Source organism: Streptomyces griseiscabiei, from assembly GCF_020010925.1.
In the GTDB taxonomy this organism is placed as follows: Bacteria; Actinomycetota; Actinomycetes; order Streptomycetales; family Streptomycetaceae; genus Streptomyces; species Streptomyces griseiscabiei.
This window is the reverse complement of sequence record NZ_JAGJBZ010000004.1, coordinates 1-230686: the sequence shown is the minus strand read 5'-3', so window position 1 is coordinate 230686 and position 230686 is coordinate 1. Positions and strand designations below refer to the sequence as shown.

Genomic DNA, 230686 nt, shown 5'->3' with positions numbered 1-230686 from the left:
TCGGGCAGGGCCTCGCGGGCGGGCTCGCCGAGGGGGCGGGCGCCGAAGGCCGCGGCATAGGCGTCGTTGACGTAGGCCGTGCGGTGGTCGGAGCCGTGGACCAGGGCGACGAGGGCCGGGATGCGGTCGAGGATCTCGCGGGTGGGGAGATCGTCGACGGCGGGCACGGTCGGGGGTTCGTCCGGGGGGTCGTCGGTCTGCCGTTCGACACGGGCCGCGGGCACGGAGCCGTCCCCCCGCCGGTCCGGGGTGACCGTGTGTTCGGTCCGCGCTGCGGCGCGGCGCTGCGTACCGGGGAGCCGGGCGCTCCAGCGCGTGAAGTTCACCGAATCCTTGCCTCGTGCCTCGTGTTGTCGTCGCCGGCCGGCTCCGGATCCGGCCGGTGGCCCGGGGGGTCGCCTCGGGTGCGGCGGTGGGGGCGCCTGGTCGTGGGTACGTGTGGGCGAGGGATGGCCCCGCCCGCGATCATGGATCACGTCGCGGACCAGTCTGGCCGACCGGACCGACATCCGTCAGACGTCGGCCCGGACGATGGAGTTCCTGGATCCGGTCAGGACGACCCCTTCGGGTTCTCAGGAGGCTTTCCACCGGCCGCGAGTTCGAACTCCGCACGGGGATGTTCGAGTGATCCGAGCGAGACGATCTCTCGTTTGAAGAGCCCGGAGAGGATCCATTCGGCGAGGACACGGGCCTTGCGGTTGAAGGTCGGCACCCGGCTCAGGTGGTAGACGCGGTGCATGAACCAGGCGGGGTAGCCCCTCAGCTTCCGCCCGTAGACATGGGCGACGCCCTTGTGCAGGCCCAGTGAGGCGACCGAGCCGACGTATTTGTGCGCGTACGTCTCCAGGGGTTCGCCGCGCAGGGAGTGGGCGATGTTGTCGCCGAGGGTGCGGGCCTGGCGTACGGCGTGCTGGGCGTTGGGGGCGGTCTCCTTGCCGGCTTCGGCGGTGACGTCGGGCACGGCGGCGGCGTCACCGGCGGCCCAGGCGTGCGTGACGCCCTCCACGGTCAGCTCGGCGGTGCACTTCAGCCGGCCGCGTTCGTTCAGCGGGAGGTCGGTGGCGGCGAGGATCGGGTGCGGTTTGACCCCGGCCGTCCAGACGACCGTACGGGTGGGGAAGCGGGCTCCGTCGCTGAGGACGGCGACGCGGTCGGCGCACGATTCGAGGCGGGTGTGCAGGCGTACGTCGATGTTGCGGCGGCGCAGCTGGGTGACCGTGTAGCGGCCCATCTCCTCGCCGACCTCGGGGAGGATGCGGTCGGAGGCCTCCACGAGGATCCACTTCATGTCGTCGGGACGCACGTTGTGGTAGTACCGCGCGGTGTACCGGGCCATGTCCTCCAGCTCGCCGAGCGCCTCCACGCCGGCGTAGCCGCCGCCCACGAAGACGAAGGTCAGCGCCGCGTCACGGATCGCGGGGTCGCGGGTGGAGGAGGCGATGTCCATCTGCTCGATGACGTGGTTGCGCAGGCCGATGGCCTCTTCCACGGTCTTGAAGCCGATGGCGTGCTCCGCGAGCCCGGGGATGGGCAGGGTCCGCGAGACCGAGCCGGGGGCGAGCACCAGTTCGTCGTACGTCAGCGGCTCGGGCTCCGTGCCCTCCTCCTCGTTGGCGAGGGTGGTGAGGGTCGCGACGCGCTTGGCGTGGTTGATCGCGGTGGCCTCGCCGATGACGACCCTGCACCGGTCGAGGACGCGGCGCAGCGGCACCACGACATGGCGGGGCGAGATGGAGCCCGCCGCGGCCTCCGGAAGGAAGGGTTGATACGTCATATAGGGGTCGGGGGACACGACGACGATCTCGACGTCGCCGCGTCCGAGTTCCGGTTTCAGCTGTCGCTGCAGACGCAGCGCTGTGTACAGCCCGACGTATCCGCCGCCGACGATAAGGATGCGCATCGGTTCCTTCACCATCCCATGACGCACCTTGCTCGTTGGTTTGTCCACAGGCCCGGCAATTTGTGTGACCGGTCGCCGTGGGGGCGCGGGGTTGGCCGATTTACCGGCGTGTGCGGCAGGTGCGCAGGTCAGATGGTGTGAGCCGGGTGGCAGGAGGGGGCGCAAACCGGACGTAAACCGCCCGTACTCCGATCGAGGGGCGCTCCGTGCGGAACGTGCCCCTTCTGAATTGACTCCCTCTCAACTATGTTCGTGTGTCGACGGGGTGTAGGGGGGATGCGTTCAAGAGATCCGGTCGGCTCGGGACCGAGGTCGGGAGCCGGGTCGGGTCTCCGACGAAGGTGATCGGTGACCGCCGAGGACCTTGGACGCTCGTTCCGTCGCTCCGGCTTCCGATGACGGGGAGAGTCTCCGGGGGGAGACGTCATTACCGGGGGAACACGTATGCATATTCAGGAGTCTCATTGGTCGTCCGCGTCCACCATCGCACCCGGCGGTGCGATCGGCTCGGCGGGCGGCAACGGACGCGGTGACGGAGTGCGGTCCACTCCGCTCCGCGTGGACGCACAGCGCAATCTTGAGCACGTGCTGCGCGCGGCACGTGAGGTCTTCGGCGAGCTGGGATACGGCGCGCCGATGGAGGACGTGGCCCGCCGGGCGCGGGTCGGTGTCGGCACGGTGTACCGGCGCTTCCCGAGCAAGGACGTCCTGGTCCGCCGGATAGCCGAGGAGGAGACGTCCCGGCTCACCGAACAGGCCAGGGTGGCGCTCGGTCAGGAGGAGGACCCGTGGCAGGCGCTGTCGCGGTTCCTGCGGACGTCGGTGGCCTCGGGTGCCGGGCGGCTGCTGCCGCCGCAGGTGCTGCGGGTCGGGGTCGCGGACGACGTGGCCGGGGCCGACGGGATCGGCGCGATCGTCGTGGACGAGGCGCGGGTGCCGCAGCAGCGGGTGCAGCCGACGGCCGAGCTTCGGCTGGTGCCGGCGGACGCGGGTCCGGGTGGTGTCTCCGGCGCCGGTGGTCTCGGCGGGCCGGTGGACGACGCCGGGGCCTCCGCCCTGCTCGAGGTCGTGGGGCAGTTGGTGGAGCGGGCTCGGGCGGCCGGTGAGCTGCGCGAGGACGTGACCGTGGCGGATGTGCTGCTGGTGATCGCCACGGGGGCGCCGGCCCTGCCCGACGCGGCGCAGCAGGCTGCCGCGTCGGCTCGGTTGCTGGACATTCTGTTGGAGGGGTTGCGGTCTCGGCCTGCCTGATCGTGGGCGGGTGAGGGGTCGGTCTCTCCGGGGCGGTGTGGGGTGGATTTTCGCCCCCGCCGCCCCTTCCCGTCCCCTCCCTTCAAAGGGCTGCGCCCCTTTGACCCCCAGCGTCCGTCCGGTAGGGGTTCTCGCGCCGTTCCCCGCGCCCCTGGAAAAGGGGCCTTCGGCCCTTTCCAGGGGTTTGGTTTCACCTTTGCGTTACTCGTATGGGTGAACTCGTGTTCTGAGGTCTGGGAAGTCCGCTCGGACGAGTGGTATGTCGTAGTGCTGGGGGCTGAACAAAAGCCAATATGGCACTCTGCCCTGGTGTTCGGGACTGGGTCGGCTGGTGGCGGGGGCTTCCGCGATGGGGCGTGACGGACGGGACGGGTCGGGGTCGGAGCCGGAGGTGGAGGCGGAACCTCAGGTGCCCAGCCAAGGGGGGCGGGGGGTTCCGGCGCAGTGGGACCGGTCCGACTCCGGGGTGCTGCCGCCGCGCGCGCCCGCCGACACCGATCTGATCGCGTGGATGCGGTCGGGGGACGACTCCGCGTACGAGGAGCTGTACCGGCGGCACGCGGAGGCCGTGCGCCGGTACGCGCGCACCTGCTGCCGGGACGCCCACACCGCCGACGACCTGACCGCCGAGGTCTTCGCCCGCATGCTGCAGGCGGTACGGGGCGGCTCCGGCCCGGAGCACGCCGTACGGGCGTATCTGCTCACCTCCGTGCGCCGGGTCGCGGCCACCTGGACGAGTTCCGCGCAGCGGGAGCAGCTGGTCGACGACTTCGCGGTGTTCGCGGCGCAGGCGGCGCGCGGGGCCGAGGTGTCGGACACCGACACGCTCGATCTCGGCGCGGATGTGCGGGCGATGCACGAGGCCGAGCAGTCGATGGCGATGCAGGCGTTCCGTTCGCTGCCGGAGCGGTGGCAGGCCGTGCTCTGGCACACGGAGGTCGAGGACGAGTCGCCGAGCGAGGTCGCCACGCTGTTCGGGCTGGACGCCAACGGCACGCGGGTGCTGGCCAGCCGGGCCCGGGAAGGGCTCAAGCAGGCGTATCTGCAGGCCCATGTGAGCGCCGCGCTCGCCGGGAACTCCGCGGAGTGCGGGCGGTACGCCGACCGGCTCGGCGCGTACGCCCGGGGCAGCCTGCGGACACGGGCCGAGCGGGGGCTGCGCGCGCACCTGGAGGAGTGCGCGGCGTGCCGGCTGGCCGCCGGGCAGATCAAGGAGGTCGCGAGCGGCATCCCGGCCGTCGTACCGGTCGCGGTCATCGGCTGGTTCGGCGCGGCCGGATACGCGAAGGTGGCCGCGCTCGTCGCCGGTGGCGCGGGGGCCGGGGCCGCGGGCGCGGCCGCCGCGGCAAGCGGGGGTTCCGGCGCCGGTGCGGGCGGCGGGGCCGCCGCGGAGGGGCTGGGCGCGCCGGCGAAGGTGGGCATCGCGGTGAGTGTGGCCGGGATGGTCGCCGCGGCGGTGGCGCTCGCGCTGGCCAACGACGAGGTGGAGCCCAAGGAGCCGTCGGCCAGGCCGTCCGCGTCGCGGTCCGTCGAGGCCGCGCCGGAGGCGGAGCCGTCGGCACCGCCGGAGGAGCCCGCGCCGGACGCGCCCGCCGTGGTGGTGCCGGTGGCCAAGGCGCTGCCGACACCGAGGCCGTCGCCCTCGCCCTCACGGGCCGAGCCGCCGGCGCCGTCCGCGAAGCCCACACCTGCTCCCACACCCACACCCGAGCCGACACCGACACCGACGCCCGCGCCACCGAAGCCGTCTCCCACACCGCCGGCCCCGACGCCCCCTCCCCCACCACCGCCTCCGGCCGTCTACCAGTGGAACGAGCTGCGGTACGGCGTCCTCGGCGACGGCACCGGGCCCGAGATGCGGCTCGGGGAGAGCAGTTGGGTCTGGCAGCGGTACGGCATGGCGATCGCCGGGAAGCGGTACGCGAACGGCGTGACCGTGCACGGCCGCTCCTCCGTGACCATCGACCTCAACCGCCGGTGCGGCTCGTACGACGCGCTCGTCGGCGTCGACGATCTGACGCACGGCCTCGGCGAGGTCTACTTCTCCGTCTACGGCGACGGGGTGCGGCTGTGGAAGTCCGGGCTGGTGCGGGGCGGGGACCCGGCGGTCCCGGTGCGGGTGAGTCTCAGCGGGCGGGAGACGGTACGGCTGGTCGTCGAGCCGCACGGCCACCAGGTGCTGCCGGTGCTGGCGGACTGGGCGGAGTCGCGGTTCACCTGTGAGTGAGGCTCAGGGGCGGCTGCCGTCCGAGGCGGCCTTCAGGGCGGCCGACAGGTCGGCCAGGGCCTCGGACGGGGTGTAGGCCGCGCCGAGGGTGCGTTCGGCCGCGTAGCGGTCGGGGCCCAGGGCGGTGAGCGCCGCGGTCTCCGCGTGCCCGGCGTCGTGCCGGGCGGGGAGCGGCAGCGGGCGGGGGTGTTCGCCGCGCCAGGCGGTTCCGGCGGCGAGGAGGCGCGCCGCGCGGCCGTGGTCGCCGAGGCCGGACAGTACGGTCGCGGCGCTGTCGGCCATCGCCGCCGTCACGGTCTCCGCGCACTGGTTGTCCACGGCGGTACGGAAGGCCTCGGCCAGTCGGCGCAGGCCGGCCTCCGGGCCGGACTCGGCGGTCGTGAGCAGGCCGTCGACCAGGTCCAGGAACGCCCTGTGCTGGGGCGGGGGCGTGCCTCGCAGGGTCTCCTCGGCGGACAGCCGCCACAGCTCGCGGGCATGGGCGGTCTCGCCGTCGACCAGCTCCATATGGGCGCGCAGCAGCCAGACGAACGCACGGGAGTCCGGGGCGCCGAAACGTTCGGCCGCGGCGGCGGCCTCGTCCAGCGCGGTCAGGGCGGCCTCCCGGTCGCCCAGGCGGTAGGCGATCTCGCCGAGGCGGGCGATCAGGAACGGGGCCTCGGCGTTCGCGCCCACCTCGTACGCGAGGCGCAGGGCCTCCTCGTACTCGCCCCTGGCCTCCGTGAAACGGCCCCGGGTCATCGCTGCCTCCCCGGCGGCGCTGCGGACCTGGGCGCTCATCCAGCGGTCGCCCACGCGGTCGGCGATCGTACGGAGTTCGGCGAGGTCGTCCTCGACGCCGCGCAGGTTGCCGGAGGAGTCGACGAGCATATGGGTGCGGAGCATCAGGGTGAAGCCGACCTCCCAGTCGCCGCCGTGTTCACGGCAGTTGGCGACCGCCTCGTCCATGAGCGCGCGGATGTCGACCGAGACGGCGCCGTCCAGGACGTACGCGGTCAGGGGCCAGACCAGGCCCGGGAAGCGCGCCGCGGCCGGACCGGTGTGGCCGGACTCCCGCTTCAGACGCGCCACGTACGCGCGGGCCGTCGGGTCGTCCGGTACGCCGATGGGGCCGGACTCCGCGGCCAGGGCGAGGTGGAGGAGGCGCAGGGTGATGCGTCGGCTGTGGTGGGGGTGGGGGGTGGGTTCGCGTTCGGGTTCGGCGAGGAATGCGGCGATGTGGTCGGTGGCGGAGGGTCGGGTCGTGGTGGCGCCGTGCGGGGCCGTGGCGAGGGTCAGGATCCGGTCGACCCAGCGGGTGCCCTCGTGGCGGAAGTTGCGGAGCCACCAGAACCAGCCCATGGAGAGGGCGAGCTCGGTGGCGGCGGGTTCGTCGGCGGCGGTGACGGCGCGGTCGAGGGCGGCCCGGATGTTGTCCAGGTCGGTCTCCAGGCGGTGGATCCAGGGAAGTTGGTCGGCCGAGCGGAGGCGGGGGTCGGCCTCGGTCAGCAGGTCCAGGACCCAGGCGTGATGCCGGCGCTCCGCCGCCGCCCGGAGCGCCGGCGTCTCGGCCGCCCGTTCCGTGGCGTACTCGTGGATCGTCTCCAGCATGCGGTAGCGCATGACGCCGGGGTCGTGCCGGGAAGGGGCCGCGACGATCAGGGACTTGTCGACGAGGGCGCCGAGGGTGTCGGCCGCCGATCCAGGGGCGGGGTCAGAGGCAGAGTCAGGGGCGGGGCCGGTGCGCGGGCCGGTGGGCGGGGCGGGGGCCGGGTTCGGCCGGGCGCAGATCGCTTCGGCTGCTTCCAGGTCCCAGCCGCCGGCGAAGACGGAGACCTCGCGGAGGAAGGTGCGTTCGGAGTCGTCGAGGAGGTCCCAGGACCAGTCGACGACCGCGCGCAGGGTCTGCTGGCGGGGCAGGGCCGTACGGCTGCCCGAGGTCAGGAGGCGGAAGCGGTCGTCGAGGCGGTCGGCGATCTGGCGTGGGGTGAGCAGGCGCAGCCGGGCGGCGGCCAGTTCGATGGCCAGGGGCAGACCGTCGAGGCGCCGGCAGATCTCGGCGACGGCCTCGGGGTCGGCGCGGAGCACGGCCTCCGCGTCGGGGCGCACGGACGCGGCGCGCTCCGCGAGAAGGCGGTGGGCCGGGGCCGGGAGCAGGGGCTCCACCGGGCGTACCGACTCGCCCGGCACGCCCAGGGGTTCACGGCTGGTGGCGAGGATCGTGAGGCCGGGGCAGTGGGTGAGCAGCGTCTCGGCCAGCCCGGCGGCGGCGTCGATCACGTGTTCGCAGTTGTCGAGGATCAGGAGCAGCTCCCGGTGGGCGCAGTGCTCCACGAGGAGGCCGACGGGGTCGTCCTGCGCCCCCGCCGTCTCCTTGGTGAACAGGACCGTCTCGCGCAGCCCGAGGGCGCTGACCACGGCGCCCGGCACGGCTTCCGGCCGGTCGAGCGGGGCGAGTTCCGCCAGCCACGCAAGGGGGTGGGTACGGGCGGCCTCCTCGGCGAGGCGGGTCTTCCCGGAGCCGCCGGGGCCGGTGAGGGTGAGGAGCCGGGTCGTGCGCAGGTCGTCACGGAGGGCGTCGAGTTCGCGTGCGCGGCCCACGAAGGAGGTCAGCCGGGGGCGGAGGTTGCCGGTGCGGGGGTGGGGGGTCGTGGGGTCGTTCGAACGGGGGTGGCTCGCCTCCTGGGCGGAGGGCCCCGTTCCGGGGGCCAGCAGGGTCGCGTGGAGCGTGCGCAGGGCCGGGCCGGGGTCCGTGCCCAGGGTGTCCCGCAGGGATCGGCGTACCGCCTCGTAGGCCGTCAGCGCCTCCGCCGTACGGCCCGACGCGTGCAGGGCCCGGATCAGGAGGGCGTGCAGCGGCTCGTCGTAGGGGTTGGTGCCGGTGAGTTCCCGGAGTTCCGGTACGAGATCGGGGGCGTGGCCGCGTCGCAGGTCCGCCTCGATCCTGGTGCGGGTCGCCTCGGCGTGGAGGGCTTCGGGGCGGGCGGCGGCGGTGCGGTCGGGGAGGTCGGCCAGGGCCGGACCGCGCCAGAGCGCCAGGGCCTCGCGGGCGGTGGTGGCGGCGGTGGCCGGATCACCGTGGGCGAGGGCCGCCTTGGCGTCCTTCGCCAGCTGCTCGAAGGCGAAGAGGTCCACCGCGGCGGCGGTGGTGATCAGCCGGTAGGCGCCGGGTTCCGAGGCGATCGCCCGTCCGCCGAGGGCCCGGCGCAGACGGGCGACCAGGGCCTGCAGCGCGGCGGGGGCGTCCGCGGGCGGGGAGGCCGACCAGATGTCGTCGATGAGGGTGGGGACGGGGACGGGCCGGCCGGGGCGGAGGGCCAGGGCGGTGAGCAGCGCGCGGAGCCTGGGGCCGCCGAGACGCACGCGGGCACCCTGGTCGTCCTCTGCCCGGGCCGGCCCCAGGATCGCGTAGCGCACCGGATCATTGTCGCCGGGGCCGGGCGGGGGTGGTGGGGGTGGCGGGGCTTTTCTCGCGCCCGTCACCGCCCGTCACCGTCTACTTGACCGTCACCGAGTCGCCGTACGCCGTCGCTCCGCTCGTCGTGGAGGTCGCGGCGGCCTTCCAGCGCCAGGTTCCCGAGGAGTTGGCGGTGACGGTCGCGCGGAGCTTGCCGACGGAGTCGGTGGTGACCGTCCTGACCGTGGTGTACGTCGAGGTGCCGGACCGCTTGAACTGCAGGGCGACGGAGCGGCCGGCGTGCGGGACGTAGGTGTTGGTGTTCCAGTCGGCCCGGGTCAGCGTGCCGGTGACGGTGAGCTTGCCGCCCTTGGCGACGGGCTCGGGGCCGGCCTGGGTGGTGGCGAGCCTGGCCAGGCGCTTCACCTGGATCCTGGCGCTGGTCTCCAGGTCGTAGAAGTCGCTGTCCTTGGCGACGGCCTCGGCGGTGAAGCGCCAGGTGCCGGCCGAGCTGTTCCTGAGGTCGTAGTAGTCGGTGCGGTCGGCGTCCAGGGTGAACTTGAACACGCACTTCATGGTGGTGGAGGAGGGTCTCGCGCAGTCGGCGGTGCGGGCGTGGACGATTCGGTCGTCGGAGCTGACGAGCTTGGCCCCGAGGATGCCGTTGATGCCGGACCGGTCCTTCGCCGTGGCGGCCACGCTGACCGTCCGGGCCGCGCTGACGCCCACGTTGAAGGTCTTCTCGTTGAAGTTCACCGAGGTGAAGACCGTGTCGCCCTTCGCGGTGTCCGCGTGGGCGGTGGCGGGGACGAGCAGCGGGAGCAGCACCGAGGTGCCGAGGGTGGCGACGGCGGCCGTACGTGTACGCATGGTTCTCCTGCACAGGGGCTACGGCACCTCGGGCGCGCCATGCGTCGGGGGGCGCGTATGTGCGGGTGAGGTGCTGGGGAGCCGGACGTCTGTCCGATCCCGAAGGAGACCACCGGCGGACCCCGTTGGTTGTACGCATCCGGATGCTGAGACTCCGCTACGCCTGCCGGGCCGTCGCCCCCGCGCCCAGGGCGCCCCGCTGAGGGGTGATGCCCGCCGGTACCGCGCGCTGTCGGGCCGGGGTGCCGGTCCAGCAGGTGCCTCGGCGGGAGAGGAGGCGGCGCAGCCAGAGTTCGAGGGCGACGAGGTCGGCGAGGCCGTCGAGCGGGAGGGGTTCGCCCTCGGCGGCGGCACGGAGGGCCTTGCGGACGACTCGGGCCTCGACCAGGCCCGCCTGGGCGAGGAGGGGCGTGTCGAAGAGGGTGATGAGGGTGTCGGCGGCGACCCGGAGACCGGTGCGGACGGCGGCGTGGGAACTGGCGTGCGAGGGGGCGCCCCAGCCGGGCGGGAGGTCGGTGACTCCGGCGCCCTCCAGGACCGTACGGAGGATCGCGGCGCGGGCGCCCGGCTGGACGCGCAGGGCCTCGGGGAGGGCGCGGCAGGCGCGGACGACCTGGTTGTCGAGGAAGGGGGTGTGCAGGCGCTGGGAGCGGATTTCCACGGCCTGTTCGAGGACACGCAGGTCCGCGGCGTGGCGGGCCAGGGCCGCGCGGGCGCGGAAGTCGCCGGGGCGCTGGCCGGGGCCGACGGTGGAACGGCCTGTCGTCGCACCCAGGCGAATCGATACTTCTGCCAGCGCCTCGCCGGTCAGCCAGCGGGCGGCGGGCCCCGGTCTCGCCCAGGTGAGGGCGGCGAGCGAGGCGCCCACCGCGCCGCCCGGCTCCTCGAAGCGGCGCTGCATCAGACGGGTGGCGAGGACCTCGACACCGGAGCGGTACGGGGTGCGGGACAGCTTCCGCGCGGCGCTGTACACGCGCGCGGGGACCATCACCGAGCCGTCGGCCTTGGCGAGGGCGGCGACCGGGCGGACCAGATGACGGCGTTTGCGGTCCATCAGGAGGTCGGCGAGGCGGGCGGGGTGGGCGTCCAGGACCTGGCGGGCGCCGTACCCGGTGAAGTGGTCCGCGCTGCCGGAGGCGAGCCGGGCGCGGTGGCGGGCGGCGGTCACCAGGGAGGGGCCCGGCTCGTCGGTCAGCGGGACGTCGAGATCGGCGTACGGAAGGACCTCCTCGCCGCCGGTCACGACCACGTGGTGGAGGCGGGGGTTGGCGGCGAGGGTGCCCGCGCGCTGCAGTTCGGTCTCGCGGCCGGAGGTGGCCAGGTCGTTGAAGGTGACCGCGAGGAGGCGTTCGCCGGCGCCCGTGCCATGGCCGAGGACCGTGCCGGGGGCGCCGGGGAGGCCGGCGGCGAGCAGGGCCAGGGTGCCGGAGGCGGGGCCGCCGGAGACATCGGCGCCGATGCCGGGGACGGGCATGCCCCGGGCGGCGCGGCGCTCGGCGGGGCCCATGCCGGGGACCGGGCCGGGATCGACGTCGGGGACATGGCGGGGGGCCGAGAGGCGGACGCGGACGGACTCCACGAGGGCGTCACGGACGGCGTCCACCGCGCTGGCCGGGTCGGCGGAGGGGGCCGCGACCGCGAGGGAGGCGACCGGCTCGTATCCGGCGATCTCCCGCGCCCCGGCGCGCAGGATCAGTGCGTGCCCCGGAGGAATGCGGCGCACGCCGTCGTACGGCGTGGAGTCCTGGAGGGCGTCCGGTACGTCGGGGGCGGCCAGCAGGGCGGCGAGATGCCCGAAGTCGAGGTTGGCCTCGATGAGGTCGGCGAGCGGCAGGGCGGCCGTCGCGTACGCCGTGCCGCCCGCCCAGGGGGTGTGGAAGACCGGGCGCGCGCCCGCGAGGTCACCGCAGACCGTCACCCGGCGGCCGACCTGGACGACGGCGGTGTAGCTGCCGGGCCAGGCGGTGAGGTGGCGCAGGGCGCCGCCGCGGGCGGCGAACAGGCCCACGCGCAGCTGCTCGTCGGAGGCGCCGCAGCTGCCGAGGACGGCGATACGGGTCTGGGCGTCGGCCTGCACGACCCGCACCTCGTCGGGGCGCCAGTCGCCGACCGCCCACAGCGGATCGGGGTCGCCCCACAGCAGATGGGAGCCGACCGGACGCACGGTCTCGCCGTCGAGTCCGGTGGCGCCGGCGGAGCCGTAGACGGGCGCGCCAGCGGCGGTACTGCTCCATCCCACCAACCACCGCATCGACGCCTCCACAGGCTGTGGACAACCGGTGCACCGCACGAACGGTCCCCATGCTGCCACGAAGGAGGCTTGCCGGAGGGCGTGCGGCGCGGCTTGCACACCGGTAAGTGCGCCCCTGGGGAGCCGCCCGTGCTCCCCCGTCACACCCCCAAGTCGCCCTGGAAGTGGGGTGGTCGACAAAGGCGGACCCTGGGTCTACGACGTGAATGCGCCCCCGGTACGCTCCCCCAAAACACCTAACGCGCCCTCAACAGACGTGGTCGGAGCGGTATTCACCCTCGACGACCACCGTCGATTTTCGGCCAAATCGGCCCCGAAGGGCGAAGTCGGCCTGCCCTCCGTACCACCCCCGATGACGACACAGCGTCAACGCACAGTCCGGGAGGCGGAGTTCGCCTCCCGGACCGGTCCGCCGCCCGCGGGGATGTAGGCGGCGGTGTCCCCCAGCCCACTGGATCCAGTACAGCGGGCCGACCCACGCAGGACCATGGAACCGCTCCCCCGATGGCCGGAGAAGAGCGCACGGACAGGCGCACGGCCACACAACGGGAGCACGTGACAACACTCCGTACTTCGTCCGCAAATTCGTACGGACCACAATCCCGCCATCCGGATTTGGGCCCCTTAACGCTTGGGATGCGGCGAACTACGCTGGGTTTACGAATGCCGCGTGCCTATGCCGCCGCGGCAGCCGTCTGTTCGAGGGGTGGCGCAATGTCCAGGGAGCAACGCGGGCCGAACGAAAAGCTCGGCGCCGTTCTCGCCCTCGCGGGAATCAGCAACGCAGGACTCGCGCGTCGCGTCAACGACCTTGGCGCCCAGCGAGGACTGACACTTCGCTACGACAAGACCTCGGTGGCGCGCTGGGTGTCGAAGGGCATGGTGCCGCAGGGCGCCGCGCCCCATCTCATCGCCGCCGCGATCGGCCAGAAGCTCGGCCGCCCGGTGCCGCTCCACGAGATCGGCCTGGCGGACGCGGATCCCGCCCCCGAAGTGGGCCTCGCCTTCCCCCGTGACGTCGGCCAGGCCGTGCGCGCGGCCACGGAGCTGTACCGCCTCGACCTCGCCGGCCGCCGTGCCGGCACCGGCGGCATCTGGCAGTCCCTCGCCGGATCGTTCGCCGTGAGCGCGTACGCGACTCCCGCCTCACGCTGGCTGATAACCCCGGCCGACAGTTCGGTGGCACGCGAGGCGGGCTCCGCGGAGGGCTCCGGGTCGCCGCTGAAGGTCGGCCACAGCGATGTGCAGAAGTTGCGTGAGGCCGCCGAGGACGCCAGGCGCTGGGACTCCAAGTACGGGGGCGGCGACTGGCGTTCGTCGATGGTGCCGGAGTGCCTGCGGGTCGAGGCGGCGCCGCTGCTGCTCGGCTCGTACTCCGACGAAGTGGGCCGCGCGCTCTTCGGAGCGTCCGCGGAACTCACCCGCCTCGCCGGTTGGATGGCCTTTGACACGGGTCAACAGGAAGCCGCGCAGCGGTACTACATCCAGGCGCTGCGGCTGGCCCGGGCGGCGGCCGACGTGCCGCTGGGCGGGTACGTCCTCGCCACCATGTCGTTGCAGGCGACCTACCGGGGCTTCGGCGACGAGGGCGTCGACCTCGCGCAGGCCGCGCTGGAGCGCAACCGGGGGCTGGCCACCGCGCGCACGATGAGCTTCTTCCGGCTCGTCGAGGCGAGGGCCCACGCGCGCGCGGGCGACGCGGTCGCCGCCGGCGCGGCCCTCAAGGCCGCCGAGGGGTGGCTGGAGCGAGCCCGGGACGGCGACCACGACCCGACCTGGCTCGGTTTCTACGGCTACGACCGGTTCGCCGCCGACGCGGCGGAGTGCTACCGCGACCTCAAGGCACCGCGTCAGGTGCGCCGCTTCACCGAGCAGGCGCTGTCGCGGCCGACGGAGGAGTTCGTACGCTCGCACGGGCTGCGGCTCGTCGTGTCGGCGGTCGCGGAGCTGGAGTCCGGCAATCTCGACGCGGCGTGCGAGCAGGGCGTGCGGGCGGTGGAGGTCGCGGGGCGCATCTCGTCCGCGCGCACCACCGAGTATGTGAAGGATCTGCTGCATCGGCTGGAGCCGTACGGGGACGAGCCGCGGGTGATCGAGCTGCGGGAGAGGGCGCGGCCGTTGTTGATGACGCCGGCGTAGGTTCTGGGGCGCCTGCCCGTCTGCCGGGTTCGTGTTCGTTCGGCGGGTGCGGGTGGGTTGTGGCTGGTCGCGCAGTTCCCCGCGCCCCTTTTCAGGGGCACGGACTTGCGTGACCGGTGTCATGAAGACTCCTTCCGGGTTTGAGGGCATTGTCAGTGGTGCAGTGCACTATCGGAGTCGGGAGGTGGGGCGCGTGCGGAGGCAGGGCGCGTACGACTGCGATGTGCTCGTGGTCGGCGGCGGGATCGTCGGGCTGTCGACGGCGTATGCGATCACGCGCGCCGCGCCGGGCACGCGGGTCACCGTGCTGGAGAAGGAGCCCGGACCGGCCCGGCACCAGACCGGGCGGAACAGCGGCGTCATCCACAGCGGGATCTACTACCGGCCGGGATCGCTGAAGGCGCGGTACGCGGTCAAGGGCGCCGCCGAGATGGTCAAGTTCTGCGCCGAGTACGGCATCGACCACGCCGTCACCGGGAAGCTGATCGTCGCCACCGAGCGGTCCGAGCTGCCCCGGCTGCACGCACTGGTGCAGCGCGGGCGGGAGAACGGCATTCCGGTGCGGGAGCTGGGCGCCGCGCAGATCGCCGAGTACGAGCCGGAGGTGCGCGGGCTCGCGGCCATACATGTCGGCACCACCGGGATCTGTGACTTCGTGGGCGTCGCCCGGCAGCTCGCGCGCGCCTCCGGTGCCGAGATCCGGTACGGCGCCGAGGTCGAGCGGATCGACCGGCGGGCCTCGCTGGGGGTCGCCGTCCGTATCCGGGGCGGTGACGTCGTCCGGGGGCGGGTGCTGGTGAACTGCGCCGGGCTGCACTGCGACGAGGTGGCGCGGATGACCGGGGACGAGCCCGGGATGCGCATCGTGCCGTTCCGGGGGGAGTACTACGAGCTGGCGCGGCCCGAGCTGGTCCGTGGACTCGTGTATCCGGTGCCCGACCCGGCGTTCCCGTTCCTCGGGGTCCATCTGACCCGGGGGATCGACGGAGGCGTGCACATCGGGCCCAACGCGGTGCCGGCCCTGGCCCGCGAGGGGTACGGCTGGGGGACCGTACGGATGCGGGAGCTGGGGGCGACCCTGGCGTGGCCCGGGGCCTGGCGGATAGCGCGGCGGCACTGGCGGTACGGGGCGGGGGAGCTTCGGCGGTCCGTGTCGAAGAAGGCGTTCACCGGGGCGGTGCGGCGGCTGCTGCCCGCGGTCTCGGAGGGCGATCTGGTGCCCGCGGCGGCGGGGGTGCGGGCGCAGGCGGTGCTGCGGGACGGGACGCTGGTGGACGACTTCCTGATCCGGGAGGGAGCGCGGGCGGTGCATGTGCTGAACGCGCCTTCACCCGCGGCCACCGCTTCGCTGCCGATCGGGCGGGAGGTGGGGAGGCGGGCGCTGGCGGCTCTGGCCGAGGTGTGAGAGGTCCTGCCGGACGGAACAGCCGAGGGGTGAGAGGTCTCGCCGGACGTCACCGGGAAGGTCCTCGGGCTCCGGCTTCGGTCCGGCTCCGGTTCGGGCTCCGGCTCCGGTCCGGTTCGGGCTTCGGTCCGGCTCTGGTCCGGTTCGGGCTCCGGCTCACCGGTAAAATCGGCCGCACTGTGTCTGACTCCGCCAATACCCCCGAGCCCCGCACCTCCGGTGCCTCCCTTCGGCACACCCGGGACAAGGGTGAGCCCCGGTTCCCCGACGGGCCGAAGGCCGATCCCGCCGGGTCGCATTTCGAGCGCCGGATCAGGAGTTTCCAACCGCGGCGGAGCCGGGTGACGGCCGGGCAGGCGGACGCGTTGCAGCGGCTGTGGCCCAAGTGGGGGCTGGACATCGACGGGCGGGCACTGGATCTCGTCGAACTGTTCGGGGACGAGCGGCCCGTCGTGCTGGAGATCGGGTTCGGCATGGGCGAGGCGACCGCGCGGATGGCCGCCGCGGACCCGGAGACCAATGTGCTCGCCGTGGATGTGCACACACCGGGCCAGGGGAACCTGCTGAACCTGGCCGACCACAACGGGCTGTCCAATGTGCGGGTCGCCAACGGGGACGCGATCATCCTGCTGCGTGAGATGCTCCCGCCCGCGTCGCTGGCCGGGCTGCGGGTCTACTTCCCCGACCCCTGGCCGAAGAAGCGGCACCACAAGCGGCGGCTGATCCAGGAGGAGTTCCTCACGCTCGTCGCGTCCCGGCTCCGCGCCGGGGCGATCGTGCACTGTGCCACGGACTGGGAGCCGTACGCCGAGCAGATGCTCGAAGTGCTCACCGCGCACCCGGAATTCGAGAACACCCGGGCCGACGGCGGGTTCGCGCCACGGCCGGCCTTCCGGCCGCTGACCCGTTTCGAGGGGCAGGGGCTGGACAAGGGTCATGTGGTGAACGATCTGCTCTTCCGCCGCGTACAGCAGCCTGAGAGCTAGGGCCTGTCGACAGGTCCTGGTTCGGCGGCGGCTGAGTCGACGGGTGCCGCCGGATGCCGACAGGTGCGGTTCCGACCGGTGCCGACAGGTGCGGTCCGGCCGGTCGTACCACGCGCCGTCGCGGGCGGCGCCCCTTCCTCGTTAGGGTCGATGTAATGGCCACCAGTCCCCCCTGTCCGACGCACCCCAGCGGCCCCGCCGGTGGGTATGTGTTCAGGCCCACGCGCTGGTGGCAGCGGAAGAGCGTCCGATACGCGGCGCTGATAGCACTGCTCGGGGTCTCCGGGCTCGTGATCCTCGCGCTCGTCCGGGAACAGACCGGCACCGAGGGGTTCCTCGTCGGGCTGGGGCTCGCGGTGCTGCCCGTGCCGCTGCTGATGGCCGCGTTCCGGTGGCTGGACCGGGTGGAGCCCGGGCCCTGGAGGAACCTGCTGTTCGCGTTCGCCTGGGGGGCGTGCGCGGCGGCGCTGATAGCCATCGTGGCGAACAGTTTCGCGACGCGCTGGATAGCCACGGCCACGGCCGATCCCACGCACGCCGACACGCTGGGCGCCACCGTCATAGCGCCCGTGGTGGAGGAGACCGCCAAGGCGGCGGCCGTCTTACTCGTGTTCCTGTTCCGCAGGCGGGACTTCACCGGGATCGTGGACGGGGTGGTGATCGCGGGGTTCACCGCGACCGGGTTCGCGTTCACCGAGAACATCCTGTACCTAGGTACCGCGTTCGGGACGGATCAGCTCAGTGGGGGCAGCGGGCTGGCGTCGGTCACCGCCGCGACGTTCTTCGTACGGGTGATCATGTCGCCGTTCGCGCATCCCCTGTTCACCGTGCTGACCGGGATCGGGTTCGGGATCGCGGCGTTCTCCGCGGAGTGGCAGCGGGGGCGGCGGGTGCTCGTGCCGGTGGGCGGGCTGCTGCTCGCCATGGGGATGCACGCGGTGTGGAACGGGTCGGCGACGTTCGGGGAGTACGGGTTCTTCGCGGTGTACGCGGCGTTCATGGTGCCGGCGTTCGGGTTGCTGACGTGGCTGGTGATCTGGGCCCGGCAGCGGGAGTTGCGGACCGTGCGGGAGGAGTTGCCGGTGTACGCGTCCGCGGGGTGGCTGACGCCGGCCGAGCCGTATGTGCTGGGGTCGATGCGGGCTCGGCGGATGGCGCGGGAGTATGCGGCGCATCGGTTCGGGAAGTCGGGGGCGCGGGTGGTCGCGGAGTACGAGGGGTTCGCGACTCGGCTCGCGTTTCTGCGGAACCGGGGGCGGCGGGGGCGGGCCGGGGGTGACTTCGCTCTGCGGGAGCGGGAGTTGTTGTTCGAGTTGTGGCGGCGGCGGGGAGTGGCTCGGGTGGCCATGGAGTATGCGGGGCGGGAAGTGGGGGGTGGGGGGTGGTGGTCCGGGGCTGCCTACGGGTACGGGTACGTGCCTGGGTATGCGCCGGGTGTCCATGGGTCTTATCCCGTTTACAACCCGTATCGGTCCTAGTCGGTGGGCTTGGGCGACGGTTCGGGGGTGGGTCGGGGGCGCGCCGGGGGGTGTCCGTCCTCGGAACGGCGCGGAATCGGTTGGCTGGATGGTTCAACGGGTTGACGCGCCAACCTCTGCGGGCGGACACCCCCCGACGCGCCCCCTTCTCGCCGTACGCCGCCACCGGTCCGTTCTGGTTGCGGACATGGGGGCGTACGTGGGCGCCTGGTGTTACGCCGACGCCTTGGTGAGGTGGGTCAGTTCCTCGGGGGTGAGGGTGAGGGTGGGGGCGGCCAACAGGGGTGGGAGTTGGTCGGGGGTGCGGGCGGAGGCTATGGGGGCGGTGACGGTCGGCTGGGCCAGGAGCCAGGCGAGGGCGATGGTGGCGTGGGCGGTGCCGCGGGAGGCGGCGATCTCGTCCAGGGCCGTGAGGACGCGGGTGCCGGTCGGAGTTTCGAGGTAGGCGCCTGCGCCGGCGGCCCGGGGGCTGTCGATCGTGATGCCGGGGCGGTACTTGCCCGTGAGGAAGCCCTTGGCGAGGCCGAAGTAGGGGACCGCAGAGAGGCCGGCTTCGGTGGCCAGGGTCTGGAGGGGGCCCTCGTAGGTGTCCCGGGAGACCAGGTTGTAGTGGGGCTGGAGGGCGACGTAGCTCGACAGGCCCTCGGCGGCCGAGAAGTCCAGGGAGGCCTTCAGGCGTTCGGGGGTGATGTTGGAGGCGGCCGTCGCGCGGACCTTGCCGGCCTTCACCAGGTCGTCGAGGGCGGTGACGATCTCCTCGACGGGGACCTCGGGCTGGTCGAAGTGGGTGTAGTAGACGTCGATGTAGTCCGTGTCGAGGCGGGCCAGGGAGGCGTCGGCCGCGGCCTTGATGTTGGCCGCCGTCAGGCCCTTGTACTCGGGGTGCTGGCTCACCTTGGTCGCGATGACGAGGTCGGCGCGGTTGCCGCGCGCCTTGGCCCACTTGCCGATGATCCGCTCCGACTCACCGCCCGTGTTGCCCTCGACCCACGCCGAGTAGGAGTCGGCCGTGTCGATGAAGTTGCCGCCGCCGGCCGTGTAGGCGTCGAGGACGGCGAAGGACTGTGCCTCGTCCGCCGTCCAGCCGAAGACGTTGCCCCCGAGGGAGAGCGGGAACACGTCGATGTCGGACGTGCCCAGCCTGCGAAGAGGAGAAGAGGGAGAAGAAGTGGTCATGCCATTCGTCAACCCTCGTGGCGGACGCGTGCATTCCGGGGTCGCGTGAACGGTGCGTGAAACCGTGGGAGCGCCTGTACGACAGCGACGCCGCTTGGCCTCCGGGAGGCCACGCGGCGTCGCTGTCGTCGTACGGGCGGGTTACGGGGTGAGGCCCTTGCCGCGGAGCCACGCCGCCGGGTCGATGCCGCCGGAGGAGCCGCCGGGGTGGACCTCCATGTGGAGGTGGGCGCCGGTGACGTTGCCGGTGGCGCCGACGCGGCCGATGACGTCGCCGGTGGCGACCTTCTGGCCGACGCTGACGCCGATCGAGGACTGGTGGGCGTACCAGATCTCGGTGCCGTCATCGAGGGTGAGGACGGTCTTGTAGCCGTAGGCGCCCTCGTAGCCGGCCTGGGTGATCGTGCCACTGCCGACGGCCTTGATCAGGGTGCCGGTGGGGGCCGCGAAGTCGAGGCCGGTGTGGTAGCCGGAGGACCAGTAGGGGCCGGCCTGGCCGAAGGTGGAGGTGAGGGTGTACGAGGAGGTGGGAAGCGTGAACTGCTTGGCGAGCGAGGCCAGGCGCTCGGCTTCCTTCTTCTGCTCGGCCTCCTCGGCCGCCTTCTTCTTGGCGGCGGCCTCCTTGGCCTCCGCCTCCCTCTTCTCCTGGGCGGCCTGCTCGGCGGCCTTGTCCGCGGCGGCGGTCTGGGCGGCCTCGGCGGCGGCCTTGTCGGAGGCGTCCTGCTGGGACTCGGCCTGCGCCATGATGCGGGCGCGCAGCGCCTCACCGGCGTCGGCGGTGCCCTGCTCGGATTCGGCGGGGGTCAGGCCGGCGTTGCTGAGCGGGGACCTGGAGGCCTCGGGCTCGGGCTCCTCGGCCTCGTCCTCGAAGACCGAGCCGACATTCGGCATGTCGGGCATCGATATGGAGACCGGGGCCTTGCCGGACTGCGCGCTGGCCATGCCGGCGCCACTGACGGCGGCTATGACACCGACGCCGAGGACCGTGGAGCTGCGGGCCAGTCCGCCACGGGCGAGTACGCCGCTCTTCTTGGCGACGCGGTGCCGACCGCGAGCGGGGCGGAGGGTCTCCTCGTTCGGATTCCACTCCTGCCAGGGGCCCTCGTTGTCGCTGTTGTAGCTGCCGTAGCCGAACGTCTGGCTCTCGCCTTCGCGTTGGGTCGGCACGAACGGGGCTTCGGTCGCGGACCGGTTCGACGCCACGTGGGCGTACTCCTTCCTTCCTCCTCGCCTACCGGGTTAGCTGACGGGTTCGGAGCAGGAAGGTCTCCTACGCGCGTAAACCGGTCGTGCGTACTGCCACGGCGGTTTGCGTGCGATTCACCCCAGGGTGGTGGTTCCCCGGTTCCCTTGCGGAATTCGGCGCGTGAGCACGGAGCCGTCTCTTGTGACGGCTGGGACGACCGCGCTGCGTTATCGAACGTTAATAGACGTCAGTACTCCATTCCAAGCTGTTCCGAATGATCGTTCCGGCTTCCGCGCTGGACTTTACGGGTCATGAGGGGCGGAAAACGGGCGAGTTGGCGGTGACTCACGAGTAACAGTTGTTCTGACGGTGCGTCAGTTCCTATACGGAGGACGGTCGGACGAGCACGCTCGGTGACATCGGCCCCGATGAGGTGCGAGATGTGAGAGAGCTGTGTGTGCGGGAGACGTGTGCGTCAGGGGCGGCGGACCGCCAGGAGGGCCATGTCGTCCGTCGTGCGATCGCCCGTGTGCCGGCCCACCTCCTCCGCGAGGGTCGTCAGCAGGGCGCCCGGGACGGAGAAGGTGCGTCCCGACAGGCGCGCGGCCGGGTCGTAGAAGACCCCGTGCGCGTCCCGCGCCTCGGAGAGGCCGTCGGTGTAGCAGAGCAGTGTGGCGCCGGGCGGGAAGTCGGTCTCCTCCGCGCGGTCGGGCCAGCCGCCCAGGTCCTCCATGCCCAGCGGAAGCGCGGGCCGCGGGGCGTCCAGCGTGCACAGGGCGCCGTCGGCGTACAGCAGCAGAGGGGACGGATGGCCCCGGTTGACGATCCGGGCGCGGCCGGCGCCGTGCGGGAACTCCGCGAGGACCGCCGTCACGAACCCCTCGTACTCCACCGCCGCGTCCCGGCGCGCCGCCTCCCGCCGGGTGCCCTCGCGGGCCAGCGCCCGTTCCAGCCGCTGGGCCACCGCTTCGAGCGTCGACTCCTGCTCGGCCGCCTCCCGGAACGCGCCGATCAGCACGGCCACCGCCGACACCGCCCCCAGCCCCTTGCCGCGCACATCGCCGACGATCAGCCGTACGCCGTGCGGCGAGTCCTGCACCGCGTACAGATCACCCCCGATCGACGCCCCGGCCTGCGCCGCCTCGTACCGCGCGGCGATCTCCAGCCCGCCGATCCGCTCCTGCGGCACCGGCAGTACGGCCCGCTGCGCCGCCTCGGCGATCTCCCGGGCGGTGGCCAGCCGGGCGTCGCTGCGGCGGACGAGGCGGTTGATCAGTACGGCCAGTACGGCGACGGTGGCCACCGTGGCGATCTCGGTGACGGCGTCCACATGGCCCGCGTCGTCGTAGTAGGTCCGTACGGCCGTGATGCCGCCGACCGAGGCGAGCCCGGTGATCACCGTGCCGTGCAGCGAGTAGAGCGGGGCCGCCACCAGGGGCGCGGCCGTGAAGAAGGGGACCGCCGTGAACTCGCTCGGCGTGAAGTGGTCGTAGAAGAGGCCGACCGCGATCAGCAGGACGGGGAGGCCGCGCGCGAGCGTACGGGCGTACGAGAACCGCCGTCCGTCCGGCTCCCTCACACCCTCCACCCCCTCTCGCTGCCCCACGGATACAGGGTTTCCGGGGGCGGGGAGCGGGGCTAGCCGGTGGGGCCGAGTGGGCTAGTGAGGGGCGCGGGGAGGTTGGTGAGGTGGGGGGAGGTCAGCCGGCCGTCAGGCCCGTCAGTTCCGTCAGTTCCGGCAGCGGCAGGGTGTGCTGGGTCTGGAGGACCTTCGCGCGGAGGTAGCGGACGTTGTGGGCGGTGGTGAAGACGCCCGTGGGGACGCGGTGGCGGACGCCGACGCCCAGGTCGCGGAGCTGCTGCGCCTTGTCGGGGTTGTTGGAGAGCAGGTCCAGCTCGTCGATGCCGAGGGCGCCCAGCATCTGGGCCGCCGCCGTGTAGTCGCGGGCGTCCTCCGGCAGGCCGAGCGCCGCGTTCGCCTCGTAGGTGTCGAGCCCCTGGTCCTGGAGGGCGTACGCGTCCAGCTTGTTGTAGAGGCCGATGCCCCGGCCCTCCTGGCGGAGGTAGAGGAGGACGCCCCCGCGCTCGGCTATCCGCTCCACCGCCTCGCGCAGCTGCGGGCCGCAGTCGCAGCGGGCCGAGCCGAACACGTCGCCGGTCAGGCACTCGGAGTGCAGCCGGACCAGCGGGGCCGTGCCGGGGGCGGGGTCACCGAGGACGATCGCCAGGTGCTCCTGGTCGTCGACGAGGCCGTGGAAGGTGACCAGCTCGGCGTCGACGCCGTATCCGTCCTGGAAACGCAGCGGTACCCGGACGCGGGCACGCGGGGTGGCAGCGGGAAAGTCGGGCATGCGGGTTCTCCGGTCCTGGTGCGGGCGTCACTGTGCTTCAGTTTTGAAGCACAGTGCTCGCAGCGACTCTAACCCGTGCTTCAAATTTCAAGCAACCGGTTTGGGGCGACCTCACATTCCCGCGACACGGGAGAACTTTCGGCGCGACCCGAACGACAGGCCCTACCGGCCGGACCGACCCGAGCGGTCGGGCTGGCCCGGCTGGCTCGACGAGCACGCCCGGCGGCGCCACGGAAGGTCGTCGGAGCCGGTGGCCGTCTGCGGGTCCCCGCCCTGGATCGCCCCCGCGATGGCCGCGCAGATCTCCTCGAACTGCCCGATCTGCTCGGGGCTGAGCCGGTCGAAGACGGCCTTGCGGACCGTCTCCACATGGCCCGGTGCCGTGCGCTCCAGCAGGGCCATGCCCTCGTCGGTGAGCACGGCGACACTGCCCCGCTTGTCCCACTGGCAGTCCTCGCGCCGCACCACACCGTCCTTCTCCAGCCGGGTCACGGCGTACGTCAGCCGGCTGCGGGTGATCTTCTGGTGTTCGGCGAGGTCCGTCATCCGCATCCGGCGTTCCGGCGCCTCGGAGAGGGCCGCGAGCACGGAGTAGTAGAGGTGCGGCAGACCGGCCTCCTGCTGGAGCTGCCGGTCGAGCGTGTCCTCGAGAAGAGTGCTCGCGGCGACATAGGCACGCCAGGCACGCTGTTCCTCGGGGGTGAGCCAGCGGGTCGTCATACGTACAGTGTAGTTATTGTTTAAAACTTGAACCAACCCCAGGGAGCGCGTCCATGCCCCAGCCCTACGTCCTGTTGTCCGCCGCCGTGTCCCTCGACGGCTTCCTGGACGACACCGGGCCCGAACGGCTGCTGCTCTCGGGCCCGGCCGACTTCGACCGGGTCGACGAGGTGCGCGCGGCCAGTGACGCCATCCTGATCGGCGCCGGCACCCTGCGCACCGACAACCCCCGGCTGCTGGTCAACTCCCCCGAGCGCCGCGCGGCCCGCGTCGCCGCCGGGCTGCCGGAGTACCCGCTGAAGGTCACCGTCAGCGCGTCCGGCGATCTCGACCCGGCGGCCCGGTTCTGGCACACCGGCGGTGAGAAGGTCGTGTACACGACGGACAAGGGCGCGGAACGGCTGCGAGGGCTCGGCCTGCCCGCCGGACCGAACGGCGTGGACGTGATCCCCCTCGGCCCCGAACCGGAGTGGCCGGCCGTCCTCGACCACCTCGGAGACGTCCGCGGTGTCCGCCGCCTCATGGTGGAGGGCGGCGGCCGGGTCCACACCCAGCTCCTCCAGCAGGGCCTCGCGGACGAGGTGCAGCTGGCCGTCGCCCCGCTCTTCGTGGGCGAGGCCGACGCGCCGCGGCTGTTCGGGCCGGGCGCCTACCCCGGCGGGCCGACGAGCCGGCTGCGACTGCTGGAGACCCGCCCGGTCGGCGACATCGTCCTCATCCGCTACGCCCCCACCGTCCCCGGCACCGGCCCGGCCGCCTCCCCCGCCGACCGCCACTGGCTGGCCCTGGCCTGTGAACTGGCCGCCGCCTGCCCGCCCTCGCGGACCGCGTTCAGCGTGGGCGCGGTCGTGGTGGCGGCGGACGGTACGGAACTGGCCCGCGGCCACTCCCGCGAGGGCGACGACCCCGTCGTCCACGCCGAGGAGGCCGCCCTCGCCAAGATCGACCCCACCGACCCGCGCCTCGCCTCCGCCACGGTCTACAGCAGCCTCGAACCGTGCGCCCGCCGCGCCTCCCGCCCCGCCCCCTGCGCCCGCCTCGTCCTCGACGCCGGCATCCGCCGCGTCGTCACCGCCTGGCGCGAGCCGGACACGTTCGTGGCGGGCGCGGCGGCGGGCAATGCGGTGCTGGCGGCGGAGGGGGCTGTGGTCGTGGTGGTGCCGGGGTACGAGGGGGCGGCGAAGGCACCCAACAAGCATTTGGTGGGCTGAGCGAGTGCCTGGCGGGGGCCCACCGGCACCAGGAGCACCGGCCGCCCATTAACCCGTGTGCTTCGGACCCCGCGGATGGCGTACACTGGTTTCAACGACGCGGGGTGGAGCAGCTCGGTAGCTCGCTGGGCTCATAACCCAGAGGTCGCAGGTTCAAATCCTGTCCCCGCTACTGAAAGCCTGGGGCCCGGAATCCGATGAGGATTCCGGGCCCCAGGTGTTTGTCGCCCGTCTCGATCTCCGGCTCCGGCACCCGAGCCTTCAGCTCCGCCTCGTACGAAACCCCCGCCTGACTGAGCGATCGGACGCGTCACGGGGCCACGAGGCGTCCCGGGGGCTGAGGGTTCCCGGGTCGGCCCGACGTCTCCGTCCCTCGGCCGTGCCGAACCTCCACGCCGCAGGCGACCGTACCGTCAGGCGTGCGCCCGCGCCGTGAGGTAGGGGTCCCGGCGGAGGACTTCGCGGCTGCCGAAGAGGGTTCCGGTGGCGAGCCCGGCGGCCGGCAGCAGCAGCGCGGCGGCGGCCCAGGCCGGTCCGGGCAGGGCGTCCGTGCGGCCGATGGGCAGGCCGAGGAGATCGCTGAGGGGGCCGGACAGTGCCACGGACGCGCCCGTGCCCACGAACACACCCACCACTCCGGCCACCCCTCCCGAGAGAACGGCCTCACCGAGCAGGATCCGCCGCAGCTCGGGCCGCCCGGAACCGAGGATCCGCAGGACGGCGAACTGCCCGATCCGCGCCCGGGTGCTGTCCGCCGCCCGAACCGTCCCGAGCGCCACGGCGCCTGCCGCCAGCACCAGCACGCCGATCCGCATCGCGAGGTCCGCCACCCCGAAGAGGCCGGGCAGATTGCGGACACGATCGGACACGGGCGACGCCGAGAACCCGTCCCGTTGCAGCGACTCGGTGGCCGCAGCCACCTGGCTCTGATGCCCGACGAGCACGACGGCGGACTGCGCGCCCTCCCTCGCCCGGAAGGTCTCCGGTGTCTGCCCGGCCCGCGCCGCCGCCAGCAGCGCGGCCGTGTCCTCCGACAGATAGGCGACATCGGGGCCGTCGGACTGCCAGGCGGGGTCGTAGAGGGCAATGACCTTCAGCCTGATGACCTCGGTGGTGCCGGACCCGGCACCGGTCGCCTCCGTGTACCCGAAGGCGACCGTACGCCCGAGGAGTTCGGCGAAGTCCGTACCCTGCGCGGCGGCCGGCAGCACCACCTCGTCCCGCCCGAGGCCACTGGACTCCGCCGGGATCCTTCCCTTCACGACGGGCAGGTCGTCGCCCGGCGTCAGAGTGTGGCCGGCCAGGTCGTACGTCCCGTCCTCCTCGGCGTACAGCGCGGACGGGTAGTCGGCGACGACCTGGCGTACGCCCGGCGTCTGTGCGGCGTCCCGCAGTGCCGAGGTGGTCAGGGGCCGCACCGACGCGTCGCCCTCGAACGAGGACAGTTCGATCTGGGTGAGTCCGCCCGACCCCAGGATGTCCCGTTCGACGGCACCGGCGGCGCCGGCCGCCACTCCCGCGGACGTGGTCAGCAACGCGGCCAGGACCGTGAGCGTCGGCAGCGCCCGGCGCAGTGAACGCTCGTCGCGCGTCCAGGTGTGAAGACTCCATAGGCTCATCCGAGGCTCCCCTCATGGGCGTTCCACGGCTCCAGGGCCGACAGCACTCCCCCGGCGAGAACATGACGCCGGTCGCATGACGCGGCGATCGCCGCGTCATGCGTGACCAGCAGGACGGCCGCGCCGCGCTCCGCGCACGAACGCAACGCGTCCATCACCGAGTTCGCCGTCCCGGGGTCGAGGCCTGAGGTCGGTTCGTCGGCCAGGATGAGCACCGGCTGCTTCACGGCCGCCCGCGCGACCGCGATGCGCTGCCGCTGCCCGCCGGAGAGTTCGGTGACCCGGGAGTCGGCCAGGTCCGCCATCCCCAGGTCTCCGAGGAGCGCGCGAGCCTCCGTACGGTGCCGGGTGAGCCGAGGGCCGAAAGCGGCGGCCACGTTCTCCCAGGCGTTGAGGAACGGCAGCAGGCCCAGGTCCTGCAGAACGATGCCGATCGACCGCCTCCGCAGCAGGTCCCGGTCGGCCGCGGTGAGGGACCCGGTGTCGGTCCCGGTGATGTGCAGGGACCCCGACGCCGGGGAGAGGATCAGCCCGAGCAGGGCCAGGAGCGTGCTCTTGCCGGAACCGGACGGTCCCTCGACGGCGGCCGTGGTGCCCACTCCGAGAGTGAGATCCGCACGGGCCAGACCACCGCCGGACGCGTAGCTGAAGGCCAGCCCTTCGGCCACGACGGCGGGTGGGGAGGCTGTGTTCATGGGCGACGTCCTTCTGGGGTGGGGCGGACGGTAACCGCCTGTGGTGGTACGGACGGACGCACGCACGATGTGGTGGGAAGGCGTGAGCCCTGTCGCGTGTGCCGGGCGGGGTCAGGCAAGGAGGTAGTACGCGGACCTGGTGGCGTCCGCCGAGGCGGTACCGCCCGGCGAGGCCGCGTACAGGTCGGGGAACTCCGGATCGCGGTAGCGCCGGAGAAGCCCGGGCAGGTCGTCCCACAGGTCCTGCGGAATGCTCTGCTCGGAGGCGAGCACCGCCTGGACCGCGTCCGAGGCGGTCGCCAGATCACCCGCGCGCAGCGCCTCGCGTGCCCGTGCGACAAGGCCGGTCCCTTCGGTGAGCCGTTCCGCCTGGGCCGTGCATCCGGCGTCCGCGAGCGCGACCACGACACGCAGAGAACGGGCGGACAGTTGCGCGCCGGCCTCACCGTCCGGCAGGTCGACGGCCGTCCGTCCACAGCCCAGCCCGAACTCCGCACGGGCCGCCATGACCCCGTGCCAAAGGCGCTCGTTCTCGGTCGTCAGACGCTCGGGCACCTTGAGCCGAGACGCCTCCTTGACTCCTTTGTCGGCCTGCGGTCCACAGGTCAGGGCCAGCCGGTGGCACGTCATGGCGAGCAGCAGCCGGTCGGACGGTTCGAGACCGCCGTCCGAACCCATCCTCGTCAACCGCTGCTTGAGCCAGTACGGCGTGTGCGCCTGCTGGGCGCCGGCCGTGAGCGCACGCGCGGCGTTGTACGTCGCGGTCAGTGTCCCCAACTGGGCCGGTGACTTCGCGACGAGACCGTCGGACCGGACGCGCCCCACCGGCTCGGGGAGCGAACCGGCGGTGTCCCCCTCACCGTCACCGTTTTTCGCGCCGACGGTGAGGGCACGGCGTACCAGCCAGCGTGTCTGGGTGTCCGGGTCCGACAAGGAAGGCAGCAGGCAGTCGCGCGTCCGCTGCGTCAGGCGATGCCGCAGCAGGGTCAGAGCGGCCCGCTGGATGGGGTCGAGGCCGGTGCAACCGGCCGCCAGTCGCGCATCGGAGCCCTGCAGCGCGCGCGTCGCACGGGCCCGTACACCGACCGCTCGCAACGCCTCCATCGCGTAGAGCACCGGCACGGCCTGCTCGGCACGAGCGGTGTCCGCCGCGAGGGCCCGCACCGTGGCCCGGGACACCTCGCTGTCCCGCCCGAGGCAGGTCAGGGTCTGGAGAAACGCGGCCCGTGTGGCGAGCGAGGTGGGAGCGTCGTCCGTGTCGTCCGGTGCCCGCAGATAGTCGAGCGCCTCACGTTCGGCTCGTTCGCGGACCCCGGCCCGGTCCAGCACGGCCGCTGCTCCGCCGCTTCCGGCCGGTCCCGTTCCCATCAGTGAGAGGCAGACATAGTGGGCCCGCCAGGCCGGAGTGTCCAGGACGTCGGTCCGGGCGAGGTCGGCGAGCGGGGCCGTCCGGACCTCGGGCACGCCGCCCGCAGCGGCGCCTCCCCGGTGGCGCGCCGCGACGGCCGCCTCCAGCCGCCCGTACGCCGTCGGGTACAGCGCGGGATCCCGCCCGACGTCGGCGCGGGTGGCGCGTACGAGATCGTTCGCCCCGCGCAGCGCGTCGAGTTGCCCGGCCAGGGCACCGCCGGGTGGCCCGGGACGGTCGACCGGCCCGCCGCCGAACGCCGAGGCGATGAGAGCCGCGGCGACGGCCATCCCGCCCACGGTGACGAGGAGCCGGCCACGGTGCTCCACGGTTTCGTTCACCGCTCAGTCGTTGGCACAGGCCGAGGCGAACGCCTTGACGCCTGACTTGAAGGCGCCGCCGTCGGAGCAGGTGGTGATGCTCGTGTTGAGCGACCCGCCCGGGTCCGCGATACCGCTGATGTCGGCGATCCAGGTGTTCTTGTTGGTCCAGCTCACCTGCCGGGTGCTCTCACTCACCGGTGTACCGCTCGGACTCAGCGCGAGGGTCGCCTGCCAGCCGTTGGCCTTCACCGTCGCCGTGTTGCTGATCTTGCTGACTGTGTACTTCGCGCCGCCCTTCATGGTCTTCGTCGACGTCTTGAAGGAGCACTTGTCGGCATAGGCGTTGCACTGCCACGCGCTGACCTCGACCCGCGCACCTGTACCGGGCAACGGTGTCGATCCTGCGTCCGAAATGGCCATGGTCGGCACGGCGGACCCCACCCACAGCATCCCGACGAGCCCCGACGTCAGCAGGGTCTTGTTCATCAGCCACTCCATGTCGCCCCAACGCAGGCGACGAACTGTATATGTTGCGCAAATACTGAAGAGTGACCGAAAAGCGACGCGTATCCGCGTGGTTCACCCCAGGAATGGACTACCGAAGGGCGTGCGGCCCTGTCGCGAACGGCCGCACGCAGAAAGACACCTGACCTGTTTCAGCCAGCAGACAGTCGGCATTGTTCACACCTGAGCGTGACAGTGACGGTCAGCGGAAGCCCCGGTAAGTGTTCCGGGAAGCCCCGGAAGCCCGGCCTCGCCCCAGTGACCCGCATGGACGGCACCGGCATGCCCGGGCGGAGGTGGCGTGCCAGGCTCGGGAGGGCGCCGGTCGGGAGTGGGCGCGATGCGAGGAGGCGGTGCGCATGCCGGTCGGGCCGACCGGGTCCGAGGCCGTGTCGCCGCCGGACCCGATGGCGCTGCTGCGCAGCCGCGCGTATCTGGTGCTGTTGCTGATGGCCGCGCTGATCGGCGTACCGGTGTCGGCGGTGGCGTTCGGTTTCCTCGCGCTGGTCGGTGAGGTCCAGCCGTTGATCTACACGGATCTGCCGGAGGCGCTCGGGTTCGACGGGACGCCGGTGTGGTGGCCGGTGCCGCTGCTCGTCGTCGGGGGGCTGCTGGTCAGCCTGACGGTCCGGTATCTGCCGGGGCACGGCGGCCATGAGCCGACCGCCGGATTCCAGCCCGCCGGCGTGGCCAAGCCCATCGAGCTGCCCGGGATCTTCGCCGCCGCGCTGGCCACGCTCTGTTTCGCCGCCGTCCTCGGACCCGAGGCCCCCCTGCTCGCGCTCGGCGGTGGGCTCGCCGCCGCTGCCGTACGGATGGTCCGACGCGACCCCCCGGAGCAGATGAGCGCGGTGCTGGGCGCGGCGGGCAGTTTCGCGGCCGTCAGTTCGCTGCTGGGGTCGCCGCTGCTGGGGGCGTTCCTGCTGATGGAAGCCTCCGGGCTGGGCGGGCCGATGATGGCGATGGTGCTCGTACCCGGTCTGCTGGCCGCGGGCATCGGCGCGCTCATCTTCGTCGGGCTGGGGTCCTGGACCGGGCTGGGCACCTACTCGCTGACCCTGCACGACGTCCCCGAGGCCACCCGCCCGACAGCGGCGGAGTTCGGCTGGGCCCTGCTCATCGGGCTGTCGGCCGCGCTCGTGGGGGCGGGCATCCGCTGGCTCGCCGTCCGGCTCCGGACGCATGTCGAGCGGCGACGGGTGTCGGCCACGGTGGTCATGGGCCTGGTCGTGGCGGGACTCGCGATCGGCTACGCGGAGAGCAGCGGCAAACCGGCGACCGACGTCCTGTACTCGGGGCAGACGGCACTCGACCCGTTCCTCACCCACAGCGCCGCGTACTCGGTGGGAGCGCTGGCGCTGCTGGTGGTGTGCAAGGGCCTCGCCTACTGCGTGTCGCTCAGCGCCTTCCGGGGAGGTCCGATCTTCCCCGCGATGTTCGTGGGGGCCGCGGGCGGCATCCTCTGCTCCCATCTGCCGGGGCTGAGCCTGGTCGCGGGGTTCGCCATGGGAATCGGGGCGATGAGCGCCGCGATGCTGCGGCTTCCGCTGGTCTCCGTCCTGCTGGCCACGCTGCTGATCGGGGACCGGGGGATCACGGTCATGCCGCTGGTGATCGTCGCGGTGGTGGTGTCGTACGTGGCTACGGCGAGGCTCGCGGCGCCGCCGCCGACTGCACAGGGGGCGGCGCCGCGGCCGGGGTGACGGCTACGCATGAATGGTCGTCTTGCGGCACATGACCGGTCGCATTACGACAGCGGCCCCAGAATCCCCTCCGACTCGATGAGCCCCTGTTCGCTCGGGGCCTCGCCGGCGCCGAAGACGCGGGCCGCCTGCCGGGCCCGGAAGTCCGGATGGGCCTCGGCGGGCCGGGCGTAGCCGTGCCGGGCGCGGGCCTCCGCGGGGGTCAGCACCTCGGCGTTCCGGGGCGGGACACCGAGCTTCATCGGCGCGATCACCGCGACCGTGGAGGGTGACAGTCTCCCGATGAGGCGCAGTTCGGCCCGGGGGCTGAGGTGGGCGAGGGCGAAGGCCGTCCTCATGACGGGCACGATGAGCGCGTCGAGGAGACGGGACTGCCGGATCCCGGCCGTCTCGCGCATCCAGCGCGGCAGGGTGGCGAGCGTCGCGATCCGCTGCGCCTTCGCGACCACCATGGTCACCGGCTTCGCCCAGCGCGGCACCGGCGGCAGGACGAGCTCGCTGCGCAGCAGATGGTTCATGGCCTGGCGGGCGATCGGGCTGGCCGACAGCCGGGGGCGCATCTCCTCGAAGTACGCCCGGACGCCGTCACGGCTGCGGGGGATGTCGTCGGGGGAGCACGTCTGCAGCTCGGCGGCGACCGCGCACGCCTCCCAGTACTCCCGCTCCTCCCGCTCCGTCAGTTTCCCGGGCCCGTACTTCTCGTACGCGTAGAGGATGGAGTGCCAGCCGGTGAGCTGGATCCACAGCTGTGAGGCCGGGTCGTTGGCGTCGTACGTCCCGCCGCCGTACGGCAGTTCGCCGATCGCCTTGGAATGGATCCTGACCAGGACGTCCGCGGCCTCGCACACCTGCCGTGAACCGGCGAAGGCCACCATCGCGAAGTACCGCAGGGTCCGGTCGTAGCGCGTGCGTGAGCGGCGGTAGATGCCCTGGGTCGCGTGGACGGCGGCCACCAGCGGCGGATCGAGTTCCTCGACGACCACGGCCCGCTGGAAACCGACCGTCGGCGCCGTCGGATAGCTCCACACCTTCCACACCACCGAGCCCGGCCCGAAGAAGCCGTAGTCCTCGTGCGGTTCGACCTCGCTCCGCCTCAGTCTCGCCATCGACCCTCACCCCCTCACCTCTCCATTACGACACTGCTGTCGTAAATTAAGACACGACTGTCGTAAACTGCCAAGGTGTCTGCGCCCACCTCTTCGGACGACCGCCCGCCGCGCAAGCGACGCCCGTACGCCCCGCGCGTGCCGCTCGCGGAGCGCCGTGAGCAGGTGCTCGACGCCGCCCTCGCCGTGATCGTGAGCGAGGGCTACGACCGGGTCTCGATCGATGCCATCGCGAAGCGGGCCGGTGTCGCCAGGTCGGTGGTCTACGGCGCCTTCGACGACCTCGGCGCCCTGCTCACCGCGCTGCTGGACCGGCAGCAGGCCCGCGCCTTCGCCCGGCTGCTCGCGACGCTGCCCGACGGGGTGGACCTGCGCGACCCCGCCGCGTTCGCCGCCGAGGCGGTACGCCGGATGTCCGCGATGCTCCGCGAGGACCCGGACACCTGGCGGCTGATCCTGCTGACTCCGGGCACCATGCCGGCGGTCGTCCGCGACCGCATCGAGGCGGACCGGGAACGCTTCCGCCTCCGGGTCGAGCAGTGGATCTCCCTCGCCCTGGCCGAGCGGAGAGCCCCCTCCCAGCGGTCGGCCCCCGCGCAGCCTCCGCGGACGACCCCCGCACCGGACCCCCGGATCCTCGCCCACGCGCTCGTCGCCTGCGCGGAGCACTTCGGCCGCCTCGCGCTCACCGAGCCCGGCAGGTTCGACCCGTCCCACCTGATCGAACAGGTACGGCTGATCCTCAACGCCCTCTGGCCACCGCCCCACTGAGGCCGAACGGGGCCGTCGGGCACCTCCGGTTTCGCGGAAATTCGCGAGACATGGTTGCGCACCCCATGGGTCAGGGAGAGCCGTTCACACCCACCAGGCGATCAGGTTCGCACTGCTCCCACGGGTGGCCGTACTCCGGCCGGACCTCGGCGGCGCAGTCGGTGGCGGCCCTGGCCGCCGGCTACCTCCGGCACCGCCGACGGGACGCGTGAGGGGACTTGCCTGAAACCTGGGGCACCTGGACACATGCACACACGGACAGCCGAGCTTGTGCTCAACAAGGAGTGCGGGCAAGGCAGTCGAGAATACGTCGCCGCTGGACTCGCGCCCACCCGCTGAACAGCCCCGACGGACGACATGCGAGGAAAGCGGAACAGCCGAGGCGCAGGACGGCGCCAGCGCGGTGGAACTCGCCCGCGAACTCAAGCCGGACGTCGTCCTGATGGACCTCCGCATGCCTGTCATGGACGGCATCGCGGCCACCCGGGAGATCTGCGCCGACGAGACGCTGGCAGGCGTACGGGTGCCGGCCCTCACCATGTTCGACGTGGACGACTACGTCTATCCGGCCCTGCAGGCGGGCGCGAGCGGCTTCGTGCTGAAGGACGTCTCGCCGGCGGACATGGTCGCAGGCATCCGGGTCATCGCCACCGGCGAGGGAGTCCTGGCCCCCACGGTCACCCGCCGTCTCATCGCGACCTTCTCCCGCCCCGACAGGACGGCGCGGGCGGCCCCGAGACTGGTCGGCCTCACGAAACGGGACCAGGAGGTGTTGGTGCTGATCTCGAACGGCCTGTCGAACGCGGAGATCTCCCAGCACCTCGTGATCAGCCTGCCCACGGTGAAAACCCATGTGAGCAGCCTCTTGGCGAAGCTGCACGCGCGGGATCGGGCTCAGCTGGTGATCGTCGCCTATGAGAGCGGGCTGGCGGAGCGCGGGCCGCCGAGGTGAGGGCCGGCAGCCGGACACATCAGTCGCACAGCACCCCGAAACGCCACAGCGCCCGACCCGACCGAAGCCGACCCGAGCGCTGCACCGCAGGTCAGAGGGGATACCCCCACCCGCGAACCGTAGGCCCTGTGGGACTCGAACCCACAACCAATGGATTAAAAGTCCACTGCTCTGCCAATTGAGCTAAGGGCCCAGGCGATGTTGCCTCCCCGAGCATAGCCGGACGCGGCCGGGAGTCCGATCGGGTATCGGTGACCCGGCCGCGTCGGAGGGCCGCAAAAAGGTTCGCCGTAGAACAGAACGGGCGGAAGATCGGCGGAAGAACGGTGGAAGCAGGGCGAGTTGGCCGATGCCGGACCCCGGCTACGGGATCACGGATCGATCGGCTCCGGTGCCCCCTTCCGCGCCGCCTCCCGGGCCGCGCCGCGCTCGTGGCCGGGATCGAGGAACCAGTGGCGGGCGGAGGCGGCCCACCAGATCGCCGCGAAGCCGAGCACCACGACGACGGCGACGGGGGCGTAGTTGAAGTTCTCCCAGGTGACCGGGGACACCTGCGGGAGCATGAACAGGACGGTGATGAAGAGGACCCAGACCACCGCGACGACGCCGATCGCACGGGACCAGCGGCCGAGGTGCCAGGGCCCGCGTTCGAACGCCTCGCCCTTGCGCAGCCGCAGCAGGGTCGGGATGACGTACGCGATGTAGAGGCCGATCACCGCGATCGAGGTGACGGCGGCGTACGCGGTGCTGTTGATCAGATACGGCAGGCCCAGGACCAGCGCGCCGCCCGCCGCCAGCCAGACCGCCGCCACGGGAGTGCGGGTGCGGGGGCTGACGGTGTGCCAGACGTGCGAGAACGGGAGCGCGCCGTCGCGCGAGAAGGCGTAGATCATGCGGCTGTTGGCGGTGACGGAGGCCATCCCGCAGAAGAGCTGCGCGCCGATGATGACGAGCAGGAGCAGCTTCCCGCCGGTCGCGCCGAGCGCGTCCAGCAGGATCTGCGCGGGCGGCACCCCGGTCGCCGACTCGCGGGCCCCGTCGTACGACTGGATGGCGAAGGTGAAGCCGAGGAGGAGGACGAAGCCCGCCACCCAGGACGTCCAGATGGACTGCACGATGCCCTTCGGGCCGGCCGTCGACGCGTCGTGCGTCTCCTCGGTCATATGGGCGGAGGCGTCGTACCCGGTGAAGGTGTACTGCGCCATCAGCAGCCCCAGCAGCACCACGTACAGCCCGCTGCCCCAGCCCGTCTCGTTGACGAACTCGGTGAAGACGAAGGACGCCGACTGATGGCTGTCGGGGACGACGACGAGCGCGCCGACGATGACGACCACGCCCACGACGTGCCACCACACGCTGATGCTGTTCAGCAGACCGACGATCCGGACGCCGAAGGTGTTGAGGAGACCGTGCAGCAGCAGGATCGCGGCGAAGAGCAGGATCGTGCGGACCGGGGTCACCTCGAAGCCGAACTCCAGGTTCAGATACGCCGCCAGGAACGACGCCGCGCCGAAGTCGATACCGGCGGTCACGGCGACCTGGCCGAGCACGTTGAACCAGCCCGTGAACCACGCCCAGGCCGCCGCGCTGCGGGCCGGGGCCAGCCGGTGGGCCCAGAAGTACAGGCCGGCGGAGGTCGGGTAGGCCGAACAGATCTCGGCCATGGCCAGGCCCACGAAGAGCGTCATCAGGCCGACCGCGACCCAGCCCCAGGTGATCACGGCGGGCCCGCCGGTGTTCATGCCGAAGAGGTAGAGCGTCATACAGCCGGACAGGACCGAGATGATCGTGAAAGAGACCGCGTAGTTGGAGAACGCGGACATACGGCGGGCGAGGACCTGCGTGTAGCCCAGCTGGGCGAGCCGTTCCTCGTCGGACACCGAGACCGACACAGAGTCCGGGACCGAAGCCCCGGCTGCCCCACGGGCTATGTCGTCATCTGTCATGCCCCCAGCAATTCCCGCTCCGAGTACGTGACATGCGCCACACCATGGCCGAAAACCGGCGGCACGGGCGACAACAAGCCTCGGAAGGCCGGCAGGCCCCGAAGGCCGACAGGCCCGGAAAGCCCGCAGGGCCCGTACGACCGAAGTCGTACGGGCCCTGCGAAGCACTCAGCCGATGTCAGCCGACCGATGGCTCGACGTCACCGCTGTCAGCCGTTGCGCTTCCAGCGCGGCTTGTCGTCACGGCGGCCGAAGGAGGAACCGGTGCCGGAGCCGGAGCCGCGGTGGTCGTCACGACGGCCGTACGGACGCTCGTGTCCGCCGGAGCGGAAGCCCGGACGGTCGCCGCCCTGACGGTCGCGGTTGAACGGACGGTCGCTGCCCCGGTGGCCGCCCCGCTCGTCGCGACGCTCGAAGGAACGCCCGCCACGGTCGTTGTCCCGGCGGAAGCCACTGCCACCACTGCCACCACGGTCGTCACGACGCTCGAACGAACGCCCACCGCGCTCGCCGTCCCGACGCTCGAACCCGCCACGGTCGTTGTCCCGGCGGAAACCGCTGCCGCCACGGTCGTCACGACGCTCGAACGAACGGCCACCACGGTCGCCGTCCCGACGGTCGTCCCGGCGGTCGTTGTCCCGGCGGAAGCCACTGCCGCCACGGTCGTCGCGGCGCTCGAAGGAACGGCCGCCACGGTCGTTGTCACGGCGGAAACCACTGCCGCCACGGTCGTCACGACGCTCGAACGAACGCCCACCACGGTCGCCGTCCCGACGGTCGTTGTCCCGGCGGAACCCGCCGCGATCACCACGGTCACCGCGGTCGTACCCGCCGCTCCGCTCCTCGCGGCGCTGGCGCGGCTGGTCGTACGAGGAACGCTCGTACGCCGGACGCTCGGCGGGCTGCTCGACGACCGCGGCCGGGGCCTCGGCCGGCGTGCCGTCCGCCTCGGCGGCGGTGGCGGCAGCGGCGACGGTCTCCGCGGCGGCCGCGACAGCCGCCTCCGGGTCCTCGCCCCGCTCCCGCGCGGCGCGCGCGGTCAGCCGGGTGGCCTCGTCGCGCAGCTCGGCGGCGCGGCGCGTGACCCGCTCCAGCTCCTTGGTGAGCTGGGCGACCTCGCGCTCGGCCTGCTGCGCGGCGTTGTCGACCGACTCGGCCTGGACCTCGGTCATCGAGCGGGCGCCGGTGATGTCGGCGACCTCGCTGTCGAAGGCCGTACCGCCCTGGATGATGTGGCGCGAGGCGTCGACGCCCGCGTCCTCCATCAGCCGGAAGATCTGCCGGCGCTGGTGCGGCAGGGAGAGGGAGACGACCGTGCCGGAGCGGCCCGCGCGGGCCGTACGGCCGGAGCGGTGCAGGTAGTCCTTGTGGTCACCGGCCGGGTCCACGTTCAGGACCAGGTCGATGCCGTCGACGTGGATACCGCGGGCGGCCACGTCGGTCGCGACGAGCGCGTTGACGTAACCGTCCTTGAAGTCGGCCAGCGTCCGCGTACGGGCGCCCTGGGTCATGCCGCCGTGCAGCGCGTCGGCCTTCACACCGGAGTCGCGCAGCTGCTCGGCGATGCGGTCGGCGCCCAGCTGGGTGCGGACGAAGATGATCGTGCGGCCCTTGCGGGAGGCGATCGCGGCGGTGACCGGCGCCTTGTCCTTGGGCTTCACGATGAGGATGTGGTGCGACATGGTCGTGACGTTGCCCTGGGCGCTGTCGACCTCGTGCGTGACGGGGTTGCTCAGGTAGCGCTTGACCAGCGTGGAGATCTCGTTCTCCATCGTCGCGGAGAAGAGCATCCGCTGGCCGCCCGCCGGGACCTGGTCGAGCAGCTCGGTGACCTCGGGCAGGAAGCCCAGGTCCGACATCTGGTCGGCCTCGTCGAGGACGGCGATCTGGGTGTTCTCCAGCGAGCAGGCGCCGCGGTTGATGATGTCGCGCAGCCGGCCCGGGGTGGCGACGAGGATGTCGACGCCGCGCTCCAGGGCGTAGATCTGGTTGCCCATCGACGTACCGCCGCAGACGACCTTCATCTTCAGGCCGAGGACGTCGCCGTACGGCTGGAGGGCGTCCGCGACCTGCATCGCGAGCTCACGGGTCGGCGTGAGGATGACGCCGCGGGGCTTCTTGCGCTCGGTGTGGCCGCCGGCCAGCTGCGCGAGCAGCGGGAGACCGAACGACAGGGTCTTGCCGGAGCCGGTACGGCCACGGCCGAGGATGTCCTTGCCGGCCAGGGCGTCCGGGATGGTCGCGGCCTGGATCGGGAAGGGGGTGGTCACGCCGTTCTGCGCGAGCTTGCGCACGACGCCCTCGGGGAGACCGAGGTCCGCGAAGGTGACCTCGGGAGCCTTGGGGGCCTCGGGAGCCGCCTCGACGGAGGCGGGCTCGATGTCGTCCTGCGAGCCGTTCTCGGGCACGACGACGTGATCAGTACTGGAAATGGACATGCGTATGCGAAACCTTCCGGAGTCTCGTCGGCACGCGCCCGTCAACTCCGTGATTCGCACACGACCGCCTCTATGCGGTCCGCCACGGCAAGGGAGAGTACGCGCCACACGGCGCGCTCTGTGATGGCGCCGGGCAATGGGGCAATGGGATCAAACGATCTGCCACCATACGGACCCACAACCCCTCAAGGCAAACCCAGCGGCTGTCCGCAGGTCCGGGCCCGACGTTTTCGGGCGGAGGTGAAGGCCGACGTGAAAAGGCGGCAGAAAGGCCATCCTACAGCATGCGCGGGGCGGCTCTACGCCGCGTCCCCCGCCTCCGGCGCCGGCTCCCGCTCCACCAGCTGTGCCCCCTGCTCGTGCGCCGACGACGACGGCTCGGCGGACGGCTCGGGCGACGGCGGCGGCTCCACCGGCTTCGACGGCTCCGGCTCGGGCTCCACCGCACTCGGCGTGGGAGTGGGCTCCCCCTTCGGCGGCTCGGGCTCCCCCGGCCCGTCCCCCTTGCCGTCGCCCTTGCCCCCCTTCGGCGGCGTCGCCTTCCCGGACGGCTCGGCGGCCCCGGACGCCGACGCGGAGGCGGAGGCCGACCTGGACGCGGAAGGCCCGGGAGCGGCGGAACCGTGCCGCTTCCCCTGACCCGACTGATACCCCGTACCGCCCCCGCCGGTCACCGCGGAGCCCCCGTCCGGCTTCTCCCCGCCCCGCTGCCCCGCGGACGGCGACGGCCCGGGCTTCCGCCCGTCGTCCCCCACGCTCATACAGCCGGCGGCCGCCGCTACGGCCATGACCGTGGCGGCCAGACGGACGGATACGTTCAAGGCGCGCACGGCGGCCACCTCCGAGGGGGGCGGAAAGAGGAGTCCCCCTGCCCAACTCCCGCCGCGCACAAGAGGACACGCCAACCCGAGGGCCCCTACGGACACGACCTGCGCGCTCTCCCCCCGCACGTGCCGAACTTCACAGCCCGGCCACCGGTACCGGTCCGGCTCCGCCGGCTATCCGTACCCCAGCGCGTGCAGCCGCGCGTCGTCGATCCCGAAGTGATGCGCGATCTCGTGCACCACGGTCACCTCGGTCTCCGCGACCACGTCCTCTCGCGTCTCGCACATACGCAGCGTCGGCCCCCGGTAGATCGTGATCCGGTCCGGCAGCACCCCCGCGTACCACTCCCCCCGGTCCGTCAGCGGAGTGCCCTCGTACAGTCCGAGCAGCTCGGGGTCGTCGGCGGGCGGCTCGTCCTCGACGAACACCGCCACGTTGTCCATCAGCCGTGTCAGCTCCGGCGGAATCCGGTCCAACGCCTCGGCGACCAGTTCCTCGAACTCCTCGCGCGTCATCTCCAGCACACGGCCATTGTCAGGCACGACCCGCACGGACGAGAGACGCGGACGGCACGGAACCCGACCCCGGGGCCCCACGCACCCGCCCCGCCCACCGCCTCCCCACCGCATATCCGCACCCGCCCTTGGGCATACGGGACCAATGGCCCGCGTCCCCGCCGCCCCAGCCACCGCCGCCCACCCCCTGCGCACAGCCCTGCGCCGCCTCCGCCGGGCCACGCCGAAGGCCCCCGGCGCCCTGGCCCGCCACTACCGCTCCCGCCGCGCGCACCCCACCGCCGAACTGGTCCACCACCCCCACCCCTGGGGCCGCGCGGTCGGCCTGGTCGCGGTCGTCCTGCTCGGCGCCTGGCTGGGCCTGCTGATCGTGGGGAACGTCCGCACCCCCGTGGGCCCCATGAACACGACGATGACCCTGCGCCCGTCCCTCACCGGCGGCACGAAGATCAACGTCTCCCCGCTGGGCGCCCTGGAACTGAGCAGCCACCACGCCCCCGTACGCCTCGACGTCAACGTCGACCAGCTCGACCCGGAGCGCGCCCAGGCCCTGGTCGACCACCCCGAACGGATCTCCGGGCTCCAGGAGGAGATCGCCTCCGATGTGCGGCACGGCACCATCGACCTGGCCGTACGGTCCGGCGTCGCCGTCGTCTCCGGGGCCACCGCGCTCGGCCTCGCCGTGTTCCGCCGCCCCCGCCGCGCCCTCGCCGCCGGCGGCCTCGCCCTCGTGCTCCTGGCGGGCGCCGGCGGGACGGCCGCGGCCACCTGGAACCCGAACTCCGTCCTGGAGCCCAAGTTCTCCGGCCTGCTCTCCTCCGCGCCCTCCCTCGTCGGCAACGCGCGCAGCATCGTCACCGAATTCGACGTCTACCAGAAGGAGTTGGCCCGCCTGGTGACGAACGTGACCAAGCTGTACGACGTCACGTCCACGCTCCCCGCGTACCAGCCGGACCCGACCACCATCCGCGTCCTGCACGTCTCCGACATCCATCTGAACCCGGCCAGCTGGAAGATCATCGCCTCGCTGGTGGAGCAGTACGAGATCAACGTCATCGTCGACTCCGGCGACACCATGGACCACGGCAGCGCCGCCGAGAACGGCTTCCTCGACCCGATCGCCGATCTCGGGGCGCCCTATGTCTGGGTGCGCGGCAACCACGACTCGCTCCTGACCCAGCGCTATCTGGAGGGCATCGACAACACCCATGTCCTCGACGAGGGGAAGGCGGTGACCGTGGGCGGGCTGCGGTTCGCCGGGATGGGGGACCCGCAGTTCACCCCGGACCGCTCGACCGGCAAGTCGGGCCTGCCCTCGGAGGAGGCCGCCGGACGGCGGCTGGCGGACGCCCTGCGCGCCCAGAAGGCAGCGGGCACCCCCGTGGACATCGCGGTCGCGCACAACCCGGACGCCGCCCGGGAGACGGACGGCCAGGTCCCGCTCGTGCTCGCCGGGCACCTGCACCGCCCCGAGATGGAGATGTTGGGCCAGGGGACCCGGCTCCGTATCGAGGGCTCGACCGGCGGCAGCGGGCTGCGGGCCGTGGAGGGCAAGGACCCCGACCCGATCGAGGCCTCCGTCCTCTACCTCGACCGCGACACCCGCCGCCTCCAGGCCTGGGACGAGATCAAGCTGGGCGGTCTCGGCCTGATGACGGCGGAGGTCAGCCGCCACCTGCCGAAGGAGAACCAGCCGGGCGCCGAACCCGGGGACGGACAACCCCCGTCACCCTCGGGAACCACGTCAACCGGGACCTCCCCGAGCGGCCCGTAAACCGTTTTGGCGATAGCTCCCGCCATCCCATATGCTTCTCACGTCCCCGACGCGCTGACGAAGCGCCCAGGCGGGCCGATAGCCCTCATCGTCTAGCGGCCTAGGACGCCGCCCTTTCAAGGCGGTAGCACGGGTTCGAATCCCGTTGGGGGCACGCAAGAACGTGTGCGACACTGTCGTACGCATCTTGGTCCTGTGGAGCAGTTTGGAGTGCTCGCCACCCTGTCAAGGTGGAGGCCGCGGGTTCAAATCCCGTCAGGACCGCTGGTGTTTCACGTGAAACATCGCGGCTGGGTAGCTCAGTTGGTACGAGCGATCGCCTGAAAAGCGATAGGTCGCCGGTTCGACCCCGGCCCCAGCCACAGCGAAAGAAGACCCCCTCCGGTCCACCGGAGGGGGTCTTCGCGTCTACCGCCGGGAGCTGGAACACAACGGCGGCGACGGCCGCACGCAAAAGCGTTCGCCCCTCGTTTCGCCGAGGTGAGATCCTGGGTTCCGTATGTCTACGCCACCTGCCCCCGCCTTCGGCGCCCTCGCCCCCCGCCTGGCCGAGCTGTCGCTGCGCGACGCGCACCGGCTCGGGCGCAGGCTCGAAGGCGCGCGCAAGATCCGTAAGCCCGAGGCCCGGGCCGCCGTGCTCGCCGAGATCGAGGCGGAGGTCGCCAAGGGCGAGTCCCGCATGGCCGCGCGCGCCGCGCGCGTGCCGGCCGTCTCGTACCCCGAGCAGCTGCCCGTCAGCCAGAAGAAGGACGAGATCGCGGCCGCCATCCGTGATCACCAGGTCGTGATCGTCGCGGGCGAGACCGGCTCCGGCAAGACGACCCAGATCCCCAAGATCTGTATGGAGCTGGGTCGTGGCGTACGGGGCATGATCGGCCACACCCAGCCGAGACGCATCGCCGCCCGCACGGTCGCCGAGCGCGTCGCGGAGGAGCTGCGGACGCCGCTCGGTGAGGCCGTCGGCTGGAAGGTGCGGTTCACCGATCAGGTGAATCCGGACGCGACCTTCGTCAAGCTGATGACGGACGGCATCCTGCTCGCCGAGATCCAGACGGACCGCGAGCTGCGCGCCTACGACACGATCATCATCGACGAGGCCCACGAGCGGTCCCTCAACATCGACTTCCTGCTGGGCTATCTCGCCCAGCTGCTGCCCAAGCGCCCCGACCTCAAGGTCGTCATCACCTCCGCGACCATCGACCCCGAGCGCTTCTCCCGGCACTTCGGGGACGCGCCGATCGTCGAGGTCAGCGGCCGTACGTATCCCGTGGAGGTGCGCTACCGCCCGCTCCTGGAGGAGGACTCGGAGGACGCCGACCGGGACCAGATCACCGCGATCTGCGACGCCGTCGAGGAGCTTCAGGGGGAGGGCAAGGGCGACATCCTCGTCTTCCTCTCCGGAGAACGCGAGATCCGGGACACCGCCGACGCCCTGATCAAGAAGAACTACCGCTTCACCGAGGTCCTCCCCCTCTACGCCCGGCTCTCGCACGCCGAGCAGCACCGGGTCTTCCAGGCGCACACCGGCCGCAGGATCGTTCTGGCCACGAACGTCGCCGAGACCTCCCTCACGGTCCCCGGCATCAAGTACGTCATCGACCCCGGCTTCGCCCGTATCTCCCGCTACAGCCACCGCACCAAGGTCCAGCGGCTGCCCATCGAGGCGATCTCCCAGGCCAGTGCCAACCAGCGCAAGGGCCGCTGCGGTCGTACGTCCGACGGTGTCTGCATCCGCCTCTACAGCGAGGACGACTTCCTCGCCCGCCCCGAGTTCACGGACGCGGAGATCCTGCGGACGAACCTCGCCTCCGTCATCCTGCAGATGACCGCGGCCGGCCTCGGCGACATCGAGAAGTTCCCCTTCATCGACCCGCCGGACCACCGCAACATCCGCGACGGCGTCCAGCTCCTGCAGGAGCTCGGCGCGCTCGACGCGGTGCAGAAGGACGTCCGCAAGCGGCTGACCCCGATGGGCCGCAAGCTCTCCCAGCTGCCCGTCGACCCGCGCCTGGCCCGGATGGTCGTCGAGGCCGACAAGAACGGCTGTGCCCGCGAGGTCATGGTCATCGCCGCCGCGCTCTCCATCCAGGACCCGCGCGAACGCCCCGCCGACAAACAGGCCCAGGCCGACCAGCAGCACGCCCGCTTCAAGGACGAGACCAGCGACTTCCTCGCCTATCTCAACCTCTGGCGATACGTCCGCGAGCAGCAGAAGGAGCGCGGCTCGTCGTCGTTCCGCCGGATGTGCAAGCAGGAGTACCTGAACTTCCTGCGCATCCGGGAGTGGCAGGACATCTACAGCCAGCTGCGCACGGTCGCCAAGCAGATGGACATCCATCTCAACGAGGACGACGCCCCCGAGCAGCACGTCCATCTCTCGCTCCTCGCCGGACTGCTCTCCCACATCGGCATGAAGGACGTGAAGGAGACCGGCGGCGAGAGCGGACGGAGCACCGGCAAGAACGAGTATCTGGGCGCCCGCGGCGCCAAGTTCGCGATCTTCCCGGGCTCGGCCCTCTTCAAGAAGCCCCCGCGCTTCGTGATGTCGGCCGAGCTGGTGGAGACCAGCCGCCTCTGGGCCCGCGTCAACGCCCGCATCGAGCCCGAATGGGTCGAGCCGCTCGCCGAGCACCTCCTCAAGCGGACCTACAGCGAGCCGCACTGGGAGAAGGACCAGGCGGCCGTGATGGCGTACGAGAAGGTCACGCTGTACGGCGTCCCGATCGTCGCCCAGCGGAAGATCAACTACGGCCGCATCGACGCGGAGGCCAGCCGTGAGCTGTTCATCCGCAACGCGCTGGTCGAGGGCGACTGGCGGACCCACCACAAGTTCTTCTCGGACAACCGCAAGCTGCTCAGCGAGGTCGAGGAGCTGGAGCACCGGGCCCGGCGCCGGGACATCGTGGTCGACGACGACACGCTCTTCGACTTCTACGACCAGCGGGTTCCCGACCATGTCGTCTCCGGCGCCCACTTCGACTCCTGGTGGAAGCACAAGCGGCACGAGCAGCCCGACTTCCTGGACTTCGAGCGGGAGATGCTCATCCGGGAGTCGGCGGAGGCGGTCACCAAGGCCGACTATCCGGACTCCTGGCGGCAGGGACAGCTGAAGTTCCGGGTCACCTACCAGTTCGAGCCGGGTGCCGACGCGGACGGCGTGACCGTCCACATCCCCCTCCACGTCCTCAACCAGGTCACGGACGAGGGCTTCGACTGGCAGATCCCGGGCCTGCGCGAGGAGGTGGTGACGGAGCTGATCCGCTCCCTCCCCAAACCGATCCGCCGGAACTACGTGCCGGCGCCGAACTTCGCCCAGCGTTTCCTGGACCAGGCGGTCCCCTTGCAGGAGCCGCTGCCGGTGACGATGGCCCGCGAGCTGAAGCGCATGGTGGGTGTGCCGGTGGCACCCGAGGACTTCGACTGGGCCCGGGTCCCCGACCATCTGAAGATCACCTTCCGGATCGTCGACGAGCGGCGCCGGAAGGTGGCCGAGGACAAGGATCTGGAGGCGCTGCGGCTGCGGTTGAAGCCGAAGGCGCGCCAGGCCCTCTCCCAGGCGGCGGCGGCCACCGCCGAGCGCCAGGGCGGCGAGTCCCTGGAGCGCAAGGGCCTGACCGACTGGACGATCGGCTCCCTCACCCGTGTCTTCGAGACCCGCCGGGCCGGGCAGCCGGTGAAGGCGTATCCGGCGCTCGTCGACGACGGACCGACGGCGAACACCGTCTCGGTCCGTCTCTTCGACACCGAGGCGGAGCAGGCGGAGGCGATGTGGAAGGGCACCCGTCGGCTCATCCTCCGAAACATTCCGGTCAACCCTGCGAAGTTCGCGAGCGAAAAGCTCACCAACGCACAGAAGCTGGCACTGTCCGCCAATCCGCACGGTTCGATCCAGGCCCTGTTCGACGACTGCGCGATGGCGGCGGCCGACAGGCTGATCGCCGACTTCGGCGGGCCGGCCTGGGACGAGTCCTCGCACCGCAAGCTCTACGACAAGGTGCGCGCCGAGATCGTCGACACCACGGTCCGCACGGTCGGCCAGGTGCAGCAGGTGCTGGCCGCCTGGCAGGCCTGTGAGCGGCGTCTGAAGTCCATGCGCAGCCCGGCCCTCCTCGCCAACCTCGCGGACGTACGGGGGCAGCTGGACGCCCTGGTGAAGCCCGGGTTCGTCACGGAGGCGGGGCTGCGGCGGCTGCCGGACCTGATGCGCTATCTGGTGGCGGCGGACCGGCGGCTGCAGCAGATGCCGACCGGGGTGCAGCGGGACACGTCCCGGATGGAGAAGGTGCACGAGATGCGGGACGAGTACGCCTGGCTGCTGGAACAGCTGCCCCAGGGGCGGCCGGTGCCCTCCTCGGTGCTGGAGATCCGCTGGATGATCGAGGAGTTGCGGGTCAGCTATTTCGCGCACGCCCTGGGGACGGCGTACCCCGTCTCCGACAAGCGGATCGTGAAGGCGATCGACGCGGCCGTGCCGTAACAGCCCCTGCACGGAAAGTGAGTTCGCGCCGGGGCACCCGCTCCTGTACAGTCTCTTCTCGCAGGCCAGCGCGGGAAACGGCGCGGACTGCGAAACCTGGTCCTGTGGAGCAGTTTGGAGTGCTCGCCACCCTGTCAAGGTGGAGGCCGCGGGTTCAAATCCCGTCAGGACCGCACGATGAAGAAGGCCCGCATCCGATTTGGATGCGGGTCTTCTTGCTGTGCGGCTCCCTACGGCCCGGCACAGCCCGCCCAAGAGCTCGGGGTGCTGGGGTTGTTGGGCGCGTGCGAGTCGTATGTGGCTCGTCGCGCAGTTCCCCGCGCCCCTGGAGGGGGCCTGCGACCCCTCCTCGGCTCCGTGGGGGTTGACGGCGTCACATTCCGCCGGTACCTCAGAATTCAGGGCCCAGAGACCCCCGGAGGTGGCGTATGGCGGCGTCCGCTCGGCACGAGACCCGCGCATTGCTCCGTGCTCACTTGTCGGCCGCCTCGTCGTACCGCCACCTCACCCGCCACTGCCCGATCTGCCACCGGCTGTTACGGCTGGCGTCGGAGCCCGGGGCCGGCGGCGAGGACGGCACGGAGGAGACCGCGGAGGACGAGACGCCCTCCAAGGCGTGAGACGCCTCCCGCAGGGAACACACTCGGCTAGGGCGTGTCACGCTCAACTGCCGCCCCCTTTACCGCAGATGTCGCGCGGACAGCAAGGATCCCGGCGTGTGACGGGTGTCACCGCACGAGTTTTCAGAACGCCGGTTCTTACCACTCTCCTACAACTGGTCAATTTAATATGTGCAATTGCACCAGTCCCCGGAGGCCTGCACAGGAGATCCGACAGCCCTCCCCAGAGTCCGACAAGCCCGCGCACAACTCGTCGCCCCCGGACCCGATCCCCTGGCCGGACGCACAAAAAAGATCGCGCTGGACCCGGCGGAGTCCAGCGCGATCTACGACGCACCCTTGGTGCTTGCCTGACGAGGCCCGGGGGGCCTGGGCCTCCCGGAAGTTCTGTGTGGCTCGGGCGTGGGATCTGTTGGGGCAGAACCCGCGTCGTTCGGAGCAGCTTGAGCGGTGTTTCCTGGCTTCCGGCCGATTGGGGGACCAGCCGAAATGCCCTGTTGTGCGGCTGTTCAGGCCTCGCTGCGCTGCTGCGGAATACCCGCGAGCAGTGCGCGGACCTCAGCCTCGCGGTAACGGCGGTGTCCGCCGAGCGTGCGGATGGACGTGAGCTTGCCGGCCTTCGCCCACCGCGTGACCGTCTTGGGGTCGACGCGGAACATGGTGGCGACCTCAGCCGGGGTCAGCAGCGGCTCGGCATCAGGGGTGCGAGCGGTCATGAGCGGCCTCCTCGGGAGAACCGAACCTTCTCGGTTCTTTCCTCTAAATTCTGCACCTTGACCCGCGTTGCCCGAAATGGCGGACGCGAGTCGAGTCGGTTATAGGACGAACGGCTTGTCCTCGGCACTACAACTACACCATCTGTCCAGCCGCGTCGGCCAAACCGATGGAATTGCCCTCCCAGGTGTTCATCAGCGACGGATGCCGATGGACCATGCCATAGCGGACAGTCACGCCACTGTGACGATCAGTCACAGTGGCGTGCAGGAGTCTCAAGACCCCCCAATAGCGTGCAATGCTGAGATTCCACCCATACGCGGGCAGAAGGAGCCTCCCCCGGGCTCCTTGTCCTATTTTGACACGAGGAGGTGCGTAGGAGGCAAGGTCCGCGTAAGTGCAATCCGTCACGCTTGTCGCCTGCTTGACACAAAAGCCCGGATCGAGGCCTACGTCCCACGATGACACTCCTGTGGAACTTCAGTGTGTCAAGCATGGGCCAAGGGTGGACAGTTCACCATGCTTCAGCTTTTGTGGAAAGCCTTTTCCCACCGGCCCCACAAGTCACAAGTACGGCCGGAACGCCGGACCGGTTCAGTTGGCCGAGCGCCGGTCCCGGACCGCCCGCCAGCGCTCCACCAGCCGCCCGTACGCCTCCCCGGCGGCCAGGCCGTCCCCGCCGCGCAGGGCCTCGATGCCCTCGGCGACATCGGCCGCCGAGTGGTCGCCGTCCAGGTCGGCGGCGGGCAGGACGTGCACGAGGCCGCCGTAGTCCAGCTCGACCAGCGAGCGTGGGTGGAACTCCTCCAGCCAGCGGCCCACGTCGATCAGACCGTCGATGAGCGGACTCTCGTCGAGGGTGTCGCGCAGCGCCCGCAGCCCCCGCGCCACCCGCCGCCGGGCCTGCACCATGGGCGTGCGATAGCGAAGCACCGGCGAAATCTCGCCGGAACCCTTCTCGCCCGAGCCCTTCTCGTACGTCCGCTCCTCGTCCGAGACGAGGACGAACCAGTTCAGCGGCACCTGCCAGGTCGCGGTGCGGATCCACGGCCGGGCGTCGGGGTTGCCGGCCATCCAGCGCTCGTAGTCCTGGCTCGCCTGATGACGCACCAGCGGCGGCAGCACCGCGTCCAGGACCGGGGCGGGCAGTTCCTCGGCGAGATCGCCGAGCGCCTGCCAGCCGCGCAGCCGGGTCCGCCAGGGGCAGACGCAGACCACCCCGTCGACCTCCACCACGAAGGCGTCGCCGCTCTCGTGCACCGGCACCGGGACAGGCGGGGTCGGCAGCAGGTCGGCCAGCGAGCGGCGCAGTTCGTCCTGGTACGAGGGACGGTCCGGACGCCGGGCGTAGCGGGCCCAGTGGCCGCGCTCGGGCTCGGGGAAGGCCGCCAGCGGCTCGTACACGCGGAGGTAGGACGCGTACGGGACGATCACCGAGGACACCTTGGGCACCCCTGCTCCCTCCCCCGGCTGCCACCCGGGAAACCTGCCGAACCCGCACACGGAGGGGCCGGAAAACTGTGCGGATCGCACCACGTCCGTACTCCAGGAGTGGGGTGATCCTGAGGCTGCGCCGCTGTACGGCGGACGCAGGCTCTAATCTCATGCTCACAGACCCCGCCACCCGTACGGGGACCTGTCAGCAACCGCCGCTTCTTACCCAGGAGTCACCACCGTGACCGATGTATCTGACGGCGTCCTGCACACCCTGTTCCAGTCGGACCAGGGCGGTCACGAGCAAGTCGTGCTCTGCCAGGACCGGGCCAGCGGCCTCAAGGCCGTCATCGCCATCCACTCCACCGCGCTGGGCCCCGCTCTCGGCGGCACACGCTTCTACCCGTACGCGACCGAGGCCGAGGCCGTCGCCGACGCCCTGAACCTGGCGCGCGGGATGTCGTACAAGAACGCCATGGCCGGGCTCGACCACGGCGGCGGCAAGGCCGTGATCATCGGCGACCCCGACCGGATCAAGAGCGAGGAGCTGCTGCTCGCCTACGGGCGGTTCGTGGCCTCGCTGGGCGGCCGGTACGTGACCGCCTGCGACGTCGGCACCTATGTCGCCGACATGGACGTCGTGGCCCGCACGTGCCGCTGGACCACCGGCCGGTCCCCGGAGAACGGCGGCGCAGGCGATTCGTCCGTCCTCACCGCCTTCGGCGTCTACCAGGGCATGCGGGCCTCCGCCCAGCAGCTGTGGGGCGATCCCTCGCTGCGCGACCGCCGGGTCGGCATCGCGGGCGTCGGCAAGGTCGGCCACCACCTCGTGACGCATCTGCGGGCCGAGGGCGCCGAGATCGTGATCACGGACGTGCGCGAGGACGCCGTACGGCGGATCCTCGACCGGCACCCGGACGGGGTCACCGCCGTCGCCGACACCGACGCGCTGATCCGCACCGAGGGGCTCGACATCTACGCCCCCTGCGCGCTCGGCGGCGCCCTGAACGACGACTCCGTGCCGGTGCTGACCGCCAAGGTGGTGTGCGGCGCGGCCAACAACCAGCTCGCCCACCCCGGCGTCGAGAAGGACCTCGCCGATCGCGGGATCCTCTACGCCCCGGACTACGTGGTGAACGCCGGCGGGGTCGTCCAGGTCGCCGACGAACTGCACGGGTTCGACTTCGAGCGGTGCAGGGCGAAGGCGGCGAAGATCTTCGACACCACGTTGGCGATCTTCGCACGTGCGAAGACGGATGGCATTCCGCCGGCCGCCGCGGCCGACCGGATCGCCGAGCAGCGGATGCACGAGGCGGCGGCGGGCCGCGCTCACTGACCTTCGGCAAAGGCGCCGCGCGGGCCGCGCGCGGCGTCGGCCGGTACCCGTCGGCGGCTTTAGAGAGAACTCTCACTTCCGTCGGCGGGTCGTCCGCCGAGAAACGGTTAAAATCACCGTTGACCAGCGAGGAAAGGGCTCCTCGCAGGTTCTGGGCACGGGCACGTCCTGCGGGCGACGTACCGTATGGGCGTGGGCTCAGGTACCGTGGAAGCCCTACGGACCGGTCTCTCCACGGAGAGTCCGTTCCAGATCATGAACGCGTGTCAAGACTCTGGGGCCGTCGAGCCCCGTCACCGAGGGGGTCGAGCCATGGGGCGCGGCCGGGCCAAGGCCAAGCAGACGAAGGTCGCCCGCCAGCTGAAGTACAACAGCGGCGGGACTGACCTGTCGCGTCTGGCCAGCGAGCTGGGCGCATCGACTTCGAGCCAACCTCCGAACGGCGAACCGTTCGAGGACGACGAAGACGACGACGACCCGTACGCCCAGTACGCGGATCTTTATAACGACGACGATGAGGACGACGGGGACGATCAGTCCGGTCCCGCCTCTCATCGTCGCGGCGCTTGACGATCCATTTGCGCTCCACCCGGTCCAAGCGGGTTGCTCCCGCCGGACCGGGTTTTGTGCGTGTTCGCTCCGCTGGGAGTTGCCGGGCGCCTGATGGCTCGGGGGTGACTGTGCGTTCGCGGCCGCGGGTTTCTCGTGGCTGATCGCGCCGTTCCCCGCGCCCCCTGTGGGTCTTCGACCCATCGGGGGCGCTTTTGGCGTGCCCGGGATACGGCCCCGGTCAGCCCCGTGCGTAGTCGCCCACCAGTTCCGCGCCCGTGGTGTGGTCGGCGCGGTCGGTGATCTCGCCCGCGACCCAGGCTTCGACACCGCGGTCGGCCAGGGTCGTCAGGGCCACGTCCGCCGACTCCTGGGGGACGATGGCGATCATGCCCACGCCCATGTTCAGGGTCTTCTCCAGCTCCAGGCGCTCGACCTGACCCGTGGTGCCGACCAGGTCGAAGATCGGGGCCGGGGTCCAGGTGGAGCGGTCCACGGTGGCGTGGAGGCCGTCCGGGATCACCCGGGCCAGGTTGGCCGCGAGACCGCCTCCGGTGACGTGGCTGAAGGCGTGGACCTCGGTGGTGCGGGTGAGGGCCAGACAGTCCAGCGAGTAGATCTTGGTGGGCTCCAGCAGCTCCGCGCCCAGGGTGCGGCCGAGCTCGGCGATCTCGGCGTCCAGGGAGAGGCCCGCCTGGTTGAGCAGGACGTGGCGGACCAGCGAGTACCCGTTCGAGTGAAGGCCGGAGGCGGCCATCGCGATCACCGCGTCACCCGTACGGATACGATCCGGGCCGAGCAGGTGCTCCGCCTCGACCACGCCCGTGCCGGCGCCGGCCACGTCGAAGTCGTCCGGGCCGAGGAGGCCGGGGTGCTCGGCGGTCTCGCCGCCGACGAGGGCGCAGCCGGCGAGGACACAGCCCTCGGCGATGCCCTTGACGATGGCGGCGACCCGCTCGGGGTGGACCTTGCCGACACAGATGTAGTCGGTCATGAACAGCGGCTCGGCGCCGCAGACCACGATGTCGTCCATCACCATCGCGACCAGGTCATGGCCGATGGTGTCGTACACGCCGAGCTGCCGGGCGATGTCGACCTTCGTGCCGACGCCGTCCGTCGCGGAGGCGAGCAGCGGGCGCTCGTAGCGCTTGAGGGCGGAGGCGTCGAAGAGTCCGGCGAAACCGCCGAGGCCGCCGAGGACCTCGGGGCGCTGGGTCTTCTTCACCCACTCCTTCATCAGCTCGACGGCGCGGTCGCCCGCCTCGATGTCGACGCCCGCGGCTGCGTAGCTGGCACCAGTTGTCTCAGACATGGCTAGTGAGAACCTTCGTGTCGTACGGCAGGTGTGACGGGCCCGGACTACGGGCGGCGGATCGCGTCGGTGGCGGCCGTGGCGGCGGGCCCGGCGGCCAGCTCGGTCTCCAGGAGCCGCTTGCCGAGCAGCTCGGGGTCCGGCAGCTCCATCGGGTACTCGCCGTCGAAACAGGCCCGGCAGAGGTTCGGCTTGGCGATGGTGGTCGCCTCGATCATGCCGTCGATGGAGATGTAGGAGAGGGAGTCGGCGCCGAGCGAGGTGCCGATCTCGTCGATCGTCATGCCGTTGGCGATCAGCTCGGCGCGGGTGGCGAAGTCGATGCCGAAGAAGCAGGGCCACTTCACGGGCGGCGAGGAGATCCGGATGTGGACCTCGGCGGCGCCCGCCTCGCGGAGCATCCGGACCAGGGCGCGCTGGGTGTTGCCGCGGACGATCGAGTCGTCGACCACGACCAGGCGCTTGCCCTTGATGACTTCCTTGAGCGGGTTCAGCTTCAGCCGGATACCGAGCTGGCGGATCGTCTGGGAGGGCTGGATGAACGTACGTCCGACGTACGCGTTCTTCACCAGACCCGCACCGAACGGGATGCCCGAGGCCTCCGCGTACCCGATGGCGGCCGGGGTGCCGGATTCCGGGGTCGCTATGACCAGATCGGCCTCGACGGGGGCTTCCTTGGCCAGCTTGCGCCCCATCTCCACCCGGGAGAGGTACACGTTCCGGCCGGCGATGTCGGTGTCCGGGCGGGCCAGATAGACGTACTCGAAGACACAGCCCTTGGGCTTCGCTTCCGCGAATCGGGAGCTGCGCAGACCGTTCTCGTCGATGGCGATGAACTCGCCCGGCTCGATCTCGCGGACGAAGCTCGCGCCGCAGATGTCGAGGGCGGCGCCCTCGGAGGCGACGACCCAGCCGCGCTCCAGCCGGCCGAGGACCAGCGGGCGGATGCCCTGCGGGTCACGGGCGGCGTACAGGGTGTGCTCGTTCATGAACACGAGGGAGAAGGCACCGCGGACCTGCGGGAGGACCTTCGGAGCGGCCTCCTCGACGGTCAGCGGCTTGCCGTCCTCGTCGACCTGGGCCGCGAGGAGCGCGGTGAGCAGGTCGGTGTCGTTGGTGGCCGCGACGCGGGGCGTACGGCCCTCCTGCTTGGGCAGGTCGGCGACCATCTCGGCGAGCTGGGCCGTGTTGACCAGGTTGCCGTTGTGGCCGAGCGCGATGGAGCCGTGCGCGGTGGCACGGAACGTCGGCTGGGCGTTCTCCCACACGGAGGCGCCGGTGGTCGAGTAGCGGGCGTGACCGACCGCGATGTGACCCTGGAGGGAACCGAGCGAGGTCTCGTCGAAGACCTGGGAAACGAGGCCCATGTCCTTGAAGACGAGGATCTGGGAGCCGTTGCTGACCGCGATACCCGCGGATTCCTGGCCCCGATGCTGGAGGGCGTAGAGCCCGAAGTACGTGAGCTTGGCGACCTCTTCACCCGGGGCCCAGACACCGAAGACGCCACACGCGTCCTGGGGGCCTTTCTCGCCGGGGAGAAGGTCGTGGTTGAGTCGTCCGTCACCACGTGGCACGCCACCGAGTGTAGGCGAGATCGCGCACCGGTCCGAATCCGGTGATCTCGCCCGCCCCGGTCCCCGACTGCGGGCGGTCGCACGTCACTTGTCGGCGACGGCGCCGATACCCGCGTCGTTTTCGCTGGTCAGCGTGATACTGCGGTGATCGATCCGATACTCCACCGTGCCCCGGAAGAGCTCCAGGAAGCTCCGCTCGGCGGCCATGAGTGAGTCGGAGCACATCTTGCGGGTGGTCCGGGGACTGCCGAGGGTGATGCGGTCCTCGCTCACCGTGGCCTTGGCGGAGATGTCGTTGCAGCCGACGCTTCCGCTCAGCGTGCCCGCCTTCTTGTCGAGGGTGAACCAGGCCTTGCCCCGGGCCGCCTCGGGAAGGGAGGTGGCGACGTCGTGGTCCATGAGCGAATCGATTCGCCACTTCGTGCCGTACAGCTCGGCGGGCTCCTCCTCGCTCAGCTTCACGGTGTCGCCGTCACCCGTGGTGAGGGTCAGTCCGCCGTCGCTGGTCCGGGCGGTGAACGTCCCGGTGTCCAGCGTGCGGGCGAAGCTCTCCTCGAACTTCATCGGGGCGTCGCCGCAGGCCATCTCGGTGGACCGGGCGGTCTCGAAGTCGATGCCGTCGTCCTTGAAGGCGGCGGTCGAGCCGAAGGTGTTGCAGCCGTAGTTGCCTTCGACCTCGCCGTCGTCGGCGATCCTGAGCCAGGCGCCGTCGGGTGCCTGTCGCGTCTGGTCGCCGACGGTGAGGCTGTCGACCTTCCAGCGGACGTCGGTGACCGAGGACTTCTCGGCGGTCGAGGTGCCCGAGCCGACGTTGCCGCTGCCGGAGTCGCCGGACGACTCCGTGCCGCAGGCCGCGAGCAGGGTGAGCGGGAAGAGGGCCAGGGCGGTCAGGGTCAGTCGCAGTCGCTTGTCCATGGCGGTGGGACGGGTGGGGTGAGTGGGTGGTTCCACCGGATGCGCCGGGACCGGACCGGCCCACCCGTTCAGGCCATCAGCGGCAGCAGCCCGCTCAGGTCCGCCCGCTCGCCGCTCGCGCTGACGTCGGCCGCGTCCAGGGCGGCGGCCCACGTCACCCGGCCGGTCGCGAGGCGGATCCAGGTCAGCGGGTCGGTCTCGACCACGTTCGGCGGGGTGCCCCGGGTGTGCCGTGGCCCCTCCACGCACTGCACGACGGCGTACGGCGGGATCCGCACCTCCGTCGAGCCGCCGGGCGCCCGCGCTGCGAGGGTGTCGGCGAGCAGCCGGACGCAGGTGGCCAGGGCGTGGCGGTCGTAGGGGACGTCGAGGCCGGGGACGGCGGCGTTCAGGTCGTCGGTGTGGACGACCAGCTCGATCGTGCGGGTGACCAGGTAGTCGTCGAGCAGCATGCCGCCGGCGCGGGTGTCGATGACCCGGCCCTGCGGGGCGGCGGCGAGGGCCTCGGTGACCCGCCGCTCCACCTCCGCGTAGAGGGCGACGAGGTCGGGCTGGGCCTCGGCCAGGGCGTGGCTGCCCTCGGCGATGGCGGACGCGTGGGCGGCGGTCGCGGAGGCGTAGTCGAGGGGGTTCAGCTCGGCCTTCGGCGGCTCGGACCGCTCCAGGGCCCGGCTGACGCTCTCGACGGCCATGGTGAGGTGCGCGGCCAGATCCCGGACCGTCCACGCCCCGAGCCGGGTCGGCGCCGCGAGCTGCTCGCCGGTGAGGGCGCCCACCGCCTCCCGTACGTGCCCGAACTGGGCCAGGACGGCCTTGCGGGTCTTGGCGGGGTCGTAGGTGCGGGGGCGTTTCCTGGCGGGCGGCATGGGATGAGCGTATGCGGGCGCCCTCTCGTGGACTCCAGGTCACTCGAAAGTGTTGTCGACGGCGAAGCGCACCCCTGTCCGACGCCCACTGGCGACACTGGCCTTCGCCTGGAAAGGGGTGCAACATGACGGTTATGGCCGAGCGCACGTCTCAGATGTCGGTGGTGGAGTTCGAAACGATCGCCGCCGCCGCTCCCGAGACCGTCACGTTGGAGTTCATCAACGGACGGATCGGAGTCAAGAAGGTGGCAGACGGAGACCACAACGTCATCGTCTCCTGGCTGGCCCGGCGCTGCATGCAGTCCAGGCCCGACCTGGACCTGACGTACGGTCAAGGTCTCCGGGTGGAGACCTATCGGGAGGGAAGGGCGAAACCGGATGCGGTGCTCGCGCCCGAGGCCCACTTCGCAGGACACGGTGAATGGGCCGCCCCTGACGGCGCGCTCATGGTCGTAGAGGTGACCTCGTACGACTCGGACACCGACCGGCGGGACCGGCACGAGAAGCCGACTGCTTACGGCCAGGTCGGAATCCCCCTATACCTCTTGATCGACCGGGACTCCTGCACGGTCACCGTGCACAGCAAGCCGGACCGACAGGTTGGCGGCTACCGCGCTGTCCACACCGCGAAGTTCGGCGAGAAGGTCCGCATCCCCGGCCCGATGAACATCGAACTGGACACAGAGATCCTCAAGAACTACGTCCGCTAGACCGCCAGGACGCGAGAGAGCCCCGCCCGGGTCGGATCGAGCCGGGCGGGGCTCCTTCGTACGGCCCTGACAGGGACTACGCCAGCAGCGCCGGGATCGTGCCCTCGTGGGCGACCCGCAGCTCCTCCAGGGGGAGCGTGAACTCGCCCTGGATCTCGACCGCTTCGCCGTCCACGACGCCGATGCGGGTGGCCGGGAGGCCCCGGGCGCCGCACATGTCGTTGAAGCGGAGCTCCTCCGAGCGGGGGACGGCCACGACGGCGCGGCCGGCCGACTCCGAGAGGAGGAAGGTGAACGCGTCCAGACCGTCGGGGACGATCAGACGGGCGCCCTTGCCGCCGAGCAGGGCCGACTCCACGACCGCCTGGATCAGGCCGCCGTCGGAGAGGTCGTGCGCGGAGTCGATCATGCCGTCGCGGGAGGCGGAGATCAGGATCTCGGCGAGCAGGCGCTCGCGCTCCAGGTCGACCTGCGGGGGCAGTCCGCCGAGGTGGTCGTGGACGACCTGGGACCAGGCCGAGCCGCCGAACTCCTCACGGGTGTCGCCGAGCAGGTAGAGGAGCTGGCCCTCTTCCTGGAAGGCGACGGGTGTGCGGCGGGCGACGTCGTCGATGACGCCCAGGACCGCGACGACCGGGGTGGGGTGGATGGCCACCTCGCCCGTCTGGTTGTAGAGCGAGACGTTGCCGCCGGTCACCGGGGTGCCCAGCTGCAGGCAGCCGTCCGCGAGACCGCGTACGGCCTCCGCGAACTGCCACATGACCGCCGGGTCCTCCGGGGAGCCGAAGTTCAGGCAGTCGGAGACGGCCAGCGGCTTGGCGCCGGTGGTGGCGACATTGCGGTACGCCTCCGCCAGGGCCAGCTGGGCGCCGTGGTACGGGTCCAGCTTGGCGTAGCGGCCGTTGCCGTCGGTGGCGATGGCGACACCCAGGCCGGTCGACTCGTCGACGCGGATCATGCCCGAGTCCTCGGGCTGGGCGAGGACCGTGTTGCCCTGCACGAAGTGGTCGTACTGGGAGGTGATCCAGGACTTGGAGGCCTGGTTGGGGGACGCCACCAGCTTCAGGACCTGGTCCTTCAGCTCCTCGGACGTCGCCGGGCGCGGGAGCTTGTTCGCGTCGTCCGCCTGGAGCGCGTCCTGCCACTCGGGGCGGGCGTACGGGCGCTCGTAGACCGGGCCGTCGTGCGCGACCGTGCGCGGGTCGACGTCGACGATCTTGCCGCCGTGCCAGTAGATCTCCAGGCGGTCGCCGTCGGTGACCTCGCCGATGACCGTGGCGATGACGTCCCACTTGTCGCAGATCGCGAGGAAGCGGTCGACCTTCTCCGGCTCGACGACCGCGCACATGCGTTCCTGCGACTCGCTCATGAGGATCTCCTCGGGCGAGAGCGTGGAGTCGCGCAGCGGTACGTCGTCGAGGGTGACGCGCATGCCGCCGGAGCCGTTGGACGCCAGCTCGCTCGTCGCGCAGGACAGGCCCGCCGCGCCGAGGTCCTGGATGCCGACGACCAGCTTCTCCTTGAACGCCTCCAGGGTGCACTCGATGAGGAGCTTCTCCTGGAAGGGGTCGCCGACCTGGACGGCGGGACGCTTGGAGGGCTTGGCGTCGTCGAAGGTCTCGGAGGCCAGGATCGAGGCACCGCCGATGCCGTCGCCGCCGGTGCGGGCCCCGTACAGGATGACCTTGTTGCCGGCGCCGGAGGCCTTGGCGAGGTGGATGTCCTCGTGCCGCATGACACCGATGGCACCGGCGTTGACCAGCGGGTTGCCCTGGTAGCAGGCGTCGAAGACGACCTCGCCGCCGATGTTCGGCAGGCCCAGGCAGTTGCCGTAGCCGCCGATGCCGGCGACGACGCCGGGCAGGACGCGCTTGGTGTCGGGGTGGTCGGCCGCGCCGAAGCGCAGCGGGTCCACGACCGCGACCGGGCGGGCGCCCATCGCGATGATGTCGCGGACGATGCCGCCGACGCCCGTGGCCGCGCCCTGGTAGGGCTCGACGTACGAGGGGTGGTTGTGCGACTCGACCTTGAAGGTGACCGCGTAGCCCTGACCGACGTCGACGACGCCCGCGTTCTCGCCGATGCCGACGAGGAGGGCGTCCGACTGGGGGGCCTTCTCGCCGAACTGGCGCAGGTGGACCTTGGAGGACTTGTACGAGCAGTGCTCGGACCACATGACGGAGTACATGGCCAGCTCGGCACCGGTGGGCCGGCGGCCGAGGATCTCCACGACCCGCTCGTACTCGTCCTTCTTCAGGCCCAGTTCGGCCCAGGGCAGCTCGACGTCGGGGGTCGCGGCCGCGTGCTCGACCGTGTCCAGAGGCGTCCGGCTCATGCGTTGACCAGCTTCTTGAGGATCGAGGTGAAGAAGGGGAGGCCGTCGGTGCGGCCGGTGCCGATCAGCGGCTCCACGGCGTGCTCCGGGTGCGGCATGAGGCCCACGACGTTCCCGGCCTCGTTGACGACGCCGGCGATGTCCCGCTGCGAGCCGTTGGGGTTGAAGTCGAGGTACCGGAAGGCGACACGGCCCTCGGCCTCCAGCTTGTCGAGCGTGTACGCGTCGGCGACGTACTGCCCGTCGTTGTTCTTCAGCGGGATGTGGATCTCCTGGCCGGCCGTGTAGTCGGTGGTCCAGGCGGTCTCCGCGTTCTCCACCCGCAGCTTCTGGTCGCGGCAGATGAAGTGCAGGTGGTCGTTGCGCAGCATCGTGCCCGGCAGGAGGTGGGCCTCGGTGAGGATCTGGAAGCCGTTGCAGATGCCGAGGACCGGCAGTCCGGCCTTCGCCTGCTCGATGAGCGTCTCCATCACCGGCGAGAAGCGGGCGATGGCGCCGGCGCGCAGATAGTCGCCGTAGGAAAAACCGCCGCACAGCACCACGGCGTCGACCTGGTGGAGGTCCTTGTCCTTGTGCCAGAGGGCGACGGGTTCGGCACCGGCGAGCCTGATGGCACGCTGCGTGTCCCGGTCGTCGAGGCTGCCGGGAAAGGTGACGACGCCAATACGAGCGGTCACTTTCCCGCCTCCGCGACTTCCTCGACCTTGACGGTGAAGTCCTCGATCACGGTGTTGGCGAGGAAGGATTCCGCCAGTTCGTGGATGCGGGCGAGCGCGGCGTCGTCCACCGGTCCGTCAACTTCCAGTTCGAATCGCTTTCCCTGACGTACGTCGGAGACGCCCTCGAAACCGAGACGCGGCAGCGCGCGCTGCACCGCCTGGCCCTGGGGGTCGAGGATCTCCGGCTTGAGCATGACGTCGACTACGACGCGTGCCACTGGCACTCCCGGTGTTGGTGCTGAGCAGGTTCCTACAGGTGGCTTCAGACTACCCGTACAAAATTTCTACGCGGGTAGATTCGTAGGAAACTACAGGGCTCCGCCATCAATCCTGGTGACGGCGGTCACGATCAGGCAGCGGGCGATCACCCTCATGAAAACTTCTGGGAAAGATCCCGGATCCCTATTGCGCGAGGGACACGCGGACGGATTAAGTCTGTCTGCACATTGCAATGCCGGGCACTGTACAAATGAATTGGCATTAGCCGATACTTTGCCCAATTAACAGCCGGACAGCCGACATCTTCCTGACGTCAGGGCACGTCAACGGAGAGATGTCGCACGAAGGGACCGATATTCGTGGCGCAGCGTGTCGTGGTCACTCTCTCCGACGACATCGACGGCTCGGAAGCGGCGGAGACGATCGCCTTCGGACTCGACGGCAAGTCGTACGAGATCGACCTGAACGAAGCCAACGCCAAGAAACTGCGTAAGGCGCTCGCGCCCTACGTCGACGCCGGCCGCAAGCGGTCGAGGTCGGGCAAGGCGTACAAGCAGACCCAGGTCGCCCCGGACCCCGCCGCCGTCCGCGCCTGGGCGCAGGCCAACAAGCTGGACGTCCCCGCGCGCGGGCGCATCCCCAAGAAGGTCTACGAGGCGTTCGCCGAGGCGCAGTAGGCGCGCGGCGGGCACACGGTGGGCACGTCTTCCCGGCGGCCGTCCTCAGGGTCCGTCAGCGGGCCCCGGGGGCGGCCGACTTGGGGCCGGGGGACAACCGACTTGCGTTGCCCCCCGCCCGATCGGCTAGAGTCTGGAGCACGCCGAGGGGCAAGGCCGAAAGGCCCGGCTCACCGGAGTCACGCGGGTGTAGTTCAGTAGCAGAACATCCCCCTTCCAGGGGGAAGGCGCAGTGTGCAATTCCTGTCACCCGCTCTGGATCACTTACCGGACCACTGTTGTGGATCAGGTAAAGTAGTCCTCGCGCCGATCGGTGGGAGCCGGTCGGAGGCAATGCGGACGTAGCTCAGTTGGTAGAGCGCAACCTTGCCAAGGTTGAGGTCGCCAGTTCGAACCTGGTCGTCCGCTCGTGAAAGAAGGCCCCGGTCCACTGGACCGGGGCCTTCTTCGTGTTCTCCCGCCGTTTCCCCGGCCCCCGCGTCTGACATTTGTCATGCCGAGAGATGACACCGCGCACTGCACCGCGACCCGTATCGCCGGGACGCTGAAGACATGAAAACGAACGGGCACGAGGACGTGAACACTCACGATCACGAGAACGTGATCGAGGTCACCGACCTGCGGCGCGTGTACGGGGGCGGTTTCGAGGCCGTACGGGGAATCACGTTCTCCGTCGGCCGGGGAGAACTCTTCGCCCTGCTGGGCACCAACGGCGCGGGCAAGACATCGACGGTCGAACTGCTGGAGGGACTCGCACCGCCGTCCGGCGGCCGGGTGAGGGTCCTCGGCCACGACCCCTACGGGGAGCGCGCGGCCGTACGCCCCCGGATCGGCGTGATGCTGCAGGAGGGCGGCTTCCCCTCCGAGCTGACCGTCGCGGAGACGGTACGGATGTGGGCCGGCTGCACCAGCGGGGCACGCCCCGAGGGCGAGGCGCTGGAGATGGTGGGGCTCGGGCGGCGGGCCGGTGTCCGGGTCAAGCAGCTGTCCGGAGGTGAGAAGCGGCGCCTCGACCTGGCGCTCGCGCTCCTCGGGCGCCCCGAGGTCCTCTTCCTCGACGAGCCGACCACCGGCCTCGACGCGGAGGGCCGCCAGGACACATGGGAGCTGGTACGGGAGCTGCGCGACGGGGGGACGACCGTGCTGCTCACCACGCACTACCTGGAGGAGGCGGAGGACCTCGCCGACCGGCTCGCCATCCTCCACGAGGGCTCCGTCGCCACGACCGGCACCCCGGCCGAGGTGACCGCCTCCCAGCCGTCCCGGATCTCCTTCGAACTGCCCGCCGGGTACTTCCTGGGCGACCTGCCGCCCCTCGGCGAACTGGGCGTCACCGGGCACGAGGAGCACGACCGCGTGGTGGTGCTGCGCACACAGGAGCTCCAGCGGGCGGCCACCGGGCTGCTCCTCTGGGCCGAGCGGGCACGGGTCGAGCTGCGGCGCCTCGAGGTCCGGTCGGCCTCGCTGGAGGAGGCGTTCCTGCGGATCGCGCGGGAGTCGGCGGAGGCGGCGCGCGCGGCCACGGACACGGGGACGCCGTCGCGTACGGGCACTGCGGGCACTACGGGCACGGGAACGCGCAAGAACGGGGTGGCGGCATGAGCAGCACGACCACAGGGGCCACGGGGACGGCGGCGGAGACGGGCACGGCGCCCCTCCCCAGCCCCGGGACGACGACCCTCAGAAGCCGGATGACCGCGCTCGCCCGCGCCGAGCTGACGCTCCTCGGGCGCAGCCGGGCCACGCTGGTCACGGCGCTGTTCGTCCCGCTGCTGCTGCCGCTCAGCGTCAAGTCGGCGACGGACCAGATGGACCTGAAGGAGGCCGGGCTGAGCCTCGGCACGGTCATCCTGCCCGCCGGCGTCGGCTTCTCGCTGCTCTTCGCGATCTACACCGCCCTGACCAACATCTACGTCGTACGCCGTGAGGAACTCGTCCTGAAGCGGCTGCGGACCGGTGAGCTGCGCGACCAGGAGATCCTCGTCGGTGCCGCGCTGCCCGCCGTCGGCATCGGCATCGCGCAGTGCCTGCTCATGGCGGTAGCCTGCTCGGTCCTGCTGGACCTCGGGGCACCGTCCGCGCCCCACCTGGCCGTGCTGGGGGTGCTGCTGGGCGTCGTGCTGTGCGTGGCGCTGGCGGCGGTCACCGCGAGCCTCAGCCGCACCGCCGAGAGCGCGCAGGTCACCAGCCTGCCGCTGATGTTCGTCTCCCTGCTCGGCTCGGGCATCACCGTGCCGCTCGAAGTGCTGCCGGACCGGCTGGCCTCCTTCCTCGAACTGCTGCCGCTCACCCCCGTCATCACGCTGGTGCGCGGCGGCTGGACCGGCGACCTGTCCGCGTACGAGGCCCTGGGCGCCGTCGCCACCGCGCTGGCCTGGACCGTGCTCGCGGTGTTTGCTGTACGGCGGTGGTTCCGCTGGGAACCGCGTCGGTAAGGGGAGACGAGGGGAGTCGTGCCATGCGGGGGCCGGGGAGCTGGTGGCGGGGCAAGAGCACACCGGCCAAGGTGGAGACGTACACCCGGTGGTCGTTCCACATGTTCGCGGTGATCGAGCTCCTCGCGGCCGGACTGCCCGCCTTCGCCGAGGTGGGGCCGGGGCGGCCGGGCAGCTGGCTGCTGCTGCTCCTGGTGGGGGCGCACGCCGCGATCTGTGGGGTGACCGCCTCCCGGGCGCTGGACTGGACGTGCGGCCGGCGGGCCCAGCCCGTCCGGCTGCTGTGGGGGCTCACCGCCGTCACCACCGTGGTCGGCGTCCTCACCTTCGTGATCACCGACCACGCGGTGACGGGGGACATCACCGACAACGCCGGCATCTTCAGCATCGTGGTGATCTTCGGCGTCGGTAACGCGACGCTCGGTGTCCGCAGGAAGCAGGTCATGCCGATCGTCGGCGGCTTCGCGGCGGGCTCCGCGCTCCTGGTCCTCCTGCTGGGCGCACCGGGGTCCACCGTGCTGGTCACGACGGTGGTCGTGCTGATCAGCGGTGGGGCCCTCGCCTTCACGGCCGTCTTCTCCGTCTGGCTCCTCGACGCCGTCTACGAACTCGCCGACGCCCGCGAGACCCGCGCCCGCCTCGCCGTCGCCGAGGAGCGGCTGCGTTTCGGACGCGATCTGCACGACGTGATCGGCCGCAATCTCGCGGTCATCGCGCTGAAGAGCGAGCTGGCGGTCCAGCTGGCCCGCCGGGAACGGCCCGAGGCCGTCGAGCAGATGATCGAGGTCCAGCGGATCGCCCACGAGTCGCAGCGCGAGGTGCGGGAGGTCGTACGGGGGTACCGGGAGGCCGACCTCGGGGTCGAACTCTCCGGTGCGCAGGGCGTGTTGGCGGCGGCCGGTATCGACTGCTCGGTGCACGGGGCGGACACCGCGGGGCTGCCCGGCGAGGTGCAGTCCGCGCTCGCCTGGGTGGTGCGGGAAGCGACGACGAACGTGCTGCGGCACGGGAACGCCGATCAGTGCGCGGTGGCGCTGAAGGTGACGGAGGGGCAGGTGGTGCTGACCGTGGAGAACGACGGAATCCGGGCGGCCGGGGCGGAGACCGCGGACGCCGGGCGTTCCGTCGGGGCCGGGTCCGGGCTCGCGGGGCTGCGGGAGCGGCTGGCGGTCGTGGACGGGACTTTGGAGGCGGGGCCGGTGGGCGGGGAGGCTTTTCGGGTGGTGGCGCGGGTGCCGTTGGGTGCGGAGGGCTCGGGCACCGGCCCGGGGTCGGGGTCGGGCCGGGTTGTCGGTTCGGGCTCGGCCGGGAAGAGGCCGACCGACTCGGTCGGGTCGGTCGGCTCCGCCGTCGTGCCGGGGAGCGCGTCGTGAGCGCCGTACCGGAGGTGGCGGGGCGGCCGGTGCGGCTGTTGCTCGCCGACGACGAGCATCTGATCCGGGGGGCGCTGGCCGCGTTGCTGGCCCTGGAGGACGATCTGGTGGTGGTCGCGGAGGCGGCCAGCGGGCCGGAGGCGCTGGCGATGGCCATGGCGCACGAGCCGGATGTGGCCGTGCTGGACCTGCAGATGCCGGGCGCCGACGGTGTGAGGGTGGCCACATCGCTGCGGACCGAACTACCGGGCTGCCGTGTGCTGATCGTGACCGGTCATGGCCGCCCGGGGCATCTGAAGCGGGCGCTGGAGGCCGGTGTGCGGGGGTTCGTCCCCAAGACCGTCAGCGCGCAGCGGCTCGCGGAGATCATCCGGACCGTGCATGCGGGGAACCGTTATGTGGACCCGGAGTTGGCGGCCGACGCGATCTCGTCCGGGGATTCGCCGCTGACCGCGCGGGAGGCCGAGGTACTGGAGCTCGCCGCCGACGGGGCACCCGTGGCGGAGATCGCCGAGCGGGCCGCGCTGACCCAGGGCACTGTCCGGAACTATCTGTCGTCGGCCGTCTCCAAGCTCGGGGTGGAGAACCGGCACGCGGCGGTGCGGCTCGCCCGGGAGCGAGGTTGGGTATAGTAGGCCTCGCGCCACGGCGCAGCGCGGACGTAGCTCAGTTGGTAGAGCGCAACCTTGCCAAGGTTGAGGTCGCCAGTTCGAACCTGGTCGTCCGCTCGGCAAAGAAGACCCCGGTCCACTGGACCGGGGTCTTCTTCGTGTCCTGCGGGCCTACGACCAGCTCGTGCCCGTCAGACGCTCGTACGCCTCCACGTACTTGGCGCGGGTCGCGGTGACGATCTCCTCGGGGAGCGGCGGCGGGGGCTGCTCGCTCTTGCGGTCCCAGCCGGAGGCGTCCGAGGTCAGCCAGTCGCGGACGAACTGCTTGTCGAAGGAGGGCTGGGCGTGGCCCGGCTCCCACAGGTCGGCCGGCCAGAAGCGGGAGGAGTCCGGGGTGAGCACCTCGTCGGCGAGCACGAGGGTGTCGCCCTCGTAGCCGAACTCGAACTTGGTGTCGGCGAGGATGATGCCCCGGTCACGGGCGATGTCCCGGGCCCGGCCGTACACCGCGAGGGTCGTCTGGCGCAGCTGCACGGCGGTCTCCGCGCCGACCTGGCGGGCGACCTCCTCGTACGACACGTTCTCGTCGTGCTCGCCGACGGCGGCCTTGGTGGCCGGGGTGAAGATCGGTGCCGGCAGCTCCGAGCCGTCGACCAGGCCCTCGGGGAGGGCGAGGCCGCAGACCGTACGGGAGTCGTTGTACTCCAGCAGGCCCGAGCCGGTGAGGTAGCCGCGGGCGACGGCCTCCACCGGGACCATCCTGAGCGACTTGCAGATCAGGGTGCGGCCCGCCCAGTCGGCGGGGGCGCCCGGCGGGAGTTCGGTGCTCAGGACGTGGTTCGGGGCCAGGTCGGCGAGCTGGTCGAACCACCAGAGGGACAGCTGGGTGAGGACGCGGCCCTTGTCGGGGATCTCCGTGGGCAGCACCCAGTCGAACGCGGACGTGCGGTCGCTGGCGACCATCACGAGGTCGCCCGCCTCGTTCTGGTACAGCTCGCGCACCTTGCCGGTGTGCAGATGCACCAGGCCCGGAACCTCGATCGGCTCGGGCTTTTCTACGAATCCGGACACGGTTCCTCCCCGTGGTGATGTCCAAGTGGCTCGATTCTCCCGTACGGGGAGCACCGATCTTGGCCAGGGGTGGCGCGGACGATGTGCGGTGCGCTGCTCAGTCGCGTTTGCAGATGCGGTCCAGGAGGTTGGCGGTGGCCCGCTGGACCCGGGTGTCGACGTGGCCCGGGCGGTCCAGGGCCGGGGACCAGGCGAACGTCCCGGATGCGAAGACCCAGGCTCCGGAGGGGGCTCGGTACAGGGAGGTCTCCTGGTGCCGGACCGCGCCGTCGGGGGCCCGGTACGGGGAGTGGGCGAGGAGCATACGGCCCTGGTGCTCGGGAAGGGGGGTGCGCGGGAAGTAGCGGTCGGCCTCGCCGGCGACCATCCCGGCCAGCTCGTCGTTCTCATGGGCGCCGGTCGCGTCCCAGAGCCAGTGGTCGGCGTTGCGCACGACCAGGGGGTGGGGGTCGGGGACCCGGCCCTCGTACTGGATGCCCATCAACTGCTGCTCGGGGCGGTCGATTTCGCGCCACAGTGCGGGTTTGCCGGGGCCCCGGCGTTTTCGGCAGGTGAGGAGGCGGTCGGGGACACCGGACGGGGACGGGCTCAGCTCCACCTGCCAGTACATGGTGTTGGAGGAGAGGAAGACCAGCGAGGTGCCGCCGTCGCGGGCCTGTTCGGCGGTGCGGCGCATCTGGGGCGACCAGTACTCGTCGTGCCCCGGGAAGACCAGCCCCCGGTAGCGGGTGGGGTCGACACGGCCGGAGTGCAGATCGCGGGCGTCGGCGTAGGCGAGGTCGTAGCCGTAGCGCTCGGCCCAGCGGATGAAGTCGTAGGCGTGGCCGACGTGCAGGGGGAGGCCCGCGCCGGCGTACGGGCGGTCGAAGGAGACGGTCGTCGCCGCCTCGGACTCGCCGAGCAGCCGGCCGTCCTCGTCCCAGGCGTGGTAGAGGCTGGCGCCGGTGCGGCCGTCCTCCGGGTAGAGGTTGTACGCCTGCCAGGTGATGTCCGGGAGCAGGAGCAGCAGGTCGGCCCGCCGCTCGTCGCGGACGGTGAACGGCACGTGGGAGCGGTAGCCGTCGGCGGTGGTCAGGACCGCCACGTACGCGCCGGTGTTCCAGTAGCCCGGGATCTGCAGCCGCCAGGAGAGCCACCAGTGGTGGCAGGAGACCGTGCGGTCGGCGGTGAGGGGCGGGGGCTGGACGATGCCGGAGAGCCGGGGACTGGTGGTGATCTTCGCCGCGCCGTCACCGCTGTAGTGGCCGATGCGGTAGATGTCGACGCCGAACTCCTGGGGCGGGTCGACCGTGATGTGGAAGTCGATGGACTCGCCGGGGGCGGCGGCGCCGGTCGCCGTGAAGCCCTTGATCTGGCGGCGCACGTCGTCGGCGGAGCGGGGGCCCGGCGGGGTGCGCGGGGCGGGCACGCGGGCGCGTGCGCGGGCGCCCGTGGCAGGGACTTCGGGCTCGGGCGGGCCCGGCTCCACGTACCAGGGGACCACATGGCCGGTGTCGTCGAAGTACGTCACATTGCCGCGGAGCCAGGGAACGGGGCCCTGGCCGAAAGGGTCCGTCACGGCGTGGGCGAGTGCGCCCGACTCCCAGCGGCGGATGTGGTGCTCCGAGTCCATGAGTTGTTCCCCTCCCTCGCCCCCGTGAGCTTTCGCAAGCCCTTGCTCTGTACGCGATACGCACGCGATCGGTCCCAGCACATCACATTACGCACGCGCTTCGTCACCGTTCGTCGTGAATGGACGAGAGTGGAACAGCGGGGTCCGGATGGAGGGTTGGGGGCGTGGGCGTGCCTGGGGGGAGCGCGGGGGGGTCAGACCAGGCGGACCGGTTTCTCCGGGCGGACGCCGAGACGGCGGAGCCAGTCGCGGAGGGGGGCGGGATCGCCGTCCTCGACCAGGGTCAGGACCCGGGGCACGAGGTCGGCCGCCCGTACGCCGTCGACGAGGAGGGAGGGGCCGTCCAGCCAGTCCAGACCCGGGGTCGCGCCCGCCGTGTCCATCGCCGCGCAGCAGACCATCGCGGCGACGTGCTCGGTCAGCAGCTCACGGCCCGTACGGGGCGGCTGCATCGGGAACAGGGGCAGCAGCCCGTCGTCCCACAGCGCCCGGTCCGGTCCCTGCGCCTCGGCCCCGCCGGGCGCGGTGTGCGCGGCGGCCGGTGCCGCCGCCTCCTCCCGCGCCAGCTCGGCGGTGAGCGCTGCGGCGAGGGCGGCGGAGTGGGCGTTGGTGAGGCCGGGTTCGTCGGTGTCGTCGAAGTCCCTGGACTCTTCGGCGTCCCCGGGCCCGTCGGTGTCCCTGGTCCCGTCGGTGCCCCTGGTCCCGTCGGCCCCGTCGGGGGTGTGGCCGGGGCCGTGGCTGTCGCCGTGTCCGTCGGCGGCGGGGGATATGTGGTGCCGGTCCGGGGCCTGGGCGGGGTCGTGCTCGGGGGGCCGGGGTGTGGCCGCCAGATGGTTCAGTACGCGGGACAGGGTGGGGCCGCTGGGCACCGGGCCGGTGGGGTCGGTGGTCGGGTCGCTCGTCGCGTGGCGGACGCCCAGGGTGTCGAGGACACGGTGGAGGCGGGCCGCGTCCGTACGCCATTTGCGGTCGACGACCTCGTCCGGGTACTCGTGCCAGTCGACCGGGGCCCAGTCGGGCCCGGACTCGGCGGGGCCGCCGTGGAAGAGGCGGGCGGCGAGCAGGGACGCGGCCTCGTCGATCGTGCCGGGCTCTTCGAGGAGGTCGCAGGCGGGGCGCTCGCCGAGCCGGGAGGCGAAGCCCTCGGCCAGGCGGTCGCGGCGGGACAGCTCGGTGAGCGCGGCGACGACCCCCGCGTCCAGCCGGGACGGCCAGCGCCCCATCCGCCAGGCGGGCAGCGCGACCCGGGTGAGCAGCCGGTCCCAGCCCGCGTAGGCCAGACCGACCTGTTCCTGGGCGACGATCCGCAGACCGTAGTCCACAGCCTGTGCACGCTCGGCCGCCGCGGCGGCGACCCCGCGCTCCATCTCGGCCGCGTGGCCCCGGCAGCTGCGCAGGAGCAGCCGTGTCACCCAGCCGACGCCGGCCAGCACCGTACGGACGAGGGGGCCGCGCGGGGCGGAGGCGACGGCCACGGCGGCGTCCAGACCGCGCACGAAACGGCGGGCCGCGGCTATGTCCGGGTGCGCCGACGGGCCCGTACCCGCGACGACCGGTGCCAGCACCGCGCGTAGCTCACCGACCCGCATCCACCACAGGAACGGCGAGCCGATGACCAGTACCGGGGCGATGGGCGCGCGGTGCCGCCGGGGAACGGAGAGCCCGGACTCCGGGCCGGACCGGGTGCCCGACCGCAGGGCGGAACGCCGGCCCGGCGACGACCCCCGGGGGTCCGTCATCTCGTCGGCCCGGTCCCGGTCGGTCCGGTCGGCGCCCGTGGTACCGGTCGCCGCGCCGTCCGGGTCGGTCCCGGTGGTCGAGGACCGGGGCGCGGGGGTGCTGTGGGAGGGGTGGGTGCGGTCCTCCAGCCAGCTGTCGCAGTCCGGGGTGAGCGCTATCGCGGAGGGGGGCGGGACGTCGAGGCGGTCGGCCAGGTCCCGGACCAGGCGGTAGAGATCGGGCGCGGACTCCTCGGTGATCGAGACCGTGGGGCTCACGGCGGGCCGGGCGCGGGCGACGACGAGCGCGATGCCCGCGGCGGCGAGCAGCACGACGACGGCGAGACCCGACACGACCCAGCTCGCCGTGGACCAGCCCGGCCCGGCCAGATGACCGGTCGACCCGCCGACCAGCAGGACGACGGCGACGGCCGCGGGCAGCACCGCCACGGCCAGCGCCCTGCTGCGGACCCGCAGCACGGCGAGAGCCCGGGAGCGCGCGGCCTGCGCGCCCGCCTCCTCACCACCTGCCATACCGGTCACGACCCGACGTCACCCCCTGCTGTCCCGTGCGGCGCACACCGCGACGCCTGCGCCGACTGCCTGTCGCAGTGGTCGCCGCCGAACGCCCTGACGTTGCTCACTCCCCCACTGTGGCACCCGCCACCGACATCGCAATGCCGGTGGGCCAAGTGCCGGAACACTTGCGCCGCACCCTAGTTGGGGCCCCGGCCGCCGTCAGCCGGATGGGCCATCGCTCACTCGATGGAATGGCTCTGGGGAGAGGTGAAGGACGCCGGGCAAGGATCGGGCCCCGGATTCCGGTGGATTCGCCAGGGGTTTCCTGGGGTCTCCGAGGGATTCCGGGGCCTGGGGTTCGTACCCGTTGATACCCCTTCGCATGCGGATGCCGGAAAGGGGACAGTTGCTCGGGATCGACAAGGTCTCGATCCCGAGCAGGTCAGGATCGACCAGGTCAGGATCGAGCAGGTCAGGTTCGTGCGGCGGGGGTGGCCCGGCCGCGCGTGACGGGGGCGCACGCGCCGCCCGCCACGGGCCGGGCCCGGCCGCCGGTCACGCCTCGGCCGCCGCCTTCGCCGCGATGTCCGAACGGTGCTGGGAACCGTCGAGGCCGATGCGGGCGACGGCGGTGTACGCGCGGTCCCGGGCCTGGGTGAGGTCCTTGCCGGTGGCCGTGACGGAGAGGACGCGGCCGCCGGCGCTGACGACGTCGTCCCCCGCGCGCCTGGTGCCGGCGTGCAGGACGTACGCGTGCGGGGCGTCCACGGCGGCGATCTCGTCGAGGCCGGCGATCGGGTCGCCGGTGCGGGGGGTCCCCGGGTAGTTGTGCGAGGCCACGACCACGGTGACGGCCGCGTCGCCGCTCCAGCGGAGGGGTTCGAGGTCGCCGAGGGTGCTGTCGGCGGCGGCCAGCAGGACACCGGCCAGCGGGGTCTTGAGGCGGGCGAGGACGACCTGCGTCTCCGGGTCGCCGAACCGGGCGTTGAACTCGATCACCCGTACGCCCCGGCTGGTGATCGCCAGGCCCGCGTAGAGCAGACCGGAGAAGGGGGTGCCGCGGCGGCGCATCTCGTCGACCGTCGGCTGCAGCACGGTCTGCAGGACCTCGTCGACCAGCTTCGGGTCGGCCCACGGGAGCGGTGAGTACGCGCCCATGCCGCCGGTGTTGGGGCCCTCGTCGCCGTCGAGCGCGCGCTTGAAGTCCTGCGCGGGCTGGAGCGGGAGGACGGTGACGCCGTCGGTGATCGCGAAGAGGGAGACCTCGGGGCCGTCCAGGAACTCCTCGATGACGACCCGGCCGCAGGCGAGGGCGTGTTCACGGGCCTCGGCGAGGTCCGCCGTCACCACGACACCCTTGCCGGCCGCGAGCCCGTCGTCCTTCACGACGTACGGCGCGCCGAACGCGTCCAGGGCCTCGTCGATCTCCTCGGCGGTCGTGCAGACGTACGACCGCGCGGTGGGGACACCGGCTCCGGCCATGACGTCCTTGGCGAAGGCCTTGGAGCCTTCCAGCTGCGCGGCCTCGCCGGACGGGCCGAACACGGGGATGCCCGCCTCGCGTACGGCGTCGGCGACACCGGCGACCAGCGGGGCCTCCGGCCCCACGACCACCAGATCGGCCTCCAGCCGGGTGGCCAGCGCGGCCACGGCGGCGCCGTCCAGCGCGTCGACCGCGTGCAGTTCGGCCACCTCCGCGATGCCCGCGTTGCCGGGCGCGCAGTGGAGTGCGGTGACGTCGGAATCCAGGGACAGCGAACGGCACAGCGCGTGCTCACGAGCACCGGTACCAATGACGAGGACCTTCACGGGGTTCAGCCTAGCCGGAGGGGGTGGGGGGCTTTGTGGGGGCTTCCGAAGAGTGGGACGGGCGGGGTTCGTCGGATCGTACGAAGGAGGGGTTGCGCAGGAGGGGTTACGAAGGTGGGGTGGGGTGAGGGCTGGGAGCGAGCGTGCTCGTCCTATTCGTTCGCGATCTCCTCGACCACCGTCGCGCCCAGCTCGCGCACGATCAGGTCGTGGCCCGAGAGCGCGGATTCGTCGAGGTCGGGGTCGTCGTCCTCGGGGATGTCGTCCTCGGGGGAGACCGGCGGGGGTTCGGGGGCCGGTGGTGGTGCCGGGGTGACAGGTGAGGCGGCCGGGGTGGGCTGGTGGGACGCGGCCGGGCCCTGGGACGCCGGGCGGGGGGCCGCCGGGGCCGGGGCCTGGGGTGCGGCCGGACGGGACGCCGGGGCCGGGGACCCGCCGTAGCCGCCTCCTCCTCCGTAGCCGCCCGGGGCCGGGGAGCCGTAGCCGCCGGGGGCGCCCGGTGAGGCCGGGCCGCCCGAGGTGTCGATGACGGCCTCGATCTTCCAGTGCACGTTGAACTGCTCGGACAGGGCCGCCCGCAGCACGTCCTCGCTGCCGCTGCTCGCGAAGTTGTCCCGGGCTCCGGCGTTGACGAAGCCGATCTGCAGGGTCGTGCCGTCGAATCCGGCGACGTGCGCGTTCTGGCTGAGCAGGATCCAGGTGAAGCGGCGGCGGTTCTTCACCGTCTCCAGGATGTTCGGCCAGAGCGTGCGGGGGTCGGGGCCGCCCGGGGCGGGGTTGTACGCGGCCGAGGCCTGGGCCGGGGGCGCCGCCGGGGGCCCGGACTGGGCGTACGCGGGGGGCGCGGCAGGGGCAGCGGGCGCGGAGCCGCCTCCGGTGGGCGCGGCCGTGGGCCACCCGCCGGGTCGGCGCCCACCGCCTGCGGGGGCCGCGGTGGGCCAGGAGCCGGGGGCGGAGCCGCCGGGCGGGGGCGTGGTGCCCGCGCCCTGGTTCGGGTGCGCGGGGGCGGTGGGAGGGGCGGCCGGAGCAGCCGTGGGCGCAGCGGCGGCCGGCGCGGGCTCGTGCGGGGCGGCCGGAGCGGTGGCGGCGGGGCCCGGCTGTCCGCCGGCGGCGCCGCCCGCACCGTACGCGTCAGGCCCCGCTCCCCGAACCGCGGCCCGGGCCGCCGCGGGCCCGCCGCCCGGGGGCACCTGCGCGGCCGGCGCGCCTTGCGGAACCTGGGGGGTCTGCGGAGACACGGCCGGGGGTGGGGGCGGAGGTGGGGCCGCTCCCCCGTGCGCGTCCGGGCCGGGCACGTACCCCATGGCGGGGCCGGGGCCGCCCGCCGAGAAGTTCACCCCGCGCTCCAGACGGTCCAGGCGGGCCATGACGGAGCGCTCGTCGCCGTAGGTGGCGGGGAGGAGGACGCGGGCGCAGATCAGTTCGAGCTGGAGGCGGGGCGAGTTGGCGCCGCGCATCTCGGTGAGGCCTTCGTTGACGAGGTCGGCGGCGCGGCTCAGCTCCGCGGCGCCGAAGACGCCGGCCTGGGCCCGCATCCGCTCCAGGACCTCGGCGGGGGCGTCGATGAGGCCCTTGTCGATGGCGTCCGGCACGGCGGCCAGGATCACGAGGTCCCGCAGGCGCTCCAGCAGGTCGGCGACGAACCGCCGCGGATCGTTGCCGCCCTCGATGACGCGGTCGACGATCTCGAAGGCCACGGCCCCGTCGCCGGCGGCGAAGGCCTCGACGACCGAGTCGAGCAGGGACCCGTCCGTATATCCGAGCAGCGAGGTGGCCATGACGTACGTCACACCCTCGTCCGTCGCGCCCGCGAGCAACTGGTCCATGACGGACATCGAGTCACGCACCGAACCGGCACCGGCTCGCACGACCAGCGGGAGGACGCCCTCCTCGACCGGGATCTCCTCCTTGCCGCAGACCTCTCCGAGGTACTCGCGGAGCGTGCCGGGGGGCACCAGCCGGAACGGATAGTGGTGCGTACGCGACCGGATCGTGCCGATGACCTTCTCGGGCTCGGTGGTCGCGAAGATGAACTTGAGGTGCTCCGGCGGCTCCTCGACGACCTTCAGCAGCGCGTTGAAACCGGCCGACGTGACCATGTGGGCCTCGTCGATGATGTAGATCTTGTAGCGGCTGCTCGCGGGTCCGAAGAAGGCCTTCTCGCGCAGCTCACGGGCGTCGTCCACACCACCGTGCGAGGCCGCGTCGATCTCGATGACGTCGATCGACCCCGGTCCGTTGCGCGCCAGGTCCTGGCAGGACTGGCACTCTCCGCACGGCGTCGGGGTGGGCCCCTGCTCGCAGTTCAGACACCGGGCGAGGATGCGCGCGCTGGTCGTCTTCCCGCATCCGCGCGGCCCGCTGAACAGGTACGCGTGATTGACCCGGTTGTTCCGCAGGGCCTGCTGCAGCGGGTCGGTGACATGCTCCTGCCCGATGACCTCGGCGAACGACTCCGGGCGATAGCGGCGGTACAGCGCGAGAGACGACACGCATACGAGGTTATAGGCGCCCACTGACAACACGGACCGGCGGACAGCCGGTACATCGCCCTCGTCCCTGGCGGGGCCACCGGTGCGCGGCGACACAGGCCGACACGGCAGACACAGGCAGACACGGGCCCGAACGCACAAGACCCCTCACGCACCCGCCAGAGCCAACCTACCCTTGCTGCCTTCCGGCCCTGGGGGAGTTCAGTCAGATAGCGCCGCGTGAGGGGCTGAGCCCAGCCTACCCGATCCCCGACGCCCGCCGACCCGCCTCCCCACCCCGTCCCCCCGCGCTTGATCACCCACCCTTGAACGGGTTCGCAAGCACCCTCCGACGTCATGTAATGTTCCCGGCGGAGGATTCGCCTAGAGGCCTAGGGCGCACGCTTGGAAAGCGTGTTGGGGGCAACCCCTCACGAGTTCGAATCTCGTATCCTCCGCCAGTGCCTCACCGGGCACGATGTCGAAGGCCCCGCTGCTTGCAGCGGGGCCTTCGACGTTGTGCGGGTCGGGTGGCTTTCGGGGCCGTGGTCGGGGTTCGGGTTCGGGTGGGTGCGGTCGCGCGCCGCCGAGGCGGCGGCCTGCGGCGGGGCGGGATGGCGGGGCGGTCAGCGGGCCGGTGGCCAGTCCGGGGGCTCGTGGGTCGGTGGGGGCTGGGCCGTGGTGAGGCGGCGGTAGGCGGCGCGGGCCTGGAGGAGGCGGGCCAGGGTCGTGCCGGTCAGGGCCGCGGTGAGGAGGCAGACCAGCCAGAACGTGTCGCGCGGGTTGGTCCAGGTCAGGACGCCGGCCGGGGGGATGGCGAAGCCGTTGAGGAAGAGCCAGCACAGGGCGGCCGTGCCCGGGGCGGCGGTGAAGCGGGCGTACCCGCCGAGCAGCGCGGCGAGCAGGGACAGCGCGGCCAGGGCCGGGCCGGGTCGGTCCGTGCCGACCAGCGCGTTGTGGACGGCGACCAACGCCATCGCGCCGCCGAAGGCCGTGGCCCACACCAGAGGGGTGGCCACGGGCTGGGGAACCGGGCGGGGGCCGCTCCCCAGGGACACCCACTGGATCACGGGCACGCTCCGGGGGATTCCGGGGATTCGGGGGATTCGGGGGCGTGCGCCGCGCGGGTCGGGGACGTGTGTGCCGGAGTGCGGCCGTCCCCTTCGGCGGGAACGGGTATCGCACCTGTCCTGGGGGTCGGCGGGACGAACGGCCGGCTCGACGTAGGGGCGTCCGCCATGGGGGTCGGGGGGACACCCGTGGAGGTCATGGTGACGGTTCCTCTCGGTTCGGCCCGGTCGGGGTCGGTCCGGTGACTTCGGTCCGGTCGAGGTTCGGTCCGGTCGGGGTTCGGTCCGGTCGGCGCTCGGGGTTGAAGGGGGATTGTTCCATCGGGGGCCGGTCCCGCGGTCGGCGACCGTTGGTCGGGGTGCCGGACGGCCGGACGGAGTCGGGGACGGTTCTCGGGGTCTCGTTAGGGTGGCACCGACGGTTGTCCGACGACATATCCGAATCAGACAGGGGGCCAGCCATGGGTGCTCCGCGCCTCAGCAGTACGCCGTTGCCGGGGATCGGGGTCCGCTACGACCTCACGACCAGGGAGCAGCGGCGGATCTCGGTGGTCGCCCATCGGGACGGTGCCCGGACGCTGAGCGCGTACCGGCAGGACGATCCGGACGCGTGCGCGCTGTCGCTGCGGCTGACCTCGGGGGAGGCGACCGCCCTCGTCGACGCGCTGACACCGGATCACCACAGCCCGAACCTGTTGTCCACCACGGAGTTGGGGCTGGTCGCGGAGCGGATCGAACTGGCGTCGACCTCGCACTGGAACGGACGTGTGCTGGGCGACACCCGGATGCGGACCGAGACGGGCGCGTCCATCGTGGCCGTACTGCGTCGGGCCGAGGCGATTCCGTCGCCGACGCCGGACTTCCGGCTGGCCGGCGGTGACACGCTCATCGTGATCGGCACCCGGGAGGGCGTGGAGACGGCCGCGGCGATACTCGGGCGGGAGTGAGCGGTTCGTGTACGTCTCCGGCTCCCTCCCCAGTTCCCTCCCCGGTTCCCTCTCCGGCTCCGCCCAGGTCGCCGCCGAGTCCGCCTCGCACTCCTCCGCCGTGTTCCTCGTCGAGTTCGGCGCGATCATCCTCGGACTGGGGCTGCTGGGGCGGTTCGCGGGACGGTTCCGGCTGTCGCCCATACCGCTGTATCTGCTGGCCGGGCTGGCGTTCGGGGAGGGCGGGCTGCTGCCGCTGGGCACCAGTGAGGAGTTCGTGGCGATCGGCGCCGAGATCGGCGTGATCCTGCTGCTGCTCATGCTCGGGCTGGAGTACACGGCCAGCGATCTCGTCTCCAACCTCAAGACCCAGTACCCGGCCGGGCTCATGGACGCCGCCCTCAACGCGCTCCCCGGCGCCGCCATGGCCCTGCTGCTCGGCTGGGGCCCCGTCGCCGCCGTCGTCCTCGCGGGCGTCACCTGGATCTCGTCCTCCGGCGTCATCGCGAAGGTGCTCGGCGATCTCGGGCGGCTCGGCAACCGCGAGACGCCCGTCGTGCTGAGCATCCTGGTCCTGGAAGACCTCTCCATGGCCGTCTATCTGCCGATCGTCACCGCTCTGCTGGCCGGGGTCGGGCTGGCGGCGGGCAGCGCGACCCTGGCCATCGCGCTCGGCACGGCGGGGCTCGTCCTGCTGGTCGCCGTCCGCTACGGGCGGCACATCTCCCGCTTCGTCTCCAGCGACGACCCCGAGAAGCTGCTGCTCGTCGTGCTGGGGGTGACGCTCCTCGTCGCCGGGCTCGCGCAGCAGTTGCAGGTGTCGGCGGCGGTGGGCGCGTTCCTGGTGGGCATCGCGCTGTCGGGCGAGGTCGCCGAGGGGGCGCACAGTCTGCTGGCGCCGCTGCGGGATCTGTTCGCCGCGGTCTTCTTCGTCTTCTTCGGGCTGCACACCGACCCCGCCAGCATCCCGCCCGTACTGCTGCCCGCGCTGATCCTGGCCGTCGTCACGGCGGCCACGAAGATCGCCACCGGGTACTGGGCGGCGCGGCGGGCCGGGATTTCCGCGAAGGGCCGCTGGCGGGCGGGCGGCACGCTCGTCGCCCGCGGCGAGTTCTCCATCGTCATCGCCGGCCTCGCCGTCACCGCCGGCATCGAACCCTCCCTCGGCCCGCTGGCCACCGCGTACGTCCTCATCCTGGTGATCCTGGGACCGCTGACGGCCCGGTGGACCGAACCGGTGGCGACCCGGCTCACCGGACGCCTGCGGCGGGCGGGGACGGTGACCCCGGGAGGGGGCGGCTCCTCGGCCGGGAGCAACTCAGCCGGGGCTGGTTCCCCAACCGGTGGTTCCACGCCCGGTGGCACGCTGCCGGCGCCTTCTGCGGGAGCCCACGGCTCCCTGGACGAGCGGAACGCGGCCGACCGGGCTTGAGGGGGCTTAAGCGGGCTTGAGAGGGCTTCGGCCTGGTTAGCTCTGCCCCTCGCCCGCCCGGACGCCCTCCCCTGTGCCCTCCCCCTCGTCGAAGCTGGCGAAATACGCCGCGGCCATGTCCTCGTCGGCGTGCCCCTGGGCGGCGGCGCGGGTGAGGCGGGCGGCGCCCGCGGCGGCGACGTCGAGGCGTACGCCGTGCCGACGGCCGGCCTCGACGATGAGGTGGGCGTCCTTGGCGGCGGTGGCGACGGCGAAGGAGGCCGGGGAGAGGCCGCCGTCGAGGATGAGCGCGGACTTGGCGCGCAGATAGCCCATGTCGAGCGGGCCGCCCTCGATGATCTCGAAGAAGGCCCCCGGGTCGACGCCGAGGGCCTGGGACAGGGCCAGGACCTCCCCGGCCGCGTTGGTGGCGGCGAGCACCCAGCTGTTGGCGACCAGCTTGAGCCGGGTCGCGGCACCCGTCGCGCCGTCCTCGCCGGTCCAGACCGTACGGGCGCCGACCGCGTCGAAGACGGGGGTCACCGTCTCCCGCCCCGCGACCGGCCCGGCCGCCAGCACCGTCAGCTGCCCGGCCTCCGCGGGCTGCCGGGTGCCGAGGACCGGGGCGTCGTAGAAGACCAGCCCGTGTGCGCCGGCCAGCCCCGCCAGCCCGGCGACGTCCTCCAGCCCGGTGGTGGTCGACTGGACCCAGACCGCGCCCCGGCCCAGCGCGGGTGCCGCCTCGCGGATCACGTCCCGGGCGGCGGCACCGTCGTACAGGATCGTGAGGACGACATCGGCACCCCGTACGGCCTCGGCCGGGCTGTCGGCGATGTGGGCGCCGTCGGCGGCGAGCGGCTCGGCCTTCTCGCGGGTGCGGTTCCAGGCGCGTACGGCGAACCCGGCGCGGAGGAGGTTGCGGGCCATCGCGGCCCCCATGATGCCGGTCCCCAGGACACTTACGGTGAGCTTGTCGGTCATGACGTCAACTTCCTGCCGCGTACAGTGCGTTGGTTCGTTCGCAGGTTCGCAGTCTCGCAGCTGGGGGTGGGGCGCCGGGCGGTACGACACCGGGCTCGGCGTCACTGACGCTTCTCGGCGGGGCGGCGAGCCCTGCCGGCGGAACCCCGATGTCGTTCAGGACACGTTCCCCGCCGGGCCGCATGCGCGGACTGCGGCGTGGGCAGACCGGGCCACGTGAGCATCGACACCGGCACGTCCGCGGAGGGACCCTGGGGCGGCCTCGACGTACGCCCGGCGGCCGGGCACATCGGCGCCGACATCCACGGCGTCGACCTCGCCGGCCCGCTCGACGACGGGACCGTCGCCGCGGTCCGCGCGGCGCTGCTCCGCTGGAAGGTCGTGTTCTTCCGGGGCCAGGAGCTGGACCACGTGGGGCAGATCGCGTTCGCGCGCCGGTTCGGGGAGCCGGTCCGGCCGCGTTCGCGGGGGTCGGTCTCGCCCGCCGGGCACCCCGAGATCGAGACGACCGCCGACCGCCAGGAACTGGGCCGCAAGCACGGCATGGACCAGGCCGAATGGCTGGAGCGCCGCCGCCACTCCACCCTCCGCGGCTGGCACGCCGACCACACCGCGCGCATCGACCCGCCCGCCCTGACCCTGCTCCGCGCCGAGCGCGTGCCCCCGTACGGCGGCGACACCACCTGGGCCAACCTCGCCGCCGCCTACGCGGGCCTGTCCGAGCCGGTGCGCCGGTTCGCCGACGGGCTGCGCGCCGAACACCGCCTCGGCGTCGGCTACCTGGCCCGCTCCGGCCCCGACCCCTACCTCCGCCATCTCCAGGACCACCAGGTCGCGTCCGTCCACCCGGTCGTCCGCGTCCACCCCGAGACCGGCGAACGAATCCTGTACGTCAACCCGTACTACGTCGAGAACATCGTCGACGTGACCAGGGCGGAGAGCCGGCTCCTGCTGGAGATGTTCGTCGAGCAGATCACGCGCCCCGAGTACACGGTCCGCTTCCGCTGGGAGCCGGGTTCGGTGGCCCTCTGGGACAACCGCGCCACCGTCCATCTCGCCCCCGGCGACACGGCCCACCTGGACTTCCCGCGCCTCATGCACCGCGTCATGATCGCCGGGGACCCGCCCGTCGGCGTGGACGGCACCCCGTCGACGTCCCTGTGCGGCGGGCCGCTGCACGAGCGGAGCGAGTAGCCGGGGCCGGGACCCGGTACCCGGTCCGGTCAGGTCCGCCCCACCCCGCCCCCTCACCTCCGCTAGCTCACCCGCACCGACTTCTCCACCGTGACCTGGTCGATCTCCGTCGTGCGGACCGTGAGCTTCATCGTCCACTTGCCGGGGAGGGGGAGCTGGAGGGTGTCGGTGGCCCAGTAGCCACCGCGGTCGGTGAGCTTCGCGTCGATCGGGCCGATCTTCTGGGACTTCAGGGTGAAGGTGAGACGCAGTTCGGGGACGGTCGCGATGCCGTCGTCAGGGCCGAAGACCACGGCCTGTACGGAGTTCTTGCCGACGCGTCCCGGGCCCAGGTCGATCTGCACCTTGCCGTGGCCGTTCGGGGTGCCGACGTCGAAGGGAACCGTCGACGAGGAGGCGGTGACCCCACCGGCCGCCGCGCCCGCGCTCTCCGCGGCGATCTCCGCCGCCGCCCGGCCCGGCAGGGTCCCCGTCAGCACGGTGGTGATCACCAGCACGACGACCGCGACGGTGAACTCCGCGAGGACGGACCACCGAAGACCGAGACGGGACGTGTCGGCCGACGCCGAGTCACCGGACGCCGAGTCACCGGAGGCTGCGTCACCCGAGGACGAGTCGCCGTGCCCGGACGCCGAGCCCTCCGCCGCCGGGCCCTCCGGTGACGAGTCGGACGAGGTCCCGCCGGGGCCCTGGTCGTCGCCGTCCGGCACCCTGCTGTCGACGGCGCCCACCCGCTCGGGCACCCGCGCCGCCACCGCCACGGTCACCCGCTCCTCGACCCCGGCCACCTCACCGGCCGCCCCCAGCCTCCCGGTCCAGCGCCGCGAGAACGCCGCCGCCACCAGCAGGAGCAGTACCGCGCCCAGCTTGACGACCAGGACCTCCCCGTACGCCGTGGAGGTGAGGGCGGACCAGGAGCCGAGGCCGCGCCAGGACTGGTAGACACCGGTGACGACGAGGACGATCACCGAGGCGAAGGCGAGCCGCGAGAAACGGGCGACCACGGCGGCCGACAGGGTGTGCGGCGCCCGGTACAACACGGTGAGCAGCGCGGTCAGCCCGCCCAGCCAGACGGCCATGGCGAGCAGATGCAGCACGGAGGACGTCATCGCGACCGGCACCTGGATACCGGCCGAGGCGTGCTCGGCGGCCGCCCAGGTCCCGGCGAGCCCGACGGAGAGCAGCGCCCCGCAGACGAGCGCGCCCTTGCCCCATGCCTCCGCACGCTCCCCCTGTTCCCCGCGCTCCCCCTGATTGCCCTGGTTTCCCTGCCGCCGTACGCGTACGAGCAGGGCGGCGGCCAGCGCGAGCAGCGCCAGCCGGGCCAGGAGGGCGAGTCCCGGGCGGGACACCATCGTTTCGCGCAGGACGGTGAGGTCGAAGGCGGCGCCGACGCCGCTGCCCCGCTCGTACGGTCCGCGGAGCAGCAGCAGTACGGCCGAGGCCAGCGACAGGGCCAGCCAGCCCGACAGCAGCAGCCTGCGCAGCACCTCGCTCGGGCCGCCGAGCACGACCGCGAGGAAGAAGGTCACGCCGATGAGCAGGGCGAGGGCGCCGTACGCGAAGTAGCGGGTGATGTCGTAGAGGGAGGCGGTGAGCGGGTCCTCGGTGAGGTCGGCGGGGAGGACCGCGGTGGTCGCGGAGGGTTCGCCGATGGAGAAGAGTAGGGCCCCCGAGATGGGGTGGCTGTCGGCCGAGACCACCCGCCAGGCGATCGTGTACGTGCCGTCGGCGAGGCCGGTGGGGAGGGTGACCCGGGCCGTGTCGGCCCGGCCGCCCGCGCGTCCGGGCTTGCCCGTCTCGACGGCCCGGTTCTCCGGGTCGACGACGCGGAGGGAGTCCTCCAGGAGGCTCACCGACTCGGTGAAGCGGAGGGTGATGTCCCGGGGAGCGGTGTCGAGGACGCTGCCGTCGACGGGATCGCTCCCCTTGAGAGCGGCGTGCGCGGACGCGGTGCCCGCCCCGCCGCCGAGGAGGAGCAGGACCAGCACGGTGCCCAGCAGCACCAGGCGCTGAACCCCTCGGGCCGCCCCGCCGGTTCGCACCCTTCCCCCGGTTCGGCCGTGCCGCCTCGGGCCACCGTCTCCATCGCCGGCCCCGGCCCGGGACCGGACCGGGACCCTGTCCCTGCCCCCGTCCCTGCCCTCGCCCACGGCTGGGTCGTTGTGGTCGCTGTACCTGCCTCGGTCCACGTAGTGCTCCGGATCCACGGTCGCCGGCTCTCGGACTCCTCGAACAGGTACGCACGTCACGAACACGGCGTTCAACTCGTTCGACGCGTTCCGCACCGGCCCACCCCTCCGCCCATCCCTTCGTCATCCCCTCCGCCCACGCCGGGGCCTACGCCCGCCCCAGCTCGCCGATCTCGGCGGCCCGGTCCGGATACAGCCGTGCCAGCTCCGCGGGGTCCCCGTGCTCGTACCCCTCGAAGGTGAACCCCGGCGCCATCGTGCACCCGAACAACGTCCAGCCCCCGCCCTCACCACCGCCAGGGACCCGGGCCCCCATCCACGTCCCCGCGGGCACGACGTACTGCACATGCTGCCCGTCCAGCACGTGCGGCCCGAGGACGACGACCCGGGAGGACCCGTCCGGGGCGAGCAGCAGCATCCGCAGCGGATCGCCGAGGTGGAAGTGCCAGATCTCGTCGCCGGGCAGCCGGTGCAGCGCGGAGTAGTCGCCGGGCGCGGTGGTGAGCAGGGCGACGATCGCGGTCCCCTCCGGCCGTCCGTCCCCCCGCTCGGGCCCCGCCCACGTCTGCCGGAAACGTCCGCCTTCGCGCGGAATGGGCTGCAGCTCGTAGTGCGCTACGAGGTCTTCGGGAGTCATCCGCCAGAGGCTACGCCCCTCACCCGAACCTACTGACCGGACGCAGCCCCCGGCCCGCCGAACACGGTCTCCCGCCGCAGGAACGCCAACCGGGCCCGCTTCTCGGGGAGATACACCTCCGGCAGGTCGATCTCCGGCAGGACGACGACCGGCCCGCTCTCGAACCCCTGCCGCAGGAACCGCGCGATCGCCCGCTCGTTCCGCTCGTCCGGGTCGACGACGACCCGCGGCCGGTCCAGCCCGATCAGCACGTACGAGGCGAAGGCCGCGAACACCGAGGACGACCAGCCCGGCCGGTCTCCGCCCTCCCCGGCGGGCGCCAGCAGCACATGCACGCCGATGTCGCCGGGCTGGACGTCGTAGCACTCGCCGACCCGGTCGGCCTCCGGTTCGTACGTCTGCAGCAGCCCGACCGGCACGCCGTCGCGCACCGCGAGATAGGCGTGGTGCGTGTCGAAGGCCTCCAGGCCCTCGTACACCTCCCGCACCTGCTCCTCCGTCAGCCCGTTCATGCCCCAGAACCCGGCCCTCGGCTCGCTCACCCAGCCGTGGACCACCCCGGCATCGGCCTTCGCGTCCAACGGCAGGATCCGCACGGTCCCGAACCCGTCGACCACCTGCTCGTGCACGGCCACGCGATCGCCGTACGGCTCCCTCGGGGCGGTCGGCTCAACGGCCATGGCGCTTCTCCTCGCTGCGGAGTCGGTGTCGTCGTCTTCCTTGGTGAACCGGTCCCAATCGGTGAGGACCGGTACGAGATCTCCCCTGAGCCACAGGGGAAGCTGGTCGCGGTGGTGCGCCGAACCGGCCACGCCGGACGCCCCGAACGGCACCACCCAGAGGCTGTCCTCGCGCCGGGCCAGATCCCAGACGTAGCGGGCGGCGGGCCCGCGTGCGCTGAGGTCGGTGACACCGGGAACGGCGGAGGTGCAGAGCACACAGTCGTGGTCACCGGCGAGCCCCGGCTCACGCGGGGCGCTCGCGTCGTCCGCCGGGAGCGCGCGCCACGGCACGAGCCGGTGGCTGTCGCCCCAGCACCCGGACTCCGCGCCGGCGACCTCCGCCAGCGCCTGACGCACGATGTCCGCCCGGTCGATGCCGTACAACTCCTCGGCCCTGAGCAGATGTTCCAGCGCGAAGCCGATCCGCACGGTGAGCGAGAGCCACGGCCGGAAGACCTCGGGGTACGTCGGCGGCACGGCCAGCCCCGCGAACGCGGGCTCCGCCGCGAGCCGCCGTACGACCGCCCCGCGCAACGCCGCGTACGCCGTCGCCTCCTCGCTGTCGGCCTCCATCCGCCGGTCCCAGCGCAGCAGCCGTTCGCGAAGCGCGGTCGCGTCCGGTGTGAGGTCGGCGAGGGCGGCCAGGCGATCCAACAGAGGCCCGGCGGAAGCCAGATGGGTGTCCATGTGGAGCGCGGGCATGTCCGCGGCGGACCACGCCTCCTTCCCGTCCAGCAGCGCGCGGATGCGCTCGGCACGGTGCGGCGGGGCGAACTCCACGCCCAACGGGGTCGCCGGACCACGCTGGTTGGCCATCACCGCGACACCGTCCTCGACCGTGCCGTACGGCATCTCGTGCCACCCCTCCCACGCGTGCCCCGGCTCCCAGGCCGCGACCACCCGGGTCCGGTTGTCCCGGCTCCGCACCGGCACCCGCCCCGCCACCCGGTGCAGCAGCCCGCCCCGCGTGTCCGCCGCCTGCACGACGTTCACCGGCTCGGCCCACCGGTCGAACGCCCGGTCCACATCGGCGACCTCCCGCGCCCGGAGCAGCGGCAGCAGCGCGCCGAACCCGAGATCCTCCGTGACACGCGGCGGACAACGGAGGCTGATCGGACCGGCAGCCGGGGCATCGGCACCGGCACCGGCACCGGCACCGGCACCGGCACCGGCACCGGCACCGGCACCGGCGTGGGAACGGGGGGCCGGGCCGCCGATGACGACCGGTCCCCGCGCCGTCTCGATCACCTCCACCTCCACGGACTCCCCGCCCGCGACCTCGACCACCTCCACCTGCCGGTGCACGGCCCGCCACACCCCGTCCGGATCCAGCGCCTCGACGACACCCCCGTCGCTCCCGCCGCTCCCCTCGCCCCCGTGGCCCTCCTCGCCGTGGCGCAGCCGCTCCCGGTACAGGTCCTGGTAGTCGGCCATGGCGTTGGTGATGGCCCAGGCCACGCTCCCGGTGTGGCCGAAGTGGGCGATGCCGGGCACACCGGGGACGGCGAGGCCGACGACGTCGAACTCGGGGCAGGAGAGGTGGATCTGCTGGTAGACCCCCGGTTCCTCGATGAACCGGTGCGGATCACCGGCGATGACGGCCTGCCCGGTGGTCGTACGGGACCCGTCGACGAGCCACCCGTTGCTGCCGGAGGTGGCGGGCCCGTCGGTGGCGAAGAGCCCGACCGCGTCCGCGCCGAGATGCCGTACGGCCTCCTCGCGCCAGAGTTTGGCGGGGAACCCGGCGAACAGGGCGTGCGTGGCAAGCCAGACGCCGAGCGGATGCCAGTCCTCCCAGCGCCCGGGTGTGAGCCCGGCGCGCTCGAACTCGGGCGCGCGCCCGCTCCCTTCACCCAGCCCGTCGTTCACGCCCTCGACGTACGCCCGGACCCAGTCGGCGGTCTCCGGGTCCGTTCTCTCCAGCCGGGCGAGGCATCTTCGGGCCGTGTCGGCGAGCCGGGCCCGTCTCGCGAACAGGTCCCAGCCGAGGGAGCCGGCGCCGAGGAAGGCGGCCGAGGTGCCCTGAACGCGGTGGCGTTCGACCTCCAGCTGCCAGGCACGGTCGAGGGCGGTGACCCGGCCCTGGGCGTGGGCGAGGGCGAGGGCGTCGGCGGCACGGAGGTGCGGAATGCCCCAGGCGTCGCGATACGTCCCGTATCCCGGATGACCAGAACCGCCGCCCCGGTTCCGCTCCCGCCCCCGCGTACCGCTGTCCCGCATCCCTGTATCCCATCTGTAAATTAGGTTAGCCTCACCTAAGCAAGGTGGATCAAAGCGTACGTGAAGGGTGCAGAAGGCATGGGGCAGGGGCACGGCTGGGAGGGAGCGGTCCTCAAACTGCTCCGCGGGAAGGACTTCGTCCTCACGGTGACCGGCGCGGAACAGGTCACCGAGCACTACCGCCGGGTCCATCTCACCGACGGCGGCATGCTCGGGGCGACCGGCGTCCACCCGACCATGTGGGTACGGCTCTGGTTCGACGCCGCCGGCAAACCGCATCAGCGGGCGTACACCCTCGTCGACCCCGACCCGGCCGCCGGCACGTTCAGCCTGGAGTTCGCCCTCCACGACGGCCACGCCAGCGACTGGGCCCGCGCGGCACGCCCCGGCGACACCATCGAGGCCACGGTCCACGGCACCGCCTTCACGGACCCGGACCCGGCCCCCTCCCACATCCTCGCGATCGGCGACCCGGCCTCCCTCCCCGCCATCAACTCCCTCCTCACCGCCCTCCCCTCGTCCCCGGCGACGATCTGGTTCGAGACGTCGGCTGCCCCGGACGGAGACCCGCACCTGGATGAGGAGGCGGGGGCGGCGGCGAGGGAGGCGACCGGCGCGGAAGGCGTGACGGGCGGGCTCCCCCTCCGTCTCGACCCGGCCCGCCACGACTTCCGCCCGGTGCCCCGCGAGGACGCCGGCGCCCGCCTCCTCACCCGGGTGCGGGCCGACGCCCCGGCCCTCCTCGCGAACACGCCCACCCCCTACGTCTGGATCGCCTGCGACACCGCGACGACCCGCTCCCTGACGGCGTACTTCCGCAAGGAACTGGGCCTGCCGAAGCAGCGCATGCACGCCCTCGGCTACTGGCGCCCGTGACCACCCCCGCGGCCCGGCCCCGATCCCGGCGCGTCGGCCGGGCCGGGCTGCGGTGAGCCGCCCGGCGCGCGATCATCGGGGCATGAACGTCACCCTGCACCTCGCCCAGGACCCCGAGGCGGACGAGCTTCTCGGGCGCAGTCCGCTCGCCGCGCTGGTAGGCATGCTGCTGGACCAGCAAGTGCCGATGGAGTGGGCGTTCAAGGGCCCCTGGACCATCGCCCAGCGGCTCGGCGCGGACGACCTGGACGCCCACGAGATCGCGGCGGCGGACCCGGAGTCCTTCGCCGCACTGCTCTCCGACAAACCGGCGGTCCACCGCTACCCGGGCTCCATGGCGAAGCGGATCCAGCAGCTGTGCCAGTACCTCGTCGACCACTACGACGGTGACGCGAGCGCGGTCTGGCAGGACGCGACGACCGGCGCGGACCTCCTCTCCCGCCTCGAATCCCTCCCCGGCTTCGGCCGGCAGAAGGCCCAGATCTTCCTGGCCCTCCTCGGCAAACAACTCGGCGTCCACCCCACCGGCTGGCGCGAGGCCGCCGGCTCCTACGGCGACCCCGACTCCTTCCGCTCCGTCGCCGACATCAAGGGCCCCGAGTCCCTCGCCAAGGTCCGTGCCCACAAACAGGAGATGAAGGCAGCCGCCAAGGCGGCGAAGCCGCCCACCAAGTAACCCCCGCCCCCCGTTCTTTTCTTTAAGGAGCGCGGGGAACTGCGCGACAAGCCCCCACCCAGCCGCCACCCACCCACCCACCCCCGCGCGGAGCGCGAAGAGGGGGTCAAAGGGGCGCAGCCCCTTGAGGGGATGAGACGGGTAGGGGCGGCGGGGGCGAAAAACCCACCACCCTCATCCCTCGCGTACGCCGAGCGAGCGGATCCCGCCCCCACCCGGTGCGCACCCCCACCCCCCGGGCAACCATCCCCCGTGCGCCCCACCCCCCGCCCCACCGCCGCCACGGCCTCCCCCCGTGCCCGAGCGACACGGCCGGCCCGGCACGGAACCTGGCCGAGGGCGCTCCCCCTGATCATCGCCCTCCTCACCCTCCTCACCCCCGTCGCCCACGCCACCACGCACACCGCCCCCACCCCCACCCTCCAGTCCGCACTCCCCGGCGAACTCCCCACCACCGAGTACGACCCCCTGGAGACGGCCCCGCGCCCACCCGCCCGCCACACCCCCCGCCCGACCGCCCCACCCCGCCCGGCCTCCGCCACGTCCCCCCACACCCCACCCGCACCCCCGCACCGCCGCCACGCCCTCCCCGGCGCACCCCGGCCGGCGCCCCCGCACACCCCGTACGCCCTGCACGCCCTGCGCTCCGTGGTCCTGCGCTGCTGAGAGAGCCCCCGGCATCGCGCACCCAACCACCCACACCAGCACAGGACAGGACGGACACCCTCATGCCCGCAGACCCCTACACGGTCCTGCGCGCGCTCCTCCACGCGGAGGCCCGGCGCAGCGCCCCCGAACCGACCCCCGAACGGGCGGCCCCCGAACCCCGCCGTACCCCGGCCACGGAAGAGCGCCCCTCGAAGCGCCCGGACCGCGACTGACCCCTCCAGGCCCGATACGGCCCGATAGGGCCCGTTCCGGCCCGATCCCGCCGGACGGCGAACGCCCTGGAGCCCACCGGCCCCAGGGCGTTCCCCTTCACCTCGCGTCACCCACTTCGGCCCCATCACCCCCGGGAGAACATCCGGAGTCCCGTGGAAGGACTCCGGGCGACACCCCGGCACCCCGGCGGAGAAGTCCGGGCGCCCCCGAAAGGACCCCGCCGGGCACCCACGACCGCCATCGGACCCTCGCGGAATTCCCGGCTTGCCCCGTTTGATGGCACCTTTTCCGAGGCCACACTCCGCCGCCATGGCTGCGCCCGGAACGTCTTGACCGGTAGGCTTTCCGTGTGATCTTCAAGCGCATCGGAAACGGCCGGCCGTACCCCGACCACGGCCGGGAAAGCACCCGGCAGTGGGCGGACGTCGCGCCGCGCCCGGTCCGCCTCGATCAGCTCGTGACGACCAAGGGGCAGCTGGACCTGGAGACCCTCCTCGCCGAGGACTCCACCTTCTACGGCGACCTCTTCGCGCACGTGGTGAAGTGGCAGGGCGATCTGTACCTGGAGGACGGCCTCCACCGCGCGGTCCGCGCCGCCCTGCAGCAACGCCAGGTGCTGCACGCGCGCGTCCTCGAACTGGACTAGCCCCGGACCGGACCCGGACCACAACGGGAGCAGCCCTTCACCCGCGGCCGACGCTCGGCGGTTGGCCCTTTCGGGTTGGACTGCAGCGCGGTGAATGATCATCTAGTAGGCATCCCCGCCGAACGGCACTACGCTGCGCCCATGAGCATGCTGACTCCTCCCGGCATGGGCGGCCAGTACCGGATCACGGGGGACAAGTACCCGAGGCTGCGCCGCCCCAAGAGGCGTCGCAGGCTCGTCCTCACCGTCGTCGCGTCCATGACCGCGCTGGGCCTCGCCGGTTGGGGAACCCTGCAGCTCATCGACGTCTTCACCGGTGACGGCGACCAGGCCGCCGCCGCGGGCCCCAAGGCGGACTGCGCGACCCGGGTGAGCCCGTCCCCGAAGACGGGCGGACCGGCCGCGAAGGACTTCCCGGCACCCGGGAAGATCACCGTCAACGTCCTCAACGCCACGCCCCGCGCGGGCCTCGCCAAGGACACCGCCGACGAGCTGAAGAAGCGCGGCTTCCGCATCGGGAACGTGGGCAACGCGACCGAGGAGTACGACAAGAAGGTCAAGGGCACCGCGATGCTGCTCGGCGCGAAGGCCGCCGAGGACACGGCCCTGGCCGTCCTCAACACCCAGCTCGGCGGCGCGCGGCTGAAGACCGACGCCCGGAAGAAGGCCACCGAGGTGGACCTCGTCATCGGTACCGGCTTCAAGGCCCTCAGCACACGGAAGGACGCCGACAAGGCGCTGGCCGCCCTGACCAGCCCCGAGCCGACGCCCACCGCGTCGAAGACCTGCTGAATCCTGCCCCTCGGGGGGCGCTGCCCGTGCGGGCTACTCGGCGGCGCCGTACAGCCGGTCGCCCGCGTCTCCCAGGCCCGGCACGATGTAGCCGTGCTCGTTGAGGCGCTCGTCCACGGCGGCGGTCACGACCGTCACCGGGGCGCCGGCCAGCTCGCGTTCCATGATCTCGACACCCTCCGGGGCGGCGAGGAGCACCACGGCGGTCACGTCGTCGGCGCCGCGGGCGATCAGCTCACGGATCGCGGCGACGAGGGTGCCACCGGTGGCGAGCATGGGGTCGAGGACGTACACCTGACGCCCGGAGAGGTCCTCGGGCATCCGCGTCGCGTACGTGGAGGCCTCCAGTGTCTCCTCGTTGCGGATCATGCCCAGGAAGCCCACCTCGGCGGTCGGCAGCAGCCGGACCATGCCGTCGAGCATGCCGAGGCCGGCCCGGAGGATCGGCACGACGAGGGGGCGGGGGTGGGAGAGCTTGACGCCCGTGGTCGTGGCCACCGGCGTCGTGATGTCGACCAGCTCGGTGCGCACGTCCCGCGTGGCCTCATAGGCGAGCAGGGTGACCAGTTCGTCGGCGAGGCGACGGAAGGTCGGGGAGTCCGTGCGCCGGTCGCGCAGCGTGGTGAGCTTGTGAGCGACCAGAGGGTGGTCGACGACGTGGAGACGCATGTCCACAACAGTAACCGGGGCACCGCGGGCGACAACCCCGAGTGTCCCGCCCCGGTCCCGGCCGCCCGCCCCACCCTCCCGATGGCATCAAACCCCCCGGTGGAGGGAAAGTGGGATGAACGGACCCCCGGCGGTGGGCCCCGGCGAGCGGGGCGCCCGACGGTGGGACGTGGCCCGTCGGTGGCGGGGCGGGGCAGGGAGTCGACGAGGTGGTGGGCGTGGGCGAGGAGACGCAGGGGACCGCGCGGGAGAACGAGGCCGCGCGCCGGAGGCGGCGGGCGCAGTTCCTGCGGGAGCTGACGGAGGCCCGGGAACTGCGTGACCGGGTCCAGCCGCGCCGCGCCAAGGCCGCACGCCTCCGCCACGCCATGCGTATGCGCACCTTCCGCTGGTGACCCGTCCCACCGAGCCTTCCCCGGCACCCTTGTGGGCGTCGTGTGGCGTGTTCGAGGGGTATGTGTGGGGCGTTCACGGGGTGGTCGTGCATATGCGGCCAGGAACTCCGCGTACGATCCGCTGGTGGCGGCAACAGGTGCGCAGGTGAACGGCGGACCCACCGGCGATCAAAAGAGCCGGACACAGGGAGCCGAAGACGTCCCCTGAGCGCTCTGTTTCTGCCACGATTCCGAGTGGGTGGGGCTCGGACCGCAAGCCTCCCCACCCACAGCCTCCGCCGGGGGGACCCCCAACCGGCACACCTATGACAGTGGGAGAGTCACGGTGTACTTCGCCGCACTGCTCGCGCGCACCGAAGACGGGTGGGAAGCGAGCGACACAGAGCTCGACGATGTGGAAACCCTGTCGGATCTGGCCGACCTGGCCCGTGAATCCTCGCCCGGCGACGACACGGTGCTGGTGCTCATCGAGCAGGAGGACGCCTGGTTCGGCGTCGTCCGCATCGATGGCGAGGACGACCCTCGTATCTACGTGTCGGACGCCGCCGCCGCTGCCCGCAGCAGCTACGGCGAGATCCTGCTCACCGACGAACTGCTCGGAAGGGAGCCCGGCGAGGACGACGCCGACCTCGACTCCCTCGACCTCGACGGCACCGAGGACGGCGAGTCCGACTCCGACCAGGACGACGACACGTCCGCCGAGGCCGTGCCGCACAGCCCGGTCGGCGACACCGAGATCCTCGACGACCTGGGGGTGGGCGAGAAGGAGCTGCGCGCCCTCGACGCCGACGACGCCCTCAGCTCGATCGCCGAGGCCCTCGGAGCCTCGGAGGTCCTGGAGACGGTCCGCTGAGTCCACCGAGACCACAGGGCTCACCGCGCCCGTCGAGTCCGTCGAGTCCGTCGAGTCCGTCGGCCGAGGTTCGCCGGTGACCGGCGGGAGCGGCGGGAGCGGTGAGGCCGACGCGGCGGTACCGGGCGGGGCCGATGCCGTACGGGACCCCGTACGCGACCCGTGGCGGGCCGCGATGCGGCTCGCCCTGGCCGAGGCCAGGCGGGCCGCCGAGGGCGGGGACGTCCCGGTCGGTGCGGTCGTCCTGTCCCCGGACGGCACGACCGTGCTGGCCACCGGGCACAACGAGCGCGAGGCGACCGGCGACCCGACCGCCCACGCGGAGGTGCTCGCCGTCCGCCGCGCCGCCGCCGCACTCGGCGAATGGCGGCTGACCGGCTGCACCTTGGTCGTCACCCTCGAACCCTGCACGATGTGCGCGGGCGCCCTCGTGCAGTCCCGGGTCGACCGGGTCGTCTACGGGGCGCGGGACGAGAAGGCCGGCGCCACCGGCTCCCTCTGGGACGTCGTACGCGACCGCCGCCTCAACCACCGCCCCGAGGTCGTCGAGGGCGTCCTCGCCGAGGACTGCGCCCGGCTTCTCACCGAGTTCTTCCGCACCCGCTGAGGCCCTGGCCATACCGATTTCAAAGCACGCCCCACCTTGTTGTAAGGTCTCTCTCGGTAGCGTGTCCGAGCGGCCGAAGGAGCTCGCCTCGAAAGCGAGTGTGGCGCAAGTCACCGAGGGTTCAAATCCCTCCGCTACCGCTGAAGAAGGGCCCCGTCGTCAGGCGGGGCCCTTCCTGCGTTCTCGGGGCTTCGCTCCCTCTCCTGCGAACGCATGATCGGGTTACACTCGCCGCCGACAAAGAGGGACCCATAGGGCCCACGGGGCACAAGAGGCGGGGGAGGCCGCGGTGGCGGTGCAGGGGAAGAAGATCGCGCTGTACGTGGTCGTGGTCTTCGTGCTCTACGTGATCATCACGGATCCGGAAAACGCCGCCGGATACGTCCAGATAGGGTTCGAGGGCGTCTCCAGCGCGGCCCAGTCCATCGGCGACTTCTTCACCTGGCTCGCCGACGGCGCCCAGTAGCCCGGGTTCGCCGCCCCGCCCCTCCCCGCCCTCGTACGACCCTCCCGGAGCAGCCATGATCCGCCACCTGGTCCTCTTCAAGCTCAACGAGGGTGTCGAGCGCGACGACCCGCGGGTCGTGAAGGGGGTGGAGGCCTTCCGCGCGCTCGACGGCGCGATCGGCGAGATCCGCTTCTGGGAGCTGGGCTGGAACCTCAGCGACCGCCCCATCGCCCACGACTTCGCGATCAACTCCGCGTTCGACGACGCGGACGCGCTGCGTACGTACGTCGAACACCCGGACCACCAGGCGGGTGTCGCCCTGTGGCGCGAGTTCGCCACATGGGTCATCGCCGACTACGAGTTCTGAGCCGCGGCACCACCCGGCCACGGCGCTGCCGAGCCACCGCGCCTCCCCGCCACGGCGCTTCTTCTTCCGCCCCGCACTCCCGCAGTGCGGGGCGTTTTTTCTCAACACGGCTATATGCGGTGCTTGATCACAGTGCACATGTCTTGTGATGCTATGACCGCTTTTGACGGTTGAGTTGATGGATGAAGAGGTGGCGTTGACCGTGTCGGCCAGTACTGCCCCTCCCCAGGAAGACGTCCCGGCTCCCGACCCCGCGTCGGCCCAGGTCACGGCCCAGGCCACCGCGCCCGCCCCGGAGAAACGTCGCGGCGCCGACACCCGGGCCCTCACCCAGGTGCTGTTCGGTGAGATGAAGCATCTGGTGCCGGGCACTCCGGAGCACAACCGCGTGCGCGGGGCGCTCATCGAGGCGAACCTCCCGCTCGTGCGCTACGCGGCCGCCCGTTTCCGCTCCCGCAACGAGCCCATGGAGGACGTCGTCCAGGTCGGGACCATCGGGCTGATCAACGCCATCGACCGGTTCGACCCGGACCGGGGCGTGCAGTTCCCGACCTTCGCGATGCCGACGGTCGTGGGCGAGATCAAGCGGTACTTCCGCGACAACGTCCGCACGGTCCACGTCCCGCGCCGGCTGCACGAGTTGTGGGTCCAGGTGAACAGCGCGACCGAGGACCTCACCACCGCCTTCGGGCGGACCCCCTCCACCGCCGAGATCGCCGAGCGGCTGCGCATCACCGAGGAGGAGGTCCTGTCCTGCATCGAGGCCGGCCGCTCGTACCACGCGACCTCCCTGGAGGCGGCCCAGGAGGGCGACGGGATGCCGGGGCTGCTCGACCGGCTCGGCTACGAGGACCCCGAACTCGACGGGGTCGAACACCGCGACCTCGTACGGCATCTCCTCGTCCAGCTCCCCGAGCGCGAGCAGCGGATCCTGCTGCTCCGCTACTACAGCAACCTCACGCAGTCGCAGATCAGCGCGGAGCTGGGGGTCTCCCAGATGCATGTCTCGCGGCTGCTGGCACGGAGCTTCGCACGGCTGCGGTCGGCCAACCGGATCGAGGCGTAGGCGCTCCGCTCGCCCAGCTGGTTGCCCACCGCCTGCCGGGTTTCTGTGGCTCTGTGGACGCCGGCACATGGGACTTCTCGCGCGGTTTCCCGCACCCCTGGCGGGGGCGGAACCACCGCCTCAGCCGGGTAACCGTCGGTAAGCAGTGACCCCCGCCCCTTCCCGGATGGACCATGGGGCACGCGGGGCGCACGATGGCAGGCGGGGCGCACAGAATCGGCCAGCGGTACGCGTGCGCAGGCCATGGGCGTGACCGAATGCGCTGTCGAGATATCACCAGGGAGAATGAATCGCTCATTGACGCTTTTTCATGTCGATCTGGGCTGAAATCCCGTCAGACCGCCTGTTTCCAGGGCCTATTCACCCTCTCCATGTCGACATGTCACTACATCGCGTTGCCGACGTGTGACATTCTCTCCCCAGCGCGTTTGCCGTGGCCTCGCCGCCGGTATTCAGGTGGAGGCTGCGTTCCTTACGACGGAGCGTCCGCCGCGACCGTCCGCGACCCAAAGGGGGTGGCATGTCCGCAGACCAGGGCAGCTCGAAGGTGCTCACGCTCGACAAGAGCGAAACCGCGCCCGACGCTATCCAGGCCCCTCAGGACCTTCAGGCGCTTGAGGACCTTCCCGGTCCCCAGGCTCCGCCGGTGACTGACCTTCCGGCCGTGTCGGCCTCGGCGAACATCGACACCCGCACCCTGTCCCGCTCCCTGTTCCTGCGGCTGGCCGCACTGGACGAGAACAGCCCCGAGCGTGCCTATGTCCGGGACACCCTCATCGAGCTCAACCTCCCGCTGGTGCGTTACGCCGCCGCACGTTTCCGGTCGCGCAACGAACCGATGGAGGACATCGTCCAGGTCGGCACGATCGGCCTGATCAAGGCGATCGACCGCTTCGACTGCGAGCGGGGCGTGGAGTTCCCGACGTTCGCGATGCCGACGGTCGTGGGCGAGATCAAGCGGTTCTTCCGCGACACCTCGTGGTCGGTGCGGGTGCCGCGCCGGCTGCAGGAGCTGCGGCTGGCCCTCACCAAGGCCAGCGACGAGCTGTCGCAGAAGCTCGACCGCTCGCCGACGGTCACCGAACTCGCCGCCGTGCTGGGCGTGTCCGAGGAGGACGTCGTCGACGGCCTCGCGGTGGGCAACGCGTACACGGCGTCGTCGCTGGACTCCCCGGCCCCCGAGGACGACGGCGGCGAGGGCTCCCTCGCGGACCGGCTCGGCTACGAGGACACGGCGCTGGAGGGCGTGGAGTACCGGGAGTCGCTGAAGCCGCTGCTGGCGAAGCTGCCGCCTCGTGAGCGGCGGATCATCATGCTCCGGTTCTTCGCGAACATGACGCAGTCGCAGATCGGCGAGGAGGTCGGCATCTCCCAGATGCACGTCTCGCGTCTTCTCACCCGGACCCTGGCCCAGCTCCGCGAGGGCCTCATCTCCGACTGAGCGGGGGCGCTCCGCTTCGTGACACGTGTGACCGCCGGGTCGCCCCGATCGGGGCGGTTCGGCGGTTGTTCGTGTGGGTGGGCGCGTGTTCCCGGGGTGCGTGGTCGGGACCGGGGTGCGTTGTCGGGTGTGGGCGCGTTGTCGGGTGCGGGTGCGTGGGGCTTCTCGCGCAGTTCCCCGCGCCCCTGAAAACCGGGCCCCTGCGGGCCCAGAGATCAGGCCCCTGCGGGTCTGGAAGACCACGGGCCCGCCGGGTCTGGAAGACCACCGGCCCACGGGCCTGGAAGACCGCCGGCCCCCGGGCCTGAAAAGTCACGGTTCGGGCGAGCCTGAAGGCAGCGGCCTGCGAGGGGGCGGGCCTGCGGGCCTGAATGGCGGCGGTCGGGCGGGCCCGGAAGATGACGGCCTGGGCAGGCCCAGAAGGTGACGGTTCGGGCGGGCCTAGAAGGCGACGGTCCGGGCGGGCCCGGAAGGCGCCGGGCAGGCTCGGGAAAAGCATGGGGCGCAGCCCCTGCTTTTCAGGGGCGCGGGGAACTGCGCGGGAAGCCCCACGCAGCCGCACCCGCCCGTCCACAGAACCCGGCAGACGCGTGGGCGCCCGCCACACCCGGGCCGGCGGCTACGCCAGGGCCAGCCACACCACCGCGGCCACGACCGCCAGCGCCGCGATCACACCGACGATCACACCGACGCGCGGCCCGGACGACCCGGCCACCGGCGCCGGGGCACCCGCACGGCCCCCCGAAGGCGTCTCGTCGACGAAGGCGCGGAACATCTGCGTGCTGCCCGCGGGGTCGTAGTTGCCCTGGGGGTTCTGGTTGTCGGCCATGGCCCGAGACCTTAGCGAATCGGGGAGGACGCGCCCAAGCGGGGTTGCCCGCCGATGACCGCGCGAACGTTCTCCTTTGCCAAGACTTGAGCCGCGGAGACCCCATTTCATTTGCCTGCAGCAACCATCCAGTCTTATGGTTGCCCTAAGCAACAAACACGCGGGAGGGGCTCCATGGCCGGGCAAGCGCACTACGAGGAGCTGGTCCGTCAGCTCAGCGCCATCGGGGCCGTGAAGCGGGAACTCGCCAGGATGCTGCCGCACGAGTGCCCCGGCGGATCGGCGGGAGTCCTGACGCTGCTCGGCCGCCACGGCGAGATGCGGATGAGCAGGCTCGCCGAACTGCTCGCGGTGGACATGTCGGTGACCAGCCGTCATGTCGCCCACGTCGCCGAGCGGGGCTGGATCGAACGCCTCCCCGACCCGGTGGACAAACGCTCCCGCATCCTGCGCCTGACCCCCGCCGGCCGGGCCGTGATCGCCGAGCTGGACCGGCGCGGCAGCCGGCTGATGGCCGACCGGCTCAGCGACTGGTCCGACGACGAGGTCGGCCAACTCGCCCGGCTCCTGGGCCGACTGCGCGAGAGCTTCGACGCCACCGCGCCGCCCCGGACGCCCGCGGAGCCGCTCCGCACCCCCGGGGAGCCGGCCGTTGCGCCCGTACAGCCGACCGGAACGTCCGCCTAGCGGTCACCACCACAACCCGTACACCCGCAAAGAGCACACAGGAGAAGGAAGCCCCATGGCAACGACCACACCAGCCGGTGTGCGGGCTCACGCCAAGCACGGAGGAGGCACCGCCAAGGGTGCCCCCCACAGCGGTGGCGACCACGCCCCGATGACGCACCGGCAGATCATGGAAGCGCTGACCGGGCTGCTGCTCGGCATGTTCGTGGCGATCCTGTCGTCCACGATCGTGTCGAACGCGCTGCCGGACATCATCAAGGACCTGGGCGGTGGGCAGAGCGCGTACACCTGGGTGGTGACCGCGTCGCTGCTGGCGATGACCGCGTCCACCCCGCTGTGGGGCAAGCTCGCCGACCTGTTCTCCAAGAAGCTGCTGATCCAGCTCGCTCTGGTGATCTTCGTGCTGGGTTCGGCCGCCGCCGGACTCTCGCAGAACGCCGGGATGCTCATCGGGTTCCGCGCGGTGCAGGGCGTCGGCATGGGCGGGCTCTCCGCCCTGGCCCAGATCATCCTCGCCGCGATGATCTCCCCGCGTGAGCGCGGCCGGTACAACGGCTACCTCGGCGCGACCTTCGCGACCGCCATGGTGGGCGGCCCGCTGGTCGGCGGTGTCATCACCGACACCAGCTGGCTGGGCTGGCGCTGGTGCTTCTACGTCGGTGTGCCCTTCGCGGTCATCGCCCTGATCGTGCTCCAGCGGACCCTGCACCTGCCGGTCGTCAGGCGCAAGGTCAAGGTCGACTGGGCGGGCGCGTTCCTCATCACCGCCGCGGTCTGCCTGCTGCTGATCTGGGTGACCTTCGCCGGTGACAAGTACGACTGGGTGTCCTGGCAGACGTACGCGATGGTCGGCGGCACGGTCGCGCTGCTCGGGGTCTTCCTGCTGGTCGAGTCGAAGGCGAGCGAGCCGATCATGCCGCTGCGGCTCTTCCGCAACCGGACGATCGCGCTGGCGTCGCTGGCCTCGCTCTTCGTGGGTGTCGCGATGTTCGCGGGCACCATCTTCTTCAGCCAGTACTTCCAGCTGGCCCGCGACAAGTCGCCGACCATGTCCGGGGTGCTGACCATCCCGATGATCGCCGGTCTGTTCGTGTCGTCGACCGTCTCCGGGCAGGTCATCACCCGCACCGGCCGCTGGAAGGCCTGGCTGCTGGCCGGCGGTGTGCTGGTGACCTCGGGCCTCGGTCTGCTGGGCACGCTCCGGTACGACACCCCGTACTGGCACGTGGCGATCTTCATGGCGCTGCTCGGGCTCGGCGTCGGCATGATGATGCAGAACCTGGTGCTCTGCACCCAGAACCAGGTGGCCCCGGGCGACCTCGGCGCCGCCAGCTCGACCGTCACCTTCTTCCGCTCCCTCGGCGGCGCGATCGGCGTCTCCGCGCTGGGCGCGGTGCTCAGCCACCGGATCACCCACTACGCCGAGGAGGGCCTCGCCAAGCTCGGCGTGAACGGCTCCTCCGTGGGCCACGGCGAGATCCCCGACCTGGACGCGCTGCCCACGCCGATCCGCACGGTCATCGAGAGCGCCTACGGGCACGGCATCGGAGACGTCTTCCTCTACGCCGCCCCCTTCGCCGTCCTCGCGCTCGTCTTCTCCTTCTTCATCAAGGAGGTCCCGCTGCGCACCAACGGGGCGCTCGCCCAGGCGGCGGACGCGCCGGAGGCTCCGGCGCCGTCGCCCGCTCCCGCCATGGCCGTGGCTTCGGTGCCGACAGCCTCCGCGGAGGCTCAGGCGCCGGTCCCCGCCGCCGCGGCCACCACCGCCCCGGAAACAACGGGCACCGGTGGCGGGATCTCCGTCCGGGGTCACGTCCGAGGGGTCGAGAACGCGCCCGTGCCGCGGGCCGCCGTCACCCTGATCTCGCTCGGCGGGCGGCAGCTCGGCCGTTCGGTCGCCGGGGCCGACGGGGTCTACGCCGTGGACGCGCCCGCCGCCGGGTCGTACGTCCTGATCGCGGCCGCCGACGGGTTCCAGCCGCAGGCGTCCACCGTGGTCGTGAACGGTGAGCCGGTCGCGTACGACATCCTGCTGAGCGGGACGAGCGGGCTGAGCGGTGTGGTGCGGGCCGCCGGGGACGGGCAGGCCGTGCGGGACGCCATGGTCGTGGTGACCGATGTGCGCGGCGACGTACTGGCCGGCGGGGTCACCGGTGAGCAGGGCGAGTTCGCCTTCGGTGAGCTGGTGCCGGGCGGGGTGACCGTCGCGGTGAACGCCGCCGGGTTCCGCCCGCGCGCGCTGCCCGTCGAGGTCGGCGGCACCGGGGTCACCCGGATCGAGATCGACCTCGCGGCCGGGGCCCGGCTCCGGGGAGTCGTACGGGCCGCGGGCGCGGCACTGGCCGACGCCCGGGTGACCCTCGTCGACGCGGCGGGCAACGTGGTCGGCACGGCCACCACCGGCGCGGACGGGGCGTACGCCTTCACCGATCTGGACGGCGGCGAGTACACGGTCATCGCGACCGGCTACCCGCCCGTGGCCACGGCCCTGACGGTCGCCGGGCCGGGCGTCGACGGCCACGACATCGAACTCGCCCACCCCGGCGAGTAGTTCGAGGACGAGTAGTTCGAGGACGAGCAGTTCGAAGACGAGCAGCTCGAAAGCGAGTAGTTCGAACGGCTGACAGCCGAACCACCGGCCGGTGGAGCCACCCCCGCTCCACCGGCCGGTCGCACGTTTGAGGAGTGGGACGGACATGGGACTGACCGCGAGGGTTCGCACCCGGGACGGATGGGCCGTGGCGCACGCGGTCGTCACGGTGACCGACATGACCGGTACGCAGGTGCTGCGGGCCGAGGCGGACGCCGAAGGGGGCGTGCACGACTCGACGCCGCTCGCGCCCGGCGCGTACACGGTGATCGTCACGGCGGTCGGCCACGCGCCGTACGCCGCGGGCGCCCTGGTCACGGCGAGCGGGCGGGCGGAGGTCGGCACGGTCACGCTGACCCGGCTCGGCGGTGCGGAACTGCCGCCGCCCGGTCCCTGGACCGTCGACCCGGCCCACTCGTCCGTCGCCGCCCTCGCCCGGCACCTCGGGATCTCCAGCGTCCACGGCCGGTTCACCGACTTCTCGGCCTCGATCGAGATCGCCCCGGCCCCGGACGAGGGGACCAAGTCCCGGGTGGAGGCGGTGATCCGGGCCGCGTCGATCGACACCGGGAACGCCACCCGGGACCGGCATCTGCGCTCCCCGGACTTCCTGGACGTCGAACGGCACCCCGAGATCACCTACGTCTCGACCGGCCTCACCCCGGCCGGCCCCGACCGCTGGACCGTCCACGGCGAGCTGACCATGCGCGGGGTCGTACGCCCGGTCGACCTGGACCTCGCCCACCTCGGCACCGGCGCGGACCCCTGGGGCGGCACCCGCGCGGCCTTCCGGGCCACCACCGAACTCCGCCGCGAGGACTTCGCCATGAACTACAACCAGGTGGTGCAGGCGGGGATCGCGGCGATCGGTACGACGCTGAGGGTGGAGCTGGACGTGCAGGCGGTGCGGGGCGAGGGGCTGCCGCCCGGCTAGGGCCCGGTCTGGGTACGCACGGCAGGGTCAGGCTCAGGGGCCGGGTGAGGGCCTACGCTGGCCGCCATGGCACCGTACATCGCGACCAACACCTCGGTCTCCCTCGAAGAGCTGCTCGACTTCGTACGCCCCCGGCACCGGGCCCTGCTGCTCACCCGGCGGGCCGACGGCAGCCCTCAGGCCTCCCCGCTGACCTGCGGCGTCGACGACTCGGGCCGGATCGTGGTCTCCACGTACCCCGAGCGCGCCAAGACCCGTAACGCCAAGCGGGACGAGCGCGTCAGCGTGGTCGTGCTGAGCGACGACTGGAACGGCCCCTGGGTCCAGGTCGACGGCACGGCCGAGGTCATCGACTCCCCCGACTCGGTCGAGCCCCTGGTCGAGTACTTCCGGAACATCTCGGGTGAGCACCCGGACTGGGACGAGTACCGGGAGGCGATGGTCAAGCAGGGCAAGTCGATCATCCGGGTCACGCCGGTGAAGTGGGGGCCGGTGGCGACGGGCGGGTTCCCGGCGCGGCTGGTGGACGGGGAGTAGGCGGACGGGGGGCAGGAGGACGGGGAACAGGCGGACGGCAGGGGTCAGCCGCGCCGGGCCATCACCTCGATGCCGGCGATCAGGGTGTCCAGGGCGTAGCCGAAGTCGCGTTCGCGCATCTCCTCGACGGTCTCGCCGCCGCGGGCCTCCATGAGGTCCGCGGAGTGCTGGATGACCTCATGGGGTTCGAGGGAGTCGGACACCGCGCTCATGGCGTCCCGGAAGTACTGCTCCTGGGTCATGCCGGCCGTGGCGCAGCGCTGCACGAAGTGGCCCTCGATGGTGCCGAATCCGTACACGAACTGGGAGACGGCCGAGATGGCCCCGGCCTGGCCCCGCGCGGGCAGGCCGGTGCGGCGGATCACGCGCTGCACGGCGAGTGAGAAGTCCAGCGCGTGCGGGCCGATGTTGAGGAAGGTGCCGGCGAGGGGCGACACCCAGGGGTGGCGGACCAGGACCGCCCGGTACTCCCCGGCCAGGGTGCGCAGTTGGTCCCGCCAGTCCTCGCCGGAGTCGGCCGGGGGCAGCCGCAGCTCGTCGAAGACCTGATCGAGGGCCAGTTCCAGCAGGTCGTCCTTGGTGTCCACGTACCAGTAGACCGACATCGCCGTCACGTTCAGCTCGGCCGCCAGCCGCCGCATCGAGAACCTGGCCAGCCCCTCGGCGTCCAGCAGCCGCACGGCCGCCGCGGTGATCCGCTCCCGGTCCAGCCCGGACGGCTGCCCGCCCCGCCCGGGCCGCGCCTTCCCCGCCGTGCCCTCCAGCCAGACGCTGGCCCGACCGGACCCCTTCACCATGACGCACCTTCCGAGACGTTCCGCCACTGGTGACGATGCTAGGCGGGGAGCGCCCCGTCAGGGGGCGCGGGGAACTGCGCGAACAACCACGCCGCACCCGCACCCGCACCCGCCGGACCACAGCACCCCCCGAGCTAGGAGGCGACCACCAACTCCGCCCCGGCCCGCTCCGCCCTGCGCAGCAGCCCCGCCGCCACCAGCCCCCCGAGCAGCACGGCCACGGCCCCCACCAGCAGACTCGTCTCCAGCCCGGAGGAGAACGCGGACATCACCGCGGCCCGCTCCCCGGCCGTGTCCGCGGCCGCCAGCGCCGCCGGCAAGGACGCCGCCGACACGGAGACCAGCGCCGCGAACCGGGAGTTGAGCACCGCCCCCAGCACGGCCACCCCCAACCCGGTGCCGAACTCCGCGAGCGTGCCGTTGATCCCGGCCCCCACCCCCGCCTTGGCCGGCGGGATCGAGCTCATGATCGCGTGCGCCATCGCGGGGTTGGCCACCGCACAGCCCACCCCGATGAGCACCAGCCCGAGCAGAGTCCCGGCGTAACCGCCGGAGGCCATCGTGGCTACGGAGACCAGCCCGCCGGACATCAGCACCATCCCCAGCGCGATCGACACCGGCATCCCGAGCTTCGCCGTCCACTTCGCCGACAGCCCGGAGAAGTTGAGCACGACCACGGTGAGCGCCAGCGGAGCGATCCGCAGGCCCGCCTCCAACGCGTCGTAGCCGAGGACGAATTGCAGGTGCTGGGTCAGCAGGAACAGCGCGCCGCCCATGCCGAAGGTGATGAGGACGGCCCCGGAGACGGCACCCGTGAACCGCCGGTCGCGGAAGAAGTGCGGGTCGAGCATCGGATACGGGATACGGCTCTCCCAGTACGCGAAGGCCGCGAGGACGACCACGGCGACGGCGGCCGTGGCGAGCACCGGGCCGGACGTCCAGCCGTGCTCGGGGCCCGAGATGATCGCGTAGACCAGGGCCGTCATACCAATCGTCGACAGCAGCGCGCCCAGCAGGTCCGGCCGGTCTCCCTGGGGGTTCTTCGACTCGGGGACCAGGGCGATCACGGCGACCAGGCCCAGCGCCACGACCGGCAGGTTGACCAGGAAGATGGCGCCCCACCAGAAGTGGCTGAGCATGAAGCCGCCGAGGAGGGGACCGGCCGCGAAGCCGAGCGCGTTGACCGCCGCCCAGATGCCGATCGCCTTCGGCTGCTCGCCGGGCGCGAAGATCTGCATGGCGACGGCCAGGGTCGTGGTGAGCAGCAGCGCGCCGCCCACGCCCATCCCGGCCCGCGCGGCGATCAACTGCCCGGTGGACTGGGCGAGTCCGGCCGCCAGCGAGCCGATGCCGAACAGCACCAGGCCCGCGATCAGCATCTTCTTGCGGCCGTAGCGGTCGGCCGCGCTGCCCGCGGTGAGCAGCAGGCCCGACTGCACCAGCGAGTACGCGTTGATCATCCACTGGATGTCCGAGGTGGCCGCCCCCAACTCCTCGGTGAGGGAGGGGATCGCCACGTTCAGCACGGTGTTGTCCAGCAGCACGGTGAGCTGCGCGAGACAGATGACGCCGAGGATCAGCCAGCGCTGGGGGTGCCCTTGGGTGGTGAGGGTGGAGGGGGTGGTGGGGGTCGACATGTTGTACACCGTAGATCAGTTCTTATACGGCGTACAGCTCGTGCTGTCATGGCGCACGAGAGGTGGTGGCGCGAAAGGGCGGTGGCCCGGGGGTTCGTCCGCACCCCGGGCCACCGCCCCGCTCATGACGCGTCCGGCGCTACTTCGCCTGCGTCAGGTCGTAGAACGTCGTGCCGTCCACCGTCACCGACTCGAAGTTCTCCTGGACCCAGGAGGTGATCTGCGAGGAGGTGCCGTCGCCGCTGCCGCCCATGCCGCCGCCGGAGCCGCTGGAGATGAAGTAGTGGATCTTGCCGTCCGCCACGTACTCCTTGAACTCCGCGAGGGTCGGGGACGGGTCGGTGCCGTTGAAGCCACCGATCGCCATGACCGGGTCGCCGGTGGAGAGCTGGTAACTCGCCGCGTTCTGGGCGCCGATGGCGGCGGCGGCCCAGGTGTAGTCACCGGCGTTCTTCTCCAGCAGTTCCTTGGCCTCGTCGCCGACGGAGGTGCCGTTGATCAGGCCGCCCATACCGCCACCGCCTCCGCCGCCACCCGTGCGACCGCCGTCCCCGTTCTGGGTCTGGCCGTTGCCCTGGCCCTGCTGGCTGTTCTGGCCCTGCTGTCCGCCGAAGCCGCCGGTCGGGGGTCGGCCCATCTGACCGTTGCCCTGCTGGCCGTTGCCCTGCTGGCCCTGCTGACCGTTCTGACCGCCCTGCTGGTTCTGGCCGTTGCCCTGCTGGTTCTGCTGACCGTTCTGGCCCGGCATACCGCCACCGCCGGGACCGCCGCCCATGCCGCCACCGCCGCCGGGGCCGCCCATCCCACCGCGGGTGGACGGACCGGCCGTGACGATCGAGCCGGTGTGCCCCTCGTTGAGGGTGGTCAGCGTGTACGCCGTCGGGCCGGCGAGTGCCGTGACGAAGCTCAGGCCGACGACCGCCAGGGCCAGTTGCCTCCCCAGCCTGGCCACGAAGACCAGGCCGAGCGCGGCGACCAGACCGCCGACGAGCACGACCCACTTGAGCCAGGGCAGGTAGTCGGAGGAGCGGTTGAGGAGGACGTAACCCCAGACCGCGGTGGCCGTCATGGCGGCGGCCATGGTGATCGAGGCCCAGAACTTGGTCCGCCGGTCCCAGAGCAGCGCCGCGCCCATACCGGTCAGCGGTGCGATGTAGGGGGCGAGGGCCACGGTGTAGTACTCGTGGAAGATGCCCTGCATGAAGCTGAAGACCACCATGGTGATCAGCAGGCAGCCGCCCCAGAGGAGGAAGGCCGCGCGGGTGGTGTCCGTGCGCTTCGACTTCCGGGTGGCCCAGATCGCGGCGCCCAGCAGGATCAGCGCGGCCGGGATCAGCCAGGAGATCTGGCCGCCGATGGAGGAGCTGAACATCCGGTCCCAGCCGGTCTCGCCCCAGTTGCCGCCACCGCCGCCTCCGCCGCCGACGCTGCCGGTCTCCTCGCCGTTGAGACGGCCCAGACCGTTGTAGCCGAAGGTGAGTTCGAGGAAGGAGTTGTTCTGTGAGCCGCCGATGTAGGGGCGGGAGGACGCGGGCCACAGCTCCACGATCGCGACCCACCAGCCGCCGGCCACGACCATCGCCAGCCCGGCCAGCAGCACCTGGCCGACCCGCTTCCTCACCGGGGCGGGCGCGAAGAGGACGTACACGAGTGCGAGGACCGGCAGGATCAGGAACGCCTGGAGCGTCTTGACCAGGAAGGCGAGGCCGATGGCGACACCCGCCCAGACCAGCCACTTCGTCTGTGCCTTCTCCATCGCGCGCTGCGTGCAGTAGACCGCGGCGGCCATCAGCAGCGCGAGCGCCGCGTCCGGGTTGTTGAAGCGGAACATCAGCGCGGCGACGGGCGTGAGCGCGAACACCGCCATGGTGAGGAAGCCGGCCGTGGCGTTGAAGCGACGGCGTACGGCCGCCCACAGCACCCCGGCGGTGGCGACGGCCATCAGGACCTGCGGGAACAGGATCGCGAAGGAGTTCAGGCCGAAGAGCCGCACCGACAGCGCCATCGGCCAGAGGGAGGCCGGGGGCTTGTCGACGGTGATGGCGTTGGCGGAGTCCAGCGAGCCGAAGAAGAAGGCCTTCCAGGACTGGCTGCCCGCCTGCACGGCCGCCGAGTAGAAGGAGTTGGCGTAGCCGGAGGCCGTGAGGTTCCAGGTGTAGAGGCCGCCGATGAGGAGGAGCGTGAGGAGGAAACCGGGGCGGATCCACCGGCCGTCCTCCGGTCGGCCTCTCCACAGCCGCTGGGTGAGCGGCTGCCCGGGCTCACCCGAGTCGGGGGCGGTGGGCTCGGCGGGCGCCTCCGGAACCACCGGTTCCTGGCGGGCCGTCGTCGACGGATCCCACCCGGGGCCGGGACCCCCCGGCCGGCTCGTCGTCGTATCGAACTGCGTGGTCATCGTGCGTTCCTCGAATCCTGGTCGTGCGGGCGCACCGGCCGCATCCGCATGGTCGCGTCCCCCCAGGTGCGGTCCGCGGCTTCACCGGCGCGGAACTGGGTCGTGGTACTGCCGGTCGTGGTGCTGCCGGTCGTCGTACCGCCGGTCGTCGTACCGCCGGTCGTGGTGTACGTGGGCTGGAACCGGTCCTGATGGCCGTACGGTCCCGGCTGTCCCGGACGTACCGTCCCGACGGCCGCGTGCACGGGCGAGGCGGTGTGGTGCGGGACGGGGTGGTGCGAGGCGACGACGGTCGAGCCCTCGGCGGAGGCGGGCAGGCCGTCACGCCGCTCGGGGAACACCCACGCGCGAAAGAGCAGGAACCGCAGCACCGTCGCCGCGAGGTTGGCGGCGATGAGGACCGCCAGTTCCGTGGAGTGCGCGGGGTCGGAGGTGGCCGCGTTCAGGGCGGCCAGCGAGCCGCTGGTGAGGGCGAGACCGATGCCGAACACCACCAGGCCCTGCGCCTGGTGCCTGATGACCCCGCCCCGGCCCCGGACGCCGAAGGTCAGGCGCCGGTTGGCGGCCGTGTTGGCGACCGCCGAGACCAGCAGCGCGAGCGCGTTGGCGATCTGCGACCCGGAGAAGGTCCGGAAGCCGCTGTAGAGCAGCAGGTAGAAGAGGGTGGAGAGACCGCCGACCACGCAGAAGCCGAGGAGCTGGCGGGCGAGGCCGCGCGGTACGTCCTGGATCTCACGGTCGCGGGGGTCGTCCCCGAACGGCCGTGCGAGCCGGTCCAGCGACAGGGACCCGGTGGCGAGGGCCTTGCCGACCCGCCACACACCCTTGAGGTCGTCCGTCGCCGTCTTCACGATGTGGACGGTCGAGTCGGGGTCGTCGACCCAGTCGACGGGCACCTCGTGGATCCTGAGCCCGGCGCGCTCCGCCAGCACCAGCATCTCGGTGTCGAAGAACCACCCGGTGTCCTCGACGAGCGGCAGCAGCACCTGGGCCACGTCCCGGCGTATCGCCTTGAACCCGCACTGCGCGTCCGAGAACCGGGCCTGCAGCGAGCCGCGCAGGATCAGGTTGTAGGCGCGGCTGATGAACTCCCGCTTGGTGCCCCGCACCACCCGCGAGGAGCGGGCGAGCCGGGAGCCGATCGCCAGGTCCGAGTGACCGGAGATCAGGGGCGCGACCAGCGGGAGGAGGGCGTTGAGATCGGTCGACAGGTCCACGTCCATGTAGGCGAGGACCGGCGCGTCGGACGCGGACCACACGGTCCTGAGGGCCCGTCCGCGCCCCTTCTGCTCCAGCCGGAACGACCTGACCTCGGGGAGCCGCGCCTCCAGCCGCGCGGCCACCTGCGGGGTGGTGTCCGTGGACGCGTTGTCCGCGATCGTGATGCGGAAGGCGTACGGGAACGTCCGCGCGAGGTGCTCGTGCAGTCTGAGCACGCACGGCTGGAGGTCCTTCTCCTCGTTGTAGACGGGGATCACTACGTCCAGGACAGGCGTACCGGCGTTTCCGGCCGGGAGGTGCTCCCGCGCCGGCAGGGTGCCGGGAGAAGAGTCGGTTCGCATGACAACCACATTCGCGAGCCGCTCTGTTATGCCCGTGTGCTCACACTGTGGTGTGCCTGTGAGTCCGATTGCGGGCGTGTTGCGCCGGTCACCAGGTCGTTTCCGTCGAACTCCGCATCGAACTCCGCGTCGAACTCACCGTCGTGCTCGGCGTCGTACTGCGCGTCGTCGAGCTGCCAGTTGGCGGCGTCGTCGTACAGCGGCACGTCCCGGCCGAGGGCCGGCAGATGCACGGTGAACACGGTCCTGCCGGGCACGCTGTCGACGGTCACGGCACCGCCGTGCGCGTCGGCCACGGCCTGCACGATGGCGAGGCCGAGGCCGGTCGACCCGGACGCCCTGGACCGCGACGAGTCGCCCCGCGCGAACCGCTCGAACACATGCGGCAGCAACTCCTCCGGGATGCCCTGGCCGTCGTCCTCGACGTCGACACACATCCACGGCCCGCGCCGCTGGACGCGTGCGGTGACGGTGGTTCCGGGGGGTGTGTGCGTACGGGCGTTGGCCAGCAGGTTGACGAGCACCTGCTGCAGCCGGGCCGCGTCCGCCGACACCAGTGCGGGCATGTCGGGCAGGTCGAGCCGCCAGCTGTGGCTCCGCCCGGCGACCCGCGCGTCGCTGACGGTGTCCACGACGAGGGGGATCAGGTCGGTCCGCTCGAACTGCAGCGGCCGGCCGGCGTCGAGCCGCGCGAGCAGCAGCAGATCCTCGACCAGCATGGTCATCCGCCCGGACTCGGACTCGATCCGCCCCAGCGCGTGCCGGGTGTCGGGCCCGATCTCCTCCCGGCCGCGCCGGGTCAGCTCGGCGTACCCGCGGATCGACGCGAGCGGCGTCCGCAGCTCATGACTGGCGTCCGCGACGAACTGCCGTACGCGCGTCTCGCTCTCCTGCCGTGAGTGCAGGGCGCCGTGGATGTGGTCGAGCATGCGGTTGAGCGCGGCCCCGACCTGGCCCACCTCGGTGTGCGTGTCGGTCTCGGAGGCGGGCACCCGCTCGTTGAGCGTCACTTCACCGGTGTGCAGCGGCAGCTCGGAGACCCGGGTCGCGGTGGCCGCCACCTTGCGCAGGGGGCGCAGGGCGACACCGACGAGGACGGACCCGGCGATGCCCGCGGCGATGAGACCGGCGCCGGTGACGCTGAGTTCTACGGCTATGAGGGTGCTGAGGGTACTGGTGACGGACTCGGTCGGGAGGGCGACGTAGAAGTTGCCCTTGCTGCCCTCGACATAGGTGACCCGGTATTCGCCGAGGCCGGGGATGTCCACGGTGGAGATGCCGGTCTTCGACACCGAGCCGAGGGCGGCCTCCTGCTCGGTACTGAGAGCGTCGGTGGTCATCCCCTCGAAGCCGTCGCTGTCGGACGTCTTCTCCTTGGCGACCACCGCGTCGGTGACCCCGCCGTCCGTCCCCACCTGGGCGACGACGGTGTACTTCTCGGTGCCGCCCTTGGTGACGAACCCGAAGGGGCCGTCCGGCGGGATGTTGTTGCCGCCTCCGCCCCCGGGGATCTTTCCGTCCGGCGGACCGGCGGCGCGCTTGGCGACCTCTTCGACCTGGGTGTTCAACTGCTCGTTGAGATGCTCGCTCAAGGCGATCGTGGTCACCGTCCCGATGACGGCGCACACCACCGCGATCAACGCCACCGCGGAGACGACGAGCCGCGTACGCAGCGTGCGCGGCTGTCGTCCCCGCCCTCGCCGCAGCCTCGGCTGCGGCTGCGCACGCGTCCGTCGTCGCCCGCTCATGACGAGGCGGGCTTGATCAGATAGCCGGCCCCACGCCGGGTGTGGATCATCGGCTCGCGCCCGGCGTCGATCTTCCGCCGCAGATACGAGATGTACAGCTCGACCACGTTGGCCTGGCCACCGAAGTCGTACGACCACACACGGTCGAGGATCTGCGCCTTGCTGAGCACGCGCCGCGGGTTGCGCATCAGGAACCGCAGCAGTTCGAACTCGGTGGCGGTGAGATGGATGTTCGCCCCGCCGCGCGACACCTCGTGGCTGTCCTCGTCGAGCATGAGGTCACCGACGACGAGCACGGAGTCGGAGCGGCGGTCGGCGGCACCGGAGCGCCGGATCAGCCCGCGCAGCCGTGCCACGACCTCTTCGAGGCTGAACGGCTTGGTCACGTAGTCGTCGCCGCCGGCGGTGAGCCCGGCGATCCGGTCCTCGACCGCGTCCTTGGCGGTGAGGAAGAGCACCGGCACGTCCGGCAGCTCGCGCCGCAGCCGGCCCAGGACGGTCAGGCCGTCCATGTCGGGCAGCATCATGTCGAGGACGACGGCGTCGGGCCGGAAGTCCCGGGCGGTCTGGATGGCACCCGTGCCATCCCCCGCACTCCGGATCTGCCAGCCCTCATAGCGCAGGGCCATGGACAGCAGTTCGGTGATCGACAGCTCGTCGTCCACCACAAGCACTCGGACGGGGCTCCCGTCCGGCCTCAGCAGTTCGGTGCGCCCCTGGGGCGAGGTCGTGGTCATGCTGGACACCCTGTCGGGGCCCCCTGAGAACACCCTTTCCGGAACCTGTGATTTTTCTGAGAAACGCACAGGTGCCTCTCAGGCAACCCTTGGGCAGATCCCCGACTTCCCGGACACCACCCCGGTCGACCAGCACCTTTCTGATCTTCCGCACGGCAATCCCCGGGCCGCCTCACCGCGATCCCACAGCTTCCCCACCACAGGGAGCGACCCCGTACGCCCCCGCCCTGACCGCCTCTTTATGCAAGCGCCGTCATGCTTCGCCTCCCGTACGCGCTCCGGTCCGCAGTCCGGGGTCCGCAGTCCGGGGTCCGCGGTCCATGCGGAGGTCAGAACAGCCCCTCCTGCACACTCCCGTCCCCCCGCCCCCGCCCCAGTTCCCGTACGGGCACGGTGAGCACGTCATACGCCGCCTCGCCGACGGGAGCGGTCAGCTCCCACCCCGTCATGAGCCGCGTATCGAGAACGACGACCCCCCGCCCGGTGGCCAGATGCAGATCGGGCCCGGCGACGGCGAGCACCTCACCGCCCACGGCCCCGCCCGGGACCAGCTCACCCACCACACCGTCCGCGGCCGGCAGCCCGTCGAGCCCGAACACCCCGAAGTGATCGACGGCCCGGAAGGGAAGCGGCGTCAACGACTCGGGCCACCCCGCGAGCCCCTGGGCCCGCGCGTGCAGCTCCGCCAGCTCACCGAAGCGCTCGCCGACGGCCGGCAGCTCGGCCCGCACACCCCGCTTGTCGGCGTACGGAATCCGGTCCGGCACCCCGAGCGCGGCCCGCAGCACCTCCTCCGCCCGCCGCGCGGCCATCAAGGGCCCCCGCCCGAGCCACCCGAACGAGACCGCGCCCTGCTCCAGCAACCGCGCCGGGCCCCGCTCGACCGCCGTGATCCCGACCTTCACCATGCCGGGCCCGAACCACGCCAGGTACACGTGATACGGCCGTGGGTCGTCGGCGATCGTGTCGGCGGCCACGGAATGCGCCCGGTCCAGCCGCGCACACTCCTCGCACCGGGCCCCGGTACTCCGCCCGGGCACACCCGCACGCAGCGGGCAGGGATTACCCCGAGCCCCTACGCAGGTCCGCCGCCCCTCGCCCGTGACCTCGAAGGCCACCGCCTTGCCCCGCGGCAACGGGCTCCCGCGCCCGCCCGCCCAGCCGAGCAGCGGCCCGTCCGCACTCCACCGCAGCCCCGTACATCTCCATACACGTGCCACCCCCACGACATTAGAGGGCACCACTGACAACGCCTCCGACCAGCGAAGACGTCCAGCCCGGCCGACTCAGGGGGGACAGGGGTCGACTTGACACGTGCCACGACGGGCCGGGCCGGGGCGGAGCGGGGGGCGACGGCCTGGGCTCACCCCGCGTCGCCCCGTACCACCCCGTCCTAGAGCTTGCTCATCTTGGTGTACGGGCTCAGGATCCGCTGGCGGACCGACCCGAAGTCGACGAGCGCCGCGATCCCGTCCTCGATACCGATCACCCGGCCGAGACCGTACATGTCATGCGTGACCTGGTCCCCCACCGCGAAGTGCTTGGGAGGCGGGGCGACCGGGGCCTTGAAGGGACTGGTGGGCAAATAGCGCTTCGGTGCACCTGGCTTTGTCATCGCGACCAGTATGCGCCCCCGCGTCTCCCCCGGTCCGCCGCGTTCCCTTCCCAGCCCTCTCCCCAGGACCGTCTCCCGCCCCGTGACCAGCATCGACACCACTGCCGAGGGCCCCGGATCTCGCCGGGGCCCTCGGTCACCACACCGCACCCGGCCGTCGGTCCGGGCGGCGTCCGGTCAGAACCTCAGCACCTCGCGGTCGAGCGGATACCGCGCACGGTGACGCCCGTCGTACGGCGACGGTGTGATCGGCAGGACGCCGGTCGGCTGCAGGCCCAGGTTGTCGTCCCAGATCCGGGGTTCGACCTGTCCGACGACGCGGAAGTGCCGGAAGGTGAACGGCGGGCTGTCGGTCGGGAAGAACTCGGCGGTGGTCATCACCTGGAAGTGCAGGTGCGGCGTGGTCGAGTTACCGCTGTTGCCGATCAGCCCGAGGACCTGGCCGGGTTCGACCTGGTCGCCCTCCCGGACCTCGAGCGAGCCGGGTGCCAGGTGGGCGTAGAGCAGATAGCGGCCCGGCGCGACTTCCACGGTGACGTGGTTGCCGACGGTGTCCTCGATCGGCGGGACGGGCGGCGTGACGGGAGGCGTGTTGTCCGGGATGCCGTCCTGGACCTCCACCACTCTGCCGCCGGCCGAGGCCACGACCGGCTGACGGTAGCTCAGGTAGCTGGTGAGCTGCGCGGGGTCACCCTCCCAGGTCTGCCCCTCCCTCCCGACCCGGTACCAGTCGATCGCGAAGCGCTGCGGCACGTAGAAGCGTCCGTTGATCGGGGCGAGACCGCGCCGGTGGTGGGTGTTGCCGCAGCAGGACTCGCTGGCGTACCAGGTGCCGGGACGGACCGGCGGGCCCAGGTTCAACGGCGGTCTGTGGGCGACCCGGGTGGCCTGCACCGTCTCCTCGAACGGGGAGGGGGTGGGGGAGGACAGGACGGCACCCGAGAGACGGTGTTCGAGGACCTTGGGCACCGGCTGACCGCGGTCGAGGACCAGGTCGAGCCAGATCACCCACTGCTGGGAGCCCGGGATGACGGTCGGCGTCGGCCCCGGAGGCGCCGGGGTGTACCCGTCCGCACCCGGCAGCGGGTCGCCGACCGGGTTGGCGGCATCGGCCAGCGCCTGCCCGCTCAACGACCCGACGACCCGGTGCGTACGGGCGTCCTGGACGTCGACCCGGTCGAGCCGCAGCGACGTGCTGGTGGACAGCGAACTCGTGGTGAGCAGTTCGTACGAGATGTGCGTCTTGCCGTCCGTGGCGACGAACGGCGTCGGTTGGGTGATCACCGCCGCGGTCAACGGCGTGAACTGCGCACCGGGCGCCGAAGCGGCGGCACCGGCCCCGTCTCCCGGACCTTGCCCGTGTCCCTGTCCCTGTCCCTGTCCCTGTCCCTGTCCCGCCGAGGTCACCAGCATGCCGGCCGCGAGCACGGCAGCGGCGAGCCCGCGGAGTAGCGGGCGGCGGCCAGTGCGTTTGCGAGGGTCGCGCTCTGCCATTGCGCTCTTTCCTTCGTCGGATCCGGGACCGTGAAGGACACCGGCACGCCCCGCGCCGAGACGCAGGGCCCATGTAATCCGGCCCCACACCACCTCGCCCGGAGGGCACCGAGGCCAGGCACCGAACTGCACCCGTCCAGCCCCATCACCCACGACGAAGCCCCCTCCGGGATGTTCCCGGAGGGGGCTTCGACCTGCTTTACCTGTGTGCACTCGGCAGGATTCGAACCTGCAACCTGCTGATCGGTGGCTCTGCAGAGATCGGCCAGGGAGGGGCATACCGATCGTTGGGGATGATCAAAGGTGTTGGGGTGGCTGTTGCCCAGGATCTGCTCGGGGCGTTTCACGGACGGCGCACTCACCCACGAAGATCCGTTCTTCGGTGCCTGGGCCCTCGGGCGCCGCCGGAGTGAAGTCCGCGGTCTCACCTGGAAGTCGAACGGCTTCCAGAGCGTGAGTTGTACGTGGATCACCAGTTCGCGCGGGCAGGCCGTCGGATCCTCCCTGCCTCAAGGCGCTCCGCATGCGTCACGCCCAGCAACCCGCGAACCGGAAGGCGGCCGGGGAACTCTGGCAGGACCCCCGCGGCCTGGTCTTCACGACGAAGTACGGGACACCCATCAAGCCGGGAAACCTCACCCGCATGGTCGCCCTGCGGGTCCGCCGCGCCGGCCTCCGCGTGATCCCGCTCCGTAGCACCTGGCACACGTGCAGTTCGCTGCTCGTCGCCCTCAAGGCCCACCCGAAGCCGCCCAGCGCATCCTCCGTCACGCCCAGATCGCCATGCCAATGGAGATCCATGCCGAGGCGAGAGAGGAGGAGAGGCGGACGGCGCTCGGCATGCTGGCCAATGCCGCAGGCGGTACGGCCTGACAGCGGCCAGCCACACTGCGATGCCACTGGAGGCCTCTGGATCTCGTCCAGGGGCCCTCAGCCGCCCCCGAGGAGCGGCGCCAGCCATATGCGCTCAGAAGGGAGGAGGGTCCGGGTGAGAAGGTGCACGATTGGCGCCCTTGAGCAGGTTGATGATCCGCTCATGGGTGTCTCCGACTCGATCAGCCACCTGCACCCTGATGAATACGTTCTCCACCTCGCTCATGGCCTCCTCCGTGAACCAGCCCAGGAACATCAGCTGTTCCCCTGGGATGGGCCGACCATGTCCTACGAGGTCGAGGGCAAAGTCTCGCCTACTGCGTAGCGCTCGGCTTTCCATCGAGTCCACCGCCGCCTGATGAGTCAGCCAGTCCGAGGAGTCAGCGGCACCGCCCCGGGCTTTCGCGGCGGGCGTGTAGGTGACCCAGTAGCTCAGATGCGTCGCAACAGCCACGTCCTGGCCACCGTTGAACAAGTGGCACGCCCAAGCCAAACGGCCGTCTTGAGCCATGCCCTCCATGACACGACCGAAGTAGCCGATGGCGGGTCTGACAGCGCGCGCGTACTGGGCGCGAGCCAGAGTTGCCCCGCCCGTGGCGAGGACGGCCGCCGTCGCGCTCTGGATGTCCAGGAGCTTGAGCTTCCACGGCCAGTCACGGGTGAATCGCGGCGGGAGGTTCTCCCGGACCACGGTGTAGCAGAAGAGCAACACCGCGAGCCCAACGAGTACCAGTAGGAACTTTGAGAAGAGCCCATTCCGGTGGATCACGCGCTGCGTCGTCTCCATGCCACGCCCCCTTCGCCCCTGCCCAGTTGATCAAACTCTAGGGAGCAATCTCGGATGGAGACAGAGGGCATGGACGCTTGGGTACCGCACTGAGCTAAGTGACGCTGTGAAAGCGCCACCAGCCCGTTGCTGTACGCCCCCACAACGCAAGAGGCCCCGGATCTCTCCGGGGCCTCTCACCTGTGTGCACTCGGCAGGATTCGAACCTGCAACCTTCTGATCCGTAGGATCGGGCAGCGCGTTGGCCAGGGGCTTCAGCTACACCCGGCTTGATCGCTGATTGTCATGATCAATGCTCTCAGTGTGCCGTCGTTGCCGTCAGGGTTGCCGTCATCCGCCGGATCGCCGTACCTCATCCCTTGATCCCGTGCACGGCTGGAGCCCCGGTCGAGATGACCGGGGCTCCAGCTGTGGTGTGCTGTTCGTGGCTCTACGAGGTGCACGCGCCCACCGGGCGCCAGCCTCAGCCGACTGTCACGGAGAATCCGTGGCCCATCAGGATCAGTCCAGCCACGATGACGCCCACCGTTACCAGGATGCTGATCAGGCGGGCCGTCCGGCGCTCCTCGCCCATGGCGTACCGGACAGTCCGCCACCACTCCCTATCGAGCTTCAAGCTCCTCACCTCTCCTTCTGTGCAGGTGAGTTGAGCATCGGCGACTCCTCGCAGCGATGATTCATGGCGGTACGCTGTGAGGCACAAAGAACCGTGGTGAATCGTGGTGAACCGAGACCTCGACTCCACGACCGGGGGAGGGTCGCTTTGCCAGGATCAGCAAGTAGGCCTGTGGGTATCCCTGGCCACATTCCGCCTGGTCCTCTGCGTACATGGTTGGAGTGGCTGGCTGAGCTACGGGTGCGGGCTGGAATGCCGTCCTTGTCTGAGGTGGCTCGCAAGGCGAGTCAGCGAGGAGACACCTGCAGCACTGCCACTGTCCGAAGGCTCTTGGTCGGTGAGACCACGAGCTACAGAGCGGCCCAAGCCCTGGCCTACGCCATGGCTGACATGGATAGGCGGCCTGTGGTCGGCAAGCCGTCGGATGACTGGGATGCGTTTGATGCCAAACTCAGCTCCCTCCTCTCGGAGGCGATTGAGAACAAGAGCGCAAGCCCGGTGGATGAGGAAGCGAAACCTCTCGACAACGAACATGCCGTCCTCCTAGCGGCCACTCGGCTTACGGATAGTGAAAACCGCAAAACAGCACTACGAGCACTAGTCCAGAGATGGCCGCGCAGTCTGGAAACCAGAGACGCTCTGGTGCGCCTAGCCCAAGACGAGCAGAGTGAAATCCAGCTAGCTGCAATACACAGCCTGGCACTCGAATGGCCTGGTGACGTCACAGCAAGGGAATCACTCGTCAATGCACTCCAAGCCGATAAGCAGCGCGCCCAGATTGTCGCCATATGGGGACTCTCCGAAGGCTGGGCTGGCGACGTCGTGGTTCGCGACGCCTTGGCGGCCCTGACTCTCCACAGCTCTGCACAGGTCCGAGAACTTGCCGCTGAGGGTCTGGCAAATGGGTGGGCCGGTGATACAACTACCCGAGACGTCCTCTTACCTCTGGCGCAAGACAGGGTTCAAACCGTTCGGGAGACAGCGGTTGAGGTATTGATGACCGGGTGGTTAGGCGACATTGCCGTCCGTGACGCTTTGCTCAATCTTCTGCGATCCGATATTTCCTCGGTACGAGAGACTGCCGCCGAAGCTCTGATTTCAGGCTGGGCAGATGACACTATCGCCGAAAATGCCCTACATCCCCTCTTGCACGACCCGGCCCCTACGGTCCGATGGGCCGCCGAGCGGGCCCTCTCTCGAAGCGAGAATTCTCCTGCTGCACCTCGATCATCCTCCGCAAAATCTACTTCGAGCGTGGACTCTAAAAGCTCAGGGGTTACTGACTGTGACGCTCACCTTATCGCCGTTCGTCTCCCACGCGACTTCAGGACGGAGATGCCGCTTCATGCGATTTCAGCGCTACATCGAGGAATTGGACTCGACTCTCCCATAACCATCGTGTCGGGCGTCAACGGTAGCGGTAAGTCAATCCTGCTCGCCGCACTTGGTCTGCGCATCGGCTGCATCGGCCAGGAACAGAGGCGACGAATGAGATATCTTCCGCCTCTAGCCGTCGAACTGTCAAGCAAACTTGAACTCCTCTGGCGCGAGCAACTCACGCCCGAAGAGTGTCTCTACATGCCAAACGAGAACGAGAGACATCTACGCGATTTGTCAACTGACACGACAAGACATCGACTCGTCCTTATTGACAATTGGATGAGTTCCCTGAGCGCAGAAAGAAGAGAGCTGGAACTAGCCAGGCTTAGGCAGCACGCCGAAAGCGGATGCCAGTTTGTAGTCGTGGCCAATCACGAGAACCTCGATCTCGCAAACGAAAGGGTAATTCAGCTTGAAGGTCGCCGTATGCGCGATCAGATGCAGTTTCTAAAAAATAGCCGCACTGCCCGAGGAGAAAAAGCGACCCGGTTTGGCGCGAGCAGGAATCCGTACTAGGCGATGCTCCATCGCCACTGGACTCACCCCAATGTCACGCGCACCCTCCCTGCGGGGGCCTGTCGGCCACGCGTGACCAGCCATTACCTATCGTTACGGGCTCCAGATACCTGCCAGACCATCAGCCGAGGTAGGGCCACTCTCGGCACTCTAGAAAGTGCCGTAGCCGTAGCTGCTGCGTGTGGTGCATGGGCAGCTTGGCTAGCTCATCCACCGGAACGAATCGCAACTCCGTGGATTCGTGGGAGATTTCAAGTCGTCCGCCAACTACTCGGGCGGTGAAGCAGACATTGAACTGTCGACGCACCTCACCGTCTGTGTAAGCGATGACGTGGCGCGGGTCGGTGTAGGTCCCGACGAGCCCGGTGATCTCCACGTCCAGGCCCGTTTCCTCCTTCACTTCGCGGACGGCGGTTCCTGGCAACGAGTCGGTCATCTCCATGCCGCCGCCGGGCAGCGCCCAGAGGTCGTTGTCTCGCCGGCGCTGTAGAAGAATGCGTCCTTCGTCGTCGGTGACCACCGCAGACGCCGCGACGACCAAGCTGTTGGGCTTGGGGGCGTCCGGATCGTCGTAGTACTCGGTGCGTGTCATGGTCACCCTTCTCGGACTGGCGTCGCGGTCGCCCACACCGCGTCGAAGCTGTCGGCGTAGGTGTCAAACATGCCGCCTGCCCCACTTCGGCGCAGGTGCCAGACCGGGGCAGCGTAGGCGTTCACGCCCCAGACGTGTGCGTTGACCAGTGACTGATCATCAGCCCGGTAAATCGAGTTGTAGAGCGTCGTGGCGTGGGTCCGCACCTCGATGCCCGGTACCCCCACAAGGGGGCGATAGTGCATCAGCGCGAGGCGGCAACGGGACTGGATCCCGTGGCCGAACTGTTCTTCCTCGCCACGCTGCTGGACGTTGGAGCTGTCCGCGTCTCCGAGTGTGATGCGGACGGCGCAGCCCTCGGCCGCTCGCTCCTTCAAGAGCTCGTTGAGTCTCGGGTACGCCTCGTGCAAGAACACTGCCGCGTAGACCAACACATCGATGTGCTCGCGAGCCTGGCTCAGCATGTCCACGAAAGTGGACACGGGGATGTCCGCCCGCTGGTCGTAGAGGGCCACAAGTTCCGGGCTGATGGCGCGGGCCGGGCGTGCCTGCCTGAGTGATGGCCATAGAGCGTGCACGTCTTCTCCTAGCGTTTCTGCTGCCAACATGGCCGTAGCTCGGCGCGGCGTACGCCCCAGGTTGACCCATCGTTCGACGGACTTGGGATCGACTTCGACCTTGTCCGCGAGGGCGTTGTACGTCCAGCCGCCGGCCGCCATGGCAGCACGCAATCTCTCGTTTGGCATCTCAATCTCTCCCAGCATCCGGGGACGGCACTAGGGACGTTCTACCCCACGCGGGACGTCCCAAAGTGGGGTTTGTCGGTGGTTCCAACGTCCTGATGGGCGGCGGGAAGCTCGTGGGCATGGCGAGCAATCAGCAGACCAGGCCAGGCATCGGCGAACTGGCGAAGGACAGTGCCAACGGACGCGTCGGCGTCGTCATGGGTCAGATCGGCGGTCGTGTGCAGATACGGCCGGTCTGTGGCGGCCGGGAGTGGGATGCCATGCCGGGCAACGTCGTGGCCCTCAGTGCTCGGGAAGAACTGAGCGCACGTTTGGCCATGAAGAACGGCAACAGTCGGGCTGGGTTGTGATGCGCGCCGTCGGCCGTTACGCCGGGGTCCTGTTCATCATCTGCGTCAGCGGTTCGTGCGGATTGGTGATCGGTGTGGCCCTCGGCATTGGCCAGTAGACCGGCCGCCCCGAACGGGTGCCGTTACGGCTCCCCCGTCCCCGTTCGGGGCCGGCCTCCAAGCCCGCTCGCGATGGTCTTCGAGCCGTGCTCGGTGATCGCGACGGCAGGTAAGTGCCCTGCACCTCTCACACCAGGAGACTGCACATGACGGCAACAGCGAACGATCAGAAGACCGGTCGCGCGGTGGCAGGTGAGGAGTTGTTCCAGAGCCTCACTCACTTCGTGATCACTCACAACGGGCAGTCGCCCGAGCGTGCCGAGCGGATCGCGGACCAGGCGGTGGCGTTCGTGGCCACGGCGGCGACCGCCACGGTTCCCATGGTCCCTTCGGATGACGTGGACCTCGGCCTTCACGCGCTCATCCTGCACACGAAGGAGTACGCCGGGCTGTGCGAGCAGTACGCGGGCCGCTTCCTCCACCACAACCCGAAGCCGGGCGGTGGGGCACGAGACCCTGAGAAGGTCGCCGCCTCGGCTCACGCCATGAAGGCGGCCGGGTTCATGGTCTTCGACGACCTGTGGACCGTGGACGGCACGAACCTCGCGCAGTGCGACTCGGACTGCGGCCGACCCTACGGTCAGGACTGACCCCACCCAACAGCGACGCGACCGGCCTCGACTCGGGGTCGGTCGCGTGCGCCTGGAAGGAGAAGAGACGTTGCCCGGCTCAACCGCTGAACTGCCGATCGTGGTGCTCGACGCGCTCATGCCCACGGCTCAGCGCCTCGTCATCAACCGCCGGGGCTCCACGGTCTGGGAGGTGCAGAGCCCACGGGGTCACTACGCCGTGAAGCTCGGCCACCCGATCGAAGCCACCGCCGACTGGGACGCCCAGCCCTGGACCGCGCTCGCGCCGGCGCGCGAGGGCGCCGTACTGCACCGGCTCGGCCTCGACCTCGACGCGATCGCTTACGGCGAGTGGGAGCGCGGGACGTGGAACTTCCAGCCGTGGCGCGAAGGGCCGGACCTGTACCGGCTGTGGGAGCTCTGCCGTAAGCCGGACTCGTCCATCGCGCCGCACCCCAGCGTCGCCCTGGGATGCGTCGAAGCACTGGCTGAACTGCACGCGAAGGGCTGGGCACACGGAGACGTGCAACCATCCCACTTCATCATCGGGCCCGACCGGACGCACTTGATCGACCTCGCCCTCGCCCGTGGCGGAATCGTTCCCCAGGGGTACGACTTCCCGTTCCGCGGCTGCCTCGTCCACTACGAAGCACCGGAGATCGCCCACAGTGTCCTCGCCACCGGGGAGGCCGACCCCACGCCGGAAGCCGACATCTACGCCCTCGGCGCGTCCCTGCTCATCTCCGCCACCGGCTGGCGAGCGGTCGAGTACCCGGACGACGCTCCTCGCCCCGTACAGAGAGAAGCCGTGGCCAACGGTCGACGTCGCGCCGTGAAGGCGCCCGGTGAGCTGGGTGAACTGATCGAGGCCATGCTCAGCCACGCTCCCGAGGACCGGCCGACGATCTACGAGGTGGGTAAAGCCCTGAACTGATCCCAAAGCCCTGCTCACCGTCCGTTGCTCGATACGGCGGCGGGCCGACAACAACAGACCGGACCACCCCTCAGCCTGGACAGCATTCCGGGTGGTCCGGTCGTGGAAGCCCTGATCAGGAACCCGGTGCCGATGGTACCGGGGTGGTCGGCGTGCCCGAATGCGGGTGCGGCCACAACCTCGGCTTCCTGTTGTCGAGTTGGAGAGGGTCACTGGTGAAGTCCCGTCGAGGAACGCAGTTCTGGCCTCAGCCACCGAAAGTCAGCCACAACGGCGGGTGCGCCGAACGAGCACCCGTCACGTGTGCCTCCAGCAACCCCGTACGGGCCTCAGCCACGCTGCCCGAATACGTCGCGGACCGTGCTCCCGGCTGCCTGGGCGTTGTGAACGTACGGACAGCACTCCACTCCGCTTCGTGCCTCTGGTGCGATTCGGCGGGCGGTGGCACGGTGCGCTCGTCACCGGGGCGCTTCGGTGTGGTCCTCGCGCTCGGGACGGTCGAGTTGCTTCCCGCTGCTCTGGCAGTCCGCATCGGTGGTGTTGCGTGCTGAGCGGCCGGGGGCCGCCGCAGCGGTGGCGGAGACAGGGAGCGGCGGCGGCCCGTGGCCGCCAGCGCGCGCGGACCGCCGTAGGCGGGCCGCCTTGATCCAATCCAGTAAAGAAACTCTGAACAGCACGCAGGGCAATGGTCAACAACCGAGGAGAGGCACGGATGCCGTGGGCAGGGTCCGGCGGCTCGGACAGTGCGGCACGGAACGACGGCGCGGCAGCAGGCGGGGAGCGATGACCGAGCACATACCGGACAACGAAATGGGGTCGACCAGCATTCACGTCGGGGACACGGATCAGGTAGTCGCGCTGATCGAGGAGATGCGGGCCATGGTTGTCCGCCTCAGCAGGGAGACCAGGGAGTTGCGAGAGGAAGTGGCCCAGCTCAGGACTACGACTCCGACTGCTGGGCTGCCTTCAACTCCTCTACCTCACGGCGTAGTTCCTGATGATCAGCGCTAAGGGCGCGGATCTCGTCGCGTAGGGATGTGAGGCCCCACGACTGGTTCCGACGCCCCCAGCCCTGCGGAGCCGATCACCCTTCCGGCCCCGCCCCCGGCCTCGATCGCTCCTCAGATCGCCCCGGCTCCCGCTCCCGCTTCACCCGTGGTCAAGGTCCCTGAGCCGCTGCTGACCGAAGCACGCTCCATCGCGACATCCCACCGCACCGAGCACGGCGAGCCGATCACAGCGGCCCAGCTCAAGACGCGACTCGGGATCGGCCTGCCCATGGCCACCGCGCTGCACGCCGCTCTGTAGGGCCGCCCCTTCCGCCGGCCTTCCCGGCACCAACCACCGCCCCTGGGCCCGACTCGCCATGCCTGCGGGCAGCAGCCCGAGCGCACTGAATCGCTGCTGCCCGCAGGTCCTCACCCTCGCGCCAGAAAGGACACCCCGCCACCCATGCGCCGCCCCCTCGACCTGCGCCACGTCATCAGCCCCGGCCTGCGGGACCTGGTCGAACTGGCCAACACCGACGACTTCGACCGCGTCACCGAACAGGTCCGCGACCTGCGCGGCTGCACCAGCCCCGTCAACCTCCACGGCTGGACAATCACCACCGACCAGACCACCAAGCAAGTCGTCCGCTCCTACCGCTCCGAGGACGAACCCTCCGGCCGCCTCCTCACCACCTGCGGCAACCGCCGCGCCTCCCGCTGCCCAGCCTGCTCCCGCCTCTACGCCGCCGACACCTACCACCTGATCAAGGCCGGACTCTCCGGCGGCAAGAACATCGCCGAAGCCGTCCGCGACCACCCCCGCGCCTTCGTCACCCTCACCGCCCCGTCCTTCGGCCCCGTCCACAACCGCCCCACGACCGACACGGGCAAGCCCCGCCCCTGCGCATGCGGCGAGAGCCACCTCCAGGACGCTCCCGAACTGGGCACCCCTCTCCGCCCGGCAAGCTACGACTACACCGGCGCCGTGTTGTGGAACGCGCACGCCGGGGCCCTGTGGGCACGCTTCACGACCTACCTACGCCGTGCCCTCGCCGAGCACCTCGGCATGACGCAGAAAGCACTCAACGCAGCTCTCCGCGTCTCCTTCGCCAAGGTCGCCGAGTACCAGCAACGCGGCCTGGTCCACTTCCACGCGGTCGTCCGCTTCGACGGTCCCGACGGCCACACCACCTCGCCCCCGGCCTGGGCCACCTTCGATGCCCTCCACGTCGCCGTCGGCCTGGCGGTCGAGCGTGCCCGGCTCACGGTCGAGTCGGACGCGGTCGGCGAACGCGTCATCCGGTGGGGCGACCGCTTCAAGGTGGACCAGATCTCCGCCCTGGGAGACGGCGAACTCACAGACGCCAAGGTCGCCGGATACGTCGCCAAGTACGCCACCAAGAACGCCGAGGGCGCGGGCACCGTGGACCGCACCCTCGTATGCCGCCCCTGCGCCGGACGCGGCTACGTACGCGGCCCCGACGGCTTTCGCGACCTGTGCGACGACTGCGACGGCACCGGCCAAGCCGAACCTCTCACCGATCTCCCCGTACGGCAGCACGCCCGGCAGATGATCCGCACCGCATGGGCGCTCGGCCACCTCCCCGAGTTCTCCGATCTCAAGCTCTGGAAGTGGGCTCACATGCTCGGCTTCCGCGGTCACTTCTCCAGCAAGTCACGCGCCTACTCGACCACCCTCGGCGCACTGCGCGACGTACGCCGTGCCTGGCGCACCGCTCAAGCCGAAGCCGCACGCATCCGCGCCGGCCTCCCCACCGACGACGAGAACACCACCCTTGTCACCGCCTCGTCGTGGACCTACCTCAGCAGCGGCTACCGCCCCGGCGAAGAACTCCTCGCCGCCCAGGTCCGCCATGACCTCGCCTGGAGCCAACAGCTCAAGCACGAAAGGGCTCTGCCTGCATGACGACCGCCGTGCTCACCGTGGACCAGGTCGCCGAGCGTCTCGGCATCAGCCGCTGGAAGGTCCACGACCTGATCCGCTCCCGCGAACTCGCCTCCTTCAAGATCGGCCGCTGCCGACGCATCAGCGCTACCGCCGTGGACGCCTACATATCCCTTCGCACCGAACAGGAAGCTGCCTGATGGCCCAGCCGAAGAAGAACGCCAACAACGAAGGCACCATCTACCTCCGCAAGGACGGCCGTTGGGAGGGCAGCGCGTACGTCCTCACGACAGACGGCACGTACAGGCGGCGCAGTGTCTACGGCAAGACCTGGGACGACGCCCACGAGAAGCTCACCAAGCTCAAGGCCAACTCCCTCAGCGGCCTCCCGTTCGCTACCAACAAGATGACCATCGCCGAGTACCTGACGTACTGGCTGACGAACGTCGCACAAAGCAAGGTCCGCAGGACGACCTACGTCAACTACGAGTCCCTCGTCCGCAACTACGTCACCCCGGAATTCGGTCGGAAGAAGCTGGTCCGGCTCACCGCTCGGGACATACGCGCCTTCTTGATGAAGACGGCGGCCACCTGCCAGTGCTGCGCCCAGGGCAAGGACAAGAAGCGTCCGGAAGACAAGCGGCGGTGCTGCGCCCTCGGCAAGTGCTGTAAGAAGCTCCCCTCAGACCGGACCGTGCGCTTCCTGCTGGTGATCCTTCGTGCCTCCCTCCAGCACGCCGTGCGCGAAGACGAGCTACCACGCAACGTGGCCCGGAACGTGGAACTAAGCATGGGCACGAAGCGCGAGATCGAACCGCTCACAGCCAAGGAAGGAGGTCAGCTACTCGCAGCTGCTCGCGACAACCGACTGTGGGCCGCGCACGAGCTGGCGGTCCGCATCGGTCTGCGGCGCGGCGAGCTGCTCGGGCTGCGGTGGTCGGACGTGGATCTCCTCAAAGGTGTCCTCACTGTCCGGCAGGCTCTACAGCGGGTCGGCGGCGAGCTGCTGATCGTCGCGCCGAAGACCCAGCGCTCGGCTCGCCGCGTGGCACTGCCCGCCGAGTGCGTGACGGCGCTCCGGGCTCAACGCGCGCAACAGATCGCCGACCGAAAGGCGGCGGGCAACAACTGGAAGGGAACGGGCCAGGGCCTCGTGTTCACCACCAGGAACGGAACACCCATCGAGCCGCGCAATCTGAACCGCTCCTTCGAAGCGCTGTCCATCCGGGCCGGCGTCCGTAAGGTCCGCTTCCACGACCTGCGCCACACCTGCGCGTCCCTCCTCCACGAGCAAGGAGCCGACGCCCGCATGATCATGGAAGTCCTCGGCCACAGCTCGATCCGAGTGACCATGGACATCTACACCTTCGTGCGCCTCGACTCCCAGCGCTTGGCATTCGACCGCGTCGGGGATGCGCTGAAATAGCAAGAACGCCCACTCCGCCATTGGGGCCCGCGCCAAGCGACATCGGCGCGGGCCTCTGCGCCTTACCGGCAGCCTCCGGGCGGACACGGGTTGTAGCAACCGCCGGGTGGGCATCCACCCTTGTCGCCAGGGTAGTAGTCCTTCTCACTGCTACCACCGCTACCGCTGCCGCCGCTGCTTCCGTCGTCCGCAGATGATCCGTCGTCGGGGTCGGCGTAATCGGGCTCGACGTAGTCCGGATCGTTCGTGGGGTCCTTGTAGAGCCCCTTCGATGACGGACACGCCTCGCCCTTCTCCACGGCGTGCAGGGTGACATCTGGTTCGTACGGCAGAGCGGTCCCGGCCTTGACGCTCTGGAAGCACACCTTCCAGTTCGCGTAGTCACCATCATCGTTGTTCGTGTCGTAGGCCGCCTCGTCCTCGTAGGCAGCCTTGATGTCCACGTCACCGACGGCATCCCGCAGCTTCTCCACTGCTTTGGCGTACGTGGCGCCCTTCACGTTCGGCATCTTCGGCCAGGGAATGCGTCGGCCGTCCTTCTTCGGGCACGGTGCCCCGTCCGGGACGGCAGCGAAGTCGACCTTGCTCAAGGTCGCCTTCTCGAAGCACACCGTCCAGTCCCCGCCTGGAGTCTCGTCCTGATTGCTGGCGTCATGGACGGCAACGCTCAACCCGCTCTGTCGTGCTCTCTCCGAGGCACTGTCGACGCTCTTCCCGACCTGGCTCCCGGGTCGGCCCGGTGTGGCCGTGACAGTGACCGTCGCACCCGGCGCCGCCGCCACGTCCTCACAGTCAGCGCCACAAGAGCTGAGTAGCAGCAGAAGCAGCACCACGGCCAAAACGCTTACGCCACCGAACCATCCCTTTTCGCCTCTGGTCATTGCCAATGCGGTGATACCCCCCTGGTGCCCATGATCGACCCCCGGGAATCCGACGGGGGTGCGGGACCGCCGTCCATCCGCGACATCCGCCAGAAGGACGGCGTGCGCACGTCGCATTCAGCAGCGGCCAGGGCATGACGATCCGCGCGTATCGGGTTCTATCGGAACGAGAGAGCTGATGGCAACAGATGAGACGAAAGCGGCGACCCTGAGCGGCTGTCCTGTCCCTGCGTGATCCACGGTTGCCGTCAAACACTGCCGTCAACGCAAAAGCCAGAGGCCCTGTGGATCACTCCACAGGGCCTCTGGTCTGCTGTGCACTCGGCAGGATTCGAACCTGCAACCTTCTGATCCGTAGTCAGATGCTCTATCCGTTAAGCTACGAGTGCTTGTTTTGTTTTCTGCCGGTCCTGGCCCTTTCGGCCCGCTCGCGGCGACAGGAAGAACATTACATGACTGCCGTCGCCATGTGAAATCCGTTTGCCGTACCCCTTGTGAGCTGCGAAAACGCCTTCTGGGGCGGCTTCGGGGCAAGGGTGGGAACGGCGAAGCCCCGGTCGGGTGGACCGGGGCTTCGGTGATCACGCGCGGAGGCGGAGGGATTTGAACCCTCGATGGGATTGAAGTCCCAAACCGCATTAGCAGTGCGGCGCCATAGACCGGACTAGGCGACGCCTCCAGCACAACCCCCCGCGCGAGCGCGAGTGGTGCGTGCAGATGATGACACAGCCGAGTGGGCTGTCACCAATCGCCTCCCACGGTACTAGGCGGAGAGGCCGCAGGGCAAAGCCGTATGGCACGTCGGGAGCGGTTCGGCCGCAGTTCGGGAGTGGTCGCGGACGGGGCGGGCCCGGGCGGGCCGGTGCCGCAACCGTGGGGCGGGCGTGGCGTTACTCAGGTCATGAGTCAGGTCATGAGTCAGGTCACGTCGCCCAGCCCTTCCGTCTCCTCGGCCCCGTCTTCGTCATCCTCTTCCTCCACGGTTTCCTCCACGCCTCCCTCGCCGTCGCCTTCCCCCTCGGCTCCGCCCGGTCGCCGCTCCGCCGCCCTCGGTCGGCTGTTCCTCGGTGCCGCCGCCTCACTCGCCGCGGCCGCGGCCGGCACGCTCGCGCCGGAGGCGCCGGAGGCGTACGCCGCCGATGCGATGTCACCGGTCACGCTGCCCATGCCCGCTGCCGGCCCCGGCGACCGGCTGTCCGTCACGGTGCGGGGAGTGGGCGGTGGCGCGGACGGGACCTTCGAACTGCGCTGCCACCCCGGGGGCGGCACCCACCCGGCCGTGCGGGACGCCTGCGGGCGGCTCGACCGGCGCACCGTCTGGGGGACCGACCCGTTCGCCCCGGTCGAGTCCGGCAGCGTGTGCACGATGCAGTACGGCGGTCCGGCCACCGCGCATGTCACCGGGACCTGGGCCGGCCGCCGGGTCGACGCCCGCTTCGACCGCGGCGACGGCTGCGAGATCGCCCGCTGGGACGCGATGGTCCCCGTACTGCCGGACACCGGCGCCTGAGAAGGAAGGGGAGGCAGAGGGAGAGGCAGAGGAAGGAGAGGGGAGGGAATCCGGCCACCCGGGCGGCGGGGCGGACCGGCCTCTCCACAGCCGTGCACAGCCCGTACATTTGTGCCGCCGACCGGGCCCTCCGGCAAAACGCACGGTCACGGCATCCGCGTTCGTGCGGTCACGGCATCTCCGTACGTTCGGTGTGCGACCTCCCTCTCATCCGGCGTCGCGAGCGCAACCTCTGCCCGTAGACTCCCTCGCGTGACACGTTGCGGGCCGGTTGGCAAGATGGCCGAAGGCCCAGCGGTCGGCAAGGTGCGGTAACAGGGAGGAAGCGTCTCGTGAGCAGCAGGCCATCCCGAGGCGCTGCTCGCCTCGCAGCCATACTGGACGCGCTGCCCGACGCGTTGGTGCTGGTCAACGCCAACGGGACCGTCGTCAACGCCAACACGATCGCGCTGGAGGCCTTCGAGGCCCCCGGGACCGCGCTGGTCGGACGCGGCCTGCTGGATCTGCTGCCCGAGTTCGACTCGCGGCTCATCCCGGGCTCCATGCGGCGGCCCGACACCATGGACCCGACCGGGCGGACCAAGCCGACCCGGATGACCGCCCGCCGGACCGACGGCAGCGAGTTCCCGGTCGAGGTCACAAGCGCGAATCTGGAGAACGGCCAGCAGGCGTACGACGGTTACGGCTACGCCAACGATGAGCTGCTCATGCTGGTCGTACGGGATCTTTCGGGCACCGTCGACACCGAGGCCGAACTCGCGCGTTCGCAACGGCAGACCGAGATGATCCTGCGGGCCGCGTCCGAGGGCGTGGTCGGGACGGACACGGACGGACGGATCGTCCTCGTCAATCCGGCCGCCGCGCAGATACTGGGCTACCGGGCCAGTGACCTCGGCGGACGCGAGCTGCACACGCTCGTGCTGCACTCCCGCGAGGACGGCGCCCCCTTCCCGTACGGCGAGTCGCCGCTCGCGGACACCCTGAAGTCCGGGCGCAAGCACCGGGTGCGCGGGCAGGTGCTGTGGGCGAAGAACGGCGAGAAGGTGTCGGTCGATCTGACGACCGCGCCGGTGCGTGACGGGGATCAGCTCGTCGGCGCCGTGATGACGTTCACCGACCGGCGGCCGTACGACAAGCTCTCCGAGGAGAAGGACGCCGAGGCCGAGACGCACGCGGAGGAGCTGGAGCGGCTCGCCAAGGAGCACGCGGAGGAACTCGCGGGCGTACGCGAGGAGCACGCCGCCGAGCTGGCCGAGCTGAGCGAGCAGCACGCCGAAGAACTCGCCGCCGGGGACGAGCGGTACGCGGCCCTCGGTGAGCGGGAGAAGGACCGGTACGAGGCGCTGGCCGCGCGGCACGATCAGCTGCTCGCGGTGCTGGGCACCTCGCTGCGCGGCCCGCTCGACCAACTCCGCGGTGAACTGGGCACGCTCGCCGCCGACGACGCCGGGCAGCTGTGGCCCGAGGCCAACCAGGTGCTGCACCACCTGACCGCCGGGTACTCACGGATCACCACCCTCATCGACAACGTCCTCGGCTATCAGCGGATCGACGCGGGCGAGGACGGTCTCGTACGGACGGCCGTCATGCTCGACGCGGTCGTGGCGGCCGGTGTCGACGGGGCCGTGGAGCTGGTCGGACCGGGGCGGGTGCAGTTCGCCGTGCACGCGCCGCCCATCGAGGCCGAGGTGGACCAGGTGCGGCTGGCGACCGCGCTCGCGCACCTCATCGCGGATGTCGCCGGAGTCGACGCGACGGGCAACGCGCCCCTGTCCGCCGGCGGCTACATGGACAACACCGTCGTCGTGGCCGCCGCGCAGCGCGGTGAGGTCGTCCGGATCGAGGTCCGCGGACCGTACGCCGGGGGAGACCCGGTGCACCAACCGATCGTCCAGGGGATCGTCCGGGCGCACGGTGGTGTGCTCCAGACGGTCGAGGTGCCGGGAATGAGCGGCAGCGCGTATGTGCTGGAGGTGCCGCTGGGCGGTGGCGCCGGGGCCGTGCCCGCGCAGGCGCTGCCCCCCGCGGTGGTCGCCGAGGCCGGCGCCGGGACCGTGGCCACCGGTGCCGAGGTCGCCCTTCCCGAGCAGGCCCCCGCCGGTGGCGGGCGGCGCCGGGCGCGGCGGTCGTCGGTGGACGCGTTCCTGGAGAGCGAGGACGCGCCCGAGGCCCAGGAGATCGAGGCCGCCGCCCCGACCGGGCGGCGCCGACGCAGGGCGGAGGAGGCCGCGGTCGCGGCCGACGCGGCCCACGGGATGCAGCCGGCCGGCGCCGGTGAGGGGCCCGTGCCCGGGCAGGGCGGCGAGGCCGAGGGTGCCATGGGGACCGGGCGGCGCCGTGGGCTGGTCGCCTCGGCCGAGGGCGCCGGGGAGTCCGTGGCCGCCGAGGGGGCGGTCGTGATGGCCGCCGAACACGCCGCGGGTGCCGCCGCGACCGCCAACGGACTGGGCGGGACGGTGCCGCCGCAGGGTGTGCCCGCGCCCAGCGGGCGGCGCGCGCGCCGGGAGCCCGCCGCACAGAACGCCTTGCCGCCGGCACTGCCCGCGGGGCCGGGGCCGGTCGCCGAGGCCACCGCCGCCGATGCCGGCTCCGGCTCCGGCGAGGCGTCCGGCGCACAGCAGCCCACCGGGCGCCGTCGTCGCGCGCTCACCGGCCCGGAGGAGCGCCCCGCAGCGCCCGAGCCCGGCGCGCGAGCCGTCTTCGCGCTGCCGCCGGCCGAGGCCGACCGGGGCCCCGAGTACGCACAGGCCGCCGCGCTGGGCCCGGTTCCGCTGCCCGCGGGACCGGGTGCGCCGGGCGCGCCCATGCCGATGCCGCCGGCCGCCGGACCCGGTCCCGTGCAGGGCGGGGAGGGATACGACGGTGAGGGCGCCCCGGCCGCCGGTGTCGACGACGGTCGCCATGACTCCGCCGCGCACCACCCGGGCGACGACCACACCCCGCCGCAGCCGCACCCGGTGCCCACCCCGACCGGCCGCCGCCGGGCGGTACGACAGTCCGCTCAGCAGCCGGGTGACGGCGTCGTCACGATGGCACCCGCGCAGGGGATGCCGGCCCAGGCCGCGCCCGCTCAGGGGATCCCCCCGCAGGGCGGGCCGGGGCAGCCGGTGCCTCCGCAGGGCTCGGCGGTGGCGACCGCGCAGCCCGTGTCCGCCCAGGGTGCCCCGGGCGGCCCGCAGCAGGTGGCCGCCCAGGCCGTCGGCACCGCTCCCGGACAGCCCGTCCCGGCCGGGGTCGCCGCCGCGCAGGCCTCCCCTCCCCAGGAGGGCGCCCGGGCAGCCGCCGTTCAGGCCCTCCCCGGGCAGGCGGCTCCCGGACAGCCCGCCGTCGGACAGCCCGGACAGCCCGGGCAGTCGGTCCAGCCCGGACAGCCCGTCATCGCTCAGGGCGCCGTCCCGCCGCAGGGCGTCCCCGGTGGCCAGCAGGTGCCTCCACAGGGCGGCCCCCTCGGCCATTCCGTCGTCGTGCCGGGAACACCGGGACTGCCGGGAGTGCCGGGAGTGCCGGGAGTCCAGGCTGTACAAGGCGTGCAGGCCTCACAGGGCGTCCAGGCCGGGCAGGGCGTCCAAGGCGCCCAGCAGCCCGCCCCCGCCCAGCCGGCTTCCGCTCAGGCTTCCGCTCAGGCCGAGACCCCCGGGGCGTCCCAGCCGCAGCCCCAGTCCTGGCCCGACCCCCGCCAGGCGACCTCCGGCGCGGGCATCCCCGTAACCGCTCCGCAGGCGCCGCTGCCGCCGCAGTCCACCCCCTCCTCGGGCACCCCCCTGCCGCCGGAGGTCGCCGTGCAGCAGCAGCCGCGCGCCGCACAGCCGTTGCCCGCCGAAGCCGCGGCCCCGGCGCAGGTTCAAGCACAGACCCTGGCGCAGGCACAGGCCACGCCGAAAGCGCGGGCCGCCGCGCCCGCCTCCCCCGCCCCCGTGGACCCCAACTCCACCCACGGGCGGGCCATCAGCGTCCGGACGCTCGGTCAGGGCGTCCCCTTCTCCCGCCAGGGCAGTCCCCAGGCGCAGGCCCAAGCGCAGGTGCAGGCACAGGCGGGCGCCCAGGCCCAGCCCCAGACCGGAGCCACACCCGCCCCGAACCAGCCGGGTGGCTCCGGCAGGCGCCGCAAGCTCGGGACGCCGCCCCAGGCGACCGGCGACCGCCCCGAGACGGCCGCACGCCCCCACCCCCAGTCCACCCTGACCAACGGCAGCGGCCTCCGGCTCGCCACCGGACAGACCCCGCCCCCCGCCCAGGCCTCGGGCAAGCCCCAGCAGGCGGGCGCCCAGGCGCCGCAGCCCTCGCCGACGGGCCAGGCCCCGCTGCCGGCGCAGCCCTCGCTCGCCGGACAGGTCCCGCTCCCGCCGCAGCCGTCCCTCGCGGGGCAGTCCCGGCTGACCGGCCGTACGGAGGGCGCCGGGCGGTCGTACGCCATAGGGGCACCCGACGAGAACGCGGACGAAGGTCCCGAGCCGCTCGACGGTCCCGGTGGCGCGGTGGAGGTCCCCGACCGGCCGCATCCGCAGCCGATGGACGACGAGTTGCCGCCCGAGCCGCTGGACAACCCGCGCCGGCTGCTGGTGTGGCCCGCGCCGGACGTGACGACCCACCAGGCGCTGAGCGAGCGCGGCTACCGGCCCGTCATCGTGAACTCCCGCGAGGACGTGGACGCCCAGATCGCCGCCTACCCGGCCGCCCTGTTCGTCGACCCGCTGACCGGGCCCATCACCCGCACGGCGCTCCAGTCGCTGCGCCAGGCCGCCGTGGCCGCCGAGGTCCCCGTCCTCGTGACGGCGGGGCTCGGCCAGGCGACGCGTGAGGCGGCCTACGGTGCCGATCCGGCGATCCTGCTGAAGGCGCTCGCACCGCGCGACTCCGAGCAGCACCCGCCGCGCGTCCTGCTCATCGAGGAGCACGCGGAGATCGCGCTCGCCCTGACCGCGACGCTGGAACGGCGTGGCATGCAGGTCGCGCGGGCCGCGTCGGACGCGGACGCCGTGACGCTGGCCGCGCAGATGCGGCCCAACCTCGTGGTGATGGATCTGCTCCAGGTGCACCGCCGCCAGGCCGGAATCATCGACTGGCTGCGCACGAACGGCCAGTTGAACCGCACCCCGCTCGTCGTCTACACCGCCGCCGTCGACCAGTCCGAACTGCCGCGTCTGGCCTCGGGGGAGACGGTCCTGTTCCTCGCGGAGCGCTCGACGAGCCCCGAGGTACAGACCCGGATCGTGGACCTGCTGGCACGAGTCGGCACGAACTGATTCCCCAACACATGGATACAGCACATGGATAAGGGGCGATGTTTCACGTGAAACATCGCCCCACCCTCGCGTACCGCGACGCGTCCTAGATCTGTGTCACGTCCAACGAGCCCTCCGCGTACTGCCGTCGCAGCACCTTCTTGTCGAACTTGCCCACGCTCGTCTTCGGCACCGACTCGATGATCGTCCAGCGCTCGGGGAGCTGCCACTTCGCGATGTGGCCGTCTTCGGCGAGGAAGGTGCGGAGGGTGGTGAAGTCGGCGGTGGAGCCCTCCTTCAACACGACGGTGGCGAGCGGGCGTTCGCCCCACTTCTCGTCCGGCACGGCGACTACGGCGGCCTCGGCGACATCCGGGTGGGCCATGAGGGCGTTCTCCAGCTCGACCGAGGAGATCCACTCGCCGCCGGACTTGATGACGTCCTTGGCGCGGTCGGTGAGGGTGAGGTAGCCGTCGGGGCTGATCGTGCCGACGTCGCCCGTCTTCAGCCAGCCGTCCTCGCTGAACTTGTCGTCGGGGCGGACGGGTTCGGCGCCTTGGCCGCCGAAGTACGCGCCCGCGATCCAGGGGCCGCGGACCTCCAGCTCACCGGCGGACTCGCCGTCCCAGGGGAGGCGTTCGCCACCGGGGCCGGTGAGACGGGCCTCGACGGAGGCGGGGAAGCGGCCCTGGGTGAGGCGGTAGGCCAGCTCCTCCTCCGAACCCGCCTCGACATGGGCGGGCGGCCGGGCGATCGTGCCGAGCGGAGAGGTCTCCGTCATGCCCCAGGCGTGGCAGACGTGCATACCCAGCTTGTCGAAGGCCTCCATGAGGGCCGGCGGGCAGGCCGAGCCGCCGATGGTGACCTGGGTGAGCGAGGCGACCTCGCGCGGGCGGGCGGTCAGCTCCGCGAGCAGGCCCTGCCAGATGGTGGGCACGGCGGCGGCGTGCGACGGCTTCAGCGTCTCGATCATCTCGGCGAGCGGGCCGGGCTGCAGGAACCGGTCCGGCATCAGCATGTTGACGCCGGTCATGAAGGTCGCGTGCGGCAGCCCCCAGGCGTTCACATGGAACTGCGGGACGACGACGAGCGAGAGGTCGGCGTCCGTCAGGCCCATGGACTGGGCCATGTTGACCTGCATGGAGTGCAGATAGATCGAGCGGTGGGAGTAGACGACGCCCTTGGGGTCGCCGGTGGTGCCGGAGGTGTAACACATGGCCGCGGCGGAGCGCTCGTCCAGCTCGGGCCAGTCGTAGGTGGTCGGCTTGCCGGCGATCAGGTCCTCGTACTCGTGCACCTGGACGCCGGCTCCGGCGAGCAGCGAGCGGTCTCCGGGCCCGGCGACGACGACGTGCTCCACCGGCTTGAGGTGCGGGAGGAGCGGCGCGAGGAGGGGCAGCAGCGAGCCGTTGGCGATGATCACACGGTCGGCGGCGTGGTTGACGATCCAGGCGAGCTGCTCGGGGGGCAGCCGCAGATTGAGGGTGTGGAGGACGGCCCCCATGGAGGGGATCGCGAAGTACGCCTCCACATGCTCCGAGTTGTTCCACATGAGCGTGGCGACGCGCTCGTCGCCGTCGACGCCGAGGTCCTCGCGCAGGGCGTGGGCCAACTGCGCGGCGCGGGCGCCGATCTCGGCGTAGGAGCGGCGCTCGGGCTCGCCCTCGCCGGTCCAAGTGATCACCTGCGACGTCCCGTGGATGCTCGACCCATGGGTCAGGATCCTGGAGATCAACAGCGGTACGTCCTGCATGGTGCTCAGCACGGCGTCCTCCCGGGGCGGCTCTGCCTACGCGGTGGTAACGGTTGCGCTGATTCTGCTCACATACCGATCGGTATGTCACTAGGGGGCAGGATGATCGATCAGAGCGGGTCACCCGGCGGGCCGGTGGGCGGGAGCGGCACGAGGGGCCAACGAACGGGCCGCCGCACGGGTTCCACGGGACCCCGTCGGCCTTTCGGCGCACGGAAGTTCCGGGGACCTCGGCAACCGGTCGCGGCGCACGGAGTCCACGGACCCCGGTGACCGCTCAGCGCACGGGTGCCAGCTCCGGGTCCTCGCGCAGCTTGCCCAGCGCGCGCGACACCGCCGACTTCACCGTGCCCACCGAGACACCGAGCACCTCGGCCGTCTGCACCTCGCTGAGGTCCTCGTAGTACCTGAGGACGACCATCGCCCGCTGCCGCGCCGGCAGCTTCATGATCGCCCGCCACATCGCGTCGTGCAGCGCCTGCTGCTCGGCCGGGTCGGCTGCCTGGACGCCCTCGGGCTCCGGCAGCTCCTCGCACGCGAACTCGTCCACCTTGCGCTTGCGCCACTGGGAGGTCCGCGTGTTCAGCAGCGCCCGGCGCACATAGCCGTCGAGGGCCCGGTGGTCCTCGATCCGCTCCCACGCGACATACGTCTTGGCCAGCGCCGTCTGCAGCAGGTCCTCGGCGTCGCACGGGTTCGCCGTCAGCGACCGGGCGGTCCGCAGCAGCACCGGCTGGCGGGCCTTCACGTACGCCGAGAACGACGGGTACGAGGGATACGACGCGTGCGCGTGCGACGGGTGCGAGAGGGTCGACAGGTTCGGCAAGTTCGGCAGGCTCGACACGGTGGAGCCACTCGCCGCGGTCGACACGCTCGCCACCGCCGACCGGGCCGAAGCCGGCCGGGTCGCGGTGGGGCGGGCCGAAGCGGAGCGGGTCGCGGTGGGGTGGGCCGAGGCCGACAGGGTCCGCGGCACTGGTGCAGCGGCCTTCGAAGCGCTGGTGCAGACGGGTGTGGTCATGGCTCCACGCTAGGAGCGGGCCTCGCCCGGCGGATCGGCCGCAGGTCCCGAAGCCGAATCCCCCTCAGGTTGTAGGAGTGGGGCAGACCTCACCTACTGGAGGTGGATGAACGGACCCCGGGTACTGAGGGTGTACCCCTGAGAAACACCTGCCAGGGTTGTACGGCACGGATCACACCGGCCCCGCCGGTCCCCAGGGTGCCCGAAGTTCCTCCCGGCCGCCACACCCGGACCGCTCACCCGTCCGCCCCCAGCACCAACCCCGAGGTCGGCACGCCCGTCCCCGCGGTGACGAGGACCCGTCCGGCGCCGGGCACCTGGTTCACGGAGGTGCCCCGCAGCTGCCGTACCGCCTCCGCGACGCCGTTCATCCCGTGCAGATACGCCTCGCCGAGCTGCCCGCCGTGGGTGTTGAGCGGCAGCCGCTCCTCCGCGACGAAACCGGCCGCCTCGCCGGGCCCGCAGAACCCGAACTCCTCCAGCTGCATCAGCACGAACGGGGTGAAGTGGTCGTAGAGGATGCCCACGTCGAAGTCGCCGGGGCCGAGCCCCGAGGTGCGCCGGAGCCGGCGGGCGACGACGCCCATCTCCGGCAGGCCGGTGAGATCGCTGTCGTAGAAGCCGGTCATCTGCTGCTGCGCCCGGCCCGCGCCCTGGGCGGCGGCCACGACCACGGCGGGCGGCCTCGGCAGATCCCGGGCGCGCTCCACCGAGGTCACGACGAGCGCCTGGCCGCCGTCCGTCTCCTGGCAGCAGTCCAGCAGCCGCAGCGGTTCGACGATCCAGCGCGAGGCCGCGTGCTCGTCGAGGGTGAGGGGGCGGCCGTGGAAGTAGGCCGCCGGGTTCGTCGCCGCGTGCTTGCGGTCGACCACGGCGACATGACCGAACACCTCGGGGGTCAGCCCGTACGCGTACAGATAGCGCTGCGCCACCATCGCCACCCAGGAGGCGGGCGTGAGCAGCCCGAAGGGCAGCGTCCAGCCGAGCGCCACTCCCTCCGCCGACGGCTCACGGTGGCGTACGCCGGAGCCGAACCGCCGCCCCGAGCGCTCGTTGAACGCGCGGTAGCAGACCACGACCTCCGCCACGCCCGTCGCGACCGCGAGCGCCGCCTGCTGCACGGTCGCGCAGGCGGCGCCACCGCCGTAGTGGACACGGGAGAAGAAGGACAGCTCACCGATGCCCGCGGCCTGCGCGACCGTGATCTCGGGGCTGGTGTCCATCGTGAACGTCACCATCCCGTCCACGTCCGCCGGCGCCAGCCCCGCGTCGTCGAGCGCCGCCCGCACCGCCTCCACGGCCAGCCGCAGCTCACTGCGCCCCGAGTCCTTGGAGAAGTCGGTCGCGCCGATCCCGACGATCGCGGCCCGCCCGCCGAGCCGGTCCCTGGTCCGTACGCTCACTCCGCCACCCCCAGGGTCACGGTCACCGTGCCGGTGACATGTCTGCCGATGCCGTTCTCGCCGATGACCTTGACCGTGGCCGTACCGCCGCCTTCGATCCCCTCGACCGCCACGACGGTGCCGGTCAACACCATCGTGTCGCCCGGGTAGTTGGGCGCGCCCAGCCTGATCGCCACGCCGCGGAGCACGGCGGCGGGTCCGAAGTGGTCGGTGACATACCGCCCGACCAGCCCGTTCGTCGTCAGGATGTTCATGAACACGTCCGGAGACCCGCGTCGCCGCGCGAGCTCCGGATCGTGGTGCACGTCCTGGTAGTCGCGCGAGGCGATCGCCCCAGCGACGACGAGCGTGCGCGTGATCTCGATCTCCAGCGACGGCAGCACCTGCCCGGCCTCGACCCTCATTCCGCCCCCACCCCTTCCCCCGTCACCCGGAACAGCGGAAGCTCCAGTTCCTCGTCGCAGCGCGCGAATTCGAGCTGTACGGGCATCCCGATCCGCACCTTGTCGTACGGCACCCCGATCACGTTGCTGACCATCCGCACCCCCTCCGCCAGCTCGATCAGCCCGACGGCGTACGGCGGATCGAAGGCCGGGAAGGGCGGGTGGTGCATGACGACGTACGAGTACACGACCCCCTCGCCGGACGCCTCGACCGTGTCCCAGTCGGGCGATCCGCACGCGTTGCAGCCCGGCAGCCAGGGGAGGCGGAGCGTGGCGCAGCCGGCGCAGCGCTGGATGAGGAGCCGGTGGCGCGAGACACCCTCCCAGAAGCCGGAGTTGTCGCGATTGACGACGGGACGGGGGCGGCGGGGCCGTTCGGGCGCCTCGGTCGTCTCTGTCGTCTCGGGCTGTTCCCGGGACGCCGGCCTGCCCGATGCGCGCGTCGCCCCGGCTCCCGCCCCGGTTCCCGGTCCGGTCGTCGGCCCGGCCGCCGGGGCGTACTTGAGGATCCGGAAGCGATGGGTGCCGACGAGTTCGTCGCCCACCCGCACGTCCGTCCGAGTCGTGACGAAGTGGCCGGCCCCCAGCCTGGTGGTCTTCCGCTCCGACACCGATTCGACGACGGAATCGAACGCGATCTCGTCCCCCGGCCGCAGCGCCCGCAGATACTCCTGCTCGCAGTCGGTGGCGACGACGGAGGTGTACCCGGCGCCGTCGAGCAGCGCGAGAAGTTCGTCGTACGCCGGAGCGCGGGTCTCGTGCCCGCTCAGCCCGCCCATCGTCCACACCTGGAGCATGGTGGGCGGGGCGACGGCGTCCGGCCCGGTGTACGCGGGGTTGGTGTCCCCCAGGGCCTCGCACCAGTGCCTGATCATGGGCGAGTTGACGGGATCCTTGCCTCGGCCGCCGAGGACGGCCGCGCGCCCCTCGTAGGCCTTGAGCCGTACGGACAACAGGTCCTCGACCATCGCCGCAGCCCCCTCCGGTCCGAACAATCTGACTGTCCGTCAGATTGAAGGAACCGACGCCGCAACTGTCAAGACCGCGAAAACGCCTGTGCGGCGGTGCCGAAGCACCGCCGCACAGGCGTGTCACACCCCACAGACGTGTCCCACACGTCCCGCGTGCGAGGGCCGGGCCTTCAGGCCCGGGGCGACCTCATCCATGCGCCCCGGGCCTCCGCCCGCCCCCGGAGGGGTCACCAGAGGTTGGTGAAGCTGACGACGGCGTTCTTCTGGTCGATGGCCGTGTAGCCGGAGCCGTTGACCTGGGCGGTGTTGTTCTGGTTCGAGGCGCCCGAGCCGTTCGCCTGCTGCTGCGAGGTCGACGAGTTTCCGTTGTTGTCGTGGCCGACACCGCTGCCGACGATGTTCGCCACGCCGGCGTTCGATCCGTTGTCCGCGAACGAGCCGTTGTCGGCCGTCGCCACGCCGGTGAACAGGGCGGCGGCGAGCGGGAGCGCCGAGACGGCGGCGAGAACGCGGGCGGTACGGATGCTTGCCATGTGCATTTCCTCCAGGGACTTTCACACAAGTACGGGTTGCCCCGGGGCAGTTGGCCGACCGCCTCGGTGCGGGTCTTCGACGTCGCGAATCAAGAGTTGCCCACCGAATCCCCGGCGAACCACCCCGGAAGGCCCCATTCCCCCTGAAGCGTGATGACAAGTCGATAAACCCCCTTGGATCAAGGAACTCCCAGCTCAGCCCGGACGAAGGTCCCGCACGACAGCAAGATTAAGCAGGACAAGGGGCGAAGCGTTCCGGCACATTTCCGGCCAACCTGCGAACAGGCCCTCGACGGCCGAAAGCACACCCCGAACCCTCTTCCCTTTATCGAACATGAGTACGAACATAAAGTCATGGCCACCATCGACCGGCAGACCGGCACCCTGGCCCTGGCACATGCCCTCTCCGCCGCCGAGCGCGGACTGGCGGTGATCCCCCTGTCCCGCGCGAAACTCCCGGCCCTGCGATCCCCCCACCGCGACGATCCGACCCCGCCCCCCTGCCACGGCGAATGCGGCCGCTTCGGCCACGGCGTGTACGACGCCTCCACCGACCCCCACCGCGTCCGCGAACTCTTCGCCGCCGCCCCCTGGGCCACCGGCTACGGCATCGCCTGTGGCGTCCACCCCCACCACCTCATCGGCGTCGACCTCGACACGAAATCCGGTACGGACTCCTCGGCCGCCCTGCGCGAACTGGCGCTGCGGCACCTGTTCACGATCCCCGAGACGGTCGTCGTGCTGACCCCCAGCGGTGGGCGCCACCTCTGGCTCACCGGCCCGCCCGACGTCGTCGTCCCCAACTCCGCGAGCCGCCTCGCCCCCGGCATCGACATCCGCGGCGCCGGCGGCTACCTCGTCGGCCCCGGCTCCCGCACCGACCACGGCGTCTACGGCACGGCCCCCGGTACGGCCCACCTGCCCCCGGCCCCCTGCCCACCGACCCTGCTCCACCTCCTGCTGCCCCCGCCCCGCACGGGCGCCGCCTCCGGCACGACCGGCGGAGGCCCACCCGACAACCACGGCCCCAGCCACGGCCACGGCCTGATCCACTTCGTCCTGACCGCCCAAGCAGGCCAGCGCAACACCCGCCTCTTCTGGGCCGCTTGCCGCGCCTACGAGAACGGCCTCGGCCCCGACCTCACCGACGCACTGCTCGAAGCCGCCGTACGCACCGGCCTCACGGAACGCGAGGCACGGTCGACGATCGCCTCGGCGGCACGGATGTCGGGGCGCGGGCGTGGACGCGGACAAGAACGATGAGTCGAGGCACCCCGCCGTCCTGCCCCCGTCGCACGGACGACCGGTGCCGGGTTTCCGGACGCCGGTCGTTGGAAGAACAGAACTGGAACCTGGAACCGGGGAAGCCGGGAAGCCGGGAAGCACTGAACCGGACGAACTGAACCACTCCGGAGGGGGCGCGTTGGACAAGGAACTGCGACAGGAGTTACTGGCCGAGGTCCACGTGGAGCGGGACCGTTTGCTCCCGCTCCGCGCGGAGGCGACCGAGACCACCATCGAACTGATGCGGACGAGCACGGGCCACGTCACGGAACCCGATCTCGTCCCCTACCTGAACCTGGCCTATCTCCTGACGGTCAGGCGCGCCTACGGAGACGACCAACTCCTCGCCTTCGCACTCTCCTTGGCGAACTGGGCGGTGGCCGCGATCGACGAGGTAGCGAAGACCACCGGCCGCACGGCGGAACAGGTCATCGACCGGTACGAGACGGAGATCATCGCGGCACGGGAGTCGGCCGAGGCCGACGGGGACGGCCTGGACTGACCGACCCCGCCGGCCGCGCCGTCAGCGCCACACCCCTACCGGGGCGGGTCCTCGCGGCCGGTGTCGCCCTGCCCCGTCTGCTCCGAGCCCATCTGCTGCCTGAGCCGCTCCTGCGCCGAGTCGACCTGCCCGCTGTACTTGCCCTGCGTCCGCCCGTCGACATAGTCCCCGGCCTTGTCGATCCCCTGCCCGGCCTGGCTCTCGTGACCCTTCAGCATCTGCTTGAGCTTGTCCATCATGGACATAACGGCTCCTTCCGCCGTCGACACCGTCCCCACCAGAATCCGCGCCCCACCCCCACCCCGCATCTCGTAGCCCCCGCCAACACCACGGCCCCTGACCGTCATACCTGGTCAGGGGCCGTTTCACAGTGCGGTGGGTGTGGGATTTGAACCCACGGTGACATCGCTGCCACGACGGTTTTCAAGACCGTTCCCTTAGGCCGCTCGGGCAACCCACCCCGCGCGATCACAGTCGTGGTCGCGCGGGGACAAGACTAGCCGGTCAGCGGGGGCGGGCGTGGGCCGGATGGGGGCGGGGTGGGGTCAGCTGTCGCCCTCGCGTTCGCCGAGGGTGACGTCCGCGGTCTGGGTCTTGCCGTCGCGGGTGTAGGTGAGGGTGACCTTGTCGCCGGGGAGGTGGGTCCAGATCTCGCCGATGAGGGTGGGGCCGCTGTCGATGACGTGGTCGTCGAGCTTGGTGATGACGTCGCCGGGCTTGAGGCCGGCCTTGGCGGCGGGGCCGCCCGCGGTGATGGAGTCCGCGCCGCCCTCACCCGAGTCCGTGATCTTCGCCCCGCCCGTGCCCTCCTCCAGGGAGACCGAGGCACCGATCACCGGGTACACCGGCTTGCCCGTCCTGATCAGCTGCTGGGCCACGTTCTTGGCCTGGTTGATCGGGATGGCGAAGCCGAGGCCGATGGAGCCCGCCTGGCCGGAGCCGAAGCTGCCGTTGCTGGCGGACTGGATCGCCGAGTTGATGCCGATGACATTGCCGCGGGCGTCGAGGAGCGGGCCGCCGGAGTTGCCGGGGTTGATCGACGCGTCGGTCTGCAGGGCGCTCATGTAGGAGGCCTTGCTGCCCGACGAACCGTCGCTGGAGGCCACCGGACGGTTCTTGGCGCTGATGATGCCCGTCGTGACCGTGTTGGAGAGGCCGAAGGGCGCGCCGATCGCGATGGTCGAGTCGCCCACCGCGACCTTGTCGGAGTCGCCGAGCGTCAGCGGCTGGAGGTTCGAGGGGGCGTTCTTCAGCTTGATGACCGCCACGTCGTAGCCCTGCGCGTGCCCGACGACCTCGGCGTCGTACTTCTTGCCGTCCGGGAAGGTCGCCGACACCTTGCCGCCGTCGACGGCCTCCGCCACCACGTGGTTGTTGGTGACGATGTGGCCTTCCTTGTCGAACACGAAGCCGGTGCCAGTGCCGCCCTCGCCGTCGCTGCCGGACGCCTCGATGGTGACCGTGCTCGGCAGCGCCGAGGAGGCCACGGCGGCGACCGTGCCGGCCGCGCGCTTGACGTCGCCGCCGTTCTGGGAGGCGGACACGGTCGTGGAACCGCCGGAGTCGTTGCGGTCGGCCAGCGTGTAGCCGATGCCGCCGCCGACCCCGCCCGCGACCAGCGCGGCCACCAGGATCGCGGCGACCAGACCGCCCCGCCTGCCGCCCGCCGGCTTGGGGGCGGGCTGCTGGGTCTGCTGCCACGAGGAGCCCCAGCCGCCGTCACCGGAACCGCCGGGGCCACCGGTGCCGCCGGTCCCACCGGCCGCGCCGCCGTCCGCGTACGCACCGCCGCCGTGGTCCGCGTACGACGGCACGGCGGGCGGGGCGGGAGGCGGCCAGGCGGCGTCGGGCGCGGAGGACCCGCCCGCACCGGGCGCCTGTCCATAGCCACCGCCGTATCCATGCCCCTGACCCTGCACCTGGCCCTGGCCCGGCGCCGCCGCGTATCCGGGCGCCCCGGCGGACACCAGCTCCGGATGCGGCTGGTGCACCGGCTGCTGAGCCGTCGGCGGCTCCACCTGCGGCACCCGCGGCTGCACGGCGGTCGCGTCCTGCACGGCGGTCGCGTCCTGCGGGGCCGTCGCGTCCTGCGGGGCCGTCGGCGGGACGGGCGGGAGCTGGGTCGTCGGCGCGTTGTCGGCGGTGGTCGCGGCGGGGGTCGCCGGGGCGGTGGGCTCCGCCGGTGCCGCGCTCGGCTCGTGCGCCGGGGCCGGCGCGGAGGCAGCGGGAGTTTCCACCGGCACGGGAGGTGCGGACGGGGCCGGGGGTACCGCGGTGCCCTCGTTCTCGGTGCTCACAGCTTTTCTCCTCGGTCCACGGCTTCACCTTGTCGGCGGTCGACTGTTCTTGGTCGCACAGCAGACTGTGCGCGAGTTTTCTGTGTGGTCAGCTTTTCCCACGAGCCGTCAGGGCACCATAAGCGGTGACTGTGGGTCCGGGACCATCCTTTATATAGGATCTATCGGACTATTGACGCGTACTGTGCGTACGAACCCGGTCGTCCACGGTCACTGCCCCCACGCGTACCCCGTCACGGTGGCACCATGACGCGGTGACCCACGCACGACAGCTCCCGATTCAGGTCGTCGCCCACCGAGGAGCCTCCGAGGCGGCCCCCGAACACACCCTGGCCGCGTACAAGAAGGCGATCGAGGACGGCGCGGACGCGCTCGAATGCGACGTCCGGCTGACGGCCGACGGCCACCTGGTCTGTGTCCACGACCGCCGCGTCAACCGTACGTCGAACGGCCGGGGCGCGGTCTCCGCCCTGGAGCTGGCCGATCTGGCCGCCCTGGATTTCGGCTCCTGGAAGAACGGCGACGAGGCCCCCGACTGGGAGGTCACCCCCGAGGACCGGGCGGACACCTCCGTGCTCACCCTTGAACGTCTGCTCGAACTCGTGGCCGATGCCGGACGCCGGGTGGAGCTGGCCATCGAGACCAAGCACCCCACCCGCTGGGCGGGCCAGGTCGAGGAACGGCTGCTGGTCCTGCTGAAGCGGTTCGGCCTGGACGCCCCGGAGCAGGCCGCCGAGTCGCCGGTGCGGATCATGAGCTTCTCGGCGCGCTCGCTGCACCGCGTCCGCGCCGCGTCCCCGACCCTGCCGACGGTCTATCTGATGCAGTTCGTCTCACCCCGGCTGCGGGACGGGCGGCTGCCGAACGGTGTCCGGATCGCGGGCCCCTCGATCCGGATCGTGCGCAGCCACCCCGCGTACATCGAGCGCCTGAAGAGCGCCGGGCACCAGGTGCACGTGTGGACCGTGAACCAGCCCGAGGACGTCGACCTCTGTGTCGAACTGGGCGTCGACGCCATCATCACCAACCGCCCGCGCGAGGTCCTCCGGCAACTCGGCCGCTGACGGCGCCCCTCGTCCCGAGCACACGGTCCCGGACAACTTCCAACAGCCCGATTCCGACAGCTTCCAACACGTCACCCCGGGACAGTTCCGAACACGCCTCTGTTCACACCTGCTACCACCCCGCGGGCCCCCGTGAGTGCCGTCACACGCTCCTTGACGGAGGTAAGAATTCCGCCAAGACGGCCGGTCCACACTCGGGGACAAGTCGGCATATCAGGGACGAAATTCGGCCAGTCGACTACGGGGAGTGCACCGGCGCGTTCGGTCGGTATTCGATCGCGGCGAGTGCGTCAGAGCACGTGTTCCGGCCGGTTTCCAGTCCAGTCCAATGGGGCATTCACACCGTGGCGTGGGGCGAAGGAGGTCTCGGGGGTGGCGTTGGTGGTGGCACAGGAGGTGCCCACGTCGTCGAGCATGGCCGTACCCCATGGCCCTGCGGGCGTGGGGGAAGCGAGGCACCGGATGCGCGATCAGTTGCGCGACGGTGGTGTGGCGGAATCGGTCATCGACGACGCCCTACTGATCCTTTCCGAACTACTCAGCAATGCCTGCAAACACGGCAGACCGCTCGGCGAGGCCTTCGCCGGTGACGGCGATGTGCGCTGCTCCTGGCGCATGGACCCCTCGGGGCGGCTCACCGTCGAGGTGACGGACGGCGGTGGTCCCACCCGCCCGGTTCCGTCCACGCCCTCGGTCACCGCACACGGCGGCCGCGGGCTGAACATCGTGACGGCACTGGCCGACGACTGGGGCGTGCGCGACGACGCCCGGGGCGAGGTCACGGTGTGGGTCGTCGTCCAGGACGACGTCTACCGCGCCCACCGCCGGGACGACTTCGCGACCCGCGTCGTCGCCCCCGCGGTCTCCACCGTTCCCGACCTGGACTTCGCGGACGCGTTCGAGGACATGGACTGATCCACCGGGCAGGACGAGGCGGATGCCCACCGGGCGGCAATCACACGTGAACCCGCCGGACAGGGCCGGGCGGGCACATCCTGGCCCGATCCACCGGTTCCGGGACGACTCGGTGCGTTGTCCACAGGGTCCCGTCGGGCGTCGTACGAGCGGCTAGGCTCGCGCGAGTACGAGACGAGCCGTGATCGGGAGACACCCACGATGGCCAAGAAGCGACCCCAGACCAAGGCCAAGCGCCCGCAGAGCACCGGCGGAGCCGGCGCCGTCGGCACCGATGGGCAGGTTCCGGTTGTCGGCGCGCGCGAACAGTGCCCCTGCGGCAGCGGCCGGCGCTACAAGGCCTGTCACGGCCGGGCCGCCGCACAGGCGGTGACCGAGCTGGTGCAGCGCCCGTTCGAAGGCCTGCCGGGCGAGGGCGACTGGATCGCGCTGCGCGAGCTGGTGCCCGCCGCCACCGTCGAGCTGAAGCTGAAGGACGCGCTCCCCGAGGGCGTCCCGTCGGTGACGCTCGCCACCGTCCTGCCCATGGCCTGGCCCGCGCTGCGCCGCGACGACGGCTCGGTCCTGCTGGGCCTGCAGAACGACACGTCGTCCGGCGACATCAGCCGCGACCTCGCCGACACCCTCCAGCGGGCGCTCGTCGCCGAGCCGGGCACTCCGGTTCAGGGCCGGCGCGCCCCGGCCGAGGGTCCGCGTCTGCAGGACCTGCTCGACCCCGAAGGTGAGTTCGAGCCAGTTGTGCACACGGGCTTCGAGTTCTGGATCCCGGACACGGAGAACGCGACTCCGGAGGTGACCGCCTCCCTGGAGCGGGCCAACTCCGCGGCGATCCCGACTGTGAAGCTCGCGGGCGTCGACGCCGCTTACTGGTGCGAGACCCCCGAGAAGAACCATTTGCGATGGGTTATGCCGCACGCCGAGGAGCGGCTTCTGGACGCTCTCGCACGGCTGCACGCGGCGGGGCGGTCCAGCCTCGGCGAGGGCACCCGTCTGGTGGGTTCCTTCCGTGCTCACGGCCTCACCGTGCCGGTCTGGGACCTCCCCAGCGGCGTCGGCGCGGACGACATCGAGAAGCCCGCGGCGGAGTTCGCCGAGCGGCTCGCCACCGCCCTGGCCGACGAGTCCCCGCTGACCCCGGACGAGCGCCGGGCGCGCGGCGGACTGACCAACCGGCAGGTCACGCTCAGCTGACACCCAGTCGCCGGGCCGACCCTGCGGCCGGCCCGGCGAGTGCGTGGGAAGTGTGGTGACTCCTGTCACAACTCCCCTACGTGACAGGCAAATTCGTGTCCGAATAGCCAAGACCGAATTTGCGAAGCGCCGATCTCTTGTTACGGTTCCATCAGCCCGGTTGCTGGTGCATCCCCCGTCGCCAGCAACCGGGTTTTTTTCATGCCCGGATCCGGAACGGCTTCGCTGTACGGAACCCGGCCCGGCGTCAACGCCCTTACGAACGGCCTGAGTTGCTCCCTGAGCGCAGCAACAGCGGTCCGCCGCCGTCCGGAGCCGCGAACTCCGCCACAGCCGTGTACGCCCCCACTGCGCCCCGCGTACGCCCCCTCGGGGTCTCACACACCCCGGGCTCGTCGTGCGCACCCACGGCGCAGTGCATCCGTACGGTGCGTCCACCGGGCGCCATCATGCTGAGGACCGAGCTCAACTCCCGCCCGGTGGCGTTGCGGTAGTAGGTGCGGGCCCAGGTCTGCTCGCCCTGGGTGAGGACACACGTCTGCGCCTCGATGCCGTCGGGGGAGGTGAGTTCGGGACCGCAGCGGGCGGCGGTGGCGAGCCCGAGACCGAGCAGACGTGACGAGCCGTCGGAGTCGCCCCTCGCACCGTCGCCGTCCCCGGCGTCGGCCGCGTCCCCGGCGTCGGAGCGGTCCGAGGCCTCGGTGCCGTCCGCCGCCTTGTCGTTCCGGTCGCCCGCCCCGGCCGTCCCGCCCGCCTTCGGGTCGGCGCGCCCGGCGGAGCCGGAGGAGTTCTCGACGTCCCCGCCGGACCCGTCCGTGCCCCCGGCGCCGCCGCCGAGACCGGTGGCGTCGCCGAGGCGCCCGGCGGCACGGTCGAGTTCGGAGGTGAGCGCTCGTTCGGATGTGTGTACGTCGCCGAGCGGACCGGCGGACGCGGCGAGGGGCAGGCCCAGCGCGACCGCGACCGCGACGGTCAGTCCCGCGAGGCGGAGCCGGCGTGGGTCCGGCCCGCCGCGCGCCGGGTCGGATGCTCTACGGCTCCGGGGTGGAGGAGCGCTGTGACGGCCGCGCGACGGGGCCCCGTGGCCCCCGGGAAGACGCTGCATATGCGGAACATAACGACCGACCGGGGGCGCCCGGCCCCGCGCGCGCCGGGCGGGCTCAGAACTCGGGCGCGCTCACACCCGTACGAGTGAGGGCGTCGACGACCGCGTCCACGACCGCCTCGACATCGGGCACCCAGGGGGCGGCCGAACCGGGCAGCGGTGCTCGCTCCCAGCGGATCTGGCCGTGACCGGTCTCGGAGGGGGGCAGGGCCAGATACCCGCCCTCGCTGTGGAAGCGGAGGGAACCGGGGACGAAGTCCTTGGCGTACAGCAGCTCGCCCAACTGCTCCATGGAGTACGGCGCGACAAGGATCGCCCAGCGGTGCGGGGCCGCGACCACGGGGCCGAGGCGCATACCGGAGCGGTCGAGAGCCGCGAGGGCGCGGGAGGCGGCCAGGGCCGGCAGGCTCACCGCGCAGGGGGCCGTACCACCGGTGGTCAGCACGATCGGTGCCGTCGGCCGGTTCGTCCACCACCAGCGGACCATGCGCTCGTCCGTGGTGGCGGCGAGCAGCGGCGGGTCGAAGGGGTGAGCGCCGGGCACCACGCACTCCGGGTCCGGGCAGCCGCAGCGGGCACGCCCCTGCGGGTCCGGCGCCACCCCCGGGAGTACGGGCCACTGCCATTCCGTCGCGAACGTCAGGGCCTGCTCAAGAAGCTCGGGCCTCCCGCCGTTGCGCTTGGACAGGAGCCTGCGTCGCTTTCCGGGGATCTCGCGCATGAGCGCTCGTCCTTTCCGTTGCACGCATGGCAACACCGTGGGTCACATCACAACATGTGTCGTTCACTGCACTGTGCGTACCTGCTGGCGCATCACACCCCTGTCGCGGACAAGGGGAACTCCTGTGGGCCGAGCTCGGTTACGTCCGCGTCCATCGCTTGCGTCGACTTGCGTCTGTCAAAAGCATGGGCATGGCGTAGGGGTGGCGGCGCCTGGCGTTTTGCTGTCCCGCGTGTGCTCGCCGCCTCCGCCACGGGAGGATGGGGCTCGGTCGTCGGTGGATAGGACGCCCGGTTCCGTCGCCAGGTTCCGTGGCCTCCGCCACTCCTGGCCTTCACCGAGTACGTACCCATCACGACCGCTGTGACGCTCTGTTGAACAAGGCCAGTCGACCTCAATACACCGTTCACCACAACACTTTTTGGCCAACTTTGCTTTTTCCAAAGGACTGGACAAGAAGTTGACACATGTCCAACAGGGCCTCACGGACACCAGATATCCCAGCAGGACAATGCTGGACATCCCCTCACGAGTGCGTGTACATGTGGAGACACTGCTAGCGGCGCAGAATGACATGGGGGTTTGCGATGCTTTTGAGCAATACGCACCGGTCGGAAAGCCGGACACCATGAACGCCCCTCACCCTCCGAAAGTGGCTGGAATCGATTCAACGGTTCCCTCCCCCGCACACACTGTCGCGCCCGCGCCCGCCGCCCCGGGTACCCCATCGGCCCCTCCCGCCACAGGACCGGGCACCGCTCCCGGGGCCGTTCTGCAGGACAGACTCGCGGGCTGGGTCTCGGACCTCACGACCCTGCACGAACTCACCGAACGTCTGGCCCGCACGGACTCACTCGACAGCGCCCTGGAGGAGACCCTGCACGCCGGAGCCGCTCTCGTCGGCGCCCGCCGCGGCCTCCTCGTCCTCGAACCGGGCGACGGACTCGGCCCGGACACCACCATCGGCCTCGGCCTCGGCCGCGCCGACCTCGGGCACATCGAGACCGTGCCGCGCAGCTCGCTGCCGTACGGCCGCATCCTCGACGGGCTGCCGGGCGGCGACGGCGAGATCGCGCAGCCCGACCTGTTCGCCGAGGACGGACTCGACCCCCGCCACCGCGAGGTCGCCGCCCGGCTCGGCTACGCGGCGAGCTACGCGCTCCCCGTGTCCGCGGAGGGAGCCGGCCGCCTCGGCGCCGCGGTCTGGCTGTACGACGAGCCCGCGGAACCGGTCGAGCGGCAGCGGCATCTCGTCGGGCTGTACACGCGGTACGCCGCCGAGCATCTGGCGCGGCTCGTCGAGGTCGAGCGCACGCGCGCGTGCATGGCGACCATCGCCGAGGAACTGCTGCCCTCCCGGCTGCCCCGCGTCGCCGGCGTCCAGCTCGCCGCCCGACACCGCACCGGGCCGCGCGGCGGCGGCGACTGGTACGACGCGCTGCCGCTGCCGGACGCCGCGCTCGGCCTCGCGGTCGGCTCGGTCACGGGGTCGGGGGCCAGCGCGATCGCCGCGATGGGACGGCTGCGGGCCTCGCTGCGGGCGTACGCCGTGATGGAGGGGGAGGACCCCGTCGCCGTCCTCTCCGACCTGGAACTGCTGCTCCGGCTGACCGAACCCGCCCGCTCCGCCACCGCGCTCTTCGCCTACGTCGAGCCCGCGCTGCGCAAGATCACGCTGGCCGGGGCCGGGCACAGTCCGCCGCTGGTGATCGGCGAGCGGCGCACCGAGTTCGTGGAGACGTCCCTGTCGGCGCCGCTCGGCATGCTCGCCTGCTGGGAGGCACCGAGCGTGGAGCTGACCGCCGCACCAGGAGAAACCGTCCTGCTGTACACCGACGGCCTCCTCCAGCGCACGGGCGACCCCGTCGACCGCGCCTTCGCCCGCCTCCACGCGGCCGCCGCCGGTGTCCCCCGGGCCCTGCGCACCGACCCGGGCGCGATCGCCGACCACATCCTGCGCACCGTCCTGCCGGACCACCTCGACGAGGCCGACGGCACGGAGGACGTGGTGCTGCTGGCGGCGCGGTTCGAGTAGCGACGGGGTGCGGGCTCGGGGCCTGTGCGGCGAGCGGGCTCGGGGCGCCCGTGCGGCGAGTGGACCGCTGACTCGCGGCTGCTTCCCGTAAGGGTTCGGTGACCCGTCGTAAGAGGTGTTTCGGGGCACCGGGGTCTCCTTCGGTACGACCGTACGATGGACGAGGTCCAGTGCCGTACCTAGGAGGATGACCGTGGCGGACGAGCTCGAGCCGGCGATCCCGGAGACCGAGGCGACCGAAGCCGAGGAGCCGATCAAGCAGCGCAAGAACGGCCTGTACCCGGGCGTGTCCGACGAGCTGGCCGAGAACATGAAGTCGGGCTGGGCCGACACCGAACTGCACGGTCTGGAGCCGATCGCCCAGGCCGCCGAGACCGCCGCCCGCCGCGCCGCGCTCTCCGCGCGCTTCCCGGGCGACCGTCTGGTGATCCCCTCGGGCAACCTCAAGACCCGCTCGAACGACACGGAGTACCCCTTCCGGGCGTCGGTCGAGTACGCGTACCTCACCGGCAACCAGACGGAGGACGGTGTCCTCGTCCTGGAGCCGACCGGCGCCGAGGGCCACGAGGCGACGATCTATCTGCTGCCGCGCTCCGACCGGGAGAACGGCGAGTTCTGGCTCTCCGGCCAGGGCGAGCTGTGGGTCGGCCGTCGCCACTCGCTCACCGAGTCGGCCCAGCTGTACGGCATTCCCGCCGCCGACGTGCGCGAACTCGCCGACAAGCTGCGCGAGGCCACCGGCCCGGTGCGGGTCGTCCGCGGGTACGACGCCGGCGTCGAGGCGGCCCTCACCGACAAGATCACCGCCGAGCGCGACACCGAGCTGCGGGTCTTCCTCTCCGAGGCACGGCTGGTCAAGGACGCGTTCGAGATCGGCGAGCTGCAGAAGGCGGTCGACTCGACCGTGCGCGGCTTCGAGGACGTCGTACGCGTGCTGGACAAGGCCGAGGCCACGTCGGAGCGCTATATCGAGGGAACGTTCTTTTTGCGTGCCCGCGTCGAGGGCAACGATGTCGGCTACGGCTCCATCTGCGCCGCCGGCCCGCACGCCACCACGCTGCACTGGGTCCGCAACGACGGCCCCGTCCGCTCCGGCGACCTGCTCCTGCTGGACGCGGGCGTCGAGACGCACACGTACTACACGGCCGACGTCACCCGCACCCTGCCGGTCAACGGCACGTTCAGTGAGATCCAGAAGAAGATCTACGACGCGGTGTACGACTCCCAGGAGGCCGGTATCGCCGCCGTGCGGCCCGGTGGCAAGTACCGCGACTTCCACGACGCGGCGCAGCATGTGCTGGCCGAGCGGCTGGTCGAGTGGGGGCTCGTCGAGGGCCCCGTGGAGCGGGTCCTGGAGCTGGGGCTCCAGCGCCGCTGGACCCTGCACGGCACGGGTCACATGCTCGGCATGGACGTCCACGACTGCGCCGCCGCGCGTGTGGAGGCGTATGTCGACGGGACGTTGGAGCCGGGGATGGTGCTGACCGTGGAGCCCGGCCTCTACTTCCAGGCCGACGATCTCACCGTGCCCGAGGAGTACCGGGGCATCGGTGTGCGGATCGAGGACGACATCCTGGTGACGGAGGAGGGCAACCGCAACCTCAGCGCGGGACTGCCGCGCGGCTCCGCCGAGGTCGAGCGGTGGATGGGTTCTTTGAGGGGTGCGCTGGGCTGAGGCGGGGCGGGTTGTTCGGCCGCGGGTGAGTGGGGGTTGCTCGCGCAGCTCCCCGCGCCCCTGAAAGAGGCCTGCGGCCCTTTCGGGACGAAAAGCATGGGGCGCAGCCCCTGCTTTTCAGGGGCGCGGGGAACTGCGCGAGAAGCCCCACCCACCCGCACCCGCCGACGAACCCCGCACCCCCGAGCTATGAGGCGACCAACACCCGAGAGGTGACCGGGAGCGCGTCCACGAACAGCGCGCCCGCCAGCAGCGATCCACTGCCCCGGGGACTCCACCCCCGCTCCTGCACCTCCGTGTCGAGCGCGGTCAGCGCCTCCCGCCCCGCGTCCGTGGTCGTACCGCCCGCGTCGATCACGGCGCGGGCTCCGGCCTGCACCGTCCGCAGCCCATGCGGACCGGCCGTGTAGAGCAACTCGGTGTCCTGGAGCGTGGACATGACCGTCAGCAGCGCGTCGAGGCGGGCGTAGGGCTCGGGGGTGCCGGAGGTGCGGGCCTTGGCGAGGACGTCCAACGCCCGGCGTACATGGGGGAATCCGGCGCGGGCCTCGCCACGGGCGCCGGCCGCGCCGTACTTGGCGGAGACCGACGACCCCCGAGAGGGGCGCCGGGGCGCGCGCCGGTCGGGATGTGCGGCGATCTTCTTGGCGGTGGCGGCGAGTTCACGCCCGCGTGCGCCGGGTTCCATGGCCGCCGCGGCGACCAGGAGGCCCAACACCCAGGTGGCACCCCGGTGTCCGCCGCCGGCGCGTTGCATGGAGTGTTCGGTGCAGCGCCCGATCGCACCGAGTTCGGCGCGGAGTTCGGGTGTCGCCGCACCGTTGCGACGGGCGCAGGCCGCCATCGCGGCGAGGCCGGGCACCAAGGCCTTGGCCGACCAGCGCAGGGCACGGTGGTCCTGGCGGGTGACGCGGGCGCCGAGATCACGCGGGTCGGGCAGGCCGGGCTTGGGCGTCAGTTCCAACTGCCGGGTGAGCGCGGCCACCGCGGCCCGCGCCAGCGTCTCGTCCTCGCGGCTGCTCATGGGCGAACCCTACGAGGCCGACGTGGAGTCGGTGGCGGTGTCGGCGTCGGTCGGGGGTTCGCCCGACGGGGGAGTGCCGCCCTCGCCACCGCCACCGCCGCCGCCCGCGCCGGTGTTCTCGGCGTCGGGGTCGATGCCGAGGGTGAGGAAGCCCTTGTAACCGCGGGCCGGGTTGGCCTTCTTCACGGCCTTGAGGGTGAGCAGACCGCTGGAGGCGCCGCCGCCGTCGTAGACCATGTCGTCGTCGAGGATGGTGTAGCTGCCGCTGTGCCGGGAGTAGGGCTCCAGGGTGAAGACCTCTTGGGCGATGTCGTCGTCGAAGAAGAACTGGCCGGTGTAGTTGACCTTGCCGCCCTCGTAGGTGCCGTCCTCCTTCTCACCGCCGGTGTGGACCTTCACGTGGATGTGGCAGGTGCGGGGGGTGTACCAACCGGGGAAGATGGTCTCGAACTTGACCACCCCGTTCGTGTTCGCGATCTGGTAACCGCGGAGGTAGGTGGCGTCGTTGGCGGTCGAGCCGTCCTCGCTCTCGGCGGGCGCCGAGCCGCCGGGGTTCGCGGTGGTGTAGCCGGAGTAGTAGCCCCAGGCGTCGCAGTGCCAGATCTCCACGGCGGCGCCGGGGACCGGGGTGCAGCCGTCGGTCGCGTCCACGACCGTGAGGCGCAGGGTCAGCGGGACACCGCTCTTGCCTTCGGTGATGTCCTTCCGGACCAGGGCGCCGTCCAGGTAGTACGGGCCCTCGGTGACACTCGACATCAGCGTCATGCACTCGCTGCTGGTGCTCGTGGCCTCCGCCGTGGCCGTCGCCTCCGCGGTGCTGGTCGCCTCGTCCGCGAACGCCGACTGATACCCGGCCACCGCCAGCCCACCGGCGGCGACCGTCCCCCCGGTCACCGCGAGAGCGCGGCGCCGGGTGATCGTTTTGCTTTTGTGGATTCCCGTCATGCCGAGGAAGTTAGGGACGCAGTCCATCAGAGGGCTGAGGTGTGGCTGTGAGGGGGCTGAGAGTGCTGGGAAGGCTGAAGCGGCGCTGCGTGGGGCGATGGGCCGTACTGCGTCACGGAAAGTGACGACTGCGACGATGTCGCACCCGGGGTCGCGCGTTGCCGCAGAGATGAGCGAGCCCTGCCCCCTTCGCCCCCTATACCCCTGGAAGGACAACTACGCCATTTGCAGTAGGAGTTGACGGCACATCGACCTGGATTCGTTAAAGGTTCGGTAAAAATCTCACAACCTGCCAAGGCCGCCTGGATCGTCATCCATCACAAGGTTGACCGAGGCCCAGCGCGATGGCCTCGGCTTTGGCTGCGCCATGGGGCGCGGGACTAACTCACTCGGGTGACGTGTCTCACGTTTATTCATCAAAGCACCGGTGGGGCGTGACATTCGAGGGAAGGTTTGGGAGCTATGGTCTGCTCGCACATCAGTGGCTCGACTGGGCCGAATGTCGCCTGCCATGTCGGCCACTTCAGCGTTTTCACGGCCTCAACAGGGTCCTCGACGGGCAGTCCCAGCCGACCAGTGTTTCAGTGAACCCCGAGGTCCAAGCCACCTTCCGTGACCGGCAGGCGCAGAAGGCCGACTGATAGATGAGGTCCGAATGAACGCATCCCTCGACGCCGCGGCCGAAGAGCCGGGAAAGCCGACCGCGATCGGCCCGGAGCGGGTTTCCCTGGTGCGCTTGGCTGCACAGAGTAACGGTGCGTTGTCGCCCGTACTCACTCGTGCCGTGTCCAACGGCGTCGAGCGGCGAGGGCCGGGCAGAGTCGCTGTCGCGGCCTTCAACTCCTCCGTCTGATCCGAGGACCAATCAGCAACCTCATGACACCTATGGGCCGACCACCCCACCCCTTACGCCAATTCGTGCTCAAAATGCACAGCCGCTGCGATCTGGCATGCGATCACTGCTACGTGTTCGAACACGCGGACCAAAGTTGGCACGGTCGGCCCATCGTGACGTCGAACGAGGTGCTCAGGGACACGGCGGAACGTATCGCCGAACACGCGAGAACCCACGCGCTGGACACCGTCCACGTGGTGTTGCACGGCGGTGAGCCGCTCCTTGCCGGTCGAGTCCGGCTGCGCAGAGCGGCCGAGGAACTCAACGCGGCGCTCGACGGTGTGTGCGCCCTGGACCTGCGCATCCACACGAACGCCGTCACGCTCGACGAACGCTTCCTGGAGCTGTTCGACGAGTTCGACATCAAGGTCGGCGTCTCCCTGGACGGCGACAAGGCCGCCAACGACCTGCACCGCCGCTATGCCAACGGGCGCAGCAGCCACGACCGGGTCCTCAGGGGCATCGACCTTCTCAACCGGCCCCGCTACCGTCACCTCTTCGCGGGCATCCTCTGCACCATCGACGTACGCAACGACCCGGTCGCCGTCTACGACGCGCTCGCCGAACTCGCCCCGCCCCGCGTCGACTTCCTCCTCCCGCACGCCACCTGGGACGAGCCGCCGCTGCGCCCGGCCGAGGACACCGACGGCACCGCCTACGCCCGTTGGCTGCTGGCGGTCCACGACCGCTGGACCGCGGACGGCCGCCCCATGGACGTACGCATCTTCGACTCGATCCTGCGGACCCTGCGCGGCGACAGCAGTCTGACCGAGTCGCTGGGTCTGGCCCCGGCCGACCTCGCCGTGATCGAGACCGACGGCACGTTCGAGCAGGCCGACTCGCTGAAGACCGCCTTCGACGGGGCGCCCGTCACCGGTATGGACGTCCACACCAACACGCTCGACCAGGTGGCCGCGCATTCCGGGCTCGTGGCCCGGCAGCAGGGGCTCGACGGACTGGCCGAGGAGTGCCGCCGCTGCCCGGTGGTGCGCTCCTGCGGGGGCGGGCTCTACGCGCACCGGTACAGAACCGGAAGCGAGTTCCTGAACCCGTCCGTGTACTGCTCCGACCTGCTGCGCCTCATCACCGACATCCGGGACCGTCACATGGCCGACCAGTCCGTCCAGCCCGCGCTCGCCGACCACCACCTCGACGAACTGGCCACCGGTCTCGGAGCCGGCGCCACGACGAGTCTGCTGGACCACCATCAGCTTGCCTTGGGACGCGAACTGCTGGGACTCGTCTGGCACGAGACACCGCACACCCGTCTGGGTGAGTCCGCCTGGAAGACACTGACCGTTCTCGACAGCACCGCGCCGGAGTCGGTGGACCGGGTCCTGTCCCATCCCTACGTACGCCCGTGGGCCCTGCGTTCCCTGCAGGGCGACGCGGACGCCGCCGAGGCGGCCATGCGCGGTGTGGCGGAGATCGCCGCGGCCGCCGCGCTGCGCGCCGGGCTGCCGGAGGCGGTTGTCGTCCCCGTGCACGACGGGATGCTGCGACTGCCGACGCTCGGGGTGCTCGCGCTGGGCGGCGGTGCCGAGCAGGCCGAGGTACGCGCGGACGCCGACGGTTTCACGGTCCGGGCCGGTGACCAGACATACACGGTGCCCTGGAAAGAGGCCGAAGTCGCGGCATGGCAGGGGAGTCGGCGGTTCGAGCTGGACGGCTGGGCCGTCGCGCTGGAGGACACCGACCCCTGGCGCGACTGCCACGGACATCCGGCGCACCCCCGGCTCACCGAGGCCGAGGCGGAGGCCTGGCGGGCCGACCTGGCGGCCGCGTGGGCGTGGATCCGCCGCGAACTGCCGCAGTACGCGCCAGGAATCGCCACGGGGCTGCGCGTGGTGACGCCTCTCCTTCCCTCAGCCGAAGGGACCGACATCAGCTCGGCCGCCCGCGACGCCTTCGGTGCCGTCGCCATCGCCCGGCCGGCCACGCCCGAAGCCCTCGCGCTGCTGCTCGTGCACGAGTTCCAGCACGTCAAGCTCGGTGCCGTACTCGACCTGACGGACCTCTACGACCCGTCCTGCGAGCAGTTGTTCTATGCGCCCTGGCGCCCTGACCCGCGTCCGCTCGAAGGTCTGCTGCAGGGCACCTACGCCCATCTGGCCGTCATCGACTTCTGGTTCGCCCGTCGGCGGTCCGCCGTCGGTGACGACGCCCGCACCGCCGAGGTCCAGTTCTCGCGCTGGCGCGACCAGACGGCCGAGGCGGTGGCGACGCTGGCGGCGTCCGGCGCGCTGACACCGAGCGGGCAGCGGTTCGTGGCGGTGATGCGGGAGACCGTGCGGGGGATGATGACGGCCGAGGTCGGCGCAGATGTCCTGGGCGAGGCCAGACGTGCGGCCGAGGAGCACCGGCTGGCCTGGCAGGCACGCTGACCGACGGGCCGCGCCTCACCTGGCAACCGCCTCGAGGATCAGTCGGGTCGCTGTCCCCGGGCGGCGCGCTCTCCGGCGGGACCTCGGCCGACGTACCGAACACTGATCGACGGGACCGCGTTCCCACGGGGCGGACACAACATCGAGCCGCATCCGTTCGCCCTGTTCCGAACAGGACTTGTGGGTTCCTACACTAGGGGCCCAGTCACGGAGCGTCGGGGGGCATACGTGCAAGGAGCTGCTCTGGGCAGAGGAGGAAGTAGCCCCTACTTCTTTCTCAGCTACGCGCACACACCGAATCACGACTCGAGCGGCACGGACCCCAATGTGTGGGTGAAGAAGCTGTACGACGGCCTGTGCGAGCACATCATGGAGCTGACCGACTTACCCAGGGGTGCCAAGGTCGGCTTTCTGGACCAGGGCATGGCGGTCGGTACCAAGTGGACCGACGAGCTGTCGGTGAATCTCGCGCGCTGCAAGGTGTTCGTACCCCTGTACTCACCGCGCTACTTCATCAGCGAGCAGTGCGGCCGGGAATGGTGGGCCTTCTCCCAGCGGCAGGTCAACCACCGTGCGCGCGGCGGCATCGCCCGGGAAAGCGCGATCATCCCGGCGTTATGGGTGCCGGTGGAACCGGCCCAAATGCCTCAGGTGGCACGGGACTTACAGTTCAACCACGCCACTTTCGGGCAGGACTACGCGGACGAGGGCTTCTACGGACTGACCAAACTGCGCTACCTCCGTGACGAGTACGAGCGGGCCGTCTACCGGCTGGCCAAGCAGATCGTGCGGGTGGCCAACGACGCCGCGCTGGACGAGGGCAAGTCCTCCAAGGACTACGAGTCGCTGCCGGCCGCGTTCGGATCGGCCGAGCATCCGCCGGAGTTCGACATCTCGGTGCTCGCCTGCACCCGTTCCGACCTGCCGCAGGGCCGCAAGCCGGACTACTACGGGGACCAGCCGCACGAATGGAACCCGTACCACCCGGAGTCCACCCTGCCGCTCGGCGACCACGCCGCCGACCTGGTGCGCACCATGGACTACAAGGTCAACGTCGGGGCCCTCGACGACAACTCCCGCATGCTCCGCCAGGAGAAGCCCAAGGCTCCGGGGCTGATGCTGCTCGACCGGTGGGCGCTCGAATCCACCAAGGGCAAGGACCTGATGGGCAAGTTGTGCGGGGAACAGCGCCCCTGGGTCAGCGTCATGATCCCGCGACACCGCAACGACATCGTGCCCGCCGAGAAGGAGCAGCACCTGGAGGAGCAGACGTACCGGACGCTGATCCCGCGGCTGGCGGACGGCGCCGGCCACTGCGCGGCCAACGGCAGCCTCAGCGATCTGGACGCCTTCGGCAGCGAACTGCAAAGGGCGGTCGCCTCGGCCGTCTTCTACTACTGGGAGCACATCGAGACCTATCCACCGGAGGGACCACCCATCAAGCCTCCACGGCTGAAGGGGCCCGACCTGAGCTAGACCTGCGCGGGCAGGACCCGGGTCACGGACCCCGGCAGCACCACCTGGCACGACCACCGAAAGGCGCGCGACGAGCGAGGCCGAAAGAGGCCGACAGGGCGGAAGGCAGAAACATGGCGCAAAGCCGCAACGGCACCGTGATCACGTTCTACTCGTACAAGGGCGGTACCGGACGGACCATGGCTCTCGCCAACGTGGCGTGGATCCTGGCCGCGAACGGCCATCGTGTGCTGGCCGTGGACTGGGACCTGGAGGCACCGGGCCTCCACAAGTTCTTCCACCCTTTTCTGGACGCCCAGTTACTGCGGGGCACACCCGGGCTGATCAACCTGATAGACGAGTACCGGCGGGAGGCACTGCGCAACCTGCCCGACCGGGCGGCCGACTGGCACCGCAGCTACGCGCGGGTCCGCCCGCACGCGCTCTCCCTCGACTGGGCCTTCCCCGACGGCGGCAGCCTGGACTTCCTGTCCGCCGGCAAGCGCCACCGCGACTACCCCATCGTCGGCAACATGGACTGGGACCGCTTCTACGCCAGTTACGGCGGCGGCCAGTTCTTCGACGCGATGCGCGCCGACATGCAGCGCTACTACGACTTCACCCTGATCGACAGCCGCACCGGCCTCAGCGACCTCGCGGACATCTGCACCGTGCAGATGCCCAACACCCTGGTCGTCTGCTACACCCTCAGCGAGCAGAGCATCGAGGGCGCCGCCTCCGTCGCCCAGGACATCAAGGAGCTCCACGGCGACAAGGGCATCCGGATCCTGCCCGTCGCCATGCGCATCGACCTCGGTGAGAAGGACAAGCTCGACGCCGGTCGCGCCCGCGCCAAGGAACGTTTCTCCGGACTGCCGGCGGGCCTGAACTCCGAGCAGCTGGCCGACTACTGGGCCTCGACAGAGATCCTCTACCAGCCGTACTACGCCTACGAAGAAATCCTCGCGGCGTTCGGCGACCCACCGAAATCGGCCAACTCCATGCTGAGCGCCTGCGAGCGGCTCACCTCGGTCATCACCGAGGAGCGGGTCACCAAGCTGCCGCCGATCAGCGAGGCGAAGCGGGCCCAGTTCAAGAGCGCGTACACCCGGCAGCGGCCGGTGCCCCTGTCCCAGCTGACGCTCTACTACGTGTCCGAGGACCGGATGTGGGTGGACTGGCTGGAGTCGGTGCTTCGCGGCACCGGCTTCGAGGTGGTGCCGAGGAACGTACAGGCGATGCAGACGGCGGAGATCGGTGCCGAGGCGGTGCCCGGCCAGGCACACCGGGTTCTCGCCGTACTCTCGCCGAGCTTCGTCGACTCCCGCCGGGCGCGGGCCGCCTGGGAAGCGGCGGTGCACTCCGGCGGCTCGGAGAAGCGGCAGCAGCCGGTGGCGATCCGTGTCGACGACGTGCAGCTCAGCCTGCCGTACGCGAGTCGGGGCGTGATCGATCTGAAGGGACTCGACGAGTCGCAGGCGTACAGTGCGCTGCTGACCGGACTCGACCGTGCGGACGCGGTCTCGACCGTCTCCCCGAGCACACGCGGACTGCGCTTTCCGAGCATCGGCAGGCGGATCTCGAACATCCCCGCCCGGTACCGCTGGTTCACCGGCCGCTCCACGATTCTTGACCGGTTGCGCGACCAACTGGCCAGCGCCCGGCCGGGACAACGGCTGGCACAGGTGCTGCACGGCCTCGGCGGGGTGGGCAAGACGCAGCTCGCCCGCGAGTACGCGCATCGGTTCATGGCCGACTACGACGTGGTGTGGTGGGTGGACGCCGAGCAGCCGGAACTGGTGCCGCCGAAGCTGGCCGCGCTGGCCCAGCAACTCGGCGTCGGTGGTGGCGACGACGTCGGCGAGGCGGCCGAGGCGGCCATCCAGGCACTCAGGAGCGGGGAACAGTACGACCGTTGGCTGTTGATCTTCGACAATGTCGAGGACCTGGACAAGGCGCTGGAACTGTTCCCGGAGCAGACCTCGCCCGTCGCGGACAACGTCTACGGCCACCTCCTGGTCACCACGCGCGCCCGGCCGACCTCGACCCGGGTCCAGCCGCTGGAAGTGGAGGTCTTCACCCGCGAGGAGAGCGTCGAACACCTGTGCCGCCGCGTGCCGGGACTCAACGACGAGGACACGGCGGACGCGGACCGTGTCGCCGATGCCGTGGGCGACCTGCCCCTGGCCATCGAGGTGGCGGCCGCCTGGCTGGAGGCGACAGCGACCCCTGTCGAGGACTACATCCAGCAACTGCGCGAACAGTCCACCCAGGTGCTGTCCGTGAAGGAAGCGGTGCAGGCCGTGGAGTACCCCTCGTCCGTCGGCGCCACCTGGAACATCTCGATCCGGCGGCTGCGCGAGGAGTCCCCGGCCGCGGCCCGCCTGCTCGAACTCTGCAGCTTCTTCGCGGCCGAGCCCATCTCGATGGGTCTGATCGGCAGCGACGCGATGATCAACGCGCTCCTGCCGTACGACAGAGACCTCCGCGCCCGCTACATGCTCGGCCGGGTCACCCAGGCCCTGAACCGCTTCGCGCTGGCCAAGGTCGACTCCACCGACAACTCGATCCAGGTGCACCGCCTGGTGCAGGCGGCGGTCCGCGACAGCATGGGCGCGCAGAAACACGAGGACACGATCCACGAGGTGCACCGCATCCTCGCCTCCGCCCGACCGCCCGAGGGCGCCGTGGACGACCCCGCCCAGTGGGCCGGGTACGAGGTGATCTGGCCCCATCTGACCCCCTCCAACATCCGGGAGTGCGCGGAGGAGCAGCCGCGGCAGCTCATGGTCGACCGCATCCGCTACCTGTGGAAGCGGGGTGAGCTGCACGCCGCCCGCACCCTGGCCGCCCAGCTCGACGAGTTCTGGACCACCGAGTTCCCGGACGCCAACGACGAACAGGTCCTCAACCTCCGCTTCGAACTGGCCAATGTGCTCCGCTCGCAGGGGCAGCACCAGTCCGCCCGCGACCTGGACGAGAAGACTCTCGCCAGCCAGCGGCGGCTGCTCGGAGAGGGCCACCCCAGCATCCTGATCACCTCCGGCAGCCTCGCCGCCGACCTCAGGGCGCTGGGCCGCTTCAAGGAGGCCCTGAAGCTGGACGAGCGCATCTACCGAGGCTTCCGCGAGATCTTCGGCGAGGACCACCCTCGAACGCTGTCCGCCGCCAACAACCTCGCCATCGACTACCGGCTGGGCGGCAACAGCGAGGCCGCCCGCCGACTCGACGAGGACACGGTCCGCCGCCGGGCCGCCCTGCTCGGGCCACTGCACCCCTACACCCTGATCACCAAGGGGCACCACGCTCGCGACCTTCGCGAACTGGGGGACTACACCGGCTCGATCGAGATCCTGCGCGAGGTGCGCGAGAGCTACAAACAGGTACTCAACCCCGACGTGCCGGAGGTGCTGCGCGTCGACAAGAGTCTCGCGGTCTCCCTGCGCAAGGCGGGCCATCTCCCCGAGGCCCTACGCCTCACCGAGGAGGCCTGGCAGACGTACGCCCGCTATCGCGACCGTTACGGCAGCACCATCCCCGAGGCGCTTGCCTGCGGACTCAACCTCGCCGCGGACTACTTCGCGACAGATCCGGTGAACGGCCCCGGGCGGGCGGTGATCCTGGTCAACGAGATCGTGGAGGGCTACAAGAACTCCTTCGGTCTCGAACATCCATTCGTCATGTACTGCATCAACAACCTGTCCATCTACCACCGGGTCCTGGGGGAGCCGGAGAAGGCGGCGGAATTCAGCGAACAGGCTCTCGGCGCGCTCACGGCGGATCTAGGGGAGGATCACCCGGCCGTCCTGTGCGCTGGGCTCAACCTCGCCAACGCCCGGAGCGATCTGGGTATGTACGACCGGGCCGAGCGGGCGGAGCGTCAGGCGCTGGAGGGCCTGCGCCGACGGTTCGGCCCGGACCACCCCGATGTGCTGGTCAGCACCGGGAATCTCGCGAACACCCTTCGGGAGCTCGGGCGCCAGGAGGAGGCCATACGGCTCCAGGAGGAGGCGGAGGCCCGACTGTCCCAGATCCTGGGCGACGCGCACCCCGTCACCGAGTCGGTGCGCGTGTGGCGGCGCGTGGGCAGGGATCTGGAACCGCAGCAGCTCTGACACTCGGCCGGCCGTGGTCTCTCATCGAGCGGCCACGGCTACCTGACGAGCCAGCTCAGCACACGCGTCATCACCCGCAATGCCCCGAAGTGCGCGGCGCCCGGTTCGACCTCGACCCGGGCACCGGGGATGTTCCGGCCCAGCCAGCGTGTGTGCTCCACGGGCGCGAAGATGTCGTCCTCACCGTGCCAGAGCAGCACCGGCGTGGAGATCTGCCCCAGATCGAAGCTCCAGCCAGTGCTGAACGCCATGACGTCATCCACCCACCCGTCCGCCGAACTGCGCAGGCCCTCGGCGAAGTTGCGCTCCAGCATGTCCTGGATTCCGGCATCCGCGACGATCCACCGGTCGGACTCGGGCAGTTGGCTGGTCATCTCGGCGACCGAACCGGCCGGATCGGCGAGGATCGACAGCGAGCGGAGCCCCAGTGTCGTCGTCACCCGGTTGCGGCCGATCGACGCGTTGACGTACTCGCGCACGTTCGACTCGGTCATGCCCTCGAACCAGTCGAGCCCCGGCGCGTCCCGGGGAGCGAGGCTGACCAGCGCGGCCACCCGTGTCGTCCGTTCCGGCAGCAGTGCGGCGCAGGCCAGCGCGTGCGGGGCGCCGCCCGAGCGGCCGACCACGGCGAAGCGGCCGATGCCGAGCGCGTCCGCGATGCGCGCCACGTCGGCGACCACGGCGCTCACCGTGCGACCCGGCAGCCGGTCGGAGTCCCCGTAGCCCGGCCGGTCGAAGGCGATCAGCCGGACGCCCAGGTGGTAGAGCACCCGCTCACGCGGCGCGGGGCCGAATCTGCTGCCGGGAGTACCGTGCAGCAGAAACACCGGCCTACCGGTCTGCGGCCCACTGTCCTGGACCGCCAGCCGACGCCCGTCCGACGTACGCACTGTTGCCTGCATCGTCATCCCCTGTCGTCCCGTCCCACCCGTGTGCCCCGCCGATCCCCGCCCGCGTTCTTCGTCAACCACCGCGACGGGCACGGACTTCGAACCGCGTCCCTATCGACAGTGGCTCGGTGAGGGCCAGGGGGCGGCACCAGATCACGGTGCGGCACGCGGGGGTCATGCGAAGCACCATGGGCGTACGACACCTTGCGAAGGCACCGCACGACCTCCGCGTACGGCATGACGTGGTCGTGCGACGTGGATTCACACACGGCGCGACGCGCGCCGGAATCGCGCGCTGCCGGAGCACGCGCGGTGGAATCGCACAGGCCGTGACGGAGGTCTTCCGCGACGTTCCGTCGGCCGTCGGCTCGATCCCCCTCACCGGCGGATGCCCGTGCTGGTCGCCAACTCCCCCATCCGGCCAGTATGCAGCCGGACGGCCACGCGGCCCAGACCGCGTGAGGCATCGGGCCCCGCGAGCGACAGGTCTTCACCGGGAACGCGCCAACACCCCGTGACCGGAGGCGGGTCGGGGCGGGGTTGAGCCGGGTGAAGTGGAGTGGGGTGACTCAGGACGGAATCGGGCCGGACAGGGGTGGGCTACACCGCCACCAGCGGTGCGTCCTCGCGCCACTTGAGGATCTTGTCGAAGCTGACGATCGCGCCGCCGCGGCCCGGTTTGTTGCCGATGTGGACATGGTCGGCGAGTTCGCGGATGAGACAGAGACCGCGGCCGTTCTCGGCGTCGGTGTGGGCCGGGCGGACCGGCTGGCGGTGCGGGAAGCCGGGGCCCGTGTCGTCGACCTCGATCCGGCACGTCTCGCCGTCGAGATAGGCGGTGACCCGGTACGCCTCGGTGGCGGCGCCGGCCGCGAGCGCGCCGCCGTGCTCGACCGCGTTGGCGCAGGCCTCGCTGAGGGCGACGGAGAGGTCGTAGGAGACGTCCGGGTCGACGCCCGCCGTCTCCATCGTGCCGATCAGCAGCCGCCGGGCGAGCGGCACGCTCGCAGCCTCACGCCGCAGATGGAGTGACCACCAGATGCTCATGCTCCAGCCTCCTGGCCGCGGCTCGACATACCGTTACGTATTGCCGCCGAGGGCCGCGCGCAATCGCCCGGAGGCCGTCTCTCCGCCCATACGGCGGATGCGTCCCCCGAACAATCGGTGTATGCGGACCGAACCCTTCCGAATCACCCACCCCTTCCGCCCCTCCAACGGCCCCGTCCGGGGTCAGGGGCCCCGGCGGTCTCGTGACTTCAGGCGCCCGGCGAGCCCCCGCTCTTCTAGGGGCGCGGGGAACTGCGCGACAAGCCCCCACCGACCCGCACCCGCCACTCCACCGCACCCCCCACCCCCTCCCGCGCCCTCCACCCCTCCCCCACCCGAACCCCACCTGAACACCGGCCCCGTCTCTTCCGTACCTGAACCCATGTACCCGCCCAACCCAGCGGAGCGCCCCGGTGCGATGATGGGCCCGCCATGACTGCCCCCCACCCACACCGGCCGACCGCCCCGCGCCGGGCCCGCGCCGGAGGTGACCTCCGGGTTCCGCGGGCCGCGGTGTTCGCCGCGGTCTGCGTCGTGCTGGCCGGGGCCGGACACGCGCTCGCCTCGTGCGCGGCCGTCCCGCTGTGGACCCTGGGTGCCGGTTTCGCCGGTGTCTTCGCCGTGGCGGTCGCCCTGGCCGGACGGGAACGTTCGCTGCCGGGCATCGCGGCGACGCTGGCGGTGGGCCAGACCGTGCTGCACGTCCTCTTCGGACTGGGCCAGCACGGAGCGACGGCCGCGTCGCGCACCACGGAGACCATGGACGCGGTGCTCGTCGAGCGCGCCGCCCGCTTCCTGTGCGGCACGACCGCGGCGGCCCTGAGCCCCACCGAGGCGCGGCGGATCCTCGTCGAGGCGGGTGTCGGCGGTACGCATGCCGCACACGGCCCGGCGGACACCATGGCGGACGCGGCGGGCTCGTCCGCCCTGCTGCCGTCGTTGCCCATGTTGCTCGGCCATGTACTCGCGGCCGTGGCCGCCGGGTGGATGCTCCGCCACGGCGACCTCGCGCTGCTGCGCCTGGCCCGGCTGTCGGCCCAGGAGCCGCTCGTACGGTCCCTGCGCGGGGCGTTCGCCCTGGCACTGGCCCTGCGGTCCGGGCTGCCGAGTACGCCGGAGACCGTCCCGGGTGTCCGGCACGGCGTGTACGCGGCGCCCGCGACCCTGCGGACGACCGCCCTCCAGCACACACTCGTCCGGCGCGGCCCACCCGCCGCCACCCCCGCCCTCACCCTCGCCGCCTGACCCGACGCACGCTCACTCCGCACGGGGAGAGAAGTCCGTCGTACGGCGTCGAGGCGCGCGCACCCGCGTCCCCTTGCGCTTCCGCTGTCCTGACGCTTCCGGCTGATGCCTGCTGGTTCCTACCGGTTCCTGCGCGCTCCTGCCTTACGGCTTCAGCTCCAGCTACGGCTACGGCCACCCAGCGCTCGGCTCACCGGCTCACCGGTTCGCCAGTTCGCCGGTTCCTCGGTTCGCGGCGCGCGCCGCCCGTCTTCTTCGTTCCTCCTCGTCCCTCTCCCTCACTCACTGTGGAGTGTCACCAGTCATGAAGGTTTCTCGTATCGCCGCCGTCGGCGCCCTCGCCGGTTCCGCCGTCCTCGTGCTGTCCGGCCCCGCGTTCGCGCATGTCAGCGTCGCGGCGGAGGGCACGGCTGCCAAGGGCGGGTACGCGACCGTCAACTTCAAGGTCCCCAACGAGCGGGACGACGCCACGACCACCAAGCTCGAGGTCAACTTCCCGACCGACCACCCGCTCGCCTCGGCCCAGCCGGAAGCCATCCCCGGTTGGGAGATCAAGGTCACCAAGGCCAAGCTCGACAAGCCGGTCGAACTGCACGGCGAGCAGATCGACGAGGCCGTCTCCAAGATCACCTGGACCGCCGACGGCGCCGGCATCAAGGCGGGCTTCTTCCAGAAGTTCCCGGTCTCCATCGGCCAGCTCCCCGAGAACACCGACGAACTGGTCTTCAAGGCGATCCAGACGTACTCCAACAAGGAGGTCGTCCGCTGGATCGAGGTGCCGAAGGACGGCGAGGAGGAGCCCGACAACCCGGCGCCGGTGCTCGCGCTGTCCGCCGCCTCCGACGATCACCACGGCTCGTCCGCCTCCGCCGCCTCCGACGAGTCCAAGGACGCCAAGGACGACGCCAAGAACGCCGAGGCCGCGTCGAACGAGACCACCGCCGCGCCCGCCGACAGCAGCGACACCACCGCCCGCGTCCTCGGCATCGTCGGCATCGTCGTCGGTGCCGCGGGAGTGGCGTACGGCGTCCTGGCCGGCCGTCGCCGCACGAACGCCTGAGCCTCCGGCTTCTCGGCCCTCTCCCCTCGGCGCGCACACGGCCCCGTGCGCGCCGGGGGCCCGAACATCTGGGACTTTTCTCCATGCGTTTCTCCATGCGTACGAACACGAAGAAGAAGACGTTCGCGGCCGGCGCCCTGCTGGCCGCGGCCGTCCTCACCCTCTCGGCCTGCGGCACGGGCGACGGCTCCACGACCTCGGTCGCCGAGGTCTCCGACACCGGGCCGCGCAAGGCCGCCACCGTCCTCGACCAGCCGTTCACCAAGCCGGACCTGGTCCTCACCGACACGAAGGGCAAGGCGTACGACCTCCGCAAGGAGACCGAGGGCAAGCCGACGCTGATCTACTTCGGCTACACCAACTGCCCCGACGTCTGCCCGCTGACCATGAACAACCTCGCGGTCGCGAAGAAGGAGGTGGCGAAGAAGGTGTCGAAGTCGGAGCTGGCGAACCTCCGGCTCGTCTTCGTCACCACCGACCCCGAGCGGGACACCCCGGCGGAGCTCGGCAAGTGGCTCAAGGGCATCGACTCCGAGATCGTCGGTCTGACCGGCGACTTCGACGAGATCCAGGCCGGCGCCCGCACCCTCGGCATCTCCATCAACCCGCCGACCAAGGACAAGAACGGCAAGACGATCTCGGAGCACGGCACCCAGGTCATCGCCTTCTCGCCGAAGACCGACGGCGGCTATGTGCTGTACGGCGAGGACGCCACCGTGCAGGACTACGAGAAGGATCTGCCGAAGCTGCTCAAGGGTGAGAAGCCGTGAAGGCACTCGTCCGCCTCGCCGGGCCCGCCCTGATCACCACCGCCACGCTCGTCCTGACCGCGTGCGGTTCCTCCGGCTCCTCCGATGAGTCCACCGGCGGCTCCTCCGCCGCGAAGCTGCTGGTGAAGTCCGCCTACATGCCCCAGCCCGTGACGGACTCCCTGGCCGCCGGCTTCCTCGTCATCGAGAACGACGGCGGTACGGCGGACGAGCTGACCTCCGTCACCAGCGACATCGCCCAGGACGTCACCGTCCACGAGACGGCCGGGCAGTCGATGCAGGAGGTCACGGGTCTGAAGGTGCCCGCCGACGGCCGGCTCGTCCTCAAGAGCGGCGGAAACCATCTGATGTTCGAGAACCTGAAGCGCAAGCCGAAGGAAGGCGAGACGGTGTCCCTGCGGTTGAACTTCACCAAGTCCAAGGCCATCACGGTCGAGATGCCCGTGAAGTCGGCGACGTACCAGCCGACCAGCGGACACTGAGGGAGGTAGCACCCTTGAGCCGGTTGAGGCCATCGCCGAGGCCATCGCTGAGATCGTCGCCGGGCTCGTCGCCGAGCTCGTCGCTGAGGCCCATTCTGCTGCTGTTGCTCGCCGTCGTCGGCACCCTGTTCGCCGGTGCCGTGCCCGTCTCCGCGCACGCCGCGCTGACCGGCAGCGATCCACAGCAGGGGTCGGTGGTCAAAGAGGCGCCCGACCAGGTGTCGCTCACGTTCTCCGAGAGCGTCGCGATGTCCGACGGTTCGGTGCGCGTGTACGACCCCAAGGGCAAGGAAGCCGACACCGGCAAGGTCACCGACCTGGGCGGCAACAGCTATGCGGTGGGACTGCACTCGGGCCTGCCCGACGGCACGTTCACCGTCACCTACCAGGTCGTCTCGGCGGACAGCCACCCCGTCTCCGGCGCCTTCACCTTCTCCGTGGGGGCGCCGTCCAAGACGACGGTCGCCGTACCCGAGCAGGAGGCGGGCGGCGGGATCGTCGGCGGTCTCTACGGGTTCGCGCGCTACCTGTCGTACGCCGGGTTCATCCTGATGGTCGGCGGCGCGGCGTTCGTGCTGGCCTGCTGGCAGCGCGGTGCCGGGGTACGGCCCGTGCAGCGGCTGGTGGTCTCCGGCTGGCTCACCCTGACCACCGCCACCCTCGCGATGCTGCTCATGCGCGGCTCGTACACCGGCTCCGGCAAGCTCGGCGACATCTTCGACCTCGACCTGCTCGGGCAGGTCCTCCAGACGAAGACCGGCGCCGCCCTCGTCTCCCGCCTGCTGCTCCTCGCCGCCGCCGCGCTGTTCATCGCGGTGCTCTTCGGGGCGTACGCGCGACGGGACGAGGAGCCCCAGGACGAGAAGACCGAGGACGAAGCCGCCGGAGAGACGCCCGAGGGGAACCCGGCTGACGAGCACGACGACGAGTCCCATCACCGTGACCTCACCTTCGGGCTCGCCATCGGTGGAGGCGTGGTCTCCACCGGTCTCGCCGCGAGCTGGGCGCTGGCCGAGCACGCCTCGACCGGCATCCAGCCAGGCCTCTCGATGCCCCTCGACATCCTCCACCTGCTGGCGGTCGCCGCCTGGCTGGGCGGCCTGGCGACCCTGCTGGTGGCCCTGTTCCGGGCGCCCGTCGACGCACCGATCGAGACCGCGGCCGTACGACGGTTCTCGCGGGTCGCGTTCGGCAGTGTGCTCGTCCTGACCGCGACCGGGATCTACCAGTCCTGGCGCCAGGTCGGCACCTGGTCCGCGCTGACCGGCACCTCGTACGGGCAGCTGCTCCTCGTGAAGATCGGCCTGGTCGCCGTCCTCGTCGGGATCGCGTGGATCTCACGTCGCTGGACCTCGCAGCTGGCGGAAGCGCCGACCGAGGCGAAGGCGCAGGCGGAGACAGCCACGGAGGCAGCGGAGGACGCGGCGGCGGAGAAGAAGCCGGTGGTCGCGCACGCGAGCGGCAGCAGCGGCGGCTCCGGCCGCACGGCCGGCGGAAGCGCCGAGGGAGATTCCGCCGGAGGTTCCGAGCGCGCCGCCCAGCTCGCACGGCAGCAGGCTGCCGTGGCGAGCGCGCGGGAGAAGCGGATACGGAACGCCGACCCGGGCCGTACGGGGCTGCGCCGGTCGGTGCTGGCGGAAGCGGGCATCGCCGTCGTACTGCTCGCCGTCACGACGGTACTGACGGCCACCGAGCCGGGGCGGACGGTCGAGGAGGCCAACGCGGCCAAGGCCGCCGCCACGCAGGAGGACGAGACGTCGGGCGCGCTGGCGCTGGACATGTCGTTCGACACCGGGGGCAAGAACGGCCAGGGCGTGGCCCGGCTGCAGATCGATCCCGCGCGCGTGGGCGCCAACGAGATGCATGTCTACGTCCAGGGCCCCGATGGCAAGCCCTTCGACGTCCCCGAGGTGAAGGTCGCCTTCACCCTGGAGGCCAAGAAGATCGGTCCGCTGCCCGTGGTCCCCGACCGGGTCACCGCCGGCCACTGGACGGCCAACGGGGTGCAGCTCCCCATGGCGGGCGACTGGAAGATCGAGATCACCGTACGGACATCTGAGATCGACCAGGTGACCGTCAGCAAGAACGCGAAGATCGGCTGAAACACATCATGGCTGACCAGGACCTCGCCGAAGACGGCCCCGCCGCCCCGAAACGGGCACGGGGCGGTGCAGGCCGTGCGACCACGGCCGCAGGGGCGCGAGCGACCACGAACGACTCCCACGCCTCCCAGCCGCCGTCGGGCGGTGCGAAGCGAGAGCCGGCGAAGCAAGAAGCGGCAATGGGCGACCCGGCCGGGAACTCCTCGGAGGGACCGATCTCCCGGCGCCGTCTGCTCGGCACGGCCGGCGCCACGGGCCTCGCGCTGGGCGCGGTGGGCGGCGCCACGGGGTACGCGGTCGGCGCCGCTTCCGGGTCCTCGTCGGCCTCCCCGTCCTCCGCGGCCGGGAAGGTCACCCCCCTGTCCTCCCTCGGCTCGGGGGAGGTGAGGTTTCACGTGAAACATCAGCCGGGGATCACCACGCCGCTCCAGGCCCGTGGCCACCTCGTCGCGTTCGATCTGGCGGCCGGGTCGGGGCGGAAGGAGGCCGCCGCCCTGCTGCGCCGCTGGTCGGATACGGCACAGCGACTCATGGCGGGTGAGGCAGCAGCCCAGGACGACACGGACATCGCCCGTGACGCGGGGCCGTCGTCGCTGACCGTCACCTTCGGTTTCGGGCACAGCTTCTTCGCCCGTACGGGTCTGGACAAGCAGCGCCCGGAGTCCCTGGACCCGCTGCCCGACTTCTCCTCGGACCAGCTCGACAGAACCCGCAGCAACGGCGACCTGTGGGTGCAGATCGGGGCGGACGACGCGCTGGTCGCCTTCCACGCCCTGCGCGCGATCCAGAAGGACGCGGGCGGTGCGGCCCGGGTGCGGTGGCAGATGAACGGCTTCAACCGTTCGCCGGGAGCCACGGCCCACCCCATGACGGCCCGCAACCTGATGGGGCAGATCGACGGCACCCGCAACCCGAAGCCGGCCGAGTCCGACTTCGACGAGCGGATCTTCGTACCGGCGAACGCCTCACCGGGCACCTCCGGCGACCCGGAGTGGATGGCGAACGGCTCCTACGCCGTCGTACGCCGTATCCGCATGCTCCTCGACGACTGGGAGCAGCTCTCGGTCAAGGAGCAGGAGGATGTCATCGGGCGCCGGAAGTCCGACGGCGCGCCGCTGAGCGGGGGCGCGAAGGCGATCGAGACAACCGCGATGGACCTGGAGAAGACCGACGCGCAGGGCGATCTGCTCGTCCCGATCAACGCGCACGCACGGATCACCCGCCCCGACCAGAACGGGGGCGCGGCCATGCTCCGCCGCCCGTTCTCCTTCCATGACGGCATCGACGCGAAGGGGGTCCCCGACGCCGGTCTCCTCTTCGTCTGCTGGCAGGCCGACCCTCTCCGCGGCTTCGTCACCGTGCAGCGCAAACTCGACCGCGGCGACGCCCTGTCGAAGTTCATCCGCCATGAGTCGAGCGGTCTGTTCGCGGTGCCGGGAGGCGCGGCGGAGGGGGAGTACGTGGGGCAGGGGCTGCTGGAGGGCTGACGGGGCCACCCGCCGGTCCGGGCTCGATGGTCCGGGCCCGATGGTCCGGGCCCGCCGGTCCGGGGAAGCGGGCCGGGGAGGCGTGAGGGCGCCTCCGGGGCCGTACATCGCCCTCAGGGGTGGTGTGGGCGGGAGGCGTGCGTCGGGCGGCTTCAGGCCCATTAGGGTGAGGCCATGCCAGCCAGCTACGTGTACCTCGGTCCCGAGGGCACCTTCACCGAGGTCGCCCTGCGCACGCTGCCGGAGTCCGCGACCCGCGAACTCGTCCCGGTGGTGTCGGTGCCCGCCGCACTCGACGCCGTCCGCAACGGCGAGGCCGAGGCCGCGTTCGTCCCGATCGAGAACTCCGTGGAGGGCGGCATCACGACCACGCTCGACGAGCTGGTCGCCGGCGCCCCGCTGATGATCTACCGCGAGGTGCTCCTCTCGATCACCTTCGCGCTGCTGGTCCGGCCGGGCACCAAGCTCTCGGACATCAAGACGGTCACCGCGCACCCGGCCGCCCAGCCGCAGGTCCGCAACTGGATGAAGGCCAACCTCCCGTCCGACGTCGTCTGGGAGTCCGCCGCCTCCAACGCCGACGGCGCCCGCCTCGTGCAGGAGGGCCGCTACGACGCCGCCTTCGCGGGTGAGTTCGCGGCCTCCCGGTACGGCCTGGAGCCCCTGCAGACCGAGATCCACGACGCGGAGAACGCCCAGACCCGGTTCGTCCTGGTCGGCCGCCCGGCCCGGCCCGCCGCCCCGACCGGCTCCGACAAGACCTCCGTCGTCATCTGGCAGCGCGACGACCACCCCGGTGGACTGCGCGATCTGCTCGGCGAGTTCGCCGTCCGCGGTGTCAACCTCATGCTGCTGCAGTCCCGCCCAACCGGCGAGGGCATCGGCAACTACTGCTTCGCCATCGACGCCGAGGGCCATATCTCCGACCGCCGGGTGGCCGAGGCGCTGATGGGCCTCAAGCGGATCTGCCTCCAGGTCCGCTACCTCGGTTCGTACCCGCGTGCGGATGCCGCCACCGCGAAGGTGCGGCCCACGCTGCCGGGCACCTCGGACGCCGAGTTCGTGGCCGCCGCGGACTGGGTGGCGCGCTGTCAGGACGGCCGGTTCTAGGACGGTAGTCCCAGGACGGCCGACCGGCTGCCTGCTGGCCCGCCCGCCTACCCGTCTACCCGCCTACCTGCGCGCCTGCCTGCCTGCGGCCTGTCCTACCTGCTTATTTTCTTTGTCCACAGAAGTTATCCACAGGGCGGCTTCTCGACCTGGGGACAAGTCGACAACACAGTGCCATCTGGTCGACAAATCCCCTTGCCAGGCCTCGCCGCGTCCACAACCCCGTGGGTCACCCTTCGTCCACGTGTTTCCTGCCGTCAATCCTTTAGAGCGACCCATTTACCCGCGAATCCACTCGAAAGTGGGCGTGAAGGTGGTTTGACTCGGGAATCCTCAAGTCGGCGCCCGACTTCCCCCGCGATCTTCTCCGTAGTCCACAGATCTTCCTCACAGCCTGTGGATAACTCTGCGGCGATGTGGATTCCTGTGGACGGCCGATCCCCAAGTCCCGTACGGAACAAGGGAGTCGAGTCAACCAGGCGCCACGTCCACACCCCCTTTCAGGGGTTCACCCCACAATTCATTGACTTTCACCGGCCTCCGCTCACCGCCCGCGCCCCCGCATCACCCCTCGCCACCGCGACAGACATTCAGTGCAAAAAGGCACAGAAGCGGCGCGGAGGGAATTCAAGTCGTGGGCCGGAACGACGCACCGGTAGCCTTGTGGGGTGATTGACCTTCGCCTGCTCCGTGAGGACCCCGACCGTGTGCGCGCGTCCCAGCGCGCCCGTGGAGAGGACGTCGCGCTCGTCGACTCCCTCCTGTCCGCCGACGAGCGGCGCAGGTCCTCCGGCGTCCGCTTCGACGAGCTCCGCGCCGAGCAGAAGTCGCTCGGCAAGCTGATCCCCAAGGCCTCCGCCGAGGAGAAGGCCGAGCTGCTCAAGCGCGCGGAACAGCTCAAGGCCGACGTCAAGGCCGCCGACGCCGAGCGCGACGCGGCCGACACCGAGACCCAGCAGCTCCTGCTCCAGCTCGGCAATCTCGTCCACCCCGACGTCCCCGTCGGCGGCGAGGAGGACTTCGTCACGCTGGAGACGCACGGCGACATCCGCGACTTCGCGGCCGAGGGCTTCGAGCCGAAGGACCACCTGGAGCTCGGCACGATCCTCGGTGCCATCGACACCGAGCGCGGCGCCAAGGTCTCCGGCTCGCGCTTCTACTTCCTGACGGGCGTCGGCGCCCTCCTCGAACTCGCCCTGGTCAACGCCGCGATCGCCCAGGCCACCGCGGCCGGCTTCACCCCGATGCTGACCCCCGCGCTGGTCCGCCCGCAGTCGATGGCCGGCACCGGCTTCCTCGGCCAGGCCGCCCAGGACGTGTACCACCTCGACAAGGACGACCTCTACCTGGTCGGCACCTCCGAGGTCGCGCTGGCGGCGTACCACATGGACGAGATCATCGACGCCGACCGCCTCCCCCTGCGCTACGCGGGCTTCTCCCCCTGCTTCCGCCGCGAGGCCGGTTCGCACGGCAAGGACACCCGGGGCATCTTCCGCGTCCACCAGTTCGACAAGGTCGAGATGTTCTCGTACGTCGCGCCGGAGGACTCGCAGGCGGAGCACCAGCGCCTGCTGGACTGGGAGAAGCAGTGGCTGACCTCGCTCGAACTGCCCTTCCGGGTCATCGACGTCGCCTCCGCCGACCTCGGCTCCTCGGCCTCGCGCAAGTTCGACTGCGAGGCGTGGATCCCGACCCAGGGCAAGTACCGCGAGCTGACCTCGACCTCCGACTGCACCGAGTTCCAGTCGCGCCGGCTGCAGATCCGCGTCCGTGACGGCAAGCAGGTCAAGCCGCTCGCCACGCTGAACGGCACACTCTGCGCCGTCCCTCGCACGATCGTGGCGATCCTGGAGAACCACCAGCAGGCCGACGGTTCCGTCCGTGTCCCCGAGGTCCTGCGCCCGTACCTGGGTGGCCGCGAGGTGCTGGAGCCGGTAGCCAAGTGAGCGAAGCGGCTGCGACCGGGGGTCCCCCGGACTCCGGGAAGACGACGGCCCGCGGTCCCGCGGACGCGTCCGCGGGACCGCGGGGAGCCCAGGACTCCGAGGCATCCGTGACCTTCCCGGACCCGGACTCAGGATCGGACTTGGCATCGGGCTCGGGCTCGGCGTTCCCGTACAAGCTGATCGCGACCGACCTCGACGGGACGCTCCTGAGTTCCGACGACTCGGTCTCCCTGCGCACCCGTGAGGCGCTCGCCGCGGCCACCGCGGCGGGCGCGGCCCATATCGTCGTCACCGGCCGGGCCGTGCCCTGGACCCGCCACATCCTCGACGACCTCGGCTACCGGGGACTGGCCGTCTGCGGCCAGGGCGCGCAGGTCTACGACGCCGGAGAGAACCGTCTGCTCACGGCCGTCACCCTGGACCGGCAGCTCGCCGCCGTGGCCCTGGCAAAGATCGAGGCGGAGGTCGGCCCGCTGTACCTGGCCGCCAGCCGCGCGGGCCTGGACGGCGAGATCCTGGTCGGCTCCGGGTACTCCCTGCACGGCTCGCTCCCCACCACCCCGCTGACGGACGTGTCCGACCTCTGGGCGGCCCCGCTGAACAAGATCTACATACAGCACCCCACGCTGACCTCCGACGAACTCACCGAGGCCTCCCGTCAGGCCGCCGGCGGCTTCGTCACGGTCGCGATGGCCGGCGAGGGCATCGTCGAACTGCTCCCCCTCGGCCTCACCAAGGCCACCGGCCTCTCCCTCGCCGCCCGCCGCCTCGGCGCCAAGCGCACCGACACCATCGCCTTCGGCGACATGCCCAACGACATCCCCATGTTCAACTGGGCCGCCCACGGCGTGGCCATGGCCAACGCCCACCCCGACCTCAAAGCCATCGCCGACGAAGTGACCTCCTCCAACGAGGCCGACGGCATCGCCGAGGTACTCGAGCGGCTCCTCGCTTGACCGGCCGGTGCCGACGAAGGGCTACGCCCGGCGAGGCACCATCGGCGAACAGGGGTACGTGTATCGAGGTTCTCGGGGCTGGATTCAGAACACCCGGCGAGTGCACTGGGCGCCGGGCGGGTGTGCTGGGTGTCGGGCGGGTGTGCTGGGCGGGGGCAATGGGGAGGGGGAGAGGTCTCCCCGAACACTGTCTGCTCTCGCTGCCCGGGGCCCCACGACCCGGCCACGTCACAGCGACAGCGAAACGGCGGAGGATGCACGATTCGAACGTGCGCGGGCAGAACCCGACCACGGCTTAGCAAGCCGGTGCCTTACCACTCGGCCAATCCTCCGGGTGGGCGGCCCACGCGAAGCGATTCGCGTGCTCGAAGCGGCCGCCCCGGGCAGCTCCCCGCTGGGGGAGACGGACTCGACGGAGGGGTAACTACTCCGGAGCCCGCCGTGGACTGCCCTGCCGGGAACTCGACGCACCGTGCCTGAAGGACAGCATCGCCGGGCTCCTCTCCCAGAACGTGGCGCCGACTCGATCCGGCGACCTGGACATCAACCACTGTGCCCGGCAGCCGAGTTGCCCGCCACCTAATATCCGCCCGCGCGAAGCCCCTGCGCAGGCCACTCACCTGCGGCGCCACCTACGGCGTCGTGCCTTGCTGAAGAACCACCCGGCCGGCGGCCCGTCCGAACGCCACGGCTCAGGATCGGGAGCCTGCCGGCGCCAGCGCGCCGCGAGCATCCGGGCCCGCGCCGATGGCTCGGCCGCCTCCGCGGACCGTATGAAGTCCGCGTCCAGCACGATGTCGTCCCAGCCACCCTCGCTCGGGGCCTCGGACTCGGTCCCGGCACCCGCTCCGGACCCGGTCGCGCCCTCGGGCACCGCGCCCCGTGGCTCGCCGCTGTCGGGCGAAAACTCCGCTGCCATCCCCGTCCCTCCTGCCTCCTGGCCGCCCTCCTGGCCGCGTAATACCCCTCGTTCCCCTTTCGCCCAGTCTGCCGGGACCCAGGTGAAGCCCCCGTCAAGATCAAGGACGGGGGCGGTCGGCCCTCCGGGACTGAGCGCCCCGGAGGGTCCCGTCACTCCTCGCCGGCCAGCTTCAGCGTCCGCAGCTTCTGCCCCGCGTACCAGGTCGCGCCCGCCGTGACGACCGTCAGCAGTACCACCGCGGTCGGCAGCCCTACGTCGGAGGTCACCAGGCCACCGTCGGTGACCTTCTGCGCGACGGCGAGCGCCCACTGCTGGACGCTGAGCGTGCGGGCCCCGTCCACCAGGGAACCGAAGAGCGTCTCCCAGACGAGCGCGTACACCAGCCCGAAGACGACAGCGTGCCGGGTGATTGTCCCGAGGAGCAGGAACATCGCCGCGTACGCGATCGAGGCGACCAGGGCCGCCACCGTGTAGGCGACCGCGATCTGCTGTCCGTTGCCGTTCAGGATCAGGCCGGCGATCAGTGTCGGTACGGCCGAGAACGCCATGGTCACCGCGATCGCCACGATCAGCTTGGTGAAGATGATCGTCGGCCGCTTCACCGGCTTGGCCAGCAGATACACCACCGAACCGTCGTCGATCTCCGGCCCGATCGCGCCCGTTCCCGCGATGACGCCGATGATCGGCACCATCGTGGCGAGGGCGAACCCGCCGAGGAGGTCCGCGGCCACCTGGTCGTCGGCGCCGCTCAAGGCACGCACGGCCACCGAGAGCACGATCAGCAGGGCGGGCAGCGCGCTCAGTATGAGGGCCCGACGGCGGCCGAGCAGGGCTCGGTAGGTGAGCCGGGCGACTGTGGGGTCGTACATCTTCGGCCTCCTACGCCGCGACGAGATACGAGAAGACGGACTCGAGGGACTCGTCCGACGGCGAGACCGTGAGCAGACGGATGCCGTGGTCCCGGGCCACCCTCGGCAACAGGGCCGTGAACCGGCCGAAGTCGACGGCCTGGATGCGCAACGCACCCTCGGCCAGGTCCACTTCGATCCCCGCGGTCGACGGGTCGGCGATCAGCGCGGCGGCCAACGCCCGGTCGTCGCTGGAACGCACCAGATAGCGGTGCGGGCGGTCGGTCATCAGCCGGCGGATGCGCCGGAAGTCACCGCTCGCCGCGTGCCGTCCGGCGACGATCACCTCGATGTGGGCCGCCAACTGCTCGACCTCTTCGAGGATGTGGGACGAGAACAGCACCGTGCGGCCCTCGTCGCCCATGCGCCGCAACAGGTCCATGAGCTGCATGCGCTGGCGCGGGTCCATGCCGTTGAACGGTTCGTCCAGCAGCAGCAGCGACGGTTCGTGAACCAGCGCGGACGCCATCTTCACGCGCTGGCGCATGCCCTTGGAGTACGTCGAGATCTTGCGGTCCTGCGCGTACTCCATCTCCACCGTGGCAAGCGCCCGTTGGGCCGCCTTCGCGCCCAGACCGTGCAGTTCGGCGTTGGCGACGACGAACTCTCGGCCCGTGAGGAAGTCGTACATCGCCTCGCGCTCGGGGACGATACCGATGTGCTTGTAGATCTGCTCGTTGCGCCACACCGGCGTGCCGTCGAGGGTGACGGAACCCGTCGAGGGGGCGAGGAAGCCGCCCATCATGTTGATGAGGGTGGACTTGCCGGCGCCGTTCGGGCCGAGCAGTCCGGTCACACCGGGGCCGATGGTCATGGTGACGTCGTTGACCGCCACCACGTTGCCGAACCAGCGTGAGACGTGGTCGATGTTGAGGGTGGTCACAGCCCGACCTTTCGGTAGCGGCGCATCAGCAGGCCGTAGGAGCCGGCGATGAGCCCCAGGACGACGAGGAGGTAGAGGACTCCCTGCCCGCCGGAGGGACCGTGTCCGCCGGGGAAGGCGGAGGCGGCGCCCAGGAAGGCGGTCTGTACGCCGTCTATCAGGGTGATCGGCGAGAAGAGGCCGAGCCAGGGCACCACATCGGCGCTGGACTGCTCGGTGGCGATGGCCTGGACGACCGACACGGCCCCGTAGGAGATGGTCAGCACGGCGATGACGGCCGCGATACCGAAGCCACGGCGCGGGGTGACCGCCGAGATCACCAGGCCGATACCGGCGAAGAGGAGCGAGAGCAGTGCCACGGACACCAGTCCCTGCGCCAATCCCTTGGTCTGGTCGGTGAAGTCGAGCTTGGCCAGCAACGCGCCCACATAGAGCACGAACAGGGGCACCGCGGTCAGGATGAACAGCGCCGAGGTCAGCGCCGCGAACTTCGCGCGGACGTAGTCGGCGGTCTCGATCGGGCGCGAGAAGTACAGCGGAACGGTCTTGAACCGCAGGTCGCGCGAGACGGCCTGGGGTGCCTGGGAGGCGACGTACAGGCCGATGACGGCCTGCATGATGACCGCGTAGTCGGTGTACTTGACGGGCAGGTCGTTGGCCTTGGTGGCGACCGCGACCGCCACCATGATGGCCGCCGGCACGCACATCACCGCGAACAGCAGCATGGGCAGCACCTTGGACTTGGCCGAGCGGCCCAGTCCGTAGGAACCGCGCAGGGACTGCGAGTACAGCGAGCGGCGGGCGTAGGCGCGGCCGAGGCGGGGGCCGTCGTACGAGCGGTATCCGATGTTGTGGATGCGGCTCTGCTCGCCCGTGCCGGCGGGCTGTCCGCCGAGGGTCTGTGTCTGGGCGCCGTGCTGCTCAACCGCCATGGCCGACCGCCTCCTTTCCTGCGTCCTGGGCACGCGGGGTGCCCGTCTGCTCGTCGTTGTCCTGGAAGACCTCGGCGATCTGGTGCCTGCGCTGCTCCATGCGGACCAGGCCGAGCCCCAGGTCGGCGACGACGTCGCGGACCAGGTCGTAGGTCTCGTCGCCCTGGGCGGTGAGCAGCAGGATGTGTCCGGCGCCGGGGAGGCCGCTGCCGTCGGCGACGGTGACTCCGCGCGCGTGGAGCGCCTCGCGCAGCGCACCGGTGCCGTCGGGGTGTTCGTCGCTGTCGGTGACCTCGATCGCGAGGGTCGCCGTGCTCTGGGTGAAGTCCCGGGTGGAACTGGAGCGCAGAAGCTTGCCGCCGTCGACCACGACGACGTGGTCGCAGGTGCGCTCCAGCTCTCCGAGCAGATGGGAGGTGACCAGGACCGAGATGCCGAAGTCGGTGTGGATACGGCGGATCAGGCCGAGCATCTCGTCCCGGCCCACCGGGTCCAGGCCGTTGGTCGGCTCGTCCAGGAAGACCAGCTGCGGGTCGTGCACCAGGGCCTGGGCGAGCTTCACCCGCTGTTTCATGCCCGTGGAGTAGCCGCCTATCGGGCGGTACCGCTCCTCGTACAGGCCGACGTGGCGCAGGGTGTCCGCGGTGCGCTCACGCGCGGCGGTCGGCGGGAGCCCAGACATGCGAGCCATGTGCACGACGAACTCGGTGGCCGAGACATCGGGCGGCAGGCAGTCGTGCTCCGGCATGTACCCCACGCGCTCGCGGATGTCGCCGCCCTTGGTGGCGACATCCAGGCCGAGCACCTCGGCCCGGCCCTCCGAGGCGGGGGACAGACCCAGCAGGATTTTGATCAGTGTGGACTTGCCGGCGCCATTGGCACCGACGAGTCCCGTCACACCGGGTCCGATGTCCACGGAGAGCCGGTCAAGAGCGGTCACCCTCGGGAACCGCTTGCTCAGGCTTTCGGTCGCGATCACAGTCACGATTCAGACATTAGGGGCCCGGGCCGCCGAGGTCGTCACCCCGCAGAGCTGTCTCGACATCACTCTCGAGTCGTAGGGGCCCGTAGGGGGCCTCCACCGCCGGTCCCCCTAGGGGTCACCCTGAGGTCGAACGACCCGACGCGGGGCGGGCCGCGTGACAGCGGCCGTCATACGAGGAACGCCCGGGGTCTCCATTTCGTGCCCGCCTTCGCGTCCTTGTTTCACGCCCGTGTTGCACGCCCGTGTTTCGCGTCCGTCCTCGGCCTCGTCGGTTGTCCACAGCCCGCGGCACCTCCATTGACGCAGCCGCCATTCACTGTCACATTCATTGATGTCACATTACGAACACGGAGCGTAGTCGACCAGAGCTCACCCAGGAGAAGGTGTTCTGCCCGGACGACGGCCTGCCGCGCGTCCGGGAGCGGACGAAGGGGACGTATCGATGGCCGAAGGGGGAGACATGACGGATGCGAGGACGCTCGAAGGCGCGCGGGAGCGCCAGGTGCGTGCGGACGGGGTGGAGTTGTGCGTCGCCGAGCTGGGCGATCCCGGGCAGCCGACGGTGCTGCTCGTGCACGGCTACCCCGACACCAAGGAGGTGTGGTCCGAGGTCGCCGTACGGCTCGCGGAGCGCTTCCACGTGGTGCTGTACGACGTGCGCGGCCACGGCGGGTCGACGGCTCCGCAGCCGTTGCGCGGCGGGTTCACGCTGGAGAAGCTGACCGACGACTTCCTGGCGGTGGTGGACGCGGTCAGCCCCGACCGCCCCGTTCATCTGGTGGGGCACGACTGGGGTTCCGTGCAGGGCTGGGAGTTCGCGACGGCCGAGCGCACCGAGGGCCGCGTCGCGTCCTTCACCTCGATGTCCGGTCCCTGCCTCGACCACATGGGGCACTGGATCAAACGGCGGGTGAAGCGCCCCACCCCGCGGCGGATCGGCCAACTCCTCGGCCAGGGCGCCAAGTCCTGGTACATCTACGTGCTCCACACGCCCGTGCTGCCCGAGCTGGCCTGGCGCGGCCCCCTCGGCAAGCGGTGGCCCGCCGTGGTCCGACGGGCCGAGAAGCTGCCCGGGCACGACTACCCCAGCCCGTCGCTGCCCACGGACGCAGCGCACGGTGTGTGGCTGTACCGGGACAACATGCGGGCTCGTCTTGCCCGCCCCCGTGACGACGCGTACGCCCACGCGCCCGTGCAGCTCATCACGCCCCTGGGGGACCAGTTCCTCTCCGAGCGGCTCTACGACGACCTGGAGTCCTGGGCGCCGCAGCTCACCCGTCGCACCCTGCCCGCCAAGCACTGGATCCCACGCACCCGGCCCGACCAACTGACTTCCTGGATAACCGAGTTCGTCACGGCGGCCGAGGGCGGCCGACCCGCCCCGGTGGCCACCGGTAAGTACCCGGACCGGTTCGGCGGGCAGCTGGTGCTGGTCACCGGCGCGGCCGGAGGCATCGGACGGGCCACCTCCCTCGCCTTCGCCGAGGCAGGGGCCCGCGTCGTGGCGGTCGACCTGGACGCCGAAGGAGCGGCCCGCACCGCGGAGTTGTCCCGGCTGGCCGGCGCGCCCGAAGCCTGGGCCGAGGCGGTCGATGTCTCGGACGAGCAGGCCATGGAGAAGCTCGCCGAGAAGGTCCGCACCACGTACGGCGTGGTCGACGTGCTGGTGAACAACGCGGGGATCGGGCTGTCGGGGTCCTTTCTCGACACCACCCCCGACCACTGGCGGAAGGTCCTCGACGTCAACCTGTGGGGTGTGATCCACGGCTGTCGGCTCTTCGGCAGGCAGATGGCCGAGCGCGGACAGGGCGGCCACATCGTCAACACCGCTTCGGCCGCCGCGTATCTGCCGTCCCGGTCGCTGCCCGCGTACAGCACGTCCAAGGCGGCCGTGCTGATGCTGAGCGAGTGCCTGCGCGCGGAGCTGGCCGGTCAGGGCATCGGGGTGACGGCGATCTGCCCCGGCATCGTCAACACCGGCATCACCTCGACCGCGCGCTTCGCCGGTGTCGACGCCGAGGAGGAGAAGCGTCGGCAGCGAAGGGCCTCGAAGCTGTACGGGCTGCGGAACTACCCACCGGAGAAGGTCGCGGACGCCGTCCTGCGCGCGGTGGTCCGGAACCAGGCAGTCGTCCCCGTCACCCCGGAGGCCCACGGCGGCCGCTTCATGTCCCGGTTCACCCCGCGTGCACTACGCGCACTCGCCCGCCTGGAACCGCCCCTGTGAGCCCCCGGGACGCATGGGAAGCGAACGAACACCACGTCGTCGACGATCGCGACGACAGAACCACCGGCAGCCGGCCCCGGCGGCGCTGAGGCGCAGAGAGGATCAAGGACCGTGAGCGACGAGGCAACCGCGCCCGCGTATCGCATCGAGGATCTCGCGCGCCGCAGCGGCGCCACGGTCCGCACGATCCGCGCCTACCAGGACCGCGGGCTGCTCCCGCGTCCCGAGCGGCGCGGCCGGGCGAACGTCTACTCGGACACGCATCTGACCAGACTGCGCCAGATCGCCGACCTCCTCGACCGCGGCTACACCCTGGCCTCCATCAAGGAGTTGCTGGAGGCCTGGGGCACCGGTCGTGGCCTCGGCGGGGTGCTGGGCCTGGCCGCCGAGGTCGACGGGCCGTGGTCCGACGAGCAGCCCGTACGGATCTCGCGGGCCGAGCTGGTCGAGCGGTTCGGCGGTGCTCCGGACGCGGCGGCGGTGGCGGACGCGGTCGACCTGGGCGTGCTGGAGCAGGTGCCCGGCGAGGAGGACCTGTTCCTCGTGCCCAGTCCCCAAGAGCTTGCCGTGGCAGCGGAGTTGCATGCTGCCGGCGTGCCGTTGTCCGCGATCGCAGGTCATCTGAGGGAGTTGAGGGGTCAGGTCGAGCACATCGCCGCCCGCTTCCTGGAGTTCACGACCGAGCACGTGTTCGTCCGCGCTGCAGGACCGCACCAGCCGCCGACCGACGCCGACACGGTCGAGGCGGCCACGCTGGTACGGCGGCTTCGCCCCCTGGCCCAGCAGACGGTGGACGCCGAACTCGCCCGCGCGATGCGGCTCTTCGCCACCCGGCAGCTGCGTCGGCACCTCGCCCCCGAGACACCTGCCGAAGCGGCGGCTGAGTCATGCTCCGTTCGGATCCCCGCCACCACAATGCGAGCTGTCGAGAATCTGGTTGGCGCCGAACACGCACCGGACTTCGTCGCGGCGGCAGCCGAACGAGAGGTGCAGTCGCGGACCTTGGACAGGCTCACTGCAAATATGCGTGAATGCCACAAAGTTGACCAATTGCCCTGAATTAGGCGGTTAGTTGTCCACAGAATCTCCAATTAGCCTGTGGATAACTCGACTTGGCTGTGGATCAAACATCTGGACCAAAATCAAGTGCGTGACGCGGGTCTCGCCAGGCACGCTGACCGAATGAACGAACGACGTACCGTGAGAGTGTCGAAGTACCTCTCGAAACACCTCCGACACCAGCCGGAACGGATCGGGCTCACCCTCGACGAGGGTGGCTGGATCGGGATCGACACACTCATCGAGGCGGCGGCCGCCCACGGCTTCCCCTTCACCAGGGCCGAGCTCGACCATGTGGTCGAGGCCAACGACAAACAGCGCTTCGCGGTCGACGGTGACCGAATCCGCGCCAGCCAGGGTCACACCGTCGAGGTCGACCTCGGGCTGCCCCCGGCGACCCCGCCGCCGTACCTCTACCACGGGACCGTGGCGGCCTACCTGACCGCGATCCGCGCCGAGGGCCTGCGCGCCATGAACCGGCACGACGTGCACCTCTCGCCCGACCGGGGGACCGCCACCCGCGTCGGCGCCCGCCGGGGACGCCCCGTCGTCCTCTCCGTGGACGCGGGCGCCATGCACCGTGACGGCCATGTCTTCCGGGTCAGCGCCAACGGAGTGTGGCTGACCGAGACGGTTCCGCCCGGCTACCTGCGGTTCCCCGAGGCACGCTGAGCGGAACCACCCGACCGCTGCCCTTACGCTCGATGTATGAGTCTGCGTCTGAGCACCGTGATCCTGCCGTACCTCCGCTGGCACGAGGGCGGCCGTGACATGTGGCAGCGGGCCGAGCAGATCGGGTTCCACACCGCGTTCACCTACGACCACCTGTCCTGGCGGACCTTCCGGGACGGACCGTGGTTCGGCGCCGTGCCGACCCTGACCGCGGCCGCCGCCGTGACCGACCGTCTTCGTCTCGGCACGCTCGTGACCTCGCCGAACTTCCGGCACCCGGTGACCCTCGCCAAGGAACTGATCTCCCTCGACGACATCTCCGGCGGCCGGCTCACCCTCGGTGTCGGCGCGGGCGGCACCGGCTTCGACGCCACCGCCCTCGGCCAGGAACCATGGACCCCGCGCGAGCGCGCCGACCGTCTCGCCGAGTTCGTCCCCCTGCTCGACCGGCTCCTCACCGAGGACTCCGTCTCGTACGAGGGCGACTACTACTCCGCCCACGAGGCACGCAACATCCCCGGCTGCGTGCAGCGCCCCCGGCTGCCCTTCGCGGTGGCCGCCACCGGGCCGCGCGGCATGCGGCTGGCCGCACGGTACGGACAGGCGTGGGTGACCACCGGGGACCCCAAGCTGTTCGAGTCGGGCACCCCTGAGCAGTCGGTCCAGGCCATTCGCGGACAGGTGGAGAAGCTGGCCGACACCGCCGCCGCGCTCGGCCGGGACGCGACCGGACTCGACAAGATCCTTCTCACCGGTTTCACCCCGGACCGCGGACGACCGCTGCAGTCGCTGGACGCGTTCGTGGACTTCGCGGGCCGCCACGCCGAGCTGGGCATCACCGACCTCGTGATCCACTGGCCGATCCCCGACTCGGTCTTCGCCACGGACGAGAAGGTGTTCGAGCAGATCGCCATGGAGGCACCGGCCCAGCTGGCCTGAGCGCCCCGGGAGCGCCTGCGGCCTCGGGCCGACGCCTCACTGAAGGGCGGGGACGGCCGCCCGGAACAGCGCAGGTGACAGACCCGGCCAGGGCGGTGATCACTCACCTGTGCGGGTGCCCGCACGACCGTGCGCGCATATGCGCGACAATGGGGTCCGTGACCTCAGCGACGCGACAGCCCGAGACCCCGGCCCCGACCGTCCCGCTCCGGCTGATAGCCACGGACCTCGACGGCACCCTGCTCCGCGACGACAAGTCGGTCTCCCCTCGCACCGTCGCCGCCCTCGCGGCCGCCGAGGAGGCCGGCGTCGAGGTGTTCTTCGTCACCGGCCGCCCCGCCCGCTGGATGGATGTCGTCAGCGAGCACGTCCACGGCCACGGCCTGGCGATCTGCGGAAACGGCGCCGCCGTGGTCGACCTGCACGGCGGCCCGGGCGCTCATCGCTTCGTCAAGGTCCGCGAGCTGGCGCGGGAGAACGCGCTGGACGCCGTACGGCTGCTGCGGGAGGCCGCGCCGGGCACGGTGTACGCGGTCGAGCAGACCTTCGGCTTCAACCAGGAGCCCGAGTACCCGAAGCTCCACATGGAGATCCCCGACGCGCTCGCCCCGGCCGAGAAGCTGCTGGCCCCGGGCGGTGTGGCCGACGACGAGCCCGTGCTGAAGATCCTCGCGTACCACCCCTCGATCGACCCCGACGACTTCCTCGCCACCGCCCGGATCGCCGTCGGCGACCGTGCCACGATCACCCGCTCCAGCCCCAGCGCCCTGCTGGAGATCAGCGGACCGGGCGTCTCCAAGGCCAGCACCCTCGCCCTGTGCTGCGCCGAGCGCGGCATCTCCCATGAGGAGGTCGTCGCCTTCGGCGACATGCCGAACGACGTCGAGATGCTCACCTGGGCGGGTCAGTCGTACGCCATGGGCAACGCCCACCCGGACGTCCTCGCGGCGGCCTCCGGCCGAACCGTGGCCAACAACGAGGACGGAGTGGCGGTCGTGATCGAGCGGCTGCTGGCGGAACGGCTGTAGCCGGGCCGCCCCCAAGCCCCACCGGCCTCTACCGGCCACCACCGGGTCAGTACCGGAGCACCCGCCGGGTTCACAGCTCCACCCCGTGCTCGCGCAGCCACGGCACGGGGTCCACGCCCGACCCCAGCTCCGGGGTGACCCGTACCTCGAAGTGCAGGTGCGGTCCCGTGGAGTTGCCGGTGGTGCCCGCCTGGCCGATCCACTGCCCAGGCGTCACCCGGTCTCCCTGGTCGACGGTGACGGCGGCGAGGTGCGCGTACTGCGTGTAGTAGCCGTCCGCGTGCTCGACGACGATCTCGATGCCGAAGGCACCCCCGCACGACACCTTCACCACCCTCCCCGCCCCGACCGCCCGCACCGGTGTGCCGATCGGGACCGCGAAGTCCTGCCCGGTGTGCTGACTGGCCCAGCGCTCACCACCGCTGCCGTAGCCCGCGGAGAGGTCGTACGTGGCCACCGGAGCGACCCATGCCTTCGACCGGCCGTCGTCCGGCTGGTCCAGCCGAACGGCTCCCCGGCACGCGCCGGCCGCGACCGCCGCGTCGGCCTGCCCCTGGAGAGTCCACTGCGCCTCCTCCAGCCTCTCCTCGATCGCCCGCTTGACGCCGGAGAGCCCGATCTTCCACTCCTCCAGCGCCCGCCACGCCGCAGCGGCCTTCGCCTCGTCCGCGGCGAGTCCCGCCTCCGCGCGGCGGCTCTTCGACACGGCGTTGTTGACCGCCAGATCGGCCTGCCAGACGGCCCGCTGACCTCGCATCAGCTCCTCGGTGTCCTCCGCGAACAGCATCTGCGCCGTGTACGGCACCCCGCCGCCCTCGCGGTACTGGGCGCGCGCGATCCGGCCGAGGTCGGCGTTGAGCACGGCGGTCTGCTTCCGTTCCCGTACGAGGAGCTTCTCCAGCCGCCGCGCCTTCGTCTTCTGCGCCTCGGCCGCCCGCCGCCCCGCCTCGTACCGCTGTGTCGCCACCGCCGCTTCCTCGAACAGCCGCGCCACCCGGGCGCTGGTCCCTTCCTCGCCGGACGCGCCGGGCGCCCCACCGCCATCGCCTTCGGCAGCCGTCGGCCGGGCCACGACGATCACCGAGGCACACAGCACCACGACGGCGAGAAGCGGGTGTCGACGAGAGAAGCGCATAGCAGCGATCGTGGCCCGGTCCACCGCCGCAGTCCTGTTCGAGTCGTACGGCCGGGGGACACAGTGCCCCGGACGGTCCAAGATCCTGGGCCGAACAGGGTCCGGGTCGCGGGGTGTTCGGCGCGGAGCCTTGCGGGGCGGTCCCGGTCCTGCTGGACAGGCCCGGTCAATAGACCGCGGAGCCAGGCAGGACGCGCTCGCCTCAGACTCCGGCCAGAAGCTCCCCTGCCGCCTCCCGCTCCACCATCGCCCGCAAGGGCCCGTCCACCAGCGCCAGTTCCGCGTAGGTCCCGCGCTGGGCGACCCGTCCCTCCGCCAGTACGACCACCTCGTCCACGGCGTCGAGGCCGGCCAGCCGATGGGTGATCAGCAGGGTCGTACGGCCCTCGGTCGCGGCCAGCAGATCCGCGGTCAGCGCGTCCGCCGTCGGCAGGTCCAGGTGTTCCGCGGGCTCGTCCAGGACGAGGACCGGGAAGTCGGCCAGCAGTGCGCGGGCGAGGGCCAGCCGCTGACGCTGGCCGCCCGACAGCCGGGCTCCGTGCTCGCCAATCAAGGTGTCCAGCCCGTCGGGGAGTTCGTCGGCCCAGTCGAGCAGCCGCGCCCGCGCGAGCGCGTCCCGCAGTTCCTCCTCGTCCGCGTCCTTCCGGGCGAGCAGCAGGTTCTCCCGCACCGAACTGTCGAAGAGGTGCGCGTCCTGGGCGCACAGCCCCACGAGCCGCCGTACGGCGTCCCCGTCGAGCGCGTACGCGTCCACTCCGCCCAGCGCGTACGTCCCTTCCCGCGCGTCCAGGAAGCGCAACAGCACCTGGGCGAGCGTCGTCTTGCCCGCCCCCGAGGCACCGACCACGGCGATCCTGCGCCCCTGGTCGAGGGTGAGATCCAGCCCGGCGAGCGCGTCCCGCTCCTGCCCGGCGTACCGCGCGCCGAGCCCAGCCAGCCGCAGCGGGAACGGCGACACCGGCGCCTCCACCGGCGCCTCCGGTTCGCGTACGGGGTCGGGGGCGTCCAGTACCTCGTACACGCGCTCCGCGCTCCTGCGGACCCGCTGGCGGAACTGGACGGCCGACGGCATCCCCAGCACCGCCTCGAACGCGGCCAGCGGGGTGAGGACGACGACAGCCATGGCCACGCCGCTCAGCCGGCCGTCGACGACGGCCTGGGCACCGAGGAGAGCGGTGGCGGCGACGGTGAGCCCGGAGACCAGCGCGGTGAGCCCGTCGCCGAGCGCGGTGGCGGTGGCGGCGCGGGAGGCGATCCTGGTGAGCACCCGGTCGGCTCGGCGCACCTCGGCGGTACGGCCGGGCAGGGCGCCCGCGACCGTCAACTCGGCGGTGCCGGTGAGCAGATCGGCCACACGGGTGGCCAGCACTCCCCGGGCCGGCGCCAGCCGGTGCTCAGCCCGCCGGGCCACGGCACCGGTCACGAGGGGCACCCCGGCACCGGCGGCGAGCAGCCCGACGGCGAGTGCGGCCCCGGCCTCGGGCAGCAGCCAGGCGGTGAACCCCACGGACGCGGCGGAGACGACCGTCGCGGCCCCGGCGGGCAGCAGCCAGCGCACCCAGTAGTCCTGCAAGGCGTCCACATCGGCGACCAGCCGCGAGAGCAGGTCGCCCCTCCGCGTCGTCCGCAGCCCGGCGGGCGCCAGCCGCTCCAGCCTCCGGTAGACGGCCACCCTCGTGTCCGCCAGCATCCGCAGCACGGTGTCGTGCGACACGAGCCGCTCCGCGTACCGGAACACCGCCCGCCCGATCCCGAAGGCACGCGTCGCCGTCACCGCGACCATCAGATAGAGCACCGGGGGCTGCTGCGAGGCCCGTGAGATCAGCCACCCGGAGGTCGCCATCAGCCCGACGGCGCTGCCCAGCGCGAGGCTGCCGAGCACCAGGGCGAGGACGAGCCGGCCCCGGCGCGGCCCGGCCGTACGGCGGACCCGGGTCAGTACGCGTCCATTCTGTTCCAGCGGCAGATCCTCAGCGGGCGCCGGGGCCGGAGCCTCCTGTCGTCCCGGACTGCGCGGCGCTTCGGTCCCGCTCTCGACGGCCGTCACCGGTGCCGCCCCGCGCCCCGGGGCCTCCTCCAGACGCACCACCCGGTCCGCCACTGCCAGCAGCGCAGGCCGGTGGACCACCAGCAGCACCGTCCGGCCGGCCGCCAGCCGTCGCACCGCCTCCACGACCTCCGCCTCGGTCTCCCCGTCCAGCGAGGCCGTCGGCTCGTCGAGGAGCAGCACGGGCCGGTCGGCGAGGAAGGCCCGGGCGAGGGCCAGCCGTTGCCGTTGTCCGGCGGAGAGACCGGCGCCGTCCTCGCCGAGGACCGTCTCGGCTCCGGCGGGCAGCGCGTCCACGAACTCCAGCGCCCCCGCGTCGGCGAGGGCCCCCCGTACCGCCGTGTCGTCCGCGTCCGGACGGGCCAGCCGAACGTTCTCGGCGATCGACCCGGCGTACAGGTGCGGACGCTGCGGCACCCACGCCGCGCGCGAGCGCCACTGGTCCAGGTCGAGCGAGGCGAGGTCGGCTCCCCCGACCCGCACGGTGCCCGCCGTCGTCTCCGTGAACCCCAGCAGGACGTTCAGCAGCGTCGACTTGCCCACCCCGCTCGGCCCGACGAGGGCCACCGTCTCGCCGGTGGCCACGGTGAGGGACACGTCCGAGACGGCGTCGTACGACCGGCCGGGGTAGCGGACGGTCACCCCGTCGAAGTGGATGCCACCGACGGACGGCACGGCACCGGTCCCGGAGGCCGGCACCGGAGTCTCCAGGACCTCGAAGATCTCCTCGGCCGCCGCGAGCCCCTCGGCGGCGGCGTGGAACTGGGCGCCCACCTGCCGGACCGGCAGATATGCCTCGGGAGCCAGCACGAGGATGACCAGCCCGATATACAGGTCCATCTCACCGTGCACGAGCCGCATGCCGATGGTGACCGCGACCAGTGCGACGGAGATCGTGGCGAGCAGTTCCAGCGCGAAGGAGGACAGGAAGGCGATCCGCAGCGTCCGCATGGTCGCCTGGCGGTACTCGCCGGTGATCCGCTTGATCGACTCGGCCTGTGCCTTGGCCCGGCCGAAGACCTTCAGCGTCGGAAGCCCGGCGACGACGTCCAGGAAGTGCCCCGACAGCTGTGACAGCAGCCGCCACTGACGGTCCATCTGCGAGCGGGTGGCCCAGCCGATCAGCACCATGAAGACCGGGATCAGCGGCAGCGTGCCGACAATGATCGCCGCCGACACCCAGTCCTCGGTGACGATCCGCGCGAGTACCGCGACGGGCACGACGACGGCGAGGCCCAACTGCGGCAGATAGCGCGAGAAGTAGTCGTCGAGCGCGTCGACCCCTCGGGTGGCGAGGGAGACCAGCGAGCCGGTGCGCTGTCCGCTCAGCCAGCCGGGGCCCAGCGCGGTGGCCCGCTCCAGCAGCCGCACCCGCAGCTCCGACTTCACCGCCGCACTCGCGCGGTGTGCGGCCAGCTCGGTGAGCCAGGAGACGAGGGCCCGCCCCAGCGCGACCACCGCCAAGAGCAGCAGGGGAGTGCGGAGTTGAGCGACCGGTATCTCGTGCTGGAAGGCGCCGACCACCACTTCGGCGATGAGCATGGCCTGGGCGATGACCAGGGTCGCGCCGACCACACCCAGACCGACGACCACCGCCAGGAAGAGACGGGTGGCACGGGCGTACCGCAGGAGTCGCGGGTCGATCGGTTTCACGTGAAACACCCTCTTCTCAGCAGGCATGTTTCACGTGAAACATGCCCCTTCGGCCCGAGGCGGTGTGTTTCACGTGAAACATCGTCAAACACACCGCCTCACGGGGACTCAGTGCGCCGACTCGGCGATGTGCTGGGTACCGATTCGCTTGCGGAACACCCAGTACGTCCATCCCTGGTAGAGCATCACGACCGGTGTGGCGATGGCCGCGCACCACGTCATGATTTTCAGGGTGTACGGGCTGGACGAGGCGTTCGTCACCGTGAGACTCCAGTCCTCGTTCAGCGAGGACGGCATCACATTCGGGAAGAGGGTCAGGAAGAGCATCGCGACGGCGGCCACGATGGTGACTCCCGACAGGGCGAACGCCCATCCCTCGCGCCCCGCGCGAACCGCCACCAGCGCCGTCAGTAGCGCGGCGACGGCCACGACCACCGCGACCAGCGAGACACCGTCGCCCTTCTCGATCTGGGTCCAGAGCAGGAAGAGCAGAGCCAGCCCGGCCGTCACGGCACCGACGCGCAGAGCCAGCTTCCTCGCCCGCTCCCTGATGTCCCCGACGGTCTTGAGGCCGACGAACACCGTGCCGTGGAAGGTGAAGAGCGTCAGCGTGACCAGACCGCCCAGCAGGGCGTACGGGTTGAGCAGATCGGCGAGGTTGCCGACGTACTCGAAGTCGCGGTCGATCTTCACTCCGCGCACGATGTTGGCGAAGGCCACGCCCCACAGGAACGCGGGGAGCAGCGAGGTCCAGAAGATCGCCGTCTCCCAGTTGCGCTGCCACCTCTCCTCGGGCCGCTTCACGCGGTACTCGAAGGCGACGCCCCGGACGATCAGGCAGACCAGGATGAGCAGCAGCGGCAGATAGAAGCCGGAGAAGAGGGTCGCGTACCACTCGGGGAAGGCGGCGAAGGTCGCGCCGCCCGCCGAGAGCAGCCACACCTCGTTGCCGTCCCAGACGGGCCCGATGGTGTTGATGAGGACCCGCTTCTCCGGACGGTTCCGGGCCAGCAGCTTGGTGAGGACACCGACCCCGAAGTCGAAGCCCTCCAGGAAGAAGTAGCCGATCCACAGGACGGCGATGAGGACGAACCAGACGTCGTGAAGTTCCATGACTGTGCTCCCTTGGCCCGGTGCGGCCTAGTACGAGAAGGCCATCGGCTTGTCGGCGTCACGGGAGTCGCCGCCGATCTTCGTGGGCGGGTTGAGGTCGGCCTCCGTCAGCTCGGGCGGTCCCGCCTTGACGTACTTCGCCAGCAGCTTGACCTCGACGACGGCGAGGATCGCGTACAGCGTCGTGAAGACGATCATCGAGGTGAGGATCTCGCCCTGGGAGACACCGGGGGAGACCGCGTCCTCGGTGCGCAGCACGCCGTAGACGACCCACGGCTGACGGCCCATCTCGGTGAAGATCCAGCCCCAGGAGCTGGCGATCAGCGGGAAGCCCAGAGTGAGGACCGCGATGCGCCAGTACCACTTGGTGAGGGTCGGGCCGAGGGCCTTCTTGGGCAGCAGCACGAGATGCGGCACCTCGTCCTCGCCAACCCGCAGGTGCCGCGGCAGCAGGAACTTCTTGCGGGTGAGCCAGAGCCCGACCGCGCCGATGGCCACGGACGCCATACCGAAGCCGATCATCCAGCGGAAGCCCCAGTAGGCGACGGGGATGTTGGGCCGGTAGTCGCCGGGCCCGAACTTCTCCTGCTCGGCCTTGTTGACGTCGTTGATGCCGGGGACGTACGAGTCGAAGTCGTCGTTGGCAAGGAAGGACAGCAGGCCGGGGATCTCGATGGCGACCGTGTTGTGGCCCTTGTCGACATCGCCGTAGGCGAAGACGGAGAAGGGCGCGGGCGCCTCGCCGTCCCACAGGGCCTCGGCGGCGGCCATCTTCATCGGCTGCTGCTTGAACATGACCTTGCCGAGCAGATCGCCGCTGATCGCGGTGAGCATGCCGGCGACGATCACGGTGACCAGACCGAGGCGCAGCGAGGTCTTCATCACCGGGATGTGCTTCTTGCGGGCCAGATGGAAGGCGGCGATGCCGACCATGAAGGCGCCGCCGGCCAGGAAGGCCGCCGAGAGGGTGTGGAAGACCTGGGTGAGCGCGGTGTTCTGGGTCAGGACGAGCCAGAAGTCGGTCAGCTCGGCCCGGCCCTTGGCCTCGTTGATCCGGTAGCCGACGGGGTGCTGCATCCAGGAGTTGGCCGCGAGGATGAAGTACGCCGACAGGATCGTGCCGATGGAGACCATCCAGATACAGGCCAGATGGATCTTCTGCGGGAGCTTGTCCCAGCCGAAGATCCACAGACCGATGAAGGTGGACTCGAAGAAGAAGGCGATCAGCGCCTCGAAGGCGAGCGGGGCCCCGAAGACATCACCGACGAAGCGGGAGTAGTCGGACCAGTTCATCCCGAACTGGAACTCCTGCACGATGCCGGTGACGACACCCATCGCGATATTGATCAGGAAGAGCTTGCCCCAGAACTTGGTGGCCTTGAGGTACTTCTCCTTCTTCGAGCGCACCCACGCGGTCTGCAGGCCGGCGGTGAGCGCGGCGAGCGAGATCGTCAGGGGGACGAAGAGGAAGTGGTAGACGGTCGTGATGCCGAACTGCCATCGCGCCAGTGTCTCCGGCGCCAGAGCGAAGTCCACGTCTTCTCCTTACATGCCGTGGCACTGCGGCAGTTTGTCCCGCCTGGCACGCAACATCTCAGACAAACGGGACGAGCTTGTGAACGCGTTCACATTCACAAGCAATTATGACGCATGCTCGTTCGAGGTGGGAGCGTGGGGTCCCAAAAAAGCAAGGGGTCCGGAGAAAATCCCCGAACCCCCTGGTCAGAGCCTTCTAGAGCTCCTTGCGGAACGTCTCCGTCACCTTGAGGAAGATGTCGTTCGCCTCGGTCTCGCCGATCGTCACCCGCACGCCCTCGCCCGGGAACGGCCGCACGACGACACCGGCCCGCTCACACACACCGGCGAACTCGACCGTGCGCTCCCCCAGCCGCAGCCACACGAAGTTCGCCTGTGTCTCGGGCACCGTCCAACCCTGGCCGCGCAGGGCCTCGACCACGCGGTTCCGCTCGCAGACCAGTGAGCCGACCCGGCCGAGGAGCTCGTCCTCCGCACGCAGGGAGGCGACCGCGGCGTCCTGTGCGAGCTGGCTCACACCGAACGGCACGGCCGTCTTGCGCAGGGCGGCTGCCACCGGCTCGTGAGCGATCGCGAATCCCACCCGGAGGCCCGCGAGACCGTACGCCTTGGAGAAGGTACGAAGCACACAGACGTTCGGCCGCTCACGGTAGAACTCGACACCGTCCGGCACCTCGACATCCCGTACAAACTCTCGGTACGCCTCATCCAGCACCACCAGCACATCGCTGGGCACCCGGTCGAGGAAGCGCTCGAGCTCAGCTCGGCGGACCGCCGTCCCCGTCGGGTTGTTCGGATTGCAGACGAAAATCAGCCGAGTCCGGTCGGTGATCGCGTCCGCCATCGCGTCCAGGTCGTGCACATCGCCCGGCGTCAACGGGACCTGCACGGACGTGGCCCCGCTGATCTGCGTGATGATCGGGTACGCCTCGAACGACCGCCAGGCGTAGATCACCTCGTCGCCGGGGCCCGAGGTCGCCTGCAGCAGCTGCTGGGCGACCCCGACCGAGCCGGTGCCCGTGGCCAGATGGGTGACCGGGACCCCGAAGCGGTCCGCCAGCTCGCTCATCAGCCCCGTGCACGCCATGTCCGGGTAGCGGTTGAAGTTCGCCGCCGACCCCGTCACGCTCTCCAGCACTCCGGGGAGGGGCGGATAGGGGTTCTCGTTGGAGGACAGCTTGTACGTCACCGGGCCGCCCGCCGCGGCCGGCTTGCCGGGCCTGTAGGTCGGGATCCCGTCCAGCTCGGCGCGCAGCTTGGGGCTCGTCTCGCTCACCGCAGTCCTCCTCATCGACGTAATGCTTCTCACCTTATGAGGATTCGGCGCCCCTGCGAATGGCCGGTGGACAACCGCGTCCGCCGCGAGACCGCGCAGCCGCCACCCCTCATCCACGCCCCTCCTGTCCCATCCGCCCCACGGGCATCAGCGCACGAAGGTGTACGAATCAGGGGGCGCGCTGCTCGCGAGCGTGCGCGCCGGTGGCTCACGCCGTGGCGCGCATCACCCGTGCAGGTGAGTTGAGACCTCTTCGAGACATCAGCTACTTGGCAGGCCCATGCGCGTCGACAAGTCACGTCCTGGCATTGGATCGCTCAACTCCCTTGCAATGCAAGGAAATTGACCCATGGTGACCTTGCAGAAACGTGCCTGTCAACGAGTGCATATGCGTCCGCACTACCCCACCGCATGAGCCCTACTATCGGCTCGCCATGACAGCAGCAGGGAAGCACCAGGTGAGCCGCGCGGAAACTCCCCGCCGAGGCAGCCGGTCGGGCCGGGCGGGCATCCGGGACGTGGCCGCCGCCGCCGGAGTCTCCATCACGACCGTTTCCGACGCCCTCAACGGCAAGGGCCGGCTCCCGGACGCCACCCGACGCCATGTACGTGAGGTCGCCGACCGACTTGGCTACCGCCCCTCGGCGGCAGCCCGAACCCTCAGAACCGGCAAGTCGGGCCTCATCGGCCTGACCGTGACCACTTACGGGGATGAACCTTTCACCTTCACCGAGTTCGCGTACTTCGCGGAAATGGCGCGGGCCGCCACCTCGGCCGCGCTGGCCCGGGGCTACGCCCTGGTCATCCTTCCCGCGACCTCGCGGCACGACGTGTGGTCGAACGTCGCCCTGGACGGCACCGTGGTCATCGACCCCTCCGACCACGACCCGGTCGTCAGCGAACTGGTCCGCCAGGGCTTACCGGTGGTCTCGGACGGCCGCCCGGCCGGCACGCTGCCGGTCACCGCGTGGGTCGACAACGACCACGAGGCCGCCGTCCTCGGCATCCTCGACCACCTCGCCGACGCGGGAGCCCGCCGGATCGGACTCCTCACGGGCACGACGACGGACACGTACACCCATCTCTCCACCACCGCGTATCTGCGCTGGTGCGAGCGTGTGGGCCAGGATCCGGTGTACGAGGCCTATCCGGCGCACGATCCGTGCGCCGGCGCCGTCGCCGCCGACCGGCTGCTGGCCCGCCCGGACCGTCCGGACGCGGTCTACGGCCTCTTCGACCCGAACGGCACCGATCTGCTGGCCGCCGCCCGGCGGTACGGCCTGCGCGTCCCCGACGACCTGCTGCTGGTGTGCTGCAGCGAGTCCGCCGTGTACGCGACCACCGAGCCGCCGATCACCACGCTCTCGCTCAAGCCGCGCCGGATCGGCACGGCTGTGGTCCAGCTCCTCATCGATGCCATCGAGGGGGTCGAATCGGACCAACCGGTCGAGCAGGTGATACCGACGGAGCTGATCGTGCGGACCTCGTCCGAGCGGCGTCCGCCGCGCAGGACTGTCAGCCCGCCGCGGTCACCCGAAGAGGGTTGACGCCCCGCTTGAGGACCCGAACGGGAATTGGGCGGGGAGAGCACCGCCCAATTCGGGAGAAAACCGCGGTGAACCGGGGCCCTGCGCCATTTCACCACCCCTGGGTCATCACATGGCGCGATCCGCATTCCTATGATGGGCGCACACACCGCGGGCCGCTGCGACCAGGCAGTCCGATGCGGTGCAGCTGCGGGCGATGGTGGTGGAGGGGTCGATGACTCAGGGGGCCGGTCAGGGACCCGAGGTGCGGACGCCGACGGTGCGCGATTTCCGCGTGCCCGCGTACGTCCACGAGGCCGGTCCGTACGGACACACCGCGGATCCCGGTGAGGCCGCCGGGCCCGCCGCCGACGAATCCGAGGGCTACCCCGAGGGGTACACCCCGACCCAGCGCGACCTCCCGGTGATCAACCGGGGTGACACGCTTCAGGTCGTGATCGACCCGGAGGAGGTCGCGGCCGAGCGGTCGTCCCGGCCGAGCCCGCTCTTCGTCGTCGGGGACGTCCACGGCTACCTCGACGAGTTGCTCGCCGCACTCCACGCGAAGGGCCTCGTCGACGCCGCGGGCAACTGGTCGGCGGGCACCGCCCGGCTCTGGTTCCTCGGCGACTTCACCGACCGGGGCCCGGACGGCATCGGGGTCATCGACCTGGTGATGCGTCTGTCCGCCGAGGCCGCCGCGGCCGGCGGCTACTGCAAGGCCCTCATGGGCAACCACGAGCTGCTCCTGCTCGGCGCCAAGCGGTTCGGCGACACCCCCGTCAACTCCGGCGCGGGCACCGCCACCTTCCAGGCCGCCTGGCTGCTCAACGGCGGCCAGAAGACCGACATGGACCGCCTCCAGGACCACCACCTCCAGTGGATGGCCCGCCTGGACGCGATGGAGGAGGTCGACGGCCACCTCCTGGTGCACTCCGACACCACCGCCTACCGCGACTACGGCGACTCCATCGAGGCGGTCAACGACACCGTCCGCGAGACGATCACCCGTAACGACCCGGACGAGGTCTGGGACCTCTTCCGCAAGTTCACCCGGCGCTTCTCCTTCCGGGACGAGGGCGGCGCCGACGCTGTGCGCTCGCTGCTGGAGATCTACGGCGGCACCCGCATCGTCCATGGCCACAGCCCCATCCCGTACCTCCTGGGCGAGGTCGGCTCGGAGGACGGCGAGGACGGCACGGGCCCGTCGGTCGACGGACCGTACACCTATGCGGAAGGTCTGGCCGTCGCCATGGACGGCGGCGTGACCATGGCCGGAAAGCTGCTGGTCCAGGAACTTCCGCTGCCTACCTGAGCCGTCAGCGGGCAGGCGTCTCAGGTCGGAAGACTTCGCTGGCCAGGGGCCAATTTCTTCAAACCCCCTGTCACCGCCTGCCGTCACCGCTCTACCATCGGCTTATCCGTAGCAGGCTCCCCTCCGTTTCTGCCCGACGGCTCGTCAGCATGCCGAGCCACAAGCCCTACGGAGCATCGGGGGATGCACATGAACAGCGTTCCGCAGCACCTGCTCAGTGAGGACCGCCAGGAGTACGAGCGGATCCTCGGCGAGGCGCTGCGCTCCGCACCACACCGCCCGGAATTCGCCGTCGGCCTCCAGCGGCTCAACCCCGAACAACTGCGCACCATGGCCCTCAACGCCACGGCGATCATCACCGCCGCCGCGTCGACCGAATACCAGTACTACGTCAAGGTCCGCGACGAATTCCGCAGCCCGTCGTCGGCCACCACACCCACCGGTGAGGGAACGGCGTCCGGCTCCAGCGAACCGGACGGCTCCGCCGTGGGGCTCGCGGCCACCGTGGGCGAGGTCACCGAGGCGGTCGGCGCGGGCGCCGGTGCCATCGCCGCGGTGCTGGCCCCCGTCCTCGCCGGCACGGCCGCCGTGCTCTTCCTGTTCGTCGGGTACGTCATGAAGGTGCTCGACCCCGAGCGGGCGATCGCCGAGACGCTGCTCACCACGGGGTGGGTGTTCGGCGCGGTCACGGCCGCGGCGATCCTGGTGGCCGCGGTCGGCCTCCTGCTCACCGCCCTGCGCAACAACGCCACCGCCCTCCAGGACGACAGCGCCCGCAGCGAGCTGAACGAGGAGGTGACCCGGGCCAGGGACGCCTGGCGCGACACCCTGCTGGAGCGCGGCATCCTGCCGTTCCTCCGCGACGCCCTCGCGAACCCGGGCCCGGCACTGCTGAGCGAGCCGGACCGCCCGGCCCCGCCCAGCCGTATGCCGCACCTCGGCTACAACCGCCCGAGCTTCAGCAGCAGCCCGGACAGCAGCAGCGCGGGCTCCCGCGCCGGCTACAGCAGCCCGGACTTCTCCAGCCCGGACTTCGGCGGACCGGAACACCAGCCCGAGTAGCACCCGGGCACCGGCCGCCGCCCCGGAAGCCACCGGGCCTCGGCGGCCATCCGGCACACCCCCGGTCCCGACCGGGACCGGCCGCACGGCACCGCCATCCGCGGCGGCGGGCTCTCCCGGCAACCGCCCGGAAGAGCACCGCTCGTCGCACGGCAGCAGCGTCGGCGGCCACGACGACAGGCGGCCTCACCACGTCCGCCGTCCCCGCGTACCGCCCGGCGTCGACGGGTCTCAGTCGGCCATCGGCAGATAGACCCGGTTCCCCGCCTCCGCGAACTCCTTGGACTTCTGAGCCATCCCGGCCTCGATCTCGGCCCGGGAACCGCCGTGTTCACGACGGATGTCCTGGGAGATCTTCATGGAGCAGAACTTCGGCCCGCACATGGAGCAGAAGTGGGCCGTCTTGGCCGGTTCGGCCGGGAGGGTCTCGTCGTGGAACTCGCGGGCCGTGTCGGGGTCGAGAGCCAGGTTGAACTGGTCCTCCCAGCGGAACTCGAAGCGGGCGTCCGACAGCGCGTCGTCCCACTCCTGTGCGCCAGGGTGTCCCTTGGCGATGTCCGCGGCATGGGCCGCGATCTTGTAGGTGATGACACCGGTCTTGACGTCATCACGATTGGGCAGTCCCAAGTGCTCCTTGGGCGTGACGTAGCAGAGCATCGCAGTGCCCCACCACGCGATCATCGCGGCACCTATGCCCGAGGTGATGTGGTCGTACGCCGGGGCGACGTCCGTGGTCAGCGGGCCGAGCGTATAGAACGGAGCCTCATCGCAGATCTCCTGCTGAAGGTCGATGTTCTCCTTGATCTTGTGCATCGGGACATGTCCCGGGCCCTCGATCATGGTCTGTACGTTGAAACGCTTCGCGATCCGGTTGAGTTCCCCGAGTGTGCGCAACTCCGCGAACTGGGCCTCGTCGTTGGCGTCCGCGATGGAACCCGGCCGCAGGCCGTCGCCGAGAGAGTAGGTGACGTCGTAGGCGGCGAGGATCTCGCACAGTTCCTCGAAGTTCTCATAGAGGAACGACTCCTTGTGGTGCGCCAGGCACCAGGCCGCCATGATCGAGCCGCCGCGCGAGACGATGCCGGTCTTGCGGTTCGCGGTGAGCGGTACATAGGCGAGACGCACACCCGCGTGGACCGTCATGTAGTCCACGCCCTGTTCGGCCTGCTCGATGACCGTGTCCTTGTAGATCTCCCAGGTCAGCTCCTCGGCCTTGCCGTCGACCTTCTCCAGTGCCTGGTAGAGCGGCACCGTGCCGATGGGGACGGGGGAGTTGCGCAGCACCCATTCACGCGTGGTGTGGATGTTCCGGCCGGTGGACAGGTCCATGACCGTGTCGGCACCCCATCGGGTCGCCCAGGTCATCTTCTCCACCTCCTCCTCGATGGAGGAGGTGACCGCCGAGTTGCCGATGTTGGCGTTGACCTTCACCAGGAACCGCTTGCCGATGATCATCGGCTCGATCTCCGGGTGGTTCACGTTCGCGGGCAGGACGGCCCTGCCCGCGGCGATCTCCTCACGGACGACCTCCGGCGAGACATTCTCCCGTACGGCCACGTACTCCATCTCGGGGGTGATCTCCCCGCGTCGCGCGTACGCGAGCTGGGTCACCGCCCGGCCGTCCCTGCTCCGGCGAGGCTGGCGCGGCCGGCCCGGGAACACCGCGTCGAGGTTGCGCAGCCCGCCGCGGGGCGAGGTGTGCTTGATCCCGTCGTCCTCGGGGCGGACGGGCCGGCCCGCGTACTCCTCGGTGTCTCCCCTGGCGATGATCCAGTTCTCGCGCAGGGGGAGCAGCCCCCGCCTGACGTCGGTTTCCGCTGTCGGATCGGTGTACGGGCCGGAGGTGTCGTACAGGGTGACGGACTGCCCGTTGGTGAGATGCACCTGACGGACCGGCACCCGCAGATCGGGGCGCGAGCCCTCGATGTACGCCTTGTGCCAGCCGATGGACTTCCCGTCCTCCAGGGGCTGTTCGCCCTGGTTCCCCTGGTTCTCCGACGCGGCGGTTGTCCCGCCCGTCTGGCTGGAGGCAGGCGTGCGTGTGTCCTCGATGGTCATGAGACCTACTCCCTACGCCGGCATTACCCGGTAACAGGTTCAGCGGTCGACGCAGCGATTTCCGCCCGACGATGTTCCACGTGAAACATCGCGTCTGCGGAGGTCAGCGCCCTCTCAGCCCGGTGCTCCGAGCTCCCGCGTGTGCAAAGGTGCCTCCACGCTAGCGGCAGATGTGGCGCGGTGAACAGTGGGCCTCGCTCGTTCTTGCGATGATCGGTCGGTGACCACGACGCAGCAGCCCCCGCCTCCGCCCTCCGAGCCGCCCCACGGCCATGGCCCCGGCTCGTCCTCCGGCGGCGGCCACGGCCATTCGCACAGCCACAGCCATGGACCCGCCGCGCCCGTCTCACAGCACCTGCGCAAGGTCATCGCGGCGGTGCTGATCCCCTTCGCGACCGCGGTCGTCGTGGGCCTCGTCGTGCTCTGGCCCGGCGGCGCCCCGTCGCATGAGCGCACCGGTGTGGGCTTCGACCGGCAGACCCAGCAGGCCACGGTCACCAAGGTCGAGGAGGTCGACTGCTCGTCGGTGAACGCCTCCGGCGAGACCCCGACCGGCGACACCTCCACCGCCGAGGGCTCGTCCGCCCAGCAACAGGCGGGTGGCACCTGCAAGAAGGCCACGATCCGGGTCGACACCGGCGACGACAAGGGCCGTACGTTCACGGAGATCGTCCAGCCGGACCAGTCCCGGCAGTTGGAGCAGGGGCAGGAGGTCGTGGTCGCGTACGAACCCGCCGCGCCCAAGGACCTGCAGTACTCGGTCACCGATGTGAACCGGAAGTTCCCGATGGCGCTGCTCGCCGGGATCTTCGCGCTCGCCGTCGTGGTGGTGGGCCGGATGCGTGGTGTCATGGCCCTGGTGGCGCTGGCCATCAGCTTCCTGGTGCTGACCCTCTTCATCCTGCCCGCCATCCTGCAGGGCTCGAATCCGCTGGTCGTGGCGGTGATCGGGGCCAGCGCGATCATGCTGATCGCCCTCTACATGTGCCACGGGCTCTCGGCCCGGACCTCCGTGGCGGTGCTCGGCACCCTGATCTCGCTGCTGCTGATCGGCCTGCTCGGCTCGGGGTTCATCGGCTGGGCCTATCTGACCGGCAACACGGACGACAACACCGGTCTGATCCACGGCCTCTACCCGACGATCGACATGAGCGGTCTGCTGCTGGCGGGCGTCATCATCGGCTCGCTCGGCGTCCTCGACGACGTGACGGTCACCCAGACGTCCGCGGTCTGGGAGCTGCACGAGGCCAACCCGGCGATGGGCCGACGGGACCTGTACCGAGCCGGAATCCGTATCGGCCGGGACCACATCGCGTCGGTGGTCAACACCCTCGTGCTCGCCTACGCGGGTGCCGCGCTGCCGCTGCTGCTGCTCTTCTCGATCGCGCAGAGCAGCGTCGGCACGGTCGCCAACAGCGAGCTCGTCGCCGAGGAGATCGTGCGTACGCTCGTCGGCTCGATCGGCTTGGTGGCATCGGTGCCGCTGACCACCGCGCTGGCCGCGCTCGTCGTCTCGGCCGACCGCCCGGGCACCCCGGAAGCGGCGACCGTGCCGGCTCCGGCCCGTGGGGGGAGGGGCCGACGCCGCAAGCGCTGAAGCGTTACGGCACGCCGACGCCGTAACGTTCAGCCCGCGCTCTGCTCCTCCGCGAGGATGCGGTCCAGAGCCTCGTCGAGCAGCGTGTCGAAGTCGGCGAGGGAACGCTCCTGCCCCAGCGGCACCAGCTTGTCCGTACGGTCCAGGAAGGCCACCAGCGGCGCCGTACCGACCCGGAACATCGCCTGGTCGGTGCCGACCTGAAGCCGGATCAGGACCTCGCCGAACGTCTCCGGATCGGCGGGCGCGATGTGGACGTCCCCGTCCCCGCAGGGCCGCCCCACGCCGTCGATGAGCAGCTCCCGCCCGAAGGCCCAGGTCACCGGGGCATCGCCGGGCAGGTGGAAGGTCAGCCGCACGGCATAGGGATCACAGGTCTCGTAACGCAGCTCCACAGGAATGCGGAAGGAGAGCTCCTCCGAGACGAGGAAGCTCATCATGACCTCTGCCTGTACCGACTCGCGCATCGCCTACCCCGCCGTGTTCGTCGACTGGCCAGGAATCATCCGCCTGACACTCCTGGAAGTTTGCTGAAAGTACACGAGAGATCACAAGGAGTGATTTTTCAGATGCTGATAGAGATCGCGAGTGTCCCTAGTAGCTTTCCGATCTCGGTCTGCAACTGATGGGCGACCGGCAGCAGCCGGTCCGCCTGGTGTGAGGGCAGCGAGACGGCGAGGGTCCCGGCGGTGGTCCCCACGGTGATGGGAATCGCGGCGCAGACCGTCCCCAGGGCGTACTCCTGCCGCTCGACGACCGGTTCCATCCGCCCGATCCGGTCCAGGCGCCGCAGGAACGTCTCGTCGTCACGGACCGTGTACGGGGTGAGCGACTGCACCGGATGGCGGCTGAGGTGGTCTCTGCGGGCCTCTTCGCCCAGCTGGGACAGCAGGCACTGCCCGATGGCGTGCGCGTGACCCGACTCACGGAAGTCGGCCCACTCCTCGACCGCGGGGATGTTCGAGCTGTCGGCGACGCACATGACCTCGATCTCGCCGTCCCGGTAGATCGCGAAGTACACGGGCACGCCCAGGGCGTCCCGCCAGTGCGCCAGCGCCTCGCCCACCGTGCTGCGACGTTTCTGCTGCGCTCCGCTGCTGCTCAGCCGCTCCGCCGCTTCGCCGAGGAAGAACAGTCCCCTCTCCCGGCGCAGATAGCCCTCGTGGACCAGGGTGCGGAGCAGGTGGTAGGCCGTGGGAAGCGCGAGCCCGGCGTCCCGCGCCAACTGTTTGGCGGGCGCCCCGTGTTCCCGCTCGGCGACGGCCTCCAGCAGCCGCATGGCCCGCTGCACGGAACCGATCAGGGTGCCGGAGTTCGTCTCCGACACGGTCGGCGCCGGGGACGGAATCCGTGCTCCCCTTCCCGGGCCGCGCCCGGGAGGCGACGGAGGCCGGACGGGACCCGCCGCCTGCGGCTGGATCCGGGCGGGCGGCGCCAGAGGCTGCGCCTGCGCGGCGGGCGGCGGTGCCGGCGGCTGCGCCTGCTTCAGGACCGTGGGCGCGGGTGATACCGTCCGCCCGCGCCGCGGCTGTGTCGGGGGAGGTTCGGGACGTCGCACGCTCTCCTCGCCCGGCGAGGTACGTGGCTGCACCGGGGGAGCCGGCGCCTTGGCGGGCACCGTACGCGGCGGCCCCTGCGGGGCGTGGTGCTCCGCTGACCGGACGGACGGGGGCTCGACCGCGGCGGTCGGTGCCGACCGGGGGCCCGGCTGTGTGGGCGGAACGGCACTCTGTGTCGACCGGGAACGCTGCCGGGCGGAGGGGGAGAGCGGTTCTGCCGGTGCGGTGTCAGCCGTGGCCAAGGGTCACTCCCGAAGCGCGAGGAGGGCCGCCCGTGCGGGGGACACGGGAGGGAGATGCGCCGCCCGCGGGGGTCGAGCCCGCGACGAGTTCCCGGACTCTAGCCGCCCGTCACCGCTCGCCGACGGCCCTGCGGGGAAACTTCCCTCGCGCGAGGGAACCTCACGTTCCTGTTACCGCCGCGCCCTGACCGGCCTCACCCACTCACGCCTCAGTGGTCACGTGGCGCTGACGCCTCACCAGTCGCCGCGCGAGGAGGAACCCGCCGTGAACTTCCTTACGACGTAGATCAGTCCGCCGACCAGTGCCACGAAGACCAGCACCTTGAAGAGCAGGCCCACCACGACCTGGACGACGCTGACTATCAGCCCTCCGAACACCAGCAGGGCGATGACCGGCACCGCGATCCATTTCACCCACCACGGCATCCCCGCGAAGATCTCCCGCATCGCCCTGCTCCTTGTGTCTCCACCCGTCGCCCCGCCGACGGGGCACTGCTTCCGGGCCTACTGCTGTCCTGTCATCGATGCTATGGCCACGAGGGGGCCGTCCGGGGGCCTCGCACCCCTTGTCCGTCCCTGATCGTCCCCCTAGGGAACACCGAAGCGGACGTCAGCCCTCCGGCGGAGAGAACACCACCACGACCCTCAAGTCCTCGGTGATGTGATGGAACTTGTGAGCCACCCCGGCGGGCACGTACACGACACTGCCGCGGGCGACCTGGGTGGTCTCGAAGCCGACCGTGAGCGCGGCCCGGCCGCTCACCACGAGGTACACCTCGTCCTGGCTGTGCGGCTTCTGTGGATCGAGCTCGCCGGCATCGAGTGCGTACAGACCGACCGACATGTTCCGCTCGCGCAGGAACTGCAGATAGGCACCGTCGTTGGCGGCGCGCTCCGCCTCCAGTTCATCCAACCGGAATGCCTTCATCGACTTAGTCGCCCCTGCCCGGTGCTCGTACCGATCGCTTCTGCCACGATCAGACACATGATGAATTTCCTAGTCAAGACGATCGCCAACGCGGGCGCCCTGGCGGTCGCCGTCTGGCTGCTCGACAAGATCACGCTCACCGGGAACAGCACGGGCAAGAAGGTCGGCACGCTGCTGCTGGTCGCTCTTGTCTTCGGCCTGGTGAACGCGGTGGTCAAGCCGCTCGTGAAGCTGCTGACCCTCCCGCTGTTCATAGTCACGCTCGGCCTGTTCACACTGATCGTGAACGCCCTGATGCTGCTGCTCACCTCGTGGCTGGCCGACGTCCTCGACGTGAGCTTCCATGTGGAGGGCTTCTGGACCGCCGTCCTCGGCGGCCTGATCATCTCGATCGTCTCCTGGGCGCTCTCCCTCGTCCTGCCCGACGGGGACTGAGGTCCGGCATGACCTACCGAGTCTGCTTCGTCTGCACCGGCAACATCTGCCGCTCCCCGATGGCCGAGTCCGTCTTCCGCGCCCGCGTCGAGGAGGCCGGACTCGACGGTCCGGTCGAGGTCGACAGCGCGGGCACCGGAGGCTGGCACGAGGGCGACCCGGCCGATCCGCGCACCGTCTCCGTCCTGGAGGCGAACGGCTATACCGGCCACCACGCGGCCCGGCAGTTCCAGGCCTCCTGGTTCACCCGTCTCGACCTCGTCATCGCCCTCGACGAAGGTCATCTGAAAGCCCTGCGCCGCCTCGCGCCGACCCCGGCCGACGCGGAGAAGGTCCGGCTCCTGCGCTCCTACGACCCCGCCGCCGGCGACGATCTCGACGTTCCGGACCCCTACTACGGGGGAATGGACGGATTCGAGCAGTGTCTGGAGCTCGTGGAGGCGGCGAGCCCTGGCCTGCTGGCCTCCGTACGCGAGAAGGTGGAGGGACAGGCCGCATGAACACGGAGAACCCCGCCACAGGCCCCGGAGACGGCACCCGCGCGGTGCGGGCCGGACTGCCCGAACCCGTCAAGCACGAACCGACCCTCCCCGGGCCGGTCTTCGCCGCCCACTACCACCTGCCGGGCGAGCCCACCGGCCCGTACGCCTACGGACGCGACCAGAACCCCACCTGGACGCTCCTGGAGCGCGCCATCGGCGAGTTGGAGGCACCGGGCCGAAGCGACGTGGAGACGGCCGTCTTCGCCTCCGGCATGGCAGCCATCTCGGCCGTCCTCTTCTCCCAGTTGCGCACCGGCGACGTGCTCGTCCTGCCGAGCGACGGCTACAACGTGCTGCCGCTCGCCGGTGAGCAACTGCGCTCGTACGGCATCGAGGTGCGCAGCGCCCCCACGGGCGGCGACGCCCAGCTCGACGCCCTCGCCGGCGCCAGGCTGCTGTGGATCGAGACGCCCTCGAACCCGGGGCTGGACGTGTGCGACATCCGGCGGCTGAGCGAAGCGGCACGCGCGCGTGGCTGTCTCGTGGCCGTCGACAACACCTTGGCGACCCCTCTGGGGCAGCGGCCGCTGGATCTCGGCGCCGACTTCGCCGTGGCCAGCGGCACCAAGCAGCTGACCGGACACGGGGACGTCCTCCTCGGGTACGTCGCCGGGCTCGATGCCTCGCTGATGGCCGGTGTCCGGCGGTGGCGCAAGATCGTCGGGGCGATCCCGGGCCCGATGGAGGCCTGGCTCGCGCACCGTTCGCTCGCCACGCTCCAGCTGCGGGCCGACCGGCAGAACGTCAACGCCCTGGCGGTGGCCGAGACGCTCAAGGGCCGGCCCGAGGTGTCCGGGGTGCGGTATCCAGGGCTCCCGGACGATCCCTCGCACAAGATCGCCTCGCAGCAGATGCGGCGCCACGGCTGCGTGGTGTCGTTCGCGCTGCCCACGCGCGAACATGCCGAACGCTTCCTCGACGCCCTTCAGCTCGTGGACGACGCCACGAGCTTCGGCGGGGTGCGCTCCACCGCCGAGCGACGCGGCCGGTGGGGAGGCGACGCCGTTCCCGACGGCTTCATCCGCTTCTCGGCCGGGGCGGAGGACACGGACGATCTCGTGGCGGATGTGCTGCGTGCGCTCGCCGTGGCTACCGAGTAGTACTCCGCTACGTACGACGGACGGTCCGAGCCTCCCCCCTCGTGGCTCGGGCCGTCCTCGGTTCCGCGCGCGAAGAACCGCGCGAACAAGGCTAGTTGACTCTGTGTCAGTGTCCAATCACAGTAGCGACAGAGGCCTATCGACTTATTTATAGTTGGGCGCTCCGAGGGCGGCGAAAGGAGGAGCGACCATGGATCTGGCCTTACTGCGCACCTTCGTGACCGTCCACCGGGCCGGTTCCTTCACCCGCGCCGCCGCCCTGCTCGGCCTCTCGCAGCCGGCCGTCACCTCACAGATACGCACCCTGGAACGCCAGCTGGGCCGCCCGCTCTTCCTGCGCCAGGCCCGCGGTGTCACCCCGACGACCATCGGCGACGAACTCGCCCACAAGGCCGCGCCGCATCTCGACGCGCTGGTGGAGATCGCCGAGACCGGCCTCGACGACGACTCATCCTTACGGACCCTCCACCTCGCCGGTCCGCCGGAGTTCACCGCCGAGCGCGCCCTGCCCGCCCTCACCGAGCTGACGGGGGACGACGGTCAGGGCTTCGCGTTGCGGGTCTCCTTCGGGAACACCGACGAGACGCTGGAGGGCCTCGCCGCCGGGCACAACGACCTGGCCATCACGACCGCCCAGCCGCGCGGCCCGCTGCTCACCGCCACTCCCCTCTGCGACGAGGAGCACGTCCTGGTCGCCGCTCCGCGCTGGGCGGACGAGACAGACCCCGACAGGCTGCGCCGCAAGGGGGCGCACACGCTGGAGGGCCTCCCCGTCGTCGAGGTACACGAGTCACTGCCCTTCCTCACGCGCTACTGGGCCTCGGTCTTCGACTCCCGCCCCGCCGCCTCCGGCACCGTCGTCGTCCCGGATCTGCGCGCGGTCCTCGCCTGCGCGATCTCGGGCGCCGGACTGGCCGTACTGCCCCGCTATCTGTGCGCTCCCGCCCTGGAACGCGGTGATGTCGTCGCGCTCCTCGACCCCGCGGTGCCCCCGCTGCGGACGTACTTCCTGGTCGTCCGCTCCGGAACACTGGCCATGCCGCACATCGCACGGGCACACGAGTGGCTGCTGGAGGCCGCGGCGAACTGGTTCTGAGGGGCCCCGGAGCGTCTCTCCGGAGGGAGATCGCCGGCGGCAGCCTGCGCGTCGCCACCGGGATGCGGCTCTTCCTCGCTCCGGCGATGTTTCACGTGGAACATGCAGGGCCACATTTCTCCCATGACCGTACGACCCGTGGTCAAGCGCACCGCCCGTGCCGTTCTGCTCGACGGCGACGACCTGATCCTGATCAAGCGGACCAAGCCGGGCATGGATCCCTACTGGCTCACGCCGGGCGGCGGTGTCGAGCCGGAGGACACCACCGTCGTCGACGCGCTCCACCGCGAAGTGCACGAGGAACTCGGCGCCAAGATCACCGATGTGGTGCCCTGCTTCGTGGACACCGTCGAGCACATCGGCGAGGACGGCGGCGCCACCGGCGTGAAGGTCCAGCACTTCTTCGTCTGCCGCCTGGAGTCCCTGGACCCCTCCAAGCGGCACGGCCCCGAGGTGGACGAGCCTCTGGGCGAGTACGAGATCGTGCGCATCCCCTTCACCCGGGTCGGCATCGCCTCCGTGCACCTGGTTCCGCTGTCCCTGCGGCACTACTTGGACGGCAACATCGAGGGCGTACGGGCGATGCACGCGCCCGACCTGGGCTGACGCACCGGCCACCGGAGACACGCGGAGAAGAACGCGGCGGGTCAGTCTCCGGCGGCCACCAGTTCCTCGACCGAGTCATGGCGTATGCGTTCCGAGGGGATGCCTGCGTCCTTGAGCGCGTCCACACCGCTGCGGATCATGCCGGGCGGGCCCGAGAGGTACGCGTCGTACCCGTTCCAGGGGCCGTGGTCCCGTATGGCGTCCGGCAGTTGGAGCAGCCCGTGCCGGTCCACGACCGGGCGGACCTCCAGCCATGAGTTGCTCTGCTGGAGCCGGAGCAGCGTGTCGAGGTCGTAGAGGTCCTGGCCGGTACGGGCCCCGTAGAAGACCTCGACCGGGCGGTGCCGCCCGTGCTCGGCGACGTCCTCGACGATGGCCTTGATGGGCGCGATACCGGTGCCGCCGCCCAGGCAGAGCAATCCGCTGCCGCTGTTGTGGTCGACGGTCATGGCGCCGGCCGGCGGCCCCAGGCGCAGCACGTCACCGGGGCGGGCGCGGTGGACGAGCGAGTTGGAGACCCAGCCGGCGGAGATCGCCTTCACATGGAACGACAGCAGGCCGTCCGAGCGGGGCGCCGAGGCGAAGGAGTAGTGCCGCCAGATCCTCGGCCACCAAGGGGTCTCCAGGCTGGTGTACTGCCCGGCGAGAAAGGGGTACGGCTGGTTCGGACGGACCGTGATGACCGCCGTGTCCGCCGTTCTCAGGTCGTGCGAGACGACCTCCGCCAGCCACCAGGGCGGTGAGCGCAGTTCGTCCGCCGCCGCGGCGTCGATCATCACCTGGGAGATCGTTGTGTACGTCCGGACCCAGGCTGCCTCGGTCTCCTCGTCCCAACTCGCCTTGGCGTAGCGGCTCAGGGCACCGATGAGGCACTCGCCGACGGCCGGGTAGTGATCGGCCTGCGTGCCGTACTTGCGGTGGCCACGACCGAGGTTCTGGAGGTAGTCGACGAGCACCGGGGTGTTGTCGACGTGCTCGGCGGCGGTGAGCAGTGCCTTGAGCAGGCGATCGCGCTGAGCGTCCATCGCCGGAGGGAACATCGAGCGCAGCTCCGGGTGCTGGACGAAGAGCAGCGCGTAGAAGTACGAGGTGACCTTGTCGGCGACGGGCCCGACCTCGGCCATGGTCCGCCGGATGAGAACGGCGTCGGGGGAGGCGGGGGCTGAGGCGGTGGCCGCCTGATCGGTGTGCCGACCAGGGGCGGGGGCATCGAAGACGGAGCGCTCGGAAACGTGCTCCGCGACGGCCGGCGCCGGCTGGGGACGCGGCGGGGCAGCCGGAGGAAGGTCCACGGGGGGCTGTATTCGCTCCTGTGCGGCGCCGTCCCCGTTCTGCTGCGGGTGGTTCGGCGGCTGTTGGGAGCGCCCCATGGGCCGCAGGGCGGCGAGGCGGTTGCCCTCGGGCTCCTGATCTCCGCCGGAGGACGCCGGCGACGTGCGCGGTGTGAACCAGCCGCCTCCGTCACTGTCCCCCGAAGTGCCGTTGTCGGCCGACGTGGTGGTCGGAGCGTCCATGGTCTGCCTCGCCTCGAGCATCTTTCGGTCGATCTGCGCACGCCCCCAGTCGGAAGACGCGCGCTTTCCCCCGCGGACGGCCTTGCTTTCCCCGTTCGTTCCCCGTCGACCAATGCGGCCACATTCAACCCGGGTTCCCGCTCCGTACGGACAAGTAGGTGAGAGTGTGACGTGAGCCGCAGCACCCACCCGCAGCGTTCCACGGCACCCGAACGCTCCCACCCCGTAACGGTAAACGCAGGTCCCCGATCTCCCTGTCCGGTTAGGCTGCATTGAGCTGCGTTCGCACCCCTGCGATGAGACGACTGCATCTCACTTCGGACACGAACCGGACTCGACCCTACCGGTAGGGCCGTCACACACAAGTCCCCCCTTGCCGCACCGGGAATTCAATGGGGGTGAATCAGTAATTACTTCAATTACCGGGCGCGTCCCACCAATTCATAGGCATCCCACAGATCCTGCACCCTGCGCGAGTACATGGCCGACCCATCAGATACCGGCCGGCATTCACGGTGGCCGAGATCGGCACAGTACCGAAGAGCCCCGCGTCGGAGAGCATCTGCCTGCCCATGTTTGCCCGGAGGTAGATGTTTCACGTGAAACATCCGTCCGCGCACTGTGCGGTTGTGCCCGAGGTGGCCAGAACGGTGTACGTCCGAGCGCAAACCGGTGGACGCCACGGGCTCGTATCGGACAGCCTGACCTGCGTGTCGACACCTTCCCCCGCCGCTCTGCCCATCCGCCGTCTGACGCCTCGCGATCTCACCGCGTGCGCCGATCTGTCCGAGGACCGCGGCTGGCCTCGCGAGGAACACAAGTGGGGACTTCTACTGACAGCCGGAACCGGATACGGCATCGACGACTCCGAGGGCGGCCTCGTCGCGGCCTGCGTGGTGACGGAGTACGGTCCGGCGGGCCGCCCGGAGCTGGGCGCGATCGGCATGGTTCTGGTCGCCGAGCGGCATGCCCGCCAGGGCGTCGGACGCCGGCTGATGCGCCATGTCATGTCGGAGATGGGCACGACCCCACTGACCCTGCACGCGACCCCCTACGGACGTCCGCTCTACGAGGAACTGGGCTTCAAGGTCGTCGGACGGGCCGAGATGGTTCGTGGGCACTTCGCATCAGCGGGACCCGCTTCCACGGTCTTCACCCGCCCGGCCACGGCAGAGGACATCACCTCGATCCTCCGGCTCGACGAAGAGATCTTCGGCTCGGATCGCACCCATGTCCTCGCCCGCCTCCCCGCCTTCGCCGATCAGCTGCGCGTGGCCGAGGAGAAGGGCCGGCTCATCGGTTACACAGCCGCCTGGCCCAACATGGACGACCATGTCGTCGGTCCGCTGATCGCCCGGGACACACGGACGGCGAAGGCGCTCATCGCTTCCGTCGCCGCCCGCACCGAACGACCGCTGCGCACGGACATCGACGTACGTCACGAAGAACTGCTGACGTGGGTCAAGGAACATGGCCTGGCGCCGGTCGCCTTCAACTCGGTGATGACGTACGGGCTCGCCGAGCTGCCGGGTGACTGGACCCGGAGGTACGCCCCGCTGACCGTGGCAGCGACCTGAGGCGCCGCTTCCAGCAGGGCGGGCCCGTCGGCCGTCAGTGGTTGACGGCCGTCCGCTGTGCGGTCGCTCCGGCGCCCGCGACGACAGCGCCGGCGGGGCTGCCGGTGCCGGTCCCCCTGCGCTCCAGCGCCGCCGCCACGAGGGCCAGCACGAGTGCGCTCGTGGCGAGGGCTGCGCCGACCCAGTTGGGTGCCGTGTACCCGAAACCCGCGTCGATGACGAGGCCTCCGAGCCATGCGGAGAGCGCGTTGCCGAGGTTGAACGCACCGATGTTCACGGCCGAGGCCAGGGTGGGCGCGCCATGTGCCTGATCGAGGACCCTCTTCTGCAGCGGCGGCACGGTCGCGAAGCCCAGGGCGCCGACCAGCGTGACGGTCACGGCCGCGGCGATCTTGTCGTGGGAGGTGAAGGAGAAGAGTGCGAGGACGACGGCCAGGGCACCCAGGGAGACGTACAGCAGGGGCATCAGCGCGCGGTCGGCGTACTTGCCGCCCACGAGGTTGCCGCCGACCATGCCGAGGCCGAAGAGGACGAGGAGCCAGGTGACGGAGGAGTCGGCGAAGCCCGCCACCTGCGTCATCATCGGGGCGATGTAGGTGATGGCCGCGAAGACACCGCCGAAGCCCAGCACCGTCATCGCCATGGCCAGCAGCACCTGGACGTTCTTGAAGGCGGCAAGCTCGTGGCGGAGGCGGACGTCCTTCGGCCGGGGCATCTCGGGGACCAGGCGGGCGATGCCCAGCAGCCCGACGACGCCCAGCGCGGCGACTCCGGCGAAAGTGACCCGCCAGCCGGCGGACTGTCCGATCAGGGTGCCCAGGGGCACTCCGACGACGTTCGCGACGGTCAGACCGCTGAACATCATCGCCAGGGCGCCGGCCTTCCGGTCCGGGGCGACGAGTTCGGCCGCGACCACCGAGCCGATCCCGAAGAAGGCCCCGTGGGCCAGTGAGGCGACCACACGGCCGAGCAGCATGACGGAGTAGGCGGGAGCCAGCGCGGAGAGCAGATTGCCCGCGATGAACAGGCCCATCAGAAGCATGAGCATCCGCTTGCGGGACACCCTCGTGCCCAGGGCGGTCATGATCGGGGCTCCCGCGACGACGCCGAGGGCGTAGCCGGTCACGAGAAACCCCGCGGTGGGGATGGAGACATCGAAGTCAGCCGCGACCTCGGGCAGCACACCCATGATCACGAACTCGGTCGTGCCGATACCGAAGGCCCCGATCGCGAGAGCCAGAAGCGCGAGAGGCATCAGGACGTACACCTTTCAGAAGACTGCGTAAGCACTCTTCCAGCGTACACAATAATTGCAGACGCGCTATATCTGCCAGGGCGGGCAATTGCGTCGGTGGCCTATCCTGAGGTGAGCAGCTCCGGGACGGAGGAACACCGATGACAGCGACGGACCCCGCACTCACCGCTCTTGCCCAGGGCTGGTGTGCTCTCTCCTTGTTGCACGGGCGGATCGAGGCCCACATCGAACGCGCACTGCAGGCAGGGCACGGCCTCAGCGTGCGCGAGTTCTCCCTGCTCGATGTGCTGAGCCGCCAGCACAGCGGCGAGGGCGGGCACCTCCAGATGAAGCAGGTCGCCGACGCGGTCGTCCTCAGCCAGAGCGCCACCACCCGGCTGGTCACCCGGCTCGAGGACCGTGGCCTGCTCGCCCGCTACCTGTGCCCGACCGACCGCCGGGGCATCTACACGGATGTCTCCGAAGCCGGACTGCGCCTCCTCGCGGCGGCCCGCCCGACCAATGACGCCGCCTTGCGCGAAGCCCTCGACGAGGCGGCCACGAACCCCGAACTGGCTCCGCTGGTCCACATCGTGGAGTCGCTGAACACGCCCGCGTAGGGTGCGGGGCATGGGAGATCTTGAAATTCGCCCCGCGACGGAGGACGACATCCCGGAGATCGTCGCGATGCTGGCCGACGACCCTCTGGGCGCCCAGCGCGAGTCACCGGACGAGCTGACCCCCTATTTCACCGCGCTGGAGCGCCTCACCGGCGATCCGCATCAGCACGTGATGGTCGCCGTCCGCGCAGGCCGCGTCGTCGGCACCCTCCAGCTGACGATCATCCCCGGCCTCTCCCGGCGCGGTTCCACCCGCTCGATCATCGAGGGCGTGCGAATCCACGCCGATGAGCGTGGCGGCGGTCTCGGTACACGGCTCATCGAGTGGGCGGTCGACGCGTCCCGGAGCCAGGGCTGCCAGTTGGTGCAGCTGACCTCCGACGTCACACGCACCGACGCTCACCGCTTCTACGAGCGCCTCGGCTTCGAGGCCACCCACGTGGGCTTCAAAATGCCGCTCTGAGTACCGTGCCCGGGATGCCTGCGGGGTTCTGGATCGCGATGTATCACGTGAAACATCGCGATCCAGAACCCGACCACAGCCAAGGCCGCGTCTACGGGATTCCGCGCCACCCCTCGGGGTCCACTCCACCCGGCACCGGAGCCCCCGTGTCATACGGCTGACGCGTGAACACGAACGACCCGAGGTCCAGATGACTCACGGCCCCGTCGGGTCCTCGTACGGCCCGCAGGAGCTCTCCGGCGAAGTAGCCGTTGAGGCCGGTCCAGCTACCGTCGTCGTTGAGCCGGAATCGAGCGCCGCGCAGCGTGGCGGCAAGCGGCTCCAGCGAGAGACCCCCGTCGGAGACGAGCCGTAGGACGAAGCTGTAGGTCCCCCAGTACCAGGGGCCGGCCAGTTCCAGGACCGAGTGGTCGACATCGGGCAACGGCCGCCAGGGCTCGGGGATCCGCGGTTCGGCTTCCGCCACGATGCGTACGAGGTCGGCGGCCACCTCCGACACCACGGGCCCGGAGGTGCAGTTGGTCAGTACGACGGCCGCCACATCGTCCGCGACGGACATGGTGAGCTGAGCGAGGAAGCCGGGAACCGAACCACCGTGACCGACGAGGAACCGGCCGTCCCGGTGCTGAAGCTGCATCCCGAGCCCGTACGCCGAGCCGACCGACACATCGGCGGCCTCTCCCGGTGCGGCAGGCGTCCGCATCTCCAGAACGGACTCGGCACTCAGCACCCGATCGTCCCCCTGCTCCAGGAAGACCGCGAAGCGCGCCAAGTCGGCCGTCGTAGACCAGAGTTGACCCGCAGGGCCCATACGCCCCAGATCCTCGACCTGCTCCGGCAGCATCACGTCCGCCCAGGGGTGAACGGCCCAGCCTCCGGCGTACGGGGCCTCCGGATGCCATGTCGTTCGCCGCAGACCGAGCGGCTCAAGGATCTCCCGTCGGACGACGTCCTCCCACGGAGCGCCCCGCAGCTGTTCGACGAGCACACCGAGGACGGTGAAGCCGGGGTTGGAGTAGTGGAAGCGGCGGCCCACGGGATGGCGGTGCGGTTGCTCGCCGAGCACATCCGCGAGTTCCGGGCGCAGGGAGCCCGGGGTCCGCTCCCACCAGGGTGAAGGCGACTCGGCCGCCAGTCCGCCTGTGTGCGCGAGCAGTTCGGCGATGGTCGCCTCCCCCGCGCCGGTGCCCGGCAGATGCTTCTCCAGCGGGTCACCGAGGTCGAGCTTGCCCTCGTCGCGCAGCCGCAGGACGAGGACGGCGGTGAAGGTCTTGGTGATGGAACCGATCCGGTACTGCACGTTCTCGTCCGGCGCGTGCCCCTCCACGGAGGTCCGCGCCCCGTTCCACACCGTCTCCCCGCCCCGGACCACTGCCGCGACCAGGGACGGTGTCCGCCCTTCGGCCTGGGCGACGGCGATACGGTGCAGCAGAGCCCGGCGTGTGGCGGGAAGCAGCTCTTCCTGAGGTGTTGTCATGCGCCCAGTCCATCGGGCCCGGCACCTCGAGTCGAGCGCATTTCCCCGGGTCAGGTCTGTGCCATGTCCACGAACCGCGAGTAGTGACCTTGGAAGGCGACCGTGATCGTGGCCGTCGGGCCGTTACGGTGCTTGCCCACGATGATGTCGGCCTCGCCGGCCCGCGGCGACTCCTTCTCGTACGCGTCCTCGCGATGCAGCAGGATCACCATGTCCGCGTCCTGCTCGATGGAACCCGACTCACGCAGGTCGGAGACCATGGGCTTCTTGTCCGTACGCTGCTCGGGACCACGGTTGAGCTGCGACAGCGCGATCACCGGCAGCTCCAGCTCCTTGGCCAGCAGCTTCAGGTTTCGCGACATGTCCGAGACCTCCTGCTGACGGCTCTCCGACCGCCCCTTGCCTCCGGACTGCATCAGCTGGAGATAGTCGATGATGACGAGCTTCAGGTCGTTGCGCTGCTTCAGGCGCCGGCACTTGGCGCGGATCTCCATCATCGACAGGTTCGGGGAGTCGTCGATGTAGAGCGGCGCGGCCGAGACGTCCGGCATCCGGCGAGCCAGTCGCGTCCAGTCCTCGTCCGTCATCGTGCCTGACCGCATGTGGTGCAGGGCCACGCGCGCCTCGGCGGACAGCAGACGCATCGCGATCTCGTTGCGTCCCATTTCGAGCGAGAAGATCACGCTCGGCATGTTGTGCTTGATCGAACAAGCGCGCGCGAAGTCCAGGGCCAGGGTGGACTTACCCATGGCGGGACGGGCCGCGATGATGATCATCTGGCCCGGATGCAGACCGTTGGTGAGCTGGTCGAGGTCGGTGAAGCCGGTCGGCACACCGGTCATCTCCCCCGACCGTGAACCGATCGCCTCGATCTCGTCGAGCGCGCCCTCCATGATGTCGCCGAGCGGCAGATAGTCCTCGGTGGTGCGCTGCTCGGTGACCGCGAAGATCTCGGCCTGGGCTCTGTTCACGATCTCGTCGACGTCGTCGTCGGCCGCGTATCCCATCTGGGTGATCCGGGTGCCGGCCTCGACCAGGCGGCGCAGGACCGCGCGCTCGTGGACGATCTCCGCGTAGTACTCGGCGTTCGCCGCCGTCGGCACCGTCTGGACGAGGGTGTGCAGATAGGAGGCGCCGCCGACCTTGGTGATCTCGCCGCGCTTGGTGAGCTCGGCCGCGATGGTGATGGGGTCGGCAGGCTCGCCCTTGGCGTAGATGTCGAGGATCGCCTGATAGATCGTCTCGTGCGCCGGCTTGTAGAAGTCGGGGCCCTTCAGAATCTCCACCACATCGGCGATGGCGTCCTTGGACAGCAGCATGCCGCCGAGAACGGACTGCTCGGCGTCCAGGTCCTGGGGCGGGACGCGCTCGAAGGCCGACCCTCCGCCGTCCCACTCCCCGTTGTCCCGGCCGCGGTCGTGCCGCTCTTCCCTGCCGCGACCTCCGTCGTCACGCCGCCGGGAAGAGGGAAGACGATCACTGGGCCCGCTGTCGGCCCACGGGTCGTCCAGGGGCTCGGAAATGCTCACCGAGCGGCCTCCTCCCGTCCGCCGAGCGGACCTCGCCGTGCTTCTCATTTCTACGGCACGACACTGACAAATAAGAGGCCCAACTCCGGTTCTGGCGCGTCGGTTTTGCGAGGTTTTCGTGATCTGCCGAGGAGCGGGCGCCGCACCACCGTAGGCCCGTCGGCACCGTCAGCCAATCTGGTTATCCACAGGCCATGTGGACGACGGCCCAGATGCTGTGGAGAACCCCGCAAAACCTGTGCACGACTCGGTGGACAGTCCTGTGAACAAGACCTCGACCTTTTCGTCGCATCCACCCTGACCTGCATCTTTACCGTCCACCGGCTGTGCAGAAGAAAAACTTCCCCAACCGGATCAAGATCATCACTGCCCGTACACGAGAGCGCACCCGAAGAGGCGTGATGTAATAGTCGACAGCCTATTGCATCTCTTACCTGTGGAAGATTGGATCGGTGGTCATGACACAGGCTTCCGTGACCTCCCGGACCCGCCGGCGGCGACATGATCGTGAGATCGTCACGCTGGCCGTTCCGGCCTTCGGCGCACTCGTCGCCGAGCCTCTCTTCCTGATGGTCGACACCGCTGTCGTCGGCCACCTCGGCACCGCGCAACTGGCCGGTCTCGGCATCGCCTCCGCCCTCCTCGTCACCGCGGTGAGTGTCTTCGTCTTCCTGGCCTACGCCACCACCGCCGCCGTCGCCCGGCGCGTCGGTGCCGGAGATCTGCGGGCCGCCATCCGTCAGGGCATGGACGGTATCTGGCTCGCCCTGCTCCTCGGCGTGGCCGTCGTCGCCGTCGTCCTTCCCGCCGCGCCCACCCTCGTCGCTCTCTTCGGCTCCTCGGACACCGCGGCTCCTTATGCCACGACCTATCTGCGGATCTCGGCGCTGGGTATCCCGGCCATGCTCGTCGTGCTCGCCGCCACCGGTGTCCTGCGTGGCCTCCAGGACACTAAGACACCCCTGTACGTCGCCGTGGCGGGCTTCGTCGCCAACGGCGCCCTGAACGTGGGTCTCGTCTACGGCGCCGATCTGGGTATCGCGGGTTCCGCCTGGGGCACGGTCATCGCCCAGGTCGGCATGGCCGTCGCCTACCTCTGGGTCGTGATCCGTGGCGCCCGCAGACACGGCGCTTCGTTGCGGCCGGACGTCGTCGGCATACGCGCCTCGGCTCAGGCAGGAGTACCTCTGCTGGTCCGTACGCTCTCGCTGCGAGCCGTCCTCATGATCGCCACCGCGGTCGCCGCCCGCCTCGGGGACGAGGACATCGCCGCGCACCAGATCATCCTCTCGCTCTGGAGCCTGCTCGCCTTCGCCCTGGACGCGATAGCCATCGCGGGACAGGCCATCATCGGCCGCTACCTCGGCGCGGGGGACGCCTCAGGAGCACGCGAGGCCTGCCGTCGGATGGTGCAGTGGGGGATCGCCACGGGTGCCGTCCTCGGACTCCTGGTGATCCTCGCCCGCCCCGTCTTCATCCCGCTCTTCACGGACGACCCGACCGTGCAGGCAGCCGCGCTCCCCGCCCTGATCGTGGTGGCACTCGCCCAGCCGATCTCCGGAATCGTCTTCGTGCTCGACGGCGTGCTCATGGGCGCGGGAGACGGCCCCTACCTCGCCCGTGCCATGCTGCTGACCCTGGTGGTCTTCATTCCGGCAGCCCTGCTGATACCCGCCCTCGGCGGTGGTCTGACCGCCCTGTGGGGTGCCATGACACTGATGATGGCGACACGCATGCTGACTCTCTGGCTGCGGTCTCGTTCCGGCCTGTGGATCGTCACCGGGGCTACGCGCTGAGAGCGGGGGCGGGAGCCCGAGCGTCGTTTCACGTGAAACATCGCCCCGGTTCGCCGTGTTTCACGTGAAACAGTCGCCTCGCACGCATCCGAGGCGATCGACACCGGTCAGTACAGAAGCAGACAAGCATGTGGGGCCGCACCCTTCACAGGGTGCGGCCCCATACACCGCTTCAGCGAACGCGACGCTTAGGCCGCGATGACCTCGATGTTGACCTTGGCGGCAACCTCGGGGTGCAGACGCACGGACGTCTCGTGGGCGCCCAGGGTCTTGATCGGGCTCGTCAGCTCGATGCGGCGCTTGTCGACCTCGGGGCCACCGGAAGCCTTGATCGCGGAAGCGATGTCGGCGGGGGTGACGGAACCGAAGAGACGACCGGCGTCGCCGGAGCGGACGGCCAGACGAACCTTGACGGCCTCGAGCTGGCCCTTGACCTGGTTGGCCTGCTCGATCGTCTGGATCTCGTGGATCTTGCGAGCACGACGGATCTGCTCGACGTCCTTCTCGCCGCCCTTGGTCCAGCGGATAGCGAACTTCCGCGGGATCAGGTAGTTGCGAGCGTAGCCGTCCTTGACGTCGACGACGTCGCCGGCAGCGCCGAGGCCGGAGACCTCGTGGGTGAGGATGATCTTCATGTGTCGGTCACCCTTCCCTTATCGCGCGGTGGACGTGTAGGGCAGCAGCGCCATCTCACGGCTGTTCTTGACGGCCGTGGCGACGTCACGCTGGTGCTGCGTGCAGTTGCCGGTCACGCGGCGGGCACGGATCTTGCCGCGGTCGGAAATGAACTTCCGCAGCATGTTCGTGTCCTTGTAGTCCACGTACGTGACCTTGTCCTTGCAGAACGCGCAGACCTTCTTCTTCGGCTTGCGCACAGGCGGCTTCGCCATGTGATTCTCCTGTGTGATCAAGAAGTTTGAGGTACGGCCCCGCCCTCGACCTCGAAGACCGGTGATCCGGTCTCAAACGTCTTAGAAGGGGGGCTCGTCCGAGTAGCCGCCGCCACCGCCGCTGCCGCCGGAGTTTCCACCCCAGCCGCCGCCACCGCCGCCGCCCTGGTTGCCACCGGCGGGAGCGCCGCTGGCCCACGGGTCGTCGGCGGGAGCGCCGCCGCCCTGCTGGCCGCCGCCGGAGCCTCCGCCCCAGCCGCCACCACCCTGGCCACCGCCGCCATTGCCGCCGCCGTAACCACCCTGGCCACCGCGGCCACCCGCGGCGGTCTTGGTGACCTTGGCCGTGGCACTGCGCAGGCTGGCGCCGACTTCCTCGACGTCCAGCTCGTAGACCGTGCGCTTGACGCCCTCACGGTCCTCGTAGGACCGCTGCTTCAGCCGGCCCTGCACGATGACGCGCATGCCTCGCTGGAGCGACTCGGCGACGTTCTCCGCCGCCTGACGCCAGACCGAGCAGGTCAGGAACAGGCTCTCGCCGTCCTTCCACTCATTGGTCTGACGGTCGAAGGTACGGGGGGTGGACGCGACACGGAACTTCGCGACCGCCGCACCGGAAGGGGTGAAGCGCAGCTCGGGGTCGTCGACAAGATTGCCGACGACCGTGATGACGGTCTCGCCTGCCATGGGGGAACCTCTCGGCGGGTTTGCTGCTGGCTGCTTGTGCTGCTACTCGGATCCCGGGATCGACTGAGCGAGGAAGCTCAGTGGGTCTCGGGGCGGAGGACCTTGGTCCGGAGGACCGACTCGTTCAGGTTCATCTGGCGGTCGAGCTCCTTGACGATCGCAGGCTCGGCCTGCAGATCGATGACCGAGTAGATGCCCTCAGGCTTCTTCTTGATCTCGTACGAGAGACGACGACGGCCCCAGGTGTCGACCTTCTCGACCTTTCCGTTGCCCTCACGGACGACGGAGAGGAAGTTCTCGATCAGGGGGGCGACAGCGCGCTCCTCCAGATCGGGGTCGAGGATGACCATCACCTCGTAGTGACGCATGTAGAACCCACCTCCTTTGGACTCAGCGGCCACGGTCGTTCCGTGGCAGGAGGGTTGTGATGCGTACGCAACGGTATCGGCCGCCACTGACAATCGGGCGTCCCCGCTGGGGATCCCTGTCATGGCCTGGGCAGACACCGGTGCAGACGGTACAGACTACCCGCACACCCGCTTCCGGTTGAAATCCGGGGGTGGTGACCCTCAATCTGTACACATCGGGTGTGTATGGCGCTACGATGCGCCGCCTTCCGCAGGAGGTGCCACATGGCACAGACATTGCGACCCAACATCGCCGGCTCTCTCTTCGCCACCGACGACAAGCCCCACCCCGTGCAGGACACCCTGCTGGCCGTGACGCTCGTCCTCGGGGTGCTGTCCTTCGTCACGGCGATGTTCCACCATCTGCACCTGCTCAGTTCCTGGGCGGGACTGGTGGGGATTCTGACCGGCGCGTACGGGCAGTTCATCTCGGAGACGACTCGTGAACGCTTCGGCCTGATCGTGGGTCTCGGTGCCTCGGCCGTCGGCTTCTTCCTCGGCATGGCGCATGGAGGCCTTTTCGGCGGGGTCATCGGCTGACTCCGCGCCTCGGCCGCGCAGTTGACGGACCGTGTTCCTTGCTGTCCGTGGGCTTACATCGGACCAAGCGGCCGAATAACACCGCCTGACGGCCCGGCCGCGTGTCGGCCGGGCCCCAGGTTCCATACGGCCATTCGAGGCGCCCGCAGGGCGCAGTAGGCTTCGGCGCGAGAGCCGGAGCCCCTGTACCCATGGGGACACACCAGCCCGAGGAGCGCCCCGAATGAGCCTGACCCTGAGGACGATCAGCCGTGAGCAGCATCTGGCATACATCCAGAGCCTGCCCTCGGCCAGCCACATGCAGGTGCCGGCCTGGGCCGACGTCAAGGCAGAGTGGCGCTCCGAGAGCCTCGGGTGGTTCGACGGCAGGACCGGTGAGATGGTCGGCGCCGGTCTGGTGCTGTACCGCCAGCTGCCCAAGATCAAGCGGTACCTCGCCTACCTGCCCGAGGGTCCGGTCATCAACTGGTTCTCGCCGAACCTCACCGACTGGCTGGAGCCGATGCTCGCGCATCTGAAGCAGCAGGGCGCCTTCTCGGTGAAGATGGGCCCCCCGGTGATCATCCGGCGCTGGGAGGCCATCTCCATCAAGGCGGGCATCCAGAACCCCGATGTGAAGCGCCTGCGTGACATCGAGGCCGACTTCATCGAGCCGCGTGCCTTCGAGGTGGCGGACAAGCTGCGCCGGATGGGCTGGCAGCAGGGCGAGGACGGCGGGGCCGGCTTCGGTGACGTACAGCCCCGCTACGTCTACCAGGTGCCGCTCGCCAACCGCTCCCTGGAAGAGGTCCACAAGAACTTCAACCAGCTGTGGCGCCGCAACATCAAGAAGGCCGAGAAGGCGGGCGTCGAGGTCGTCCAGGGCGGCTACCAGGACCTGGAGGAGTGGCAGCGGCTGTACGAGATCACGGCCATCCGTGACCGCTTCCGGCCCCGCCCGCTGTCGTACTTCCAGCGCATGTGGACGGCCCTCAACACCGAGGACCCCAACCGCATGCGGCTCTACTTCGCCCGGCACAACGGGGTGAACCTGTCCGCGGCGACCATGCTGGTCGTCGGCGGGCACGTCTGGTACTCCTACGGTGCCTCGGACAACATCGGCCGTGAGGTCCGGCCCTCGAACGCGATGCAGTGGCGCATGCTGCGGGACGCCTACGCCCTCGGCGCGACGGTCTACGACCTGCGTGGCATCTCCGACTCGCTGGACGAGACGGATCACCTCTTCGGCCTGATCCAGTTCAAGGTGGGCACCGGCGGACAGGCCGCCGAATACCTCGGTGAGTGGGACTTCCCGCTGAACAAGCTGCTCCACAAGGCGCTCGACATCTACATGTCGCGTCGCTGACGTCCCCGTTTCTACTTCCATACCTCTGATTCACCGCAGCCACGAGAAAGGTTCCGGGACTGTCCATGGCGCTCACGCTGTACGTCGACACCGCGCGCTGGCGGGCACACCACAAGCACGTTCAGGAGCAGTTCCCGGGACTCGTCCCCGTCTGCAAGGGCAACGGCTACGGCTTCGGGCACGAGAAGCTGGCGGAAGAGGCCACGCGCCTCGGGTCGGACATCCTCGCCGTCGGCACCACGTACGAGGCCGCCCGGATCAAGGACTGGTTCAGCGGCGACCTGCTGGTGCTCACGCCCTACCGGCGCGCTGAGGAGCCCGTCCCCCTGCCCGACCGCGTCATCCGCTCCGTGTCGTCGGTCGACGGCGTGTACGGCCTCGTGGGCGCCCGTGTCGTCATCGAGGTCATGTCCTCGATGAAGCGGCACGGGGTGAGCGAGCAGGAACTGCCCCAGCTCCACGCGGCCATAGAGAACGTGCGCCTGGAGGGCTTCGCCATCCACCTGCCGCTGGACCGCACCGACGGCTCGGACGCCGTCGAGGAGGTCATCGGCTGGATGGACCGGCTGCGCGCGGCCCGTCTGCCGCTGCACACCATGTTCGTCAGCCACCTCAAGTCCGAGGACCTCATCCGCCTCCAGCAGCAGTTCCCGCAGACCCGTTTCCGGGCGCGCATCGGCACGCGGCTGTGGCTGGGTGACCACGAGGCCACCGAGTACCGCGGGGCCGTGCTGGACGTCACCCGTGTCGCCAAGGGTGACCGCTTCGGCTACCGGCAGCAGAAGGCGGCCTCGGACGGCTACCTGGTGGTCGTGGCCGGCGGTACGTCGCACGGAGTGGGTCTGGAGGCACCGAAGGCGCTGCACGGCGTCATGCCGCGCGCCAAGGGCGTCGCCCGGGCGGGTCTCGCCACGGTCAACCGGAACCTTTCTCCGTTCGTCTGGGGCGGCAAGCAGCGCTGGTTCGCCGAGCCGCCGCACATGCAGGTGTCGATCCTCTTCGTGCCGTCGGACGCCCCGGAGCCGAAGGTCGGCGAGGAACTGGTGGCCCATCTGCGGCACACCACCACGCAGTTCGACCGGATCGTCGACCGCTGACGGACGTCTTGGAACACCGCGGAAGGCCGTACACGAACCTCGTGTACGGCCTTCCGCGTCACTCCCACCTGCTTTGTTCGCTCAGAGCGAACTGTCGCCCCGGCCAGGGCTGCCCCATTCCACCGGCGGGCCTTCGAAGTGCATCGCGTGCCGCGGTGGATGAGCCGCCGCGCCGTACACATGGAGGTCCTCCGCGCCGTCGAGGACCCCACCGGAGGGGTCGTCGTCACCCGCCCGGCGCACGGTGTCCCGATCGGGCATGAAGATGTCCAGCACGACGATGACGCAGAGATAGAGCGTCCCCACCAAGTGGGCCATGATGGCCAGTTGGTAGCCCTCAGCCGGCAGCCCCTTGTGGGCGTCCCCGCTGGTCGTGTACGCGAGGTACAACCAGATCCCCAGGAAGTACGCCACCTCGCACGCCTGCCAGATCAGGAAGTCCCGCCAACGGGGCCGGGCCAGCGCGGCGAGCGGGACCAGCCAGAGCACGTACTGCGGCGAGTAGACCTTGTTGGTCAGGATGAAGGCCGCGACGATCAGGAACGCGAGCTGCGCGAAGCGCGGACGGCGCGGGGCGGTGAGCGTGAGCACGGCGATGCCGACACAGACGACCACCATCGAGACCATCGCGTACGCGTTCGCCGTCTCGGCGGTGATCTGGATGTTCAGCCGCTGCGAGATGACGAGGAAGAAAGAGCCGAAGTCGACGCCGCGCTCCTGGCTGAAGCGGTAGAACTTCGACCATCCGTCTGGCGCCAGCAGCATCACCGGAACGTTCACCGCAAGCCATGCCCCGACTGCGCCGAGCACCGCGGTCCCGAAGGCGCGCCACTTCCCCGCCCGCCAGCACAGGACGAAGAGCGGTCCGAGCACCAGGAACGGATAGAACTTGGCGGCCGTGGCGAGCCCGATCAGCACGCCGAAGGCGAGAGGACGCCCACGCGACCACATCAGCATCGCGGCAGCCAGCAGGGCCACGGCGAGGAGGTCCCAGTTGATCGTGGCGGTCAGCGCGAAGGCGGGCGCCAGGGCCACCAGGAGGCCGTCCCAGGGGCGCCGGCGGTGGATGCGCGCGCAGCAGACAGCGATGACCGCCGCGCACGCCATCAGCATCCCGGCGTTGACCATCCAGTACCACTGCTCTTGCTTCTGGATGGTGCCGCTGCCCGGGGTGAGCCAGGCGGCGACCTCCATGAACACACCGGTCAGCACCGGGTACTCGAGGTACTCCATGTCGCCGGGGATCTTGTCGAAGTACGGCACCAGCCCGTCGGCGAAGCCCCGCCCCTGGTAGAGGTGCGGGATGTCCGAGTAGCAGGCGTGCGTGTACTGGGAGCTGGCCCCGAAGAACCAGGCGCCGTCGTAGCAGGGCAGCTTCTGCACCATGCCCAGCGCGAACATGCCGATCGCCACGAGCGCGACGACCCGTACCGGCGTCCACCAGGACGTACCGAGCAGCGCCCGCCGCCCGATCGGGCCACCGATCAGCTCGCTGCCGGTCGAAGCGACCTCGTCCTCCTTGGTCGGCCGCACCGGCTCCGGCTCGTCCGTACTCACTCGCGTCGTCTCTGCACTGGGCATGCCGCACATCCTGCCGTACGCGCCTGGGAATACGCCGAGGACCATCGCATCCCACCGTGGGCCGCGCCCATGTTTCACGTGAAACATGCCCCGTCGGCTCTGCCCGATCTCTCCAGGACATGGCAAGGGCCACCGCACCTTGATCGGTGCGATGGCCCTTGTTTCACGTGAAACACAGTCCGGCGGACGCGGAGCTAACCGTCGTTCCCTCCGAAGAGTCCCCCGTTCTGGTTGCCTCTCGAATCGTCCTCCGACTCCGTCGGTGTCGCTGTCACCCCGCCGTCGGTGCCACCGGTGTCCGTACCACCGGTGTCCGTACCACCGGTCACCTCACAGGTGGGGTCGAACGGGTTGCCGCAGGTCTCGCTGGGCGTCGGGGACGGCAGGACCTCGGTCTCACTCGGCGTCGGGCTCGGCTCGGGGTCTTCCTCCTCCTCGGACTGACTAGGCGTCGGGGACGGCGTCGGGTCCGGGTCGTCGTTGACGATCACACCGATCGGCTCCGGCTCCGGGAAGTCCTCCGGCGCCACGCCCTTGAGCGCGTCCTCCATGTAGTCGTGCCAGATCTCGGCCGGGAACGAGGCACCGTGGATCGTCTCCTGACCACCCGTGCCGTACATCTCCAGGAACGTGCGGTTCTTGTTCGACTCGTCGTCGTCCATGCGGTACATGCTGATCGCGGTCGACAGCTGCGGGGTGTATCCGACGAACCAGGCCGACTTGTTGCCGTCGGTGGTACCGGTCTTGCCCGCCACCTCACGGCCGGTCAGCTGGGCCGACGTGCCCGTTCCCTCGTCGACGACGGTCTTGAGGACGTCGGTGACGTTGTCGGCGACCGCGGCAGTGAAGGCCCGCTTGGGCTTGGAGACGTCGTCGTGGTCGAACACCGTCAGGCCCTCGTACTCGACCGTCTTGACCGAGAACGGATCGTTCTGCTTGCCGCTGGCGGCGAAGGTCGCGTACGAGCCCGCCATGCGGATCGCGCTGGGGTCGGAGATACCGATCGAGAAGGACGGGAAGCCCGTGCCGGTGAGGCTGTCCTTCTTGAGGCCTGCCTCGATGGCCGCTTCCTTCACCCGGTCCAGACCGACGTCCATGCCCAGCTGCACGTAGGGGGAGTTCGCCGAGACCCGCATCGCCTCACGGAGATCGATCTGGAACTTCGGCGCACTGCCGTACGACTCGTCGCCGTCGTTGGCCTGCAGCCACTCCTTGCCCTCTTCGTTGGTCCAGATCTCGCCGTTGTAGTCCCTGATCTTGAGGTTGTTCTTGCCGTTGTAGAGACTCTTCGGCGAGACGATGGTGCGCTCGTCCTGCGCCTGGTCCGGATCGAGATCGGGATCCCGCTTGCCCCAGGTCATGGCTGCCGCCAGGACGTACGGCTTGAACACCGAGCCGACCTGGGCACCGGTGACGTCGGCGTTGTTGGTGAAGTGCTTGGTGGCGTCCTCACCGCCGTAGAGCGCCTCGATGGCACCCGACTTCGGACTCACCGACGCGCCGCCGAACTGCACATGGGTGTCCGTCTGCGGGCGGAGGTCCGGCTTGATGTTCTCCTTGCGGACCTTGTTCACGGCCTTCTCGAGTTCCTTGACCTTGTTCTTGTCGAAGGTCGTGTGGATCTCGAAGCCGCCCTGTTCGAGCTGCTTCTGCGTGATATCCGTGTTGTTGAGGATGTAACCCTTGGCCGTGTCGACGAGGTAGCCGATCTGGCCGCCCAGCTGGGCGTTGGACCGAGGACGCTGGATCTTGGGGAAGTTGGGGTACTTGGCCCGCTCTGCCGCCGACAGATGCTTGTCCTTGACCATCTCGTCGAAGATCCAGCCCCAGCGTTCCGCGGCTCGCTTGCTGTTCGCCTGAGACGTGGCCGCCGGGTCGATCGCCGTCGCTCCGGCCGGGTCGTAGTACGTCGCGCCCTTGAGGACGGCGGCGAGGAAGGCGCACTGACTGGGATTGAGCTTCTCCGCGTCCACCCCGAAGTACGTACGTGCGGCCGCCTGGAGACCATACGCGCCACGGCCGAAATAGGCCGTGTTCAGGTAGCCGCTCATGATCTCGTCCTTGTCGACGGACGCGCCCACCTTCACCGAGATGAAGAGTTCCTTCACCTTCCGGGAGAGCGTCTGCGACTGGTCGTCGAGCATGGCGTTCTTCACGTACTGCTGGGTGATGGTCGAACCACCCTGCGTCTGACCACCCTTGGCCATGTTGACGACGGCGCGGGCGATACCCATCGGGTCGACGCCGCTGTCGGTCTCGAACGTCTTGTTCTCGGCCGACATGACGGCGAAGCGCATCGCCTTGGGGATCTTCTCGTACGCGATGATCTGGCGGTTCACCTCACCACCCGTCGCGACCATCTGTGAGCCGTCCGACCAGTAGTAGACGTTGTTCTGCGCTGTCGCGGCCTGGGCCGCGTTGGGTACCGCGACCACCGCGTATCCGATGCCGGCCGCCGCCACCAGGCTTCCGAAGAACCCGATGAGCAGTCCTGTCACCTGACGCCACGACGGAACCCAGCGCATGGCTCCGTACTTGCCGGCACGCGGGTAGTCGATAAAGCGCTTCTTCCCGGGGGGAGCGGCGCGTCCACGGCCGCGGCCGGGTCCGCGTCCCGCGGGTTCGGCGGCTCTGCGACGGCCGCCGACACCGCCGCTGCCCGTGCCGGTGCTTCTCTGCGACGCCCGCCGGGCCGCGGCACGGCCCTCGTACTGGGTCTCTTCACCTCCCGCGCCGTAGGTGTCGGAAAGTGACCCGGTGGCGCCCGGCGGTGCCGCGCGGCGGCCGGAGGAAGCCGACTGGCCACGCCGGGCCGCGGCACGTCCGCCTCCCTGCGGCGGCGGCAGTTTGCGACGGTGCTCGCTCATCGAACGACTACTCCTCGGGCAGGCGCACCCGTGCGCGCCTGGAAACGGCGGCTGGTTTCCGGTCCCCCCGAAGTACGGATGCGGTCGTGTGGGTATTCATCCGTACCGCACCCAGGACCACTACGTGCTCAAACGTCACTCGGTTCCCGGTGATGTGCATGCCGCACAGACTACGCACCGCCAAAACCCACTGAGGACCGAACTTCACCCCAAATCAGGCAACTTGCTTCCTACTTATCGGTGATGTGACCCCGTTCACCGGATCCCCACTTGTCGCATCCGTAGGGGCGTTCTATCGTCTGGATGTATCGAGTCGATACATCAGCTCGGCATAAAACGTGTCGACAGGGCCAGCGGGAGAGGGGAGGCGACGATGAGCCGGCGCTCCGGGATACTCGAGTTCGCCGTCCTCGGTCTGCTCCGCGAAGCCCCGATGCACGGCTATGAGCTGCGCAAACGACTCAACACGTCGTTGGGTGTGTTCCGGGCCTTCAGCTACGGGACGCTCTACCCCTGCCTCAAGACGCTGGTCGCCAACGGCTGGTTGATCGAGGAGCCGGGGAGCGTCCCCGAGGATGCTGCCGCCGCCCCGCTCACGGGACGCCGCGCCAAGATCGTCTACCGGTTGACGGCGGAAGGTAAGGAGCACTTCGAGGAACTGCTCTCGCAGACGGGGCCCGACGCCTACGAGGACGAGCACTTCGCCGCTCGCTTCGCGTTCTTCGGGCAGACCTCCCGTGATGTGCGCATGCGCGTCCTGGAGGGCCGTCGCAGCCGTTTGGAGGAACGGCTGGAGAAGATGCGTGCCTCTCTGGCACGCACCCGCGAGCGCCTCGACGACTACACGCTCGAGCTCCAGCGCCACGGGATGGAGTCCGTGGAGCGCGAAGTGCGCTGGCTGAACGAGCTCATCGAGAGCGAGCGGGCGGGACGGGACCTGAAGGGCCCCGTCCGCGGAGAAGCCGCTCGCGACACCACAGAGGGAGCGCCGGGCGCCCTGCCCCGGCCCGGGGACACCCCCGGTCCGGATGCGCCCGGCGACACCACCACGTGAGGTCCCTGCCAGGACCTCACTCGTACACACAGGGAGCAACCGGAATGGGTTCGGTTCGCGTAGCCGTCGTCGGAGTGGGCAACTGCGCCGCGTCGCTGGTGCAGGGAGTCGAGTACTACAAGGACGCCGACCCGGCGTCGAAGGTCCCGGGCCTCATGCATGTGCAGTTCGGTGACTACCACGTCAGTGACGTGGAGTTCGTCGCCGCCTTCGATGTCGACGCCAAGAAGGTCGGTCTCGACCTCGCGGACGCCATCGGCGCCTCCGAGAACAACACGATCAAGATCTGTGACGTGCCGGCCACCGGTGTGACCGTGCAGCGCGGCCACACGCTCGACGGCCTCGGCAAGTACTACCGCGAGACCATCGAGGAGTCCGCCGAGACTCCGGTCGACGTGGTCCAGATCCTCAAGGACAGGCAGGTCGACGTTCTCGTCTGCTACCTGCCCGTCGGTTCCGAGGACGCGGCGAAGTTCTACGCCCAGTGCGCCATCGACGCCAAGGTCGCCTTCGTCAACGCCCTTCCGGTCTTCATCGCCGGCACCAAGGAGTGGGCGGACAAGTTCGTCGAGGCAGGCGTCCCGATCGTCGGCGACGACATCAAGTCGCAGGTGGGTGCCACCATCACGCACCGCGTCATGGCGAAGCTGTTCGAGGACCGGGGTGTCGTCCTGGACCGCACGATGCAGCTGAACGTCGGCGGCAACATGGACTTCAAGAACATGCTCGAGCGCGACCGCCTGGAGTCCAAGAAGATCTCCAAGACCCAGGCCGTCACCTCCCAGATCCCCGACCGGGAGCTCGGCGAGAAGAACGTCCACATCGGCCCGTCCGACTACGTCGCCTGGCTCGACGACCGCAAGTGGGCGTACGTCCGCCTGGAGGGCCGTGCGTTCGGTGACGTCCCGCTGAACCTGGAGTACAAGCTCGAGGTCTGGGACTCCCCGAACTCCGCCGGTGTCATCATCGACGCTCTGCGCGCGGCGAAGATCGCCAAGGACCGCGGCATCGGCGGTCCAATCCTGTCGGCGTCGTCGTACTTCATGAAGTCCCCGCCGGTGCAGTACTTCGACGACGAGGCACGCGAGAACGTCGAGAAGTTCATCAAGGGCGAGGTCGAGCGCTGACCGGGCGTTCGTAGCGGGCTGTTGAGGGTCTCCGGGGCATGTGCCCCGGAGACCCTCCCCGTATGTGAGGCTGTGCCCCATGTCCGTCGTGCGCGACCTGCGCGTCCTGCTCCGCTTCCGCGACTTCCGGCATCTGCTGACCGTGCGGCTGCTGTCCCAGGGGGCCGACGGCGTCTATCAGGTCGCGCTCGCCACCTACGTCGTCTTCTCTCCCGAGAAGCAGACCTCGGCGGCGGCGATCGCCTCCGCGATGGCGGTCCTGCTCCTTCCCTATTCCCTCATCGGCCCCTTCGCCGGCGTCCTGCTGGACCGCTGGCGCCGTCGCCAGGTGCTGCTGTACGGAAACCTCCTGCGTGCCGTGCTGGCGTCCGTGACCGCCGTCCTGATCCTCAGCGGTGTACCCGACTGGCTCTTCTATGTCTCCGCGCTCTGTGTCACGGCGGTCAACCGCTTCGTGCTGGCGGGGCTCTCCGCCGCACTGCCCCGTGTGGTGGACGCCGATCGTCTGGTGATCGGCAACTCACTCTCACCGACGGCCGGAACGCTCGCCGCGACAGCCGGCGGAGGACTCGCCTTCGTCGTGCGGCTGTTGGCCTCGGACTCGGACGCCGCGGTGGTCCTCCTCGGCTCGGCCCTGTATCTGTGCGCGGCCCTGGCCTCCCTGCGCATCGCCCGGGAGCTGCTCGGCCCTGATCCGGAGTTGGTGCAGCCGCGGCTCGGCGCGGCACTCGCCGGAACCGCGCGGGGTCTGGCAGCGGGCGTACGACACCTTGCCGAACCTGGACGGCGGGCGGCTGCCTGGGCCTTGGCCTCGATGACGCTGATGCGGTTCTGCTACGGCGCCCTGACCGTCATGGTGCTCATGCTCTGCCGGTACGCCTGGTCGTCCGACACGTCCGGGGCGGCCGACTCCGAGCAGGGGCTGGCCCTCCTCGGTCTCGCCGTGGGGATCTCGGGAGCCGGATTCTTCACCGCGGCGGTGATCACCCCCTGGGCGGCCGGGCGATGGGGACCGGGCCTGTGGATCGTCTTCTGCTCCGCGGCCGCCGCCGTTCTGGAACCGGCCCTCGGGCTGCCGTTCACGGAGGCGCCGATACTGATCGCCGCGTTCGTTCTGGGTCTGGTCACCCAGGGAGCGAAGATCTCCACGGACACGATCGTCCAGTCCTCGGTGGAGGACGGCTACCGGGGGCGGATCTTCTCCCTCTACGACGTCCTGTTCAACATCGCCTTCGTCGGCGCCGCCGCCGTGGCAGCCCTGATGCTCCCGCCGGACGGTCGCTCGGCCGCCCTGGTGCTCACTGTGGCCGCGTTCTACGCACTGATCGCTGCGGCCATGGCCCGTTTCGTGCTGACGAGCAGGCCCTGATGCGGAACCGTCGATGTTTCACGTGAAACATCGACCTCTCAGTCTCCCCCTCGGTGCCCACAGCCCTGGTGGTCGGCGATGCGAGCGAGCGGCG

At 70.7% G+C, this 230686-nt stretch carries 190 protein-coding genes, 15 tRNA genes, 1 other RNA gene, 1 pseudogene and 1 riboswitch (1 of these 208 cut by a window edge); of the genes and pseudogenes, 108 read left to right on the top strand and 99 right to left on the bottom strand.

Features of this window, described 5'->3' with window-relative positions; all coding sequences use genetic code 11:
- Both J8M51_RS40425 and J8M51_RS40420 read right to left on the bottom strand, forming a co-directional pair.
- A protein-coding gene (locus J8M51_RS40425; protein WP_216591321.1) for an ATP-binding SpoIIE family protein phosphatase crosses the window boundary here: on the bottom strand, positions 1 to 326 show its beginning. Its footprint begins 1348 nt before the window's first position; only the first 326 of its 1674 coding nucleotides appear in the window; its start codon is at positions 324 to 326; its stop codon lies beyond the left edge, outside the window.
- Between the two features lie 224 nt (positions 327 to 550).
- Positions 551 to 1915, bottom strand: a complete 1365-nt coding sequence (locus J8M51_RS40420) for an NAD(P)/FAD-dependent oxidoreductase (RefSeq protein ID WP_267299942.1) — start codon at positions 1913 to 1915, stop codon at positions 551 to 553.
- Positions 1916 to 2344: 429 nt separating this feature from the next.
- Between J8M51_RS40420 and J8M51_RS40415 the strand changes: the two genes are divergently transcribed.
- Positions 2345 to 3151 carry a TetR/AcrR family transcriptional regulator gene (locus J8M51_RS40415; protein ID WP_216591323.1) on the top strand — a complete coding sequence of 269 codons (807 nt, stop codon included), beginning with the start codon at positions 2345 to 2347 and terminating at the stop codon, positions 3149 to 3151.
- A 349-nt stretch (positions 3152 to 3500) separates the two neighbouring features.
- The gene (locus J8M51_RS40410; RefSeq protein ID WP_267299941.1) at positions 3501 to 5378 is read left to right on the top strand and encodes a sigma-70 family RNA polymerase sigma factor; all 1878 of its coding nucleotides are present in this window, start codon (positions 3501 to 3503) and stop codon (positions 5376 to 5378) included.
- 3 nt (positions 5379 to 5381) lie between these two features.
- Here the strand turns inward: J8M51_RS40410 and J8M51_RS40405 are convergent, their stop codons facing one another.
- The 3 genes from J8M51_RS40405 to J8M51_RS40395 form a co-directional block, all read right to left on the bottom strand.
- Positions 5382 to 8774 (bottom strand): AfsR/SARP family transcriptional regulator, encoded by a 3393-nt coding sequence (locus tag J8M51_RS40405; RefSeq protein WP_267299940.1) that lies wholly within the window; start codon positions 8772 to 8774, stop codon positions 5382 to 5384.
- A 79-nt stretch (positions 8775 to 8853) separates the two neighbouring features.
- Positions 8854 to 9624, bottom strand: a complete 771-nt coding sequence (locus J8M51_RS40400) for a hypothetical protein (protein ID WP_086755248.1) — start codon at positions 9622 to 9624, stop codon at positions 8854 to 8856.
- A 157-nt stretch (positions 9625 to 9781) separates the two neighbouring features.
- Entirely contained in the window at positions 9782 to 11875 is a 2094-nt protein-coding gene (locus tag J8M51_RS40395; RefSeq protein ID WP_086755247.1) for an asparagine synthase-related protein, read from the bottom strand.
- Between the two features lie 714 nt (positions 11876 to 12589).
- Between J8M51_RS40395 and J8M51_RS40390 the strand changes: the two genes are divergently transcribed.
- The 4 genes from J8M51_RS40390 to J8M51_RS40375 all read left to right on the top strand — a co-directional run bounded on the left by J8M51_RS40390 (position 12590) and on the right by J8M51_RS40375 (position 17883).
- Positions 12590 to 14014, top strand: coding sequence for an MFS transporter (locus J8M51_RS40390; RefSeq protein WP_086755246.1), 1425 nt, complete (start codon positions 12590 to 12592; stop codon positions 14012 to 14014).
- Between the two features lie 193 nt (positions 14015 to 14207).
- Positions 14208 to 15419, top strand: coding sequence for an L-2-hydroxyglutarate oxidase (lhgO, locus tag J8M51_RS40385; RefSeq protein WP_086755245.1), 1212 nt, complete (start codon positions 14208 to 14210; stop codon positions 15417 to 15419).
- 179 nt (positions 15420 to 15598) lie between these two features.
- Entirely contained in the window at positions 15599 to 16405 is an 807-nt protein-coding gene (trmB, locus tag J8M51_RS40380; protein WP_179203052.1) for a tRNA (guanosine(46)-N7)-methyltransferase TrmB, read from the top strand.
- 155 nt (positions 16406 to 16560) lie between these two features.
- Entirely contained in the window at positions 16561 to 17883 is a 1323-nt protein-coding gene (locus J8M51_RS40375; protein ID WP_267299939.1) for a PrsW family intramembrane metalloprotease, read from the top strand.
- Positions 17884 to 18096: 213 nt separating this feature from the next.
- On the opposite strand, the gene J8M51_RS40370 is transcribed toward J8M51_RS40375, so the two are convergent.
- The 5 genes from J8M51_RS40370 to J8M51_RS40350 all read right to left on the bottom strand — a co-directional run bounded on the left by J8M51_RS40370 (position 18097) and on the right by J8M51_RS40350 (position 23316).
- Entirely contained in the window at positions 18097 to 19059 is a 963-nt protein-coding gene (locus J8M51_RS40370; protein WP_267299938.1) for an aldo/keto reductase, read from the bottom strand.
- Positions 19060 to 19200: 141 nt separating this feature from the next.
- On the bottom strand, positions 19201 to 20262 hold the full coding sequence (locus tag J8M51_RS40365; RefSeq protein ID WP_086757934.1) for a M23 family metallopeptidase: 1062 nt from the start codon (positions 20260 to 20262) through the stop codon (positions 19201 to 19203).
- A 10-nt stretch (positions 20263 to 20272) separates the two neighbouring features.
- A riboswitch (cyclic di-AMP (ydaO/yuaA leader) is annotated at positions 20273 to 20434 on the bottom strand.
- Between the two features lie 286 nt (positions 20435 to 20720).
- Positions 20721 to 21851 (bottom strand): PP2C family protein-serine/threonine phosphatase, encoded by a 1131-nt coding sequence (locus J8M51_RS40360; RefSeq protein WP_398857868.1) that lies wholly within the window; start codon positions 21849 to 21851, stop codon positions 20721 to 20723.
- Positions 21852 to 21945: 94 nt separating this feature from the next.
- Positions 21946 to 22596, bottom strand: a complete 651-nt coding sequence (locus J8M51_RS40355; RefSeq protein WP_216590124.1) for a GTP cyclohydrolase II — start codon at positions 22594 to 22596, stop codon at positions 21946 to 21948.
- 162 nt (positions 22597 to 22758) lie between these two features.
- On the bottom strand, positions 22759 to 23316 hold the full coding sequence (locus tag J8M51_RS40350; RefSeq protein WP_086761239.1) for a MarR family winged helix-turn-helix transcriptional regulator: 558 nt from the start codon (positions 23314 to 23316) through the stop codon (positions 22759 to 22761).
- 53 nt (positions 23317 to 23369) lie between these two features.
- Here J8M51_RS40350 and J8M51_RS40345 point away from each other — a divergent pair, with 53 nt between their 5' ends.
- Both J8M51_RS40345 and J8M51_RS40340 read left to right on the top strand, forming a co-directional pair.
- Positions 23370 to 24527 carry a dihydrofolate reductase family protein gene (locus J8M51_RS40345; RefSeq protein ID WP_216590123.1) on the top strand — a complete coding sequence of 386 codons (1158 nt, stop codon included), beginning with the start codon at positions 23370 to 23372 and terminating at the stop codon, positions 24525 to 24527.
- A gap of 98 nt (positions 24528 to 24625) precedes the next feature.
- Positions 24626 to 24699 (top strand) — tRNA-Met (locus J8M51_RS40340).
- Positions 24700 to 24940: 241 nt separating this feature from the next.
- Here J8M51_RS40340 and J8M51_RS40335 read toward each other — a convergent pair.
- The 4 genes from J8M51_RS40335 to J8M51_RS40320 all read right to left on the bottom strand — a co-directional run bounded on the left by J8M51_RS40335 (position 24941) and on the right by J8M51_RS40320 (position 29058).
- Positions 24941 to 26146: an FtsX-like permease family protein gene (locus J8M51_RS40335; protein WP_086758460.1), complete on the bottom strand. Its 1206-nt coding sequence runs from the start codon at positions 26144 to 26146 to the stop codon at positions 24941 to 24943.
- Entirely contained in the window at positions 26143 to 26841 is a 699-nt protein-coding gene (locus J8M51_RS40330; RefSeq protein WP_086758458.1) for an ABC transporter ATP-binding protein, read from the bottom strand. The genes J8M51_RS40335 and J8M51_RS40330 overlap by 4 nt, the downstream gene beginning before the upstream one ends.
- A gap of 111 nt (positions 26842 to 26952) precedes the next feature.
- Positions 26953 to 28590, bottom strand: coding sequence for a hypothetical protein (locus tag J8M51_RS40325; protein WP_256965401.1), 1638 nt, complete (start codon positions 28588 to 28590; stop codon positions 26953 to 26955).
- A 3-nt stretch (positions 28591 to 28593) separates the two neighbouring features.
- Positions 28594 to 29058: a hypothetical protein gene (locus J8M51_RS40320; protein ID WP_086758457.1), complete on the bottom strand. Its 465-nt coding sequence runs from the start codon at positions 29056 to 29058 to the stop codon at positions 28594 to 28596.
- Between the two features lie 377 nt (positions 29059 to 29435).
- Between J8M51_RS40320 and J8M51_RS40315 the strand changes: the two genes are divergently transcribed.
- Positions 29436 to 30779, top strand: coding sequence for a chloride channel protein (locus J8M51_RS40315; protein ID WP_086758455.1), 1344 nt, complete (start codon positions 29436 to 29438; stop codon positions 30777 to 30779).
- 44 nt (positions 30780 to 30823) lie between these two features.
- On the opposite strand, the gene J8M51_RS40310 is transcribed toward J8M51_RS40315, so the two are convergent.
- On the bottom strand, positions 30824 to 31885 hold the full coding sequence (locus tag J8M51_RS40310; protein ID WP_086758454.1) for an oxygenase MpaB family protein: 1062 nt from the start codon (positions 31883 to 31885) through the stop codon (positions 30824 to 30826).
- A 75-nt stretch (positions 31886 to 31960) separates the two neighbouring features.
- Here J8M51_RS40310 and J8M51_RS40305 point away from each other — a divergent pair, with 75 nt between their 5' ends.
- Both J8M51_RS40305 and J8M51_RS40300 read left to right on the top strand, forming a co-directional pair.
- The gene (locus J8M51_RS40305; protein ID WP_086758452.1) at positions 31961 to 32656 is read left to right on the top strand and encodes a TetR/AcrR family transcriptional regulator; all 696 of its coding nucleotides are present in this window, start codon (positions 31961 to 31963) and stop codon (positions 32654 to 32656) included.
- A 268-nt stretch (positions 32657 to 32924) separates the two neighbouring features.
- Positions 32925 to 33608 (top strand): response regulator transcription factor, encoded by a 684-nt coding sequence (locus J8M51_RS40300; protein WP_317853009.1) that lies wholly within the window; start codon positions 32925 to 32927, stop codon positions 33606 to 33608.
- Positions 33609 to 33728: 120 nt separating this feature from the next.
- On the opposite strand, the gene J8M51_RS40295 is transcribed toward J8M51_RS40300, so the two are convergent.
- The 3 genes from J8M51_RS40295 to J8M51_RS40285 form a co-directional block, all read right to left on the bottom strand.
- Positions 33729 to 33801 (bottom strand) — tRNA-Lys (locus J8M51_RS40295).
- A 178-nt stretch (positions 33802 to 33979) separates the two neighbouring features.
- Positions 33980 to 35554, bottom strand: coding sequence for an amino acid permease (locus J8M51_RS40290; protein ID WP_256965399.1), 1575 nt, complete (start codon positions 35552 to 35554; stop codon positions 33980 to 33982).
- A gap of 209 nt (positions 35555 to 35763) precedes the next feature.
- The gene (locus J8M51_RS40285; protein ID WP_086758448.1) at positions 35764 to 37992 is read right to left on the bottom strand and encodes a DEAD/DEAH box helicase; all 2229 of its coding nucleotides are present in this window, start codon (positions 37990 to 37992) and stop codon (positions 35764 to 35766) included.
- Positions 37993 to 38244: 252 nt separating this feature from the next.
- On the opposite strand from J8M51_RS40285, the gene J8M51_RS46380 reads away from it, so the two are divergent.
- Positions 38245 to 38631, top strand: a complete 387-nt coding sequence (locus J8M51_RS46380) for a hypothetical protein (RefSeq protein WP_216589443.1) — start codon at positions 38245 to 38247, stop codon at positions 38629 to 38631.
- A gap of 359 nt (positions 38632 to 38990) precedes the next feature.
- Here the strand turns inward: J8M51_RS46380 and J8M51_RS40275 are convergent, their stop codons facing one another.
- A complete protein-coding gene (locus tag J8M51_RS40275) occupies positions 38991 to 39341 on the bottom strand; it encodes a metallopeptidase family protein (RefSeq protein WP_059249887.1) in 351 nt (116 codons plus the stop codon).
- Positions 39342 to 39477: 136 nt separating this feature from the next.
- Here J8M51_RS40275 and J8M51_RS40270 point away from each other — a divergent pair, with 136 nt between their 5' ends.
- The 7 genes from J8M51_RS40270 (at position 39478) to J8M51_RS40240 (ending at position 46203) form a co-directional block, all read left to right on the top strand.
- Positions 39478 to 41106: a metallophosphoesterase family protein gene (locus J8M51_RS40270; protein ID WP_267299936.1), complete on the top strand. Its 1629-nt coding sequence runs from the start codon at positions 39478 to 39480 to the stop codon at positions 41104 to 41106.
- Positions 41107 to 41187: 81 nt separating this feature from the next.
- A tRNA-Glu gene (locus J8M51_RS40265) sits at positions 41188 to 41260 on the top strand.
- Positions 41261 to 41295: 35 nt separating this feature from the next.
- Positions 41296 to 41370 (top strand) — tRNA-Asp (locus J8M51_RS40260).
- Positions 41371 to 41394: 24 nt separating this feature from the next.
- Positions 41395 to 41468 (top strand) — tRNA-Phe (locus J8M51_RS40255).
- Positions 41469 to 41605: 137 nt separating this feature from the next.
- Entirely contained in the window at positions 41606 to 45583 is a 3978-nt protein-coding gene (hrpA, locus tag J8M51_RS40250) for an ATP-dependent RNA helicase HrpA (protein WP_086757820.1), read from the top strand.
- A 98-nt stretch (positions 45584 to 45681) separates the two neighbouring features.
- Positions 45682 to 45756, top strand: a tRNA-Asp gene (locus J8M51_RS40245).
- Between the two features lie 255 nt (positions 45757 to 46011).
- Positions 46012 to 46203 (top strand): DUF6274 family protein, encoded by a 192-nt coding sequence (locus J8M51_RS40240; protein ID WP_086757818.1) that lies wholly within the window; start codon positions 46012 to 46014, stop codon positions 46201 to 46203.
- Between the two features lie 509 nt (positions 46204 to 46712).
- On the opposite strand, the gene bldC is transcribed toward J8M51_RS40240, so the two are convergent.
- Both bldC and J8M51_RS40230 read right to left on the bottom strand, forming a co-directional pair.
- On the bottom strand, positions 46713 to 46919 hold the full coding sequence (gene bldC / locus J8M51_RS40235; RefSeq protein ID WP_003949541.1) for a developmental transcriptional regulator BldC: 207 nt from the start codon (positions 46917 to 46919) through the stop codon (positions 46713 to 46715).
- Positions 46920 to 47511: 592 nt separating this feature from the next.
- A complete protein-coding gene (locus J8M51_RS40230; protein WP_086757817.1) occupies positions 47512 to 48369 on the bottom strand; it encodes a hypothetical protein in 858 nt (285 codons plus the stop codon).
- A 223-nt stretch (positions 48370 to 48592) separates the two neighbouring features.
- Between J8M51_RS40230 and J8M51_RS40225 the strand changes: the two genes are divergently transcribed.
- Entirely contained in the window at positions 48593 to 49687 is a 1095-nt protein-coding gene (locus tag J8M51_RS40225; RefSeq protein WP_086757815.1) for a Leu/Phe/Val dehydrogenase, read from the top strand.
- Between the two features lie 312 nt (positions 49688 to 49999).
- Positions 50000 to 50257, top strand: a complete 258-nt coding sequence (locus tag J8M51_RS40220) for a DUF3073 domain-containing protein (protein WP_086757813.1) — start codon at positions 50000 to 50002, stop codon at positions 50255 to 50257.
- 220 nt (positions 50258 to 50477) lie between these two features.
- On the opposite strand, the gene purM is transcribed toward J8M51_RS40220, so the two are convergent.
- The 4 genes from purM to J8M51_RS40200 all read right to left on the bottom strand — a co-directional run bounded on the left by purM (position 50478) and on the right by J8M51_RS40200 (position 54903).
- The gene (gene purM, locus J8M51_RS40215; RefSeq protein WP_086757811.1) at positions 50478 to 51548 is read right to left on the bottom strand and encodes a phosphoribosylformylglycinamidine cyclo-ligase; all 1071 of its coding nucleotides are present in this window, start codon (positions 51546 to 51548) and stop codon (positions 50478 to 50480) included.
- Between the two features lie 47 nt (positions 51549 to 51595).
- On the bottom strand, positions 51596 to 53122 hold the full coding sequence (gene purF, locus J8M51_RS40210) for an amidophosphoribosyltransferase (protein ID WP_086757810.1): 1527 nt from the start codon (positions 53120 to 53122) through the stop codon (positions 51596 to 51598).
- An 84-nt stretch (positions 53123 to 53206) separates the two neighbouring features.
- On the bottom strand, positions 53207 to 54037 hold the full coding sequence (locus J8M51_RS40205) for an META domain-containing protein (RefSeq protein ID WP_086757808.1): 831 nt from the start codon (positions 54035 to 54037) through the stop codon (positions 53207 to 53209).
- A gap of 68 nt (positions 54038 to 54105) precedes the next feature.
- Positions 54106 to 54903: a maleylpyruvate isomerase family mycothiol-dependent enzyme gene (locus J8M51_RS40200; protein WP_086757806.1), complete on the bottom strand. Its 798-nt coding sequence runs from the start codon at positions 54901 to 54903 to the stop codon at positions 54106 to 54108.
- Between the two features lie 125 nt (positions 54904 to 55028).
- Here J8M51_RS40200 and J8M51_RS40195 point away from each other — a divergent pair, with 125 nt between their 5' ends.
- Positions 55029 to 55613, top strand: coding sequence for a Uma2 family endonuclease (locus J8M51_RS40195; RefSeq protein WP_086757804.1), 585 nt, complete (start codon positions 55029 to 55031; stop codon positions 55611 to 55613).
- Between the two features lie 76 nt (positions 55614 to 55689).
- Here J8M51_RS40195 and purL read toward each other — a convergent pair whose 3' ends face one another.
- The 3 genes from purL to purS are packed head-to-tail and all read right to left on the bottom strand — an operon-like array spanning position 55690 to position 58885.
- On the bottom strand, positions 55690 to 57948 hold the full coding sequence (gene purL / locus J8M51_RS40190) for a phosphoribosylformylglycinamidine synthase subunit PurL (RefSeq protein ID WP_086757802.1): 2259 nt from the start codon (positions 57946 to 57948) through the stop codon (positions 55690 to 55692).
- On the bottom strand, positions 57945 to 58625 hold the full coding sequence (purQ, locus tag J8M51_RS40185) for a phosphoribosylformylglycinamidine synthase subunit PurQ (RefSeq protein ID WP_086757800.1): 681 nt from the start codon (positions 58623 to 58625) through the stop codon (positions 57945 to 57947). Before purQ ends, purL begins: the two co-directional genes overlap by 4 nt.
- Positions 58622 to 58885, bottom strand: a complete 264-nt coding sequence (gene purS / locus J8M51_RS40180; protein WP_005482678.1) for a phosphoribosylformylglycinamidine synthase subunit PurS — start codon at positions 58883 to 58885, stop codon at positions 58622 to 58624. Before purS ends, purQ begins: the two co-directional genes overlap by 4 nt.
- A gap of 360 nt (positions 58886 to 59245) precedes the next feature.
- Between purS and J8M51_RS40175 the strand changes: the two genes are divergently transcribed.
- The 8 genes from J8M51_RS40175 to J8M51_RS40140 all read left to right on the top strand — a co-directional run bounded on the left by J8M51_RS40175 (position 59246) and on the right by J8M51_RS40140 (position 64099).
- Positions 59246 to 59563 carry a histone-like nucleoid-structuring protein Lsr2 gene (locus J8M51_RS40175; RefSeq protein WP_086757799.1) on the top strand — a complete coding sequence of 106 codons (318 nt, stop codon included), beginning with the start codon at positions 59246 to 59248 and terminating at the stop codon, positions 59561 to 59563.
- 183 nt (positions 59564 to 59746) lie between these two features.
- Positions 59747 to 59818: transfer RNA gene (locus J8M51_RS40170), tRNA-Gly, on the top strand.
- A gap of 80 nt (positions 59819 to 59898) precedes the next feature.
- A tRNA-Gly gene (locus tag J8M51_RS40165) sits at positions 59899 to 59971 on the top strand.
- Between the two features lie 144 nt (positions 59972 to 60115).
- On the top strand, positions 60116 to 61165 hold the full coding sequence (locus J8M51_RS40160; RefSeq protein WP_086757797.1) for an ABC transporter ATP-binding protein: 1050 nt from the start codon (positions 60116 to 60118) through the stop codon (positions 61163 to 61165).
- Entirely contained in the window at positions 61162 to 61998 is an 837-nt protein-coding gene (locus J8M51_RS40155; protein ID WP_398857855.1) for an ABC transporter permease, read from the top strand. Before J8M51_RS40160 ends, J8M51_RS40155 begins: the two co-directional genes overlap by 4 nt.
- Positions 61999 to 62021: 23 nt before the next feature.
- Positions 62022 to 63371, top strand: coding sequence for a sensor histidine kinase (locus J8M51_RS40150; RefSeq protein WP_267299935.1), 1350 nt, complete (start codon positions 62022 to 62024; stop codon positions 63369 to 63371).
- A 29-nt stretch (positions 63372 to 63400) separates the two neighbouring features.
- A complete protein-coding gene (locus J8M51_RS40145; protein ID WP_267300034.1) occupies positions 63401 to 64003 on the top strand; it encodes a response regulator transcription factor in 603 nt (200 codons plus the stop codon).
- 23 nt (positions 64004 to 64026) lie between these two features.
- Positions 64027 to 64099, top strand: a tRNA-Gly gene (locus tag J8M51_RS40140).
- Positions 64100 to 64153: 54 nt separating this feature from the next.
- Here J8M51_RS40140 and J8M51_RS40135 read toward each other — a convergent pair.
- The 6 genes from J8M51_RS40135 to ffs form a co-directional block, all read right to left on the bottom strand.
- Positions 64154 to 65053 carry a phosphoribosylaminoimidazolesuccinocarboxamide synthase gene (locus J8M51_RS40135; protein ID WP_267299934.1) on the bottom strand — a complete coding sequence of 300 codons (900 nt, stop codon included), beginning with the start codon at positions 65051 to 65053 and terminating at the stop codon, positions 64154 to 64156.
- 97 nt (positions 65054 to 65150) lie between these two features.
- Positions 65151 to 66665: a N,N-dimethylformamidase beta subunit family domain-containing protein gene (locus tag J8M51_RS40130; RefSeq protein ID WP_267299933.1), complete on the bottom strand. Its 1515-nt coding sequence runs from the start codon at positions 66663 to 66665 to the stop codon at positions 65151 to 65153.
- Positions 66666 to 66859: 194 nt separating this feature from the next.
- Entirely contained in the window at positions 66860 to 68917 is a 2058-nt protein-coding gene (locus J8M51_RS40125) for a M48 family metalloprotease (RefSeq protein ID WP_267300033.1), read from the bottom strand.
- A 540-nt stretch (positions 68918 to 69457) separates the two neighbouring features.
- Positions 69458 to 70711 (bottom strand): phosphoribosylamine--glycine ligase, encoded by a 1254-nt coding sequence (gene purD / locus J8M51_RS40120; protein WP_216591796.1) that lies wholly within the window; start codon positions 70709 to 70711, stop codon positions 69458 to 69460.
- Positions 70712 to 70863: 152 nt separating this feature from the next.
- A complete protein-coding gene (locus tag J8M51_RS40115) occupies positions 70864 to 73203 on the bottom strand; it encodes a DNA polymerase III subunit gamma and tau (protein WP_267299932.1) in 2340 nt (779 codons plus the stop codon).
- Between the two features lie 135 nt (positions 73204 to 73338).
- An RNA gene (gene ffs, locus J8M51_RS40110) (signal recognition particle sRNA small type) lies at positions 73339 to 73435 on the bottom strand.
- A gap of 120 nt (positions 73436 to 73555) precedes the next feature.
- On the opposite strand from ffs, the gene J8M51_RS40105 reads away from it, so the two are divergent.
- Positions 73556 to 73643, top strand: a tRNA-Ser gene (locus J8M51_RS40105).
- A gap of 165 nt (positions 73644 to 73808) precedes the next feature.
- On the opposite strand, the gene J8M51_RS40100 is transcribed toward J8M51_RS40105, so the two are convergent.
- Complete coding sequence (locus J8M51_RS40100) at positions 73809 to 74252, bottom strand: hypothetical protein (protein ID WP_267299931.1); 444 nt, start codon at positions 74250 to 74252, stop codon at positions 73809 to 73811.
- A 461-nt stretch (positions 74253 to 74713) separates the two neighbouring features.
- Between J8M51_RS40100 and J8M51_RS40095 the strand changes: the two genes are divergently transcribed.
- On the top strand, positions 74714 to 75199 hold the full coding sequence (locus J8M51_RS40095) for a cation:proton antiporter regulatory subunit (protein WP_216591219.1): 486 nt from the start codon (positions 74714 to 74716) through the stop codon (positions 75197 to 75199).
- A gap of 100 nt (positions 75200 to 75299) precedes the next feature.
- Positions 75300 to 76610, top strand: coding sequence for a cation:proton antiporter (locus tag J8M51_RS40090; RefSeq protein WP_216591220.1), 1311 nt, complete (start codon positions 75300 to 75302; stop codon positions 76608 to 76610).
- Between the two features lie 36 nt (positions 76611 to 76646).
- On the opposite strand, the gene J8M51_RS40085 is transcribed toward J8M51_RS40090, so the two are convergent.
- Positions 76647 to 77570 (bottom strand): NAD(P)-dependent oxidoreductase, encoded by a 924-nt coding sequence (locus J8M51_RS40085; protein WP_267299930.1) that lies wholly within the window; start codon positions 77568 to 77570, stop codon positions 76647 to 76649.
- A gap of 216 nt (positions 77571 to 77786) precedes the next feature.
- On the opposite strand from J8M51_RS40085, the gene J8M51_RS40080 reads away from it, so the two are divergent.
- On the top strand, positions 77787 to 78764 hold the full coding sequence (locus J8M51_RS40080) for a TauD/TfdA dioxygenase family protein (protein ID WP_086760613.1): 978 nt from the start codon (positions 77787 to 77789) through the stop codon (positions 78762 to 78764).
- Positions 78765 to 78826: 62 nt separating this feature from the next.
- On the opposite strand, the gene J8M51_RS40075 is transcribed toward J8M51_RS40080, so the two are convergent.
- From J8M51_RS40075 to J8M51_RS40065, 3 genes are all read right to left on the bottom strand, one after another.
- Positions 78827 to 80770: a copper resistance CopC/CopD family protein gene (locus tag J8M51_RS40075; protein WP_179203336.1), complete on the bottom strand. Its 1944-nt coding sequence runs from the start codon at positions 80768 to 80770 to the stop codon at positions 78827 to 78829.
- 334 nt (positions 80771 to 81104) lie between these two features.
- Positions 81105 to 81593, bottom strand: coding sequence for a cupin domain-containing protein (locus J8M51_RS40070; RefSeq protein WP_086760609.1), 489 nt, complete (start codon positions 81591 to 81593; stop codon positions 81105 to 81107).
- A gap of 29 nt (positions 81594 to 81622) precedes the next feature.
- Entirely contained in the window at positions 81623 to 84535 is a 2913-nt protein-coding gene (locus tag J8M51_RS40065) for a GNAT family N-acetyltransferase (protein ID WP_267299929.1), read from the bottom strand.
- A gap of 78 nt (positions 84536 to 84613) precedes the next feature.
- Between J8M51_RS40065 and J8M51_RS40060 the strand changes: the two genes are divergently transcribed.
- From J8M51_RS40060 to J8M51_RS40035, 6 genes are all read left to right on the top strand, one after another.
- Positions 84614 to 85411: a siderophore-interacting protein gene (locus J8M51_RS40060; RefSeq protein ID WP_267299928.1), complete on the top strand. Its 798-nt coding sequence runs from the start codon at positions 84614 to 84616 to the stop codon at positions 85409 to 85411.
- 82 nt (positions 85412 to 85493) lie between these two features.
- Positions 85494 to 86087 carry an HhH-GPD-type base excision DNA repair protein gene (locus tag J8M51_RS40055; RefSeq protein ID WP_216591213.1) on the top strand — a complete coding sequence of 198 codons (594 nt, stop codon included), beginning with the start codon at positions 85494 to 85496 and terminating at the stop codon, positions 86085 to 86087.
- 252 nt (positions 86088 to 86339) lie between these two features.
- Positions 86340 to 86753 (top strand): hypothetical protein, encoded by a 414-nt coding sequence (locus tag J8M51_RS40050; protein WP_267299927.1) that lies wholly within the window; start codon positions 86340 to 86342, stop codon positions 86751 to 86753.
- A gap of 62 nt (positions 86754 to 86815) precedes the next feature.
- Positions 86816 to 86968 (top strand): hypothetical protein, encoded by a 153-nt coding sequence (locus J8M51_RS40045; protein WP_267299926.1) that lies wholly within the window; start codon positions 86816 to 86818, stop codon positions 86966 to 86968.
- Positions 86969 to 87318: 350 nt separating this feature from the next.
- Complete coding sequence (locus tag J8M51_RS40040; RefSeq protein ID WP_003999914.1) at positions 87319 to 87615, top strand: type II toxin-antitoxin system VapB family antitoxin; 297 nt, start codon at positions 87319 to 87321, stop codon at positions 87613 to 87615.
- 165 nt (positions 87616 to 87780) lie between these two features.
- Positions 87781 to 88407 (top strand): LytR C-terminal domain-containing protein, encoded by a 627-nt coding sequence (locus J8M51_RS40035; RefSeq protein ID WP_216591086.1) that lies wholly within the window; start codon positions 87781 to 87783, stop codon positions 88405 to 88407.
- A 33-nt stretch (positions 88408 to 88440) separates the two neighbouring features.
- Here J8M51_RS40035 and upp read toward each other — a convergent pair whose 3' ends face one another.
- Positions 88441 to 89076, bottom strand: coding sequence for a uracil phosphoribosyltransferase (upp, locus tag J8M51_RS40030; protein WP_216591082.1), 636 nt, complete (start codon positions 89074 to 89076; stop codon positions 88441 to 88443).
- 209 nt (positions 89077 to 89285) lie between these two features.
- On the opposite strand from upp, the gene J8M51_RS40025 reads away from it, so the two are divergent.
- The 8 genes from J8M51_RS40025 to J8M51_RS39990 all read left to right on the top strand — a co-directional run bounded on the left by J8M51_RS40025 (position 89286) and on the right by J8M51_RS39990 (position 94253).
- Positions 89286 to 89471 (top strand): hypothetical protein, encoded by a 186-nt coding sequence (locus J8M51_RS40025; protein ID WP_398857848.1) that lies wholly within the window; start codon positions 89286 to 89288, stop codon positions 89469 to 89471.
- Positions 89472 to 89796: 325 nt separating this feature from the next.
- Positions 89797 to 90324, top strand: a complete 528-nt coding sequence (locus J8M51_RS40020) for a tRNA adenosine deaminase-associated protein (protein ID WP_267299925.1) — start codon at positions 89797 to 89799, stop codon at positions 90322 to 90324.
- 175 nt (positions 90325 to 90499) lie between these two features.
- Positions 90500 to 90931: a tRNA adenosine(34) deaminase TadA gene (tadA, locus tag J8M51_RS40015; protein WP_086759484.1), complete on the top strand. Its 432-nt coding sequence runs from the start codon at positions 90500 to 90502 to the stop codon at positions 90929 to 90931.
- A gap of 55 nt (positions 90932 to 90986) precedes the next feature.
- Positions 90987 to 91071, top strand: a tRNA-Ser gene (locus J8M51_RS40010).
- Positions 91072 to 91220: 149 nt separating this feature from the next.
- Complete coding sequence (locus J8M51_RS40005; RefSeq protein ID WP_086759482.1) at positions 91221 to 91397, top strand: hypothetical protein; 177 nt, start codon at positions 91221 to 91223, stop codon at positions 91395 to 91397.
- 55 nt (positions 91398 to 91452) lie between these two features.
- Positions 91453 to 91746, top strand: a complete 294-nt coding sequence (locus J8M51_RS40000; protein ID WP_086759479.1) for a Dabb family protein — start codon at positions 91453 to 91455, stop codon at positions 91744 to 91746.
- A 178-nt stretch (positions 91747 to 91924) separates the two neighbouring features.
- Complete coding sequence (locus tag J8M51_RS39995) at positions 91925 to 92812, top strand: RNA polymerase sigma factor SigF (RefSeq protein WP_086759477.1); 888 nt, start codon at positions 91925 to 91927, stop codon at positions 92810 to 92812.
- Positions 92813 to 93332: 520 nt separating this feature from the next.
- Positions 93333 to 94253: an RNA polymerase sigma factor SigF gene (locus J8M51_RS39990; RefSeq protein WP_013002373.1), complete on the top strand. Its 921-nt coding sequence runs from the start codon at positions 93333 to 93335 to the stop codon at positions 94251 to 94253.
- 619 nt (positions 94254 to 94872) lie between these two features.
- Here J8M51_RS39990 and J8M51_RS39985 read toward each other — a convergent pair.
- Positions 94873 to 95082, bottom strand: coding sequence for a hypothetical protein (locus tag J8M51_RS39985; RefSeq protein WP_086759475.1), 210 nt, complete (start codon positions 95080 to 95082; stop codon positions 94873 to 94875).
- A 174-nt stretch (positions 95083 to 95256) separates the two neighbouring features.
- Here J8M51_RS39985 and J8M51_RS39980 point away from each other — a divergent pair, with 174 nt between their 5' ends.
- The 4 genes from J8M51_RS39980 (at position 95257) to J8M51_RS39965 (ending at position 99830) form a co-directional block, all read left to right on the top strand.
- Entirely contained in the window at positions 95257 to 95769 is a 513-nt protein-coding gene (locus J8M51_RS39980; RefSeq protein ID WP_086759473.1) for a MarR family winged helix-turn-helix transcriptional regulator, read from the top strand.
- A 55-nt stretch (positions 95770 to 95824) separates the two neighbouring features.
- Positions 95825 to 98320: an MFS transporter gene (locus J8M51_RS39975; RefSeq protein WP_086759470.1), complete on the top strand. Its 2496-nt coding sequence runs from the start codon at positions 95825 to 95827 to the stop codon at positions 98318 to 98320.
- 145 nt (positions 98321 to 98465) lie between these two features.
- A complete protein-coding gene (locus J8M51_RS39970) occupies positions 98466 to 99293 on the top strand; it encodes a YceI family protein (RefSeq protein WP_086759468.1) in 828 nt (275 codons plus the stop codon).
- A gap of 66 nt (positions 99294 to 99359) precedes the next feature.
- Positions 99360 to 99830 (top strand): PPOX class F420-dependent oxidoreductase, encoded by a 471-nt coding sequence (locus J8M51_RS39965; RefSeq protein ID WP_086759466.1) that lies wholly within the window; start codon positions 99360 to 99362, stop codon positions 99828 to 99830.
- A gap of 44 nt (positions 99831 to 99874) precedes the next feature.
- On the opposite strand, the gene J8M51_RS39960 is transcribed toward J8M51_RS39965, so the two are convergent.
- The 9 genes from J8M51_RS39960 to J8M51_RS39920 form a co-directional block, all read right to left on the bottom strand.
- The gene (locus J8M51_RS39960; RefSeq protein ID WP_086759464.1) at positions 99875 to 100627 is read right to left on the bottom strand and encodes a TetR/AcrR family transcriptional regulator; all 753 of its coding nucleotides are present in this window, start codon (positions 100625 to 100627) and stop codon (positions 99875 to 99877) included.
- Between the two features lie 134 nt (positions 100628 to 100761).
- Positions 100762 to 102264 carry an MFS transporter gene (locus J8M51_RS39955; RefSeq protein WP_267299924.1) on the bottom strand — a complete coding sequence of 501 codons (1503 nt, stop codon included), beginning with the start codon at positions 102262 to 102264 and terminating at the stop codon, positions 100762 to 100764.
- 139 nt (positions 102265 to 102403) lie between these two features.
- Entirely contained in the window at positions 102404 to 104659 is a 2256-nt protein-coding gene (locus tag J8M51_RS39950; RefSeq protein ID WP_086764190.1) for an ArnT family glycosyltransferase, read from the bottom strand.
- Entirely contained in the window at positions 104656 to 106221 is a 1566-nt protein-coding gene (locus J8M51_RS39945; protein WP_086764192.1) for a bifunctional glycosyltransferase family 2/GtrA family protein, read from the bottom strand. Before J8M51_RS39945 ends, J8M51_RS39950 begins: the two co-directional genes overlap by 4 nt.
- Positions 106222 to 106247: 26 nt before the next feature.
- The gene (locus tag J8M51_RS39940) at positions 106248 to 107969 is read right to left on the bottom strand and encodes a sensor histidine kinase (RefSeq protein WP_086764194.1); all 1722 of its coding nucleotides are present in this window, start codon (positions 107967 to 107969) and stop codon (positions 106248 to 106250) included.
- Positions 107966 to 108706 carry a response regulator transcription factor gene (locus tag J8M51_RS39935; protein ID WP_193241596.1) on the bottom strand — a complete coding sequence of 247 codons (741 nt, stop codon included), beginning with the start codon at positions 108704 to 108706 and terminating at the stop codon, positions 107966 to 107968. The genes J8M51_RS39940 and J8M51_RS39935 overlap by 4 nt, the downstream gene beginning before the upstream one ends.
- Before the next feature lie 329 nt (positions 108707 to 109035).
- A complete protein-coding gene (locus J8M51_RS39930; protein ID WP_267299923.1) occupies positions 109036 to 109926 on the bottom strand; it encodes a DUF2797 domain-containing protein in 891 nt (296 codons plus the stop codon).
- 173 nt (positions 109927 to 110099) lie between these two features.
- Positions 110100 to 110321: a hypothetical protein gene (locus J8M51_RS39925; protein ID WP_086757517.1), complete on the bottom strand. Its 222-nt coding sequence runs from the start codon at positions 110319 to 110321 to the stop codon at positions 110100 to 110102.
- Between the two features lie 177 nt (positions 110322 to 110498).
- The gene (locus tag J8M51_RS39920; RefSeq protein WP_086757496.1) at positions 110499 to 111815 is read right to left on the bottom strand and encodes a M23 family metallopeptidase; all 1317 of its coding nucleotides are present in this window, start codon (positions 111813 to 111815) and stop codon (positions 110499 to 110501) included.
- Between the two features lie 333 nt (positions 111816 to 112148).
- Between J8M51_RS39920 and J8M51_RS46490 the strand changes: the two are divergent.
- A pseudogene (locus J8M51_RS46490) lies at positions 112149 to 112688 on the top strand (site-specific integrase); the annotation flags it as partial.
- 94 nt (positions 112689 to 112782) lie between these two features.
- Here the strand turns inward: J8M51_RS46490 and J8M51_RS39915 are convergent.
- The gene (locus J8M51_RS39915) at positions 112783 to 113475 is read right to left on the bottom strand and encodes a hypothetical protein (RefSeq protein WP_086757498.1); all 693 of its coding nucleotides are present in this window, start codon (positions 113473 to 113475) and stop codon (positions 112783 to 112785) included.
- Between the two features lie 463 nt (positions 113476 to 113938).
- Complete coding sequence (locus J8M51_RS39910) at positions 113939 to 114091, bottom strand: hypothetical protein (protein WP_179203186.1); 153 nt, start codon at positions 114089 to 114091, stop codon at positions 113939 to 113941.
- Positions 114092 to 114421: 330 nt separating this feature from the next.
- Between J8M51_RS39910 and J8M51_RS39905 the strand changes: the two genes are divergently transcribed.
- On the top strand, positions 114422 to 115987 hold the full coding sequence (locus J8M51_RS39905) for a HEAT repeat domain-containing protein (RefSeq protein ID WP_179203187.1): 1566 nt from the start codon (positions 114422 to 114424) through the stop codon (positions 115985 to 115987).
- A gap of 121 nt (positions 115988 to 116108) precedes the next feature.
- Here the strand turns inward: J8M51_RS39905 and J8M51_RS39900 are convergent, their stop codons facing one another.
- Both J8M51_RS39900 and J8M51_RS39895 read right to left on the bottom strand, forming a co-directional pair.
- Positions 116109 to 116579 carry an NUDIX domain-containing protein gene (locus J8M51_RS39900; protein WP_086757502.1) on the bottom strand — a complete coding sequence of 157 codons (471 nt, stop codon included), beginning with the start codon at positions 116577 to 116579 and terminating at the stop codon, positions 116109 to 116111.
- Positions 116580 to 116581: 2 nt separating this feature from the next.
- Positions 116582 to 117325 carry a helix-turn-helix domain-containing protein gene (locus tag J8M51_RS39895; RefSeq protein WP_086757518.1) on the bottom strand — a complete coding sequence of 248 codons (744 nt, stop codon included), beginning with the start codon at positions 117323 to 117325 and terminating at the stop codon, positions 116582 to 116584.
- Positions 117326 to 117444: 119 nt separating this feature from the next.
- On the opposite strand from J8M51_RS39895, the gene J8M51_RS39890 reads away from it, so the two are divergent.
- The 7 genes from J8M51_RS39890 (at position 117445) to J8M51_RS39860 (ending at position 123598) form a co-directional block, all read left to right on the top strand.
- Positions 117445 to 117675 carry a hypothetical protein gene (locus J8M51_RS39890; protein WP_086757519.1) on the top strand — a complete coding sequence of 77 codons (231 nt, stop codon included), beginning with the start codon at positions 117445 to 117447 and terminating at the stop codon, positions 117673 to 117675.
- 245 nt (positions 117676 to 117920) lie between these two features.
- Entirely contained in the window at positions 117921 to 118364 is a 444-nt protein-coding gene (locus J8M51_RS39885) for a glycine-rich domain-containing protein (protein WP_086757504.1), read from the top strand.
- A gap of 118 nt (positions 118365 to 118482) precedes the next feature.
- Positions 118483 to 119277 carry a protein kinase gene (locus J8M51_RS39880; protein ID WP_398858010.1) on the top strand — a complete coding sequence of 265 codons (795 nt, stop codon included), beginning with the start codon at positions 118483 to 118485 and terminating at the stop codon, positions 119275 to 119277.
- A gap of 1155 nt (positions 119278 to 120432) precedes the next feature.
- Positions 120433 to 120585, top strand: a complete 153-nt coding sequence (locus J8M51_RS39875; RefSeq protein WP_256965174.1) for a hypothetical protein — start codon at positions 120433 to 120435, stop codon at positions 120583 to 120585.
- Positions 120586 to 120729: 144 nt separating this feature from the next.
- A complete protein-coding gene (locus tag J8M51_RS39870; RefSeq protein ID WP_086757510.1) occupies positions 120730 to 122193 on the top strand; it encodes a replication initiator in 1464 nt (487 codons plus the stop codon).
- Positions 122190 to 122372 (top strand): helix-turn-helix domain-containing protein, encoded by a 183-nt coding sequence (locus tag J8M51_RS39865; RefSeq protein ID WP_037725985.1) that lies wholly within the window; start codon positions 122190 to 122192, stop codon positions 122370 to 122372. The genes J8M51_RS39870 and J8M51_RS39865 overlap by 4 nt, the downstream gene beginning before the upstream one ends.
- A complete protein-coding gene (locus tag J8M51_RS39860) occupies positions 122372 to 123598 on the top strand; it encodes a site-specific integrase (RefSeq protein ID WP_086757512.1) in 1227 nt (408 codons plus the stop codon). The genes J8M51_RS39865 and J8M51_RS39860 overlap by 1 nt, the downstream gene beginning before the upstream one ends.
- Before the next feature lie 62 nt (positions 123599 to 123660).
- Here the strand turns inward: J8M51_RS39860 and J8M51_RS39855 are convergent, their stop codons facing one another.
- The 4 genes from J8M51_RS39855 to J8M51_RS39840 all read right to left on the bottom strand — a co-directional run bounded on the left by J8M51_RS39855 (position 123661) and on the right by J8M51_RS39840 (position 125646).
- Positions 123661 to 124479 (bottom strand): PASTA domain-containing protein, encoded by an 819-nt coding sequence (locus tag J8M51_RS39855; protein ID WP_179203188.1) that lies wholly within the window; start codon positions 124477 to 124479, stop codon positions 123661 to 123663.
- A 316-nt stretch (positions 124480 to 124795) separates the two neighbouring features.
- Positions 124796 to 124868 (bottom strand) — tRNA-Arg (locus J8M51_RS39850).
- Between the two features lie 199 nt (positions 124869 to 125067).
- Positions 125068 to 125158 (bottom strand) — tRNA-Ser (locus J8M51_RS39845).
- A gap of 239 nt (positions 125159 to 125397) precedes the next feature.
- Entirely contained in the window at positions 125398 to 125646 is a 249-nt protein-coding gene (locus J8M51_RS39840; RefSeq protein ID WP_256965178.1) for a hypothetical protein, read from the bottom strand.
- On the opposite strand from J8M51_RS39840, the gene J8M51_RS39835 reads away from it, so the two are divergent.
- On the top strand, positions 125537 to 125989 hold the full coding sequence (locus J8M51_RS39835) for a subtilase-type protease inhibitor (RefSeq protein ID WP_256965177.1): 453 nt from the start codon (positions 125537 to 125539) through the stop codon (positions 125987 to 125989). The genes J8M51_RS39840 and J8M51_RS39835 overlap by 110 nt on opposite strands.
- Positions 125990 to 126321: 332 nt before the next feature.
- Entirely contained in the window at positions 126322 to 131232 is a 4911-nt protein-coding gene (locus tag J8M51_RS39830) for a hybrid sensor histidine kinase/response regulator (RefSeq protein ID WP_267299922.1), read from the top strand.
- Positions 131233 to 131317: 85 nt separating this feature from the next.
- Here J8M51_RS39830 and J8M51_RS39825 read toward each other — a convergent pair whose 3' ends face one another.
- Both J8M51_RS39825 and J8M51_RS39820 read right to left on the bottom strand, forming a co-directional pair.
- Entirely contained in the window at positions 131318 to 132976 is a 1659-nt protein-coding gene (locus tag J8M51_RS39825; protein WP_179203379.1) for a long-chain fatty acid--CoA ligase, read from the bottom strand.
- A gap of 265 nt (positions 132977 to 133241) precedes the next feature.
- On the bottom strand, positions 133242 to 133808 hold the full coding sequence (locus tag J8M51_RS39820; RefSeq protein ID WP_398857836.1) for a SigE family RNA polymerase sigma factor: 567 nt from the start codon (positions 133806 to 133808) through the stop codon (positions 133242 to 133244).
- Between the two features lies 1 nt (position 133809).
- Here J8M51_RS39820 and J8M51_RS39815 point away from each other — a divergent pair, with 1 nt between their 5' ends.
- Positions 133810 to 133998, top strand: a complete 189-nt coding sequence (locus J8M51_RS39815) for a hypothetical protein (RefSeq protein WP_086761346.1) — start codon at positions 133810 to 133812, stop codon at positions 133996 to 133998.
- Between the two features lie 223 nt (positions 133999 to 134221).
- Here the strand turns inward: J8M51_RS39815 and J8M51_RS39810 are convergent, their stop codons facing one another.
- The 4 genes from J8M51_RS39810 to J8M51_RS39795 all read right to left on the bottom strand — a co-directional run bounded on the left by J8M51_RS39810 (position 134222) and on the right by J8M51_RS39795 (position 137335).
- The gene (locus J8M51_RS39810; protein WP_086761347.1) at positions 134222 to 135388 is read right to left on the bottom strand and encodes a lipid-transfer protein; all 1167 of its coding nucleotides are present in this window, start codon (positions 135386 to 135388) and stop codon (positions 134222 to 134224) included.
- Complete coding sequence (locus tag J8M51_RS39805; protein WP_086761349.1) at positions 135385 to 135792, bottom strand: MaoC family dehydratase; 408 nt, start codon at positions 135790 to 135792, stop codon at positions 135385 to 135387. The genes J8M51_RS39810 and J8M51_RS39805 overlap by 4 nt, the downstream gene beginning before the upstream one ends.
- A complete protein-coding gene (locus J8M51_RS39800) occupies positions 135789 to 136799 on the bottom strand; it encodes a bifunctional MaoC family dehydratase N-terminal/OB-fold nucleic acid binding domain-containing protein (RefSeq protein ID WP_086761351.1) in 1011 nt (336 codons plus the stop codon). The genes J8M51_RS39805 and J8M51_RS39800 overlap by 4 nt, the downstream gene beginning before the upstream one ends.
- A 230-nt stretch (positions 136800 to 137029) precedes the next feature.
- The gene (locus tag J8M51_RS39795; RefSeq protein ID WP_086761353.1) at positions 137030 to 137335 is read right to left on the bottom strand and encodes a hypothetical protein; all 306 of its coding nucleotides are present in this window, start codon (positions 137333 to 137335) and stop codon (positions 137030 to 137032) included.
- Between the two features lie 354 nt (positions 137336 to 137689).
- Between J8M51_RS39795 and J8M51_RS39790 the strand changes: the two genes are divergently transcribed.
- Together J8M51_RS39790 and J8M51_RS39785 are read left to right on the top strand one after the other, a co-directional pair.
- The gene (locus J8M51_RS39790; RefSeq protein WP_267299921.1) at positions 137690 to 138598 is read left to right on the top strand and encodes a bifunctional DNA primase/polymerase; all 909 of its coding nucleotides are present in this window, start codon (positions 137690 to 137692) and stop codon (positions 138596 to 138598) included.
- Between the two features lie 160 nt (positions 138599 to 138758).
- A complete protein-coding gene (locus tag J8M51_RS39785; protein ID WP_086765191.1) occupies positions 138759 to 139121 on the top strand; it encodes a hypothetical protein in 363 nt (120 codons plus the stop codon).
- A 35-nt stretch (positions 139122 to 139156) separates the two neighbouring features.
- Here J8M51_RS39785 and J8M51_RS39780 read toward each other — a convergent pair whose 3' ends face one another.
- The 3 genes from J8M51_RS39780 to J8M51_RS39770 all read right to left on the bottom strand — a co-directional run bounded on the left by J8M51_RS39780 (position 139157) and on the right by J8M51_RS39770 (position 141418).
- On the bottom strand, positions 139157 to 139366 hold the full coding sequence (locus J8M51_RS39780) for an antitoxin (RefSeq protein WP_086765194.1): 210 nt from the start codon (positions 139364 to 139366) through the stop codon (positions 139157 to 139159).
- Between the two features lie 128 nt (positions 139367 to 139494).
- Positions 139495 to 139581 (bottom strand) — tRNA-Ser (locus tag J8M51_RS39775).
- An 85-nt stretch (positions 139582 to 139666) separates the two neighbouring features.
- Complete coding sequence (locus tag J8M51_RS39770) at positions 139667 to 141418, bottom strand: S1C family serine protease (protein WP_267299920.1); 1752 nt, start codon at positions 141416 to 141418, stop codon at positions 139667 to 139669.
- 254 nt (positions 141419 to 141672) lie between these two features.
- Between J8M51_RS39770 and J8M51_RS39765 the strand changes: the two genes are divergently transcribed.
- The 3 genes from J8M51_RS39765 (at position 141673) to J8M51_RS39755 (ending at position 144588) form a co-directional block, all read left to right on the top strand.
- Positions 141673 to 142482 carry a glycerophosphodiester phosphodiesterase gene (locus J8M51_RS39765; protein ID WP_267299919.1) on the top strand — a complete coding sequence of 270 codons (810 nt, stop codon included), beginning with the start codon at positions 141673 to 141675 and terminating at the stop codon, positions 142480 to 142482.
- A 372-nt stretch (positions 142483 to 142854) separates the two neighbouring features.
- Positions 142855 to 143397, top strand: a complete 543-nt coding sequence (locus J8M51_RS39760) for an ATP-binding protein (protein WP_308114333.1) — start codon at positions 142855 to 142857, stop codon at positions 143395 to 143397.
- A 201-nt stretch (positions 143398 to 143598) separates the two neighbouring features.
- Positions 143599 to 144588: a DUF5926 family protein gene (locus tag J8M51_RS39755; protein ID WP_086764204.1), complete on the top strand. Its 990-nt coding sequence runs from the start codon at positions 143599 to 143601 to the stop codon at positions 144586 to 144588.
- Positions 144589 to 144844: 256 nt separating this feature from the next.
- Here J8M51_RS39755 and J8M51_RS39750 read toward each other — a convergent pair whose 3' ends face one another.
- Together J8M51_RS39750 and J8M51_RS39745 are read right to left on the bottom strand one after the other, a co-directional pair.
- A complete protein-coding gene (locus J8M51_RS39750; protein ID WP_398857832.1) occupies positions 144845 to 145693 on the bottom strand; it encodes a hypothetical protein in 849 nt (282 codons plus the stop codon).
- 55 nt (positions 145694 to 145748) lie between these two features.
- Positions 145749 to 146414 (bottom strand): bifunctional DNA primase/polymerase, encoded by a 666-nt coding sequence (locus tag J8M51_RS39745; RefSeq protein ID WP_086764202.1) that lies wholly within the window; start codon positions 146412 to 146414, stop codon positions 145749 to 145751.
- 511 nt (positions 146415 to 146925) lie between these two features.
- On the opposite strand from J8M51_RS39745, the gene J8M51_RS39740 reads away from it, so the two are divergent.
- Both J8M51_RS39740 and J8M51_RS39735 read left to right on the top strand, forming a co-directional pair.
- Positions 146926 to 148449: a PP2C family protein-serine/threonine phosphatase gene (locus J8M51_RS39740; RefSeq protein ID WP_086764200.1), complete on the top strand. Its 1524-nt coding sequence runs from the start codon at positions 146926 to 146928 to the stop codon at positions 148447 to 148449.
- Positions 148450 to 148636: 187 nt separating this feature from the next.
- Positions 148637 to 150124 (top strand): aminopeptidase P family protein, encoded by a 1488-nt coding sequence (locus tag J8M51_RS39735; RefSeq protein ID WP_398857829.1) that lies wholly within the window; start codon positions 148637 to 148639, stop codon positions 150122 to 150124.
- Between the two features lie 187 nt (positions 150125 to 150311).
- Here J8M51_RS39735 and J8M51_RS39730 read toward each other — a convergent pair whose 3' ends face one another.
- Both J8M51_RS39730 and J8M51_RS39725 read right to left on the bottom strand, forming a co-directional pair.
- Entirely contained in the window at positions 150312 to 151148 is an 837-nt protein-coding gene (locus tag J8M51_RS39730) for a triphosphoribosyl-dephospho-CoA synthase (protein ID WP_086762834.1), read from the bottom strand.
- 9 nt (positions 151149 to 151157) lie between these two features.
- The gene (locus J8M51_RS39725) at positions 151158 to 152093 is read right to left on the bottom strand and encodes an intradiol ring-cleavage dioxygenase (RefSeq protein WP_179203460.1); all 936 of its coding nucleotides are present in this window, start codon (positions 152091 to 152093) and stop codon (positions 151158 to 151160) included.
- A gap of 655 nt (positions 152094 to 152748) precedes the next feature.
- Here J8M51_RS39725 and fxsA point away from each other — a divergent pair.
- The 4 genes from fxsA (at position 152749) to fxsT (ending at position 160942) form a co-directional block, all read left to right on the top strand.
- Complete coding sequence (gene fxsA, locus J8M51_RS39720; protein ID WP_086762830.1) at positions 152749 to 152946, top strand: FxSxx-COOH cyclophane-containing RiPP peptide; 198 nt, start codon at positions 152749 to 152751, stop codon at positions 152944 to 152946.
- 23 nt (positions 152947 to 152969) lie between these two features.
- On the top strand, positions 152970 to 155372 hold the full coding sequence (locus J8M51_RS39715; RefSeq protein ID WP_086762828.1) for an FxsB family cyclophane-forming radical SAM/SPASM peptide maturase: 2403 nt from the start codon (positions 152970 to 152972) through the stop codon (positions 155370 to 155372).
- Positions 155373 to 155552: 180 nt separating this feature from the next.
- The gene (locus tag J8M51_RS39710; RefSeq protein WP_317853007.1) at positions 155553 to 156848 is read left to right on the top strand and encodes a TIR-like protein FxsC; all 1296 of its coding nucleotides are present in this window, start codon (positions 155553 to 155555) and stop codon (positions 156846 to 156848) included.
- A gap of 113 nt (positions 156849 to 156961) precedes the next feature.
- Complete coding sequence (gene fxsT / locus J8M51_RS39705) at positions 156962 to 160942, top strand: FxSxx-COOH system tetratricopeptide repeat protein (RefSeq protein ID WP_086762824.1); 3981 nt, start codon at positions 156962 to 156964, stop codon at positions 160940 to 160942.
- A 38-nt stretch (positions 160943 to 160980) separates the two neighbouring features.
- On the opposite strand, the gene J8M51_RS39700 is transcribed toward fxsT, so the two are convergent.
- Both J8M51_RS39700 and J8M51_RS39695 read right to left on the bottom strand, forming a co-directional pair.
- Entirely contained in the window at positions 160981 to 161844 is an 864-nt protein-coding gene (locus tag J8M51_RS39700; RefSeq protein WP_086762836.1) for an alpha/beta fold hydrolase, read from the bottom strand.
- 588 nt (positions 161845 to 162432) lie between these two features.
- Complete coding sequence (locus J8M51_RS39695) at positions 162433 to 162879, bottom strand: ATP-binding protein (protein WP_086762821.1); 447 nt, start codon at positions 162877 to 162879, stop codon at positions 162433 to 162435.
- A gap of 432 nt (positions 162880 to 163311) precedes the next feature.
- Between J8M51_RS39695 and J8M51_RS39690 the strand changes: the two genes are divergently transcribed.
- The 9 genes from J8M51_RS39690 to J8M51_RS39650 all read left to right on the top strand — a co-directional run bounded on the left by J8M51_RS39690 (position 163312) and on the right by J8M51_RS39650 (position 174037).
- The gene (locus J8M51_RS39690; RefSeq protein ID WP_216868813.1) at positions 163312 to 164124 is read left to right on the top strand and encodes a hypothetical protein; all 813 of its coding nucleotides are present in this window, start codon (positions 163312 to 163314) and stop codon (positions 164122 to 164124) included.
- A gap of 304 nt (positions 164125 to 164428) precedes the next feature.
- A complete protein-coding gene (locus J8M51_RS39685) occupies positions 164429 to 165184 on the top strand; it encodes a YcnI family copper-binding membrane protein (RefSeq protein WP_086755498.1) in 756 nt (251 codons plus the stop codon).
- A gap of 95 nt (positions 165185 to 165279) precedes the next feature.
- A complete protein-coding gene (locus tag J8M51_RS39680; RefSeq protein ID WP_086755504.1) occupies positions 165280 to 165954 on the top strand; it encodes an SCO family protein in 675 nt (224 codons plus the stop codon).
- On the top strand, positions 165951 to 166436 hold the full coding sequence (locus J8M51_RS39675) for a copper chaperone PCu(A)C (protein ID WP_086755499.1): 486 nt from the start codon (positions 165951 to 165953) through the stop codon (positions 166434 to 166436). The genes J8M51_RS39680 and J8M51_RS39675 overlap by 4 nt, the downstream gene beginning before the upstream one ends.
- A 104-nt stretch (positions 166437 to 166540) precedes the next feature.
- Positions 166541 to 168538, top strand: coding sequence for a copper resistance CopC/CopD family protein (locus J8M51_RS39670; RefSeq protein ID WP_256964517.1), 1998 nt, complete (start codon positions 166541 to 166543; stop codon positions 168536 to 168538).
- A gap of 179 nt (positions 168539 to 168717) precedes the next feature.
- A complete protein-coding gene (gene efeB / locus J8M51_RS39665; protein WP_256964518.1) occupies positions 168718 to 170025 on the top strand; it encodes an iron uptake transporter deferrochelatase/peroxidase subunit in 1308 nt (435 codons plus the stop codon).
- Positions 170026 to 170199: 174 nt separating this feature from the next.
- The gene (gene pheA, locus J8M51_RS39660) at positions 170200 to 171135 is read left to right on the top strand and encodes a prephenate dehydratase (protein ID WP_086755501.1); all 936 of its coding nucleotides are present in this window, start codon (positions 170200 to 170202) and stop codon (positions 171133 to 171135) included.
- A 668-nt stretch (positions 171136 to 171803) separates the two neighbouring features.
- A complete protein-coding gene (serS, locus tag J8M51_RS39655) occupies positions 171804 to 173081 on the top strand; it encodes a serine--tRNA ligase (RefSeq protein WP_086755502.1) in 1278 nt (425 codons plus the stop codon).
- A gap of 140 nt (positions 173082 to 173221) precedes the next feature.
- Positions 173222 to 174037, top strand: coding sequence for an HAD family hydrolase (locus tag J8M51_RS39650; protein ID WP_267299918.1), 816 nt, complete (start codon positions 173222 to 173224; stop codon positions 174035 to 174037).
- Between the two features lie 248 nt (positions 174038 to 174285).
- On the opposite strand, the gene J8M51_RS39645 is transcribed toward J8M51_RS39650, so the two are convergent.
- The 6 genes from J8M51_RS39645 to J8M51_RS39620 form a co-directional block, all read right to left on the bottom strand.
- Positions 174286 to 174369 (bottom strand) — tRNA-Ser (locus J8M51_RS39645).
- Between the two features lie 284 nt (positions 174370 to 174653).
- A complete protein-coding gene (locus tag J8M51_RS39640) occupies positions 174654 to 174956 on the bottom strand; it encodes an SGM_3592 family protein (protein ID WP_256964045.1) in 303 nt (100 codons plus the stop codon).
- Positions 174957 to 175108: 152 nt separating this feature from the next.
- Entirely contained in the window at positions 175109 to 175828 is a 720-nt protein-coding gene (locus J8M51_RS39635) for an ABC transporter permease (RefSeq protein WP_086752613.1), read from the bottom strand.
- 10 nt (positions 175829 to 175838) lie between these two features.
- The gene (locus J8M51_RS39630; protein WP_086752611.1) at positions 175839 to 176750 is read right to left on the bottom strand and encodes an ABC transporter ATP-binding protein; all 912 of its coding nucleotides are present in this window, start codon (positions 176748 to 176750) and stop codon (positions 175839 to 175841) included.
- The gene (locus tag J8M51_RS39625; protein WP_086752609.1) at positions 176747 to 177682 is read right to left on the bottom strand and encodes an ABC transporter permease subunit; all 936 of its coding nucleotides are present in this window, start codon (positions 177680 to 177682) and stop codon (positions 176747 to 176749) included. The genes J8M51_RS39630 and J8M51_RS39625 overlap by 4 nt, the downstream gene beginning before the upstream one ends.
- A complete protein-coding gene (locus J8M51_RS39620) occupies positions 177672 to 178661 on the bottom strand; it encodes an ABC transporter ATP-binding protein (RefSeq protein ID WP_086752607.1) in 990 nt (329 codons plus the stop codon). The genes J8M51_RS39625 and J8M51_RS39620 overlap by 11 nt, the downstream gene beginning before the upstream one ends.
- Positions 178662 to 179109: 448 nt before the next feature.
- On the opposite strand from J8M51_RS39620, the gene J8M51_RS39615 reads away from it, so the two are divergent.
- The 5 genes from J8M51_RS39615 (at position 179110) to J8M51_RS39595 (ending at position 184592) form a co-directional block, all read left to right on the top strand.
- Positions 179110 to 180894: an SDR family oxidoreductase gene (locus J8M51_RS39615; RefSeq protein ID WP_086752605.1), complete on the top strand. Its 1785-nt coding sequence runs from the start codon at positions 179110 to 179112 to the stop codon at positions 180892 to 180894.
- 111 nt (positions 180895 to 181005) lie between these two features.
- The gene (locus J8M51_RS39610) at positions 181006 to 181953 is read left to right on the top strand and encodes a MerR family transcriptional regulator (RefSeq protein ID WP_086752603.1); all 948 of its coding nucleotides are present in this window, start codon (positions 181006 to 181008) and stop codon (positions 181951 to 181953) included.
- Positions 181954 to 182076: 123 nt separating this feature from the next.
- Positions 182077 to 182625 (top strand): RNA 2'-phosphotransferase, encoded by a 549-nt coding sequence (locus J8M51_RS39605; RefSeq protein WP_086752601.1) that lies wholly within the window; start codon positions 182077 to 182079, stop codon positions 182623 to 182625.
- 36 nt (positions 182626 to 182661) lie between these two features.
- Complete coding sequence (locus J8M51_RS39600; RefSeq protein ID WP_086752599.1) at positions 182662 to 183564, top strand: LLM class flavin-dependent oxidoreductase; 903 nt, start codon at positions 182662 to 182664, stop codon at positions 183562 to 183564.
- Positions 183565 to 183722: 158 nt separating this feature from the next.
- Positions 183723 to 184592 (top strand): Cof-type HAD-IIB family hydrolase, encoded by an 870-nt coding sequence (locus tag J8M51_RS39595; RefSeq protein ID WP_086752623.1) that lies wholly within the window; start codon positions 183723 to 183725, stop codon positions 184590 to 184592.
- A 70-nt stretch (positions 184593 to 184662) separates the two neighbouring features.
- On the opposite strand, the gene J8M51_RS39590 is transcribed toward J8M51_RS39595, so the two are convergent.
- The 5 genes from J8M51_RS39590 to hisC all read right to left on the bottom strand — a co-directional run bounded on the left by J8M51_RS39590 (position 184663) and on the right by hisC (position 193352).
- A complete protein-coding gene (locus tag J8M51_RS39590) occupies positions 184663 to 185727 on the bottom strand; it encodes a M23 family metallopeptidase (protein ID WP_086752597.1) in 1065 nt (354 codons plus the stop codon).
- A gap of 202 nt (positions 185728 to 185929) precedes the next feature.
- Positions 185930 to 189427 (bottom strand): thiol reductant ABC exporter subunit CydD, encoded by a 3498-nt coding sequence (gene cydD / locus J8M51_RS39585; RefSeq protein WP_179202887.1) that lies wholly within the window; start codon positions 189425 to 189427, stop codon positions 185930 to 185932.
- Positions 189428 to 189535: 108 nt separating this feature from the next.
- Positions 189536 to 190540, bottom strand: coding sequence for a cytochrome d ubiquinol oxidase subunit II (gene cydB / locus J8M51_RS39580; RefSeq protein WP_086752593.1), 1005 nt, complete (start codon positions 190538 to 190540; stop codon positions 189536 to 189538).
- A gap of 27 nt (positions 190541 to 190567) precedes the next feature.
- On the bottom strand, positions 190568 to 192076 hold the full coding sequence (locus J8M51_RS39575) for a cytochrome ubiquinol oxidase subunit I (protein WP_086752591.1): 1509 nt from the start codon (positions 192074 to 192076) through the stop codon (positions 190568 to 190570).
- A gap of 196 nt (positions 192077 to 192272) precedes the next feature.
- Positions 192273 to 193352 (bottom strand): histidinol-phosphate transaminase, encoded by a 1080-nt coding sequence (gene hisC, locus J8M51_RS39570; protein WP_086752589.1) that lies wholly within the window; start codon positions 193350 to 193352, stop codon positions 192273 to 192275.
- Between the two features lie 434 nt (positions 193353 to 193786).
- Between hisC and J8M51_RS39565 the strand changes: the two genes are divergently transcribed.
- From J8M51_RS39565 to J8M51_RS39555, 3 genes are all read left to right on the top strand, one after another.
- Positions 193787 to 194899 carry a LacI family DNA-binding transcriptional regulator gene (locus tag J8M51_RS39565; protein WP_086752587.1) on the top strand — a complete coding sequence of 371 codons (1113 nt, stop codon included), beginning with the start codon at positions 193787 to 193789 and terminating at the stop codon, positions 194897 to 194899.
- Positions 194900 to 195098: 199 nt separating this feature from the next.
- Complete coding sequence (locus J8M51_RS39560) at positions 195099 to 196193, top strand: metallophosphoesterase (RefSeq protein ID WP_256964047.1); 1095 nt, start codon at positions 195099 to 195101, stop codon at positions 196191 to 196193.
- 183 nt (positions 196194 to 196376) lie between these two features.
- Positions 196377 to 197255, top strand: a complete 879-nt coding sequence (locus tag J8M51_RS39555; RefSeq protein WP_086752583.1) for a hypothetical protein — start codon at positions 196377 to 196379, stop codon at positions 197253 to 197255.
- Between the two features lie 231 nt (positions 197256 to 197486).
- Here the strand turns inward: J8M51_RS39555 and thiC are convergent, their stop codons facing one another.
- Positions 197487 to 199313: a phosphomethylpyrimidine synthase ThiC gene (thiC, locus tag J8M51_RS39550; RefSeq protein ID WP_086752581.1), complete on the bottom strand. Its 1827-nt coding sequence runs from the start codon at positions 199311 to 199313 to the stop codon at positions 197487 to 197489.
- 220 nt (positions 199314 to 199533) lie between these two features.
- Here thiC and J8M51_RS39545 point away from each other — a divergent pair, with 220 nt between their 5' ends.
- Positions 199534 to 200910 (top strand): YibE/F family protein, encoded by a 1377-nt coding sequence (locus J8M51_RS39545; RefSeq protein ID WP_086752579.1) that lies wholly within the window; start codon positions 199534 to 199536, stop codon positions 200908 to 200910.
- A gap of 29 nt (positions 200911 to 200939) precedes the next feature.
- Here the strand turns inward: J8M51_RS39545 and J8M51_RS39540 are convergent, their stop codons facing one another.
- From J8M51_RS39540 to J8M51_RS39525, 4 genes are all read right to left on the bottom strand, one after another.
- Positions 200940 to 201377, bottom strand: coding sequence for an SsgA family sporulation/cell division regulator (locus J8M51_RS39540; protein WP_005482911.1), 438 nt, complete (start codon positions 201375 to 201377; stop codon positions 200940 to 200942).
- 98 nt (positions 201378 to 201475) lie between these two features.
- Positions 201476 to 202201 (bottom strand): IclR family transcriptional regulator, encoded by a 726-nt coding sequence (locus J8M51_RS39535; protein ID WP_086752621.1) that lies wholly within the window; start codon positions 202199 to 202201, stop codon positions 201476 to 201478.
- A 744-nt stretch (positions 202202 to 202945) separates the two neighbouring features.
- Positions 202946 to 203158 carry a DUF5326 family protein gene (locus J8M51_RS39530; RefSeq protein ID WP_045558480.1) on the bottom strand — a complete coding sequence of 71 codons (213 nt, stop codon included), beginning with the start codon at positions 203156 to 203158 and terminating at the stop codon, positions 202946 to 202948.
- Positions 203159 to 203321: 163 nt separating this feature from the next.
- Entirely contained in the window at positions 203322 to 203639 is a 318-nt protein-coding gene (locus J8M51_RS39525) for a cupin domain-containing protein (protein ID WP_086752577.1), read from the bottom strand.
- 57 nt (positions 203640 to 203696) lie between these two features.
- Here J8M51_RS39525 and J8M51_RS39520 point away from each other — a divergent pair, with 57 nt between their 5' ends.
- The 5 genes from J8M51_RS39520 to J8M51_RS39500 all read left to right on the top strand — a co-directional run bounded on the left by J8M51_RS39520 (position 203697) and on the right by J8M51_RS39500 (position 207418).
- Positions 203697 to 204074 carry a phage holin family protein gene (locus J8M51_RS39520; RefSeq protein ID WP_086752575.1) on the top strand — a complete coding sequence of 126 codons (378 nt, stop codon included), beginning with the start codon at positions 203697 to 203699 and terminating at the stop codon, positions 204072 to 204074.
- A gap of 8 nt (positions 204075 to 204082) precedes the next feature.
- Entirely contained in the window at positions 204083 to 204574 is a 492-nt protein-coding gene (locus J8M51_RS39515; RefSeq protein ID WP_086752573.1) for a low molecular weight protein-tyrosine-phosphatase, read from the top strand.
- A complete protein-coding gene (locus tag J8M51_RS39510; protein WP_086752571.1) occupies positions 204571 to 205716 on the top strand; it encodes a cystathionine gamma-lyase in 1146 nt (381 codons plus the stop codon). The genes J8M51_RS39515 and J8M51_RS39510 overlap by 4 nt, the downstream gene beginning before the upstream one ends.
- 190 nt (positions 205717 to 205906) lie before the next feature.
- Complete coding sequence (locus J8M51_RS39505; RefSeq protein ID WP_086752569.1) at positions 205907 to 206812, top strand: LysR family transcriptional regulator; 906 nt, start codon at positions 205907 to 205909, stop codon at positions 206810 to 206812.
- Positions 206813 to 206935: 123 nt separating this feature from the next.
- Positions 206936 to 207418, top strand: coding sequence for an NUDIX domain-containing protein (locus tag J8M51_RS39500; RefSeq protein WP_086752567.1), 483 nt, complete (start codon positions 206936 to 206938; stop codon positions 207416 to 207418).
- Positions 207419 to 207459: 41 nt separating this feature from the next.
- Here the strand turns inward: J8M51_RS39500 and J8M51_RS39495 are convergent, their stop codons facing one another.
- Positions 207460 to 208932 carry a globin domain-containing protein gene (locus J8M51_RS39495; protein WP_398857815.1) on the bottom strand — a complete coding sequence of 491 codons (1473 nt, stop codon included), beginning with the start codon at positions 208930 to 208932 and terminating at the stop codon, positions 207460 to 207462.
- Positions 208933 to 209642: 710 nt separating this feature from the next.
- Here J8M51_RS39495 and J8M51_RS39490 point away from each other — a divergent pair.
- Positions 209643 to 210509 (top strand): GNAT family N-acetyltransferase, encoded by an 867-nt coding sequence (locus J8M51_RS39490; protein ID WP_086752563.1) that lies wholly within the window; start codon positions 209643 to 209645, stop codon positions 210507 to 210509.
- 34 nt (positions 210510 to 210543) lie between these two features.
- Here J8M51_RS39490 and J8M51_RS39485 read toward each other — a convergent pair whose 3' ends face one another.
- Positions 210544 to 211764, bottom strand: a complete 1221-nt coding sequence (locus tag J8M51_RS39485) for an MFS transporter (protein WP_086752619.1) — start codon at positions 211762 to 211764, stop codon at positions 210544 to 210546.
- A gap of 140 nt (positions 211765 to 211904) precedes the next feature.
- On the opposite strand from J8M51_RS39485, the gene J8M51_RS39480 reads away from it, so the two are divergent.
- Together J8M51_RS39480 and J8M51_RS39475 are read left to right on the top strand one after the other, a co-directional pair.
- A complete protein-coding gene (locus tag J8M51_RS39480) occupies positions 211905 to 212363 on the top strand; it encodes a MarR family winged helix-turn-helix transcriptional regulator (RefSeq protein WP_086752561.1) in 459 nt (152 codons plus the stop codon).
- A gap of 10 nt (positions 212364 to 212373) precedes the next feature.
- Positions 212374 to 212826 (top strand): GNAT family N-acetyltransferase, encoded by a 453-nt coding sequence (locus tag J8M51_RS39475; RefSeq protein WP_086752617.1) that lies wholly within the window; start codon positions 212374 to 212376, stop codon positions 212824 to 212826.
- 91 nt (positions 212827 to 212917) lie between these two features.
- Here the strand turns inward: J8M51_RS39475 and J8M51_RS39470 are convergent, their stop codons facing one another.
- Positions 212918 to 214303: a serine hydrolase domain-containing protein gene (locus J8M51_RS39470; protein WP_086752559.1), complete on the bottom strand. Its 1386-nt coding sequence runs from the start codon at positions 214301 to 214303 to the stop codon at positions 212918 to 212920.
- A 50-nt stretch (positions 214304 to 214353) separates the two neighbouring features.
- Positions 214354 to 215832 carry a replicative DNA helicase gene (dnaB, locus tag J8M51_RS39465; RefSeq protein ID WP_086752557.1) on the bottom strand — a complete coding sequence of 493 codons (1479 nt, stop codon included), beginning with the start codon at positions 215830 to 215832 and terminating at the stop codon, positions 214354 to 214356.
- 458 nt (positions 215833 to 216290) lie between these two features.
- Between dnaB and J8M51_RS39460 the strand changes: the two genes are divergently transcribed.
- Entirely contained in the window at positions 216291 to 217628 is a 1338-nt protein-coding gene (locus J8M51_RS39460; protein WP_086752615.1) for an MATE family efflux transporter, read from the top strand.
- Positions 217629 to 217816: 188 nt separating this feature from the next.
- Here the strand turns inward: J8M51_RS39460 and rplI are convergent, their stop codons facing one another.
- The 4 genes from rplI to rpsF all read right to left on the bottom strand — a co-directional run bounded on the left by rplI (position 217817) and on the right by rpsF (position 219573).
- Complete coding sequence (rplI, locus tag J8M51_RS39455; protein WP_005482940.1) at positions 217817 to 218263, bottom strand: 50S ribosomal protein L9; 447 nt, start codon at positions 218261 to 218263, stop codon at positions 217817 to 217819.
- A gap of 18 nt (positions 218264 to 218281) precedes the next feature.
- Positions 218282 to 218518 (bottom strand): 30S ribosomal protein S18, encoded by a 237-nt coding sequence (gene rpsR, locus J8M51_RS39450; protein ID WP_003949403.1) that lies wholly within the window; start codon positions 218516 to 218518, stop codon positions 218282 to 218284.
- Between the two features lie 81 nt (positions 218519 to 218599).
- Entirely contained in the window at positions 218600 to 219205 is a 606-nt protein-coding gene (locus tag J8M51_RS39445; RefSeq protein WP_086752555.1) for a single-stranded DNA-binding protein, read from the bottom strand.
- A 77-nt stretch (positions 219206 to 219282) separates the two neighbouring features.
- The gene (gene rpsF / locus J8M51_RS39440; RefSeq protein ID WP_010353482.1) at positions 219283 to 219573 is read right to left on the bottom strand and encodes a 30S ribosomal protein S6; all 291 of its coding nucleotides are present in this window, start codon (positions 219571 to 219573) and stop codon (positions 219283 to 219285) included.
- 264 nt (positions 219574 to 219837) lie between these two features.
- Here rpsF and J8M51_RS39435 point away from each other — a divergent pair, with 264 nt between their 5' ends.
- The 3 genes from J8M51_RS39435 to J8M51_RS39425 all read left to right on the top strand — a co-directional run bounded on the left by J8M51_RS39435 (position 219838) and on the right by J8M51_RS39425 (position 222594).
- Positions 219838 to 220152, top strand: a complete 315-nt coding sequence (locus tag J8M51_RS39435) for a hypothetical protein (RefSeq protein ID WP_086752553.1) — start codon at positions 219838 to 219840, stop codon at positions 220150 to 220152.
- A gap of 223 nt (positions 220153 to 220375) precedes the next feature.
- Complete coding sequence (gene femX, locus J8M51_RS39430; protein ID WP_086752551.1) at positions 220376 to 221497, top strand: peptidoglycan bridge formation glycyltransferase FemX; 1122 nt, start codon at positions 220376 to 220378, stop codon at positions 221495 to 221497.
- Positions 221498 to 221562: 65 nt separating this feature from the next.
- Positions 221563 to 222594 carry an alanine racemase gene (locus tag J8M51_RS39425; protein ID WP_086752549.1) on the top strand — a complete coding sequence of 344 codons (1032 nt, stop codon included), beginning with the start codon at positions 221563 to 221565 and terminating at the stop codon, positions 222592 to 222594.
- An 81-nt stretch (positions 222595 to 222675) separates the two neighbouring features.
- Here the strand turns inward: J8M51_RS39425 and J8M51_RS39420 are convergent, their stop codons facing one another.
- Complete coding sequence (locus J8M51_RS39420) at positions 222676 to 224175, bottom strand: glycosyltransferase family 87 protein (RefSeq protein WP_086752547.1); 1500 nt, start codon at positions 224173 to 224175, stop codon at positions 222676 to 222678.
- 194 nt (positions 224176 to 224369) lie between these two features.
- Positions 224370 to 227042, bottom strand: a complete 2673-nt coding sequence (locus J8M51_RS39415) for a transglycosylase domain-containing protein (RefSeq protein WP_179202886.1) — start codon at positions 227040 to 227042, stop codon at positions 224370 to 224372.
- A gap of 373 nt (positions 227043 to 227415) precedes the next feature.
- Between J8M51_RS39415 and J8M51_RS39410 the strand changes: the two genes are divergently transcribed.
- From J8M51_RS39410 to J8M51_RS39400, 3 genes are all read left to right on the top strand, one after another.
- The gene (locus J8M51_RS39410; protein ID WP_086752543.1) at positions 227416 to 228096 is read left to right on the top strand and encodes a PadR family transcriptional regulator; all 681 of its coding nucleotides are present in this window, start codon (positions 227416 to 227418) and stop codon (positions 228094 to 228096) included.
- Between the two features lie 44 nt (positions 228097 to 228140).
- The gene (locus J8M51_RS39405; protein WP_086752541.1) at positions 228141 to 229223 is read left to right on the top strand and encodes an inositol-3-phosphate synthase; all 1083 of its coding nucleotides are present in this window, start codon (positions 228141 to 228143) and stop codon (positions 229221 to 229223) included.
- Positions 229224 to 229302: 79 nt separating this feature from the next.
- The gene (locus tag J8M51_RS39400; protein ID WP_086752539.1) at positions 229303 to 230592 is read left to right on the top strand and encodes an MFS transporter; all 1290 of its coding nucleotides are present in this window, start codon (positions 229303 to 229305) and stop codon (positions 230590 to 230592) included.
- The last annotated feature ends 94 nt before the right edge of the window (positions 230593 to 230686 follow it).

Coding starts and splice junctions, on each gene's coding strand:
- J8M51_RS40420 (WP_267299942.1), bottom strand. CDS start 1,915: ATGGTGAAGGAACCGATGCGCATCCTTATCGTCGGCGGCGGATACGTC.
- J8M51_RS40415 (WP_216591323.1), top strand. CDS start 2,345: ATGCATATTCAGGAGTCTCATTGGTCGTCCGCGTCCACCATCGCACCC.
- J8M51_RS40410 (WP_267299941.1), top strand. CDS start 3,501: ATGGGGCGTGACGGACGGGACGGGTCGGGGTCGGAGCCGGAGGTGGAG.
- J8M51_RS40400 (WP_086755248.1), bottom strand. CDS start 9,624: ATGCGTACACGTACGGCCGCCGTCGCCACCCTCGGCACCTCGGTGCTG.
- J8M51_RS40395 (WP_086755247.1), bottom strand. CDS start 11,875: ATGCGGTGGTTGGTGGGATGGAGCAGTACCGCCGCTGGCGCGCCCGTC.
- J8M51_RS40390 (WP_086755246.1), top strand. CDS start 12,590: ATGTCCAGGGAGCAACGCGGGCCGAACGAAAAGCTCGGCGCCGTTCTC.
- J8M51_RS40375 (WP_267299939.1), top strand. CDS start 16,561: ATGGCCACCAGTCCCCCCTGTCCGACGCACCCCAGCGGCCCCGCCGGT.
- J8M51_RS40370 (WP_267299938.1), bottom strand. CDS start 19,059: ATGACCACTTCTTCTCCCTCTTCTCCTCTTCGCAGGCTGGGCACGTCC.
- J8M51_RS40355 (WP_216590124.1), bottom strand. CDS start 22,596: ATGCCCGACTTTCCCGCTGCCACCCCGCGTGCCCGCGTCCGGGTACCG.
- J8M51_RS40350 (WP_086761239.1), bottom strand. CDS start 23,316: ATGACGACCCGCTGGCTCACCCCCGAGGAACAGCGTGCCTGGCGTGCC.
- J8M51_RS40345 (WP_216590123.1), top strand. CDS start 23,370: ATGCCCCAGCCCTACGTCCTGTTGTCCGCCGCCGTGTCCCTCGACGGC.
- J8M51_RS40335 (WP_086758460.1), bottom strand. CDS start 26,146: ATGAGCCTATGGAGTCTTCACACCTGGACGCGCGACGAGCGTTCACTG.
- J8M51_RS40330 (WP_086758458.1), bottom strand. CDS start 26,841: ATGAACACAGCCTCCCCACCCGCCGTCGTGGCCGAAGGGCTGGCCTTC.
- J8M51_RS40320 (WP_086758457.1), bottom strand. CDS start 29,058: ATGAACAAGACCCTGCTGACGTCGGGGCTCGTCGGGATGCTGTGGGTG.
- J8M51_RS40315 (WP_086758455.1), top strand. CDS start 29,436: ATGCCGGTCGGGCCGACCGGGTCCGAGGCCGTGTCGCCGCCGGACCCG.
- J8M51_RS40310 (WP_086758454.1), bottom strand. CDS start 31,885: ATGGCGAGACTGAGGCGGAGCGAGGTCGAACCGCACGAGGACTACGGC.
- J8M51_RS40290 (WP_256965399.1), bottom strand. CDS start 35,554: ATGACAGATGACGACATAGCCCGTGGGGCAGCCGGGGCTTCGGTCCCG.
- J8M51_RS40285 (WP_086758448.1), bottom strand. CDS start 37,992: ATGTCCATTTCCAGTACTGATCACGTCGTCGTGCCCGAGAACGGCTCG.
- J8M51_RS40270 (WP_267299936.1), top strand. CDS start 39,478: ATGGCCCGCGTCCCCGCCGCCCCAGCCACCGCCGCCCACCCCCTGCGC.
- hrpA (WP_086757820.1), top strand. CDS start 41,606: ATGTCTACGCCACCTGCCCCCGCCTTCGGCGCCCTCGCCCCCCGCCTG.
- J8M51_RS40240 (WP_086757818.1), top strand. CDS start 46,012: ATGGCGGCGTCCGCTCGGCACGAGACCCGCGCATTGCTCCGTGCTCAC.
- bldC (WP_003949541.1), bottom strand. CDS start 46,919: ATGACCGCTCGCACCCCTGATGCCGAGCCGCTGCTGACCCCGGCTGAG.
- J8M51_RS40220 (WP_086757813.1), top strand. CDS start 50,000: ATGGGGCGCGGCCGGGCCAAGGCCAAGCAGACGAAGGTCGCCCGCCAG.
- purM (WP_086757811.1), bottom strand. CDS start 51,548: ATGTCTGAGACAACTGGTGCCAGCTACGCAGCCGCGGGCGTCGACATC.
- J8M51_RS40205 (WP_086757808.1), bottom strand. CDS start 54,037: ATGGACAAGCGACTGCGACTGACCCTGACCGCCCTGGCCCTCTTCCCG.
- J8M51_RS40200 (WP_086757806.1), bottom strand. CDS start 54,903: ATGCCGCCCGCCAGGAAACGCCCCCGCACCTACGACCCCGCCAAGACC.
- J8M51_RS40195 (WP_086757804.1), top strand. CDS start 55,029: ATGACGGTTATGGCCGAGCGCACGTCTCAGATGTCGGTGGTGGAGTTC.
- purL (WP_086757802.1), bottom strand. CDS start 57,948: ATGAGCCGGACGCCTCTGGACACGGTCGAGCACGCGGCCGCGACCCCC.
- J8M51_RS40160 (WP_086757797.1), top strand. CDS start 60,116: ATGAAAACGAACGGGCACGAGGACGTGAACACTCACGATCACGAGAAC.
- J8M51_RS40155 (WP_398857855.1), top strand. CDS start 61,162: ATGAGCAGCACGACCACAGGGGCCACGGGGACGGCGGCGGAGACGGGC.
- J8M51_RS40150 (WP_267299935.1), top strand. CDS start 62,022: ATGCGGGGGCCGGGGAGCTGGTGGCGGGGCAAGAGCACACCGGCCAAG.
- J8M51_RS40130 (WP_267299933.1), bottom strand. CDS start 66,665: ATGGACTCGGAGCACCACATCCGCCGCTGGGAGTCGGGCGCACTCGCC.
- J8M51_RS40125 (WP_267300033.1), bottom strand. CDS start 68,917: ATGGCAGGTGGTGAGGAGGCGGGCGCGCAGGCCGCGCGCTCCCGGGCT.
- J8M51_RS40095 (WP_216591219.1), top strand. CDS start 74,714: ATGGGTGCTCCGCGCCTCAGCAGTACGCCGTTGCCGGGGATCGGGGTC.
- J8M51_RS40085 (WP_267299930.1), bottom strand. CDS start 77,570: ATGACCGACAAGCTCACCGTAAGTGTCCTGGGGACCGGCATCATGGGG.
- J8M51_RS40070 (WP_086760609.1), bottom strand. CDS start 81,593: ATGACTCCCGAAGACCTCGTAGCGCACTACGAGCTGCAGCCCATTCCG.
- J8M51_RS40065 (WP_267299929.1), bottom strand. CDS start 84,535: ATGCGGGACAGCGGTACGCGGGGGCGGGAGCGGAACCGGGGCGGCGGT.
- J8M51_RS40060 (WP_267299928.1), top strand. CDS start 84,614: ATGGGGCAGGGGCACGGCTGGGAGGGAGCGGTCCTCAAACTGCTCCGC.
- J8M51_RS40055 (WP_216591213.1), top strand. CDS start 85,494: ATGAACGTCACCCTGCACCTCGCCCAGGACCCCGAGGCGGACGAGCTT.
- J8M51_RS40045 (WP_267299926.1), top strand. CDS start 86,816: ATGCCCGCAGACCCCTACACGGTCCTGCGCGCGCTCCTCCACGCGGAG.
- J8M51_RS40035 (WP_216591086.1), top strand. CDS start 87,781: ATGGGCGGCCAGTACCGGATCACGGGGGACAAGTACCCGAGGCTGCGC.
- upp (WP_216591082.1), bottom strand. CDS start 89,076: ATGCGTCTCCACGTCGTCGACCACCCTCTGGTCGCTCACAAGCTCACC.
- tadA (WP_086759484.1), top strand. CDS start 90,500: ATGCGGCTCGCCCTGGCCGAGGCCAGGCGGGCCGCCGAGGGCGGGGAC.
- J8M51_RS40000 (WP_086759479.1), top strand. CDS start 91,453: ATGATCCGCCACCTGGTCCTCTTCAAGCTCAACGAGGGTGTCGAGCGC.
- J8M51_RS39995 (WP_086759477.1), top strand. CDS start 91,925: ATGGATGAAGAGGTGGCGTTGACCGTGTCGGCCAGTACTGCCCCTCCC.
- J8M51_RS39990 (WP_013002373.1), top strand. CDS start 93,333: ATGTCCGCAGACCAGGGCAGCTCGAAGGTGCTCACGCTCGACAAGAGC.
- J8M51_RS39985 (WP_086759475.1), bottom strand. CDS start 95,082: ATGGCCGACAACCAGAACCCCCAGGGCAACTACGACCCCGCGGGCAGC.
- J8M51_RS39980 (WP_086759473.1), top strand. CDS start 95,257: ATGGCCGGGCAAGCGCACTACGAGGAGCTGGTCCGTCAGCTCAGCGCC.
- J8M51_RS39975 (WP_086759470.1), top strand. CDS start 95,825: ATGGCAACGACCACACCAGCCGGTGTGCGGGCTCACGCCAAGCACGGA.
- J8M51_RS39970 (WP_086759468.1), top strand. CDS start 98,466: ATGGGACTGACCGCGAGGGTTCGCACCCGGGACGGATGGGCCGTGGCG.
- J8M51_RS39965 (WP_086759466.1), top strand. CDS start 99,360: ATGGCACCGTACATCGCGACCAACACCTCGGTCTCCCTCGAAGAGCTG.
- J8M51_RS39960 (WP_086759464.1), bottom strand. CDS start 100,627: ATGGTGAAGGGGTCCGGTCGGGCCAGCGTCTGGCTGGAGGGCACGGCG.
- J8M51_RS39955 (WP_267299924.1), bottom strand. CDS start 102,264: ATGTCGACCCCCACCACCCCCTCCACCCTCACCACCCAAGGGCACCCC.
- J8M51_RS39950 (WP_086764190.1), bottom strand. CDS start 104,659: ATGACCACGCAGTTCGATACGACGACGAGCCGGCCGGGGGGTCCCGGC.
- J8M51_RS39945 (WP_086764192.1), bottom strand. CDS start 106,221: ATGCGAACCGACTCTTCTCCCGGCACCCTGCCGGCGCGGGAGCACCTC.
- J8M51_RS39940 (WP_086764194.1), bottom strand. CDS start 107,969: ATGAGCGGGCGACGACGGACGCGTGCGCAGCCGCAGCCGAGGCTGCGG.
- J8M51_RS39935 (WP_193241596.1), bottom strand. CDS start 108,706: ATGACCACGACCTCGCCCCAGGGGCGCACCGAACTGCTGAGGCCGGAC.
- J8M51_RS39925 (WP_086757517.1), bottom strand. CDS start 110,321: ATGACAAAGCCAGGTGCACCGAAGCGCTATTTGCCCACCAGTCCCTTC.
- J8M51_RS39920 (WP_086757496.1), bottom strand. CDS start 111,815: ATGGCAGAGCGCGACCCTCGCAAACGCACTGGCCGCCGCCCGCTACTC.
- J8M51_RS39915 (WP_086757498.1), bottom strand. CDS start 113,475: ATGGAGACGACGCAGCGCGTGATCCACCGGAATGGGCTCTTCTCAAAG.
- J8M51_RS39900 (WP_086757502.1), bottom strand. CDS start 116,579: ATGACACGCACCGAGTACTACGACGATCCGGACGCCCCCAAGCCCAAC.
- J8M51_RS39895 (WP_086757518.1), bottom strand. CDS start 117,325: ATGCCAAACGAGAGATTGCGTGCTGCCATGGCGGCCGGCGGCTGGACG.
- J8M51_RS39890 (WP_086757519.1), top strand. CDS start 117,445: ATGGCGAGCAATCAGCAGACCAGGCCAGGCATCGGCGAACTGGCGAAG.
- J8M51_RS39885 (WP_086757504.1), top strand. CDS start 117,921: ATGACGGCAACAGCGAACGATCAGAAGACCGGTCGCGCGGTGGCAGGT.
- J8M51_RS39880 (WP_398858010.1), top strand. CDS start 118,483: ATGCCCACGGCTCAGCGCCTCGTCATCAACCGCCGGGGCTCCACGGTC.
- J8M51_RS39870 (WP_086757510.1), top strand. CDS start 120,730: ATGCGCCGCCCCCTCGACCTGCGCCACGTCATCAGCCCCGGCCTGCGG.
- J8M51_RS39865 (WP_037725985.1), top strand. CDS start 122,190: ATGACGACCGCCGTGCTCACCGTGGACCAGGTCGCCGAGCGTCTCGGC.
- J8M51_RS39860 (WP_086757512.1), top strand. CDS start 122,372: ATGGCCCAGCCGAAGAAGAACGCCAACAACGAAGGCACCATCTACCTC.
- J8M51_RS39855 (WP_179203188.1), bottom strand. CDS start 124,479: ATGACCAGAGGCGAAAAGGGATGGTTCGGTGGCGTAAGCGTTTTGGCC.
- J8M51_RS39840 (WP_256965178.1), bottom strand. CDS start 125,646: ATGGGCAGCGTGACCGGTGACATCGCATCGGCGGCGTACGCCTCCGGC.
- J8M51_RS39805 (WP_086761349.1), bottom strand. CDS start 135,792: ATGAGGGTCGAGGCCGGGCAGGTGCTGCCGTCGCTGGAGATCGAGATC.
- J8M51_RS39800 (WP_086761351.1), bottom strand. CDS start 136,799: ATGGTCGAGGACCTGTTGTCCGTACGGCTCAAGGCCTACGAGGGGCGC.
- J8M51_RS39795 (WP_086761353.1), bottom strand. CDS start 137,335: ATGGCAAGCATCCGTACCGCCCGCGTTCTCGCCGCCGTCTCGGCGCTC.
- J8M51_RS39790 (WP_267299921.1), top strand. CDS start 137,690: ATGGCCACCATCGACCGGCAGACCGGCACCCTGGCCCTGGCACATGCC.
- J8M51_RS39780 (WP_086765194.1), bottom strand. CDS start 139,366: ATGTCCATGATGGACAAGCTCAAGCAGATGCTGAAGGGTCACGAGAGC.
- J8M51_RS39755 (WP_086764204.1), top strand. CDS start 143,599: ATGGCCAAGAAGCGACCCCAGACCAAGGCCAAGCGCCCGCAGAGCACC.
- J8M51_RS39750 (WP_398857832.1), bottom strand. CDS start 145,693: ATGCAGCGTCTTCCCGGGGGCCACGGGGCCCCGTCGCGCGGCCGTCAC.
- J8M51_RS39745 (WP_086764202.1), bottom strand. CDS start 146,414: ATGCGCGAGATCCCCGGAAAGCGACGCAGGCTCCTGTCCAAGCGCAAC.
- J8M51_RS39740 (WP_086764200.1), top strand. CDS start 146,926: ATGCTGGACATCCCCTCACGAGTGCGTGTACATGTGGAGACACTGCTA.
- J8M51_RS39735 (WP_398857829.1), top strand. CDS start 148,637: ATGACCGTGGCGGACGAGCTCGAGCCGGCGATCCCGGAGACCGAGGCG.
- J8M51_RS39730 (WP_086762834.1), bottom strand. CDS start 151,148: ATGAGCAGCCGCGAGGACGAGACGCTGGCGCGGGCCGCGGTGGCCGCG.
- J8M51_RS39725 (WP_179203460.1), bottom strand. CDS start 152,093: ATGACGGGAATCCACAAAAGCAAAACGATCACCCGGCGCCGCGCTCTC.
- fxsA (WP_086762830.1), top strand. CDS start 152,749: ATGAACGCATCCCTCGACGCCGCGGCCGAAGAGCCGGGAAAGCCGACC.
- J8M51_RS39715 (WP_086762828.1), top strand. CDS start 152,970: ATGACACCTATGGGCCGACCACCCCACCCCTTACGCCAATTCGTGCTC.
- fxsT (WP_086762824.1), top strand. CDS start 156,962: ATGGCGCAAAGCCGCAACGGCACCGTGATCACGTTCTACTCGTACAAG.
- J8M51_RS39700 (WP_086762836.1), bottom strand. CDS start 161,844: ATGCAGGCAACAGTGCGTACGTCGGACGGGCGTCGGCTGGCGGTCCAG.
- J8M51_RS39695 (WP_086762821.1), bottom strand. CDS start 162,879: ATGAGCATCTGGTGGTCACTCCATCTGCGGCGTGAGGCTGCGAGCGTG.
- J8M51_RS39690 (WP_216868813.1), top strand. CDS start 163,312: ATGACTGCCCCCCACCCACACCGGCCGACCGCCCCGCGCCGGGCCCGC.
- J8M51_RS39685 (WP_086755498.1), top strand. CDS start 164,429: ATGAAGGTTTCTCGTATCGCCGCCGTCGGCGCCCTCGCCGGTTCCGCC.
- J8M51_RS39680 (WP_086755504.1), top strand. CDS start 165,280: ATGCGTACGAACACGAAGAAGAAGACGTTCGCGGCCGGCGCCCTGCTG.
- efeB (WP_256964518.1), top strand. CDS start 168,718: ATGGGCGACCCGGCCGGGAACTCCTCGGAGGGACCGATCTCCCGGCGC.
- pheA (WP_086755501.1), top strand. CDS start 170,200: ATGCCAGCCAGCTACGTGTACCTCGGTCCCGAGGGCACCTTCACCGAG.
- J8M51_RS39640 (WP_256964045.1), bottom strand. CDS start 174,956: ATGGCAGCGGAGTTTTCGCCCGACAGCGGCGAGCCACGGGGCGCGGTG.
- J8M51_RS39635 (WP_086752613.1), bottom strand. CDS start 175,828: ATGTACGACCCCACAGTCGCCCGGCTCACCTACCGAGCCCTGCTCGGC.
- J8M51_RS39625 (WP_086752609.1), bottom strand. CDS start 177,682: ATGGCGGTTGAGCAGCACGGCGCCCAGACACAGACCCTCGGCGGACAG.
- J8M51_RS39615 (WP_086752605.1), top strand. CDS start 179,110: ATGGCCGAAGGGGGAGACATGACGGATGCGAGGACGCTCGAAGGCGCG.
- J8M51_RS39605 (WP_086752601.1), top strand. CDS start 182,077: ATGAACGAACGACGTACCGTGAGAGTGTCGAAGTACCTCTCGAAACAC.
- J8M51_RS39600 (WP_086752599.1), top strand. CDS start 182,662: ATGAGTCTGCGTCTGAGCACCGTGATCCTGCCGTACCTCCGCTGGCAC.
- J8M51_RS39590 (WP_086752597.1), bottom strand. CDS start 185,727: ATGCGCTTCTCTCGTCGACACCCGCTTCTCGCCGTCGTGGTGCTGTGT.
- cydB (WP_086752593.1), bottom strand. CDS start 190,540: ATGGAACTTCACGACGTCTGGTTCGTCCTCATCGCCGTCCTGTGGATC.
- J8M51_RS39565 (WP_086752587.1), top strand. CDS start 193,787: ATGACAGCAGCAGGGAAGCACCAGGTGAGCCGCGCGGAAACTCCCCGC.
- J8M51_RS39555 (WP_086752583.1), top strand. CDS start 196,377: ATGCACATGAACAGCGTTCCGCAGCACCTGCTCAGTGAGGACCGCCAG.
- thiC (WP_086752581.1), bottom strand. CDS start 199,313: ATGACCATCGAGGACACACGCACGCCTGCCTCCAGCCAGACGGGCGGG.
- J8M51_RS39540 (WP_005482911.1), bottom strand. CDS start 201,377: ATGCGCGAGTCGGTACAGGCAGAGGTCATGATGAGCTTCCTCGTCTCG.
- J8M51_RS39530 (WP_045558480.1), bottom strand. CDS start 203,158: ATGCGGGAGATCTTCGCGGGGATGCCGTGGTGGGTGAAATGGATCGCG.
- J8M51_RS39525 (WP_086752577.1), bottom strand. CDS start 203,639: ATGAAGGCATTCCGGTTGGATGAACTGGAGGCGGAGCGCGCCGCCAAC.
- J8M51_RS39520 (WP_086752575.1), top strand. CDS start 203,697: ATGATGAATTTCCTAGTCAAGACGATCGCCAACGCGGGCGCCCTGGCG.
- J8M51_RS39515 (WP_086752573.1), top strand. CDS start 204,083: ATGACCTACCGAGTCTGCTTCGTCTGCACCGGCAACATCTGCCGCTCC.
- J8M51_RS39510 (WP_086752571.1), top strand. CDS start 204,571: ATGAACACGGAGAACCCCGCCACAGGCCCCGGAGACGGCACCCGCGCG.
- J8M51_RS39505 (WP_086752569.1), top strand. CDS start 205,907: ATGGATCTGGCCTTACTGCGCACCTTCGTGACCGTCCACCGGGCCGGT.
- J8M51_RS39500 (WP_086752567.1), top strand. CDS start 206,936: ATGACCGTACGACCCGTGGTCAAGCGCACCGCCCGTGCCGTTCTGCTC.
- J8M51_RS39495 (WP_398857815.1), bottom strand. CDS start 208,932: ATGGACGCTCCGACCACCACGTCGGCCGACAACGGCACTTCGGGGGAC.
- J8M51_RS39485 (WP_086752619.1), bottom strand. CDS start 211,764: ATGCCTCTCGCGCTTCTGGCTCTCGCGATCGGGGCCTTCGGTATCGGC.
- J8M51_RS39480 (WP_086752561.1), top strand. CDS start 211,905: ATGACAGCGACGGACCCCGCACTCACCGCTCTTGCCCAGGGCTGGTGT.
- J8M51_RS39475 (WP_086752617.1), top strand. CDS start 212,374: ATGGGAGATCTTGAAATTCGCCCCGCGACGGAGGACGACATCCCGGAG.
- J8M51_RS39470 (WP_086752559.1), bottom strand. CDS start 214,303: ATGACAACACCTCAGGAAGAGCTGCTTCCCGCCACACGCCGGGCTCTG.
- J8M51_RS39460 (WP_086752615.1), top strand. CDS start 216,291: ATGACACAGGCTTCCGTGACCTCCCGGACCCGCCGGCGGCGACATGAT.
- rplI (WP_005482940.1), bottom strand. CDS start 218,263: ATGAAGATCATCCTCACCCACGAGGTCTCCGGCCTCGGCGCTGCCGGC.
- rpsR (WP_003949403.1), bottom strand. CDS start 218,518: ATGGCGAAGCCGCCTGTGCGCAAGCCGAAGAAGAAGGTCTGCGCGTTC.
- J8M51_RS39445 (WP_086752555.1), bottom strand. CDS start 219,205: ATGGCAGGCGAGACCGTCATCACGGTCGTCGGCAATCTTGTCGACGAC.
- rpsF (WP_010353482.1), bottom strand. CDS start 219,573: ATGCGTCACTACGAGGTGATGGTCATCCTCGACCCCGATCTGGAGGAG.
- J8M51_RS39435 (WP_086752553.1), top strand. CDS start 219,838: ATGGCACAGACATTGCGACCCAACATCGCCGGCTCTCTCTTCGCCACC.
- femX (WP_086752551.1), top strand. CDS start 220,376: ATGAGCCTGACCCTGAGGACGATCAGCCGTGAGCAGCATCTGGCATAC.
- J8M51_RS39425 (WP_086752549.1), top strand. CDS start 221,563: ATGGCGCTCACGCTGTACGTCGACACCGCGCGCTGGCGGGCACACCAC.
- J8M51_RS39420 (WP_086752547.1), bottom strand. CDS start 224,175: ATGCCCAGTGCAGAGACGACGCGAGTGAGTACGGACGAGCCGGAGCCG.
- J8M51_RS39415 (WP_179202886.1), bottom strand. CDS start 227,042: ATGAGCGAGCACCGTCGCAAACTGCCGCCGCCGCAGGGAGGCGGACGT.
- J8M51_RS39410 (WP_086752543.1), top strand. CDS start 227,416: ATGAGCCGGCGCTCCGGGATACTCGAGTTCGCCGTCCTCGGTCTGCTC.
- J8M51_RS39405 (WP_086752541.1), top strand. CDS start 228,141: ATGGGTTCGGTTCGCGTAGCCGTCGTCGGAGTGGGCAACTGCGCCGCG.
- J8M51_RS39400 (WP_086752539.1), top strand. CDS start 229,303: ATGTCCGTCGTGCGCGACCTGCGCGTCCTGCTCCGCTTCCGCGACTTC.